A 229670-nucleotide genomic window follows, 5' to 3' on the forward strand; every position below is an offset into this window, starting at 1 on the left:
GCCTAATGCGCGCGTAAATCGACTCAGTGGCCAGGCGCAACGCACCTATAACCATGTAATAACTATGGTAATAACTATGGTAATAACAGGCTAAATTAGCCTCAGACAGGATAAAACAGCAAACGAGGACTGACAGCGAGGCCGGCTTCTGACAAAATATCCTCATCCCCCTTTCGTAAAGATACAGATGGAATCCTCTCTCTGATGGCAGCAAAAATTATTGACGGTAAAACGATTGCGCAGCAGGTACGCTCTGAGGTTGCGGAAAAAGTGAAGGCTCGCGTTGCGGCCGGAAAACGCGCCCCTGGGCTGGCCGTCGTGCTGGTCGGCAGCAACCCGGCCTCGCAGATTTATGTCGGCAGCAAGCGCAAAGCATGTGAAGAAGTGGGCTTCGTCTCCCGCTCTTACGATCTCCCGGAAACCACCAGCGAAGCCGAGCTGCTGGAGCTTATCGACACCCTGAATGCCGATAAGACCATCGACGGTATTCTGGTTCAGCTGCCCCTGCCTGCAGGGATAGATAACGTCAAAGTTCTTGAGCGCATCGCGCCGGATAAAGACGTTGACGGCTTCCATCCTTACAACGTTGGCCGCCTGTGCCAGCGGGCGCCGCGCCTGCGTCCGTGCACCCCACGCGGTATCGTGACGCTGCTGGAACGCTACAATATCGACACCTACGGCCTGAATGCGGTGGTCATTGGCGCCTCCAATATCGTTGGCCGCCCAATGAGCATGGAGCTGCTGCTGGCCGGCTGCACCACCACCGTCACCCACCGCTTTACCAAAAACCTGCGCCATCATGTCGAAAACGCCGACCTGCTGATCGTCGCGGTGGGTAAACCGGGCTTTATTCCTGGCGAATGGATCAAAGAAGGGGCGATTGTGGTCGATGTCGGCATTAACCGTCTGGAAAGCGGCAAAGTGGTCGGCGACGTGGTGTATGAAGATGCCGCTGAACGCGCCTCCTACATCACCCCGGTTCCCGGCGGCGTTGGCCCGATGACCGTCGCCACTCTGATTCAGAACACGCTGCAGGCGTGCGAAGAGTACCACGACGTTGAGGAGGCCTGAGATGGCGACATTTTCCTTAGGAAAACACCCGCACGTTGAGCTGTGCGATCTGCTGAAACTCGAAGGCTGGAGCGAAAGCGGCGCCCAGGCGAAGATCGCCATCGCCGACGGGCTGGTAAAAGTCGACGGCGCGGTGGAAACCCGCAAACGCTGCAAAATCGTCGCCGGTCAGACGGTGAGCTTTGAAGGCCAGAGCGTCACCGTCACGGCCTGACAGCGAAAAGGAAAACGCCCGCTTAAGCGGGCGTTTTTTTATGGCTTACTTCCGGCGCCAGGTGGTGCCCTGCGGGCCATCTTCCAGCACGATACCCATCTCGTTAAGACGATCGCGCGCCGCATCCGCCGCCGCCCAGTCTTTCGCTTTACGCGCGTCCAGACGCTGCTGGATAAGCGATTCAATTTCCGCCACTTCCGCGTCGTCAGCCTGCGCGCCGCTCTGCAGGAAGGCGTCCGGCTCCTGCTCCAGCAGCCCCAGCACCGACGCAAGCTTACGCAGGTGGGCCGCCATGGCGTTCGCCGCGGCCGCGTCCTCGGTTTTCAGACGGTTCACTTCGCGAGCCATATCGAACAGCACCGAGTAGGCTTCCGGGGTGTTGAAGTCATCGTCCATCGCCTCGATAAAGCGTGCTTCGAAGGCTTCGCCGCCCGCCGCATCGACGGATTTGTCGGTACCGCGCAGCGCAGTATACAGACGCTCCAGCGCCGAACGCGCCTGCTTAAGGTTCTCTTCGCTATAGTTCAGCTGGCTGCGATAGTGGCCGGACATCAGGAAGTAGCGAATGGTCTCGGCATCGTAATACTTCAGCACGTCGCGGACGGTAAAGAAGTTGCCCAGCGATTTCGACATCTTCTCGCGGTCGACCATCACCATGCCGGAGTGCATCCAGTAGTTAACGTACTCGCCGTCATGGGCGCAGGTGGACTGAGCGATTTCGTTTTCGTGATGCGGGAACATCAGATCGGAACCGCCGCCGTGAATGTCAAAATGGTTGCCCAGCTGTTTGCAGTTCATCGCCGAGCACTCGATATGCCATCCCGGACGGCCTGCGCCCCACGGCGACGGCCAGCTTGGCTCGCCCTCTTTCGACATCTTCCACAGGACGAAGTCCATCGGATTACGCTTGACGTCAACCACGTCGACGCGCGCCCCCGCCTGCAGCTGATCGAGATCCTGACGCGACAGCAAACCGTAGTTCGGGTCTGTCGGCACATCGAACATTACGTCGCCGTTATCCGCCACATAGGCATGGCCTTTGGCGATCAGTTGCTCGGTAATCTCGATGATCTCCGCAATATGATGCGTCGCGCGCGGCTCGCTGTCGGGACGCAAAATATTCAGGGCGTCAAAATCCTTGTGCATTTCGGCGATCATCCGATCGACCAGCGCGACAAAGCTTTCGCCGTTTTCATTAGCGCGCTTAATGATTTTGTCGTCGATATCGGTGATATTGCGCACGTACTTCAGCTTATAGCCGAGAAAACGCAGATAACGCGCCACAACGTCAAAAGAGACGAAGGTACGCCCATGGCCGATGTGACAGAGATCGTAAACGGTAATACCACACACGTACATGCCGACTTCCCCGGCATGGATAGGTTTAAATTCCTCTTTCTGGCGCGTCAGTGTATTAAAAATTTTTAACATCGAAGATTCCGTGTAGACGTGTGTGGGTAATGAAGCCTCTATAATACCCATAATTCAGACAGGACGCAGCACACATTGCAAGGTGCATCGACCCCCGCGGTTATGCTATAACACCCCCCTATATCTCACCCGACACCGGGTGCTGGCACCACACTCATCGGAACAGGATGCAAAAATGGTTACTTTCCACACCAATCATGGCGATATCGTAATCAAAACGTTTGACGACAAAGCGCCGGAAACAGTTAAAAACTTCCTGGACTACTGCCGCGAAGGTTTCTACGACAACACCATTTTCCACCGTGTTATCAACGGTTTCATGATTCAGGGCGGCGGTTTTGAACCTGGCATGAAACAAAAAGCGACCAAATCTCCGATTCAGAACGAAGCGAACAACGGTCTGAAAAACACCCGCGGCACGCTGGCGATGGCCCGTACTCAGGCGCCGCACTCTGCCACCGCGCAGTTCTTCATCAACGTGGTTGACAACGACTTCCTGAACTTCTCCGGCGAAAGCCTGCAGGGCTGGGGCTACTGCGTCTTCGCGGAAGTGGTTGAAGGCATGGACGTGGTTGACAAAATCAAAGCGGTTGCCACCGGCCGCAGCGGCATGCACCAGGATGTGCCGAAAGACGATGTGATCATCAAAAGCGTCACCGTCAGCGAGTAATTCGTGGCGACACTTTTTATTGCAGATTTGCACCTGCAAACAGAAGAACCGGCGATCACCGCCGGTTTTCTGCGTTTTTTACAGGGGGAAGCCCGTCAGGCGGACGCCCTGTATATCCTTGGCGATCTGTTTGAGGCGTGGATCGGCGATGACGATCCCAACCCGTTGCATCAGCAAATCGCTACGGCAATCAAAGCCGTCGTCGACGCCGGCGTGCCCTGCTACTTCATTCACGGCAACCGTGATTTTCTCGTCGGCGAGCGCTTCGCCCGTCAGAGCGGGATGATCCTGCTCGCCGAAGAAGAGCGACTGGACCTCTATGGCCGTGACGTCTTGATTATGCATGGCGACACGCTGTGCACCGATGACCAAGGCTATCTGGCGTTTCGCGCGAAAGTCCACACCCCGTGGATCCAGCGTCTATTCCTGGCTCTGCCGCTGTTTGTCCGCCGCCGCATCGCCGCCCGCATGCGCGCCGACAGCAAAGCCGCCAAGAGCAGCAAATCAATGGAAATTATGGATGTGAATCCACAGGCGGTGGTTAACGCCATGGAGCGGCATCACGTGCAGTGGCTGATCCACGGCCATACCCATCGCCCGGCGGTCCATGACCTGCAGGCCAACGGCCAGCCCGCATGGCGCGTGGTACTCGGCGCCTGGCACAGCGAAGGTTCGATGGTGAAGGTGACGCCGGACGACGTCGAACTGATCCATTTCCCGTTCTAATTCCTGCGCGAGCACAATTCTGAAATCCCCTCTCGCCTGGACGGAGATATGCTCCTGCCGGCATTGCGCATGCTAGTCTTCCACAACATCACTCTCAAGGAACGAGCATGAGCAGGAAAAAGTGGAGCCAGCCGCTGATCTGGGGAATGATCATCGCGATCCTCAATCCGTTAGGGATAAGTTATATCGCCTTAATCGGCGTCGCTCTCGGCAACACGCTGACGTTTGTCTGGTGTGCGATGCTGGCGTGGGTTATTTATTTCTATGCCATTTATTTGCTCTGTACTCGCCCTCACGAGAGCCGACTGGTACAAATCTATTTACTGATGATGGGTACCCTGATGCTCCCCTGGGGGTTAGTACTGCTTATCACTTGTTGCATGAATGAGATCAAGGCCAATAAGCCGCGATCGTCGTCATCGCAGAGCGAGACAAAAGACGGCTAACCATGCACACGCAACCGTTTTCCTTGCCGGCAGTTCATGCTATTCTCTGTGGCCTCTAAAGCAGTGTGAAACACACCCACAGGAGTTTTAAGACGTATGTCTTCCCGCAATAATTCGGCGCGTATCGCCATCGTGATGGGGTCCAAAAGCGACTGGGCTACCATGCAATTTACCGCAGAAATTCTTGATGCCCTGAACGTTCCGTACCATGTCGAAGTGGTCTCCGCCCATCGCACGCCCGATAAGCTGTTCAGCTTCGCTGAAAGCGCCGAAAGCAATGGCTATCAGGTGATTATTGCTGGGGCAGGCGGCGCGGCGCATCTGCCGGGCATGATTGCGGCGAAAACCCTGGTGCCAGTGCTCGGCGTACCGGTTCAGAGCGCAGCCTTAAGCGGTGTCGACAGCCTTTACTCCATTGTTCAGATGCCGCGCGGTATTCCGGTCGGCACACTGGCCATCGGCAAAGCCGGCGCCGCGAACGCCGGTCTGCTTGCCGCGCAGATCCTCGCCCAGCATGATGCTGAACTCCACCAGCGCCTGAGCGCCTGGCGCCAGGCGCAAACCGATGAAGTGCTGGATAACCCGGACCCGCGGGGTGCGGCATGAAACAGGTATGCGTACTCGGCAACGGCCAGTTAGGCCGCATGCTGCGCCAGGCCGGCGAGCCGCTGGGTATCGCCGTCTGGCCGGTGGGTCTGGAAGCCGATCCGGAAGCGGTGCCATTCCAGCAGAGCGTCATCACGGCAGAAATTGAACGCTGGCCGGAAACCGCCCTCACCCGCGAGCTGGCCCGCCACCCGGCGTTCGTCAACCGCGACGTCTTCCCGATTATCGCCGATCGCCTGACGCAAAAGCAGCTGTTTGACAAGCTTGGTCTCGCCACTGCCCCGTGGCAGCTGCTGGCGGATAAAAGCGAGTGGCCGGCGGTGTTTGCCCGCCTTGGCGAACTGGCGATCGTTAAGCGTCGCGTTGGCGGTTACGACGGCCGCGGCCAGTGGCGTCTGCGGGAAAACGAGATCGATCAGCTACCGGCCGATAACTACGGCGAGTGCATCGTCGAGCAGGGGATTAACTTCTCCGGCGAAGTGTCGCTGGTGGGTGCCCGCGCCCATGACGGCAGCACCGTCTTCTACCCGCTGACCCGCAACCTGCATCAGGACGGTATTCTGCGCGCCAGCGTCGCCTTCCCACAGGCCAATGTCCGCCAGCAGGAGCAAGCGGAAAGCATGCTGACGGCGATCATGAACGAGCTGAACTACGTCGGCGTGATGGCGATGGAGTGCTTCGTCACTGCCGAGGGACTGCTGATCAACGAGCTGGCGCCGCGCGTGCACAACAGCGGCCACTGGACGCAAAATGGCGCCTCCATCAGCCAGTTTGAGCTGCATCTGCGAGCGATTACCGGCCTGCCGCTGCCGCCGCCAGTGGTTAACAGCCCGTCGGTAATGATCAACCTGATCGGCACCGATCTCAATTACGACTGGCTGAAGCTGCCGCTGGTCCACCTGCACTGGTACGATAAAGAGGTGCGCCCGGGTCGTAAAGTCGGCCACCTGAACCTGACCGACAGCGATACTGACCGTCTGAGCGCGACGCTGGAAGCGATCAAGCCGCTGCTGCCAGCGGAGTACACCAGCGGTCTGTTCTGGGCGCAATCGCAACTGGCGTAACGCCTCACCTTTGTCTTGCCGGGCGGCGGCTGACGCTTGCCCGGCCGATAAAAGCCCAGCTATTCAGAATTCGTCGCCCTCGCAACGCGTCGCCGTCGCGGGGCAGAATGCACGATATTCAGGCATCCTCACCGACAGTAGTCCCCCGTCAGGGCTTGATACAGGTTCCCGCCTGACCGGCGAGAGTCTCCTCAATGCGTGATAACGCGCCAATCCACGCCCGCTTGCCCCTGCGGCGAACATAGCTGCTGACTGCCGAAATTTTCGGTCCCATCGCGCCATCGTCGCGAGCAAAAGGCGCCAGCGCCTCCGGGGTCGCTTCACGGATCGGTCGCTGCATTGGGGTGCCCCAGTGTTCATATACCGCATCCGCATCGGTGAGGATCACCAGACCATCGGCATCAATCTGTTCCGCCAGTAGCGCTGCGGCCAAATCTTTATCGATAACCGCCTCTGCGCCCTGCCCGCTCTCGAGCACCGGAATGCCTCCGCCGCCACAGCAGATCACGACATGCCCCTCATTCAGCAGACGCTCAATCGAGTCGCTCTCCTCAATTCTCACCGGCCGTGGCGAGGCGACAACCCGACGCAAGTATTTGCCGTCGCGCTTCATCGTCCAGCCGTACTCCTCTTCCAGCTGCTGCTGTAACTCAGGGTCATAGACCGGACCGATAAATTTCTCCGGCGCCGAAAAGGCCGGATCGTTCGATGCCACAGTAATACGCGTCATCACTGTCGATACCGGCGGTACCGACGATTCCTGCGCCAGGCATTGGGCCAGCATATAGCCAATCATGCCCTGGCTCTCCGCCACCAGCACGTCCAGCGGGTAAGGTTCGACGTCGCTATAGGCCAGATTTTGCAGCGCCAGCAGGCCTACCTGCGGCCCGTTGCCGTGCACAATGGCCAAACGGTAATGCTGCGCCAGACGCGCCAGCGCGGGAACGGCACTGTGAATATTGCGATATTGATTTTCTACCGTCAGCGCTTCTCCGCGCTGTAATAAAGCGTTACCCCCGAGGGCAACAACCAGCGTTTTCATAAAAGTCCTTACATTATTTGTTGCGCCAGCCAGAACCCCAGAAGCGTGTCGGCACCAGAGGTGTGCCCCATCGCCAGCAGGGCTTCGACGGCAGGTTCAATTCGTCGTCCGCACTGAAGCGCGTTAACAACATGCAGTAGCGGTGAAGCGAAGCATCCCTTACTGGCGTAGCGTAAATAGTTGACGCTGACCTGCGTTGTGGCGGCATGCAGATCGCCGGAGGCACGAAAGAAATGGTGTCCGCTGTTGCACGACATCTGTCCAGAACACCACGCGGACAGCATCATGCCGATCAGCATATCGTCCATGCTCGGCGTCAGGCCTGGCCCCTTCCCCAGCCACAGCCGCCAGTCAACGGCGCTCCCGGCCAACGCAGAAGCAAAACAGTGGCGTAATTGCCGCAACTCAGGATGATGCGGCAGATGGATAGCCTGTGACAGCGGCCCGAACAGGCCCGTCTCTTCCGGGCGCTTCATGAGCGCTGTCGGTAGATAAGGGCCACCAGGCTGATATCGAGGCCGCAGGGAGCAGCGCCTTCGCGGTGGTAACAGCAACAGGTTATCGACCTGAATGCCGTCATCCCGTGCTATCGGCAGCCCCCCCGCCTTCAGCGCCGCGTGTAAACGGATAAAATCATGGTGACGTAATACCCATCCGCCGGGGCTCACGCCTTGTCCCCGATGATGCAGCGTCAGCAGCGCGCCGTCTGCAACATAGAGATTGATGGTGCGCTGCCAGAGGCCGCCGGTTCGCCATGGCTGGCGATGGTCCGGCGCGTCAATGCTGCCTGTCAGCGGACGGATCTTATCCATTGTGTGCCTCAGCTCACGCCCAGCTCGTCCGCCAGCGCTTCCAGCGCCAGTTCAAAGCAGGCCAGTGGGGCTCTGACGGTTCCGGCGCCAATCTGGCCGATCCCCGCCTCTTTATGCGCGATACCGGTGTTGATAAGCGGTGTAATGCCGGTTTCAACCACCCGGCGAATATCCAACCCCAGACAGGCACCCTGGAAATCCCAGCCCGGAATTTGCAGTTGCATATTGCGTTCAAGGAAGATTTCCGCCATCTCCTCGGAGACCGATTTCGCCGCCTCCATCCCACCCGCGCCGACAAAGCGAGTCACGCCGGGGGCCGCGATCATCGCCGCCCCGCCGATGCCGAAGGTTTCAGTGATGGCGCTATCGCCCATATCCGGGTTGGCCTGCTCCTGCGAGAAGCCAGTGAAAAACAGCCCCTGCGGTGTATTGACCGGCGCGGTAAACCAACGGTCGCCCAGCCCGCTGACGCGAATACCGAACATATCGCCGTTGCGGGTCATCGCGGTGACGATACTGCCCGCGCGGATCTGCGCCCCGGCATCCATCGCCGATTTACAGTAGGCCATCGCTAGGTTGAGAAAGAACTGGTCGGTAATGGCGAGGAAATCCATCACTTCAGCTATCTGCTGTTTGTCGTGATTAAGGCGCGCCAGATGCGGCGCCAGCGTGCGCATTAGCAGCGCGGAGGTGGCGATATTACGCTGGTGAAACTCATCCCCCATGGTGATGCCCTGCGCCATCATCGCCGTCAAATCGATGCCGCGCTCCATCTGTTTCAGCGCTGCGCTAAGCACCGGCATCAGCACATCGCGCATCCAGCGCAGGCGCTGCTGCACATCTTCGCCGTAAGCGCCGAAACGCATCACCTTGCCAATCCCTTCGTTCAGGTTGCAATAGGCGCGGTTGCCTTCAGCGATGTTTTCCACCACCAGCATCGGCATGTTCGGCGAAGTAATGCCGCCCATTGGCCCCACGGCGTTAACGTGATGGCATGGGATAAAGGTAATTTCGCCGCTTTCCAGCATCGCATGGGCGGTTTTTTCATCCTGCGCCCAGCCTTCGAACAGGCATGCGCCAATGCAGGCCCCTTTCATTGGGCCGGTCATCGCCTGCCAGCGCATCGGCGGCCCGGCGTGGAGCAACGTTTTGTTCTGATTCAGCGCCCCGATTAGCGCACCTGCCGGCTTCACATCCAGCCAGTGCGGACGTGCATTCCGAATTCGTTCAATTACTGCCTCATTGGCCTGCGCCACTGATGTAAACATAGGGACCTCTTATTGCAAACGCTCTAATAAACGAGCCAGTTTTTTATTTCCTCCGGCAATCGGCGCCCACTGATAGTGAACAACCGGCGTTCCGGCGGACTGTAAATCGATCGCAAAACTGCGCAGACCGGCATTAATTACCGCCACCCCGTCCAGCAGACTGGAACGCGGTGCGGGCTCCGCCATCCGCTGAGGGCTAATCAGCGCAACAGCAAGCAGCGCGGCTTCCGGGAGGCTATCGACCACCACCACGCCGGCATCTTCCAGCTCGGCAATCTGACGGGAACGACACTGCGGGTCATTTTCGGTACCGGTCACGGTCGCGATAACGTGCAGCGGATGGCTTTCACTCCTCAATGCCCAGGCCCGCCGGCATGCTTCCACCAGCGATCCCGCCGGGTCGGCGGTGGCGCCATAGCCAATCACCACATCCAGCAGCAATACACCCACCTGCGTTTGCTCGCCGAGTTCAGCAATCAGTTGGTTACGCAGGGAGGGATCAATCATCGGGTGTGGACGACCGACGGTGTAGAAATCATCGCCGAGGTCGACGACCTGGTGGCCCAGGGCGTTGAGCATCATGCCCTGCGGGTGATGCTCATCGGGAGTGATGTTCAGGCGCTCAGCCAGCAGCCCGGCGGATTCCGCCGCCAGCGTGCCGCCGGTGTATAAACCGCGAATATGCTTACCCACGACTGCGGTCAGATTTTCCTGATGGCGTACCACTCGCGCTAACAGACACGCCAGCCGACCGGCCTCGTCCAGCGTGCGGGCAAACCAGACGTTTTCATCACGGTTGACTGGCGAGACATAGCCAAGAAATAGCGCCACCACCGGTTTAGCACTGCGTTTCATTGCGTTAATTATCTTCAGGCGCACCGCCTCAGCAGGTGGCTTGGAAACAAAGGCCAGTACCTGGCTCTGTGCATCCTGGGTTAGCATTTCCAGCGCCGTTTGCGCACTAAGCCCCCCCACTTCCGCGCTCAGGTCACGGCCGCCGAGACCAATAGCATGGCTGATCCCTTCGCCGCCGAGGGCAATTTGCGAGACCAGTTCCTGGATACCGGTACCGGAAGCGCCAATCACGCCGATGTTGCCCTCCGGTGTGACGTTGGCGAAGGCCAGCGGGGTGCCGGCGATCATGGCGGTGCCGCAGTCCGGCCCCATCACCAACAATCCTTTGTCACGGGCGCGGGTTTTGAGGGCAATTTCATCTTCCAGGGTGACGTTGTCGGAGAAGATCATCACGTTTTTCTCGCTACTGAGCGCCTGATGGGCCAGCTCCGCGGCATATTCTCCGGCAACGGAAATTAAGGTCATGTTGGCCTGCGGCAGTTTTTGCATCGCACTTTGCCAGCGGCGAACCACGTTCAGACTCTGACTTTGTCCGCTTCCCTGCGCCAGGGCGGATAAGGCGTCATCCAGACGGGCGATAATCATTTCCGTCACCGACGCATCTGCGCAATCGGTACGGATCGCCACGCAAATATCATTCGGCGTCGCCGTGGCAAAATCGTCATGCCAAAAACCGGTAGTTTCCAGCAGCGCTTTATTTGCCGGCGTGCCCATCATGACCGAAACATCGTCGACATTTTCTGACTCACTCAGCTTGCGTGAAATAATCATTAAACTGACTGAATCCTGAAAACAGCCCTTTTTAATAAAGGCATGGATCATAATAACTCCCCAATAATTGCACCCATTGCAATTGAATGAGCATGGTTAATCTGCCATCAGGCTAACGAGATGAAATTCTTAATGGCGTGACCAAAATCACATGAGGATTATTACCACAGGCTTTCAAACAAACCACCTGACATTAGCAGTGATTTTTTAATAAATCGATTACACGGCCATTTATGATAAATCCGTTACGATTATCAAATAAAATCTAACACTGGTCATTTAACTGTACAGATCACAATTTCAGTTTCTTTTCCCCGTATTTTAATCAGCAGTCAGGCTCTACACCGTCGTTAAAAGGAAGACAGATGAAAGTCAGTCGGGAAACACTTCATCGGCTTATTGCTAATAAGCTGAACGCAGCAGGACTTACTCATAATCACGCGGATATTATTGCCGATGTGTTGGTTTATGCTGATGCCAGAGGCATTCATTCGCACGGCGCGGTTCGTGTTGAATATTATGCTGAACGAATTTCAAAAGGCGGCACCAATCGTCATCCCACCTTTAGCTTTGAAAAAACCGGCCCCTGCAGCGGCATTTTGCATGCCGATAACGCCGCCGGCCAGGTCGCCGCCAAAATGGGCATGGAACATGCCATTGAGATCGCCCGGCAAAATGGCGTAGCCGTAGTGGGTATCCGCCGCATGGGACACAGCGGGGCCATCTCGTACTTCACACAGCAGGCGGCTCGCGCCGGGCTGATTGGCCTCTCGCTGTGTCAGTCAGACCCGATGGTCGTCCCTTTTGGCGGGGCGGAGATCTACTACGGCACAAACCCGCTGGCCTTCGCCGCCCCCGGCGAGGGCGACGATATCATCACCTTCGATATGGCCACCACCGTCCAGGCGTGGGGAAAGATCCTTGATGCTCGTTCTCGCCATGAAAGCATTCCCGATAGTTGGGCGGTGGACAAAAACGGCGCCCCAACCACGGATCCCTTTGCCGTCCATGCTCTGCTTCCTGCCGCCGGCCCGAAAGGTTACGGGCTGATGATGATGATTGACGTCCTATCCGGCATTTTGCTCAACCTTCCTTTTGGTCGCCAGGTCAGCTCGATGTACGACAACCTGAGCCAGGGGCGTGAGTTAGGACAATTGCATATTGTGATTAATCCTGACTTTTTCTCCTCCAGCGCCTTATTTCGCCAGCACATTAGCGACACCATGCGCGAATTAAGCGCCATTACGCCAGCGCCTGGATTTAGTCAGGTTTATTACCCGGGGCAGAATCTGGATATCAATGAGAAAAACAGCGCGGTCAACGGGATCGAAATCGTTGATGAGATTTATGACTATCTGGTTTCAGACGCTTTATATAACCGCTCTTATGAAACCAATTCCCCTTTTGCTCAATAAAATAAGTAACAGGAGTTATGTATGACTCATTCTTTTCGACAGGCAATTGAAGAAACATTGCCCTGGCTTTCATCCTTCGGCGCCGATCCTACCGGCGGACTCACCCGCTTGCTTTATTCGCCGGAGTGGCTGCAGGCGCAGCAGGCGTTTAAACAAAAGATGAGCGACAGCGGGCTGGAAACACGCTTCGATGAAGTGGGTAACCTTTATGGCCGCCTGCCCGGTAGCCGTTTTCCCGACGACGTTATCCTCAGCGGCTCGCATATTGATAGCGTCGTCAACGGCGGTAATCTTGACGGTCAGTTTGGCGCGCTGGCGGCCTGGCTGGCGGTCCGCTGGCTAAAAGAGACCTACGGGGCGCCGCTGCGTACCGTGGAGGTGCTGGCGTTAGCGGAAGAAGAAGGCAGCCGCTTCCCTTACGTCTTCTGGGGCAGCAAAAATATCGTCGGCATCGCTAACCCGGCGGACGTGCGTGAGATTAAAGACGCCAAAGGCGTGGCGTTTGTCGATGCGATGAAGCAGTGCGGTTTCAGCCTGCCCGCCGCCCCGCTGGCGCCGCGCCGGGATATTAAAGCCTTCGTTGAACTGCATATCGAACAGGGCCGCGTGCTGGAAACCAACAAGCAGTCCATCGGTGTGGTCAACGCCATCGTCGGTCAGCGCCGCTACACCATTACCCTCAACGGCGAGTCTAACCATGCCGGCACCACCCCAATGGGCTACCGCCGCGACACCGTCCATGCTTTCAGCCGCATCTGCTGCGAATCTATCGCCAAAGCGAAAGCCCACGGCGACCCGCTGGTGCTCACTTTCGGTAAAGTCGACCCGCAGCCGAATACGGTCAACGTGGTGCCGGGTAAAACGGTCTTTACCATGGATTGCCGCCACACCGATGCCCTTGCATTAACGGCATTTACTGAAGTGATCGAAGGCGATATGCGGCGGATCTGCAAGGAAATGGATATTGGCATTGAAATCGACCTGTGGATGGATGAAGCTCCGGTTCCCATGGACAAGAGGCTGGTCGCCCAGCTCACTGCCCTGTGCGAAAAGGAGAAGGTGAATTTCCGCGTGATGCACAGCGGCGCGGGGCACGACGCGCAAATTTTCGCCCCCTGCTTCCCGACCTGCATGATCTTTATGCCGAGCATTAAAGGTATTAGCCATAACCCGGCGGAGAGTACGCATATCGACGATTTGGCGGAAGGCGTAAAAACGCTCGCCTTAATGCTGCACCAACTGGCCTGGACTGAATAAGGAAAAGATAATGGGATATTTAAATAATGTCGTGGGTTATCGCGATGATTTACTGGCCAGCCGTTCCATCGTGCGCCACGGTAATTATGCCCTGCTGACGCCGGACGGTCTGGTCAAAAATATTATTCCGGGTTTTGCTAACTGTGATGTGACTATTCTGTCGACGCCGAAATTAGGCGCATCCTTCGTTGATTATCTGGTGACGCTGCATGAAAACGGCGGCAATCAAAGCGGGTTTGGCGGCGAAGGCATTGAAACCTTCCTGTATGTCATAAAGGGGGAAATCACCGCCGGGGCGCAGGGTAAAACCTTTGCGCTGACCGAAGGCGGCTATCTTTACTGCCCACCGGGTGAACGGATGACGTTCAGTAATAGCCATTCAGCCGACAGTCAGCTATTTCTCTATAAGCGCCGCTATATTCCGACAGAGGGCCATGCGCCTTATCTGGTCACCGGCAACGTCAGCCAGCTGGAGCGTATTCATTATGAAGGAATGGAAGACGTTATTCTGATCGACTTCCTGCCAAAAGAGCTGGGCTTCGATATGAATATGCATATCCTCTCTTTCGAGCCGGGCGCCAGCCACGGCTATATCGAAACTCATGTGCAGGAGCACGGCGCCTATATTCTTTCCGGCCAGGGCGTGTATAACCTCGATAACAACTGGGTTCCGGTGAAGAAAGGCGACTATATCTTTATGGGCGCTTATTCCCTACAGGCGGGATACGGCGTTGGGCGCGAGGCGTTCAGCTATATCTACTCGAAAGATTGCAACCGTGACGTTGAGATCTGATTGCTAACAATCTGCGCTCGTTGGTATTGCCCGGCGGCGCTTTGCTTGCGTGTTCCTACGGGTACATCTCGCCGCTTTCGTCGGCCGGGTAAGGCGTCATCCGCCACCCGGTGAAATGCGGACACAACGGTAAAGGCGGATTTGTTACCCATCGCATAACATTCTTTTTTGTTTAGCTATGTTGGTTTTTGCCACGGTGAGAACCGTGGCATTTTTTATTCAGGCGGGAATGTTCTGGCCGAGCTTGATAGCACAGGCAATATTGCGCGCGCAGGCATACAGATTTTGCTCACCGCGATCCAGCACTTCGGCAAGCGGCGCCAGCGCGGGCAGAATGCTGAATACCGCATCAATGCCATGCTGATGCACCGCTTCCACGCCGTCCCCCAGAACGCCAGCGATACCGATCACCGGGATGCCATGCTTTTTCGCAAGCCGCGCCACGCCAATCGGCGCTTTGCCGCCGACGGTTTGCGAATCCATTCGCCCTTCACCGGTAATCACCAGATCCGCGTCGCGCAGCGCCTCCTCCAGTTGCATCGCCTCAATCACGATATCGATACCCGGCTTCAGCGCCGCGTTAAGGAATACGCAGGCCGCCACGCCCATTCCGCCCGCCGCGCCGCCGCCGACAATCTTCGTCACCTCCGCACCCGTTGCCATGAGCAGCACCTGCGCGTAATTTTGCAAACCGCGCTCGAGGGCAGCGACCATCTCTGCGCTGGCTCCTTTTTGCGGGCCAAAGACCGCCGCCGCGCCGCGTTCGCCGAGCAGTGGATTATCCACATCGCAGGCCACATCAATCCGGCATTTGCGCAGGCGCGGATCGAGGTCGCGTAAGTCAATGCTCGCCAACCGAGCCAGCGCGCCGCCACCGAATCCTACGCTCTCGCCGCGCTCGTCAAGAAAACGTGCCCCCAGGGCCTGCGCCATGCCCATTCCACCATCTACCGTGGCGCTGCCGCCTATACCGAGGATAATATGGCGAACGCCGGCGTCCAGCGCGTGGCGAATCAACTCCCCGGTCCCGAAGCTGGTGGCCCGCAAGGGATCGCGTCTCCCGGCGGGAACCAGCATCAGCCCGCTGGCTGCCGCCATTTCAATAAACGCGGTTTGCCCGTCGCCGCTCAGGCCATAGAAGGCGCCTACCACCTCCCCCAGCGGCCCCATCGCCGGCAGCATCACCATTTTGCCGTCGGTCGCCTCAACCATTGCCTCAACCGTCCCCTCGCCGCCGTCGGCGATCGGCAGGCAGATGCACTCCGCCTGAGGGAAAATGGAGACGAAGCCCGCCTTAATCGCCTGAGCGCAGCGACTGGCGCTGACGCTTTCTTTGAACGAGTCTGGTGCAATAATAATTTTCATTGTTCATCCTTTTAATGTCATGACTTAATACGATCCCAGGGAATGAGATTCTCCATGGCTACCGCCAGCAGCACCCCGATTAGTAAGCCGTTACCTACGAGGGGTCTGATTGTCAGAGGCAACGTCTGGAGATAAACCGGCGGTAGTCCCATCAAAAAAATGCCGACAAATAACGGTAGAGCCAGCCGATAGATATTTCGCGCGGTAAAGGTAATTTGCTTACTGAAAGATAAACTGGAATATAACAACGGCAGATAAGAGACCAGCATAACCGCACTGCTGATCGGTAAAGGCAGGGTGGTAAAAAAGTGGGTCAGCGGCGTAAATAATCCAACCAGCAGACAGCACAAGCAGCCGATAATAAATGGCCGGCGCGAGGTGTCGCCCGTTTGAGTTAATAAAGCTGTCGACGAAACAAACGGGGAAAATGGCACCACGTTGAGCGGAACCGTTATTAATGTTATCAAACCGGAGATCATAAAGCTGCGTCGATAGCGGGTATTACTGGCCCCCTGTTGGGGGTAAAAAACATCGGTGCTGCGAATGGCGCCATAGGTATTGGTAATATTAACCAGTCCCGCCAGCAGGGCGGTTAAAATGATGCCGGGTCGTAGCTGGCCGCCATAACCCAGCGGGAACCACTGCCAGTGAATGGGGCCTGAGGCTACCGTAGCGGGAGGTATGCGAAACAGCAGATACCAGCCTGCCCAGCCCGCCAGAGTGCCGATCAGCAGGGCGTAGCGAGCGATACCATCCGGGAGAAAAATGATCATTCCCAGCACCAGAATCATCACCGACAGCGCCAGGCAAAATGGCGCCAGCTGAATACCCGGATTAACCTGCGTCGAACTAAAGGGCAGCCCAAGCATGCCTTTAAAAAAGATGGTAGTCAGCTGCGCGCCCAGCAGCAGCATGAAAAAGACCATTACCGTTGGGCTGAAGAGCTTAGCCAGGCGATGGCCAATGCCGCTTACGCCAATGATGATGGTGAGCACCGCCGAGAAAAATATGCCGACAGCCAGGCTGGAGGCGATGCTGTCGAACGGCGTCCCCCGTGCGGCTTCGCCCATGGTGACCGTCAGAATGGTGCTCCACCACAGGCCCGTCGGTCCTTCCATAATCGCCCGACGATGTCCCAGTAACGCCTGTGCCAGACAGGCCAACCCGGTGGTGATAAACCCGTACTGGGTAAGCGTAATTAACGCGCTGGCAGGGAGCTGAAAAGCAGACTGTAATGTTGGCGGTACCACAACGGTGTTGCAGAAAATAAAGAAGAACCATTGAAACCCCGCCAGGGTGTTACGTTTATTTAGCGGCAATACCACCATGATGAAATCCTGAAAAAGCGCCTGCCGTTAAACAGGCGCTAAATATGGAATGGGGCGAGAAACGGTCCCCTCTCCCTTTTGGGAAGAGGGATAGGGTGAGGCGAAATGTACCCACCTATGCCCTCACCCCGGCCCTCTCCCAAAGAGAGAGGGAGAAAACCATCCCAACTGTTTATTCACCCGTTACTGCTGATGCTTAAGGATAAATTTCCCCTTCGGTGCGCGCGGGAAGCCCTGTTCGATGTCATAGATCACCTCGCCGCGCAGGATGGTTTTAGCAATCCGAGCGCCAATCTTGCGACCAACGTAAGGGCTGACTTTATGGCGATATTCGAGGTCTTCTGCTCGTAAGACGTAGCTGCTGTTCGGCTGAATAAACACCAGGTCGGCATCTTTACCCGGGGCAATGCGGCCCTTATGCTTCAGGCCGAAAATATCGGCGGCGTTGGTCGCCATCAGACGGGCAAACTGCGGCAGAGACATACCGCGTTTCTGCACCGCTTCATCAAACATCACGTCCATGCAGTTTTGCAGACCGGCAATCCCGCCCCAGGCCTGCATGATATTGCCAGCCTTCATCTCCGGTGGGCACGGCGAATGGTCGGAAACCAGGCAGTCGATTTCTCCGTTGAACAACTTTTCCCACATGCCTTTCTGGTTTTCCGCATCGCGGATCGGCGGAGAGCACTTCGCCAGGGTACCAATCTCTTCGAACTGATCGGTATCGAGCACAAAGTAGTGCGGGCAGGATTCACAGGTGACGTCCTGCCCTTCCTGACGGGCGCGGGTCACTTCGGCGACCCCTTCCGGGCTGCTGACATGACACACGTGCAAGCGGCAACCGGCGACTTTCGCCAGATACAGAACGCGGCGAATGGCTTCCACTTCGGTGAAGACCGGACGAGAGGCTACGTAATCATGCGCCGTCACGCGGCCTTCCCTTTTCGCCTTTTCGCCCAACTCGTCGCAGATCAGCGCGTTTTCGCAGTGCACCAGCACGGTCTGCTTCATTTCGGCCAGCTTTTGTATACCTTTGAAGAACTGCCAGTCGTTGACGTCGCGGAAGTCGTTATCGATCCCGCGGTCTCCGCAGGTGGCGACGAAGCATTTGAATCCCACTACCCCCACTTCATCCAGCTCATGCAGTCGGTCGAGGTTATAAGAGACCAGGCCGCCAAGCTGCGCAGCATCGATGGTCAATTTGCCTTTCGCCGCGTCGAATTTCAGCTCAATGGTCTGCCGGTCGACGGTGGCCGGTAGCTGATTCAGCGGCATTTCGATCATCGTGGTGATGCCGCCTTTTGCTGCAGCGCGGGTCCCGGTTTCGTAACCTTCCCAGTGGGTACGGCCAGGTTCAGAGATATGCGTATGCGCATCGACCATGCCCGGCGAAACGATCAGGCCCGTGGCATCCATGACCTGCTTCGCCTCGCCCAGGTGTTCACCGATAGCGGCGATTTTGCCGTCGTTCACCGCGATATCGACTACCCGGGATTCGTTTTCCAGAATAACAGTGCCGTTTTTAATGATTAAATCAAAAGACATAATAACTCCTTGTATGTGTACAGATGGGTCAGCCGCCATACTTCTGCTGCGACATTGCGTGCCGCAATAACAATGGCTTTGGCCGGTAATGCTTCATCCATGAAATAAACTTTCCTGGTTAAAATTAACTTAACTAACCGTATTTGGCCGTGTCAGATTATTGGGTTGCGCCCGTTTCTTCAGCAACGCGTACGCAACAAAAGCGACAATAACACCGACAAACCATGACACACGGGAGAAGGGTTCCAGCAAAGGAATAAACTTTCCACCGAGCGATAAAATGACTGCCACAATGGTTACCAGGAATGCGGTAACATTAAAACCATTATCAAAATATTTATAATCTCCTGGCGCGGTATAAAGTTCATCAAGATTTATTTGCCCACGCATAACGATGAAATAGTGCGCCATCATTACACCAATAACCGGCCCTAACATCCCGCCAATAATATCCAGGAAGAGATAAATACTGTCTTGATTCTCCATTAATTTCCATGGACAAATCAGCAAGCTAATAATACTGGCGATAAGCACGCCATTTTTATAGGTCAGTTTGGCTGGGGCGATCGCCGCGATCTGATAACCTGCCGGTATAATATTACCGGTAGCATTGGTAGAGATCGTGGTCATCAATATCACCAACACCGCAAAGAACGAGGCAAACAGGCTGTCCCATTTCTGCACAATATCCAGCACGTTCCAGGTATCCATACCATAGTGGATACTTGCCCCGGCGATAATACAGACGCCGGCGACCGCAAACAGAATATAGGCCACCACGAGTCCAAGCGTCTGACCAATAGCCTGCTCGCGAAATGAGCGCGCGTTCTGGGTGAAATCCGAGGCACTGACAGCCGGAGCGGCCCAGACGGCCACCACCGCGTTGATCACCACCAGGAACAAGAAACCGGTATGTTCCGCTTTTGCCACCCCGGTAGGCAGGTAGTCGAGGATCGGGCCGAATCCTACCAGGGAAATGGCCCAGATAGCCATGCCGCCGAAGACAATATAGATGCAGGGGTTGAGGATTGCGGTAAATTTATTCAGCACTTTTCCGCCACCAAAGCCAATCCCGACGTTAATCAACCAGAACACCAGAAAGGCGATCAATCCCGGCAACGACAGCCCCAGCAGCTTAAAATCACCGCCAAGCGTCAGAAACGCAGGCCATAATTTGCCTAATAAGATCAGAAATGCCAGCGATCCGGCGTAGCATTGCAAGCCAAACCACATAATCGCCGCGATACCGCCTCTGAGCAGTCCGGGCAATAATGCACCGCGTACTCCATATGAGGCTCTTAATATCATCGCGAAGGGTACGCCATATTTACTTCCGGCAGCACCATTAAACACCATGACCAGGGCAATAATAAAGGCACTTAATATTATCGCCATCATGATGCTAAAAGTGGAAAGTCCAAGGATAAAAAAACCACCCACCATCACATAATTTGGTACGTTGTGTACAGAACCCATCCACAACGTGAAATAATTGAATGTTTTCCAGTTACGCTGAGTGTCTGATTTCGGCAATAGATCATCACTATAGCCCCTGGTTTTGTATAGGTCTTGAGTTTGTTCCATAATTCCCTCTTAATACGCATCGGATTACGTTTGTAGGTTTAGCTATGTGGAACAACAATTTTTATTATTTATTTTTATTATACGGTGATGGTCTTTGACGGTATTTTATTCTTGCGCAAGGTGATCAGAGCAAAAAGTATCGTCCCGGTAACAACCAATCCGGCAGACATCACAAAACTAATTTCTTTCGATCCGGTCAGGTCGGAAATAAAGCCGGTGAGCGTCGGTGCAACTACCGCAGAACTCATACCAAAGAAATTAAATAAGCTGAAGGCGCGGCCTAACGTTTTCGCTGACGCCTGCTCGGAGACGAACGAGATAAGAATCGGATCAACGGCCATTTTGCCCAGCAGCCCGTACAGTACCAGGCTAATCATCAGCATGGTGGTATTCGGCGACAGAACGGTAAACATCAACATGGCCGCTGCGACTATCTCCAGCCCGAGAATAACTTTGACTTTACTGTCACGGAATTTATCCGAGAGATGGCTAAAGAACAGCGCGCCCGGTACCCCGACCACCGCCACCAGCGCGGAAGCAAAACCAATCGCCCCACCGTCAAACCCGCGTTCGGTCTGAAGATAAGAGGGCAGCCAGGTTACAATCAGATAGTAGCCGTAGCAGGTACAGAAATAGAGAAAGTACACGCTGCACAGTAATGGCGAGAACAGCGGCGCCGATTTCTCTTCCGCAACCGGCGCTGACGCCGCTGCGCTCGTTTTATTTTCCGCCGTGGCGGGTTCTTTCAGTTTGCGGCGAATGACCAGGGTAAACACGCAGAGCATCACCAGTAAAATCGCAGCGACGATAAACAACACATTTTGCCAGGCCATGTGCATGCTCTTGACCAGAATACTTGAGCCAATCAGGCCAATCCCCATGCCAATGGCAGAGCCGCTGTTGATGATGGCATTCGCCAGCGCCCGGCGTTCCTGCGGCACGTTGGCCGAGGAGAGCGAATAGGCGGAACTAAAGAAGGAGGCACAACCGGCGCCGGCCAGTAGCGAGCCGATATAAATCAGCGTCAGATTTCCGGCATTAGCGATACTCAGGGTACCGATAATAAATAGCGAAAAACCGCACATCAGCATAATTTTCTGGCCCAGTTTATCCACCAGAATGCCGCAGGGGATCTGCATGCCGCAGTAGGCCAGAAAATAGAAGCTGGCAATCGCGCCAATTTCAGCATTACTGACGTTACCCAATGACGCCTGAATCTCCGGATAAATCGGCGTTAACACGGTACGATAGATCCAAATTGCCACCCAGCCCAGACTCATTACCACGACTATTTGTTTCCAATAGTCGACACCTTTTTTATTGATCGTATCCATAAAGTCACCTGTGAGGTTCAAATAAAGCTGCCGATTTCGGCAGCTTTACGCTTATTATGCTATTTGATGATTTGCCATTAATTCCAGAGCCTGAATCAGAGACGAGTGATCTAATTCGCTGCCGCCATTCGCGGCACAGGTATTAAATAGCTCCTGACAGGTAGCTGTATTCGGCAGATTAAGCGCCAGGGCTTTAGCGCTCTGCAGAGCCAGATTGAGATCCTTCTGGTGCAGAGAAATTTTAAAGCCTGGATTAAAGGTGCGGTTAAGCATTCTTTCACCATGCACTTCCAGAATACGTGAGGAAGCGAAACCGCCCATCAACGCCTGACGAACGCGAGCGGGGTCCGCCCCGGCTTTAGAGGCAAAAACCAGCGCTTCGGACACCGCTTCAATATTCAGCGCGACGATAATCTGATTGGCGACTTTACAGGTCTGACCGTCGCCGTTTCCTCCGACGAGGGTGATATTTTTACCCAAAATCTCAAACAGCGGTTTTACGCGGGCAAAGATGTTTTCATCGCCGCCAACCATAATGGAGAGGGTGCCTTCACGTGCGCCAATTTCGCCGCCGGAGACCGGGGCATCAAGGTAATCGGCGCCCAGATCCCGCACCTGCTGCGCAAAACGTTTGGTTTCTATCGGTGAGATAGAGCTCATATCCACGATAATTTTGCCCTTCAGCGCCGCTTTAGCACAACCATGTTCGCCAAACAGCACCTCGGCAACCTGCGGGGTATCGGGTACCATAATAAAAATAATGTCTGACTGCTCCGCCACCTGTTCCGCGCAGGCCAGATGTTGTGCCCCGTGCTTGAGTAATTCATCAGCAACAGGCCCAATGGTGGTAACGTGCAGTGCGTGCCCTGCTTTAGCAAGACGGAGCGCCATCGGGGTGCCCATAATCCCCAAACCAATAAATCCCAGCTTCATAAGTGTCCTCTCACGATGTGTATTTCGATTTATCTGGGCAATAGCTATCCCTTCCTGTTGTCAGGAAATAAAATCCCTGAGTCTGGAATAATAAATACTGCCCAACGATAAATTTAAAATTAGCGGTAGCGATTAAACCAAGTCAGTCCCGCTTCGGTGGTGGTCAATGGTTTATATTCACAACCTACCCAACCGTCATAGTTTGATTTATCGATGAAATTAAAAAGATACTCATAATTAATTTCACCGGTCCCGGGTTCGCCGCGATTCGGATTATCGGCGATCTGTAAGTGACCAATACGATTAGCATATGTTTGCATCGTATGGGTTAATTCCCCCTCCATACGTTGCATGTGGTAAATATCGTACTGAATTTTCAGATTATCATTACCCACTTCATCAATCAGCGCCAACGCCTGATGCGTGGTATTCAGATAAAAGCCCGGCATGTCGAAGTAATTGATTGGCTCAATTAGCAGTAGAATACCTTCCTGGGCCAGCGCGGCGGCAGCAAAACGTAAATTCGCCACCAGCGTTGAGCGAATATGTTCTTCGCGATAGCCCACCGGAGTTTTGCCGACCAGACAGTTAATTTTACGATTGCCCAGCGCTTTGGCGTAGCGGATTGCGGCGTCGACACCTTCGCGAAACTCCGCTTCCCGGCCTGGAATACAGGCGATGCCGCGTTCCCCTGCCGCCCAGTCGCCAGCGGGTAAATTGTGTAAACTATGCTCCAGCTGGTTGTCGCTCAGCTTTTGCTTTAATAGCTCAGGCGCATAGTCGTAGGGAAACATAAATTCAACAGCGCGAAAACCACAGGCCGCCGCTTTCTCAAAACGATCCAGAAAATCATATTCCTGAAATAACATGGAAAGGTTGGCAGAAAAGCGCAACATAATGTCACCTCATTTATTCATATTTCATGAAACAAGTTTCGGTTGGTGCGTCAATGGCGCTATCGGCAACGTCTTCGAACTCCATAACGTTATCCAGTTCGCTGCCCATGGAGATATTGGTTACGCGCTCGAGAATCACTTCCACAACGACCGGCACGCGATAGGCTTTCATCCAGGCTTTGGCCTGCTCAAACGCTGGGGCAATATCCTCAGGCTTGAAGACGCGAATTGCTTTACAACCGAGTCCCTCCGCGACCTTCACATGATCGACGCCGTAGCCGTTTACTTCGCTGGAGTTAATATTTTCAAACGCCAGCTGAACGCAGTAGTCCATGTCAAAGGCACGTTGCGACTGGCGGATCAAGCCGAGATAGGCGTTGTTCACCAGGACATGGATATAGGGAATATTGAACTGGGCGCCTACCGCCAGCTCTTCAATCAGAAACTGGAAGTCGAAGTCGCCGGAAATCGCGACCACGTTGCGCTCAGGATCAGCAACGCAAACGCCCAGCGCGGCGGGAAGCGTCCAGCCCAGCGGCCCCGCCTGACCGCAGTTGATCCAGTGGCGGTCTTTGAACACATGCAGCATCTGCGCGGCGGCGATTTGCGACAGGCCAATGGTGGTGACATAGCATACGTCCCGGCCAAACGCTTTGTTCATCTCTTCATAGACGCGCTGCGGTTTAACCGGCACGTTATCGAAGTGGGTTTTACGCAGCAGCGTACGCTTGCGTGCCTGGCACTCGCTAACCCAGCTCTCGCGACGTGGCAGGCGACCCTCTTTTTGCATCTGCTGCGCAATGTCTACCAGCTGAATTAACGCCGCTTTGGCATCGGAGACAATGCCTAAGTCCGGGCACAGTACACGGCCAATCTGCGTCGGTTCAATGTCGATATGAATAATTTTGCGGCCTGCGGTGTACTTCTCGACCGAGCCGGTATGACGATTAGCAAAGCGGTTGCCGATCCCGAACACCAGATCTGAGGCCAACAGCGTGGCGTTGCCGTAGCGATGCGCGGTTTGTAAGCCGACCATTCCGGCCATCAGTTCATGGTCGTCCGGTATACAGCCCCAGCCCATCAGGGTCGGGATCACCGGGACATGGGTGATTTCCGCAAATCGTTGCAGCAGCGCGGCGGCATCGGCGTTAATCACCCCGCCACCGGCAACAATCACCGGGCGTTCCGCCTGGACTAACAGCGCCAGTGCCTTTTCAATTTGCGGACGCGTGGCGACCGGTTTATAAGCCGGCAGCGGCGAGTAAAGCTCAGGGTCGAATTCGATTTCTGCCACCTGGACATCATAAGGCAGATCGATGAGCACCGGTCCCGGTCTGCCGGAGCGCATCAGATGGAAAGCCTGCTGCAGCACGCCCGGAACCAGCGCCGCCTCACGCACCGTCACCGCCATCTTGGTGACCGGTTTAGCAATGGATTCAATATCCACCGCCTGAAAGTCCTCTTTATGCAGACGCGCGCGCGGCGCCTGGCCGGTGATGCACAGAATGGGAACCGAGTCCGCGGAGGCAGAATACAGAGCGGTGATCATATCCGTACCGGCCGGGCCGGAGGTCCCCAGACAGACACCGATATTACCGGCAGTCGCGCGGGTATAGCCTTCAGCCATATGAGACGCGCCTTCAACATGGCGGGCAAGAATATGGCGGATCCCGCCGTGCTTACGCATCGCAGAATAGAACGGGTTAATAGCCGCGCCAGGCACGCCAAATGCTGTGTTAACCCCTTCTTTTTCCAGAACATACATTGCCGCGTCAACGGCTCTCATTTTTGCCATTTTTACAACCTCACTGTATTGGAAAATTTTTCCAAATTTAAACATAACCAAAAAAGTCCCGCTCAAGAGAGCGGGTTGGATCGGCGATCAGTCGGCCTGGGGTTTAAGGCCCAGTGCGGTACTGATATTCCTTGCCGTCTCCCTTACCAGCTCGCCCTGGCTGACAAAACGGTCCGGGGTTAGCCTGGACGCAGGTCCGGAAATCGAAATTGCCGCTACCACAGAGCCCACATCATCGTAAACCGCTGAAGCAATACAGTTTAATCCTGTCACATGCTCCTCCTGGTCAATGCTGTAGCCGCAGGCTCGCGCCTCATCCAGATTTCGCTGCAGGACCGGCAAATCCACAATCGTCGTCGGCGTAAACCGCTGCAGGCCGGTCTTCACAATCACATCCACCAGCTCTTCCGCAGGGAGCGGATACAACAGCGCTTTCCCGGCGCCTGAAGCATGGAGCGGGAGTCGACTGCCGAGCGGCGCGCACATTCGCACCATCGACTTACACTCCTGCTGACCAATCAGCACCGCTTCGTTGCCGTTGCGAATCGCCACGTTGACTGTCTCCCCCGACATCAGCATCAGCCGCCGCATAAAGGGCCCGCCGACGGATAAAACGTCCCGGTTATGGATGTAGGCCGAGCCGATATTGAACGCGCCAAGACCGATATGCCACCAACCTAACTGGCTGTCCTGATAGACAAAATCCGCGCCTTCCAGCACTTTTAGCAGGCGAAAGGTGGTCGATAACGGTAAGTCCAGATTCAGGGAAATATCGCTAACCGACGAGCTGCCGCCGCTCTTTTCCAGGTATTGCAATATCGCGATCCCTCTCTCCAGCGCCTGTGCGCCTTTTTGCGCGGAAGGCTCCTGCTGGCCAGGCCTTCCACGCCTTCTCACTTCTGTCATACCTCGATTATCTCCGGCTCAAAACCTGAGCATAAATAGTGTGTAAGCGCCCACATGTTATGCAAGATAATCGACAGCGTCACGTGTAACCTCACGCAAAGCTCAGCTCCACGGTCGGGATCTTTACGACATCGCAGTTGTCTTTTCCGCCGCGATCGACGGTTAAAAAATCGGTTTCCGTCTGCCAGGCAAACAGCGGATGGTGCCAGACATTACGGTGGTAATTCACCCCCTGACGGCCATTTGAGATAAACGCACGCAGCGTGTTCATGTCCGGCTCATCGCCGCCTGCCGCGACCACCACGACAAAGGCCTCCCCCCGCATCGGCACAAACGCCTGGGTACCCAGCGGATGGCGCTCCAGTTCGGTGACAATAATCGGCAGCGCGGCGGGTTGCGCACGATTAATGCTGATGAGCGTACGATCCTGCTGTAACGTCTCCACCATCGCCAGATCGTGAAAACGCTGTACTTTTCCATCATTGATGTGAAAAAAATCCTGTCCTTCCGTTTCGATAACATCCCCATACGGGCGGAATGCATCTCGCGTCAGGGGCAATACTTCAAGCTTCATGAGCTGTTCCTTATTCATTTAAAACCGTTCCCCTTCCTAACGTTGAAGGGGGTAGAGAAGCTGCACAATCCACAGCCATCTAAGCGTGACAACACTATAAGTTGGAATAATTTTCCAAAATCTGATTTAACCCACATTATTGAAAAGGTTATTATGAAAAAATACTTAAAAATCATGGGTGAATTATTAAATAACGAGGAATATGGCGATGCTCGATCCCGAAACATTACGCACCTTTGTCAGCGTCGCTGAGACCGGCAGCTTCTCAAGAGCAGCGGAAAAACTTTATAAAACAACCGCCACCATCAGCTATCGCATCAAATTACTGGAGGACAACACCGGTGTCGCACTCTTTTCCCGCACAACGCGCAGCGTACTGTTGACGCCGGCCGGGATGCACCTGCTGGCGCAAGCCAGAGAGTGGCTGGGGTGGATTGATAGTATGCCCGGTGAGCTTCAGCAGATAAACGACGGGGTAGAGCGCCAGGTCAATATTGTGGTGAATAACCTGATGTACGACCCGCAGGCCATTGCCCGGCTGCTGGCCTGGCTCACCCAGCGCTACCCTTTTACGCAATTTCATTTTTCACGACAAATCTATATGGGCGTCTGGGATACGCTGCTGCATGACGACTTCTCCCTGGCGATTGGCGTGACCGGCACCGAACCGTTAGCGGAAAACATGGCCGTCTACCCACTGGGTGAGGTGACCTGGCTCTTCGTGATGTCGCCGCATCACCCGCTAAGCCAGCAACCCGACCCGCTATCAGAGGCGCAATTGCGGCGCTATCCGGCGGTGAATATTGAGGACAGCGCCCGACGGCTGACGAAGCGCGTCGCCTGGCGTCTGCCCGGGCAAAAAGAGATAGTGGTTCCCGATATCGAAACCAAAGTTGCCGCCCATCTCGCCGGCGTCGGCATCGGCTTTTTACCGGAACCGCTCTGCCTGCCGCTTATCGCTCAGGGCAAGCTGATCGCCCGACACATTCCGACCATGCGTCCCCCTTCGCCATTGAGTCTCGCCTGGCGCAAAGATCATCATGGTAAAGCGGTGCAGGATATCGCCTCGCTGTTCAGCCATTCTGCGCCGGAAATAACGGGGTTCCTGACGCTATTCAGCAATACACCGTGAAAAATCAATCCTCCCGAGCGCTCACCGCGTACAATAGGAGAATTATCGCGTCGAGCGACGCGTCTGGATTGCCTAACGGTTTAAATGATGGAATCAGTACTAAAAAATATTCTGCAGATCCTCGCCAGCGATACGCCACTGATTGACGTACGCGCCCCGGTGGAGTTTAGCCAAAGCGCGATGCCGGCGGCGATCAACCTGCCGCTGATGAATGATGAAGAACGCGCCACGGTCGGCACCTGCTACAAGCGCCAGGGGCCGGAAGCGGCGCTGGCGCTCGGCCATAAGCTGGTTCAGGGCGATCTGCGCGCCAGCCGGATCCGGGCATGGCTGGAAGCATGCGCCCGTTACCCGCACGGTTACCTGTGCTGCGCCCGCGGCGGCCAGCGCTCGCATATTGTCCAGCAGTGGCTGAAAGAAGCTGGCGTGGATTACCCCCTGATCGTCGGCGGCTATAAAGCGCTGCGCCAGGCGGCGATCCAGGCTACCGACGCGCTGGTACAGCGGCCGATCGTGCTGATTGGCGGCTGCACCGGCAACGGCAAAACCCAGCTGGTTTGCTCGCGACCGGACGGTATCGATTTGGAGGGCCATGCCCACCACCGCGGCTCTTCGTTTGGCCGCACGCTACAGCCGCAGCATCCGCAAGCCACCTTTGAAAACCACCTGGCGGTCAGCCTGCTCAAAAAAGCCGAACAGCAGACGCGCTGGGTGCTGGAAGATGAAGGCCATATGATCGGCGCCAACCATCTGCCGGAGTGCCTGCGCATCCGCATGGCGCAATCGCCGCTGGCGGTGGTGGAAGATCCGTTTGACGTTCGCCTCGAACGGCTGCGCGAGGAGTATTTCGATCGCATGTATCGCGACTTTATCGCCGCGTATGGCGAAGAGAAAGGCTGGCAGGCATACGGCGAGTATCTGCATCACGGCCTGTTTGCCATCCGCCGTCGCCTGGGGCTGCAGCGTTTTGCCCAGCTCACTGAACGCCTCGATGAGGCGCTGGCGCAGCAGCAGCGCACCGCCAGCACCGAGGCGCACTTCGCCTGGCTGGTGCCGCTACTGGAAGAATACTACGACCCGATGTATCGCTATCAGTTGGGGAAAAAAGCCGGGAAGATTATTTTTCGCGGCAGCTGGCAGGAGGTCGCCGCCTGGCTGGAGAAGTAATCGCATGCTCGATTGTCCCGGCTTGCGGCGTAAACGCCTTAGCCGGGCTACCGGTCGGCATGATTTGTAGCCCCGGTGAGCGCATCGCGACCGGGGAGATGTGACCGCTTAGAAGTCGTAGCGCAGACGCACCAGGTTCATATCGCCCAGATTGTCGGTGCTGGAGGTAAACACGTGCTCGTAGTCAACGCGGAAACCGTAATCCAGCTGGAAGCTAATCCCCAGACCGTTATCGATACGCTGGTAGTTGCGGCCATTCACGTACTGCAGGCGGTCGCCCATAAAGTACGGCTGAATAGATTTAACGGCATACTGATTGATCGGGAATTTATAGCCCGCAAAATATTCAATCCCCCAGGCGTCGCCGGCGAAGTAATTATGCACATCGGTTTTTTTGGTGGTGAGGAAGTTCTGATACCAGCCGCCGCCGAAGGAGAAGGTCCAGTTATCCGGGGTCCAGCTCAGCGCGGTACCGACGATGTTCTGGTCATAGGTTTTGCTGTCGGAAGTTGACGGGTCGCGCATTTCGGCGCGGGTGTAGTTCCACGCAGTCCCCCAGGTCAGATCCTTCATGATGTGGTAGTCCGCGCCAACAGAACCGCCGCCTTTACGTTTATAGCGCAGACCGTTACCCGGCAGGTATTCGCTGTCTTCGAACAGATAAGAGCCGTAAAGATCGACATCGCCAACGGTTTTCTTATATTTCAGCATATTACGTGAACGATAAGAACCATCGTAATCGCCGTTAATACCGTTGCCCGGGGCCTGGCCGATCATGTCGTAGTCCCAGATATCGGTTTTCACCCCCACCACATCATAGTAAATGCTGTTCTGCTGCCCGTAGGTTAACGTCCCCCAGGTATCGCTTTTCAGGCCGGTATACAGCATGCGGCGGGTAGTATTGTTCGCCCCTTCCGCGTAGTGGTTATCCCAGTCGAACAGCGCCGGAATGTTCACCCCCAGTTCGTAGTAGCTGATCCAGCTAATATCATCGAACAGGTAGTAATCCGCCGCGAAGCGGAAACGAGTGCCGCCGTCGAAACCGTTACGCTTATAGGAGCCTTTATCGCCATCGCCGGTCATCATGTTGAATTGCGGACGAATACTCCCGCCGACGGTAAAGTTAAGCCGGCTTAACGGATCGCCCGCCTGCGGATCTTGTTTCAGCAGCGTGATCTCCGCGTGAGAAGCAAATGAAGTGAACACCAGTGTTGCGCCGATCGAGATCGCCAGCGCTTTTATTTTATGTGCCATAGTTTTTCCTTGATTAATAAGCAACCTTATATTTACCAGCTGAATATTAACCGCGAATCAGTACAGCGTGTTGTCGGTTTTTTAATGTTTTGTGCGCTTAAAAATCAACGAGTTATCAATTTGTGCGCTTAAAATAAAAGCGCCGCCAAAAACGGCGGCGCATCATCAAAATGCAATAATCTTACTGGTTAAACTGACGGAACAACGCTTTCCCTTTTAACAAACGCAGCCCCAGCCCGCCGCCGCACAGGGATAACAACACCGCCCCCGTCAGCGGCAGCATCACCCACAGCCGCCAGTCCGGCGTCCAGGGGAAATCAAAGACTTTCGTCTGCAGCATCGCCAGCGCCACTTCGGCGCCTATCGCCGCCACCAGGCCGGAGACCAGCCCCAGCAGGGCAAACTCCGCCCACAGCGTGGCGCGCAGCAGCGATTTTCCGGCCCCCAGCGTGCGCCAGACCACCAGCTCCTGATGCCGCTGGCGCATACCGACCTGGACCTGCGCCAGCAACAGCAGCACGCCGCAGGCCGTGACCAGGCCCACCATCACCTCCAGCGCCCGGCTGACCTGGGAGAGCACCTGGCCGACCTGACGCAGGATGGCGCCGATATCCAGCAGGCTGACTGTAGGAAACTCGCGGTTCAACTGGGTCAACATCGCGGGACCGTTATCCCAGCGGAAGCTGGTGAGCCAGCTCTGCGGCTGCCCGTCCAGCGCCCCGGAGGGGAAAATAAAGAAGAAGTTGGGCCGCAGGCTCTCCCAGTCAACTTTGCGCACGCTGCTCACCTTCGCGCTGAAGTCCTGAGTATCGCCGGTAAAGGTCACCGTATCGCCGATCTTCACCCCCAGCCGCTGCGCCAGCCCCTCCTCAATCGATACCTCGCCCGGCTTCGGCGGCCAACTGCCGGCCACCAGCGGATTATGATCCGGACGCTGTTCGCTCCAGGTGAGATTAAGCTCGCGATTCAGCGCTTCGTCTTTGTTTCCGTCCGTGGAGTGGCCGTTGATCTGCGTCAGACGAGCCCGGACGATCGGATAAAATTCCGCCGCCCGCGTCTGATGTTCGGCTAGGAAGGTCTTCACCGGCATTATCTGCTCAGGGGCGATATTGATCAGGAAGTAGTTTGGGCTCTCCGGGGGCAGCTGCTGCTGCCAGCGGTCGAGCAGATCGCCGCGCAGCACCAGCAGCAGCGCCAGCAGCATAAACGACAGGGAAAACGCCGCCAGCTGGCTGAGGGTCGACCACGGCTGGCGCAGCAGGCGGTTCACCGCCAGACGCAGCGGCAAGGCGCTGAGCGTCAGGCGTTTGAGCAGCCACAGCAATCCCCAGCCCACCAGGCCGCACAGCAGCGCCAGCACCACCGCCCCGGCCAGCACCGACCACAGCAGGGGGCTGCCGCCCATCAGCCACGCCAGCAGGCCCACCACCACGGCGCTGACCGTCGGGATCCAGATTTTCAGCGGCCAGACGTTAGCCACCACGTCCTGGCGCAGCACCCGCAGCGGCAGGGTCGCCAGCAGCAGCCGATAGGGGCGCAGGCCCACCAGCAGGGAAATCACGCCGGTCGCGCCCACCGCCCACAGCCACGGCCAGCCGCTGGCCGGCGGGAGCGCGGCGGGCAGAACCGGTTTGAGCATCAGCAACAGCAGGCGCTCCAGCGCTAGCCCTGCTGCCCCGCCGGTTATCAGCGACAGCGTCAACAGCAGCAGCCATTGGCCGACAATCAGCTTGCGCAGCTGCGCCCGTCCGGCGCCCAGCGTCTTGAGTATGGCGACCAGATCGTAGCGGCTGCGGCAGTAGTGGCCCATCGCCACGGCCACCGCCGCGACGGCCAGCAGCAGCGTCAGCAGCGCGGATAACAACAGGAATTGCTGCGAGCGTTCGAGGGATTTGCCCAGCGCGCTGTCGTCCTGGTCAAGACCAATCCAGCGATGCTCCGGGCCGAGTTTCGGCAGCAGCCACTGCTCATAATTGGCCAGCTGTTCAGCGTCGCCGGCGAACTTATAGCGCCATGCGACGCGACTCCCGGGCTGCACGGCGCCGGTCTTTGCCACGTCGGCCATATTCATCATCAGCCGCGGCGCCATCTGGAAGGGGTTGAACCCCGCATCCGGCTCCTGAATCACTTCCCCGGCAATGCGCAGCGTGGCGTCGCCAACGTCAATCGTATCGCCGGTTTTCAGGTTCAGCAGCGCCATCAACCTTGGCGCCAGCAGCACGCTGCCCGCCTGGGGCTTCAGCCCCGGCGGCTGCGTCTCGAGAGTGCCATACAGCGGATAGCGGTCATCCACCGCCTTGACGTCCGCCAGCTGCGGCGTATCGCCCGCAAAGGTCATGGTGGCGAAGCTCAGCTGTTCGCTGACGCTCAGCCCTGACTGGCGCGCATGCGCGATCCACTCAGCGGGCACCTCGCGCGAACTGCGCAGCGTGCGGTCGCCTGCCATAAACTCACGGCTTTGCTGGCTGAGGCCTTTCTCCATCCGATCGCTTATCGACCCCAGGGCCAGCACGCAGGCCACGGCGAGGCTTAACGCCAGCCAGACGATCAGCAGCGACGGCGAGCGCCATTCGCGCCAGAACCAGCGGGCGATCATGCTTCCTCCCGCAGCTGGCCATCCACCAGGCGCAGACGACGGTCGCAGCGCGCCGCCAGCAGCGGATCGTGAGTGACGAGGATCAGGGTGGTGCCGTGTTCGCGATTAAGCGAGAACAGCAGATCGGCAATTTTATCCCCGGTCTGGCGATCGAGGTTGCCGGTGGGCTCATCGGCGAACAGAATGGCCGGACGACCATTGAAGGCCCGGGCCAGCGCGACCCGCTGCTGTTCACCGCCGGAGAGCTGTGCCGGCAGGTGGTGCAGGCGTTTGCCAAGCCCCAGCTGCTCAAGTAGCGCGCGGGCATCGCCCCGGCTCTGGCTATCGCTGGCGCCACGCAGCAGCGCCGGCAGCTCGACGTTCTCCAGGGCGTTGAGCGTCGGGATCAGCATAAACGACTGAAAGACAAAACCGACGTGCTGCGCCCGCAGCGCCGCCCGCGCCTCCTCATCCATCCGATGCAGCGGTTTGCCCAGCATCGATACTTCCCCACTGCTGCCATCGTCCAGGCCGGCGAGGATCGCCAACAGGGTCGATTTACCGGAGCCCGACTCGCCGATCAGGGCGATGGTCTGCCGCGGTTTGACAACCAGCTCAACTCCGGTAAGGATGGAGAGCTGATGCTCCCCCTGACCGACGGACTTCTTAAGATGATGAACTTCAAGTATGTTTTCCGCTGGCATGTGCCTTTCCTGTTTTTGTTCCTGTTTACCTGCCGCGCGATGGCGGCGGATACGCTGCTGATCCTCGGCGACAGCCTGAGCGCTGGCTATCGGATGGCGGCCAACGCCGCGTGGCCTGCGCTGCTCAATGAGAAGTGGCAGGCGAAAACGCCAGTGGTGAACGCCAGCATCAGCGGCGATACCTCCCAGCAAGGGCTGGCCCGTCTGCCTGCGCTGCTTAAACAGCATCAGCCGCGCTGGGTGCTGGTTGAGCTCGGCGGCAATGACGGGCTACGCGGCTTTCCGCCGCAGCAGACCGAGCAGACGCTGCGCACCATTATTAAGGATATCAAAGCGGCCAACGCCGAGCCGCTGCTGATGCAAATTCACCTGCCGGCGAACTATGGCCGCCGCTATAATGAAGCCTTCGGCGCGATTTACCCGGCCCTGGCCAAAGAGTTCGCTATTCCTCTCCTGCCCTTTTTTATGGAGGAGGTGTATCTGAAACCCCAGTGGATGCAGGACGACGGCATTCACCCGAATCGCGACGCGCAGCCGTTTATCGCCGAGTGGATGGCGAACCGGCTGGCTCCCTTAGTTAATCATGACTCCTGAACGCCAGGGGTCGCTGACAGGTAAAGTTATGCAAAAAACGGTTTTAGTGACAGGCTGTTCCAGCGGAATTGGTCTGGAAAGCGCACTGGATTTAACCCGCCAGGGCTTTCGCGTGCTGGCGGCCTGCCGCAAGGCAGAGGACGTGGCGCGGATGCAGGAGCTGGGGCTAACCGGTATTTTGCTCGATCTGGACGACCCGCAGAGCGTGGAGCGCGCGGCGGCGGAGGTGCTTGCGCTGACCGATAATCGTCTCTACGGCCTGTTCAATAACGCCGGATACGGCGTCTATGGCCCGCTGAACACCATCAGCCGCCAGCAGATGGAACAGCAGTTTTCCGCTAACTTTTTCGGTGCCCATCAGCTCACCATGCTGCTGCTGCCAGCGATGACGCCGCACGGCGAAGGTCGCATCGTGATGACCTCGTCGGTGATGGGGCTTATCGCCAGCCCCGGCCGCGGCGCCTACGCCGCCAGTAAATACGCCCTCGAGGCATGGTCCGACGCACTGCGCATGGAGCTGCGTCACAGCGGTATCAAGGTCAGCCTGATTGAGCCGGGCCCGATCCGCACCCGCTTTACCGATAACGTCAACCAGACGCAAAGCGACAAGCCCGTTGAAAACCCGGGCATCGCCGCCCGTTTTACCCTCGGGCCGGAGGCGGTAGTGGAAAAAGTGCGCCACGCTTTTATCAGCGATAAGCCGAAGCTGCGCTACCCGGTCACCCTGGTCACCCACGCGGTGGCGCTGCTCAAACGCCTGCTGCCAGCCCGCGCGATGGACAAAATTATCCACGGCTGAGTTGAAGCGCGGCATGCCGCCCCCATGTAAAACAGAAATCGACTAACGAGAAATGCCCATGTCCGAACAGAATATTGTCAACATTAGCGAAGCGAACCTGCAGCAGACGCTACAGCAGTCCATGAACGTCCCGGTGCTGTTTTACTTCTGGTCTGCCCGCAGCCAGCACTGCGAACAGCTGACCCCGGTTCTTGAGCGCCTGGCCGCTCAATACAACGGCCAGTTTACGCTGGCAAAGGTCGATTGCGACGCCGAGCAAATGCTCGCTTCACAGTTTGGTCTGCGCGCCATCCCTACGGTTTATCTGTTCCAGAACGGCCAACCAGTGGACGGTTTTGAAGGCCCGCAGCCGGAAGAAGCGATCCGCGCCCTGCTGGATAAAGTCCTGCCCCGCGAAGAGGAGCTGAAAGCGCAGCAGGCCCTGGCCCTGATGCAGGAAGAAAAATACGCCGATGCCCTGCCGCTGCTGAAAGAGGCCTGGCAGCTGTCGAATCAGGACAGCCAGATTGGCCTGCTGTTGGCGGAAACGCTGATTGCTCTGCACCGTTCCGATGAAGCGGAAAATGTACTGAAGACTATTCCGCTGCAGGATCAGGATACCCACTATCAGGGTCTGGTGGCGCAGATTGAGCTGCTCAAACAGGCCGCCGACACGCCGGAAATCCAGCAGCTGCAGCAGCAGGTGGAACAGAATCCGGAGGACGCGCAGCTGGCCTCCCAGCTGGCGCTACAGCTGCATCAGGTCGGGCGTAACGAAGAAGCGCTGGCGCTGCTGTTCAGCCATCTGCAGAAGGATTTAGGCGCTGGCGACGGCCAGGCGCGCAAGATGCTGCAGGAGATCCTCGCCGCCCTCGGTACCGGCGATGCGCTGGCCGCCAAATACCGCCGTCAGCTCTATTCGCTGCTGTACTAATCCGTTGCCAGCCCCGGATAGCGCTGCGCTTATCCGGGCTACGCGAACGATGCGGAACCTAGCCTTAGTCGCCCGGGTGAGGCGTGAACGCCGCAACCCGGGATCGTTCACGGGCGCTTTTTCAGCTGCGTCACCACCAGCTGATGGCGGGCGTTGAAGAACTTCCGGTAGGTCAGATAGCCGGCGATAATCGTCGACAGGCTGGCGGTCGACAGCAGCATAAAGGTCACCATGATCTGGTACTTAATCGCCTTTACCGGGTCAATACCGGCAAAAATTAGCCCCGACATCATCCCTGGCAAGCTCACCAGCCCCACCGTTTTCGCTGAATCGACGGTGGGTATCAATGACGCGCGAATGCTGTCGCGGATCAGCCGCGCCGAGGCCATTTTCGGCGTCGCGCCGAGGCTCAGCTTCTCCTGAATCTGCTGCTGCTCGCTGCTGAAGCGCTGGCCCATATTGTTGTAGCACAGTCCCACCGCTACCATGGCGTTCCCGGCCACCATCCCGGCAATCGGGATCACCTGCATCGGGACGAAGGCTATCGATCCAGAGAACACCAGCACCGCCAGCGTCAGCCCGGCGCCGGTGGTGATGGCGATAAATGACGAGACAAAAGCCTTATCGATATACTTGCTGCGCTTTTTGGCATTCCACGCCGCGTTAAAGCAGATAAACAGCACCATCAACAGCGTCAGAACCGCATGATTGACGTTAAAGATATATTTCAATACATAGCCGACGATAATCAGCTGCACGATCGCCCGGCAGATGCTCCAGAGAATATCTTTTTCCAGCGCCAGCTTTTCCCGATAGCTCACCAGAATAGCGATCAGCACCAGCACCATCGACAGCGCCAGCGATTCGTTCGTAATGTTATGCCCGTTCATGCCGTACCTCCTGCATGTTTCCGCCGGCAGGCTGCAAGGTAATCACTTCATCGGCATGCGAAATTTCGTTGCGATCGTGGGTGACCCACAGAACAGCGACCTGCTTTTCCGTCGCGTAGCCATGAATAATGTCATTCACATTCTGTTTATTACTGTCATCCAGCGCGCTGGTAATTTCATCCAGCAGCAGCACGCGCGGCAGAAATTGTAAATTGCGGATCAGCGAGACGCGCTGCTTTTCCCCGCCGGACAGTTCATTAATCGATTTTTCCAGCATATTTTCGCCCAGACCAAAGCGCTGCAGGTCGGCCACCAGCGCCTGCGGATCCGGTTGTTTATTGCGGATCTGCCACGGAAAAATCAGGTTATCGTAAACCGAATCCCCGAACAGCGCCGGCGTCTGCGCACAGTAAGAGACCTGCTGGCGATACCTTTCCGGCGACAGCGTCGCGACATCGGCATTGTCGAAAAACAGGCGTCCGGAGGTCGGACTGAGCAGCGAGGCGATAATTTTCAGCAAGGTGCTTTTCCCGCAGCCGGAAGGCCCGGTAATCAACTTAAATTCCCCGGGTCTGAGCTCAAGATTGATATTGTGTAAAATAACTGCGTCGTCGGTCTTAAATCCCACACCCTCGAGACGCAAAAGCGCGTTATTTTCCTTCATGAGGCTTCCTGATTATTTTCTGAAACACCGCTAGTTTACCGCACTTTCCTTTCTCCCGGTGGTGGAGAAAGATATACTCAGTTTAAACACGCGCTATTTCTTTGTAGCGCTTCACCAGGCAACAAGACAGGAGGTTTTTGATGCTGATTTTTATTCCTATCCTTATTTTCGTCGCGCTGGTCATTGTGGCCGCGGCGGTGAAAATCGTCCCGCAGGGCTACCAGTGGACGGTGGAGCGCTTCGGGCGTTTTACCCAGACGCTGCAGCCGGGATTAAGCTTAGTCGTGCCGTTTATGGACCGCATCGGCCGCAAAGTGAACATGATGGAGCAGGTGCTCGACATCCCCTCACAGGAGGTTATCTCCAGAGATAACGCCAACGTCACCATCGACGCCGTTTGCTTTATTCAGGTGGTTGACGCGCCAAAGGCCGCCTACGAGGTCAGCAATCTTGAGCAGGCGATCGTCAACCTGACGATGACCAACATTCGTACCGTGCTCGGCTCGATGGAGCTGGACGAAATGCTCTCCCAGCGCGACAGCATTAACACCCGCCTGCTGCATATCGTTGACGACGCCACCAACCCGTGGGGGGTGAAAATCACCCGCGTCGAAATTCGCGACGTTCGCCCACCGGCGGAGCTTATCGCCTCGATGAACGCCCAGATGAAAGCCGAACGTACCAAACGCGCCTATATCCTTGAGGCCGAAGGGGTGCGTCAGGCGGAAATTCTGAAAGCGGAAGGGGAAAAGCAGTCGCAGATCCTCAAGGCGGAGGGCGAGCGGCAGTCCGCCTTCCTGCAGGCGGAGGCCCGCGAGCGTTCCGCTGAAGCGGAAGCCCGCGCCACCCAGATGGTCTCCTCAGCGATCGCCTCAGGCGATATTCAGGCGATCAACTACTTCGTGGCGCAGAAATACACCGATGCGCTGCAGCAGATTGGCGCCGCCAACAACAGTAAAGTGGTGCTGATGCCGCTGGATGCCAGCAGCCTGATGGGATCGATCGCCGGGATCAGCGAGCTGATCAAAGAAGGCGCTGGCGATCGGAAAAAATCATGATCGACATGATCCTCGCCCACCCTCATCTGTTCTGGCTAAGCCTCGGCGGGCTGCTGCTGGCGGCCGAGATGCTGGGCGGCAGCGGATACCTGCTGTGGAGCGGCGTCGCCGGCGTGGTGACCGGCGCCCTGACCTGGCTCCTGCCGCTGAGCTGGGAATGGCAAGGCACGCTGTTTGCCGTCCTCACTCTGCTGGCGGCGTGGCTGTGGTCGAAGTGGCTGCGCAAGCGCGTCAAACTGCAGCGTCCTGCCGATGCTCAACTCAACCAGCGCGGGCAGCAGCTGATAGGCCGCCGTCTGACGCTGGATGCCCCGCTGGTAAACGGCCGCGGCCACGTGCGCGTGGGCGACAGCTCATGGCCGGTGATGGCTGACGAGGACCTCGCCCCAGGCAGTCAAGTCGAAGTGGTCGCCGTGGAAGGGATTACGCTACGGATAAAACCCGTCGTTCGTTAAGCCTGCGCCTTGCGATGACAGCAGCCGGAAAGATTATCGATAATCGGGCATTCCGCGCTGTCGTCGCCGGGACAGGATTCGGCCAGCGCCAGCAGGTGCGCGCGCATATTTTGCAGCTCGCGGATATGGTTCTCGATATCCGCCACTTTCTCCAGCGTGCGTTTTTTCACATCGGCGCTGTGCCGCGACGGGTCGTTGAACAAGGCCACCAGCTCGCGGCACTCTTCCAGGTTAAACCCCACCTGCCGCGCCTGGCGCAGCAGCGTCAGCTCATCGAGATGCTGCTGACTGTAAGTGCGGTAGCCGTTTTCGCTGCGCAACGGCGGCGTCACCAGCCCCTTCTCTTCGTAAAAACGAATCGCTTTGCTGGTTAAACCGGTTTTTTTCGCCACATCGCTGATATTCATTTTTTCTCCTTGACCTTCCCCTTGCTGGAAGGTTTAACCTTCTTAATACTCGATGAAAGAGTGGTTCTGGTCAATCGTTGACCGGAAAATTATTCAGGAGTTATTTATGTCTAACACTATCGACCTGACGCTGGATGGCCTCTCCTGCGGCCACTGCGTCAAACGCGTGAAAGAGAGTCTGGAGCAGCGTCCTGACGTTGAGCAAGCGGAAGTCACCCTCACTGAAGCCCATGTGACGGGCAGCGCCAGCGCTCAAGCGCTGATTGAAACCGTTAAACAAGCCGGATACGGCGCGGAGCTCAGCCACCCAAAGGCTAAACCGCTGGCAGAATCATCAATCCCGTCGGAAGCACTGACAGCGGCCACTCCTGAGCTTCCGGCAGCCCATGACGAAGATGACAGTCAACAGCTGCTGATCAACGGCATGAGCTGCGCCAGCTGCGTCTCCCGGGTACAGAACGCGCTTGCCGCGGTTCCGGGCGTCTCACAGGCGCGGGTTAACCTGGCGGAACGCACGGCGCTGGTGATGGGCAGTGCGTCCGCCGCAGAATTAGTGCAGGCGGTGGAGAAAGCGGGCTACGGCGCGGAGGCGATCGAGGACGATCTGGAACGCCGCGAACGTCAGCAGGAAACCGCCATCGCCACCATGAAACGTTTTCGCTGGCAGGCGATTTTCGCCCTGCTGGTCGGCGTGCCGGTGATGGTCTGGGGCATGATCGGCGATAACATGATGGTCAGCGACGACAACCGTTCGCTGTGGCTGGTCATCGGCCTCGTCACCCTTGCGGTGATGGTCTTCGCCGGCGGGCACTTCTACCGCAGTGCGTGGAAAAGCCTGAAAAACGGCACCGCCACCATGGATACGCTGGTGGCGCTCGGTACCGGCGTCGCCTGGCTGTACTCGATGAGCGTCAACCTGTGGCCACAGTGGTTCCCAATGGAAGCCCGCCATCTCTATTACGAAGCCAGCGCAATGATTATCGGCCTGATTAACCTCGGCCATATGCTGGAGGCCCGCGCCCGCCAGCGCTCCTCAAAAGCGCTGGAAAAACTGCTCGACCTGACGCCGCCTTCAGCCCGCGTGGTGACCCCTGAGGGAGAAAAGGATCTGCCGCTCGCTGAAGTTCAGGCCGGCATGACGCTGCGCCTGACCACTGGCGATCGCGTTCCCGTTGACGGCGTGATAAGCCAGGGCGAAGCCTGGTTTGATGAAGCGATGCTCACCGGCGAACCGGTACCACAGCAAAAAGGCGATGGCGATGCCATTCACGCCGGCACCGTGGTGCAGGACGGCAGCGTGCTGTTCACCGCCAGCGCCGTCGGCAGCCAGACCACGCTGGCACGTATTATCCGCATGGTGCGCCAGGCGCAGAGCAGCAAGCCGGAGATCGGCCAACTGGCGGATAAAATCTCCGCGGTGTTTGTCCCGGCGGTGGTCGCCATTGCGCTGATTAGCGCGGCGATCTGGTACTTCTTCGGCCCGGCGCCGCAGATCGTCTATACCCTGGTGATCGCCACCACGGTGCTGATTATCGCCTGTCCGTGCGCCTTAGGGCTGGCGACGCCAATGTCGATCATCTCCGGCGTTGGCCGGGCGGCGGAATACGGCGTACTGGTGCGCGACGCCGATGCTCTGCAGCGCGCCAGTGAACTCGACACCCTGGTGTTCGATAAAACCGGCACCCTGACCGAAGGCAAGCCGCAGGTGGTGGCGGTGAAAACTTTCGCTGGCGTTGATGAGATTACCGCGCTGCGTCTTGCCGCCGCGCTCGAGCAGGGCTCAAGCCATCCGCTGGCGCGAGCGATCCTCGATAAAGCCGGAGACAGCCCGTTGCCGGAAGTGAGCGGCTTCCGCACCCTGCGCGGCCTTGGCGTCAGCGGTGAGGCGGAAGGTCATCGCCTGCTGCTCGGCAACCAGGCGCTGCTCAACGAGCAGCATATCGCCACCAGCGATATAGAAAGCGAGATGATGGCGCAGGCCTCGCGCGGCGCTACGCCGGTGCTGCTGGCGGTGGATGGTCAGGCGGCCGCGCTGTTCGCCATCCGTGACCCGCTGCGCGAAGACAGCGTCGACGCCCTGGCGCGCCTGCATCGTCAGGGCTACCGCCTGGTGATGCTCACCGGGGATAACCCCACTACCGCGAATGCCATCGCCAAAGAAGCCGGCATTGATGAAGTGATTGCCGGCGTGCTGCCGGACGGTAAAGCCGACGCCATTAAGCGTCTGCAGAGCCAGGGGCACAAAGTGGCGATGGTTGGCGATGGGATTAACGATGCCCCGGCGCTGGCGCAGGCGGATGTCGGTATCGCCATGGGCGGCGGCAGCGATGTCGCTATTGAAACCGCGGCGATCACCCTGATGCGCCATAGTCTTCACGGCGTGGCCGATGCGCTGGCGATTTCGAAGGCGACCTTACGCAATATGAAGCAGAACCTGCTGGGGGCCTTTGTCTACAACTCGCTGGGCATCCCGATTGCCGCCGGGATCCTCTGGCCGCTGACCGGCACGCTGCTCAATCCGGTGGTCGCCGGCGCGGCGATGGCGCTGTCGTCGATCACCGTGGTGAGTAACGCTAACCGCCTGTTGCGCTTTAAACCAAAAGAGTAAACGCTGTTGCAGGAAAGCGGACGCTGACAGGATCGGCGCCCGCTTTTTTTCCGGGACAGAAAAGCCCGCCGGAAGGGTGACGTGTATCACCATATGCGCTAGCATGAATGCCTCACACTTCGGAGCGCGTATGGGCCTGTTAAACCGGATAAAAATGCTGTGGCGAGCCGCCGTCGGCTCGTCTTATTCCTGGCCTGCGATGGATATCGTCCTGCCCGGCAAACGCTATCTGCACCTCGTCGGCAGCATCCATATGGGCACCCGCGACATGGCGCCGCCGCCAGCGAAACTGCTGAAAAAAATACGCCAGGCCGATGCGTTAATCGTCGAGGCCGATATCAGCGGCAATGAAACCCCGTTTAGCAATCTCCACGCTTATCCGCCGCTGGCGGAGCGCCTGAGCGACGCGCAGCTGAGCGAGCTACAAGCGCGAGCCGGCGAGCTGGGCCTGTCGGTCGAGCTGTTCGACAGCCAGCCGCTGTGGCAGGTGGCGATGGTTCTGCAGGCCACCCAGGCGCAGAAGCTGGGGCTGCGGCCGGATTACGGTATCGATTATCAGTTGCTGATGGCCGCCCGCGAGAGCAACATAGCGGTGATGGAGCTGGAAGGCGCCGACAGCCAGATCGCGCTGCTGCGCGACCTGCCCGATGGCGGAATGGCGCTGCTGGAAGATACGCTGACCCACTGGCGCACCAACGCCCGTTTACTGCAGGTCATGATCGGCTGGTGGCTGGAGCAACCGCCGTCGCGCGGTGCGGTATCGCTGCCGACGACCTTCAGCCAGTCTTTATATGATGTGCTGATGCATCAGCGCAATCTCGCCTGGCGCGAGACGCTGCTGGCCTTGCCGCCGGGGCGCTACGTGGTCGCCGTCGGCGCGCTGCATCTGTATGGCGAAGGGAATCTGCCGGATATGCTGACATAAAAAAATGGCCAATATTGCTATTGGCCCGTCAAAGAGGAATTTCATCATTATTATTATCCCGGGATTTGTATCCCGGATCGTCTGATTGTCGCTCAAAGTGACCATCACTGCCAACACTATTGCGCAAGATGGTACTATTTTTTAGACAACCTGCGGGCGTATTCTGACGTCACGCAAAACCGGTTGGTAAGAAGGATAGCTATGACTCCCGCCGTTAAATTACTCGAAAAAAACAAAATTCCCTTTCAGATCCACAGTTACGATCACGATCCCAATGAGACCAACTTCGGTGATGAAGTGGTGCGCAAGCTCGGCCTCAATGCCGATCAGGTTTACAAGACCCTGCTGGTCGCCGTTAATGGCGATATGAAGCATCTGGCGGTCGCCGTCACCCCGGTCGCCGGGCAACTGGATTTGAAGAAAGTGGCGAAAGCGCTGGGCGCCAAGAAAGTCGACATGGCCGACCCGATGGTGGCGCAGCGTATCACCGGCTATCTGGTGGGCGGTATCAGTCCGCTGGGGCAGAAGAAGCGCCTGCCGACGGTGATTGACGCCCCGGCGCAGGAATTTGCCACTATCTATATTTCCGGCGGCAAACGCGGGCTGGATATTGAGCTGGCGGCCAGCGATCTGGCGCAGCTTCTGGATGCGAAGTTCGCCGATATCGCCCGCCGCGATTGATAACACTATCCCGGATAGCGGCGCACGCGCCTTATCCGGGCTCCCCAACTCGTAGCCACGGTAAGCGTAGCGCCACCGTGGAAATAGCTCACCCGAAACCCAGGCTTACTGCCAGCTCACCTCGCCTTTCGGCTCATAGGCGGCGGCATCCAGCGGCGAGTTTTTCTCGATATACTCTTTCAGCACTTCGGCATCGATAAAGCCGGTATTCACATACCCGGGTTTATCGGCGATGTTCGGGTAACCATCGCCGCCGGTGGCGTTAAAGCTCAGCGTCGCCATCCGATAGGTCTTCGACGGATCCACCGGTTCGCCTTTGATTTTCAGATCGTTCAACTTGCCGTCTTTGGCCACAAAGCTGACGTTGGCAAACTGCGGATAGGCGCCGGAATCCGGCTTCATCTGCGCGACGGCGGTCAGGTAATCCACCACCTCCTTGCCGCTCATATCGACATAGGTCAGCACATTGCCGAACGGCTGGACCTTCATCACATCCTTGTAGGTGATATCGCCCGCCTCAATGGAGTCGCGGATCCCGCCGCCGCTCATCACCGCGAAATCCGCATTACTGCGCGCCATCTGCGCCGCCAGCAGCAGGTGGCCCATATTGGTCTGCACGAAACGCACTTTACTGCGATCGCCCTCCAGATGACCATTCACGCTGCCGATCTTGACCTGCAGTTGCGCCTTACCTTTGTTCTGGAACGGCGTCAGCAGCGACATCATCTGCGGGTTCTCCGCGATCTGCGGCGTATACAGCACCCGCTCGCTTTGGCCGTTATCGTAAGTCACTTTTTTCTTCAGGTTGACCGGGATCAGCTGATAGTGCACCAGCTTCATCTCGCCGTTGCGGAACTCAAAATCGGCGCGGCCGACGTATTTGCCCCACTCATGCGCCTGGACGATCCAGATGCCGTTCTGACGATCCGGGGCGCACGGCGTCCCTGGCACATAGTCGACCTGCTTTTTATTTTCCGACGCCATGCACACCGGATCCTGCGAGTGACCGCCGACGATCATCGCCAGCGAGCCCGCGGGTAAACTCCGCGCCATCTCGACATCCCCCGGCGCGTTAGAGCCGTGGTTGCCGTTGTCATAGTGGCCCATATGGGTGGTGGCCAGGATCACGTCCGGCTTTTCATTCTGCTGCAGCTCCTGGATCACCAGCTTCGCCTCTTCCGCCGGTTTGCGGAATTCGATATCGGTGAAATATTCTGGATTGCCAATCTTGGCCGTATCGTCAGTGGTTAAGCCAATCACCGCGATTTTTAACCCGCCGCGCTTAAACAGCGCCCAGGGTTTGAACAGCCGTTCGCCGGTGCTTTTCTGATAAATATTGGCCGACAGGAACGGGAACTTCGCCCACTTTTCCTGCTGGCGCAGCACGCTCAGCGGATTATCAAACTCGTGGTTCCCCACCGCCATCGCGTCGTAGCCGATCAGGTTCATGCCGCGAAAATCGGGCTCTGCATCCTGTAAATCAGACTCCGGCACCCCGGTATTGATATCCCCGCCGGACAGCAGCAGAACGCTACCGCCTTCAGCCGCCACCTCTTTACGAATACCGTCCACCAGCGTTTTCTGCGCCGCGAGGCCATATTCGCCGTAGTCATTGCGCCAGAAATGGCCGTGGTGATCGTTGGTGTGCAGGATGGTAATTTTATAGGTTTTATCCTGCTCATAGGCCTGCGCGGACAGGCTGCCCAGCGATAACGCGGCGAATAACGCCAGCGCCACGCTGTGTTTTAAACAATGCATGCTTCACTCCCTGACTTAATCCCAAGTGCCGAAAGTATAGCGAGTTAGCCGCATTGACAAATATGTTTTCAGAATTGCGACTTCCTTCAAACCTTATCAGCAGGTATGTTAGTTGGATAATAATTCCACCTGCATCCTCTATACGCCTTCGCGTTGTATGGCAGTGCGTTAGCCCGTTCGTCATATTTCCCATGCAGTAGCCGGGAAAATCAGGGCAGTCGCATGGCGTACAAATAACGAAAGCTATATAAAAAAGTGACGTGAACCTATGGCAATCAATCAGACCGCTCAACCCGTGTCCGGCCCCGCTGCGCCGCCGCAAAAAGCGCGCACCTCGTTTGGCATCTTAGGCGCGATCAGCCTGTCCCATTTGCTTAACGATATGATCCAGTCGCTCATTCTCGCGATCTACCCGCTGCTGCAGGCCGAGTTCTCCCTTACCTTTGTGCAGATCGGGATGATCACTCTCACCTTCCAGCTCACCTCATCGCTGTTCCAGCCGGTGATTGGCTATATTACCGATAAACGATCGATGCCGTGGTCGCTGCCGGTGGGCATGTGCTTTACCCTCTGCGGTTTGATCCTCCTGGCGCTGGCCGGTAGCTTCGGTATGGTGCTGCTGGCCGCCGCGCTGGTGGGTACCGGCTCCTCGGTTTTCCATCCGGAATCGTCCCGCGTAGCGCGGATGGCCTCCGGCGGCCGTCACGGCCTGGCCCAGTCGCTGTTCCAGGTCGGCGGCAACTTCGGCAGTTCGCTTGGTCCGCTGCTGGCGGCGGTGATCATCGCCCCGTATGGTAAAGGCAACGTCGCCTGGTTCGTACTGGCCGCCCTGCTGGCTATCGTCGTGCTGTCGCAAATCAGCCGCTGGTACGCCGCACAGCACCGGATGAATAAGGGCAAACCGAAGCCGGCGATCGTCAATCCGCTGCCGCGCAATAAGGTGATTCTGGCGGTAGGTATTCTGCTGATGCTGATTTTCTCGAAATATTTCTATATGGCGAGCATCAGCAGCTATTACACGTTTTATCTGATGCATAAGTTCGGCTTATCGGTGCAAAATGCCCAGCTGCATCTGTTTGCCTTCCTGTTCGCGGTGGCCGCCGGGACGGTGATTGGCGGGCCCGTTGGCGATAAGATTGGGCGAAAATATGTTATTTGGGGCTCTATCCTCGGCGTGGCGCCCTTCACCCTTGTTTTACCCTATGCCAGCCTTGAATGGACCGGGATTTTAACGGTGATCATTGGTTTTATCCTCGCCTCGGCCTTCTCCGCTATCCTGGTCTATGCCCAGGAGCTGCTGCCGGGACGTATCGGTATGGTTTCTGGTCTGTTTTTCGGCTTCGCCTTTGGCATGGGCGGCCTTGGCGCCGCGGTGCTGGGCCTGCTGGCGGACCATACCAGTATCGACCTGGTGTATAAAATCTGCGCCTTCCTGCCGCTGCTGGGATTCCTGACGATATTTCTTCCTGATAACCGGCAAAAAGCCTGATTATCCGGCGGCCAAAGTGTAACGTTGGCCGCCGTTACCCCTTGCGCCATCGGCCTGATGCGCGTATTCCTCCCTCGATTTTCCCTTCTGTGCCTTTTCATCCCCTAATTGCATTTTTTTGCACAATTCAAGAATTATTCATAAACAAAGTGAACGTTTTTGTCATAAACTATTACGCGGACAGGGTAGCAAAATGGACCGATTCACCACTGGAAAGGAGACGGAATGCACCACGCAACACCGCTAATCACCACCATTGTCGGCGGCCTCGTGCTCGCCTTTATTCTCGGCATGATTGCCAATAAGCTACGTATTTCTCCTCTGGTGGGATATCTCTTAGCGGGCGTGCTGGCCGGACCTTTCACCCCTGGCTTTGTTGCTGACACCAAACTGGCTCCGGAACTGGCGGAACTCGGCGTGATCCTGCTGATGTTCGGCGTCGGGCTGCATTTTTCCCTCAAGGATCTGATGGCGGTAAAGTCGATCGCCATTCCCGGGGCCATCGCCCAGATAGCTGTGGCGACGCTGTTGGGTATGGCGCTCTCCGCCGCCCTTGGCTGGTCGCTGATGACCGGCATCGTCTTTGGCCTGTGTCTCTCCACCGCCAGTACCGTGGTGCTGCTGCGCGCCCTGGAGGAACGACAGCTGATTGACAGTCAGCGCGGGCAGATCGCCATCGGCTGGCTGATTGTGGAAGACCTGGTGATGGTCCTGACGCTGGTCCTGCTGCCGGCAGTGGCCGGTATGGCGGAGAAAGGCAACGTCGGCTTCGCTTCCCTCGCCCTCGACCTCGGGATCACCATTGGCAAAGTGGTGGCCTTTATCGCCATCATGATGCTGGTCGGCCGTCGGCTGGTGCCGTGGATCATGTCGCGCAGCGCGGCCACCGGCTCGCGCGAGCTGTTCACCCTGTCGGTACTGGCCCTGGCGCTGGGCATCGCCTTCGGCGCCGTGGAGCTGTTTGATGTCTCCTTCGCCCTCGGCGCCTTCTTTGCCGGCATGGTGCTTAATGAATCCGAGCTGAGCCACCGCGCCGCCCATGACACCCTGCCGCTGCGCGACGCCTTTGCGGTGCTGTTCTTTGTCTCCGTCGGCATGCTGTTTGACCCAATGGTGCTGGTCCAGCAGCCGCTGGCGGTGCTGGCGACGCTGGCGATCATTATCTTTGGTAAATCCGCAGCCGCCTTTTTCCTCGTGCGTATGTTTGGCCACTCGCCGCGTACCGCACTGACGATTGCCGCCAGCCTGGCGCAGATTGGTGAATTTGCCTTTATTCTCGCCGGCCTGGGGATGGCGCTTAACCTGCTGCCGCAGGCCGGGCAAAACCTGGTGCTGGCCGGGGCGATCATCTCGATTATGCTCAACCCGGTGCTGTTTACCCTGCTGGAGAAATATCTCGATAAAACCGAAACCCTCGACGAGCAGACCCTGGAAGAGGTGCTGGAAGACGAGAAGCAGGTGCCGGTCGATATCTGCAACCACGCGCTGCTGGTCGGCTTCGGCCGCGTCGGCAGCCTGCTGGGCGAGAAGCTGATGGCCCAGGGGATCCCGCTGGTGGTGGTTGAAACCTCGCGCACCCGCGTGGATGAGCTACGCGAGCGCGGGATCAGCGCGGTGCTGGGCAATGCCGCCAATGAAGAGATCATGGAGCTGGCGCATCTCGACTGCGCTCGCTGGCTGCTGCTGACCATTCCCAACGGCTATGAGGCCGGCGAGATTGTCGCCTCCGCACGGGAAAAATGTCCGAATATCGAGATTATCGCCCGCGCCCATTACGATGATGAAGTGGATTACATTATCGACCGTGGGGCCAATCAGGTGGTGATGGGCGAGCGGGAAATTGCCCGCGCCATGCTGCAGCTTCTGGAAACGCCACCCGCCGGTGAAGTGGTCACTGGCTGATGTACAGCCCTCTCCCGTCGGGAGAGGGACTCGCTTATCGATCCCAGTACGCCTCTTCCAGGCTGTCCTCACGTTCCGGCAGGCCGCGGGTTAAACGCGGCGAGTGCTGGTTCAGCACCTGATAGCTCACGCGGTTGGCATATTTACACACCTGCGCCAGCGAGGAGTAGGTCAGCCATTTGCATTTGTGTTTGCTGGAGTTGGGTACGTTATTGCGATGGTAGTTATTGGCGGTGATGTCATGCAGCAGCGCCGCCAGCGCGCCGTCGCCTGCGCCGTTGGTGTTCATGATCTTCTCCGGGCCGCCCATATACGGTGCGATGTGCGAATAAATACGCAGCGGATTGACGCAGTCCTGGTGACGCATCGCGCGACTGAATTCAAACTGGTTAAATTCCGGGATCGCCCCCGGCAGCAGCGGATGCTGGGTTTTACGCTTCGCCTCTTCTTCGGTGAAGCCCGCCATATATAGCCCCGCCGGTCCGGCGGTGCACAGCACCAGGTCGACCCAGTCCAGCGCTTTGTCCGCCGCCGACAGCGGATCGGCAAAACCGGTCAGCGCTTCCCCTTCCTCTTCATTCATCGCCAGAATCGAGACATGATCCTGCAGGAACTGCTGCCACCACGCCGGGTTATCGGCAATCACGTATTTGGTACCAAGAGTTAACACCACCGGCACATCATGCTTTTTGGCATACTCGATGGCTTTCATCGTCGCGTCCGGCATCGGCTCGCCCGGCTTGCAGCGTACCAGGTAGGAGGTCAGCACCAGCGCCGAGGCGCCAGCGATCACCGCTTCCGGAATGCTTTCCGGGCGCAGCTTGTTCATATGACCCGGGCTAATGGCGAAGGTGCGCTCGCCGCTATCGCTGATCAGGGTGAAGCAGCGGCCAATGGCGCCGTCAACGCCCTGCAGATAGTTCAGATCGGTACGGCTGGAGGTATTGCACAGGTAGCGATAGGCATAGCCGCCGATTTCGATATTACTGCACATGACGCCAAGCAGCACCGAGCGATCGTCCGCCAGCACCGAGTAGTTGTGCATGGTATTGCCGATCGTGCCGCCGGCAAACTGATGAGTAATAAGATTATTGCGCACCAGCTCCTGGTACAGCGCCTCGGCGACATCATCTTCAATCACCAGAGAGTGGCCCGCGCTCAGGCCGTAGCGCACGATAAACGCCTCATCCACTTTCGCTTCGATATCCACCAGTGTCTGGTCGATACCCACCACCCAGGAGACGCTGGATTCATTCTCCGGCTGAATTTGCTGCAGCAGCGGGTCGCGGGCGTTAACGGGAAAATAGTGTTTGGATTTGCGTTTACCGGGAAATTTCATAGTGGCGCTTAAATAACAGGGAACAAGCGGGAAATAGTAGCATATTCCCCGCCCTGCGCGCGATCAGCGATAAGGCGCGGTCAGGTTGACCATCATCTCAATATGCGCGGCGTCCGCGTTAAGCGCCGGAATGTATTCATATTGCTTGCCACCCGCTTCGAGGAAGATTTCCCGGTTCTGGACGGCGATCTCTTCCAGCGTTTCGAGACAGTCGGCGGCAAAGCCCGGGCACAGCACCTGAATATGCTTCGTCCCTTTCTCGCCGAGCATCTTCAGCGTCTCATCGGTGTACGGCGTCAGCCAGGGTTCCCGCCCAAAGCGCGACTGGAAGGTCATCATCACCCGCTCCGGTGGCAGCCCCAGCGCGGAGACCAGTTCCCGCGTGGTATCACGACAGCGCTGAGGATAATCATCTCCCTGGTTGGCATAGCGCTGCGGGATCCCATGATAGGAAAGCAGCAGCAGATCCGGTTCCCCATGAACGGCAAACGAGGCGCGCACGCTGGCCGCCAGAGCATGGATATAGTCCGGGTGCCCGGCGTAATCGCGAATAAACGAGATACCGGGAATGGCGCGTTTTTTCGCGAGGATCCGCGCCAGCTCATCCCAGACGGCAGCCACCGTCGAGCAGGAATATTGCGGATACAGCGGCAGCACCACGATGTGCCCCACCCCTTGCGCCAGTAAATCATCCACCGCGCTGGCCAGCGACGGCGTTCCATAGCTCATGCCCAGCGCCACCGGGGTATCCGGCAGTCTGGCAGCCAGCGCCTGCTGCTGGCGACGGCTGTATACCATCAGCGGCGACCCCTCTTCCATCCAGACGGACTGATAGAGTTTAGCCACGCGGGGAGAGCGAATCGGCAGTATGACGCCGCGCAGCAGCGGCCACCATAGCAGACGAGACGTATCCACCACCCGTTTGTCGCTGAGGAATTGTCGCAGATAACGCTTCACCGCACCGGGGGTGGGCGCATCGGGAGTGCCTAAATTGGCCAGCAAGATACCTGTTTTCGTCTGATGCATTACCGCCTCTTAACCATTTGAATCGCAGCCAATTGTAGCTGAAATGGCGCTAAACGGAACCAATCATAGCAAAAGGTAGGAATGAGAGGAGTTCTCATCCTGCCGCAGCAGGATGAGAAAAGGCTTTATCAGCCGAGGATTTTTTCCAGTTCGGCGCGCACGTCAGCCACCGCTTTGGTGCCGTCGACTTTGGCGTATTTGGTGTTGCCCGCCTGCGCTTCTTTGGTGTAGTAGCCGATCAGCGGCGCCGTCATCTGATGATATTCCACCAGACGCTTACGCACGGTCTCTTCCTGGTCGTCTTTACGGGTGGTCAGCTCTTCGCCGGTCACGTCGTCTTTGCCTTCCACCTTCGGCGGATTGAATTTGATGTGGTATACGCGACCGGATGCCGCGTGAACGCGACGGCCAACGATACGGTCGACAATCAGTTCGTCCGGCACGTCGAATTCCAGCACGTAATCAACGGTAATGCCCGCTTCTTTCATGGCGTCAGCCTGCGGAATAGTGCGCGGGAAACCGTCCAGCAGGAAGCCGTTACGGCAATCTTCCTGGGCGATACGCTCTTTAACCAGCGCGATAACCAGCTCATCGGTCACCAGCTTGCCGGCGTCCATGATGTCTTTCGCCTGCTTACCGAGCTCAGAGCCGGATTTTACCGCAGCGCGCAGCATATCGCCGGTGGAGATTTGCGGAATACCGTATTTCTCCATGATGAACTGAGCCTGAGTTCCTTTACCCGCGCCCGGAGCGCCAAGCAGAATAATACGCATTACGAAAATCCCCTCAAAAGTCGATTCAATTTTTCAAAAACGCTAAACCATACCACCAGAACGGCGATGGCTCAAGGAAGGCGGTGCGGCTGAAACGGTTAATGGTGAGATATTTTATGCAATCCAATGTGAAATGCCCCGTCTGAGCAAATCGCTCAGACGGGGCATTTATCCCGTTCCCGGCGTCGCGTCGCTCGGCCGGGCTACTCGTTCAGGTTCGCGTCAGGAAGCCAGCAGCTGGTTCATACGGCGGATAAACTGGTTCGGATCTTCCAGCGTGCCGCGCTCGGCCAGCAGCGCCTGATCCAGCAGCAGTTCCACCCATTCGCCGAACTGCGCGTCATCCTGGGTATCGGCTGCGCGTTTCACCAGCTGATGCGCCGGGTTCAGTTCGAAGATGTATTTCACTTCCGGCGCCGCCTGGCCCGCAGCCGCGAAAAGCTTCGCCATCTGGGTGCTCATCTCGTCGGCATCGGTGGTGACAATCGCCGGGGTATCGGTCAGACGATGGGTCAGACGCACCTCTTTGACCCGGTCGCCAAGCAGGTTTTTCACACGCTCAACGAACGGCTCCAGCGCTTTTTCGGCTTCTTTGGTGGACTCGTCCACTTCATCCGCCAGCTTGTCCAGCGACTCGTCGGCTTTAGCGACAGACTGGAACGCTTTGCCGTCGAACTCGGTCAGGTAGCTCATCATCCACTCGTCGATGCGATCGGAGAGCAGCAGCACTTCGATCCCTTTCTTACGCAGCAGCTCGAGGTGCGGGCTGCTCTTCGCCGCCGCATAGCTGTCGGCAGTGATGTAGTAGATCTTCTCCTGACCTTCTTTCATGCGTGAGACGTACTCTTCCAGCGACACGGTCTGCGCGGAGGAGTCAGTATGGGTGGTCGCGAAGCGCAGCAGTTTGGCGATCGCCTCCTGGTTGCTCGGATCTTCCGCCGGCCCCTCTTTCAGCACCAGGCCGAACTGTTTCCAGAAGGTCTGATATTTTTCGGCGTCGTCTTTCGCCAGCTTATCCAGCATCTGCAGTGCGCGTTTGGTCAGCGCGGTGCGCAGGTTGCGGGTCACGCTGCTGTCCTGCAGAATTTCACGGGAGACGTTCAGCGGCAGATCGTTGGAGTCTATCAGGCCGCGTACGAAGCGCAGGTAGTTCGGCATAAACTGCTCGGCGTCGTCCATGATGAACACACGCTGGACGTACAGCTTCAGGCCGTGTTTATGATCGCGGTTCCACATATCCCACGGCGCCTGCGACGGGATATACAGCAGGCTGGTGTACTCCTGCTTACCTTCCACGCGGTTGTGGCTCCAGGTCAGCGGGTCGCTGTAGTCATGGGCAATGTGCTTGTAGAATTCTTTGTATTCGTCGTCGTTAACTTCAGACTTGCTGCGAGTCCACAGGGCCTGCGCCTTGTTGATTTTTTCCCAACTGATAACGGTTTCACCGTCTTTCTCTTCCCGTTTCTCAATCTCAACCGGCAGCGCGATATGGTCGGAATACTTGCTGATGATGGAGCGCACGCGCCAGTCGTTAAGGAAATCGTCCTCACCTTCGCGCAGATGCAGGGTGATTTCGGTCCCGCGATCGGCTTTGGTGATGTCGGCCACGGTATATTCCCCTTCGCCGGCGGATTCCCAGAACACGCCGTTCTCAGGTTTATCGCCTGCCGCACGGGTACGGACGGTCACTTTATCCGCCACGATGAAGGCCGAATAGAAGCCGACACCGAACTGGCCAATCAGCTGGCTATCTTTTGCCTGGTCGGAACCCATCGATTCGAGGAACGCTTTGGTGCCGGATTTGGCGATGGTGCCGAGATGGTCGATAACCTCTTCCCGGTTCATACCGATACCGTTATCGGCAATGGTCAGGGTACGGTTGTCTTTATCAAACGAAACCCGCACGCGCAGCTCGCCGTCTCCCTCATACAAATCCGGCTGCGACAGCGCGCGGAAACGCAGCTTATCGGCCGCATCAGAGGCGTTGGAAATCAGCTCACGCAGAAAGATTTCTTTGTTGGAATAGAGGGAATGGATCATCAGGTGCAGAAGCTGTTTTACTTCTGACTGAAAACCACGAGTTTCTTGTCCTTTCATCTGATTCAACCTCAACAATGCCATTTTAAATGGGTAAAAAACCGTTGAGTGGGAGATGGGGACCGCGGGGAAATTTTTCAAGCGGAGGCGGCGATAGCCGCCTCCATTTGTTCAGAAAGTAATCTTGTGGCGACCGGCCAGCGAGTGGGACAGCGTGGTGCCGTCGACCATCTCCAGCTCTCCGCCCACCGGCACGCCGTGGGCGATTCGGCTGGCGTCGACGCCATACTGCGCGCACAGCTCCGCGATATAGTTGGCTGTCGCCTCGCCCTCAACGGTCGGGTTGGTGGCAAGGATCACCTCGGTGATCGACTCCGCCTCCAGCCGTTGCTCCAGGCGATCGAGCCCGATGTCATCAGGCCCGATGCCGTCGAGCGGCGACAGGTGCCCCATCAGCACGAAGTAGCGGCCGGAATACTGCCCGGTCTGCTCAATGGCGTAGATGTCCGCCGGACTCTCCACCACGCAGATCTGGCCGTTTTCCTGGCGACGCGGGTTGCTGCAGATATTGCACACCTCCTGCTCGGTGAAGGTGCGGCAATCGGCACAGTGGCCGATCTCCGACATCGCGCGCGTCAGCGCCTGCGCCAGACGCATCCCGCCGCTGCGATCGCGCTGCAGCAGGGTAAACGCCATGCGCTGCGCCGACTTCGGGCCGACGCCCGGCAGACAGCGCAGTGCTTCCATAAGCTGAGTTAACAGCGGGCTGGTTTGCATCAGAACGGCATCTTGAAGCCTGGCGGCAGCTGCATACCGGCAGAGACGGAAGCCATCTTCTCTTTCTGGGTCTCTTCGATACGGCGCGCAGCGTCGTTGAACGCGGCAGCCACCAGATCTTCCAGCATCTCTTTGTCATCTTCCAGCAGGCTTGGGTCGATCTCCACGCGGCGGCAGTTGTGCGCGCCGTTAATGGTCACTTTCACCAGACCCGCGCCCGATTCGCCGGTCACTTCCAGCTGAGCGATCTCTTCCTGCATCTTCTGCATTTTTTCTTGCATCTGCTGGGCCTGCTTCATCAGGTTACCCAGGCCGCCTTTTCCACCAAACATAGGCTTCTCTCTCAGTCAGTCATCATTAAAGGTACTGACTGCAAGTCAAACTTGCAGTCAAATGGGGCGGATACTCTCTTCATCCAGATCGGCGTCAAAGAAACGACGCAGGGTCTGAATGTTATTATCCGCAATAATCGCTTCGCGCGCCTGCGCGAGCTTCTCTTCATAAATAGCCTGCCGCCACTCCAGCGGCGTGCGCATCGCGGGATTATCGTCTTCCACGATGGTCAATTCAACGGGCGTACCGTACAACACCCCCAGCGCTTCAGCCAGCTTTTGCTGTGCGCCGGCGGAATTGAGGTGGCGCTGGCTGGAGCGCAGATGCAGACAGACGCGATTGCCCTCCTGCTCTTTCCACGCGTTGAGCGCCACCTGCTCGACCAGCTTCGGTACTGCCAACTGGCTCACTTCCGCCGCCCAGCTGTCGCGCTCGACCGCTTCAACGGCAAGCTTGGCCGCCAGCTCAGGCGTTTTTTCATGCTCCAGCGCTTTTTTCAGCGCTTTAGGCGTGGCGACTTCGACTTTGGTCTCTTCAACCACCGTCGTCGCCTTCCAGCGATAAGCCTCTTTCTTCGCCGGGGCCTGCTCCAGCGCCGCCGCGGCCGGACGAGCCTGGACGCGCTCGGTAATCGAACTCAGTCGCTCCAGCGCAGCGTTATTCACCGGCCGCGCGCGGGAAGCGGCTGCCGGTTCACTCTTTTTTGGGGTGGTTGCTCCCTGGCTGCGCTGCAGGTGGCTGCGGGCCGCCAGCACCTGGCTGGTGGTCGGCGGCAAACTCTGCGGCGGCTGTGGCGGCGGCGCTGCGGGGGAAACCGGCTGGCGCGGCGCGGGCGCGGCGGCCTGCGCCGGCTGCACCTCGGGCTCCGGCAGCGGCTTACGCGGATGAAACGCCAGGGCGCGCAGCAGCGTCATTTCGACGCCCATCCGCCGGTCCGGGGCATAGGGTAGCTCTTTGCGGCCAATCAGCAGCGTTTGGTAGTAGAGCTGAACGTCGCCCGGCGGTACGGTGCGCGCCAGTTCGCGCATCCGCACTTCGACCGCGGCCATGTCGGCGCCCAGCGCCGAAGGGGACAGCTGAACCATGGCGATGCGGTGCAGCAGGCTCTGCATCTCCACCAGCAGCGCCTCCCATTCAACGCCGCGCGCGGCGGCGTCATTGACGCCCGCCATGACTCGCTCGCCATCGGCAGCGACCAGGGCTTCAATCAACGACAGTGCCTGATCGTCATCGAGGGTGCCGAGCATGGTGCTCACCGACGCCGCCGTCAGTTGCCCTTCTCCACTCGCAATAGCCTGATCGGTCAGGCTTAAGGCATCGCGCAGGCTGCCGTCGGCGGCGCGCGACAACAGCTGCAGCGCGCGGGGCTCGAAGGCAATCTGCTCTTCGCCAAGAATATGCTCCAGCTGATGGCGGATCTGTTCAACGTCCAGCGCCTTCAGGTGGAACTGCAGGCAGCGGGATAAGATCGTCACCGGCAGCTTCTGCGGATCCGTCGTCGCCAGCAGGAATTTGACGTGCGCCGGCGGCTCCTCCAGCGTCTTTAATAACGCATTGAAGCTGTGGCGCGACAGCATATGAACTTCGTCGATGAGATAGACCTTGAAGCGGCCCCGGGCCGGCGCGTACTGGACGTTATCCAGCAGGTCGCGGGTATCTTCGACTTTGGTGCGTGAGGCGGCGTCAATCTCAATCAGATCGACAAAGCGCCCCTGTTCAATTTCCCGGCAGTTATCGCACACGCCGCAGGGGGTGGCGGTGATGCCGGTTTCACAGTTTAACCCTTTCGCCAGCAGGCGGGCGATGGAGGTCTTACCGACTCCGCGGGTACCGGAAAAGAGATAAGCGTGATGAATGCGCCCTAACGACAAGCCGTTCGCCAGTGCGGTCAGCACATGTTCTTGGCCGACGACGTCAGCAAAGGTTTGTGGGCGCCATTTACGGGCTAAGACCTGATAACTCATGGGCTGGCTCTGAAACGCTGGAAGGTGAAATCACGAAGGGGTCATGCTATCACAGCCCCGCCCGATCGGCGAGGCTATGTGGAGGGATTTGCTTAGTGGCCCGGGAACGGCACCAGACTGAAGCAGTGGATCCCCAGCTTCTCCAGGCGCTGTTCGCCGCCCAGATCGAAGAGATTGATAATGAAAGCGGCATCCTGCACTTCGCCGCCGAGACGGCGGATCAGTTTGACCGTCGCGTCGATGGTTCCGCCGGTCGCCAGCAGATCGTCCACCACCAGCACTTTGTCGCCCGGTTTGATGGCGTCAACGTGGATCTCCAGCTGATCGGTGCCGTATTCCAGCTCATAGCTCTCAGCGATGGTTTCACGCGGCAACTTACGCGGCTTGCGTACCGGAACAAAGCCCACGCCCAGCGCCAGCGCAACCGGTGCGCCGAAAAGGAAGCCACGCGCCTCAGTCCCTACCACTTTGGTAATTCCCGCGTCTTTGTAGCGCTCGGTCAGCAGTTCAATGCTGAGCGCGTAAGCTTTCGGGTCTTCCAGTAAACTGGTGACATCGCGGAAAAGAATGCCCGGTTTTGGATAATCCTCGATACTCTGGATGCTGTTCTTCAGATATTCAAGCTGCTGTGCAGTTGCGGTCATAAGTGTATGCCTGATTGAAACGGTGTTACCCACGGGCGTGCAAAAGGGGCCAAAGAAACATTTGTTTAACCTTTGACCAGGCTTACCCGCGCTCGAAAACGCCAGAATTTACTGGCTGTCAGCAACAATTGCAACAGGCATTATTGCGCATCAGTGCTTTTGTTGCTTTGCGTCAACCACCGGAATGCGCCACATAAAGATCAGCAGACAGGCCAGAATGACCAACAGCATGATGCGCACCCACGTAAGCTTAACCAGCCACAGCGAAATAGCAAAAGTCGCCACGATCATGGCAATGGCGCGCGGTTTGGCGCCGCGAGGCATGGCGCGGTACTGTTGCCAGTGGCGAAGATAGCCGCCGAACCATGAGCGATACAGCAGCCACTGGTGAAAGCGCGGCGATGAGCGGGCAAAGCACCAGGCAGCGAGCAGAATAAACGGCGTCGTCGGCAGCAACGGTAAGAAGACGCCCAGCGTACCCAGCGCTACCGCCAGCCAGCCGATAATGGTTAAAATAACAGGTGGCATAATGCGAATCGTTATCAAACAGATACGGCTACTGTAGCACAGTTGGCTGATGGAGAATGGAGGGGGTTGGTGAAAACAGCTCAACTTTTACAAACGCTGAACAATCAGCTCAGCGAGCTGGCCGCGCAGGTGGCGCCGCTGGCGGAGCACGCGACCCTCAGCCCGCGCTTTGACCGCCAGCTCTTCCACACCCGCAGCACGCTGATGCAGGCCTATCTGGCGGAAGCCCAACACAACTTTCACCAACTCCGCCAGGCCGTCGAGCGCCAGCAGTTGCCGCAGGTAGCCTGGATCGCCGAGCGTCTGGCGGCGCAAATCGCTGCGCTGCGTCGCGAAACCGCCACCTGGTCGCTGCGCAGTTGGGACCATGCCTCGCCAACGCTGAGCCGCTGGCAGCGCCGTCGCCTACAGCATCAGGAGTATGAGCGCCGCCTGCTGGCGATGCGCGACCAACGCCAGCGCCAGCAGACGCAGGCTACCAGCCTCGACGAGCAGCAGCGGCTGGCCAGGGAAGTCGAGGTCTACAGTGGACGGCTGGCGCGCTGCCGACAGGCGCTGGATAAGATTGAAAACGTACTGGCGCGGCTGACGCGCTAACAGGAGAGTCCGATGTCGCTGGAAAATGCCCCCGATGAGGTCAAACTGGCTGTCGATTTAATCATGTTGCTGGAATCACATCAGATCCCGGCGCAAACCGTGCTGGACGCGCTGGAAATTGTCAGGCGGGATTATGCAAACAAGTTAAAAAACGCGGAAAGCGCCTCGCAAACGCCGCAGAAGTAAGATGTTGCCCACGGCGGAGTGCTGGCAGAGTGGTCCTCTGCGCATGACGCCGATGGAGGCAATATTGATGGAAAAGGTCAGTCAAACCCCGCACGATGCGGTTTTTCGCCAGATGCTGATGCATCAGGCGGTGGCGAAGGATTTCCTGCAGCTGTATCTGCCCGCGCCGTTTCTGGCAATCTGCGAGCTGGATTCGCTGCAGCTGGTCTCCGGTAGCTTTGTTGAAGAGGACCTGCGCGCCAGCTATTCCGATATCCTTTACTCACTGCGCACCCGCCACGGACCGGGCTATGTTTACGCGCTGATTGAGCACCAGAGTACCCCGGACAAGCTGATGGCGTTTCGCCTGCTGCGCTACGCGCTGGCCGCCATGCAGCGTCATCTGGACGCTGGCCACGACACGCTGCCGCTGGTGGTGCCGATTCTGTTTTATCACGGCAAGGTCAGCCCCTGGCCCTGGCCCCGCAACTGGCAAAAGCTATTCGCCGAACCGGCGCTGGCGAAGGCGCTCTATAGCGGTGATTTTCCGCTGGTGGACCTCACCGTTATGCCAGATAATCAGATAGTCCGTCATCGGCGAATGGCCATGCTGGAGCTGTTGCAAAAGCATATCCGCCATCGCGATCTGGCCGAGCTGCAGGTGCCGCTGATTGCGCTGATGACGCAAGGCTATCTGACAGAAGCGCAGTTGAATACGCTGCTGCGCTATATGTTGCAGGCGGGTACAACGGAACATCCGGGGGCGCTGATCCGCGCGCTGGCGGCGCAGTCGCCCAGGCATAAGGAGCTGATGATGACCATTGCCGAATGGCTGGAAGAGAAAGGCCGTAAACAGGGGCAGCAGGAGGGCGAGCAGGAAGCCACTCGCAGCATCGCCGCCAGAATGCTGGCGCGCGGCCTCGAAAGACAAATCGTGCGGGAACTCACCGGGCTTAGCGACGAGGAGCTCGCCGCGCTGGCGCCCTGATGCAGCAGGGGCGGCGTTGCGCCGCCCCTCTTCAGTTAAGACGCGACGGAGGGAGCTAAATCGTCGCCCTTTCCATCCCGCTTCACTTCCGTGACTTCATCACCTTTTTCATTTCGCAGATGGACTTCCAGCTGGTTAAAGGCAATGTTGATGTCATTCTCCCGGCACAGACGGTCGATGGCGCGGTTGAGCTCATCAACCGTATAGCTGCGATCGCGCAGTTCACGGACATACAGACGTAGTTCATGATCCAGCGTACTGGGGCCGAAGGTGGTGAAGAAGACCGCCGGCGCTGGCTCCTGCATCACTTTCGGATGATCGTGCGCCACCTTCAGCAGCACCTCCTTCACCTTATCCAGGTCGGAACCATAGGCGACGCCGAGGCGGATCACCACGCGGGTCACGGTGTCGGAGAGCGACCAGTTGATCAAGCGCTCGGTAACGAACGCCTTGTTCGGGATGATCACCTCTTTGCGATCGAAGTCGGTAATGGTGGTGGCGCGAATACGGATTTTGCTTACCGTACCGGAGAAGGTGCCGATAGTCACCGTATCCCCAATGCGCACCGGACGTTCGAACAGAATAATCAGGCCGGAGACAAAGTTACCGAAGATCTCCTGCAGACCAAAACCTAAACCAACCGACAGCGCGGCCGCCAGCCATTGCAGTTTGTCCCAGGAGACGCCCAGCGATCCGAATACCGTCATCGCCCCAATGGCGATAATCGCATAGTTAAGAATGGTGGTGATGGCGTAGGAAGTGCCCTGGCGCATATTGAGCCGCGACAGGACCAGCACTTCCAGCAGCCCCGGCAGGTTGCGGATTAGCGCCCAGGCAACCATCGACGCCACAATGGCAAACAGCAGGCTGCCCATCGTCACGCTGCGCACCACGCTGGCCCCCGCCTCGGTGCCGTTGTAATGCCAGAGGGTGATGCTGTCGAGATAGGCGAAAACGGTGATCAAATCCGACCAAATCGCCCAGAACATGACCGCGAACAGCGCGATCATCACCAGCATGGTGATGCGCAACGTCTGCTGGTTAACCTGCTCGAGGGCGATAGTCGGCTCCTCCTGCGGCTCGGCGCCTTCCGCGCCCTCCTTCACCAGATGCTGACGGCGCGCCAGCGCCCGGCGCCAGGCGATACGCCGCGCCGCCACGCTCAGGCCACGCAGCACGGTCTGGTACAGCAGGTTCCAGATCATTACCAGATAAACCGTCTCGATCCAGCGTCCCGCCAGGCGCAGCGTGGTGTAGAAGTAGCCGGTCGCCGTCAGCACCATCAGGGCCACCGGAACGATAGACAGCACCGTGATCGTCAGCAGGCGCAGGCTGTGCGACTCTTTATCGCGCCAGCTTTCCCGGCACATCGGCCAGACCAGCACCGCGATCAGCAGTAAGTTGAAGAAAATCACCAACTGCCCCAGCACATCGTCCATCAGGTTCAGCGGCGACAGCTCGGAAATCACCGACCAGAAATTCAGCGGCAGCAGCGCCAAGCTGACGCGGACAATCTGCCGCCGCCAGTGGCTGGTCAACTGCGCCGGCATATTAAAGTGGCTGACCGCCACGCCGTTCTTTTCCAGCACTTTCCAGCACAGGCCAAACACCAGCCAGAACATCGCCAGTTTTTTACTGTACGCCCACAGCAGTCCGCTGATATTTAACTGCATGGTGAGTAAGATCAGGCCAATCGCCAGAATCACCAGCACCACCGGTAAGGCGCGGATCAGGTCGATAAAGATCGCCTTCGGCGTATGCAGTTGGGTATCATTGCGTAGTTGGCCTACCTGAGAAGCCAGCTTCGCCTGATAATCCTTGAGCCACTGCAAACGCCAGCGGATCAGGCCGGCAATTAGCAGCAGCGGTAATCCGGCGAGGAAAGCGATAAATACCGACGGCCACGCTTTTTCCCAGTTCACGGTGATTTTCATCGCCTTAAACTGACCTTTCAGCGCTTCCGGGAAGGCCTTAATCCACTCCCAGTCCATCGGTTTATTGCTGTTCACCCAGAAAATTTGCTGGGTCAGGATTTCTTTCAGGCTGCTGGAGACGCTCATCAGCTGCTGCTGGTTGATCTGCAGGTTGATGGCCATCATCAGCTGGTTCCCCAGCTGTTTATTGAACTGGTCAAGCAGCTCGCGACGCATGTCGATCACTTCCAGCAGCGCGGCGTGCACTTCATCGGTTACTTCAGCGCTGTGCCCCTCTTCCAGCTTAGCGACATAGGCATCGCTCTGGAACAGGGCGTCGCGCTGCTGGTTAACTTCAAACTGTTCAAGCCGCAGGTCGGCAATGCGATTAGTCATATCCTGCAGCTCATCCGCCGACGGCAGCGTCTGCTGCTGCTGATAAAGAATGCGCGACAGCAGCAGGCTGCCCTTGAGCACGGAAATTTGCTCTTTAATATCCCGCTCAGACTGCAGAGCGCGGTCGAGCCAGTTCTTTACCTGGATATTGCGCTGCACCAGCTGGTTGCCATTCTCCGTCGCCTGGATCAGCTTCTCGCTCAACTGGTGGTTAACATCCAGCTCCTGCTTGACCAGCGGGTTGGCCTGAATACGCGTGGTTTCATCCGGCGTGACCGCCTCCTGGGCGGTTTTCTCAGTCAGCGTCAGCCGCTTGCTGTTCACCGCCTCCTGCAGCAGCTGCAGCTGATGCTCCAGCCGGTTGCTCCAGGCGGTTACATAGTCACGCTGCTTCTGCAGGGTATCCTGCAGGATAGTGTTGCCTTCGAGGCTCTTACGCTGCTGCTCGATCTGCGCGTTGAGCAACGCCTGCTGGGCCTGCAGCAACACCTGCTGGGTCGGACGCAGAGTCTCATCGCCCACCGAGGTGCCATTCAGACGATTACGGATCTGCTGCAGCTGCTGGGAGGCGTTGTACATCGCATTTTGCACCCGTTCCGGCTGCGTTTGCAGGGAAACCAGCTGGCTGTTGTAGGTTGCCAGATCGTTTTGCGCATTCTGCAGATCGTCCAGCGTTTGGGTGACGCGTGATTCCAGCTGACGCAGGGAGAGCGTGCTCAGCGTCTTGCGCGTCGCGTCGTCGTTCGGGACATCGCTCAGGTTGTTAAGGTTATCCACCGCCTGGCGCAGCTTCGCCGGGGCTTGCTCGACCTGCTGGCGGAGCTGCGTCGTCTCGCTCTTGATGCGATCGATTTTATCCAGCGTTTCCAGGGTCTGGGTCAAATCCTGCTGGACCAGTTTATCCTGCGGAGTCAGTTCCTTTTGCTTGTTTAATGTGTTGAGCTGACTCTGCACCTCCGCCCGGTCAGGGAGGTCTGCGGCGCGGCCCTGAACTGGACTGAAAAGGCCAATAAAACAGAGCAGCATAATGGTAAAGATGAACGTGGCGCGTTGCCTGGAGATCGTGTGCAGCATAGTTAATATGAATGAATGCAAATGCCGGAGAATACCGGGGGTCGTCGCAAGCGCGCAGAATAGCACTTCTCATCGCTGGCGAATAGCGGCGGACCGCGCTAAAAATTCACGCTCATCCGCACGCTTCGTTAAGCTGGCAGGCTCTCCGGGCCGCGAAGCGTGGGGCAGAATTGATACATCTCCAGCAGGATGGCGACGTAGTCACGCGCTTCCGCATGCAGGTCGAACGAGTCGGGAGCAAACAGCCAATTCTCCATCAGGCCTGAAAGGTAGCTGCGCATTAAAATCGCCGCTCGCCGGGTGAGTAAATTGGCAGGCAACAGCTTCGCCGCGATACACTCTTTTAAGGTTTGCTCGATACGCTCGTAGCTCGCCAGGGAGAGCTGCCGCTGGGCCTGCTGCACTACGGTCATTTCTCCGACGAATTCGCACTTATGGAAGATAATCTCCATCATCAACCGACGACGCTCTTCTGTCACTGTCGCTTCAAGAACATAGACTAATATCTCCCTGATAACTGAGAGTGGATCGTTGGGGAATTTTGCCCGATACTCAATTTCGAGATCGCTAATACTGGCGTCTGACAGCTCCCAAATTTCGTTGAATAAATCTGATTTATTCTTGAAATGCCAGTAGATAGCCCCCCTCGTTACACCCGCAGCTTTTGCAATTGTTGCCAACGAGGTAGATGATACGCCTTGCTGCGAAAACAGACGCAGAGCAACATCCAGAATCAGTTGCCGGGTTTCACGTGCCTGTTGTTTGGTTTTTCGTGCCATAGGTTAATGACTTTACAGAGGTTACGTTTACATACATTTGTGAATGTATGTACCATAGCACGACCATAATAGAAAGACTGTAGTGGGTTTGTGGTTGTTTGAGCCACTGAACATTTTGAAATTGGACACTCGAGGTTTACATATGAACAAAAACAGAGGGTTAACGCCTCTGGCGGTCGTTCTGATGCTCTCAGGCAGCTTAGCGCTAACAGGATGTGACGATAAACCGGCTCAACAAGGAGCCCAGCACATGCCGGAAGTCGGTATTGTGACGCTCAAATCCGCACCTCTACAAATAACCACCGAACTGCCAGGCCGCACCAGCGCCTATCGCATTGCGGAAGTTCGTCCTCAGGTCAGTGGCATTATTTTAAAACGTAACTTCGTGGAAGGTAGCGATATCCAGGCCGGCGTTTCCCTGTATCAGATCGATCCAGCCACCTATCAGGCCAGCTATGACAGCGCCAAAGGCGACCTGGCAAAAGCCCAGGCGGCGGCAAACATGGATCAACTGACGGTCAAGCGTTATCAGAAACTGTTAGGCACTAAATATATCAGTCAACAAGACTACGATACCGCCGTCGCGACGGCGCAGCAGAGCAATGCGGCCGTGGTCGCGGCGAAAGCAGCCGTTGAAACCGCGCGCATCAATCTGGCCTACACCAAAGTCACCTCGCCGATTAGCGGTCGCATTGGTAAATCCGCAGTGACCGAAGGGGCGCTGGTGCAAAATGGTCAAACAACCGCCCTGGCAACCGTTCAGCAGTTGGATCCGATCTATGTCGACGTCACCCAGTCGAGCAATGATTTCCTGCGCCTGAAACAGGAGCTGGCCGATGGCCGTCTGAAACAGGAAAACGGGAAAGCGAAAGTGGAGCTGGTGACTAACGACGGTCTTAAGTATCCGCAGGCCGGCACGCTGGAATTCTCGGATGTCACCGTCGATCAGACCACCGGCTCTATCACGCTGCGCGCTATTTTCCCTAACCCGGATCACACCCTGCTACCGGGGATGTTTGTCCGTGCCCGTCTGGAAGAAGGGGTTAACCCTGACGCCCTGCTGGTGCCGCAACAGGGTGTCACCCGTACGCCGCGCGGCGATGCCAGCGTCATGGTAGTGGGTGAAGGCGATAAGGTCGAAGTCCGCCAGGTCACTGCTTCTCAAGCGATTGGCGATAAATGGCTGGTCACTGACGGTCTGAAATCCGGCGATCGCGTTATCGTCACCGGCCTGCAAAAAATCAAACCAGGCGTGCAGGTAAAAGCGCAGGAAGTAGCTTCTGATGATAAACAGCAAGCCGCAGGCAACGCGCCATCAGAACAAACCAAGTCTTAACTTAAACAGGAGCCGTTAAGACATGCCTAATTTCTTTATCGATCGCCCCATATTTGCATGGGTGATCGCCATCATCATCATGCTGGCTGGGGGATTATCGATCCTCAAATTGCCGGTGGCGCAATATCCGACGATTGCGCCGCCAGCAATTTCCATTACCGCCATGTACCCCGGTGCTGACGCCGAAACCGTGCAAAACACCGTGACTCAGGTTATCGAACAGAATATGAACGGTATCGATCACCTGATGTACATGTCCTCGAATGGCGACTCCACCGGTACGGCGACCATCACCCTGACCTTCGAATCCGGTACCGATCCGGACATCGCCCAGGTTCAGGTTCAGAACAAGCTGGCCCTGGCCACCCCTCTGCTGCCGCAAGAAGTACAGCAGCAAGGGATCAGCGTTGAGAAAGCGTCCAGCAGCTTCCTGATGGTTGTCGGCGTTATTAACACCAACGGCACCATGAACCAGGACGATATTTCGGACTACGTGGCGGCCAACATGAAGGACCCGATCAGCCGTACCAGCGGCGTCGGCGACGTTCAGCTTTTCGGTTCCCAGTACGCGATGCGTATCTGGATGGATCCGAATAAACTGAATAACTTCCAGCTCACGCCGGTGGACGTGATCAGCGCTCTGAAAGCGCAGAACGCCCAGGTAGCCGCTGGTCAGTTAGGCGGTACGCCGCCGGTGAAAGGCCAGCAGCTCAACGCGTCCATCGTCGCACAGACGCGTCTGACCAATACGGAAGAGTTTGGCAACATCCTGCTGAAGGTGAACCAGGATGGTTCCCAGGTTCGTCTGCGTGATGTCGCCAAAATTGAGCTTGGTGGCGAAAGCTATGACGTGGTGGCGAAGTATAACGGCCAGCCAGCGTCCGGTCTGGGTATTAAACTGGCTACCGGCGCGAACGCGCTGGATACCGCCAACGCGATCCGCGCTGAACTGGCGAAGATGGAGCCGTTTTTCCCGTCGGGGATGAAAATTGTTTACCCGTATGACACCACCCCGTTCGTGAAAATCTCTATTCACGAAGTGGTTAAAACGCTGGTGGAAGCGATCATCCTGGTCTTCCTGGTGATGTATCTGTTCCTGCAGAACTTCCGCGCTACGCTGATCCCGACCATCGCGGTGCCGGTGGTCCTGTTAGGGACCTTCGCGGTGCTGGCGGCGTTTGGCTTCTCGATAAACACCCTGACGATGTTCGGGATGGTGCTCGCCATCGGCCTGCTGGTGGATGACGCCATCGTGGTGGTCGAGAACGTCGAGCGCGTCATGGCCGAAGAAGGCCTGCCGCCGAAAGAAGCGACGCGTAAATCGATGGGGCAGATTCAGGGCGCGCTGGTAGGTATCGCCATGGTGCTGTCGGCGGTATTTATCCCGATGGCATTCTTCGGCGGTTCAACCGGCGCCATTTATCGCCAGTTCTCCATCACCATCGTTTCCGCAATGGCGCTATCGGTACTGGTCGCGCTGATCCTGACGCCGGCGCTGTGCGCCACGATGCTGAAGCCTATCCAGAAAGGCAGCCACGGCGCGACCACCGGTTTCTTCGGCTGGTTTAACCGCATGTTCGATAAGAGCACGCACCATTACACCGACAGCGTAGGCAACATTCTGCGCAGCACCGGTCGCTATCTGGTGCTGTATCTGATCATCGTGGTGGGCATGGCGTGGCTGTTCGTTCGTCTGCCGAGCTCGTTCCTGCCGGACGAAGACCAGGGGGTATTCCTGAGTATGGCCCAGCTGCCTGCCGGCGCCACCCAGGAGCGCACGCAGAAAGTGCTGGATGAGATGACGAATTACTATCTCACCAAAGAGAAGGACAACGTGGAATCCGTGTTTGCGGTTAACGGCTTCGGCTTCGCCGGCCGCGGCCAGAACACCGGTATCGCGTTCGTCTCGCTGAAAGACTGGAGCCAACGTCCGGGCGAAGAAAACAAAGTTGAAGCGATCACCGGTCGGGCGATGGGCTACTTCTCGCAGATTAAAGACGCGATGGTCTTCGCCTTTAACCTGCCGGCTATCGTTGAACTGGGTACCGCGACCGGCTTTGACTTCCAGCTGATTGATCAGGGCGGCCTGGGACACGAAAAACTGACCCAGGCACGTAATCAGCTGTTTGGCATGGTGGCGCAGCATCCTGACGTGCTGACCGGCGTGCGTCCTAACGGTCTGGAAGATACACCGCAGTTCAAAGTCGATATCGATCAGGAAAAAGCCCAGGCGCTGGGCGTCTCCATCAGCGACATTAACACCACGCTAGGCGCTGCCTGGGGCGGAAGCTATGTCAACGACTTTATCGACCGCGGCCGCGTGAAGAAAGTGTACATCATGTCCGAAGCGAAATACCGTATGCTGCCTGAGGACATCGGCAAGTGGTATGTTCGCGGCAGCGATGGCCAGATGGTGCCGTTCTCCGCCTTCTCCACCTCGCGTTGGGAATACGGTTCGCCGCGTCTGGAACGCTACAACGGTCTGCCATCGATGGAAATTCTTGGCCAGGCAGCGCCAGGCAAGAGTACCGGTGAGGCGATGAGCCTGATGGAAGAGCTGGCGGGTAAACTGCCGTCGGGTATCGGCTACGACTGGACCGGGATGTCTTATCAGGAGCGGCTGTCCGGTAACCAGGCCCCTGCCCTGTATGCCATCTCGCTGATTGTCGTCTTCCTGTGTCTGGCAGCGCTGTATGAGAGCTGGTCGATTCCGTTCTCGGTCATGCTGGTCGTACCGTTAGGTGTGGTCGGCGCGCTGTTAGCCGCCACCCTCCGCGGTTTAACCAATGACGTTTACTTCCAGGTTGGCCTGTTGACCACCATCGGCCTGTCGGCGAAAAACGCGATACTGATCGTTGAATTCGCCAAAGACCTGATGGAGAAAGAGGGCAAAGGGCTGATTGAGGCGACGCTTGAAGCGGTGCGTATGCGTCTGCGTCCGATCCTGATGACCTCCCTGGCGTTTATCCTTGGGGTTATGCCGCTGGTTATCAGCTCCGGTGCTGGCTCCGGTGCGCAGAACGCCGTCGGTACAGGCGTAATGGGCGGGATGGTGACCGCGACGATCCTGGCTATCTTCTTCGTGCCGGTGTTCTTTGTGGTGGTTCGTCGCCGCTTTAGTAAGAAAACGGAAGATATTGAGCACAGCCATCAGGTTGAGCATCATTAATCTGCACTACTGAACAAAGGGCCGCCACCGCGGCCCTTTTTTTGTTCATTACCGACAGGGCACATATTGCCATTGTTTATTTTTCGCGCTGCATTTAATATCTATTGATGTGTTGCAGACTATATCTATCGCGCTGTTTAGCCCTTAGGATCTTCTTACGCTCATTTACCAGGAATAATCCTAATATCATCATTCACGGCCGGCGGTTTCTGAACGCGACGACTGCTGTCTTAAACCAATGATTGATAAGACATCTCTATTTTTCAGGCTGCACGCCCGGGCCGCAGAAATTAATTCGTCTATTTTTAAGATAATTTCTCTCTGATAATTGTAATTTTTCGTAATAGCACGATGAAATCTCCTGGAGAGTGGATTATAGTTAAATCAGCAGGATTACTCAGTTAGTGTCAGGTCAGTTAGTCGTGTTCATCCCACAACGGTGTTTGTTAGTCGTCGTTTAAACCACTCAAAAGGGGATGCGTTATGGACGAATACTCGCCAAAAAGACATGATATCGCACAACTACGCTTTCTCTGCGAAACGCTGTATCATGACTGCCTTGCAAACCTGGAAGAGAGCAACCATGGCTGGGTCAACGACCCGACATCGGCTGTCAATCTCCAGTTAAATGAACTGATCGAGCACATTGCCACATTCGCCCTTAATTATAAAATTAAGTACGCTGAGGATAATAAGCTGATCGCTCAGGTTGACGAATATCTGGACGACACATTTACGTTGTTCAGTAACTACGGCATTAACTCTACGGATTTGCAAAAGTGGAAAAAATCCGGTAATCGGTTATTTCGTTGTTTTGTCAACGCCAGCCGGGAAAATCCGGCCAGTCTTTCGTGTTAGGATTATTACAATCAAAAGGTGGAATTATGTCTGATAAGCCATTAACTAAAACAGACTATTTGATGCGCTTACGTCGTTGCCAGACAATTGACACGCTGGAGCGCGTCATTGAAAAAAACAAATATGAACTTTCTGATAATGAGCTGGCGGTATTTTACTCAGCCGCCGATCATCGTCTGGCTGAACTGACTATGAATAAGCTGTACGATAAAATCCCGACGTCCGTCTGGAAATTTATCCGCTAATTAGTGCGCCCGACGCGGTCTGCTGACCGGATGGTAATCGCCAGCCTCAGCAGGACATCTTTTGATAGTCATCACAGCATTCAGCCAACAGCAAACTTGTAACCGGTTTCTTTTTTATACTGTTGCGACCCTCTAACGTCAGGTATAAGGAAGACCAATGAGTGAAGAAAAACGCAAAATGATCGCCGGTGAGCTCTATTTATCTGGCGACCCAACGCTTCGCGCCGATCGCCTGCGCGCCAGACAGCTGCTGCACTGTTATAATCATTCCGCCCCGAATGCGCAGGAAGAGCGTCAGCATATTCTGGCCGAGCTGTTCGGTCGCGCTGGCGATGCGTATATCGAGCCAAGCTTTCGCTGCGACTACGGCTACAATATCTTTCTCGGCGCCGGTTTTTACGCCAATTTCGACTGTGTGATGCTGGACGTCTGCCCTATCCATATTGGCGATAACTGCATGCTGGCTCCGGGCGTCCATATCTATACCGCCACCCATCCGCTGGATGCTGAGGCCCGAAACAGCGGCCAGGAATATGGCAAACCGGTGACCATTGGACACAATGTATGGATTGGTGGTCGGGCGGTGATCAATCCCGGGGTGACCATTGGCGATAATGCGGTCATCGCCTCCGGAGCGGTGGTCACTAAAGACGTTCCCGCCAGTACCGTTGTCGGCGGCAACCCGGCGCAGATCATCAAGCGCCTTCCGCCGCCGAATGCGTAACTGTTATGCTTTTCTGTAACTGATCTGTTACTTTCTCCGCAGAATACTGCAACATAAAATAACCTTCAGGCTGAGCCTGCCGCACCTGATCCATCGGGCGCACGGGGCGGGCTTATTGCAGAATTCGGGGACCAAGATGACAGAAATACAACGCCTGCTGACTCACACCATTGACGAACTTAACGTGCAGGAAAAACGCGATAATCGCCCGCGTTTTAGCATCAGTTTCATCCGCAACCATCCGGGCCTGTTTGTTGCCATGTATGCTGCGTTTCTGGCGACGCTGGTGGTCATGCTGCGCTCTGAAACGCTGGTGGATTCGGTCTGGTTGTTGGTGGTGCTGTTCATCCTGTTCAACGCTTTTTTCTTCTTTGACGTCTATCCACGCTATCGTTACGAAGATATCGATGTCCTCGACTTTCGCGTGTGTTACAACGGCGAATGGTACAACACCCGCTTTGTCCCCCGACAGCTGATCGACCGTATCCTGCAGTCGCCGGACGTCGATAGCGAGCAGAAGGCACAGCTTAAAAAAATGGTCGACACCAAAGGCGAGCTCTCCTTTTACGATGTCTTTACGCTGACCCGCGCCGGTACTGCGCAATAAGACGATTCAGCGTCCGCAGCGCCAGCGGATAGCGGGAAGCCGAAGTATTGCCATACCCCAGCACCAGCCCGCTCCGCCCCCGCCGCGGGTCGAGATAGAAATGACTTAGCGCAGCGGGCGCCAGCTGAAACTGACGCGCCTGCTGCGCAATCGTTCGATCGTCGATCCCCTCTATGGCCAACGTCAGATGGAGTCCCCCTTCCCCACCGAGGACTTCGCACGGCACGGTAATCTCTTGCGCCAGCGCCTCGCGCAGCTGTTGCTGACGTTTGCGGTACAGACGACGCATCGCTGCCAGATGACGCGCATAGTGTCCCTTCTCGATAAAGCTGGCCAGCGCACGCTGTTCAGCGCGGTGCCCGCCGCGCAGCAGCGCGCCAATGGCCTCCTGAGCGGCATCCGCCAGCGCGGACGGCATGACCATAAAACCGATACGCAGCGCCGGAAACAGGGTTTTGCTGAAGGTGCCGAGATAGACCACCGGGGCATCCGGGACCATCCCCAGCATCGCCGGGATCGGCTCTCCGCTGTGGCGAAACTCGCTGTCGTAGTCATCCTCCACAATCCACGCGCCGTGCCGATGGGCATACTCCACCAGCGCCAGACGTCGCGCGGCGCTCATGACGCTCCCAAGGGGATACTGATGAGAGGGAGAGGTGAAAATCAGCCGGGGTGGCTCTGCCACGCCGTTGTCGATACACATCCCTTCACCATCGACGGCCATCCCACAGACCCGCAGCCCCGCTCGCTGGAAACCACTCCTGGCACCCAGGTACCCCGGCTCTTCCAGCCACACGCTGTCGCCCGGGTTGGTCAACAGCGAGGCGCATAAGTTGACCCCTTCCAGCGCCCCCTCGGTGATGACGATCTGCCGGATATCGCACCGGATGCCCCGGGAGAGCGCCAGATGGCGGGCGATAGCCTCCCGCAGTTGGGGATCGCCCGCGGCCTCACCGTAGCCCAGCAGCGTGCTGCCTTCGTCGCGCAATGCCTTATCGATTAACCGCCGCCACAGCGGCAGCGGGAAATAGTTCACCGCCGGCATGCCAGGCGTAAACGGCAGCGCCGGCGAGTCACGGCGCATAGCGGCTGGCAGCCCCTGCAGCCGCTCAGACAGCACAACGGGTGGCGCGATTACCTCCTGCCGACGGCTAGCGGCGAGCGGCACCACCTGCGTCCCCTGACGGCTTCGCGTCAGGTATCCCTCCAGCGTCAGCTGCTCCAGTGCGGCATTCACCGTATTACGCGACAGATGCAGTCGACCGGCAATCACGCGCGATCCTGGCAAACGGCAGCTGGCCGCCAGGGTTCCCTGCAGGATGGCATGGCGCAAAGTGTGGTAAAGGGCACGCTGCAGGGTTTCGTCCGTTCGCTGCCGCATCCCCTGCGTCACCAACCCATAAAACGCATCGTCCGGTATATTCATGTCGCCTCCTCGTGGATCCATAAAAACATACTCTAATGGCACTTTTTATGGAACCAGCCAGCGCGTACGCTGCCTGTACATCCCCAATAAGGAAACCGCAATGTGTGAATACAATCAGTTTGGACAGGCGCTCGGCGCCGCGCTGCCCGACTGGCAACCCCGCCCCTGGCCGACCCGGCAGGTACTTCAGGGCAGCCGCTGTCGGCTCGAACCACTCACCCTCGCCCACGCCAGCGATCTGTTTGCTGCCCATCAGCTGGCGCCCGACGCCCGCAGCTGGACGTAGCTGCTGCGCGAACCGGAAACCAGCCTGGCTGAATTTAGCGCCTGGGTGGCGCAGGTTGCGACGCTGGCCGATCCGATCCATTTCGCCGTCGTTGACCAGCAGCGTGGAACGGCGGTCGGCTCGCTGGCGTTAATGCGCATCGATGCCACCCATGGCGTGGTCGAGGTGGGGCATGTCCATTTCTCTCCGCTGCTAAGCCGAACGGCTATGGCCACCGAAGCGCACTGGCTGTTGATGCAGTATGTGTTCGAGACGCTCGGCTACCGTCGCTATGAATGGAAATGCAATAGCCTCAATACGCCGTCAGGCCGTGCGGCAAGGCGACTGGGATTTCAGTACGAAGGACGTTTTCGTCAGGCGCTGGTGAGCAAAGGACACAACCGGGACACGGACTGGTTTTCAGTGATTGATGGCGAATGGCCGCAGCTGGATAGCGCCATGCGCCAATGGCTGGCCGCCGACAATTTTACCGCCGACGGCCAGCAGCGCCGTCCCCTGGAAAGCTTCCGTTAACGACGTTTTTTGCGCCCCTGCACTGCTTTGAAGCGGGGGTTGCTCTTGCAGATCACGTACAGCCGCCCTTTGCGTTTGACCAGCTGGCAATCCGGGTGGCGCTGTTTGGCGCTGCGTAATGAGTTAACGACCTGCATCATGCCTTCCTTTTTGCATCAATGAAGCCGCCAAAGCGCTGGCGGAAACGGGCCGCGCTACCCTCGCTGGCGAACGTTTTTTGTTTGCCGGTGTAGTACGGATGCGATTTCGAGGAGACGTCGATCGTCACATACGGATACGTCTCACCGTCGAGCTCAATCACGCGTTCGGTGCGGATGGTTGAGCCAACTTTAAAATATTCATTGGCGCTGGTGTCGTGAAACACCACCGTGCGATAGGGAGGATGGATATGGGCTTTCATGATGACCTCATCATTATGTTATAACATAACAATTAAGATACGCCGTTCCACGACAAAGATCAACCATGGTCATATCAGGGGTAATAACAAAGAGGCGAGTTTCCTCGCCTTTGGCTTCAGGGCGCCAGACGGTGGGCGATAGCGCGAAGTTGCTCCGCGATGGCCTGAAGATCTTTCCCCTGCTCGACTCTGGCGCCGCTGGAATGGCGAATCACCAGGCGCGCCGGCAGGATGGATGAGGTATGCGCCGCGCCGCTGGTACTGGCGAGGATCCGCCGCACCGCCTCTTTCCCCTGCAGGTCGAGGTCCAGCGAGACCGTACTCAATGCCGGATAGAAAAAGGAGCTTTCGTAGGTATCGTCATAGCCAATCACCGACTTCTCTCCCGGCACCGCCACCTGATGCTGATGGAAGGCGCTGAGCACCCCCAGCGCCATCTGGTCATTGCCCACCAGCACGGCGCTGAAATTAGGCGTTTCCCGCAGCATCTGCAGCGCGCCGGCGTAGCCGCTCTGCGCATCCCAGTTGCCGCGCAGGACGGTCACCGGCTTCAGACCGTAGCCATCCAGGGTCTCGAGCCAGCTTTTCAGCCGCAGTTTCGCCGATACGGAGCTGTCCGGGCCTGCCAGCAACGCAATCTCCCGATGCCCCATCTCATAGAGATATTTGACGCTGGCCCGGGTGCCGTCCGCCGGGTTAAACGAAACGTTAAACACGGAACTGTAGGGATCAACGTCGAGAAACAGGCAGACGATATCATCATTGTCAGCGGCGATTTTCTGCGCCTGTTCGGTCTCCAGCGGCACGTTGATAATGACCTTATCCACCCGCTGAGACTTCAGCTCATTGATGGAATCCTGGATGCTTTGGTTGACGCTCTCATCAATCATTGAAATCAGGACCTGGTAACCTTCCAGATTAGCATAGCGTTTTACCGCCGCCGCCACCTGGGAGGGGGCATGCCAGGCCAGCGAAATCGTCACCAGTCCGACCGTCTGGCTCTCCTTCCCCACCAGCTGCTGCGCCAGCCGGTTTGGCACATAGCGCAGAGCCTCTATCGATTTCTCCACCTTGCGGCGCGTCGCTTCGGATACATTGGCAGATTTGTTGAGTACCCTGGACACGGTCTGGTAAGAGACGCCCGCATGACGAGCGACGTCTTCCAGAGTAGCGCTTTTAGACTTCATGGTCCGGTTCCTTATGTTGTTATCCCATGATTGTAACAGGGGCCATTTGAAAAAACGCTCACCGCTACCTCTCATCGCAAAATTACACCACAAAAAGTATTACGTTCACAACCAGGTTAATTGTGAAACACTTCACTCATCACAACAAAAACCAGCGTTATTATTTGCACTTAGTCACACAATAATCATATCTCATTTGCCTGAATTTACATTTAGGCATTTTATGACATCAGTTATGTGAACGTAATACAAAACAATAAGAGGATAGAGATGAATACGACACTGCGCGTCCTTTCCACAGCATTAGCCGCTGCGCTAATCGCCCCTTCCGCCTTTGCGGCTACCGCTGCGATCCCGACCGTTGATTTTCATGGCTATTTGCGTGCCGGGGTTGGGGTCTCCGGCGACGGTAGCGAAGCGGAATGGCAAAAGAACAAGCTGGGCCGGTTGGGGAACGAATCGGATACCTATGGCGAGCTGGAGCTAGGCTCCGAGGTCTACAAAAAAGATGATGTCAGTTTCTATCTCGACAGCATGGTCAGCATGGTCTCCGATGGCTCTAACGATAATGAAACCACGCTGAACGATGACGCGCAGTTCGGCTTACGTCAGCTGAACCTGCAGATCAAAGGGCTGATCCCGGGCGATCCGAATGCGGTGATCTGGGGCGGCAAACGTTACTACCAGCGTCACGACCTGCACATCATCGATACTAAATACTGGAACATTTCCGGCTCCGGGGCCGGGGTGGAAAACTACACCCTTGGCCCGGGCGCCGTCTCGCTGGCGTGGATCCGCGGCGATGCCAACGACGTTGACTATCGCGTCGATGGCGACAGCAACGTCAATATCAACTATATCGATTTACGCTACGCGGGATGGAAGCCGTGGTCCGGGTCGTGGACCGAATTCGGCATCGACTACGCCATGCCGAACACCACTAAAAAACAGGACAGCTACGGCGGACTGTACGATGCCGAAAATGGCGTGATGCTGACCGGTGAAATCAGTCAGGATATGCTGGGCGGCTATAACAAAACCGTGCTGCAGTATGCCAACAAAGGTCTGGCGCAGAACATGGTCTCCCAGGGCGGCGGCTGGTACGATATGTGGAACTACGTGAACGACGCCACCGGCTATCGCGTGATTAACACCGGTCTGATCCCCATTACCGAGAAGTTCTCCATCAACCACGTTCTGACCTGGGGCTCGGCGGATGACATTACCGACTATACCGATAAAACGCGGATGCTGTCGCTGGTCGCCCGCGGGCAGTATCAGTTCACCGACTACGTGCGCCTGATTGGCGAAGTCGGCGGTTTCTATCAGAAAGACAGCTATAACAATGGCACCAGCTACAAACAGGCCGGTGAGAAATATACCATTGCGCTGGGCCTGGCGGACGGGCCGGACTTTATGTCACGCCCGGAATTACGTATTTTCGCGTCGTATCTGAATGATTCCGAAGATGGTAAACCGTTTGAAGACCAGACGGCGAATAATACCTGGAATTTCGGCGTGCAGGTTGAGGCCTGGTGGTAATATCGCGCTGGTAAGACAAATACGTTATTTATATCTCCAACTGTAAGGTCATTAATTTCCCTCCGGTAATCATTATTGCCACTGCTGTCTTTGTCTTATTTTCGGGATAACCTGTTTTCAGGTTATCCCGTTTTATTTATTTCCGCGCAGCAAAATGGTCATCCAGCAATTGACGTAGCGCATCGGACTGCTTACCGAAAATAGCATGAACCTGCTGGCCAAGAATAATGACACCCAGCGCGCCCTGCTGCTGTAATGCGTCCGAGTCCACGGCTGCCAGATGACGAACCGTTACCCGTAGACGGGTAATACAGGCGTCCACTTGGGTAATATTCGCTTCACCGCCGAAGGCCTGAACCAACGCCTCGATTTGCTGTTTTTCCGCTTCGCTTAACGGCTGTGCCGGACGTGCAGGAGAGAAATAGTGCAGGAAAGATTTTAAACTCACCATCATAAACTCCAGGGTAATAGATAAAAAAAAGCCTGCTCGTCAGAGCAGGCGTGGAGAAAAAAGATTAGGCGTGGCGACGGAGAATACGGCAATCCCATGCTGACAGGGTTAGCGGGGCCGACACCACCGCGTCGGTCAGGCAATCCCGATACCCTGACGGCAGGCTCAGGGTATGGCTTTGCGCGCTGTAGTTCTGCAGGAAGACAAACGTGCTCTCACCGTCGGTGCGCGCAGTAGCCACCACGCCGGGCGGTAAATCCGCCGCGATCGCCCGCGGTAGCGCCAGCTCCTTGCTCAGGGCGGCAAAGAAGTCGCGCTGGAAGGCCAAATCGTTGCGGGAGGCCACATGCCAGGCTTTACCTTTCCCGAAGCCGTTCACCGTCACCGCTGGCCTTCCGGCATAAAAATCATCCCGGTAGGTGGCCAGTGTCTGCGCGCTTTCGGTATGGATCAGTTCACAGAGATGGCGCACCTGATACGGGCCCTGCAGACCGCACTGATTCCCGGCCAGGCCCTGCACCAGATTAAACTCGCCGTCATTCAGGCAGTCGATCTCTTCCGCCCAGATGCCCAGCAGATTGCGCAGCGGGCCAGGGAAGCCGCCGAGATAGCAGAGATCGGATTCGTTGACGATGCCGGTCCAGTAAGTGGTCACCAGATGGCCGCCGCTGGCGACAAACGCCTCCGCCCGCGCGGCAAAGCCGTCGCGCACCATGTATAACATCGGGGCAATGACCAGCAGGTATGGCGTTAAATCAGCGTCGGCGTCAATCACATCGACGGCGATGCCCTGCTCCCAGAACGGACGGTAGTGCTCATTGACCGTCTTCTCATACTCCATCCCCAGATTGCGCGGTCCCTGGGCGTCATCAAGCGCCCAGCGGTTCTGCTGGTCGAAGATAATCGCCACTTTCGCCTCGGTGCGACAGCCCCGGACCTCCGGTAGCTTGCTCAGTATCTCACCGAGTTTGCTGACTTCACGGCCAATACGGGTATCGATGTGCCCGACATGGTCGACCACCGCGCCGTGAAATTTCTCAACCGAACCGCGACTTTTCCGCCACTGGAAATACTGCACCGAGTCGGCGCCATGCGCCACCGCCTGCAGCGAGGAGAGAATATGCATGCCCGGTTTCTTCAGTTTGCTGGTCGGCTGCCAGTTAGTCGCGCCCGGCGTGGACTCCATCAGCACAAACGGCTGGCCGCCCTTCAGGCTGCGCATCATGTCGTGATACATCGCGGTGTAGCAGGCCAGCGCGGTTTCGTCTTTATCGCGGTGCCACATCGGATAGCTGTCCCACGAGATAAAGTCCAGCACCTCCGCCAGCTGCCAGTAGTCATAATCGTAGAAATACTCCATAAAGTTGGTGGTCACCGGGAGGGCGGCATTCGCCGCCTTCAGCGGGGCGATTTCATGGCGGCAGAAATCGGTCACCTGAGCGGTGTTAAAGCGATGCCAGTCAAGGTTGAGACCGTGGATCGACGTTTCACCCTGCGGCGCAGGCGATTCAATCTGCGACCAGTCGGTATAGGTATGGCTCCAGAAGGTGCTCCACCAGGCCTGGTTGAGGTTCTCCAGGGTCTGGTACCGCGTCTTCAGCCAGTCGCGAAAGCGGGTCTGGCAGCGCTCGCAATGACATTCTCCGCCATATTCATTGGAAATATGCCAGCCCAGCACCGCCGGGTGCGCAGCATAGCGCTCCGCCAGCAGGCTATTAATTTTCAGGGTCTTCTCACGATAGATCGGCGATGACATACAGTGGTTGTGACGGCCGCCGTGCAGGGCCGGCACCCTATCGCGCCCCACCCGCAGAACCTGCGGATAGCGTTGAGACATCCACGCCGGACGCGCGCCGCTCGGGGTGGCCAGAAATACATGAATGCCGGCGGCATACAGTTTATCGAGAATAGTATCCAGCCAGGCGAAATCAAATACCCCTTCGCGCGGCTCAAGTTTCGCCCAGCTAAATATGCCCACCGACATCACATTGCATTTTGCCTGCTGCATCATGGCAATGTCTTTATCAATAATGTCGGGGTCATTCTCCCATTGTTCCGGATTATAATCCGCGCCATGCAGCAGCGTATTAACCTTTGGATGTAAAGGTGCAAATTTATTCATAATAAACTTCCTGAAAAGAACGACAAATAATTAATTAAATACTTTTACCGACGGCAGTACTTTTCCCTGGCAGTCAAATAGCGCCTGATTTTCCCGCGCATTACCCTCTTTCCATTCGTCATGGATATATTTCATCCCCGCCGGGGTGGCCCAGGTATTTCCCGGCACGGCAATCCACGTGGGCTCCCAGTAAAAAATACCTTTGCCGCGCTGGTCGGGAACATCTATTACGGCCTGCATCAGATCGTGAATATAGCGATATTGCCCCTGCACGGTGGCGGGATAGCCTCCGTCCTTTTCCTCTTTGGCCTGAAAACTGTTTTCCGCGTTATCGCAGTTAGCCAGGGTATAGGCATAGGCCGCCTCGACGACAATGACATCTTTGTTATAGCGTTTGCTGATGTCATCCATATTGGCCTTCAGGGCGCTGATCGGCCCGTTCCAGTAGGTGTACATCGACAAACCAATCACGTCATAGGGCACATGACGTTTCTCTATTTCGTCAAACCACCAGCGGAAGGTATCGTTCTTGGTCCCTTCAGCCAGATGCAGCATGATTTTCACCTGCTCGCCATTGCGCAGATTCGCCTTCAGACCATCAATGGCCGCGTTCAGCAGCCCGGCCAGCCGGTCGAACTCGCCGCCCCCCTGCCCCCAGCTTTTCCCTTCCGGCCACAGCATACCGCCGTTGATCTCATTGCCGATCTGCACCATATCCGGCAGGACGCCCGCCTGCTTAAAGCGGGCGATGGTATCCCGGGTATAGTCATGAATCGCCGTTTTCAGCTGCGGATAATCCATCTTTTCCCAGGCCTTGGGTTTGAACTGCTTGCCGGGATCGGTCCAAAAATCGCTGTAATGGAAGTCGAGCAGCAGCTTCATTCCCTGGGCTTTCGCCCGTTTCGCCAGCGCCAGAGTAGTGGCCAGATCGTTATTCCCGCCGCCATAGCCCTCGCCGCTTGCCGATTGCGGATCCACCCACAGGCGGAGGCGAACATAGTTGACGCCGTTCTCTTTCAGAATGGCGATCGGATCCTTACGCTGGTTATTCTGGTCGTAGAAAATTGCCCCGTGCTTTTCGGCATCCAGCAGCGTGGAGATATCCGCGCCTTTAATAAAGTCCGCCGGCATACCCTGAAAGGCGCGGGTTTCAAGCGCGTCCGCTGCCAGCGAAGGGAGGGAAAAACTGCATGCCAGACAAACCGCAAGCCATGCGGGTGTAAATCTTTTCATGTGCTTATCCTTTAGTACTGCCCGAGGTCAGGCCGGAGACGAAGTATTTTTGTAACGCCAGATAGAGGATCGCGACCGGCACGGCAATCAGCACCGCCCCCGCCGCGTAGGTGGTGTAGCTGGCCCCCATTTTTTGCGCCACCAGGTTATACAGACCGATAGGCAGCGTGTATTTATCCGGGGTACGCAGGATGGTGCTGGAGAGGATGAAATCCCCCAGCGGGCCGGTGAAGGAGAACAGCGCCACCACCGCGAGGATCGGCCTCGACAACGGCATGATGATCTCAATAAAGATGCGAAAGCTACTGGCGCCGTCCATGCGGGCGGACTCATCCAGATCTTTAGGGATCGCGTCGAGATACCCCTTCATCAGCCAGGTGTTCATCGGGATCATTCCCCCGACGTAGATCAGCACCAGCGCCAGATGGCTGTTTATCAGGCCAAGCAGTTGCGACAGCACAAAGATGGCAATCAGCGCGGAAAACTGCGGGATCATCTGCAGCAGCAGGAACAGCATCAACCCGTTCTGCCGCCCTTTAAAGCGGAAGCGGGAGAAGGCGTAAGCGGTAAAGCTGACGCTAATCAGGGTCAGCACCATGGTCAGAAAGCTGATTTTCATCGAGTTCCAGTACCAGGTGAGGTAATTCACATTGCCATTGAACAGATCGGCATAGTGCTGGAACGACAGGTTTTCCGGAATGATCGAGGTACTGAGCAGGCTATTGCCGGCGTTCAGCGACGCCCCGACGGTCCAGACCAGCGGGTAGATAATCACCACCGAGACCAGGATAACCACCAGCCAGGTGAGAGAGAGTCGGATCCACTTTTCGCGTTTAATACTGGGTGATTGAGCCATGTTGCTTCCCTTACGCCATGTCGTCATTTTTGAAGGATTTGGTGGCGCGGAACTGCCACAGCGCCAGGCCGACGACGAAGATCGACAGCAGGATAGTGATGGTCGCCGCGATGGCGTACTGCGACGAGGACATCGTCAGCTTATAGATCCACGACACCAGAATATCCGTCCCGCCGGCGTTAGATCCCGCCACCGCAGGGCCGCCGTTGTTAAACAGATAAATAATGTTGAAATTATTAAAGTTGAAGGTGTACTGGGTGATGATGATCGGCGCGATCGCGTACAGCACCAGCGGCAGGGTGATGGTGCGCAGGCGGGTAAAGGCGCTGGCGCCGTCCATCGTCGCCGCTTCATACAGATCGTCCGGGATCGCCTGCAGCACGCCGGTGGTCATGGCAAAGACAAACGGAAAGCCAAGCCAGGTCTGCATCATGATCAGCGCGGTTTTGGTCCAGAACGGGTCGGTTAGCCATGCCTTCGGGCTGATGCCGAAGAATGACAGGATCGCGTTGTTAATCACCCCGAAGGAGTCATTGAACATCCCGGCAAAGACGAGGATAGTGACAAACCCCGGCACCGCCCACGGCAAAATAAAGATGGTGCGGATCAGCGGCTTAAAGCGCAGATCTTTTTGGTTCACCAGAATCGCCAACAGCACGCCCACCGTACACTGCAGGGTGGTCGCCAGCAGCGTCCACACCACGGTCCACTGCAGCACATCCAGAAAGGTGGAGCGCCAGATGGAGAGGGTGAAAATATTGACGAAGTTTTTCAGCCCCACCCAGTCCACCAGCTTCGCCGGCGGCGTGTGGTACAGGTTGTAGTTGGTGAAGGCGATGGCGAAACCAAACAGAATGGGAAAGATCACCACAAAGACCAGCAGAATAAAGCCCGGGGTGATCATCAGGTACGGGAAGCCGTCGCTCAGCAGCATCTGGTACTGCTTACGCACGCTGTTCAGCGCGACCCCTTCATCGCGTTTTTTGCCGTTCAGCCACGCGTCCCGCAGCGAGAGAAAATAGATCAGCACGCCAAAAGCGACGATCAGCACGCTGATAATCCCCTCCGCTAACAGGAAGATAGAGTTATCCCGGGGCACCTCTTCACCCAGGGTATAGAGCCCCCACAGCCCCTCGCGCAGGAAATCGTAAAAAATACCCAAAAAGCTGCTCAGCAGCACCAGGAAGACCAGCCCCTTCAGCCACTGGCGATGATAAAACTGGCCGAAACCCGGCACGATTGCCAGCAACAGGCCGCACCACGCATGGCGCCCGGGCCCGCGCGCGTCGCTAAAATTTTCGCTGGAATGGATGCTCACACTCGACTCCTTCTACAAACGGGAGGTCCCCCTCCCGCTCGGTGACTTCACGTGACGGTAAATTACTGATTGCTGGCCTGCATCGCTTCAATCTGCATCTTGATCTGTTTCACCGCATTATCGAGCGCGGCCTGCGGCGCCTGCTTGCCGGTGAGGCTCAGTTCAAGCGCGGCATTGGCCGGCCCCCACACTTCCCCCATCTCCGGAATGCCCGGCATAGCCATCGCCCGAGCCGACTGAACGGCGACGGCGCTGGCCTTTTCGTCATTTTTAATCACCGGGTCGTCAATCATCGCCTTCAGCGGCGGGATTTCGCCGGTGGCGACATAGCGGGCTTTTACATACTGCGGCTGGTTGATGAACTCGATAAACTGTTGCGCCAGCGCCTTGTCTTTACTCCAGGTCGATACCACGTAGCCCTTAACGCCGAGGAAGGAGCTCATTGGCTTGCCGTCCGGCAGGGTCGGCAGCGGCACCACGCCAAAGTTGATACCGGCGGCTTCATACGGCTGGAAGGCCCAGGGGCCGTTGATCACCGCCGCCGCTTTTTTCTCGGTAAACAGCGAATCAATGGCGTTCAGCCCGTTATCGCCGAGGCTCCCTGCGGGGAAGGCCTTCTCGGCATAGAATTTTTTCAGGAAGGTCACGGCTTCCACGGCGCCGGGCGTATTGAGCCCCACCTGCTGCGGATTAAAACCGCCGCCGTCGTTCTTCGCGAAGATATAGCCGCCCATCGGGCCAATCGCCCCCCAGCTGTAGTAGATCTGATCAAACTTGGCCAGCAGGCCGTATTTGTTCTGCTCGCGCTGGGTCTTCGAGTAGTCCAGCCAGGCCTGCAGACTGTCCAGCGGCTTGTCGATCAGGTCCTTGTTGTAGATAAGCACCAGGGTTTCCACCGCTTTCGGGATCCCATACAGCGCGTTGTCCATGCGGAAGGCGTTGATAGAGGCTGGCGTAAAGGCATCCTGTTTCGCCTGCTCAACGTTGAGCGGCGAGAGAAGTCCCTGAACGACGGCGCCGCCGAGCTGGTCATTCGGGATCACCAGCACGTCCGGCCCAATGCCCGCCGGGCCATCGAGGCGCAGCTTTTCCAGCTGCTGGGCATAAGGCATCTCCTGCAGATTGACCTTCACGTTGTACTGCTTCTCAAAATCGCTGACCGCGGTTTTGATGCCAGTGGATTTTTTAATGTCTTCCCAAACGTTGAGCTGCCCGGCGGCATGCGCCTGCAGGCTGGTAAGTTGCCCCGCCGCGAGGGTGGTAAGGATCAGTGCAGCAAGCGTGTTCTTTTTCATTATCAACCTCATGTGAAGGTATAACAATTTAATGGTTTTTTATTTGACTTACGTCTGCCAGTTAGAAAAAAAATCATTTCAAACTGCCTTGTTACATAGAAAACAGACTCTGGTTCGCTTTTGTTATACGCTACGCTTTGATTGGGGATAAAACTACCATAAGCTGCCAGTTGTGTGATCATCCTTGCAGAAATGAAACGCCGCTGTATGGCGCAAAAACCGCGGAAGTTATAGTCAGGACATGATTTTAGCGCTGTTGAATATCGTCACGCTGATTTGTTATACGTAATACAAACACACTCAAATCAGCGACACGCCAACGGCAAACAACGGCTACTCACTTCGGGGAATGTGGATGTCCAATATACGACTGAGGAATGTCACCAAAAGGTTCGGCAGCACGGTGACGCTGCACCAGGTCAATCTCGATATTGAAGATGGCGAGTTTGCGGTCTTCGTCGGCCCTTCCGGCTGTGGAAAATCGACGCTGTTACGTATGATTGCCGGGCTGGAAGAGGTCAGTGACGGGGAAGTGCTGATTGGCGATGAGGTGATGAACGATGTAGTCCCCGCCCGCCGCGGCGTGGCGATGGTTTTTCAGTCCTATGCGCTCTATCCGCACATGACGGTGGCGGAGAATATGGGCTATGGGCTGAAAGTGAATAAAGTGCCGAAAGCGGAGATCCGTCGCCAGGTGGAAATGGTGGCCAAAACGCTGCAGCTCTCTCACCTGCTGGATCGTAAACCGAAGCAGCTCTCCGGCGGCCAGCGGCAGCGTGTGGCCATTGGCCGCGCTATCGTGCGTAATCCCCGGGTGTTTATGTTCGATGAGCCGCTTTCTAACCTCGATGCCGAGCTGCGCGTCGATATGCGCCTGCATATTGCCCGCCTGCACCAGGAGCTGAAGACCACCATGGTCTATGTCACGCACGATCAGGTGGAGGCGATGACGCTTGCCGATAAAATCGTAGTCATGAACTACGGGAAGGTCGAACAAATGGGTTCGCCGATGGCGCTGTACTACAATCCGGTCAACAAATTCGTCGCCGGTTTTATCGGCTCGCCAAAGATGAACTTTTTGCCGGCCACCGTCAGCGACTGGCAGGCAGAGCGCTTAACGGTCACCCTCGCCCAGGACCAACAGCTCACCCTGAACGTTGCCACCCAACCGCTGAAGCCCGGCGCCGCGGTCACGCTGGGGATCCGGCCAGAGCACCTCACGCCGGAAGTCTCCACCGGTACCGTGGTGGAGTTTCAATGTGAAGTGGTGGAGCGTCTGGGCAACAATACCTACCTGTTCGGCCAGTGCTACGGTCACGATAACGTCAAGGTTCTGCTGCCCGGCGACGTCCATTTCCGCCCGTGGCAGAAGATTAATCTGGCCTTCGATGACCGCTTCTGCATGGTGTTTGATGAGAACGATCTGCGCATCAGCGCCGATATCACGGCGCCGGACGCGCACTAAGCCAACATATTGCTGTCATCTGCGCAGCGTATGCTGCGACTGAATGCCGGAATACATCCTGCCCGGCATTCACACCCTCATTTTATTCTGCTGCATCGGAATCATCCTTCTCTCCCGGCATCGCAGGTTATTGTGATGCCGGTTTTTTTTCCCCGCGCAGCGCGATTTCTCCCGCTGCGCCCGGTTTATCTTTCGCATATACTGATGACACCCGGCGAACGATAAGGATACAGGCATGAGGACCCGGCATCTGATGGCGCTGTTTACAGGAGTGCTGATACTGGCCATCATCCTGCCTATCTCGCTCAGCATCTGGCAGGCGGCGCGGCAGGCCAAAATGCAGTTCTATCGTGAGCTGGATGATTATTCCAACCGTATTGTCGTCCGCACGCTGCAGGTCGCCGATCAGGCCCGGGAAGCACTGCGGGAGGCCGACTCACACTCTGCCGCCTCCTGTAGCCCTGAGCATCTGCTCACCCTCCGCCGGATCGCCTATACCCATCGCTACGTGCAGGAAGTGCTCTGGCTGGAAGATTCCGTACCGCAATGCTCCTCCCTGGAAGACCATAGCGTTGCGGTGACCTTCCCGCCACCGGATCACATTGCCCCCGACGGCTATCGCACCTGGCTGACCTCGATTAACGATCTTGGCCTTAATCACCAGATGACGGCCATGGCCAGCCGGCAGCATATGGTAATGATCGATCCCATCTCCTTCATTGATGTGGTGCCCGCCAGCGAGGAGAAGATCCATACCATGCTGTTTGGTTTGGACCATCTGAAAATGGTGATCAGCAGCCAGCCGCTGCCGGCGAAGGTCTGGCAACGGATTAAAGATCCGCACCTGAATATGCTGACCCTGGATAATACGGTCTACCGGATCCAGCGCATTCCCGAGCTGGGATCCGGCATTGTGACCTGGTCATCCACGCTGCCGCTACAGCAGCGCATTCGCCAGCAGCTGATCTTCTGGCTCCCTGTCGGCATCTTCACCAGCCTGCTTGCCACCTGGCTGCTGCTGCGCCTGCTGAGACACCTGCGTTCACCGCGCAACAGTATGCTGGACGCCCTCAATTCCCAGGCGATTCAGGTTCACTATCAGCCGATTATTTCATTGCAGGACGGAAAAATCGCCGGGGCCGAAGCGCTGGCGCGCTGGCAGCAACCCGACGGCACCTTTTTATCGCCGGATATCTTCATTCCCCTGGCCGAGCAAACCGGACTGATCACCCAGCTGACGGAAGATATCGTCAGGAAAATTTTTGCCGACCTGGGCCCCTGGCTGAGGCAGCGGCCGGAAGTGCATATCTCCATCAACCTGTCGGTGGATGACTTACGCTCTCCCACCCTACCCAAGCTATTACACGATCAGCTGCAGCACTGGGGGATCGCCGCCGAACAGATTATCCTTGAGATCACCGAGCGCGGGTTTGTCGACCCGGAGACCACCATGCCGGTGATCGCACACTACCGCGAGGCCGGGCACCGCATTTCGATTGACGATTTCGGTACCGGCTACTCCAGCCTGAGCTATCTGCAGAAGCTGGACGTCGACACGCTGAAAATCGATAAATCCTTTGTCGATACCCTCGAGTACCGGCCGCTGACGCCGCACATTATTGAAATGGCCAAGGCGCTCAATTTGGCCACCGTCGCCGAAGGGGTTGAAACCGTAAGCCAGCGCGACTGGCTGAGACAGCATGGCGTTCAGTACGCCCAGGGGTGGCTGTACAGCAAAGCGCTGCCAAAAGAGTCGTTTATTCTGTGGGCGGAAGAGAACCTCCATGCGCATTAAGCGGCAGGCGGCCTGCGCAGAAGGTCAGCGGGCGCGGCCTCTTCGCCGCCCTCTGCCGGAGGCTACTTCAGATAGGATTTAATCACCTGCATCACCGTCTCCAGATCCGCCTCACGCTGCGTCTCGTCTGGCTCTTTCACCACATGGTCGGTGAGATGTCCCTGGATAACCTGCAGCATCATACCATTGACCGCGCCGCGGATCGCCGCCAGCTGCTGTAGCACCTCAGCGCACTCATGCTCGCGATTAAGCATTTTCTCTAATGCGGTACTCTGCCCCTGAATTTTCTTCAGCCGGGTCAGTAACTTCTTTTTGTCTCTCACTGTGTGTGACATTACGCGATCCACCGTTTTTTTCTGTCCGGGATTACCGACCTGCGTGGTCAGCAACGCCTGCCAGCATACCATGATCCCTTTTATTAGCCGCTTTATCTACTGGGGGGTAGTATTTTACTACTGGGGGGGAGTAGGATAAACGCACTTTTGGCAAGGATCCCGATATGAACGATTTCACTTCCCTTCTGCAGCAGGGCAATGCCTGGCTGTTTATTCCCAGCGCAATACTGCTCGGCGCGCTGCACGGCCTCGAACCCGGGCACTCAAAAACAATGATGGCCGCCTTTATCGTGGCGGTGCGAGGAACCTTAAAACAGGCGGTACTGCTGGGGCTGGCGGCCACGGTTTCGCATACGGCGGTGGTCTGGCTGATCGCCATGGCCGGTCTGTGGTTTGGCCGCGGCTGGAACACCCAGACTTCTGAGCCCTGGTTTCAGCTGATTTCGGGGATTATCATTGTGTTGATTGCCTGCTGGATGCTCTGGCGCACCTGGCGCGAATCGCGTCCCCACTCCCACCATTATCATCAGCACGACCATGAACATGAACATGAACATGAACATCATCATGAACATTCACATGACCGCCATCATTCTCACGCCCCTGGCGCGCCGCTGGTGGCGGAGGAGTGGCAGGACGCGCATCAGCGGGCCCATGCCCAGGAGATCAACCGGCGCTTTGATGGCCGTCAGGTGACGACCGGGCAAATCGTGCTGTTTGGCCTGACCGGCGGGCTGATCCCCTGCCCGGCGTCCATTACCGTGCTGCTTATCTGTTTACAGCTGAAGAAATTCTCGCTGGGCGCCACGCTGGTGCTGGGCTTTAGCGTCGGTCTGGCGCTGACGCTGGTGGCTTCCGGGGCTATTGCCGCCCTGAGCATGAAACATGCCGCCCGCCGCTGGCCGTGGCTTAACGACCTCTCGCGCAAGGCGCCCTGGATCTCAGGTTTACTGATTATTGTGGTAGGGATCTACATGATGCTTCATGGCCTGAGCGGTCTGTAAACCACAAAGCGCCCTCTTCTTGACGACGAGGGCGTGGGTTCCCTTCAGGAGACGCTCTCCCGGGGAGTGTTGACCGCGTTGCGGTTGACGGGCTGACTGAACCACGGCAGGCACAGCTGGATAAGCGGTCCAATCGACAGCGCGTAAATGACGGTTCCGACGCCAAACTTGCCCCCCAGCAGACAGCCAATCAGCAGCACGGAAAGCTCGATCGCCGTCCGGATACCGCGCAATGACCAGCCGGTGCGAGCGTGCAGGCCGGTCATCAGACCATCGCGCGGACCCGGGCCAAAGCCCGCGCCAATGTACATCCCGGTGGCGATAGCGTTCAGCACAATCGCCACCACCAGCAGCGCACTGCGCGCCACCAGCGATTCCAGCGGCGGCAGGACGGCCAGCGTGGCGTCCGCCGCCAACCCCAGCACTATCACATTGCTCACCGTGCCGAGCCCCGGCATCTGCCGAATCGGGATCCATAGCAGCAGCACCGCGGCGCCGGTCAGAATAATCACGGTCCCGAAACTGATCCCCAGCTGTTTAGCCACTCCAAGATGAAAGACGTCCCACGGATCGGCGCCGAGATTAGCATGCACGAAGAGCGCCGTGGACACGCCGTAGAGCACCAGACCGATATATAACTGCAGCAGGCGACGAAGCATATTTTTTCCTCAACATCATTGCGAATGCCCTCATCATCAGCAAAAATGGACTGATAATTAATGGCCAGTTTTGGAAAAGTGGATCGCTATGTCAGCCCGACGCTTTGGAACACAGTCCCTGGTACGCCTGCTCGGCAACTGGCAGGAGTCCAGTTCACGCACACCGCTATGGCGCCAGCTGGCGGAAGCGCTCCGCCTGCTGATCCTCGATGGCCGTCTGACGCTACAGACGCGCCTGCCCGGCGAGCGCGAGCTGGCGGCGGCCCTCAACGTCAGCCGGACGACCATCGCCAGCGCCCTCGGCCAGCTGCGGGAGGAGGGATTTCTCCAAAGCCGCCAGGGAAGCGGGTCGCGCATTGTTTTGCCGGAACGCCCTGCCGACCTGCCGCCGCCCTCTGCGACCCCCTCGACGATCAATCTCTCTACCGCCGCCCTCAGCGCCGGTCCGGAGGTCCATCAGGCCTTCCAGCATGCCATGACCCTGCTGCCGCCCTATCTCGCCCAGACCGGTTACGATCAGCAGGGGCTCCCGGTGCTACGGGAAGCGATTGCCCGGCGCTACAGCGAACGTGGCCTGCCGACGCGGCCCGATGAAGTGATGGTGGTCAACGGCGCGCTCAGCGCCTTCGCGCTGATCATGCGTCTGTTCACCGGCCCCGGTGACCGGGTGGTCATTGATGCCCCGACCTATCCAATGGCCATCAGCGCCATTCAGGGCGCCTCCTGCCGGCCCATTGGGGTCGCACTCCCACAGCAGGGGTGGGACTGCGATGGATTCGCGGCGATCATTGCGCAGACCGCGCCGCGTCTGGCATGGCTGATGCCGGATTTTCACAACCCCACCGGGCGCTGTATGGATGCCCTCACCCGCCAGCGGGTCGCGGACATCGCGGCCAGGACGCGAACAACGCTGGTGATCGATGAGACCATGGTCGACCTCTGGTATAACGCCCCGCCCCCGCCGCCGCTGGCCTGCTTTAATCCCGACGCCGCGGTGATCACCATCGGTTCGGCCGGGAAAAGTTTCTGGGGGGGACTGCGCATCGGCTGGATCCGCGCCAGCACGCGAACAATCGCCTCGCTTATTCAGGCCCGCGACTCTCTGGACTTGGGTACGCCGCTGCTGGAGCAGCTGGCCTGCAGCTGGCTGCTGGCAAACGCCGCCACGCTGCTGCCGCCGCGACGGGAGATGCTGAAGGCGCGCCGGGACATGTGCGAAGAGCTGATGAAAGAGTATTTTCCCCGCTGGCGCTTTACGCCACCGGAAGGCGGGCTCTCTTTTTGGGTGGAACTCCCTGACATGCTAGCCACTTTGTTCTCTGCACGTGCGGAAAGCCAGGGGATCCATATCGGCACCGGCACGCGGTTTGGTCTGGAGGGCGCGTTCGATCGCTATTTACGTCTGCCGTTTACGCTGCCGGATGAAGCATTGCGCCAGGCCTTCTCCACGCTACAACCATTGTGGCACAGCCTTGCAGAACAGCGGGAAAGTACGCGTTTGCGGAAAATAATATAAGAAAATATCGACGGGCTGGCTTCAGCCCGTCAAAAGTCCGTCATCCATGAGGTATATGAGATGTTTTTATAAAATTGCCTGGGTATCCTGCCATCTGGTTATGGCAACCCGGTGACGGAAATAAGGCAATTTCATTAATGCTGGCGCGGAATAGGAAACCCTTTCAAGGAAATAATAAAGCCATCTTCATCTTTTTTAATTTTAGCGCCGGTGTCACACCAGTCGGAGGCAATGCGAAAGAACTCATCACTACCGATATTCCAGTTCAGGCGAACGTGTTTCACGTATCCTGAGCGCAACATATCGCAGGCTTCGCTGTAGTTACTGGCTGTAGAGAATTGTTGTTTCATTTTTTCTTCTTCAGAAGTTTTCTTAATGCTTTGATTTCTTTAGGGGTTAATGGCGTCGCTTCCTCTTCGGTATGCTGGCTGTCAATGTCCTCTTCCGTCACCCCCGCCTCATCTGCTGACGCCTCCAGCTGAAAAGCCAGCTGCAGCAGCTTTTCCGTTGCCGTACCCAGGTTCTCGTTATTCACTTCCGCATAATGACGCAACTTCTCTTTTAACTCAGCGTCAATTTTTACATTCAAAACCACTGTGGTCATAGCTACGCTTCCCGTGCAATAAAATCATCATAATTAATACACGAAGTTAACATGCTGATCCAGAGATATATTTTATAGCATGGATCTGGCAACAAATTCCCACCAATAAGATGCGCTTTATTTATGACACGCAAATGACATTAATATTTCAGTAGCATTTCAGATTTATGACAAGTAAATATTATGGAATAAGTAGAGGGTGTTTTAGCAACTAAAAATAATATGTGATCTGAATTAGGAATAAATTCTGGCCAGCAGAGAAGACCGCACAAATACAAGGGGAAAATTACGAAGGCCGAAATGGGTGGGGGCCCTGCCAGCTACATCCCAGCACACACGTCGTCTGCTCTGGCTGCTTCCTTCCGGACCTGACCTGGTAAACAGAGTAGCGTTGCGGGAGAACCAACAGAGCCCCCATTGAGAGCGTTGTTACCCAACGCGCTGGCGCATTATCCCTGCTGACCTGGTGAATTGCAAGCACGCCCCGACTGCCTGCTGGTTTATTGCGCAATAATGCGAATAAAACCAGTCACTCACGCTCAACCTGTGAGATTGCGAGCGCGCGCTCAGCACACAGTCGGGATATCTACCATACTTAGCTATCTTGCGTCCCCTTTTATCATCAGCACCTTGTCTCGACGGTAATCGAATGACTGACTCATCACCACAGACCATCACTCTGCCTTTACCCGCCATTGAAGGGATGACCATCGCCTTTCAGGGGGTGAATTATCTGCGCCCTGAAAAAATGCTCGACTTCGTGACCATCAGTCAGGCGCCGGTGCGGGCGGTCACGCCGCTGGCGCTGCTCTATTCCACCGTCGGCGTCCTGCGCCAGGTGGAACTGCGCAAGCTACCGGTCTACATCAGCGGTCGGGTGGTATACCCCATCTCGTCGCTGACCATGCCGGGCCTGCGCGCGAAGCTGATCATCAACGCGACCTCGCAGCGGTTAAAATTCCTTGAGAGCCTCATCGCCAGTTCACCTTCCGACAATGTCCATGGCATGCAGATCCTCGGCCTCGCTCTGACGTTCACCGTCGAACAGCCCGCCTGATCGGGCAGGCTGTACAGCCTGAAGATCAGCGCTTATGCTGGCGTTTTTCGGGTAACAGGACTGAATATGGATCCGCACGATACATTTCCCCAACGTGTCTGGCACATTGTGGCGTCGATACCGGAAGGGTATGTCACGACCTATGGCGATGTCGCCAGGCTGGCTGGTTCGCCGCGCGCGGCGCGCCAGGTGGGCGGTGTGCTGAAGCGTCTGCCGGAAGGGTCCACTCTGCCCTGGCATCGGGTAGTCAATCGCCATGGCGATATCTCCCTCACCGGCCCCGATCTGCAGCGGCAGCGTCAGGCGCTGCTGGCCGAAGGGGTGCAGGTCTCCGGCGGCGGCCATATCGATCTCCAGCGCTATCGCTGGGTTTACTGAAGACCAAAAAAAAGCCCCCATTCGGGGGCTTAGCGAGCTTACTGTGCGACAGGCACGGCGGTCTGCTGAACCGGAACCAGCGTCAGGTCGGCATGGGTGCCCCCCTGGTTGATCACCGTCTGCACGGTATCGGTAATGAACATCAGCTGGCCGTTAACCGTAATCGCTGCGCTCAACAGAATGCGGGCGTTCGGTTGAATATCTGCCGGGTTGTAAGGCAGTGCAAAGTTGAATGGCGCCTGCTTGCCTTCGGTACGCACCGCTTTTTGCGACAATACGCGGGCTGGCGCATCGGCCAGAGAAGCATCCGACAGGGTCACCGTCAGCACCGCATCCGGCGGCAAAGCGATTCTCTGGCGGATATTAATCGTCCCCGTGACGCTCGGCTGCTGCTGCGCCACGCTCAGCGTCGCAATACCGTAAGGGTCAGGTGCGGCCGCCTGCGTCGAAGAATTGTTCGAGTGGTGATTAGCACAGGCGGTCAGCGTCGCGGCGACGGCTAAGGCACTAAACATATAGGCAAATTTCATGATGTTCTCCTTATCATCCCTTAATACCCAGGAGGATGTTCCGCCGCTTCGCCGGCAGGAACTTTCGTGTCGTCAATAAGTGTGGCACAGATCGCAGATTTCTTCCTGTTGACCGGTTGTTATTCAGATTATTACACCCATCGGACCACTTGCGATTCCAGGTTATACTTTGCCACATTACGCGCGCGGCGCCGCCATTGTTAACTGAGGAAAAGTATGAGTCAGGCACTCTCTAACCTGCTGGCATTATTAGATTTGGAAAAAATTGAGGAAGGGTTGTTCCGTGGACAGAGCGAAGACCTGGGATTGCGCCAGGTTTTTGGCGGCCAGGTGGTGGGCCAGGCGCTGTATGCGGCAAAAGAGACCGTGCCCGTTGAACGTCTGGTGCATTCGTTTCACAGCTACTTTCTGCGCCCCGGCGACAGTCAAAAACCGATCGTCTACGATGTGGAGGTGCTGCGCGACGGCAACAGCTTTAGCGCCCGCCGGGTCGCCGCCATCCAGAACGGGAAGCCGATCTTCTATATGACCGCCTCCTTCCAGGCGCCAGAGCACGGCTATGAACATCAGAAAGCGATGCCGGCCGCCCCCTCCCCTGATGGGCTGCCTTCGGAAACCGACATTGCCCGCAAGCTGGCGCATCTCCTGCCGCCGCAGGTGAAAGACAAATTCCTCTGCGATAAGCCGCTGGAGATCCGCCCGGTGGAGTTTCATAACCCGATGAAAGGCCATATCGCCGAGCCGGTGCGTCAGGTGTGGCTGCGCGCCAACGGCGCCGTTCCCGACGATCTGCGCATTCATCAGTATCTGCTGGGCTATGCCTCGGACTTTAACTTCCTGCCGGTGGCGCTGCAGCCGCACGGCGTTGGTTTCCTTGAGCCCGGCATGCAGGTCGCCACTATCGATCACTCGATGTGGTTCCATCGGCCGTTTAATATCAATGAGTGGCTGCTGTACAGCGTCGAAAGCACCTCGGCCTCCAGCGCCCGCGGCTTCGTCCGCGGCGAGTTCTACACCCAGGATGGCACGCTGGTTGCCTCAACGGTGCAGGAAGGGGTGATGCGCAACCGCAACGCATAAAAAAAGCCTCCCTGACGGGAGGCTTTTTGCTACATGGAGAAGGGTTTTCTGTCAGGCGTTGTAAGCGTTTTCGCCATGGCTGTTGACGTCCAGCCCTTCGCGCTCCTGCTCTTCCGGCACGCGCAGCCCTACGGTCATATCCGCTACTTTGTAGCCGATAAAAGCGACGACGCCGGACCAGACCACGGTAATGCCGATACTTTCCAGTTGCACCAGCAGCTGATGGCCCATGGTGACGCCTTCCGCATAACCGACGCCGCCCAGAGAAGTCGCCGCGAAGATACCGGTCAGAATACAGCCGACGATGCCGCAGACGCCGTGAACGCCGAAGACGTCGCAAGGGTCATCCACACGCAGCCAGCGTTTCAGCGCAGTCACGCCCCAGATACCCGCCAGGCCAGAGGCGATACCGACGATCAGCGCGCCGCCGACACCGATATAACCACACGCCGGCGTAACGCCAACCAGACCGGCAATTGCCCCGGAGCAGGCGCCCAGCAGTGAAGGTTTGCCGCGCAGAGCCCATTCGCCAAAGGTCCACGCCAGGATAGCAGCGGCGGTCGCCACGACGGTGTTAACGAACGCCAGGGCCGCGATTTCATTCGCTGCGCTGGCAGACCCGGCGTTGAAACCGAACCAACCCACGTAGAGGATAGCGGTGCCGGTGAACACCATCGGCAGGTTATGCGGTTTGAACGCTTCTTTGCCGAAGCCCACGCGTTTGCCCATCATATACGCGCCCACCAGCCCGGCGACCGCGGCGTTGATGTGCACAACGGTGCCGCCGGCGAAATCCAGCGCGCCATGCGTCGCCAGCAGACCGCCGCCCCAGACCATATGCGCAATCGGCACGTAGGAGAGCGTCATCCACACCACCACGAAAATCAGCACGGCGGAGAAACGGATACGTTCAGCCAGCGCCCCGACGATCAGCCCGACGGTGATGCAGGCGAACGAGCCCTGGAAGGCGACGTGGATATACTGATAGAAGGTGCCCATCAGCGCTTTCAGTTCAATATTTTTCAGCATCACCCAGTCAAAGCTGCCGAAGAAGCTGCCGCCGGTGCCGAAGGCCAGGGTATAGCCATAAATGACCCACAGTACGCAGACCAGGCCAAAGGTGACAATCACCTGCGTCAGCATGGAAAGAACGTTCTTACCGCGGATCAGGCCGCCGTAAAACAGCGCAATCCCCGGGATAGTCATAAACAGAACCAGCGCGGTGCAAATCATCATAAACGCGTTATCGGCTTTGTCCGCCACCGCAGGCGCGGCCATCGCCAGCCCCGGAAGAAGGGCTAATGCCCCCAGACCCGATTTCATTGTTGCCATTTTCATTGTTTCGTTCCCCATCACTGTGTGGTCTGGAAATTACAGTGCCGCTTCGTCAGCTTCGCCGGTACGGATGCGAATGACGCGCTGCAATTCAGCGACAAAAATTTTGCCGTCGCCAATTTTTCCGGTGTAAGCCGCTTTGCTGATGACATCGATAACTTCATCCAGCTGATCGTCGGCGATCGCCACATCAATCTTCACTTTTGGCAGAAAGTTGACGCTATACTCGGCGCCGCGGTAGAGCTCCGCATGTCCTTTCTGACGGCCAAATCCTTTGACTTCAGTGACCGTCAGGCCCTGAATGCCGATGGAAGACAAGGCTTCACGCACGTCTTCCAGTTTGAATGGTTTGATTACCACGGTAACCAGCTTCATAAGTCCCCTCCAGTCAGTATTCGGTAATGGCCGCAGCTAACACGATGGATATAAAGCAAGGGCTATGCCAGAAATGAAAAAAGGCCGCTGAGCGGCCCTTTGATGGCAAAAAACAGGCGAGAGGTCAGGCATTAGCCGGCGTAAAGGCATTTAACGGGCAAAAATGCACCACAGCGGTGCATTTGATGTAACGTTTTTGCACCACGACAGGCCGCCCAGCCTTCGCTGCCTGCTGGTGGTGCATCAGGCGCTGAGCGACTCTTCTCTGGCGCTGGCCGCCAGCTCTTCACCAGCCAGCTGTAGCTGATACATCTGCCAGTAGCGGCCTTTCGCCGCCAGCAGCTGCTGGTGGTTGCCCCGCTCGACGGCCTGACCACGATGCAGAACCAGAATGGTATCCGCCTCGACGATGGTCGACAGCCGATGGGCGATAACCACCAGGGTGGTATGCTGGCGAACCTTCGCCAGCGCCTGCTGGATCGCCTGCTCGGTACCGGAGTCGATGTTTGCCGTCGCCTCATCCAGAATCAGTACCTGCGGGGTGTCCACCAGCACGCGCGCCAGCGCCAGCAGTTGCTTCTGTCCGACGGAGAGATTATTGCCCTGCTCGCCCAGTTGGGTGTACAGGCCGTCGCTCATGCTGCGCGCCACAGCCGCCAGCTGCACCGCCTCCAGCGCTTCCCAGACCTGGGTTTCGCTGATGTCCCGGCCCAGCGCGACGTTGGCGTAGAAGGTATCCGCCAGCACCACCGGATCCTGTTGCACCATCGCGATGCCCCGACGCAACGCGCTGTGGCTAAGAGAAGCGAGCGGCCGGCCATCGATGCGGATCTCCCCGTGGGTTAACGGATAATAGCCCATCATCAGACTGGCGAGGGTACTCTTCCCGCTGCCGGTATGCCCGACCAGGGCCACAAAGCTGCGGGAAGGGATATCCAGCGTGATATCCTGGAGGACCAGACGATCCCCGCGGTAGGCGAAGGAGAGATGGTCGATTTCCACTCGACCGCTGCTCAGCGGCGCGTCATCGGCGCCCCACGCCTGGCGCGGACGGTCCATCAGTTCGAAAACGCGTTCGCCGGCGACCACCGCCTGCTGCAGCATCGACTGCTGGGTGGTCAGCTCAATGAGCGGCTCGTTAAGGCGCCCGAGATAGCTGATAAACGCATACAGGACCCCGACCTCAATCGTGCCCGCCGCGCTAAAGCCGAACAGCATCAGCAGCCCGCACAGCACCAGCGAGGAAAAAAGACTCAGCAGCGGACGCAGCAGAAAACCGTCGAGGCGTAGCGTCTGCATCCGCGCCAGGTAGTGGGCGTAGCTGGCCTCACGCATCCGTTCGCCAAAACGCGCCTGCTGGCGGAACTGCTGAATGACCCCCATGCCGTTGATCACTTCGTTAAAGCCATCGTTGATGTCGGCAAGCCAGGCGCGCACCCGGCGCACGATCGGCGTGCTATAGCGCTGATAAATGATCATCACGATCAGCACCGCCGGGAAAATCGCGATCGCCACCAGCGCCATCCGCCAGTCGAGGCTAAACATCGCCACCAGCATCGCGCCGATCAGCGCCGCGCTACGCAGCACCGTCGCCACTACCGTCACGTACAGGTCGCGAATGACTTCCGTATCGTTGGTTACCCGGGAGATAAGCTGCCCGACCGGCTGAGTATCAAACTCGCTGAGCGGCTGATGCAGGGCGGCATCCATCACATCGCTGCGTAACTGCTGGACCACGCCAACCGCGGCGCGGTTAAACAGCAGCGACTGGCTATAGTGCAGTAACGCCGCCAGCAGCTGCAGACCGATATAGGCTGCCGCCAGGCCTGCCACCAGCTTCAGCGGCAGAGTATGTTTCGCCACCATATTGTCGATGAAATAACTGATAAGCAGCGGACCGCTCACCTCTGCCGCCGCCGCGATCCACATCATCGCCACCGCGATGGCCAGCGGCTTACGCCACGGTGAACCATAGGCCAGCAGGCGTTTAAGCGTCGGCCAGAGTTCGGTAAAGCTACGCATCCAGGACCTCCTCTTGCTCCTGGGGAACCTCGTCGAGCGCGGCCTCCAGCTGCTGATAGCGATACATGTCGCGATACCAGCCTGGCTGCACGGCCAGCGCCTCATGGCGGCCGCGCTGGGCGACATGCCCATGCTGCAGCACCAGAATTTCACTGGCCTCGGTCAGCGCCGACAGCCGGTGGGCGCTGATGATCACCGTCCGGCCCTCTCCCCACTGGCGCAGGTTATGCAGGATCTGGTGTTCGGTGCGACCATCCACCGCCGATAAGGCATCATCCAGGATCAGAATTTCGGCCTCCAGCAGCAGGGCGCGGGCAATAGAGATACGCTGTTTCTGGCCGCCGGAGAGCATCACGCCGCGCTCGCCCACTTCGGTATCGTACCCCTGGGGCAGACGCAGAATGTCGTCATGCACGCTGGCCAGCCGCGCCACCCGCTCAATCTGTTCCGGCGTCGCGTCCGGTTTTCCCAGCGCGATATTATTGGCGACGGTATCGGAGAATAAAAACGGCGTCTGATTGACCACCGCCAGCCGTTCGCGCCAGCTGTCGAGCTGCAGACGCGGTAGCGGCAGATCGTGAAAGCGGATCTCGCCGCTGGTGACGTCAAAATGGCGCTGCAGCAGGGCCAGAATGGTGCTTTTGCCGGCGCCCGTCGGCCCGCAGATTCCCAACATTTGCCCCGGCTGAAGGGTAAAAATAACCTGTTCCAGTGAAGGTTTGCTCGCCTGCGGATAGATGAAATCGCGGATAGCGACCTGCAGGACGCCGCGGCCTGCTGGCACCGTCTCGGTCCCGTCGTCCACCGCCGGCGCCTCTTCGAGCAGGGTGCGGATACGACCATAGGCCGCGCTACCGCGCTCCACGATGTTAAACATCCACGCCAGCGCCAGCATCGGCCAGATCATCAGGCCAAGGTACATCACGAAGCTGGTCAGCTGCCCCAGCGTCAGGCTGCCGTGGATAACCATCCAGCTGCCGCCGCCGATGGCCAGCAGGTTCGCCGCCCCGATGGCGATATAGATGGTAGGGTCGAAGCGAGCGTCAATTCGCGCCACGCGCATATTTTTCGCTCCGGTATCAGCCGCATCGGCGGCAAACTGCGCCGACTGGCGATCCTCCAGCCCGAACGCCTTAATCATGCGGATGCTGGTCAGGCTCTCCTGCGTGCGATCGTTGAGGCTGGAAAAGGCCGCCTGGGCGACGCGAAAACGTTCGTGAAGGGCATCGCCGTTGCGTTTGATCGCCAGGGCCATCAGCGGCATCGGCAGCAGCGCCAGCAGGGTGAGCTGCCAGCTAATCTGCGTCGACATCACAATCAACACCGCACAGCCCATCACCAGGGAATCCACCAGGGTTAACACCCCTTCACCGGCGGCAAACACCACCCGGTCCACGTCGTTGGTGGCGCGGGCGATCAGATCCCCGGTGCGATGGCGCAAATAGAACGCCGGATGCTGGCGGCTCAGCTGCCGGTAAAAGTCTTCCCGCAGTTCGACCGCCAGCTGGTAAGAGGCGCCGAACAGCAGCACGCGCCAGACATAGCGCAGCAGGTAGACCATCACCGCGATCAGCACCAGCGCGCCGATCCACATCCACACCTTCTCCGCGGTGTAATGTTGTTGCGTCACGCCGTCGACCACAATGCCCACCACCTTCGGCGGAACAAGCTGCAGGACGGCAATAATGGCCAGCAGGGCAATTGCGCCAAGATAGCGGCGCCACTCCCGGCGGAAATACCAGCTGAGTTGTGCAAATAATCGCAAGCAGTAAGATCCTGATTTGTTATGGGTTACGGCGCAATACCGTTATTCGACAGGCAAGGCGGTGGTGTATTTTATCTGTTCCATGGCAAAACTCGAAGTGACATCCGACAGCCCCGGCACGCTGTTCACCAACCGTTTATAAAAGTCGTCATAGCGCTTCATATCGGCCACCTGCACCCGCAGCAGATAGTCATACTCCCCCGCCATCCGCCAGAAGCCGAGCACTTCAGCCATCTGCGTCACTTCGCTCACAAAATGGCAATACCAGTCGCTGCTGTGATGCTGGGTCTTGATCAGGACAAACGCCGTCAGCCCCAGCCCCACCTTTTCCGCATCCAGTAAGGCGACGCGCCCGCGGAGAATACCCTCATCCTCGAGTCGTTTCAGGCGTTTCCAGCAAGGGGTCGTGGTCAGATTAACGGCATCGGCCAGCGCCTGCAAAGAGAGGGTGCAATCTTCCTGCAGCAGCGCCAGCAGCTTACGGTCAATTTTATCTAACATAAGGCCACCAGAGAGAATAATTTACTCCCGCAATTGTAATTGAAAGGCCAAATAGCAACAATTTTTCCCGCACAATCCGCTAAGCTGGGCACAAAATGACAAACAGGAATCCGAGATGAATAGCGCCTGGGTAAAACACGCCATTAGTGAAATTAACGCCGACTATCAGCGTTCCGCCGATACACACCTGATTCGCCTGGCGTTGCCTGGTTTTCCGGGGATCCCGATTTATCTGAAGGATGAAAGTACGCATCCGACCGGTAGCCTCAAACATCGTCTGGCGCGGTCGCTGTTTCTCTATGGCCTGTGCAACGGCTGGATCAAAGAAGGTACCACGATTATCGAATCGTCTTCGGGTTCGACTGCAGTTTCTGAGGCCTATTTCGCCCGCCTGCTGGGGCTGCCGTTTATCGCCGTGATGCCCTCCTACACCGCCAGACGAAAAATCGAACAGATCGAGTTCTACGGCGGACGCTGCCATTTTGTGCAGAGCGCCTGCGAAATCTACGCAGCTTCCGAAACGCTGGCGCGTGAACTGAACGGCCACTATATGGATCAGTTTACCTTCGCCGAGCGAGCCACCGACTGGCGCGGCAATAACAATATCGCCGACAGTATTTTCCGCCAGATGAGCCATGAGCCGCACCCGCAGCCGTCGTGGATCGTGATGAGCGCCGGCACCGGCGGCACCTCGGCGACCATTGGCCGCTATATTCGCAGCCAGGGCTACGAGACGCAGCTGATGGTTGTCGACCCGCAAAATTCGGTGTTCCTCGATTACTGGCAGACCCGCGACGCCAGCCTGCGCAGCCCGATCGGCAGCAAAATTGAAGGCATCGGCCGCCCGCGCGTCGAGCCATCGTTTATTCCCGATGTTGTCGATGAGATGCTGCGCGTGCCGGATGCGGCGAGCGTGGCCACTGCTCTGTGGCTGGAAACTCAGCTTGGGCGAAAAGTCGGCGCCTCGACCGGGACCAACATGTGGGGCGTGCTGCAGCTGGCCGCGCGGATGCGCGAGGAAGGACGCACGGGTTCCCTCGTCACCCTGCTGTGCGACAGCGGCGAGCGTTATCTGGAAAGCTATTACAACCCGCAGTGGGTGGCGGCCAACATCGGCGATATCGCCCCCTGGCAGGCGGAGATCGCCCGGCTGGTCGGCAGAACATAAAAAAAGCCAGATAGAATGCTATCTGGCTTGCTGGAAGGGTCTCTCTATTCGGGGGAATAAGGAAGATCAGGATTATCCAGCCAATGCGTTAAAAAATGGGAGACCGCCTGATGCCGGCAGTCGCCAATAACCGGGAGATGCGGCAGCTCGGCTTTCAGCTGCGGCATCGCGTTGCCCATGATGAACCCCCGCCCAACGCTGCGAAGCATCTCGCGATCGTTCATCGCATCGCCGAAGGCCATGCACTCCTGTAGGGTGAGTCCCAGGTGCTGGCTCAGCCTCGCCAGCGCCGCGCCTTTATTGCAGCCAACCGGCAGCACTTCCAGACAGTCCATCGCCGAGAAGCAGAGAAACGCGCGCTGGCCCAGCGCCTCATTCAGTTGGATCCGCAGGCGGCGCAAATCGTCATGATCGCCGCAGAAGCAGATCTTGGTGACATGATGCGCCGACATACGTTTCGGATCGCACAGTTGATAGCGAAACCCGCTGAAGACATGCGCCTTCAGCAGCTCAGGTCTTGCCTGGCCGGTGAACCAACCGCCGTCATTAAACACGTGCATGCTGGCCCGGGTATCCCATCGACTATGCAGCACGTCTTCCGCTACCTCGGGATTGAGATCCTGACGGTACAGCTCCTCCCCTTCCAGCGAGTGGATGCGCGTCCCGTTGCCCGTGATCAGAAATGCGTCCAGGGAAAATTCACCCATCACATGGTGCATCTCCAGCGCATGGCGGCCGGTGGCGAACGTCAGAGTGATATCGCGTTCCCGCAGCCGTTTCAGCGCGGTGAGCGTCTTTTCTCCGAGACGATGGTCCGGCATCAGTAAGGTGCCGTCCATATCAAATGCTGCCAGTTTTGCCATGGTGTTTTCCCCGATGTGTGATGGGCTTCGCTTGTGTTGCAGTATCACCTGGGATATACGGAAGTAATAGTGAATAGATAATATAAATTGTTCCGGGTTTATTGCGGCCCGGTGGGCGACAGCGCTTATGCGACTCTTACACCGTTTAAACCAGTACCAGCGGCTGTGGCAGCCCTCTGCCGGGGCGCCGCAGCAGGTCACCGTCGGCGAGCTGGCGGAACGCTGTTTTTGCAGCGAACGCCACGTCCGTACCCTACTGCGTCAGGCGCAGGAAGCTGGATGGTTAAGCTGGCAGGCCAGCTCCGGGCGCGGCAAGCGCGGCTTGCTCTCTTTTTACAAAACGCCGGAACGTCTGCGCAATGAGATGATGGAGCAGGCGCTGCATAAAGGTCAGCAGCAAAACGCGCTGGAGCTGGCGCAGCTGGCCCCGGTGGAGCTGAAAGCCCTGCTCCACCCCTTTCTGGGCGGTCAATGGCAAAACAATACCCCGACGCTGCGTATTCCCTACTATCGCCCGCTGGAGCCGCTGCGTCCCGGCTTTCTGCCCGGACGCGCCGAGCAGCATCTGGCCGGGCAGATCTATGCCGGGCTGACGCGCTTCGACGAAGGTGACAATATGCCGATCGGCGATCTGGCGCACCACTGGCAGGTCTCCCCTGACGGCCTGCGCTGGCAGTTTTATATCCGCTCCACACTGTGCTGGCACAACGGCGATGCGGTGGAAACCGCACAGCTGCGGCAGCGCTTACTGCTGCTGCTGGAACTGCCCGCCCTGCGGACCCTCTTCGCCAGCATCAGCCGCATCGATGTCACTCACGCCCAGTGTCTGACTATCACGCTGCATCGTCCTGACTACTGGCTGCCGTTCCGCCTCGCCAGCTATTGCAGCGTGCTGGCCCATCCTGACGATCCGGCCATCGGCTGCGGACCGTTCCGCCTGAAGCGGTTTAGTCCGGAACTCGTCCGCCTGGAGAACCATCCTCGCTACCACCTGCGGCATCCGCTGATCCAGGCGGTGGAGTACTGGATCACCCCCCAGCTCTTCGATCGCGATCTCGGGACCAGCTGCCGCCACCCGGTGCAGATCACTATTGGCGATCGCGAAGAGCTGCATAACCTGCGCCAGGTCAGCAACAGCATCAGTCTTGGCTTCTGCTATCTGACCCTGCGTCACAGCCCTCGGCTTAGCAAAGCGCAGGCCCAGCGGCTGGTATCAATAATTCACTGCTCGTCGTTGCTGGATACGCTGCCGCTCGACGAGGATCTTATTACGCCAAGCCATGAGGTGTTGCCGGGATGGTCCATCCCGCAGGGGCCGGAAAACAGCGCGGTGCCGCTGCCGGCCAGGCTCACGCTGCTCTACCATCTGCCGGTCGAACTCCACGCCATGGCCGAACAGCTGAGACAGCGGCTGGCTGTGCTGGGCTGCGAGCTGACGCTGCTGTTCCATGACGCCAAAAACTGGGAAGGCTGCCAGCATCTGGGGCAGGCCGACCTGATGATGGGCGACCGCCTGATCGGCGAAGCGCCGGAGTATGCCCTGGAGCAGTGGCTGCGCTGCGATATGCTGTGGCCCAATTTGCTGACCGGGGCGCAATATGCCCATCTGCAGGCGACATTAGACGCGGTACAGGCGCAGCCGGAAGCCCGCAGCCGCAACGATGCGCTGCGCAACGTATTTAACAGCCTGATGGAAGACGCCATCATGACGCCGCTGTTTAAATATAACTATCGGATCAGCGCCCCGCCGGGAGTCAATGGCTTGCGCCTCAACGCCCGCGGCTGGTTCGACTTCGCCAGCGCCTGGCTGCCGGCGTCGACGTGACAGAGCTGGTGGTGGCGGGCGTCTGGCGCTACCATATCGCCTTTACTCATTTAGTCAGGAATTGCCATGAAACGCGCCGTAGTTGTCTTCAGCGGAGGACAAGATTCAACCACCTGTCTGGTGCAGGCTCTGCAACAGTATGATGAAGTGCATTGCGTCACTTTTGATTATGGCCAACGCCACCGCGCGGAAATCGACGTTGCGCGCGAACTCGCCCTGAAACTTGGCGCCGTCGCGCATAAAGTGCTGGACGTTACCCTGCTCAATGAACTGGCGGTCAGCAGCCTGACCCGCGATAACATTCCGGTACCGGACTATCAGCCTAATGCCGAGGGCATTCCCAATACTTTTGTCCCGGGGCGCAATATTCTGTTTTTAACCCTGACGGCCATCTACGCCTATCAGGTAAAAGCCGAAGCTATCATCACCGGCGTGTGCGAGACCGACTTCTCCGGCTACCCGGACTGCCGCGATGAGTTTGTCAAAGCGCTGCACCACGCCGTCAGCCTTGGAATGGCGAAAGACATTCGCTTTGAAACACCGCTGATGTGGCTGAACAAAGCCGAGACCTGGGCGCTGGCCGACTACTGGGGTCAGTTAGATCTGGTGCGCCGGGAAACCCTTACCTGCTACAACGGCATTAAGGGCGATGGCTGCGGCCAGTGCGCCGCCTGCAACCTGCGCGCTAACGGGCTTAACCAGTATCTGGCCGATAAAGTCGGGGTAATGGCGGTGATGAAGCAAAAAACCGGGCTGATACAGGCATAGCCTCCGCAGAGGTATCTTCCAAAAGCTTCAGTTCAACTTCCCCGGTAGCGCTACGCTTACCGGGGCAAGGGGTTCATCACCTTCCGTGGGTCGAGGTGCGCCACCGCCCGGCACGCACGCACGCGACGGTTGTCAGCGCAAGTTCATCTGGTCGAGTTTCTCACGCAGTTCCCCTTCCAGCGGCAGCGCCTTCTGGGTTTTCAAATCGATACAGACGAAGGTAATCAGCGCATCGGCCACCACCTCGCCGTTGGGGTTGAGAGTGACCACCTGGCTGAGCGTGCCGCTTTTGCCGTTGAGTTGCTCCAGTTTGCTGCTCACCGTCAGCACATCGCCCAGGACCGCCGGACGGCGGTAGTTAATATTAATATTCACCACCACGAAGGCGATGTTTTTCTCGGTCATCCACTGAAATGCCGGACTCTTTTCCAGACCATCCCAGCGGGCCTCCTCAAGGAACTCCAGGTAGCGTGCGTTATTCACATGCTGGTAGACGTCCAGATGATAGCCGCGAACCTTAATTTGTGTCTGCATAGCATCAATGCCTTTCTGTTATTGTTGTTTATGAGGTAAGAGGTCACACCACTTGATGCAACCTCTTTATCCTGGCAAAAAATCACCGCTGTGCAAGCGCTGGCAAAAAATTTACAGCGTCAGATGGGATAAATTCCGCTCCACCAGCGCGCTGCCCATCCCTGGGACCTGCTTCAGATCATCAAGGGTTTTGAACGGTCCGTACTCCTCACGGTAGCTGACAATCGCCTGGGCTTTTTTCAACCCCACGCCATTCAGAGCCTGCGCCAGCTGTTCGGCGCTGGCGTGGTTAATGCTGACTTTGGTCGCCCCGTTGTCGGCCTCGCCGGGCTCCGCTTTCGCCTTCGCCGAAGAGGACGCCTGGACATGCTCTTTGGTTACCGCCGCTTTGCCGCTGGCGGGGGCAGCCAGCGCGCCCTGCGCGCCTACCGCGAAAACCAGAACGCCCGCGGCCATCAGTGCTTTTATTCCATATTTCATGCTGATATCTCCTTGTGTATAGACAGCAAGGTTACGATAGCGTCAGTACGGATGGCCGACAAAAGGCAAATCACAGAAATGGAAAGGGCCGCGAAAGCGGCCCTTGAGGATTACATGGTGTTGCGTATTTTTGCGAAACGACGCGAAATTACTGCTGCTGGTCGATGCTGTCGCCCAGCTTAATTTTCGCCGCCTTGCGCAGGTTGCTCATCAGCGCTTCGAAAGCGATTTGGGCATTGTTCTGGGTAATCCCCTGAACCATAGCCTTCTTCTGCTCTTCCGGCATGCTGCCTGCTTTCACTTCATCGAGCGCCACCAGCACCACATCGCCTTGCATGTTGCTGCCAACGCCATAGACCGGTTTGCCCTGCTGCGGCAGCGGCAGAGTAAATGCCAGCTGGCTCAGCGGATCCTGGCCGGTACGGGAAAGCGTCTGCGGTGCGCCAAAGCTCAGGCCAGCCGCCTTCATCGCCTCATCGCCTTTGCCGTCTTTCAGCGCCGCCAGCAGCTTATCGGCATCCCGCTTCGCCTGCTGTTCCGCTTTATTGTGCTTAACGATATCGCTAACCTGCGCCTTCACTTCGGCCAGCGGTTTCACCGCCTCGGCTTTGTGCTCGCTGATACGCAGAACAAAGGCGCGATCGCCGTCAACGGTAATGATGTCGGAGTTGCTGCCCGGCGCGCCGTTCACACCGACCAGACCGCCGTTGAAGATAGCGTCAGCGACCGGTTTAAAGTTCAGCTCTTCCGGCAGGTTATCGCGGCCAAACCAGCCGGTTTCCACCACCTGCAGTCCGGCGACCTGCGCCGCGCCCGCCAGCGATTCATTATCGTTGCTGGCCGCATCGCTCACCTTCTGCTGCAGCGCATAGTAAGCATCCAGCGCTTTCTCCTGCTTCACTTTCGCCGCAATGTCATTGCGCACGTCAGCCAGCGGCTTGACCTGCGCCGGCTGGACGTCGTCCAGACGGGCCACCAGGAAGCCAACCGAGGATTTGATCACCCCGGAGAGCTGGCCTTTCTCTTTCAGGCCGGCGTCTTTCAGCTCAGGCACGGTAGAGGCATCTTCCATCCACCCCATATCGCCGCCGTTGCGGGCAGAGATAATATCGGTCGATTTTTCTTTTGCCAGCGTGGCGAAATCGGCGCCTTTTTGCAGCTCGGCCAGTACCGCTTTCGCATCAGCTTCAGTTTTAGTCTGAATCACGCTGTAGCGATTACGCTGCGGCTGAGTGAACTGATCTTTGTGCTGGTCATACCATGATTGAATTTCTTCGTCAGAGGCGTTTTCCTGCATGCTGGCGGCATCCATCTTGATGTAGCTCACGCGGAACTGCTCCGGCGCCATAAAACGGGCCTGATTCTGCTGCCAGAAAGCGTTGATTTCCTCATCGCTGGCGGTCTGTTTTTCCGCCAGGGCGTTGACGTTGATGGTCGCTTCGCGAACGACACGCTGCTGAGACACCAGCGCCGCCAGCTGATCGGACTCGCCGGGCAGCATGAAGTCGGTACCCGCAATGGCGTTAATCAGCTGCTGCGTGGTCAGCTGGTTACGCAGCGCCTGGGCGTACTGATCGGTGGTCATCCCCATCTGGGCGACAATACCGCTGAAGCGCTGGTTGTCGAACTTACCGTTCGTCTGGAACGCCTGGGTCTGGAAGATCGCCTGCTTCACCTGCTCATCGCTGATGCTGAGGCCCAGCTCGCGGGCATACTGATCCAGAAGCGACTCATCAATCAGGCGGTTCAGCACCTGCTGGCGCATGGTTTTCATGTAGTTTTCGTTCGCCGCCAGCTCGGAGAACTGGTCGCCAAGCTGCTGCTGCATACGGTTACGTTCGCTGGCGACGGCGTTTTCAAACTGCCCACGGCCAATCTCCTGGCCATTCACTTTTGCGGCATAGTTTTTGCCACCGCCAATCAGGTAACCACTCACCCCGGTCAAAATGAACGAGACGATAATGATACCGAAAATAATCTTGAGCACGACGCTGTTGGCGGCCGTGCGTAGGTTGTCCATCATGGTGTAACAACGCTCCGCTGTAGATGACTTTAGCTCGCGCAGCATAGCACGTGATGGCCGCCGCGCGTGAGGACGTATTTTGACAAGAAAACAGGGTGATTGTCAGCCCACAAGTGGCGATAAACACACATAAAGTGGTCTGAAAAGGCAATAAAAAAGGCACATCTCACGATGCGCCCTTGTACTTCGTCACATTCCCTGACGGGAAAGCCGATCAGTTCACCGCGTCTTTCAGCGCTTTACCAGCACGGAAGCCCGGCACTTTTGCGGCAGCGATAGTAATTTCTTTACCTGTTTGTGGGTTGCGACCAGTACGGGCGGCACGTTCTTTAACAGCAAAGGTACCGAAACCTACCAGCGCAACGTCATCCCCAGCCTGCAGAGATTCAGTAACAGAAGCGATTAAAGCATCTAACGCACGTCCAGCTGCAGCTTTAGAAATGTCCGCACCCGCAGCAATTTTGTCAATCAGTTGAGATTTATTCACTGTTCTCTTCCTCTCTTTATAATTTATATCGCACCAGAGTCCTTCATAGTGCGACCGCGCAGCAGTTATATCAGGACTGTCATGCCCTTACAACAGCAGTTGTCGATGACCCCCCTGCCAGCGATCTAAGTTAGCTACACAAAAAAAGGCTGGCAAGTCCGAAATGACTTACCAGCCCTATTTTTATTAGCGCAATTTGCGCAGAATCACTATTTCGCGGTCACAACCTGCATGCCAAACGGTTCGTTTTGCAGCGCAAGTGTCAGAACTTCCTCGATTCGTTTCACCGGATGGATATCCAAATCAGCGATAACGTTATCCGGAATTTCTTCAAGGTCGCGTTTGTTCTCATCAGGAATCAGAACAGTCTTAATACCGCCGCGATGCGCCGCCAGCAGTTTTTCCTTCAGACCGCCGATCGGCAGCACCTGTCCACGCAGCGTAATCTCCCCGGTCATCGCCACATCGGCGCGTACCGGGTTGCCGGTCAGGCAGGAGACCAGCGCCGTACACATGGCAATCCCCGCGCTCGGACCGTCCTTCGGCGTCGCCCCTTCCGGTACGTGGACGTGAATATCACGCTTCTCGTAGAAGTCGGCGTTAATGCCCAGCTTGTCCGCCCGCGAACGTACCACGGTCAGCGCAGCCTGAATCGACTCCTGCATCACCTCGCCCAGCGATCCGGTGTAGGTCAGTTTGCCTTTGCCCGGTACGCAGGCGGTTTCGATGGTCAGCAGATCGCCGCCCACTTCCGTCCACGCCAGACCGGTCACCTGACCGACGCGGTTCTCGCTATCGGCGCGGCCATAGTCGAAGCGCTGCACGCCGAGATAATCATGCAGATTCTCACCATTAATTTCGATGTGTTTCAGCGATTTATCCAGCAACAGCTGCTTAACGGCCTTACGGCACAGCTTGGAGATTTCACGCTCCAGGCTACGAACGCCCGCTTCACGGGTGTAGTAACGAATAATGCCGATAATGGCGCTGTCGTCGACGGTCAGTTCGCCTTTTTTCAGCGCGTTGCGTTCGATCTGCTTCGGCAGCAGGTGACGCTTGGCGATGTTCAGTTTTTCATCTTCGGTGTAACCCGAGAGGCGAATCACTTCCATACGGTCCAGCAGCGGCGCCGGAATGTTCATGGAGTTGGAAGTCGCCACGAACATCACGTCGCTGAGATCGTAATCCACTTCCAGATAGTGGTCGTTAAAGGCCACGTTCTGTTCCGGATCCAGCACCTCAAGCAACGCAGAAGCCGGGTCGCCGCGCATGTCGGAAGACATTTTGTCAATCTCATCCAGCAGGAACAGCGGGTTTTTTACCCCCACTTTCGCCATTTTCTGGATCAGTTTGCCCGGCATCGAGCCAATATAGGTTCGACGATGACCGCGAATTTCCGCTTCATCGCGCACGCCGCCCAGCGCCATGCGGACGTATTTCCGGCCGGTCGCTTTGGCGATAGATTGCCCCAGCGAGGTTTTACCTACCCCCGGCGGTCCCACCAGGCAGAGGATCGGCCCCTTGATTTTGTTCACCCGGCTCTGCACCGCGAGATACTCAAGGATGCGATCCTTCACGCGCTCCAGACCATAGTGATCGGTATCAAGGATCTCCTGGGCCTGACGCAGGTCTTTCTTGACCTTACTGCGCGCATTCCACGGCACCTGCACCATCCAGTCGATGTAGCCACGCACGACGGTCGCTTCCGCAGACATCGGCGACATCATCTTCAGCTTCTGCAGTTCCGCTTCGGTTTTCTCTTTCGCCTCTTTCGGCATTTTCGCCGCGTCGATCTTGCGCTTCAGCGCTTCGTTTTCGTCCGGGGCGTCGTCCATCTCGCCGAGTTCTTTCTGAATCGCTTTCATTTGCTCGTTCAGATAGTACTCGCGCTGGGATTTCTCCATCTGCTTTTTGACGCGGTTGCGAATGCGCTTCTCAACCTGCAGCAGATCGATTTCCGATTCCATCATCGCCATCAGATATTCCAGACGTTCGTTGACGTCGGACATCTCAAGCACGGACTGCTTGTCCGCCAGCTTCAGCGGCATATGCGCCGCGATGGTATCCGCCAGGCGCGCCGGATCGTCGATGCTGTTCAGCGACGTCAGCACTTCCGGTGGAATCTTCTTATTCAGCTTGATATAGCCTTCAAACTGGCTGATAGCGGTACGAACCAGCACTTCCTGCTCACGTTCGTCAATCGCCGGCGAGTCGAGATACTCCGCTTTCGCCGAGAAATGCTCGCCATTATCAGACAGCGCAGAAATGCGTGCACGCTGTAGCCCTTCGACCAGCACCTTCACGGTGCCGTCTGGCAGCTTCAGCATCTGCAAAATAGACGCCACGGTTCCAACGGTGAAAAGATCGTTTACACCCGGCTCATCCGTCGACGCTTCTTTCTGCGCAACCAGCATGATTTTTTTATCATGGTCCATGGCCGCTTCGAGGCAACGGATAGATTTTTCCCGCCCTACGAACAGGGGTATGACCATGTGCGGATAAACCACCACATCGCGCAACGGCAATACGGGGATTTCAATGCGTTCAGAACGCTCAGGATTCATAGAGCTCTCTCTTAGTTTAAAGTCCGCCAGGTAGCCGACGACGCCACACTCCACTGCATCGTCGTTAATATGTAATCCAGTATATGGGGATGTATTCCACACATTCAACGGCGGGAATGCAGGAAAAATAAAAGGGGAGATAAAATCCCCCCTTTTTGTTAACTGCTTGAGTGAAATGGCTAATTATTCGCCAGATGCCTGCTGCGCTTCCGGTTTGCCGTAGATCAGCAGCGGTTTGCTCTGACCGGCGATAACCGACTCATCAATGACCACTTTTTCGACATCTTCCATCGAAGGCAGATCATACATGGTGTCCAGCAGCGCCGCTTCCACAATGGAACGCAGGCCACGGGCGCCGGTTTTACGCGCCATCGCTTTCTTGGCGATGGCATCCAGCGCTTCGTCGCGGAATTCAAGCTCTGCGCCTTCAAGGCTAAACAGCGCCTGATACTGCTTGGTCAGGGCGTTTTTCGGCTCTTTCAGGATCTGGATCAGCGCTTCTTCGCTCAGCTCGTTCAGGGTCGCCACGACCGGCAGACGGCCGATGAATTCCGGAATCAAACCAAACTTGATCAGATCTTCCGGCTCGACCTGGGCCAGCAGCTCGCCTTCGCTCGCTTTGTCGGACTTCGCTTTCACCGTCGCGCCAAAACCAATGCCGGAGCCGGTTTCCACACGGTGGGAAATCACTTTGTCCAGACCGGCAAACGCGCCGCCGCAGATAAACAGGATCTTGGAAGTATCAACCTGCAGGAACTCCTGCTGCGGGTGTTTACGCCCGCCCTGCGGTGGAACGGCGGCGACGGTGCCTTCGATGAGCTTCAGCAGCGCCTGCTGCACGCCTTCGCCGGAGACATCGCGAGTAATCGACGGGTTATCGGACTTACGCGAAATTTTGTCGATTTCGTCGATATAGACGATGCCGCGCTGCGCTTTCTGCACGTCGTAATCGCACTTCTGCAGCAGTTTCTGAATGATATTTTCGACGTCCTCACCCACATAACCGGCTTCGGTCAGGGTGGTGGCGTCCGCCATGGTAAACGGCACATCCAGCAGGCGCGCCAGCGTTTCCGCCAGCAGCGTTTTACCGGAGCCGGTCGGCCCGATCAGCAGGATGTTACTTTTACCCAGCTCTACGCCATTGCTGGTATCGCCATTGCGCAGACGTTTGTAGTGGTTGTATACCGCGACCGCCAACACTTTTTTCGCCTGTTCCTGACCGATGACGTAGTCATCAAGGTGGTGGCGAATCTCGTGCGGCGTCGGCAGCGCGCTGCGCTCGCGGTGCGGCGCAACTTCTTTAATCTCTTCGCGAATGATGTCGTTACATAAATCAACGCATTCGTCGCAGATATACACGGATGGCCCGGCGATCAGCTTACGCACTTCATGCTGGCTTTTGCCGCAAAAAGAGCAATACAACAATTTGCCCGATCCATCTTTGCGTTTATCTGTCATGAGTCCAAACCTCTTTTTAAGTTCTTTGTGCCGCACACGACGACGCAAATGCCATTCTCAGGCGCAAGCCGCCATATAGCGTTGTGCCGCCCTTCATTAGTATATACACAAAATCCTTCGCGCTACATCGCGGCGGTAGCGAAGCGACCAGCCGCCTGCCTGCCCGGCAAGCGTCCGGAAAAATGCCAACCGCTCAGCAAACGTGGCGAGAAGGATGAAGCGTAAAGCGGCACCCTTACGCCCAGGGCATCAATTACGATGGGTCAAAATAGAGTCGACCAGTCCGTACTCCACGGCTTCCGCAGCAGACAGGAAGCGGTCACGCTCGGTGTCACGCTCAATCTGCTCAAGAGACTGGCCGGTATGATGCGCCATCAGCTCATTCATGCGTCCTTTCACCTTCAGGATTTCACGGGCGTGGATCTCAATATCCGTCGCCTGCCCCTGATAGCCGCCCAGCGGCTGGTGGATCATCACGCGGGAGTTCGGCAGGCAGAAACGCTTGCCCTTCGCCCCGGCGGTCAGCAGGAACGCGCCCATGGACGCGGCCTGGCCCATACAGATGGTGCTGACGTCCGGCTTGATGAACTGCATGGTGTCATAAATCGACATCCCGGCGGTGATCACCCCGCCCGGAGAGTTAATGTACAGGTAAATGTCTTTTTCCGGGTTTTCCGCTTCCAGAAACAGCATCTGCGCCACGATCAGGTTTGCCATGTGGTCTTCGACCTGGCCGGTCAGAAAAATGACGCGTTCCTTAAGCAGACGGGAGTAGATATCAAAAGAACGTTCACCGCGTGAGGTCTGTTCAATGACCATCGGCACCAGGGCCATATGGGGTGCAAAGTTGTCTCGTTCGCCACTGTATGACATTTCCGTCTCCTGGAGTAATTTTAAAATACCTGCTGCACTGATTGTAACCTTACGGACGGATTATCAGCCACAGTTTCTATCCGCTGAACGCGTCACCGCCTCTTCAACACGCGTGCGATTGCGGATGCAGTTGCCTCCCCCGGTAATGGGGATGGCGTTGCCATATTTCAAGCATAACAAGCTTTTGCTGTAACGCTATCATGGTAAATGCGTTTTAGCCCCGTGCCTGAGGCTATCATTATCCTAAAAAAAAACCCGCCGCCTTTCGGCAACGGGTTTTTGCCCGAACCTTGAACAATCGCGGCGAAATTACGCCTGCTGGTTCATCAGTTCGTTGAAGGAAGTGGCTTTTTCAGACACTTTGGCTTTCGCCAGCACGGCTTCAACAGCCTGCTCTTCCAGCGCCACGTTGCGCATGTTGTCCATCAGCTCTTTGTTCTTGCTGTAGAACTCAACCACTTCTGACGGATCTTCGTAAGCAGAAGCCATCTCTTCGATCAGGCCTTTCACGCGCTCTTCGTCAGCTTTCAGCTCGTTGGTGCGAATCACTTCGCCCAGCAGCAGGCCAACCACTACGCGGCGTTTAGCCTGCTCTTCGAACAGTTCGCGCGGCAGTTCCAGAGCCTGTTTCTCGTTGCCACCGAAACGCTGAGCAGCCTGGCGACGCAGCACGTCGATTTCGCTGTCGATCAGAGCTGCCGGAACGTCGATGTCGTTAGCTTTAACCAGACCTTCGATAGCCTGAGACTTCACGCGGTTACGCACAGCGCCTTTCAGCTCGCGTTCCATGTTTTTACGCACTTCAGCGCGCAGGCCAGCGACGGAACCATCTTCCACGCCGAAACGTTTGATGAATTCTTCGGTCAGCTCCGGCAGTTCACGTTCTTCAACTTTCTTCAGGTTGATAACGAACTTAGCCGCTTTACCTTTCAGGTTTTCTGCGTGGTATTCTTCCGGGAAGGTCACGTCGATGGTGAACTCGTCACCCGCTTTGTGGCCTTTGATACCGTCTTCGAAGCCCGGGATCATGCGACCCTGGCCCATCGCCAGTACGAAGTCAGAAGCTTTGCCGCCTTCGAACTCTTCACCATCTACGGAACCGGTGAAGTCGATGGTTACGCGATCTTCAGCGTCAACCGCGCCTTCTTTTTCTTTCCAGGTTGCCTGCTGCTTGCGCAGGGTTTCCAGCATGGTGTCAACGTCAGCGTCGGTCACTTCAACAACCGGTTTTTCTACTTCGATCGCTTCCAGACCCTGCAGTTCAACTTCCGGATACACTTCGAACTCTACCGCGTAGGTGAAGTCTTCACCCAGTTTGTATTCGCCCGGAACGTAGTTCGGCGCGCCGGCCGGATTGATTTTTTCTTTGATGATCGCGTCAACGAAATGACGGCTCATCAGGTCGCCCAGCACGTCCTGACGAACGGAAGCGCCATAGCGCTGAGCAACAACATTCATCGGCACTTTGCCTTTACGGAAGCCGTCAATGCGAACTTTTTTCGCTACGTTGACCAGCTCGCTTTTGACAGCATTCTCGATGCTGTCAGCGGCGATAGTAATCGTTACACGGCGCCCAAGGCCCTGAGTGGTTTCAACTGAAACTTGCATCTTGTTACCTCAAAAAAATCACAGTGCTCGGTCAACTCTGGAAGCGCGTGTAGGTGGCTTCGCAGAACCGGGATGCCCTCTTCAAATCAGAAACACATTCCCTGTCGTCAGAATCATCCCGAAGACATTCATATATAAGACGCGGCATTATAGCGGCATCACTTTTGTGAGTCGAGAACGGTTGTCGCCTGGTGCTGCGGCATTTTTCACATTTCCCGCTCAATTTTGTCCGCAAAAGCGCTGAGTTTGCGCATTTTCCAGGCAAAACAAAACGGCCCGTAGGCCGTTTTTGCTAAATCTGCAAGCAACATACTGGAAAAGCGCCAGCGGTTGCAAATGGGATTTCTAGGCGATGCTCCCCGCGCCGCGGCACGGCGGCGAGGCGAAAACCGTATCCTGTAGCGCTTCCCATTCTTTAATCGTGTAGGTGTGCAGCGCCAGGGCGTGCACCGTATTCGACAGCTCCTCGGTTAGCGTGCCGTAGATCATACGGTGGCGATTAAGGAAACGCTCGCCAGTGAAGCGATCGCTCACTAACACCACTTTAAAATGACTTTCAGAGCCCGCAGGGACGTTGTGACGATAACTTTCATCCACGACTTCGAGATACATCGGGTCGAACGCTGCTCTAAGTTTTGCTTCGATCTGTTCACGTATCATCATGAATTTTCTCCTCCGACAACGCTGAGATGCCGCCACTCCATTTAAATGTTAGCCGCTTTTACCGCTTCCATTAGGAGAAAACAACAAAAAATTAGCATTGTTCTGATATTTTCATTCAAAAGTATCACGTTTACTGGCTCTGGTCGCCAGATCCGCCGGGGAAAGAGCGATTAACCGTGGCGGGACGCTCAGAAAACCGCCAGGGCGATGGATTTACACGCGTTGCCACTTCCCCTTGCCGTTGGCAATGCTATGATGGCGGTAATTTTCCTTATAACAACACCATGCGTTGAGACCTGAACATGCTTAAGAAGATCCTTTTCCCGTTGGTCGCCATGTTTATGCTGGCAGGATGCGCCACGCCGCCGACCACCATTGAAGTATCGCCGAAAATCACGCTGCCGCAGCAGGATCCTAGCCTGATGGGCGTGACCGTCAGCATCAACGGCGCCGACCAGCGTCCGGACCAGGCGCTGGCGAAAGTGACGCGCGACAACCAACAGGTCACCCTTACCGCCTCCCGCGATCTGCGCTTCCTGCTGCAGGAAGTGCTGGAGAAACAAATGACCGCGCGCGGCTACATGATTGGCCCGAACGGCGCAGTCGATCTGCAGATCATCGTCAACAAACTCTACGCTGACGTCTCCCAGGGCAACGTGCGCTACAACATCGCCACCAAAGCCGATATCGCCATCATCGCCACCGCGGCAAACGGCACGAAGATGACCAAAAACTACCGCGCCAGCTACTCGGTAGAAGGTGCCTTCCAGGCCTCGAACAAAAACATCGCTGATGCCGTCAACAGCGTCCTGACAGATACCATCGCCGATATGGCGCAGGACACCAGCATCCACGATTTCATCAAGCAAAACGCGCGTTAATGCCCCCACGAACCCGGCCTCCGCCGGGTTCGTGCTTTATGCTATGTCCAGTCACTACTTACGCATTTTTCAGCAGCCTAAATCAGCGATTTTGCTGATCCTCGGCTTCGCCTCCGGTCTGCCGCTGGCCCTCACCTCCGGTACCCTGCAGGCCTGGATGACGGTGGAAAACATCGATCTGAAAACGATCGGTTTTTTCTCGCTTGTCGGCCAGGCCTATGTCTTTAAATTCCTCTGGTCCCCGCTGATGGACCGCTACACGCCGCCGTTTCTCGGGCGCCGTCGCGGCTGGTTGGTGACCACCCAGGTCCTGCTTCTGCTGGCCATCGCGGCGATGGGTTTTCTCGAACCTGCCTCCCAGCTGCGCTGGATGGCGGCGCTGGCGGTAGTGATCGCCTTCTGTTCGGCGTCGCAGGATATTGTTTTTGACGCCTGGAAAACCGACGTTCTGCCAGCGGAAGAGCGCGGCGCTGGCGCCGCGATCAGCGTGCTGGGCTATCGCCTCGGGATGCTGGTCTCCGGTGGTCTGGCCCTGTGGATCGCCGACCGCTATCTCGGCTGGCAGGGCATGTACTGGCTGATGGCGGCGCTGCTGGTGCCCTGCATCATCGCCACGCTGCTGGCGCCCGAGCCAAGCGACGTTATCCCGGTTCCCCGGTCGCTGGAGCAGGCGGTAGCTGAACCGCTGCGAGATTTTTTCGGCCGTAACAACGCCTGGCTGATTCTGCTGCTCATCGTTCTTTATAAGCTTGGCGATGCGTTTGCCATGAGTCTGACCACCACCTTTCTCATCCGCGGCGTCGGTTTTGACGCCGGCGAGGTGGGAATGGTGAACAAAACCTTAGGCCTGTTCGCCACCATTCTTGGCGCCCTGTACGGCGGCGTCCTGATGCAGCGATTGACGCTGTTCCGGGCGCTGCTGATCTTCGGTCTGCTGCAGGGGGTTTCCAACGCCGGCTACTGGCTGCTGTCGATTACCGATAAGCACCTCTATTCCATGGCGACCGCGGTATTCTTTGAAAATCTGTGCGGGGGAATGGGGACGGCGGCGTTTGTGGCGCTGCTGATGACGCTGTGCAACAAGTCGTTCTCCGCCACCCAGTTCGCGCTGCTCTCGGCGCTGTCCGCGGTTGGCCGCGTGTACGTCGGGCCGATTGCCGGCTGGTTTGTCGAGGCCCACGGCTGGTCCACTTTCTATCTCTTCTCCGTGGTCGCGGCGGTGCCGGGGATCGCGCTGCTGCTGCTGTGCCGACAAACGCTCGAGCATACCCAACGCACGGCAAGCTTTATGCCGCGTAGCGAATATCCGCGGGCCTATGCGCTGGCGCTGGGGATCCTGACGCTGGGCTGCCTGCTGCTGGCGGTATGGCTGGGTCTGCTGATCCTCAACGCGCTGGATTATACGTCGTTCAGCTTCCTGTCCGGCCTGCTGGAAGTTGCCGCGCTGACCGCCGTTGGCGGTATTTTGTTCGGCGGCCTGCTCGACTACCTGGCGCTGCGTAAAACCCACCTGATTTAAGGACGCTGCATCATTATTAGCCGTTGTAATTACGAAACGTAATTATAACGGCTTATTAACGCTTTTATATTGCCCGCCGCGCTATTTGTTGTTTTGTGCGTTTTTGTTTTCTGGAAATTATTGACAGTTTTCATTCGATTCTTTAAAAAATTTAACCGATTCAGCTACGCCGTTTTTATTTCACGTTTCCACAATGTCTTTTATTTGATAATTAAATGTTAAACAATTGTTCTAATTTTTGGGTGGTTATGCCCATTCGCCGCTAAGTACACCTTTTCTTATCTCTTTCGTTATCGATCCCACGAAAATCAGGCTTTGCAAGCGATTACGTAACACTACGTAACATATGTGACAAACCAAGCAGAAGCCGCTAACACAGAACTGACAGAGATCCAATCATGTTTACAGTAATGCAACCTTACCGTAAAATGCCCATACACTTTAAACGCCACCAGATCCCGTGGAATTGAGGTCGTTCAATGAGACTCAGGAAATACAATAAAAGTTTGGGATGGATGTCATTAATCGCAGGTACTGTATTACTCAGTGGTTGTGATTCTGCACTCCTTGACCCAAAAGGACAGATTGGACTGGAGCAACGCTCTTTGATTCTGACGGCCTTCGGCCTGATGATGATTGTCGTTATTCCGGCCGTCTTGATGGCAGTAGGATTTGCCTGGAAGTATCGCGCGAGCAATAAAGATGCGAAGTATAGCCCGAACTGGTCACACTCCAATAAAGTGGAAGCTGTGGTCTGGACGGTACCTATTCTGATCATCCTGTTCCTGGCCGTTCTGACCTGGAAAACCACTCACGCACTGGAGCCAAGCAAACCGCTTGTCCATGACGAGAAACCAATCACCATCGAAGTCGTATCGATGGACTGGAAATGGTTCTTTATCTATCCGGAACAGGGTATTGCTACCGTTAACGAAATCGCCTTCCCGGCGAACGTACCGGTACACTTCAAAGTGACCTCTAACTCGGTGATGAACTCGTTCTTTATTCCGCGCTTAGGCAGCCAGATCTACGCAATGGCCGGGATGCAGACTCAGCTGCACCTCATTGCTGACGAAGCTGGTACTTATGACGGTATCTCCGCTAGCTACAGTGGCCCGGGCTTCTCTGGTATGAAGTTCAAAGCGATTGCTACCCCGGATCGTGCAACTTTCGATCAGTGGGTTGAAAAAGCGAAACAGTCTCCGAACGCCATGGACTCTATGGCCGCGTTCGAGAAAGTGGCTGTGCCTAGCGAATACAACAAAGTGGAATACTTCTCTAACGTGAAACCGGATCTGTTCAAAGATGTTGTGAACAAATTCATGTCTCACGAGAGCATGAACATGTCCAAACCTGAAGGCGAGCATGCCGCTCACGACGGGATGGAAGGCATGGACATGAGCCACGCGGAAACCGCTCACTAAGGGGCCGAGGAAGAAAACGATGTTCGGAAAACTTACACTGGATGCAGTGCCCTACCACGAACCTATTATCGTGGTAACGGTGGCTGCGATTATCATTGGGGGACTGGCGCTTCTGGCAGCCATCACTTACTTCGGTAAGTGGTCCTACCTATGGAACGAGTGGCTGACTTCTGTCGACCACAAACGTCTCGGTATCATGTACGTTATCGTGGCAATCGTCATGCTGCTGCGTGGCTTTGCGGACGCCATCATGATGCGTAGCCAGCAGGTGCTGGCCTCGGCCGGGGAAGCAGGCTTCCTGCCGCCTCATCACTACGATCAGATCTTTACCGCCCACGGCGTTATCATGATCTTCTTCGTGGCGATGCCGTTCGTTATCGGTCTGATGAACCTGGTGGTTCCGCTTCAGCTCGGCGCACGCGACGTAGCCTTCCCGTTCCTCAACAACCTGAGCTTCTGGTTCACCGTTGTGGGCGTGATTCTGGTTAACCTGTCTCTGGGCGTCGGTGAGTTCGCGCAGACCGGTTGGCTGGCTTATCCGCCGCTGTCGGGAATTGAATACAGTCCTGGCGTAGGGGTCGACTACTGGATTTGGGCGCTGCAGCTCTCCGGTATCGGTACTACCCTGACCGGTATTAACTTCTTCGTGACCATTATCAAGATGCGCGCCCCGGGCATGACCATGTTCAAGATGCCGGTATTCTCCTGGGCATCTCTGTGCGCTAACATCCTGATTATCGCCTCTTTCCCAATTCTGACCGTCACCATCGCGCTGCTGACCCTGGATCGTTACCTGGGCACCCATTTCTTTACCAACGATATGGGTGGCAACATGATGATGTACATCAACCTGATTTGGGCCTGGGGTCACCCGGAAGTGTACATCCTGGTTCTGCCGGTGTTCGGGGTCTTCTCCGAAATCGCCGCGACCTTCTCGCGTAAGCGTCTGTTCGGTTACACCTCTCTGGTGTGGGCAACCGTCTGTATTACCGTTCTGTCGTTCATCGTTTGGCTGCACCACTTCTTCACCATGGGTGCTGGCGCGAACGTAAACGCCTTCTTCGGTATTACCACCATGATTATCGCGATCCCGACCGGGGTTAAGATCTTCAACTGGCTGTTCACCATGTATCAGGGCCGCATCGTCTTCAACTCGGCGATGATGTGGACTATCGGCTTTATCGTCACCTTCTCCGTCGGTGGGATGACCGGTGTGCTGCTGGCGGTACCGGGCGCGGACTTCGTTCTGCACAACAGCCTGTTCCTGATCGCGCACTTCCATAACGTTATCATCGGCGGTGTGGTGTTCGGTTGCTTCGCCGGTCTGACCTACTGGTGGCCGAAAGCCTTTGGCTTCACCCTGAACGAAACCTGGGGCAAACGCGCTTTCTGGTTCTGGATCATCGGCTTCTTCGTGGCGTTTATGCCGCTGTACGTGCTGGGCTTCATGGGGATGACCCGTCGTCTGAGCCAGCAGATCGATCCGCAGTTCCACCCGATGCTGGTTGTTGCAGCTTGCGGTGCGGCGCTGATCGCCTGCGGTATCCTGTGCCAGCTGATTCAGTTCTACGTCTCTATTCGCGACCGCGATCAGAACCGTGACCTGACCGGTGACCCATGGGGTGGCCGTACGCTGGAGTGGGCAACCTCTTCTCCACCGCCGTTCTACAACTTCGCTATCGTTCCTCAGGTTCACGAGCGTGACGCCTTCTGGGAAATGAAAGAGAAAGGTGAAGCGTACAAACAGCCTGCTCACTATGAAGAAATTCATATGCCGAAGAACAGCGGCGCCGGCATCGTCATTGCCGCCTTCGCTACGGTATTTGGTTTCGCCATGATCTGGCATATCTGGTGGATGGCGATCGCCAGCTTCATCGGCATCGTAGCGACCTGGATTATTAAGAGCTTTGACGAGGACGTGGATTACTACGTACCGGTTGCAGAAGTCGAAAAACTGGAAAAACAGCATTTCGATGAGATTAACAAAGCAGGGCTGAAAAATGGCAACTGATACTCTTGCGCATACTGCCCACGCGCATGAACACGGGCACCATGATACAGGACCGATGAAGGTATTCGGTTTCTGGATCTACCTGATGAGCGACTGCATTATCTTCGCTACGCTGTTTGCTACCTATGCCGTTCTGGTGAACGGCACAGCCGGCGGACCAACTGGCAAAGATATTTTCGAACTGCCGTTCGTTCTGGTTGAAACCGCACTGCTGCTGTTCAGCTCCATCACCTACGGCATGGCGGCTATCGCCATGTACAAAAACAACAAGAGCCAGGTGGTTTCCTGGCTGGCGTTGACCTGGTTGTTTGGCGCCGGATTTATCGGGATGGAAATCTATGAATTCCATCACCTGATCATGGAAGGCTTTGGTCCGGATCGTAGTGGCTTCCTGTCCGCGTTCTTCGCGCTGGTCGGCACCCACGGTCTGCACGTGACCTCCGGTCTTATCTGGATGGCGGTGCTGATGTTCCAGGTTTCACGTCGTGGCCTGACCAGCACTAACCGCACCCGTATCCTGTGCCTGAGCCTGTTCTGGCACTTCCTGGACGTGGTGTGGATCTGCGTGTTCTCGGTTGTCTATCTGATGGGGGCGATGTAATGAGTCATTCTACCGATCATAGCGGCGCTTCTCACGGCAGCGTGAAGAGCTACATGACAGGATTTATCCTGTCCATCATCCTGACGGTCATTCCGTTCGCCATGGTGATGAGTGGCTCCGCCTCGCATGCGGTTATCCTTGGCACCATTCTGGTGACCGCTGTGGTGCAGATCGTGGTACACCTCGTGTACTTCCTGCATATGAACAGCAAGTCCGATGAAGGCTGGAACCTGACCGCATTTATCTTCACCGTAATCATCATTGCGATCGTGGTTGTCGGCTCCATCTGGATTATGTGGAACCTGAACTACAACATGATGATGCACTAAGAGCGGCGAGTATGTTTAAGCAATACCTGCAAGTTACGAAACCAGGCATTATTTTTGGCAACCTGATCTCCGTGATCGGCGGTTTCCTGCTGGCCTCCAAAGGCCACATCGACTATCCGCTGTTCGTCTGGACGCTCCTTGGAGTATCCCTGGTGGTCGCCTCGGGTTGTGTATTCAACAACTACATCGACCGGGACATCGATCGTAAGATGGAACGGACGAAAAACCGGGTGCTGGTCAAAGGGCTGATCTCGCCAGAAGCTTCGCTGGTGTACGCCACCTTGCTGGGTATTGCTGGCTTTATGCTGCTGTGGTTCGGCGCAAATCCGCTGGCCTGCTGGCTGGGGGTGATGGGGTTCGTGGTTTATGTCGGCGTCTACAGCCTGTACATGAAACGCCACTCCGTCTATGGCACGCTGATTGGCTCACTCTCCGGCGCAGCGCCGCCGGTGATTGGCTACTGCGCAGTGACCGGTGATTTCGACAGCGGTGCGGCTATCCTGTTGGCTATCTTTAGCCTGTGGCAGATGCCTCACTCCTACGCCATCGCGATTTTCCGCTTCAAGGATTATCAGGCGGCGAATATTCCGGTGCTGCCGGTAGTGAAAGGTATATCGGTCGCCAAAAACCATATTACGCTGTACATCGTCGCCTTTGCCGTTGCGACCCTGATGCTCTCGCTGGGCGGCTATGCCGGGTACAAATACCTGGTCGTAGCGGCAGCGGTCAGCGTCTGGTGGCTGGGCATGGCGCTGCGCGGCTACAAAGTGGCAGATGATAAAGTCTGGGCGCGTAAGCTCTTCGTCTTTTCCATCGTCGCCATCACTGCGCTGTCCGTGATGATGTCCGTTGACTTTATGGTGCCGGATTCACATAGTCTGCTGGCTTATGTGAGATAATCACCCGCTCCAGTATGATATAAAGCCCCGTTTTTACGGGGCTTTTTCTTTTCTGTTTCACGTCTTTTTCCTTTCTCAATTCATACTTCCCTCCCCTCCCCCACACCGTTTTCGTAGCTACCCGCTAATAAATGAGGAAAAAATGAGCTTATACCAACCGGACGTCGCTCGCCCCGTTCAGCTCTACGGTGCTACCTTTCGCCTCGGGCTTACGCCCGTTTTGGAAATATTCAATACAAGGAATTGCAATGAAAGAGTTAACACTGAACGAAATGGACTACATCTCCGGCGGCTTTAACCTGTTCGGCGCGGCCAGCGGCTTCGCCAGCTTCGTCGCCAACTCGGGCATCGGTTTCACCTCATTTGTCCTCACCTCTGGCAACGCATTCGCCTCGTTCGTCTGCGACAGCACAATGGCGTTTGGTTCCTTCCTGACCGGTCAGTCAAATTGGGAAACCTTTGTGACCGCCGGTAAGGATAACTGGGGAAGCTTCGTCAATACCGCCGGCAACAGCTGGAACACCTTTGTCGATAACGCCGCCAGCGACTGGAGCAGTTTCCTGAACAAAGCATCAGCCTAAGCGACATCTTGCCGAGGGCAGCGCATCGGCTGCCCTGTTTACCCCACCAGCATCGCCTGCGCGCTGTAGAGCAGATCGAGATGATCACGGCATAACGCTTCCAGCGAGGTCCGCGATTGATGGCTGGTCAGACTTAGCGCTCCCCACCAGGTTCCTTCCCTGTCGGTTAACGGTACCGCCAGCACCAGCATGCCAATCTCAAACTCCTGTTCAATGGTGGCGTATCCCTGACGCCGCACCTGAGCGATTTTCTCCATCAGCGGCGCGACGTCGGTCACCGTATAGGGCGTGCGTTGTTCCCGGGTAATGCGCTGCAGAACCGCTTCACACTCTGCTTCCGGCAGCGAAGCCAGCCATAATCGCCCCCCGGCGGTACAGAAGATGGGCACCCGCTCCCCTAGCCGAACCGACGTGGAGTTAAACGGCGTATGCCGGCTGCGGGCGATATAGACCAGCTCATCTTCATCCACCACCCCCACCGAGGCGTGCTCTTCGGTCCGGCTGGCGATGTATTCGACAATCGGTCGCACCATGCGTGGAAACTGCGCCGAATCAACATAGGCCTGGCCAAGCCGCAGCGTCTTCGGGGTAAGCCAGTAATAGCGCCCATCGGTTTGCAAATAACGATCATGCAGCAGCGTCAACAAAAAACGTCGTGCCGCGCTTTGCGTCAGACCGCTCATTTTCGCCGCCTGGGCAACAGTGAGCTTTGGGCAGTTTTTGGAAAAAAGCTGGATCAACGCCAACCCTTTTTGTAAACCGACGATCAGATCGCGTGGATGAATGGTGTTTTGCATATTCGCTCACATTTTTGCAACATCATTATCGATTTCCTGCGATTATCGCAGCGATGGTGCGATTAACAACCAACATGTCCGAATTCTGCGTTGTCGCTCCCAGCTTCCGCTGAAATACTTTCACAACATTCATTTAACAAATGAGGTTTGAAATGGTCAGTGGAACTACCCAGGTTGTCGCCGTGATTGGTCATCCGATCGCCCAGGTGAAATCACCGGATAACTTCAACCGCTACTTTGCCGAACAGCACATGGACAGCGTCATGATCCCGGTGGATATCGTCCCGGACGCGGTGGCCGCCTACCTCAACGCCCTGCGCGGCTGGCAGAACATGAGCGGCGTGCTGGTGACGGTACCGCATAAACAACGCGCCGCCGCGCTGGTCGACGAGCTTACGCCGCGCGCTCGCCGACTCAACGCCATCAATGTGATCCGCAAGCTGGCGGATGGCCGGTTACAGGGCGATATGCTGGACGGCGTCGGATTTCAGCTTGCCGCCGAGGCACAGGGTTTTCAGCCGGCAGGTAAGCAGGCGCTGCTCTCCGGTTGCGGCGGCGTCGGCAGCGCCATCGCCTGGGGATTGTGCGAGGCGGGGATCCGCCAACTGGCGCTGCACGATCAAAACCCGGCCACCCGGCAACGCCTGCACGATCTTCTGACTGAGGCCTTTCCGGCGGTGCAACTGAGCACACTGCCGGACAGCCTGCACGGTGTCGATCTGCTGATCAACGGCTCGCCGGCCGGCATGGCCGGGTTTGATGCACTGCCCCTACCCCAGGCGCTGCTGGAGACGCTCGACAGCGCCACCCACGTGGCCGACGTTGTCACCGCTCCGGTGATGACCCCGTTGCTCACCTTCGCCGCCGCCCGCGGCTGCCGGGTACAGACTGGGCCGGAAATGGCGCTGGCGCAGATGACGCTGATGGGCCAGTTTATCGGCGCCATCCCGTCGGCGCAGGGAGCGGCGGCATGAAAAGCTGGGATGTGATCGTCATCGGCAGTGGCGCCGCTGGCTTTGCCGCCGCGGTCACCGCCAGCTGCAAAGGGCTGTCGGTGCTGATGCTGGAGAAAGCCGGTCAGTTCGGCGGCACCTCGGCTATCTCCGGCGGCGCCGTGTGGCTGCACGATACCGACCAGGCGCGCGCCGAGGGCAAAAGCGGTAGCGCCGAAGCGATCAAAACCTATCTACGAACCATTATCGGCGAGGCCCACTACCGCGAAGATATCGCCGAGGCGTTTGTCCGCGCCGGGCGAGAGGCCCTCGCCTTTCTGGAGCGCGAGGGGGCGGTGAAATATAGCCTGCGCCCGCTCTCACCCGATTACTATCCGGATGAGCCCGGCGCCGTCGACGTCGGTCGGGCGCTGGAGGTGGTCGAGTATGACGGCCGTGAACTGGGGGACGCGTTTCGCGACCTGCGCTCGCCTCCGCCGGGGATGCTGCTGTTTGGCGGGATGATGGTCAACCGCGTCGACATTCAACATTTTCTCGATATGCGTCGCTCGCTGCGCTCCCTGGCCCATTGCACCCGGCTGCTGCTGCGCTACGCCCGCGACCGGGTGAAATATCCTCGCGGCACCCGCCTGGCGATGGGCAATGCGCTGATTGCCCGCATGGCGACCACGGCGCTGCGTAAAGGCATGAGCCTGCGGCTGAATGTCAATGTGCTGGCGCTGTGCGAATCGCAAGGCGCGGTCACCGGGGTAGAGATTGACTATCAGGGGCAAAAAGAGACGCTACACGCCCGCCGTGGGGTGGTGCTAGCCGCAGGCGGCTTTGCCGCTGGCGCGCTGGCGGCGCGCTATCGGCCTCACACCCGAGAGCACTTCACCATGTCGCCGCCAGCCAATGATGGCGCTGCGCTGCGTCTTGCGGCGGCACTTAACGCTCGCGAGGGAGCCGATCGCGCGTCCAACTTTTTCTGGGCGCCGGTATCGGTGCTGACCCGTGCCGACGGCAGCGAGGAGCGCTTCCCCCACCTGGTGACCGACCGGGCCAAGCCGGGCGTGATTGCCGTCAATCAGCGGGCGGTACGCTTCGTTAACGAGTCCAGCTCCTATCACCATTTTGCCAGCGCGATGCAGCGTGCAGCGGAGAATGCCCCCTGCTTTTTACTGTGCGACGCGCAGGCGATGAAGCGTTATGGCCTCGGGCTGGCGCGCCCGGCGCCGGTGAACAATGACGCCCTGATCGCCGCTGGCTATCTGCATAGAGCCGATACCCTGGCCGCGCTGGCGCAGCAGCTTGGGCTGGATGCCCACGCCCTGAGCGAGACGGTCGCCCGCTACAATCGTGACGCCGCGCAGGGTGTGGACCGTGAGTTTGCCAAAGGCGGCAACAGCTATAACCGGGCGATGGGCGATCCGGGCCGTCATCCTGACGCCTGCAACGCTCCCCTGCTCAGCGCGCCGTTCTATGCCATCAAACTCTATACCGGCGATCTGGGGACTTCTCGAGGTCTGGTCACCACCGCCGATGCCCAGGTCGTCAACGCTGAAGGCAACCCCATTGCGAGGCTGTACGCGGTGGGAAACGACATGGATTCGCTGATGGCCGGCACCTACCCGGGTCCCGGCATCACCCTTGGCCCGGGGCTGACGTTTGGCTACCTCGCCGCCTGCCATCTGGCGCAACCCGCCACCCACTAATCAGGAAAACATCATGATCTACGAAAAACGCACCTACACCATCAATCCGCTGAAAATGGCCGACTGGCTGGCGCTGTACCAAAGCGATGCCCTGGCGGTGCAAACTGACCATCTTGGCAAACTGATCGGCTTCTTTTTTACCGAGATCGGCGTGGTCAATCAGGTAGTGCACATCTGGGCTTACGAAAGCCTGGACGATCGTCTGGTACGCCGCGCACGGATGGCCCAGGACGAGCGCTGGCAGACCTTCTCGCGGAAAAACCGCGAACTGGCCGCCGTGGAGCGCCTCGAATCGGTGCTGATGCGCCCCACCGCTTTTTCACCATTGCAATAAGGAGTCCATCATGAGCGGGCCTGTGAAGGTGGATGTGCTGGTGGTCGGATCCGGCGCGGCGGGACTCTCTGCCGCGGTCACCGCGGCAGTGCACGGCGCCAGCGTCATGGTGGCGGAGAAAGCGTCAGTGCTCGGCGGGACCAGCGCCTGGTCCGGCGGCTGGCTGTGGATCCCCTGCAACCCGCTGGCGCGAGCGGAGGGCATCGACGAAGCGGCCGATGCCCCGCTGACCTATCTGCAGCATGAGATGGGGGGAGAAGCCGCCGACGTTCGCTTGCAGACCTTCCTGCATTACGGGCCGGAAATGGTGGATTTTTTTCATCAACGGACGGCGGTGAAGTTTCTGTCGGGCAGCACCATGCCGGACTTTCACGCGTCGCCGGGCGCGGCGAACGGTGGGCGGTCGGTCACCGCTCAGCCCTACGATGGCCGCCTGCTCGGCGACTGGCTCCACCGACTGCGCCCGCCGCTGGAGACCATCAGTCTTGCCGGGATGGGCATCGCCGGCGGCGCGGACATGGCGCATTTTTTCAACGCTACCCGCTCGCCGCGCTCTGCGCTGTATGCCGCCCGCCGCCTGCTGCGCCACGGCTGGCAGCGGCTGCGCGCCGGACGAGGGTTGCATCTGGTCAATGGCAATGCGCTGGTCGCCCGTCTGCTGCGATCCGCCCTCGACGCCGGGGTGCGTTTTCAGCTCAACGCCCCGGCGGTCAGACTGCTGCAGGGTCCGCAGGGAGTGTCCGGTGCAGTGCTGCGCAGCGACGGCGGGGAGATACTCGTCGAAGCGGGCGCCGTGGTGCTGGCCTGCGGCGGTTTTCCCCACGATCGGCAGCGCCTGGCGCAGGTGGTGCCTCATGCCGCGGAGGGTTACGGCCATTTCTCCGCCGCGCCGCCTGACAATCAGGGCGAGGGGATCCGCCTTGGCGAATCCGCCGGCGGCCAGTTCGATACCCGCCTGCGCCACCCGCTGGCCTGGGCGCCGGTGTCCCGCGTCACCCTCGCCAGCGGCCAGCAGCTGATGTTTCCCCATCTGGTGGAACGCGCCAAGCCCGGGGTGATCGCCGTCCTGCCTAACGGCAAACGCTTTGTTAACGAGGCCGACTCCTATCACGACTTTATCGCCGCCCTGCTGGCGGCGACGCCTGCGGGCGACACGCCGCAGGCCTGGCTGCTGGCCGATCGGCGCGCGCTGCGCCGCTATGGCCTGGGCCACGCCAGGCCCTTTCCGTTCTCCCCTACCGCCTGGCTGCGTACCGGCTATCTGCGGCGAGGAAACACCCTTGCCGAGCTGGCGAAGCGGTGCGCCATCGATACCGATGCGCTGGCGGAAACCGTTGCACGCTTTAACCATTTTGCCAGCACCGGTGAAGACATCGATTTTCACCGCGGCGCATCGGCCTATAACCGCGCGCAGGGTGACCATCAGGTGACGCTCGGAGCGCTGCGCGAAGGGCCGTTCTACGCGGTGCGCATTCTGCCCGGCTCGCTGGGCACCTTTAGCGGGTTACAAACCGACGAACACGCTCGGGTGTTGGATGGGCAGCAGCAGCCGATACCGGGCCTGTTCGCCATCGGCAACGACATGTCGAGCGTGATGCGCGGCTATTACCCCAGCGGAGGGATCACCCTCGGGCCGGCTATGACCTTCGGCTACCTGGTGGGCAAAAATCTGGCGGCAAACACAATAAAAACAAAGCAATAAAAACCAGGGACGGCAATACCCCTGGCTAACTTCACCTGCAACTGTACCGGAGCCATTTATGAACATGCGTACCCTATCGCTCGCCGCGCTGAGCCTGCTCGATGTCCCTCCCCCCGAACAGGTGCGGATAGCGGCCAGAACCGGTTTTACCCACGTGGGACTGCGGCTGCTGCCCGCCACACCCGCCGACCCGGACTACGACATGCTGGGCGATACCCCCGCCGTCCGCGCGACCCTGGCCGCGCTGATGGAAACCGGCATCCGCGTCTCGGACGTGGAGATCGTCCGCCTCAGCCCGGGGTTTACCCTCGACGATCGGCTGCAGCGCTTTATGGAGACCGCCGCGCGGCTTGGCGCCGGACAGGTGTTAGTCGCCGGGAATGACGACAACCTGCAGCGCAGCGCCGACAACCTGGCCACTCTCGCCGCGGCCGGTCGCTCATTTGGCCTGACCATGAACCTTGAGCCGATGCCCTGGACCCAGCTGCGCACGATCGCCGATGCGCAGGCGCTGATCGCCGCCAGCGGGCGGGAAGATATCGGCATCCTGGTGGACGCCCTTCATTTCTGGCGCGCGGGGGAATCGCTCGCCGCCCTCTCCAGCCTGCCCGCGCATCATCTGAACTATATGCAACTCTGCGATGGCGCGGCGCAGCGGCCGGAAAGCGAGCAGGAGCTCATCCGCCAGGCCCGCTCAGCGCGCAACGTGCCGGGGGAAGGCGGTCTGGATCTGCACGGTCTGATGGCGGCACTGCCGGCAACGCTACCGGTCTCCCTCGAAGTGCCGCTGGACGGTGAGCAGGGCGCCCTGCCGCCCCTCCAGCGGGCGCAATTACTGTTCAATGCCGCGCAGCCCTACCTGCGCTCCTGCGCATAAGGAATACGCTATGACACAGACTCAACGCCTGGATGTCAGAGAGTTAATTAACCGTAATCCTCTGAGCCGCTTTCAAAAGCAGATTATTTTTCTCGGCTTTTGCGTTATCGCTCTTGATGGGTTTGATATCGCGATCATGGGCTTTATCGCCCCGACGCTGAAGCTGGAGTGGGGGGTAAGCAACCACCAGTTGGGCCTGGTGATTAGCGCCGCGCTGATCGGCCTCGCGCTGGGCGCTATTTTCTCTGGCCCGCTCGCCGACTGGCTGGGACGCAAGAAGATCATCATCAACAGCGTCTTCTTCTTCGGCTTCTGGACCATCGCCACCGCCTTCTCGCACAACATTGAGCAGATGATGTTCTTCCGCTTTATGACCGGCCTCGGACTGGGCGCCGCGATGCCGAACATCGGGACGCTGGTGTCGGAATACGCTCCGGAACGCCAGCGCTCATTTATTATTACCGTCATCTTCTGCGGCTTCACCTTCGGCGCGGCGGCCGGAGGATTTACCGCGTCATGGCTGATCCCGCAGTTTGGCTGGCACTCGCTGATGGCGCTCGGCGGCATTCTGCCGCTGCTGTTTGCCCCCCTGCTTATCTGGCGGCTGCCGGAATCGGTTCGTTTTCTGGTGATCAAACAAGCGCCTGCGGCGCGCATTCGCGCCATCCTCAATCGTCTTTATCCCGGACAAATCAGCGACAACGTGACGTTTATCCTGCCGGCGCAGCCGGCGGCCGGGAATGCGATGCGCATTGTGCTCTCCCGCCAGTATGGCTTTGGCTCGCTGATGCTATGGCTGGTCTACTTTATGGGGCTGTTCCTCGTCTATATTCTCGGCAGCTGGCTGCCAACGCTGGTTAAGGAGGTCGGGCTTACCGTCAGCCAGGCGGCCGTCATGACGGCCATCTACCAGGCGGGAGGTACCCTCGGCTCGCTGTTTGCCGGCTGGCTGATGGACCGCATCAATCCCCATCGCGCGCTGGGGATGATCTACGCCGTCGGTGGCCTGTTTACCATGGCGATGGGCTACGCGGCGGGCAGCTTTGCCCTGCTCTGTATGCTGGCGTTTATCAGCGGCGCCTGCCTGAACGGCGCCAATACCGGCATGAACGCCCTCTCCGCCCGTTACTACCCCACGCAGGCGCGGGCGACGGGATCCAGCTGGATGCACGGCGTCGGGCGGATCGGCGCGATCCTCAGCGCCTTTGCTGGCGCTGAGATGATGGCGCTCAACCTGCCCTTCGAAAGCGTCTTTTTGATCCTCGGCATCCCGGCAGCCCTCACCGTCGCAGGCCTGGCGGCGAAGGGTATCTTTGCGGCCGGTAATCCTCCCGCCGCTTCGCCAGCCCCCGCATCTGTGCGCGGAGCGTAATGTCGTCGTCTTCCTCCGGTGCAATCTGCGGATTGCACCGCACGTTGAGGTTAAAAAGAAAATTTATTTCATCTTGCTCTGTAACGAAAAGCATTCCGCCACATTCCGGCCTGTACCCGTCGCCGTTGATTCCCCTCTCCTTTTCAACCCAGCGGAAAATAAACTTCTGCTTATTCGATCCCCTTCGCATATATGAAAAATAAATTCCACAATACAATTGAAACAGAACAAACATTTCCTTAAGTTTAGGTCAGTCTATCCGGATGCGCGTTGCCGCAGGCGTCGGCATTGAGCGCCTCAGAGTGCGAATGATTTCAAAAAGGAGAGCACCATGTTAAACGGTCTGAAACCCTTATCCCGTTCCCTGCGTTGGGGCATGGTCGGCGGCGGGGGAACCAGCCAGATCGGCTACAGCCACCGCTGTGCGGCGCTGCGTGACAATGTTTACACCCTACTGGCCGGCGCGCTTGACGTCGATGCCGAGCGCGGGCGCGCGTTCGGTGAGCAGCTTGGCATCGCGCCGGAGCGCTGCTACGCCGACTACCAGACCCTGTTTCGTGAAGAGGCTCAGCGTCCTGACGGGATCGAGGTCGTCTCGGTCACCACCCCGAATAATACCCATTTCGCCATCACCAAAGCGGCGCTGGAAGCGGGCCTCCATGTCATCTGTGAAAAGCCCCTCTGTTTTACCGCCGAAGAGGCACGCGAACTGGTGGACCTGAGTAAAAAACAGAACAAAATCGTCGGCGTCACCTACGGCTATGCCGGCTATCAGATGATCCAGCAGGCGCGGCAGATGATTGCCGATGGGCTGCTCGGCGAGATCCGCATCGTCAATATGCAGTTCGCCCACGGCTTTCATAACCAGGCCGTGGAGCTGCAGGCAGAATCCACCCGCTGGCGCGTGACGCCGAAGTTCGCCGGGCCCAGCTATGTGCTGGGAGATTTGGCCACCCATCCGCTGTTTGTCGCCGAAACCATGGCGCCACAGCTCAATATCAAACGGCTGATGTGCTCCCGCCAGAGCTTTGTTCCCTCTCGCGCGCCGCTGGAAGATAACGCCTTTGTCCTGATGGAATATGACAACGGCGCGGTTGGCTCGATGTGGACCAGCGCGGTGAACAGCGGCGCCATGCACTCGCAAAAAGTACGCATCGTCGGCGAAAAAGCGAGTATCGAATGGTGGGATGAGCATCCTAACCAGCTCAGCTATGAGGTGCAGGGCGAGCCGGCGCGCATTCTGGAACGCGGGATGCCCTACCTGAGCGCAAACGCGCTGGCGGACGATCGCATCGGCGGCGGTCATCCGGAAGGGCTGTTTGAAGCCTGGGCCAACCTCTATCGCCGCTATGCGCAGGCGATTGACGCTACGGACCGTGACGATCGCGCCTTCCTGCAAGACTTCTGGTATCCGGACGTCGAAGCCGGTCTGCACGGCGTCTATTGGGTCGAGCAATGCGTCAAATCGGCTGATGCCGGCAGCCAGTGGGTTGACTTTACTTTACCTTAATTTTCCCCCTCGCCAGTGGAGTCCTCCTCCACTGGTTTATTGATTTTTACCAACTTGTCGCATCGCGCAACAGCCCCGTAATATCTGTTAAACAAACATTTATTTACGCTTCTTACCCCCCGCCGCTACACTAGGCGCAGTTTTTATATTGAGGTGGTAATGAACGATAACAAAATGACGCCAGGGGAACTGCGCGCGACCTGGGGTTTGGGGACGGTATTCTCCCTGCGCATGCTTGGCATGTTTATGGTCCTGCCGGTTCTGACCACGTATGGCATGGCATTGCAGGGCGCCAGTGAAGCGCTGATTGGCCTGGCGATCGGCATCTACGGTCTGGCGCAGGCGGTGTTCCAGATCCCCTTTGGACTGTTATCTGACCGTATTGGCCGTAAGCCGTTGATCGTCGGCGGCCTGCTTATTTTCGTGCTCGGCAGCGTCATCGCCGCGCTCACCGACTCCATCTGGGGCATCATTCTTGGCCGCGCCCTTCAGGGCTCCGGCGCCATCGCCGCCGCGGTCATGGCCCTGCTCTCCGATCTCACCCGCGAACAGAACCGCACTAAAGCGATGGCGTTTATTGGCGTCAGCTTCGGCGTCACTTTCGCTATCGCCATGGTGCTGGGGCCGATTATTACCCATCAGCTGGGTCTGCACGCCCTGTTCTGGATGATCGCCATCCTGGCGACCGTCGGCATTCTGCTCACCCTGTGGGTGGTTCCCAACAGCCAGAACCACGTGCTTAACCGCGAATCCGGGATGGTGAAGGGCTGCTTTAGCAAGGTGCTGGCGGAGCCGCGCCTGTTGAAGCTCAACTTTGGCATCATGTGCCTGCACATCATGCTGATGTCCACTTTTGTCGCGCTGCCCGGACAGCTGGAGGCCGCCGGCTTCCCGGCCGCCGAGCACTGGAAGATTTACCTGGTCACCATGGTTATCTCCTTCATCTCGGTGGTGCCGTTTATCATCTACGCCGAAGTGAAGCGTAAGATGAAGCGCGTCTTTTTGCTCTGCGTCGCCATCCTGCTGATTGCGGAGATTGTCCTCTGGGGCGCCGGAGGCTACTTCTGGGAGCTGGTGGCGGGCGTTCAGCTCTTCTTCCTGGCGTTTAACCTGCTGGAAGCGCTGCTGCCGTCGTTGATTAGCAAAGAGTCGCCGGCGGGCTACAAAGGCACCGCGATGGGCGTTTACTCCACCAGCCAATTCCTCGGGGTGGCGATTGGCGGCGCCCTTGGCGGTTGGGTCGATGGTTTCTTTGATTCGCAGACTGTGTTTCTGCTGGGCGCCCTGCTGGCGATGCTGTGGCTGCTGGTGGCCAGCACCATGAGCGAGCCGCCCTACGTCAGCAGCCTGCGGGTAGAGGTACCGGACGGCGTGGTGGTCGACAGCGCGCTGCAGGCGCGTCTGCTGAATGCCAGCGGGGTTCATCAGGCGCTGGTGGTGCCCGAGGAGCGTTCGGTGTATATCAAAATCGACAGCAAAGTCACCAACCGCTTCGAGATAGAGCAGCTCATCAAAGGGGTATAAAAAAAGCGGGGAATTCCCCGCTTTTTGCTGTCTGTCGGCCGCCTTAGTCGCGGAAGTTTTTGAACTGGAACGGTTGTCCCAGATCGCCACCGCGCACCAGCGCCATCACCGACTGCAGATCGTCGCGGGACTTACCGGTCACGCGGATCTCTTCGCCCTGAATCTGGGCCTGCACTTTCAGCTTGCTGTCTTTGATCAGTTTAACGATCTTCTTCTGCACCGCGCTTTCAATGCCCTGCTTCAGCTTCGCTTCAACAAACCAGGTTTTACCGCTGTGTACGATATCTTCCGGCACGTCGAGGGAGGTGCCTTCAATGCCGCGCTTGAGCAGCTTGGCGCGCAGGATATCCAGCAGCTGGTTCACCTGGAAGTCAGACTCGCTCAGTACTTTAATGGTCTTGTTGGCGTCGTTTAATTCAAACGTGGCTTCAACGCCACGAAAATCAAAACGCGACTCAACTTCGCGGCTCGCGTTGTCTACCGCGTTACGGGCTTCCTGAAGATCAACTTCAGAGACAATATCGAAAGATGGCATCTTTTCCTCTCCTTCCGTTTCTTTTGCGTTGCATAATACCTGCAACGCGGCATAACTCAACTTGTTATCCCGGAAGCTTAGCTGATTACGCAACGCTCGCGCTATTTTCCCCATGCTGCCCGACGACGCCGAAACTCCCTTTCCGTGCGACGATGCGAAAAGCGACGAGATAGACTTTAGTCATCAGCGCCTGGGGTAGCGGCAGATGAGGAGGAACAATGAAAGTAACCGTACTGGGATGCGGTGCACTGGGGCAACTATGGCTGACCGCGTTGTGCAAACAGGGACATGAAGTCCAGGGCTGGCTGCGCGTGCCGCAGCCATTCTGTAGCGTCAACGTCATTGAAACCGACGGCTCGGTGTTCAACGAGTCGCTGACGGCCAACGATCCCGATTTTCTTGCCAGCAGCGAGCTGCTGATTGTCACTTTAAAAGCCTGGCAGGTTTCAAACGCGGTGAAGCACCTGGCCGCGATCCTGCCGGACACCACGCCGATTGTGCTGGTGCATAACGGCATGGGAACCGTCGAGGAGCTGCGCAGCGTGAAACAGCCGTTGCTGCTGGCCTCCACCACCCAGGCGGCTCGCCGGGACGGGAATGTCATCATCCACGTCGCCCAGGGCACCACGCATATCGGGCCGGCGAAAAGCTACGAACAGGACTACAGCTACCTCGCTGAAGTGCTGCAGAACGTGCTGCCGGATGTCGCCTGGCACAACAATATTTTCTCGGCCACCTGGCGCAAACTCGCGGTTAACTGCGTGATTAACCCCCTGACCGCGATAAAAGGGTGTAAAAATGGCGATCTGCGCGACTATCCGCAGGAAGTTGCGGCCATTTGTCGCGAGGTGGCGGCAGTGATGGAGCGCGAAGGTATTCATACCTCGGCGGAAAACCTGCTATTTTATGTCGAACAGGTGATTGAAAGTACGGCAGAAAATATCTCATCCATGCTGCAGGACGTTCGCGCCCAGCGGCACACGGAGATCGACTATATCACCGGTTTTCTGCTCAACCGCGCCCGCGCCCACGGCGTTGCCGTACCGGAAAACGCCCGCTTATTTGAACTGGTCAAGCGTAAGGAGAATGAATATGAGCGCGTCGGCACTGATTTGCCTCGCCCCTGGTAGCGAAGAGACCGAAGCGGTCACCACTATCGACCTGCTGGTCCGCGGCGGGGTGAAGGTGACCACCGCCAGCGTCGCCAGCGACGGCGGCCTGACCATCGTCTGCTCGCGCGGCGTCAAGCTGCTGGCGGATGCTCCTCTGGTCGAGGTGGCCGATGGCGATTTCGATATTATCGTCCTCCCGGGCGGCCTCAAGGGAGCGGAGTGCTTTCGCGACAGCCCGCTGTTGGTGGAAACCGTCCGCCAGTTTCATCTCTCTGGGCGCATTGTGGCCGCTATCTGCGCCGCTCCGGCGACCGTGCTGATACCTCATCATCTGTTCCCGATCGGCAACATGACCGGTTTTCCAGCGCTGAAGGCGCAGATCCCCGCCGATCAGTGGCAGGATAAGCGGGTGGTCTGGGATCCGCGGGTGAATCTGTTAACCAGCCAGGGTCCAGGGACATCGATTGATTTCGCCCTGAAAATGATCGATCTGCTGGTGGGGCGCGAGAAAGCGTATGAGGTCGCCTCACAGCTGGTGATGGCCGCCGGCATCTATAATTACTACGAAGCCTGATAGCCGGTCCGCGCCGCGGACTGGCTCCCCCTTTTCCTGAGGAGTCGTAGCATGTCCCGTAGCGCAACCGATTCTCGCGATCTTGTTATCAGCCGCCTGCTCAGCGCGCCCGCCGCAGCCCTGTGGCGCGCGTGGGCCGACCCGGCATTACTCCGAACCTGGTGGTGCCCGAAGCCCTGGCAAACCGAGGTTCTGACCTTTGATTTTCGCGCCGGCGGGGCCTTTCACACCGTGATGCACGGCCCTGACGGTGAACGCAGCGATAACCCCGGCTGTTTTCTTGAGGTTATCCCGCAACAAAAAATCGTCATGACCTCGATGCTGACGGCGGATTATCGCCCCGCCGTTTCCCCCTTCGCGATGACGGCCATCATCACTTTTGCCGATGAACAGGGCGGGTGTCGCTATACGGCCACAGTGCTGCATGCCGATGATGAAACCCGCGAGCAGCATGAGCAGATGGGATTTTTCGAGGGCTGGAATATTGTCATCGATCAACTCAATGACCTGGCGCTGACCCTGCGCTAATACACTCCCCAGCCAATAGTAAAAAGGCCTTCCATCAGGGAAGGCCTTTTGCATCATAACAATCTGTTACGGGCGATAAACTTTCACGTTGCTGAAGCCCTGCTCGCGCAAATAAAGCGCCTGCAGACGGCTCATCACTCCGCGTTCGCACCACAGCAGCCAGGTTTTACTCTGATCGAGATCGCCAAACTTGGTGCTCAGCTTGTAGAACGGCAGAGAAACAACTTCAACCCCCTCGACCTTAAGCGGCTTGTCTTCCTGCTCGTCGATGGAGCGAATGTCGAGGATCGCGTCGTTGGCGCCAAAGCCGTTCACGGTTTCCACTTCCACCACCGTCCCTTCCGTCTGCTGGGCGATTTCGCGGATATCGATATTGCTCGCCTCTTCCACCACTTTATCGAGGATGCTGAAATCGAAGTGTTCTTCTTCCGCTTCAATCTTCGCCTTCACCGCCTTCACGGTCGGGCTCTTGGAGATCACGCCGCAGTACTCCGGCATCGTGCGGGCGAAATCTTCCGTACCGATCTCGCGGGCCAGGTCGATGATGTGCTCTTTATCATGCGAAATCAGCGGACGCAGGATCAGGGTATCGGAGACGTTGTCGATCAGGCGCAGGTTGGTGAGAGTCTGACTGGAGACCTGGCCCAGCGCTTCGCCGGTGACCAGCGCCTGCACGCCGTAGCGTTCCGCGACTTTTGACGCGGCGCGGACCATCATGCGCTTGAGCACCACGCCCATCTGGCCGTCATCCACTTTTTCGAGGATTTCGCCGACCACCGGCTCAAAGTTAATCGCCACAAAGCGAACGCGGTGAGAGCTGCCGAAGCGGTTCCACAGGTAATGCGCGACCTGGCGGACGCCAATCTCATGGGCGGCGCCGCCAAGGTTAAAGAAGCAGTAGTGCACGCGGCAGCCGCGGCGCATCAGCATGTAGCTGGAGACGCCGGAGTCAAAGCCGCCGGAAATCAGCGACAACACATCTTCCTGCGTGCCGATCGGGAAACCGCCGATACCTTCATAGCGGCCTTTCACCAGCAGCAGGCGATCGTTTTCAATCTCAAGATTGACGGTAACGTCCGGGTCGGTCAGCTTCACGCGCGCCGTTTCAATATGCTGATTCAGGCCGCCGCCGACGTAGCGCTCCACCTCAATTGAGGTGAATTCATGTTTGCCGCGACGCTTCACCCGCACGCAGAAGGTTTTGCCTTCCAGCGCCTCGCGCCACAGCGGCAGCGTCTGCTCAAAAATATCGTGCAGCGAGGTGAACGGTACGTCTTCGACTTCCAGAATATGGTGGATGCCGGGAATACGGGTCAGCGCATCGCGAATAGCCGGGCGCTGATTTTCATCTTTCGCGCGAACTTCGATATGATCCCAATGGCGAACGACGGCCAGCGTCTCGTCATAGTTTTTGAGAACGTTACGAATGTTCCCGGTTAAGATTTTAATGAAGCGCAACCGCACAGATTGGCTTTTGATGGTGATTTCCGGGAACAATTTAATGATAAACTTCATGGCGACAATAGTTCGTTGGCAAGCCCGACGGGGCTTTAAGCAAAAGTTGTAAAGCAGCGCACACCGGTGCCTGCATCCTGGGCGCGGAGTATATCACCATTGCGCGTTATTTGCTTACACGCGTGACTTCGTTACCATACCCGGTATTGCCGTCGCGAAATAACAAGAGTCTATATTCACTATGCCAAAGAAAAATGAGGCCCCGGCCAGCTTTGAAACTGCACTGGGCGAACTGGAGCAGATCGTAAACCGTCTGGAAAGCGGCGATTTGCCGTTAGAAGAAGCGCTCAGCGAATTTGAGCGCGGGGTCCAGCTGGCCCGCCAGGGGCAAAGCCAGCTGCAGCAGGCCGAACAGCGCGTGCAGATCCTGCTGGCGGATAGTGAAGATTCCCCGACCACGCCTTTTACGCCGGACGCTGAATAAATGGATTTCCCGCAACAATTGCAGGCCTGTGTGGAACAGGCTAACGAGGCGCTGCGCCGTTTTATCGCGCCGCAGCCCTTTCAGAACACTCCGCTGGTGGAAGCGATGCATTATGGCGCACTCTTAGGCGGTAAACGCCTGCGTCCCTTCCTTGTCTACGCTACCGGCGAGATGTTCGGCGTGAGCCGCACCACGCTGGATGCCCCTGCCGCCGCGGTCGAATGCATTCATGCTTATTCTCTGATGCATGATGATTTGCCGGCGATGGATGATGACGATCTGCGTCGCGGACTGCCGACCTGCCATATTAAATTTGGCGAAGCCAACGCAATTCTTGCGGGAGATGCCCTGCAAACGCTGGCGTTCTCTATACTCAGTGATGCGCCGATGACGGACGTCCCTGACCGGGATCGTCTGGCGATGGTTTCCGAACTGGCGCAGGCCAGCGGCGTGGCGGGCATGTGCGGCGGCCAGGCGCTGGATCTACAGGCGGAAGGACAGCAGGTGAATCTGCAGGCGCTGGAACGTATCCACCGCCACAAAACGGGCGCGCTAATCCGCGCCGCCGTCCGCATGGGGGCGCTGAGCGCCGGCGAGCGCGGGCGTGCCGCCCTGCCCGCGCTGGATCGCTATGCGGAAAATATCGGCCTGGCCTTCCAGGTCCAGGATGACATTCTCGACGTGGTAGGGGATACTGCGACCCTTGGCAAACGTCAGGGTGCCGACCAGCAATTGGGTAAAAGCACCTATCCCGCCCTCCTGGGTCTTGAGCAAGCCCGGAAGAAAGCGCACGACCTGATCGCTGATGCCCGCCGTTCGTTAGATGAACTGGCCGCACAATCTCTGGATACTTCGGCACTGGAAGCGCTCGCGAATTACATTATTCAGCGCGATAAATAAACAATAAATGAGTCTCTGATGAGTTTTGATATTGCCAAATACCCGACCCTGGCGCTGGTAGATTCCACCCAGGAGTTGCGCCTGTTGCCAAAAGAGAGCCTGCCGAAGCTGTGTGATGAGCTGCGGCGCTACCTGTTGGACAGCGTCAGCCGCTCCAGCGGTCACTTTGCCTCTGGCCTCGGCACGGTGGAACTGACCGTGGCGCTGCACTACGTTTATAACACGCCCTTCGATCGCCTGATCTGGGACGTCGGTCACCAGGCCTACCCGCATAAAATTCTGACCGGCCGCCGCGACAAAATCGGCACCATTCGCCAGAAAGGCGGCCTGCACCCCTTCCCGTGGCGCGGTGAAAGCGAGTACGACGTGCTGAGCGTCGGTCACTCCTCCACCTCCATTTCCGCTGGCATCGGGGTGGCTATCGCCGCCGCGAAAGAGGATAAACAGCGGCGCGCGGTGTGCGTGATTGGCGACGGGGCGATTACCGCCGGCATGGCGTTTGAGGCGATGAACCACGCCGGGGATATCAAACCCGACCTGCTGGTGGTGCTGAATGACAATGAAATGTCGATCTCCGAGAACGTCGGGGCGCTGAATAATCATCTGGCGCAGCTGCTCTCCGGTAAGCTCTACTCCACCCTGCGCGAAGGCGGCAAAAAGGTCTTTTCCGGCGTACCGCCGATTAAAGAGCTGCTTAAGCGGACCGAAGAGCATATCAAAGGCATGGTGGTGCCTGGGACGCTGTTTGAAGAGCTGGGCTTTAACTACATCGGCCCGGTGGATGGCCACGATGTGCTCGGTCTGGTCAGCACCCTGAAGAACATGCGCGACCTGAAGGGCCCGCAGTTCCTGCATATTATGACCAAAAAAGGCCGCGGCTATGAGCCCGCCGAGAAAGACCCGATCACTTTCCACGCGGTGCCAAAGTTCGACCATACCAGCGGCGTACTGCCCAAAAGCAGCGGCGGTCTCCCTTCCTATTCGAAAATCTTCGGCGACTGGCTTTGCGAAACGGCGGCCAAAGACAGCAAGCTGATGGCCATCACCCCGGCGATGCGCGAAGGTTCAGGGATGGTGGAATTTTCGAAGAAATTCCCCGATCAGTACTTTGATGTCGCCATCGCCGAGCAGCATGCAGTCACCTTCGCCGCCGGACTGGCGATTGGCGACTACAAACCAGTGGTGGCCATCTACTCCACCTTCCTGCAGCGAGCCTACGATCAGGTGATCCACGATGTGGCTATTCAGAAGCTGCCGGTGCTGTTTGCCATCGACCGCGCCGGGATTGTCGGCGCAGACGGCCAGACGCATCAGGGGGCGTTCGATCTCTCCTTCCTGCGCTGTATTCCGGATATGGTGGTGATGACGCCGAGCGATGAAAATGAATGCCGCCAGATGCTGTACACCGGCTACCACTACAGCCACGGCCCCTGCGCGGTGCGCTATCCGCGCGGCAGCGGCACCGGCGCGACGCTGGAGCCGCTGGCATCGCTGCCGATCGGCAAAGGGGTAGTGAAACGCCAGGGCGAGAAGGTAGCGATCCTCAACTTCGGCACCCTGCTGCCGGAGGCCGCAGCGGTGGCGGACAAACTCAACGCCACCCTGGTGGACATGCGCTTTGTGAAGCCGCTGGATACCGCGCTGATCCTGCAGCTGGCAGGCGAGCACGACGTTCTGGTGACGCTGGAAGAGAACGCCATTATGGGCGGCGCCGGCAGCGGCGTGAATGAAGTGCTGATGGCCCATCGCCGGGCGGTACCGGTGCTCAATATTGGCCTGCCGGACGTCTTTATTCCGCAGGGCACTCAGGAAGAGATCCGCGCCGACCTCGGCCTCGATGCCGCCGGTATTGAAGCCAAAATCCTCGACTGGCTGGCATAATCGCCCCTCCCGCTCCTGCTATGCTTAAGGGATACCCTTGATGAATAGCAGGAGCGCACCATGCACTATATCCCCCTCGGCGATACTGCCTTACGTGTTTCCCGACTCTGCCTCGGCTGCATGACCTTCGGCGAGCCGGACCGCGGCAGACACGCCTGGACGCTTCCGGAAGAGAGCAGTCGCCCGCTCATCCAGCACGCCATTGAAGGCGGCATCAACTTCTTCGATACCGCAAACAGCTACTCCGACGGCAGTAGCGAAGAGATCGTCGGCCGCGCTCTGCGCGACTTTGCCCGCCGCGACGAGGTGGTTGTCGCCACCAAGGTCTATCACCAGGTCGGCGATCTGGCGGAAGGGCTTTCCCGGGCGCAGATCCTGCGCTCTATCGACGACAGCCTGCGCCGTCTCGGTATGGACTATGTCGACCTGTTGCAGATCCACCGCTGGGACTACAGCACCCCGATTGAAGAGACGCTCGAAGCGCTGGACGAGGTGGTGAAAGCCGGCAAAGCGCGCTATATCGGAGCCTCGTCCATGCATGCCCGGCAGTTTGCCCAGGCGCTGGCGCTTCAGCAGCAGAACGGCTGGGCGCGCTTCGTCACCATGCAGGATCACTACAACCTGATTTACCGGGAAGAAGAGAATGAGATGCTGCCCCTGTGCCAGCGTAACGGCGTGGCGGTGATCCCGTGGAGCCCGCTGGCGCGCGGCAGGCTGACCCGCCCATGGGGTGAGACCACCGCCCGGCTGGTCTCGGATGAGTTCGGCAAATCGCTTTACAGCACCAGCGAAGAGAACGACGCGCAGATCGCCGGGAATCTCGCGGACGTGGCGGAAGAGCTCGACGCCAGTCGCGCGCAGGTCGCCCTCGCCTGGCTGTTAAGCAAGCCCGGCGTCGCCGCGCCAATTATCGGTCCGTCGCGTCAGGAACAGCTCGATGACCTGTTGCAGGCGGTGGATTTGACGCTATCTCCGGAACAGATCGACAAACTGGAGGCGCCCTATCAGCCGCATCCGGTGGTGGGATTTAAGTGACGGGCGTGGTTTCCCCGACAGCATGGCGCTGCCGGGGAGAAGCGGTCAAAGCAGACCGATGGGCCAGTGATGGCCAATAACATACAGCACGCCGGCGGAGATCACGCCGGCGACGATATCGTCCACCATGATCCCCATTCCGCCGTGAATATTGCGGTCAAACCAGCGAATCGGCCACGGTTTCCACATATCGAAGATACGGAAAATGACGAAGCCGGCGGCCACCCACTGCCAGTCCAGGGTCGGCAGCGCCATCAGGGTGATCCACATCCCGACGAACTCGTCCCAGACGATGCTGCCGTGGTCATGGGTGCCCATATCTTTGGCCGTGCGATGGCACAGATAGACCCCGATACAGATGCTCATCATCACCACCAGCGAGTAGAGCTGCCAGGGGAGAAAAGTCATCAGATACCAGAACGGGATCGCCGCCAGCGACCCCATCGTGCCCGGCACCACCGGGCTTAAGCCGCTGCCAAAGCCGGTCGCCAGCAGATGCCATGGATTACGCATACTCAGGCGGCTAAGCGCCTCGTCTCGACTACGCAAAGTGATCGTATCCCTTTAAATCAAGCGTGACCGGCTTACCGTCGCGGATAAACTGCAGACCTTCGCTCTCCGGCGCAATCTGTCCGATACAGGTAAAACGCGCGCCAAGATGGCCAAGGGCCACGTCCAGCGCCCCACGGTTCAGTTCCGGTACGGTAAAGCATAGCTCGTAGTCTTCGCCACCGGCGAGCGCCCAGCGCAGCGCCTGCTCAGAATCAACCTGGCGTAGCATCGCGTCAGAGTACGGCATGGCATCAAGCTCGATACGCGCGCCGCAGCCGCTGGCTTTGAGAATATGACCCAGATCGGAGATCAGGCCGTCGGAGAGATCGATCGCCGACGTCGCCAGGTCGCGCAGCGCCTGGCCCTGCAGCACGCGGGGCATCGGACGCAGGTGACGGGCCAGCAAATAGTCGGCGTCAGTCGGCGTATCCACCGTCAGCCGGTTCTGCAACAGCGCCAGGCCGGCGGCGCTGTCCCCCGGGGTACCGGTGACATAGATCCAGTCTCCCGGCTTCGCACCTGAACGTTTCATGGCGCGCCCAGGCGGCACAAAGCCGTGGATACCCAGGGTCATGGCGAGCGGGCCACGGGTGGTGTCGCCGCCAATCAGCTGCATATCGTAGTAGTCAAGCTGGACAAACAGGCTGTCGCTGAAGGCTTCCAGCCAGGCTTCATCCACCTCCGGCAAGGTCAGCGCCAGGGTGAGCCACGCCGGCTCCGCGCCCATCGCTGCGAGGTCGCTCAGGTTCACCGCCAGGGCTTTATAGGCGAGGTCGGCCGGGTCGATATCGGGTAAGAAGTGATTGCCCGCCACCAGAGTGTCGGTGCTGATTGCCAGCGTTTTTTTCTCGGGAATATTCAGGAGAGCGCAGTCGTCGCCGATACCGGTCTCGACATCAAGACGAGCGCTTTTAACGCGATCAAAATAACGGGCAATCAGGGAGAATTCGCCACATGCCATACGTTATGCCTCAGCAAAATAATAAATAAGGCCGGGTTGCGAGACGACCCTCGCAAAACCCGGCCTGCAGTTTACTTCTTGTGGGGACGAATTACCGGAGCCGCTTTGTCCAGCACACCGTTGACGAACTTGTGGCTATCTTCAGCGCCGAAGGTTTTCGCCAGTTCGATAGCTTCATTGATGGCCACTTTATACGGTACGTCATCGCGTTTGGACAGCTCAAACAGCGCGATACGCAGCACCGCTTTTTCCACCTGACCCAGCTCTTCCAGCTGACGGGACAGGTAGGGCTTCATCAGGCCGTCGAGGTACGCGCTGTTAGTCGCCACTCCGGACAGCAGTTCGCGGAAATACAGAACATCAACATCTTTTACGTCCTGTTCCGCCAGGAACTGGTATTCGACATCAGCGATGTCGTTCTGGGACAACTGCCAGGAGTAGAGCGCCTGAACGGCACACTCACGGGCGCGGCGACGAGCAGCAGGTTTCACGGAATTCCCCTTACAAAAATCAGGCCTTGATGGCTTTCAATACGTTAATCATTTCCAGCGCGGTCAGCGCAGCTTCTGCGCCTTTGTTACCGGCTTTGGTGCCAGCGCGCTCAATGGCTTGTTCAATACTTTCAGTGGTCAGAACACCAAAGGCTACCGGGATTTCGCTGTCCTGAGCGACGTGCGCCAGGCCATTGCTGGCACCGCCTGCCACATATTCAAAGTGGGCGGTACCGCCGCGAATCACCGTACCCAGCGCGATCACCGCGTCATATTTACCGGTTTTCGCCAGTGCGCCAGCCGCCAGCGGCAGCTCATACGCGCCTGGAACCCAAACAACGGTGATGTTTTCATCTTTTACCTGACCAATGCGTTTCAGGGCGTCAATCGCACCTTCCAGCAGGCTGTCATTGATAAAGTTGTTGAAACGCGCAATGGTGATGGCGACGCGAGCGTCCGGGGTAGCAACGTTAGCTTCAATAATGTTCATACTCTTCCTTCGGGTTCATGTGCCCCGCAAGGGGGGCGGATTTTATCATATTATTCTGAGCGCTGCTTCCTAATAATCAGCAAAGCCTCACGCAGTGGTTAAATGCAGGCAGACATCCGGGCCAACCTGACGTATCTCATTGAATTTAAAATGGGGCGCCTGGCTCAGTTCTTCAAGCCCCGGCAGCGCGCATAATCCACGCGCCGCATTGCCTAACAGTTTAGGCGCAATATAGACGATAAGCTCGTCGACCAGCCCCGCCTGCAGCAGCCCCCCGGCGAGCGTGGCCCCCGCCTCCACCCAGACGCTGTTGATCTGCTGTTTGCCAAGCAGCATCATCAGCAGCACCAGATCGAGATGGCCGTTATGTTCCGGAACCAGCAGCGTGCGCACGCTGTCCGGCCACTGGCGCTCATCGGCGCCCAGGCGGGCAAACAGCGTTTCCCCCGCCTGCTGCACAATACGATGCTCAGGCGTGACGCGGTTCTGACTGTCGATCACGACGCGCAGCGGCTGGCGCAAATTCTCTTCGGGATACAGCGCCTGGGTATCGGCGCTCAGCTCCTGCCAGCGCACGGTCAGCGCAGGATCGTCCGCCAGCACGGTGGCGCTGCTGGTCAGGATGGCATGGCTCTGTGCTCGCAGACGCTGCACGTCGCGTCGCGCCTGCGGGGAGGTGATCCACTGGCTTTCGCCGCTGGCCATCGCCGTGCGGCCGTCCAGCGAAGCGCCCAGCTTGAGCTGCACCCAGGGAAAACCGGTGCGCATCCGCTTCAGGAAGCCCTTGTTCAGCGCTTCCGCCTCGTTCATCATCAGCCCGTGGCTGACTTCAATACCGGCCTGCTGCAGACGGTACAAGCCGCGCCCCGCCACCTGCGGGTTCGGATCCTGCATCGCGGCGACCACGCGGCTGATGCCGGCGGCAATCAGCGCATCGCAGCACGGCGGCGTACGGCCGTGGTGGCTGCAGGGCTCAAGGGTGACATAGGCGGTGGCGCCTCGCGCCTGTTCCCCCGCCATCCGCAGGGCGTGCACTTCGGCGTGCGGCTCGCCGGCGCGATAGTGGAACCCTTCGCCGACGATCTCGCCGTCTTTTACAATGACACAGCCAACGTTAGGGTTAGGATGGGTGGTAAAGCGACCGCGGGCGGCGAGCTTAAGCGCACGCGCCATGTACATTTCGTCCTGCATGGCTTAGTCCTGTAAGCGGGCGATCTCTTCGCCGAATTCTTTGATATCTTCGAAGCTGCGATAGACCGACGCGAAGCGAATATAGGCGACTTTATCCAGTTTTTTCAGCTGTTCCATCACCAGATTGCCGATCATTTTGCTGGCCACTTCGCGCTCGCCGGTGCCGCGCAGATGGGTTTTGATATGGTTGACCGCCATTTCGACGTCATCGGCGCTGACCGGACGTTTCTCCAGCGCTTTCAGCATCCCACTGCGCAGCTTGTCTTCGTTGAAGGGTTCACGCACATCGTTACTCTTCACCACCCGGGGCATCACCAGCTCCGCCACTTCGAAGGTGGTAAAGCGCTCATTACAGACCAGACACTGCCGACGGCGACGCACGGAAGAGCCTTCCCCCACCAGACGAGAGTCAATCACTTTGGTATCCACGGCGAAACAGAAAGGGCAATGCATAGCGCGTCCTGACAGGTAGTTAAACTGAAGGGTAGTTTACCGCGAAGTGACCTGACTACAAAGAAAGAGCTTTTGAGACAAAGGATCTATGGGAGAGACAGGCGGTTTGGCTACCATTAAGCATCCTCTGCAAACGGAATCCTGACCATGACAAGACGTTACCTGAAACTCGCCATCGCGGGCAGCCTGTTTACCCTTACCGCCTGCGCCCAGCAAAGCGAAATCCGCCAGATGCACCAGAGCGTGAGCACCCTGAGCCAGGAGATGACCCAGCTCAATCAGCAAACGATCAAAATTACCCAGCAAAACGCGCTGAACGCGAAATCTACCCGCGGCGTCTATTTGCTGCCGGAGGCGAAAACCCCGGCGCGGCTGGAGAGCCAGATCGGCACCCTGCGCATGTCGGTGGCGAGCATTACGCCGGATGGCGACGGGTCACGCCTGACGTTGCGTATTCAGGGCGAATCCAACGATCCGCTGCCGGCCTTTACCGCCACCGTCGCCTCCGGACAGATCACCGGCACTACCCACAGCTACCAGGAAGTAAATGTTCAGGATCAGTTGATCAGCGCCCCGGCCAGCATCCTCGCACCCAGCGATGTCAACATCCCGCTGCGCCTGAACGTGACGCCGGACAAAGTCGGTTTTATTCGCGTCCACGATATCCAGCCCGCCGCCGCACAGTAAGCCTTTGCGCCGGGCTTTCCCCTGCCCGGCGACATCCTGCCCCGTCATTCTTCTCCACTTACAACTTTTCACAAGAGTTCATTAGAAATCGTTCTGCATCGCGATTTTCAGTAGCATTTTGTCAAGAAATGCATAGAATCGTGAACGCAATCGATTACGCATGTTCTGGTTATGTGAAACAACACGTATTTTTGTGAGCAATGATTCCTATAATAGACCCCCACAGAAAGACGAAATATTTAGAAACGCTTCGGCACTTCTTTTAACGCCTTCAGGCTCAATTTAAACAGTGGCATTACTATGAAAAAAACATTACTGGCAGCGGGTGCGGTTGTGGCGCTCTCCACTTCTTTTACCGCGGGCGCGGCAGAAAACGACAAACCGCAGTATCTGTCTGACTGGTGGCACCAGAGTGTTAACGTGGTAGGGAGCTACCACACCCGTTTCGGACCGCAGATCCGTAACGATACCTATCTGGAATACGAAGCGTTCGCCAAAAAAGACTGGTTTGATTTTTACGGCTATATCGATGCTCCGGTGTTCTTCGGCGGCAATAGCACGGCAAAAGGTATCTGGAACAACGGTTCTCCGCTGTTTATGGAGATCGAACCGCGCTTCTCTATCGACAAGCTGACCAACACCGATCTGAGCTTCGGGCCGTTCAAAGAGTGGTATTTCGCGAACAACTATATCTACGATATGGGCCGCAATGATTCCCAGGAGCAGAGCACCTGGTATATGGGTCTGGGTACCGATATCGACACCGGCCTGCCGATGAGCCTGTCGTTGAACGTCTACGCCAAATACCAGTGGCAGAACTACGGCGCGTCCAATGAGAACGAGTGGGACGGCTACCGCTTCAAAGTGAAATACTTTGTGCCGCTGACCGACCTGTGGGGCGGTTCGCTGAGCTACATCGGCTTCACCAACTTCGACTGGGGTTCTGACCTCGGCGATGACAACTTCTACGATCTGAACGGGAAGCACGCGCGCACCAGCAACTCCATCGCCTCCAGCCACATCCTGGCGCTGAACTACGCGCACTGGCACTACTCGGTAGTGGCCCGTTACTTCCATAACGGCGGCCAGTGGGCTGACGATGCCAAGCTGAACTTCGGCGATGGCGATTTCAGCGTCCGCTCAACCGGCTGGGGTGGTTACTTCGTGGTTGGTTACAACTTCTAATTGCTGAAACGGCAAGACAACGCCCGGGCCATCCGGGCGTTTTTATTTCTCCCACACGTCGCACCGAACCTTGCGCAGAAAATCATTTAACGAGCGGTCGGCGCACTCGCTGAATCGACGCTCGGTCGCCCTGACCGCCAGACAGCGGTCGAGGCGAAAGTTGCGATAATCATTGCGCAGCTCACACCAGGCTACCAGCAGCCAGCGCTCCCCCCAGAAAAACAGCCCCAGCGGCAGCACGTCGCGCTCGGTCACCCGACCGGACTCATCCTGATAGCGCAACGCCAGCACCTGCTGGCCGGAGACCGCCTGATGAATGATGTCAAAGAAGGTTTTGGCATAGCGATGGGCGCCGAGATCGGGGGCAAACAGGCGGGTCTGCTCCGCCTGGCGCCGGCGCGCCTCCGGCAGGATCGCCAGCATCTTCTCCTGAGCGGATTCCAGCGATTGCGACAGCGCCTCGCCGCCCCAGGTTTTCAGCAGCCGGATCGCGGCGATCAGCGCTTCGGATTCTTTGGTGGTCAGCATTAGCGGCGGCAGATCGTAGCCCGCCAGCAGCCGGTAGCCGCTACCCGCCTCCCCCTCCACCGGCACGCCGGAGAGGGAGAGATCGCGAATATCGCGATACACGGTGCGCTCCGACACGCCCAGCCGCTCCGCCAGCAGCGAGGCGGTGGTGAGCCGCCTGCCGCGCAGGATCTGCACAATCTGAAATAAACGGTCGGCGCGTCGGGTCATGTTTCAATTCACAAAAAGTTCAGGTTAAGCCGGTTGGTGCAGGCCGACGCGGTTGCCCTCGCTGTCAGTAAACAGCGCGATGGTGCCAATATTATTCGGCAGCGTCAGCGGCCCGAAAACACACGCCCCACCCGCCGAGGCGACGCGGTCGAGTGTGGCGGCAAGATGGTCTGTATGCAGGTAAATAATAGCGCCCTGCGCTGAAGGCGCGATACCCTCAAATTTGGCCAGCGCGCCGCCGGGGGCCGGGTCCTGATGCGGGAACACCGCCAGCTCGGCGCAGTCCATGGTTTCGCGACGCAGCGTCACCTGCATCACCGGCTCATAAAACGCGACGGCGCGATCCATATCGGCGACCGGAATTTCAAACCAGTTAATCACGTTATTCATACTTCCTCCTGCTCGTTATTGAGTTCAAAAGGAGTGTATGGGAGGGCTCCTGACAGCATACTGTCAGCAGGTTTTGTCGCGGGCAAAAAAAATCCCGGCCGCCTGGGCCGGGATTGCTTTATTTCAACTGAACCGTATTACGGCAGAATTGACGGCTGGTCCGCCCCTTCTTTTTCCACCTTCTGCTGCAGCAGATGCTCGCGCTTCATGCCCAGCTTCAACGCCAGCGCGGAGGCGACGTAGATAGAAGAAGCCGTACCGATGGAAACACCGATCAGCATGGTCAGCGAGAAGCCTTCCAGAATCGGGCCGCCGAACAGGAACAGCATCAGGATCACCATCAGGGTGGTCCCGGAGGTGATCAAGGTACGGTGCAGCGTCTGGGTCAACGACACGTTGAAGATCTCGTACGGCGTACCGCGGCGGATCTTACGGAAGTTTTCACGGATACGGTCCGATACCACGATACTGTCGTTCAGCGAGTAGCCGATAACCGACATCAACGAGGCCACAATGGTCAGGTCGATTTCGATATGGAACAGCGACAGCACGCCCATGGTGATCACCACGTCGTGCGCCAGGGCGATAACCACCCCCGCCGCCAGACGCCATTCGAAGCGGAAGCCGACGTAGATCAGGATACAGACCAGCGCGGCAATCAGCGCCAGGGCGCCAGTTTGCGCAAGGTCCGCGCCGACGCTCGGGCCGACAAACTCAATGCGCTTCACCGCTGCGTTCTGGCTGGTCGATTCGTTAATCACCGTCACGACCTTACTGCCCAGCTCCTGGCTGCCGTTGGCGTCATGCACCGGCGGCATACGTACCATGATGTCGCGGCTGCTGCCAAAGTTCTGCACCTGCGGCTCTTCAAAGCCCGCTTTTTGCAGGGAATCGCGCATCTGGTCGAGATCGACCGGCTTCTCAAGGGTAATTTCGATCACCGTACCGCCGGTGAAATCGAGACCCCAGTTAAAGCCGCGGACGCCGATGATGGCGATCGACACAATCAGCAGAAAACCTGAAATGCCGAAGGCCCAGTAGTCCCAGCGCATAAAGTCCCAGACTTTACGGCCGTGGTTCAATTGTTCAACAGTATATTCCTGTGCCACAACGTACTCCTCAGATAGACAGCTTTTTAACGCGCTTGCCGCCGTACAGCAGGTTCACGATGGCACGGGTGCCGACGATAGCGGTAAACATTGAGGTCGCGATACCGATACCGGTGGTAATCGCAAACCCTTTAATGGCACCGGTACCGACCGCGTACAGGATGATCACTTTGATAAGCGTCGTCACGTTGGCGTCGAAGATCGAGCTGAACGCGCCGCGATAACCTTCGTCAATCGCCTGCTGAACGGTACGCCCGTTGCTCAGCTCTTCTTTGATGCGCTCGTTGATCAGAACGTTAGCATCGACCGCCACCGCAAGGGTTAACACGATACCCGCGATGCCCGGCATGGTCAGCGTCGCCCCCGGGATCAGGGACATAATGCCGACAATCAGCACCAGGTTGGCAATCAGCGCCGAGGTCGCAATCAGACCGAACTTCTTATAGAAGAGGATCATGAACAGGATGGAGACCACCAGGCCGGCCAGACAGGCTTCCAGACCCTGCTTGATGTTCTGCATACCAAGGGTTGGGCCGATAGTCCGCTCTTCGACGATCTGAATCGGCGCAATCAACGCGCCGGCACGCAGCAGCAGCGACAGCTGGCGCGCTTCGTTCGGGTTGCTGATACCGGTAATACGGAAGCTGTTACCCAGACGCGACTGGATGTTGGCGATGTTAATCACCTCTTCCTCTTTCGCCAGGATAGCCCGACCGTTGGCGTCTTTCTTACCGCTGTCTTTATACTCCACGAACAGGGTCGCCATCGGCTTGCCGATATTGTCCTTGGTGAAGTTGGACATGATGTTACCGCCCGCGCTGTCCAGCGAGATGTTGACCTGCGGCTGGTTGTACTCATCCATGCTGGAGGTCGAGTCGGTGATATGGTCACCGGTCAGGATCACCCGCTTGTACAGCACCACCGGCTGGCCTTCACGCGTCTGCTTCACTTCCGAGTCGCCCGGTACGCGGCCAGAGGCGGCGGCGGACTGGTCAACGTTGGTATTGACCAGACGGAACTCGAGGGTCGCGGTCGCGCCAAGGATCTCCTTCGCCCGCGCGGTATCCTGGATACCCGGCAGCTCAACGACGATGCGGTCAGCGCCCTGACGCTGAACCAGCGGTTCGGCGACGCCTAGCTGGTTCACACGGTTACGCAGAATGTTAATGTTCTGCTGAACCGCGTACTCACGGGCTTCTTTCAGGCGCTCATCGGTCATCACCGCTTTCAGGCTGTTGTCACCCTGAGAGGAGATCACCAGATCGCGATGGCGAGGGCTGAGATAAGAGATAGCCTGGTCGCGCGCCGCGCTGTCGCGGAAGACGATGCTCAGACCGTAGTTGTCTTCCTTGCGCACGGTCGCGTAAGGAATGCCTTTGTCGCGCAGCTCGCTGCGCAGGCTGTCGATGTTCTGTTCCTGCAGTTTGCCTAACGCGGTGTCCATGTCGACTTCCATCAGGAAGTGCACGCCGCCGCGCAGATCAAGACCCAGCTTCATCGGTTCGGCATAGAGTGCCGCCAGCCAGCGTGGGGTTGCCGGAGCAAGGTTTAGCGCCACGACGTATTTGTCACCCAGCACGGTAAGCAGCGCTTCACGCGCACGCAGCTGGGTATCAGTGGTGTCGAAGCGCGCAAGAATAGCGCCCTCTTCCAGTGCCACAGACTTCGCGGTTATTTTTTCTTCTTGTAAAGTTTTCTGGACCTGGATCAGCGTTTGCTCACTGGCGGCGACGCCGCGCGCGCCAGTGATTTGAACAGCCGGATCCTCACCATACAGGTTGGGAAGCGCATAGATCAGGCCGACGACAATGACGACGACCAGCATGACATACTTCCACAAAGGATAACGGTTTAACACGGCAGTTCCCTTTGGGAAAAGTTAGATTACAGCGCCTTCATGGTGCCTTTCGGCAGAACGGCAGCAACGAAGTCACGTTTGATAACCACTTCAGTGGTATCGTTCAGCGCGATAGCAATGTAGCCAGTTTCCGCTACTTTGGTCACACGACCGACCAGACCGCCGTTGGTCAGCACTTCATCACCTTTGGCGATGGAGTTCATCAGGTTCTTATGTTCCTTGGTGCGCTTCTGCTGTGGACGCAGGATCATGAAGTAAAAAATCAGACCGAACACCACCAGCATCAGAATCAGAGACATCGGGCTGCCCTGCGCCGGTGCACCCGTTGCCGCTACCGCATCAGAAATAAAAAAGCTCATTGAAATTCCCTCATTATTAAAATTAATCAACGTTCAAAGGAGGCACGGTGCGCCCCTGACGTTGGTAAAAATCGGTCACGAAGCTCTCTAATTTACCCTCTTCGATAGCCTTGCGTAAACCAGCCATTAAACGCTGATAGTAGCGCAGGTTATGAATGGTATTGAGACGCGCGCCCAATATTTCGTTGCAACGGTCAAGGTGATGCAAGTAAGCGCGTGAATAATTGCGACATGTATAGCAATCACACTCGGCGTCCAGCGGCGCGGTATCGCTTTTGTGCTTCGCGTTGCGGATTTTCACCACGCCGTCGGTGACGAACAGGTGGCCGTTACGCGCGTTGCGCGTCGGCATGACGCAGTCGAACATATCGATACCGCGACGTACCCCTTCCACCAGATCTTCCGGCTTGCCGACGCCCATCAGGTATCGTGGTTTATCGGCCGGGATCTGCGGGCAGACGTGCTCCAGAATACGGTGCATGTCTTCCTTCGGCTCGCCGACCGCCAAACCGCCGACAGCGTAGCCATCAAAGCCAATCTCTACCAGACCTTTCACCGAGATATCACGTAAATCTTCGTAAACGCTGCCCTGAATGATGCCGAACAGCGCATTTTTATTGCCAAGGCTATCGAAACGGTCACGGCTGCGCTTCGCCCAGCGCAGAGACATCTCCATTGAGCGCTTGGCGTAATCCCAGTCCGCCGGATACGGCGTACATTCGTCGAAGATCATTACGATATCAGAGCCGAGATCGTACTGAATCTCCATGGATTTTTCCGGATCGAGGAAAATCGGATCGCCGTTGATCGGGTTGCGGAAATGCACGCCCTGCTCGGTGATCTTACGGATATCGCCAAGGCTGAACACCTGGAAGCCGCCGGAGTCGGTCAGGATCGGTCCTTTCCACTGCATAAAATCGTGCAGATCGCCGTGCAGCTTCATGATCTCCTGACCCGGGCGCAGCCACAGGTGGAAGGTGTTGCCGAGAATAATCTGCGCGCCGGTGGCTTCCACCTCTTCCGGCGTCATCCCTTTGACGGTGCCGTAGGTGCCAACGGGCATAAAGGCAGGTGTTTCCACCACGCCGCGCTCAAACACCAAGCGACCGCGGCGGGCGCGACCGTCGGTGGTATCCAGTTCAAATTTCATGCTTGCTCCTGCGTCAGAAAAACAGTCCGACGTTTTCATACTCGCCACGGAATGATTCCGTGGCTAAAAAAATGCGTCATGGCGTCCAAAAAGCCGGCGGGCCGGCCTCTTCAGGGACGCTCAGAAATAGCCTGCGGATTGTACGTGATAAACATCGCATCCCCGTAGCTAAAAAAGCGATATTTCTGCTCCACCGCTACCTTATAGGCGTTCATGGTGTGCTGATAACCCGCAAACGCCGACACCAACATAATCAGTGTGGATTCAGGGAGATGGAAGTTGGTTACCAGCGCATCGATCACCTGGTACTGATAACCCGGGTAGATGAAAATCTGCGTATCGTCGAAGAACGGCGCAATCAGGGCGTCTTTCGCCGCCTGCGCCGCGCTCTCCAGCGAGCGTACCGAGGTGGTGCCCACCGCGATCACGCGATTGCCGCGCGCCTTCGCCGCCAGCACCGCATCGACTACCTCCTGCGGCACTTCCGCATATTCAGAGTGCATGGTGTGCTCTTCAATGCTGTCGACGCGCACCGGCTGGAAGGTACCCGCGCCCACGTGCAGGGTGACAAACGCCATCTCAACGCCTTTGGCGCGCAGTTTATCCAGCAGCGGTTCGTCGAAGTGCAGACCAGCGGTCGGGGCGGCTACCGCACCCGGCCTGGTGCCGTAGACGGTTTGATAGAGCTCGCGGTCAGCGTCTTCATCCGGGCGGTCAATGTAGGGCGGCAGCGGCATATGGCCAATCCCGTTAAGGATCTCCAGCACCGGGCGCTCGTCGTTAAATTCCACTTCAAACAGCGCGCCGTGACGCGCCAGCATGGTGGCCTGAATGCTCTCGTCGTCGCCCAGCAGCAGCTCGGCGCCCGGCTTCGGCGCTTTCGAGGCGCGAATATGGGCGAGGATGCGCTTATCATCCAGCATCCGCTCCACCAGCACTTCGATCTTGCCGCCGCTGGCCTTACGACCGAACAGACGCGCCGGGATCACCCGGGTGTTGTTAAACACCAGCAGATCGCCGGGATTGAGCTTATCGAGGATGTCGGTGAAGGTGCCATGCGTCAGCGCGCCCGTCGGCCCGTCCAGGGAAAGTAAGCGGCAGCTGCTGCGCTCAGGCATCGGATAGTGGGCGATCAGAGATTCGGGTAGTTCAAAAGCAAAATCGGTAACGCGCATGACGGTAACTCAGACTGAATAAAGAGGCGGGTAGTCTAGTGCCGGGGCGTTCTGCCTGCAACCTTTACCCCTCCGGACGAATGACATAATCTATATTCCAAATCATTCCGAATGCCGCCATGCGGCAGCCGAATGCATCACCGGTGGCAGAGGGCCGCGCGCGGCCAGACAGCACGCCATTCGGGCACCGGGGCTGCCGTTCAGGGCGACGCGCAGCGCTACACCGCTCACTCTGCTCGCCATAAAGTATTTAAAGGATGTCGTCGCTATGAATTTTCTCGCCCACCTGCACCTGGCCCATCTCGCCGACAGTTCGCTGCCCGGCAATCTGATGGCCGACTTTGTGCGCGGCAACCCGCAGGGCGACTATCCGGCGGCGATCGTCGATGGCATCTATATGCATCGGCGAATTGACGTGCTGACTGACAACCTGGCGGAAGTCAAAGAGGCGCGGGAGTGGTTTCGCCCGCAGACCCGCCGCGTCGCCCCCATCACCCTCGACGTCATGTGGGATCATTTCCTGTCGCAGCACTGGGCGCAACTCTCCCCAGACCTGCCGCTGGACGAGTTCGTGCGCTACGCCGAGCGGCAGATCGTGCCGATCCTGCCCGACTCGCCGCCCCGCTTCGTCAATCTCAATCAATACCTCTGGTCGGAGCGCTGGCTGGAGCGCTACCAGGAGATGGATTTTATTCAGCGCGTGCTCAATGGCATGGCCAGCCGCCGCCCGCGTCTCGAGGCGCTGCGCGACTCCTGGCAGGATCTGGATACTCACTACGACCGGCTGGAGGGGCAGTTCTGGCGCTTTTATCCGCAGATGATGCGTCAGGCGAAAAACAAACAGCTGTAATCGCTGCGACATTGATAGGTAAAAGCTGGCTGAACGATTGTCAGCGCCTCTTTGTGTTATTGGCGGACAGGCTCTATACTTGCCCGCGTTGCGTTCCAAATAACCTTAGTAATTACAGGAGAATCAAATGGTTCTGGTCACTCGTCAAGCGCCGGATTTTACTGCAGCCGCTGTGCTGGGTAATGGTGAGATCGTTGAGAAATTCAATTTCAAACAGCACACCAACGGTAAACCTACCGTTCTGTTCTTCTGGCCGATGGACTTCACCTTCGTTTGCCCGTCTGAGCTGATCGCGTTCGACAAACGTTACGAAGAATTCCAGAAACGCGGCGTGGAAGTGGTTGGCGTTTCCTTCGACTCCGAGTTCGTGCACAACGCATGGCGTAATACCCCGGTAGACCAGGGCGGTATCGGCCCGGTTAAATACGCGATGGTTGCCGACATCAAACGTGAAATCCAGAAAGCTTACGGTATCGAGCATCCGGACGAAGGCGTAGCGCTGCGCGGCTCCTTCCTGATCGACGCCAACGGCGTGGTTCGCCACCAGGTGGTTAACGACCTGCCGCTGGGCCGTAACATCGACGAAATGCTGCGCATGGTTGACGCGCTGCAGTTCCACGAAGAGCACGGCGAAGTCTGCCCGGCGCAGTGGGAAAAAGGAAAAGAAGGTATGGCTGCCTCTCCGGAAGGCGTGGCAAAATACCTGACCGAAAACGTCTCCAGCCTGTAATCGACACACGTTTTTATAAAAGGCCCGCTCAAGCGGGCCTTTTTTGTTAGCGGCGTCAAAATTTAAGAAAATGACCCGCTGATATTTGTGACCAGCAATACACTTCTGCTGAAAAATTTCGCTCTGCCTCTCATTTTTTCTCTGTCAAATTTCAGCGTTAAATCTCAACCATTTCATAACACACTGAAAAACAAATAAATTATTTATATGATTTTCAGCCAGCACTTTGCCGTCGATGTGATCGCCATCAATATTTAAAACCGCGGATGTGATCCCATCCATCATTTTTATCAATGTATTTGGTCATGATTTTACTCAGGAACAGGAATACGTTCAGGAGAAGAGAATGGATATTATTTTTGACCCGACGTTAATCGCCCTGAAGCAGAATATTTCCCATGCGGAGGAGGCCATCGAACTGGCGGGTTCATTACTCGCCAGGCGCCAGATTTGCAGCGCCGAATATGTCAACGAGATGCTGACAGTATACGAGGATTTTGGCGCCGCCATCGTGATAGATGACGGGATTGCCATGCCGCACGCCCGCCCGGAAAAAGGGGCATTGCAGACCGGATTTTCGCTTGTCACCACCGCCACGCCAGTGACCTTCGGCCACGATGAGTTCGATCCGGTTACCGTCGTCATCGCGATCGCCGGCGCCGATGCTGACAGTCATATCAAAATGATCCAACTGATTGCCTCGCTGATCGAGTCAGATATCGTGACTTTTCTTCAGCAGGAAAATGACGTGAATTCAGTCTTACATTTCATCCAAAAACAAATGGAGTAGTCATTATGTTAGTTATCAGAACGGTTTGTGGTAACGGTATTGGCAGTTCATTGATGGCTGCGAATAATGTGAAGAAGATCTGTGAAGAATTAGGTATCAAAGCGGACGTCGCTTCGGTCGATTTTGCTAACGCCGTCGGGGAAAAAGCCGACCTTTACGTCACGATCAAAGAACTGGCAAATCAATTTCCGGCCCACTGTCATGTCGCCATTATTCGCAGCTACGTCCATAAAGCAAAAATCGCCGAGGATATTACCGACGCGCTGATGAAAATTGCTGCGACTCACTCTTAATCAGCATAGAGGGAACGACCATGCAGGCTATTCTTAGTTTCTTAACGGAAATATTCAGTCAACCCGCTTTTTTAATGGGGCTTATCGCCTTCGTTGGCTTAGTGGCGCTGCGCTCCCCCGGCAACAAACTCCTTACCGGTACATTAAAGCCGATTTTAGGCTATTTGATGCTGAGCGCTGGCGCAGGCGTTATCGTTGCCAATCTCAACCCGCTGGGCGGTATTATCGAAGCTGGATTTAATATCCGCGGCGTTATTCCTAATAATGAAGCCATTGTCTCCGTCGCCCAGAAAATGCTGGGCGTGGAAACCATGAGTATTTTGCTGTTGGGCTTTATTTTCAACCTGATCATAGCCCGCTGCACCAAATATAAATATATCTTTCTCACCGGCCATCATTCGTTCTTTCTCGCCTGCCTGTTCTCCGCCGTCCTGCAGGCGGCGGAGTTCCAGGGCTGGATGTTGATCCTGATCGGCGGATTCCTGTTGGGCTCATGGTCGGCCATTTCCCCGGCCATTGGCCAGCGTTACACCAGGCAGGTAACCGAAGACGGCGGGATCGCCATGGGCCATTTCGGCTCCCTGGGCTACTACCTCTCGGCGTGGATCGCCAGCCGGACCGGCAATCCGGCAAACTCCTTCGCCGATACCGAAATCTCAGAGAAATGGGGATTTCTGCGCGATACCACCGTCACCACCGGTATCGTGATGTTTGTTATCTACTTCATCTGCAGCGCTGTCGCCGGGTCGGCGTACCTGAGCACCATCACCGACCAGAATATGCTGATCTTCTCCGTGCTGACCGGTCTGCAGTTCGCCGTTGGCGTAGCCATTGTCTACAACGGCGTGCGGTTGATCCTCGGCGATCTGGTGCCGGCATTCCAGGGCATCAGCCAGAAACTGATCCCGGACTCCATCCCGGCCGTTGACTGCGCGGTGTTCTTCACCTTTAGCCCCACCGCGGTGGTGGTGGGATTCATCAGCTCCTTTGTGGGCGGTCTGGTCGGGATGCTCATGCTCGGCGGACTGGGCATGGCGCTGATTATTCCCGGCATGGTGCCGCACTTCTTCTGCGGCGGCACCTCCGGGGTCTTTGCCGACAAGCTGGGCGGTAAGCGCGGGTGTATCATCGCCGCCTTTATCGGCGGGATCTTCCTCGCCTTCCTGCCGGCGATGCTGCTGCCGGCGCTCGGCAACCTCGGGTTTGAAAACAGCACCTTCGCCGATTTCGACTTCGCAGTGTGGGGCATCATTATCGGTAACGCGTTCACCCAGTTTGGCCAGGTCACTATCTACCTGATTTGTCTGGCGCTGCTCGTCGCGCTGCTGGTGCCTTTCTGCTTCCGTCAGGTACGGGTAGTGGGCAACACGCTCAGCTATGAGGAGCTTACTGCCAAGCAGAAAAATGAATAAGCGAGGTCATTTTTCCCTGCGGGAAGGTCACGCTTCCCGCCGCTGACAAATAATCAGGAGTGGTTATGGCTATTTTGTCCATTGGATTTGCCTGTTTCGATCAGTTTTTCTTTCTCAATGAATGGCCCCAGGAGAATACCAAAAACTTTTGTCATGATTTTATAGAAAGCGGCGGCGGCCCGGCGGCCAATGCGGCATGGCTGCTGGGATTATGGGGTGAGGAGGTCTATTACATCGGCCATCTGCATCAGGACCTTTACGGTCAGCGCATTATCGATGAGTTTGCCGAAGCGGGGGTGGATACCAGCCAGGTGGTTTTCTCCGATGACATGATCACCCCGCTGGCCTCGGTGCTGGTCAATCGCTTAACGGGTTCGCGGACGATTATTACCCGCAAGATGCAGACACCGCCTTCCCTGACCTACGATCAAAAGCTCAAACTGGACGACCTCGCCGAACGACTGATTGCCGCCGAGGAGCCGGTCACCATTTTAATTGACGGCCATGAGCCGGAAATCAGTGAATATTTAATTAAGAAACTGCCGAACGCCAGAGTGGTGATGGACGGCGGGTCACTGCGCGCCAGCAATATAAAACTCGCAGCCTGGACCGACTATTTTGTAGTGAGCGAACATTTTGCCCGCGATTATATGAGCTATCGCTCGCTGAGCACCGAAGCAGAAATTAAAGCGGCGCTGATTGAGCTGAATAAAATTTGCCGCGGTGAAGCATTTATTACCCTTGGCGAAAAAGGCTGCGCTTTTTTAAAAAGCGGTATGCTGCAGATCGTTCCTTCCTGGCTGTGCAATGCCGTTGATACCACCGGAGCCGGAGATGTATTTCACGGTGCCTTCACCTATGGCGTCCACTACTCATGGCACATAGATAATATTATTTTATTTGCCAGCCTGACCGCCGCCATTTCTATTGAGAAAAAAGGGGTACGGGAATCTATGCCGGACCTGGCGGTCGTCCACCACTCGTTAAATAACTACGAGAGAAACTTAAAGCAATATTTTGAAGAATAACTGCATTTAATAAATATCAAGAGGTGAATATGTTAGTGTCGATGAAGGACATGCTTCAGCATGCCCTGCGGGACGGCTACGCCGTCGGTCAGTTCAACATTAATAATCTGGAATGGGTCGGCGCCGTATTAAGCACTGCCCAGCAGTGCCGCTCACCGGTTATTTTGGGCGTGTCCGGCGGCACGGTTAAGCATATGCTCGGGTTAAAATGTATTCATGACATCGTAGTTAACGCCATGGAGTATTTGCATATTGATGTTCCGGTGGCGCTGCATCTGGATCATGGCACCTCCCGGGAGGCCTGCGAAGCGGCGATCGCCGCCGGCTTCAGTTCCATTATGTTTGATGGCTCGCATCTGCCGTTCAGGGAAAACCTGGCCATTACTCACCATCTGGTGACGCTGGCGCACAGCAAAGGTATCTCCGTGGAGGCCGAACTGGGGACTATCGCCGGCAGTGAAGACGGCATTGTCAATTCCGAAGTCATCTACGCCGATCCGCAGGAGTGCTATACCCTGGTGACAGAAACCCAGGTGGATTGCCTCGCCGCCGCGCTGGGCTCCACCCATGGCCTGTATAAAGGCAAAGCCCGACTGGGATTTACCGAGATGAAAGCCATTGCCGAGCGGGTGAAGGTTCCGCTGGTGCTGCATGGCGGCACCGGTATTGCCGATGAGGATATGCGCCGGGCGATTGCCTGCGGCACCGCCAAGATTAACGTTAATACCGAAAATATGTACGCCTGGTGCCAGCAGGTGAAGGCGATCTTTGCTGCCGATACCGGGCACGATGTGAACGATCCGCGGAAAGTGATCGCCCAGGGACTGCAGCCAGTACGCGAAATGATTGCCCGCCGCATGGCGCTTTTTGGCTCACAGCAGCGCTATTGATGCGTGAAAGGTGGCTGAGACCTCCGCCCCTTAGCAACCGGGGCGGAGGCGTCAGGCATCAGAAGGCAAAGCAGGAGCAACCCAGCACGCCCCAGAAGGCCTGCTCGTCGGAGACCGGGATCGACGATTTTCGCGCGATATCATGCTGATGGCCGTGGACACCGCAGCTACCGCAGCACTGGTGCATCTGCACTATGGCGCCAATTTTGGCCGCCGCTGGCGGAGCGGAACGGTAATGGCCCGGGACCTTCACCACCGGCGACCACTCCGGCAGCACCGGGATCGGCGGCGGCGCCAGCGGCGAGAAGTGACCGGCGGCGTACACCACTTTGCCATCAACCACCGTCAGCACCGACTCAATGCCTTTGATCTCCTCTTCCGCGACGCTGAAATAGTCCTTCGACAGCACCACCAGATCGGCAAGCTGACCGGCGGCCAGATGGCCCTTTTTACCCTGCTCGCTGGAGAACCAGGCGCTGCCCGCCGTCCACAGCTCCAGCGCGACATCGCGCGGCAGGCGGTTGTTGTCGTCATACATCACCATCCCGCCAACGGTGCGCCCGGAGACCAGCCAGTACAGCGCGGTCCACGGATTATAGCTGGCGACGCGGGTGGCATCGGTCCCTAACCCTACCGGTACGTCCAGCTCCAGCATTTTCGCTACCGGCGGCGTATGTTTCACCGCCTCTTTGCCGTAGCGATCGACAAAATATTCGCCCTGGAAGGCCATCCGGTGCTGCACCGCAATGCCGCCCCCCAGCGCCTTCACCCGCTCAATGTTGCGCTCGGTAATGGTCTCGGCATGATCGAAGAACCAGTGCAGGCCATTAAACGGAATGTCACGGTTCACCTTCTCAAACACGTCCAGCATCCGGCTGATGGACTCGTCGTAGGTGGCATGCAGGCGGAACGGCCAGCGATGTTCCACCAGATGGCGCACCACCCGCTCCAGCTCATCTTCCATGCCTTGCGGCAAATCCGGCCGCGGCTGCAGGAAATCTTCAAAATCCGCCGCCGAAAACACCAACATCTCGCCGGCGCCGTTGGCGCGATAGAAATCGGTTCCCTGCCCCGGCTTCAGCATATCGGTCCAGCGCTCGAAGTCCTCCAGCTCCTGCTTCGGTCGCTGGGTAAACAGGTTGTAGGCGATGCGCACGGTCATCTGATCTTTTGCGTGCAGCTGCTCGATAATTTCGTAATCTTCCGGGTAGTTCTGGAAACCGCCCCCGGCGTCGATGGCGCTGGTCAGCCCCAGTCGGTTCAGCTCGCGCATAAACTGACGGGTGGAGTTCACCTGCAGATCCAGCGGCAGCTTCGGCCCTTTGGCCAGGGTGGCGTAGAGGATCATGGCGTTTGGTTTGGCAATCAGCATCCCGGTCGGGTTGCCGTGGCTATCGCGGACGATCTCTCCGCCCACCGGATCCGGCGTCTCTTTGGTATACCCCACGGCTTTCAGCGCCGCGCGGTTCAGCAGTGCGCGATCGTAGAGATGTAGCACAAACACTGGCGTATCGGGCGCCGCGTCGTTTAGCTCTTCCGGGGTCGGCATCCGTCGTTCGGCGAACTGGAATTCGCTCCAGCCGCCGACCACCCGCACCCACTGCGGCGACGGTGTGCGATCCGCCTGATCCTTAAGCATTCGCAGGGCATCGGCCAGAGAGGGCACGCCCTCCCAGCGGAGCTCAAGGTTGTAGTTCAACCCTCCGCGGATCAGATGCAGGTGAGAATCGTTGAGGCCCGGGATCACCGTATGCCCTTTGAGATCGACGATCTGCGTTCCCTCGGCGGCAAAGCTCATGATCCGATTGTGGCTTCCGGTGGCAACAATTTTTCCGTCGGCGATGGCCACGGCTTCCGCCAGCGGATTCGCACGATCGAGGGTATGAATCTGGCCGTGGGTCAGAATCAGTGTGGCAGTTTGCGACATAACACACTCCTTGGGGAGGCTGACTCAGTTTTTCTTCAACCAGCCAGCAAACAGGCGGGTCACGATGGGCATCCAGAACCAGACCACCAGCGCAACCACGCAGGCATCATTGATCAGGTGCAGCAGCAGGCTCCCCTTAAGCGACGGCAACAGCATGCCGGTCACCGTCGGCACCAGGTTGGTGCTGGGGAAAATCACCAGCAGGGTGATCAGAAACTGTTTCCAGCGCCGCGGCTGGCGCACATTCGCCACCGGCGGGGTAAACCAGAATGCCGGTTCGGTCCGCACCTCCGTCCGATCGCCCTCCGTCAGCAGCGGGGCAATTTCCGCCACCAGCTGACGACGGGTTTCCGACTGCGTCCAGGCATAGAGATGCTCCAGGGTGTCGAAGCGGATAATCACGCTCCACAGATTCTGCCCTGCGGCGGGCCGGATCACATTCGCCCCGAGATGACCGGGAAACTCAGCCGCGATGGGCATGATTTTGCCGAGCCACTCTTCGTAGCGCTGGCCGTGTTGCGGATCGAGCAGATGGCTGATGACCAGGGTCACCGATTTTTGCTGCGCCATAAAGATTCCTTGCTTCAGGGGAATGGCAGGCTGATTCTCGCCATTAGCCATAGATGACCATACACAACGTCATTCATGCTGCGTCGAGGCGGCAAGCCGGCACGTCCCGGGAGCTGACATCAGTCAGTGACCGGGGCGGGCAAACCCAGCTAACAAAGAGGCAGCCTGAAGGATGAAGTGTATTTAAGCTTTACGCTCTGGCGCGCCATGCACCATGGTATAAGCGTAATCCACGCCCATCCCGTAGGCGCCGCTGTGTTCGCGCACCAGGTCCATCACCGCATCGTAAGTCGCTTTGCGCGACCAGTCGCGCTGGTACTCCAGCAGCACCTGCTGCCAGGTCACCGGCACCGCGCCCGCCTGCACCATCCGGTCAATGGAGCGCTCATGGGCGTCGACAGAGGTACCGCCGGAGGTATCGGTGACCACATACACTTCGTAGCCCGCCTCCAGGGCCATCAGCGCCGGAAACGTCAGGCAAACTTCGGTCCACAGAGCGGAGATCACCAGCTTTTTACGGCCGGTCGCTTTCACCGCCGCAACGAAGGCATCGTCTTCCCAGGAGTTCATTGAAGTACGCTCAATCGGCTTGACGTCAGGATGCACGGCCAATAATTCCGGCCAAATATAACCGCTGAAGCTTTTGGTCTCTACGGAAGTGTAAATCACCGGTACATTAAAAATTTTGCCGGCTTTAGCCAGCGCCACGGTGTTATTTTTGAGGGTCTGGCGATCGATATTCGCCACGCCGAATGACATCTGTGGCTGATGATCAATAAAGATAAGGGCGGAATTAGTGGGATCGAGCAGTTCACGAATAGACATTAAATACCTTCTTAATCAATTAGTTAAAAAGATGACATGATGGTTAATGCGTCGTGTAGATCCTGACTGATAAAGCATGGTGAGTATAGCCAGTTATTTCTAACAAGTTATTAAAGTTTTTTTGTGGTTTATATTTTGTCAGCGGTTAGTATTTACTCATGCCAGCGTTCATCAAAATTTTACGGCAAACTGTTCTGATTTATTCACTGGCATTGATTATTGCGCTTAGGTACAACAAGGGGAAATTAATGAATGGAAACTCCTGATGCGCGTAAACTTTGATGTTCTGATGATCCTTGATGCGCTGGACCGACACGGATCCTTCGCCACCGCCGCAGAGTCGCTGTATAAAACCCCCGCCGCTCTGAGCTATATGATCCAGAAGCTGGAGAGCGATCTGGAGATCGTCTTGTTGGATCGTTCCGGCCATCGGGCAAAATTTACTGATACCGGGCGGCTGATGCTGGAGAAGGGGCGACAGCTTTTAAGCGCCGCCAGAGATCTGGAAAAGCAGGCCCAGCAGCTGAGCGCGGGCTGGGAGCGAGAGCTGGCGATCGCCCTCGACGCCTCGTTTCCCTTTTCGGCCCTGCTGCCGCTGATCGCCGAGTTCTACGCGCAAAACCCGCAGACCCGGCTGAACTTCAGTCATCACACCCTCGCCGGTTCATGGGAAGAGCTGACCCACCATGGCGCGGATATTATCCTCGGCGCCATCAATGAGCCGCCCACCTCTGCCGAGTGGTCATGGCAAACCCTCGGCGCGCTGGATAACATTTTCGTGGTCGCCCCGGCCCACCCGCTGGCCGGAGCGGAAACGCCGCTCAGCAATAAGCAGCTCAGCCAGCACCGGGCGGTGGTAATCCGCGACAGCGCCCGCTATTGCCATCCGCTGAACAGCAATCTGCTTGATGAACAGCCGCAAATCGGCGTCGATGATTTCGCCAGCAAAGTCGAACTGCTGTGCGCCGGGCTGGGCTGCGGCTTTCTGCCGCGTCATATCGCCCGCCCGTGGCTGGAAAAAGGCTGTCTGGTGGAGAAAAGCGTCGCCGGCTGGCGGGAAAAAGATATCACCTACATGGCCTGGCGCAGCGGGAATGACGGGCTGGCTCAGCGCTGGTGGCGGGAGGCGCTCCTCCGCGACGACCTGCTGAGCCAGCTCTATCGTTAACGACCGGACCAGACGCAGGCGGAGATAGCCGGGAGCGTCAGTACCCCGTCATGGAAGGCGCCGGCGCCCTCCTGCAGCGTCCAGGCTCCCACGTCCAACAGCGGCGAATCCTCGATAACCACTTCGCAGGCTTCGCCGCGGTTAATCGCCACCAGTACCCGCTGCTGTTTGTAGACGCGGACAAACACCACCACGTTATCCTCGGCGTAAATCACCTGGCAGCCGCCGTAGCGCAGCGCCTGGTGGGCTTTACGCAGTTTCGCCATTCGCTGATACAGCGCCAGCAGCTGGGTATCCTGCAGCGCCGGATCCCACGGGAACGGTTTGCGGCAGAACGGATCGTTATTGCCATCTACGCCCACCTCATCGCCGTAGTAGATACACGGTACCCCGGGCCAGCTGAACAGCCACACCACCGCCAGCGGCAGACGCGCTACGTCTTTGCCAAGGAGAGATTTAAAACGCGCCGTATCATGGCTGTCGAGCTGGTTGAACATCCGCAGCTGCTGCTGATGCGACAGCCCGGCGCGATAATTATCCATCCACGCCATACAGGTCTGGGCGTCTATCTTCTGCGGATCGTAAGAGATATCGGTATTGGCGAGGAATCCCCAGATCGGGAAGGTGAAGCCGCGGTAGTTCATTGCCGCATCTTCGGCATCCGCCTGCAGCCACTGGCGCGCGTCGCCAAAATGTTCGCCAAAGACAAAGGCTTCCGGCTGCGTTTGTTTCGCCGCCTGGGTGATGCCGGCGATATGCCGCAGGTTATTCCGCGCCCCGCCGCCTTCGCCCAGCATGTGCACCACGTCCAGACGCCAGCCGTCCATACTCCACGGCGCCTTCAGCCAGTGGCGTACGATGCTGTCCTCGCCGGCATAGATCTCGTTGACCAGGCTGGTCGACCGATAGTCGAGCTTCGGCAGACTGGCATAGCCCAGCCAGTTGTGCGCCTGCCCCTCCCCGGAGAAGGTAAACCAGTCGCGCCACGGGGAGTCCGGATGGTGGCCGGCGCCGCCGCTGCCCTGCTGGTGGCGATCGAACCAGGGATGGGAATCGCCGGTATGGTTGAACACGCCGTCGAGGATCATGCGCATCCCCGCCCGCTGGGTGTTGTGGCGCAAGCGGAGCAGCGCCGCGTCGCCGCCAAACTGCGGATCGACGCGCCGATAATCCTCGGTGTCGTATTTATGCACGCTGGGGGCGGCGAAGACCGGGTTCAGATACAGGGCGGTGACGCCGAGCTGCTTCAGGTAAGGCAGTTTTTCGCTGATGCCGTCGAGATCCCCGCCGTAGAACGTCGACCCGCCCGCCTCGCCGGTAAGCGGTTCGTCCCACGCCTTGCGCACAATCTCCCGTCCCGCCGCGTGATGGTAATAGACCGCATCCTGTTCGGCGTCACGCGCAGCGCTGCGGGCAAAGCGATCGGGGAAAATCTGGTAGAAAACCTGATCGGCCACCCACTGCGGGCCAGCGTCCGGCAGGTCGACGGCGAACTGCTCCAGCCTGGCCGGCGGGAAACGGCTGAAGCCCTGCGGCGTAAACCAGCGCTGATGGTCGGCCCACAGTAGCTTAAAGCTGTAGCGGCGGCGCGGCTGACCGCTGGCGAGAGAGATTTCGCCGCGCCATGCCACCACACCCGGCCTCGGCGCCTGGCGGAGGCGCTGCATCGGCAGCGACAGCTCTTCGTTATCTTCTTCCGCGCGCAGCGTGATCCGCTGCGGCAGCGACTCACCGCTCAACCACAGGGTAATAAACAGTCGGTCCTGTTGCACCTTGATAAAGGGTGCAACCGGAAGGTGCCATGCCTTCAACATCGTGAATCCTCATTGTGCAGAATGGGCACACCTTGCCATAGCCGTCAGGCGCAGAACTCATCGTCACAGGATTTTTTGGGGGAGGATAACGGGGGAGGACGCGGGTCGGCAAGCCGCCCCGGTCGCGCGATGCAGACCGGGGCGATGTTGATTACTGTGCCTGCGCCAGGCGGCGCTCACGACGGGTCTTAAAGACCCAGCCCAGCAGCAGCAGTGCAATCCACGCCATACCGACGTACAGCGAGATGCGGGTGTCCGGATGATAGCCGATCAGGGCGATAATAAACGCCAGGAACAGCAGGCCGACAACCGTGGTTGCCACCCCACCGGGAACTTTGAATTTCAGGGCTTTGACCTCCTCCGGCGACAGACGGCGGCGGAAGGCAATCTGCGACAGCAGGATCATAATCCACACCCACACGGTGGCGAAGGTGGCCAGCGAGGCGATCACCAGGAAGACGTTTTCCGGCATGATGTAATTTAGGTATACCGCAAACAGCAGCGCAATGGTCATAACCATCACCGTCACCCACGGAATACCGCGACGCGAGGTTTTAGCGAACACCTTCGGCGCGCTCCCCTGCTCGGCCATGCCGTGCAGCATACGGCCCACGCCGAACACGTCGGAGTTAATCGCCGACAGCGAGGCCGTCAGGACCACGAAGTTAAGAATGCTGGCCGCGAAGGTAATGCCCAGATGCTGGAAGGTCAGGACAAAGGGGCTGCCGTCGGTACCCACCTGGTTCCACGGATAGATAGACATAATGACAAACAGCGTGCCGACATAGAACACCAGAATGCGCATCGGCACCGAGTTGATAGCGCGTGGAATGGATTTCTCCGGATCTTTCGCCTCACCGGCGGTAATACCGATGATTTCGATACCGCCGTAGGCGAACATCACCATCTGCAGCGACATCACCATTCCCAGCCAACCGTTGCTGAAGAAGCCGCCGTTGCTCCACAGGTTATGAATGCCCGTCGGCTTGCCGCCGTTGCCGATCCCCCAGATAATGATGCCGAACCCGGCGAGGATCATAATGATGATGGTGGCCACTTTGAAGAACGAGAACCAGAACTCCAGCTCGCCAAACACCTTGACGCTCATCAGGTTGACGGCGCAGATGATGAGCACCACGCTGAGCACCCAGATCCAGTGCGGCACCGTCGGGAACCAGACGCCCATGTAGATACCGAAGGCGGTGACGTCGGCGATGGCGACGATCAGGATTTCAAAGCAGTAGGTCCAGCCGGTGATATAGCCCGCCAGTCCGCCGAGGTTTTCCTGAGCATAGCGGGAGAATGAGCTGGCGGAAGGGTTATGCACCGACATCTCACCGAGCGCGCGCATAATGATATATGCCGCGACGCCGCCGATAATGTAGGCCAACAGTACGCTGGGTCCGGCCATTTTAATCGCGTCGGCTGAACCGTAAAAAAGCCCGGTGCCGATGGCGGAACCCAGGGCCATAAAGCGGATGTGCCGGGTGCTTAGCCCGCGCTTAAGCTTGTTACTACTTTCCATCGTGGTTTTTCAATGCCGTTTAACACAAAAAATAAAAAACCACGGAACCCGAAGTCCCGTGGTTAAACGCTTGTCCTCAACGCCGGTTAGTGCGCGCTGGAGGTCACCTGACGTCCGGCGGCACGGTCCCAGATCACCGCGAGGATCGCCATCACGGCGGTCGGCATCAGCCAGGCCAGACCTTGCTCCGCCAGCGGCAGACGCGCGGTCCAGGCCGGCAGGATAGCGGCAAACGCCGATGACTTAATCCCGTCAATGATACCAAACATCAGACTGATAAACATGGCCGGCGCGATAACACGTGACGAATTATGCCACCAACTGCGGGTAAAGCTTAATACAACCAGTGCGATACACGGCGGATAGATAGCGGTCAACACCGGAATCGACACCTGAATCAGGTGGCTCAGACCAAGGTTGGAGACCGCCATCGAGAACAGGCCGAGGATGAAGACCAGCGTGCGATAGGAGAACGGCAGATACTGGGCAAAGAACTCAGCGCAGGCGCAGGTCAGCCCCACCGCCGTCACCAGGCAGGCGATGAAGATCAGCGCTGCCAGCAGGAAGCTACCCGCCCCGCCGAAGGTATGCTGCACGTAAGCGTGGAGGATTGCCGCGCCGTTAGCGGACTGGTCCACGAGGGTGGCGCTATCAGAGCCCAGACGGAACAGCGCCAGATACAGCAGGGTCAGACCGACGCCTGCCATCAGGCCCGCCCAGACGGTGTAGCGGGTCAACAAACGCGCTTCGCTGACGCCGCGGGAGCGTGCGGCATTGACAATCACGATCCCGAACACCATCGCGCCGAGGGTGTCCATGGTCAGGTAGCCGTTGACGAAGCCATTGGAGAATGGCGCGGTACGATACGCTTCCATCGCGTCGCTGATCGGGCCCGCCGGCCAGACAACCGCGGCGACCGCCAGCACAATCAGGGCGATAATTTTCAGCGGCGCAAGGAAATTTCCCACCGTATCCAGCAGTTTGCCCGGATAGAGTGAGACCAGGATCACCAGCGCGAAGTAGATAACGCTGTAGATCAGCAGCGGCAGCGGGCCGTCGCCGGTCAGCGGCGCAATCCCGACCTCAAAAGAGACGGTCGCGGTGCGCGGGGTCGCGAACAGCGGTCCTACCGCGAGATAACACACCACCGCCAGCAGGATACCCGCCACTTTACCAATCGGGGTGCTCAGGCTTTCAACGCCGCCGCCGACTTTCGCCAGCGCCACCACCGTCAGCACCGGCAGACCCACCGCAGTGATCAGGAAGCCGATCGCCGCCGTCCAGACGTGCTCGCCCGCCTGTAAGCCAACCATCGGAGGGAAAATAATATTGCCTGCGCCAACGAACAACGCGAAGGTCATAAAGCCCAACGCTATGATGTCGCGAGATTTTAACTGATGGGTCATAAATTCATTACTGCCTGTGGATGTGGTGTTGTAAAAAAATGGAAAAATACCGCGCTACCCTCTCAGGGACGATACAGCGGCGATTGCCGGTAAACTCAGCGAGATATGCTCCCGAAGCGGCGTGGGAAAGAATTGTTTTTGGTATTACCACGCAAAAGCAGTCTGTCATCGACTGCGCAGGCGCAATTTAAACGCTTATAACGTTTTAAAGCAAGGCACGATCGCAAAAGCAGATGATTATGCCAATTATCAGTTTAACACCAGAATCATTTACCATATTGATGGAAAACCCGTGGCTTATCATGCGAACAAAAAAGCAGCGCACGTTCATTAAATAGGCGAGGGGAAAATGACTGCCAATGAAAATGACCAGCCGAAGCTGGTCATTGGCAAGATAAGCTGACAGTGCGCCGCTCAGGTGTCGTTTCTGGCAATTAATCGTTCCGGGAGCAGGAAGCTAAAACGGGTTCCCTTGCCCACCGTACTCTCTATTTCCAGTCGGCTGTCATGATGGTTGACCGCGTGTTTGACAATCGCCAGCCCCAGGCCGCTGCCCCCCGTTTGCCGGGAGCGGGCTTTATCCACCCGATAGAAACGCTCGGTCAGACGGGGAATATGCTCCGGGGCAATGCCTGGCCCATTATCTTCGACGCTGAACAGCGCCCCCTGCGGCGTTCGCTGCCAGCTGACGCGAATTTCAGTGCCCGGCGGGGTGTGGTTCACCGCGTTATAGACCAGGTTAGAAATGGCGCTGCGCAGCTGCTCCTCGTTGCCCAACACCTTGAGCTGCTCATCGACGGTAAAAATCAGCGTCTGCTTATCCTGGCTGAGGGTCTGCGCCTCGCGCTCCACCACCCGCAGCATCATCGGCACGTCGATGCGGTCATTCATCGCCAGCGCCGGCGCGGCTTCAATACGCGACAGCGTGAGCAGCTGCTTCACCAGCCCCTCCATACGCTGGGTTTGCTCACGCATGGTGTGCAGGGCCTTTTCACGGGTCGCCCCTTCCAGCACCTGCTCCTGCATCATCTCCAGATAGCCTTGCAGCACCGTCAGCGGGGTGCGCAGCTCATGGCTGACGTTAGCGAAGAAGTTACGCCGCGCCCCTTCCAGTTGATGCATCTGCGTCACGTCGCGCGCCACCATCAGCCACTGCTTGTCGCTGTAGGGCATCACGCGAATTTCCAGATGACGGGCATTATTCAGCACCAGATTGAGCGGTTTTGAAAAATCACGCTGTTTCAGGTAGGTGGCGAATTCAGGATAGCGCAGAAGGTTAAGAATGTTTTGCCCACTGTCGTCCGGCCAGCGCAGGTTTAAAATCTGCTGCGCCAGGCCATTACACCAGAAAATGGCTCCCTCCTCCGTGGTCAGGACCACCGCGTCCGGCAACGATTCCGCTCCACTGCGGAAGCGTTTAATCAGACTTCCCAGCTCACGTCGACGCTTTTTATTACGCATCTGCATCTGGTGCAGACCATACAGCAGCGGCTCCCAGCTGCCGCGGCCGGGCGGAGGGGTCATGCTCCGGTCCACCCACAGCCACCACGACAGGCGCATCAAATTCCAGAAATGCCAGATCAGCAAACCGGTCACTGCCGCCAGTAAAAACCACGGCAAATGCCCCACAAACGCCCCCAGAATCAGGGCCGGAATACACGCTAAAAAGAGCTCCAGCGCCAGCCTTTTCCATGACAGCCGTTCCAGCACGGGTCACACTCCTGTCAAAATTCAGAAACGGGCGGAGAAACGATACCCCGTGCCGCGAACCGTTTGCACCATCCGATCATGGCCACTGTGTTCCAGCGCTTTGCGCAGGCGACGAATATGGACGTCCACCGTGCGGTCTTCCACATAGACGTTGGTTCCCCAAACGTGGTTCAGCAGCTGCTCGCGGCTGTACACCCGCTCCGGATGGGTCATAAAGAAATGCAATAATTTAAATTCCGTTGGCCCCATGTCCAGCGGACTTTCGCCGGTCATCACCCGGTGCGATGAGGGATCGAGGCTCAGCCCCTGCATTTCAATCACCTCTTCCACCGCCATCGGCGAAATACGGCGCATCACCGCTTTGATTCTCGCCACCAGCTCCTTCGGTGAGAAAGGCTTGGTAATGTAGTCGTCCGCCCCGGTCTCCAGGCCGCGAACGCGATCCTCTTCTTCTCCGCGCGCGGTCAGCATCACCACCGGAATATCACGGGTCATCGCCTCGCGCTTGAGCAGCTTAATAAACTGCAGCCCCGAACCGCCCGGCAGCATCCAGTCAAGGAGAATCAAATCAGGCCAGGGTTCATTGAGTTGATTCACCGCGCTGTCATAATCTTCCGCTTCGACAGGCTGAAAGCCATTTTGCTCCAGAACAAAGCAGACCATTTCGCGGATTGGAGCTTCATCTTCAACGACCAGAATTCTTCTCGCCATTATTTACCCTGTGTTTTTTAGCCATCAGTATAGAAGTGCGGCGTCATTATGCGTCACTTTTGTGACAGATTTATGAAAAAAATGACCGTCTGATGATCGGGTATTTTGAAGCATGACGCGGACTTACCCCTCTCCGACAAATGGTATACTGCCGCTCATGCTTTTTTCGCTAGGGAAGATTTATGCGCATCCTTCACACCTCCGACTGGCACCTGGGCCAGAATTTTTACAGCAAAAGCCGTGCGGCCGAACATGACGCCTTCCTGACCTGGCTGCTGGCCCGCGCGCAGGAGCATGAAGTCGACGCCATCATCGTGGCCGGCGATATTTTTGATACCGGATCGCCGCCGAGCTACGCTCGCGAACTGTATAACCGCTTTGTCGTCCAGTTGCAGCAGACCGGCTGTCGCCTGGTGGTGCTGGCGGGCAACCACGATTCGGTGGCGATGCTCAATGAATCCCGCGATATCCTCGCCTTTTTACACACCACCGTCGTGGCGAACGCCGGCTGCCCGCCCATTGAGCTGCCGCGGCGCGACGGCACCCCTGGGGCTATCTTCTGCCCGGTGCCGTTTTTACGCCCGCGCGAGCTGGTCATCAGCCAGGCCGGCCACTCCGGTCGGGAAAAACAGCAGCAGCTGCTGCACGCCATCAGCGACTATTATCAGGAACAGTATCAGCAGGCCTGCGCGCTGCGCGGCGATCGCCCGCTGCCCGTCATTGCCAGCGGCCATCTGACCACCGTCGGCGCCAGCAAAAGCGATGCCGTTCGCGACATTTATATCGGCACGCTGGATGCCTTCCCGGCGCAGCACTTCCCCCCTGCCGACTACATTGCGCTGGGCCATATTCACCGGGCGCAGGTGGTCGGCGGCTGCGAGCACATCCGCTACAGCGGCTCGCCGCTGCCGCTGAGCTTTGATGAAACCGGCAAAGCGAAATCGGTGCATCTGGTGAGCTTTAGCGATGGGCGACTCAGCGCCGTGGAAACCCTCGAGGTGCCCGTCACCCAGCCGCTAGCGGTCATCAAAGGCGATCTGGCCGCCATCACCGCCCAGCTGGAGCAGTGGCGCGGCGTTGAACAGGACCCGCCGGTGTGGCTGGATATCGAAATCACCACCGAGGAGTACCTGCACGATATTCAGCGTCAAATTCAGGCGCTGACGGAGGATCTGCCGGTGGAAGTATTGCTGGTGCGCCGCAGCCGCGAGCAGCGCGAGAAAATACTGCTCAACGCCCAGCGGGAGACCCTCAGCGAACTGAAGGTGGAAGAGGTGTTCGAGCGCCGGCTGGCGCTGACCGAGATTGACGATGAGAAGCGCGCCCGGCTGCACGAGCTGTTCGCCCATACGCTGCATACGCTCACCGCGGAGGACGAAAACGCATGAAAATCCTCAGTCTGCGTCTGAAAAACCTCAACTCCCTGAAAGGGGAATGGAAGATAGACTTTACCGCCGAGCCGTTCGCCAGCAACGGCCTGTTCGCCATTACCGGCGCCACCGGCGCCGGGAAAACCACCCTGCTCGACGCCATTTGCCTCGCGCTTTACCACGAAACGCCGCGCCTGAATAAAGTCTCCCAGTCGCAAAACGACCTGATGACCCGCGATACCGCCGAGTGTCTGGCGGAGGTGGAGTTTGAAGTGAAGGGCATCCCCTACCGCGCCTTCTGGAGCCAGAACCGGGCGCGTAACCAGCCGGATGGCAACCTGCAGGCGCCCCGCGTCGAGCTGGCGCGCTGCGCCGACGGCAAAATCCTCGCCGATAAGGTCTCGGATAAGCTGGAGCAAACCGCGACGCTCACCGGCCTCGACTATGGCCGCTTCACCCGCTCGATGCTGCTCTCCCAGGGACAATTTGCCGCCTTCCTGAACGCGAAGCCGAGCGATCGCGCGGAGCTGCTGGAGGAGCTGACAGGCACGGAAATCTACGGTCAGATTTCGGCGATGGTCTATGAGCAGCACAAAACCGCTCGCCATACGCTGGAGAAGTTCGAAGCCCAGGCGGCGGGCATCGTCCTGCTGACGGAGGCCCAGCAGCAGGCGCTGCAGGAAAGTTTGCAGGTGCTTACTGACGAAGAGAAAGCCCTGCTGGCGCAGCAGCAAAACCAGCAGCGGCAGCTCCAGTGGCTAACGCGCCGCGACGAGCTGGCGCAGCAGCAGCAGCAGGCGGTCAGCGGCCAGGAGCAGGCCCGCCAGGCGCTGGCCGACGCCGCGCCGGCGCTGGCGAAGCTTGAGCTGGCCCAGCCCGCCGCCCAGCTGCGCCCCCTGTGGGAGCGCCAGCAGGAGCACGCGGCAGGCCTGGAGCAAACCCGCCAGCGAATCAATGAAGTAAATGCTCGCTTACTTGCCAGCACGGCGCTGCGCGCGCGCATCCGCCGCAGCGCCCTGCACGCTCAGCAGCAGCGGCAGGCTGAACTGACCGATCTGGCGCAGTGGCTGGCGGCCCATGAGCGATTCCGCTTGTGGGGCCAGGAGATTGCCGGCTGGCGGGCGCAATTTTCGCAGCTAACGCGGGATAAACAGCAGCTGACGGCCCAGACCAGCCGCCTGGCCGCGCTGCGCCAGAAGCTGACCGCGCTGCCAGCCAGTCCTCTGTCGCTGAGCGCCGATGACGTTGCGGCGGCGATAGCGCAGCAAACCCAGTCGCGACCGCTGCGCCAGCGGCTGCTCTCCCTGCATGAACAGCATCAGCTGCTGCGCAAGCGTCTGCGCCAGAACGCCGAAAGCGTACAGCAGGCGCAGGCGGAGCAGGCAAAACTCAACGCTACCCTGGCGCAACGCCGGGCGCAGTACAAAGAAAAAAACCAGCACTATCTCGACCTGAAAGCGCTCTGCCAGCGGGAAGAAACGATTAAAGATCTGGAAGATTACCGCGCCCGGCTTGAGGCGGGTAAGCCCTGCCCGCTGTGCGGCTCCTGTGAACATCCGGCGATTGAGCAATACGCTTCGCTAACAGTCACGGATAATCAGCGCCGCCGCGATGCGCTGGAAAAAGAGGTCGCCGCGCTAAAAGAAGAAGGTCTGCTGATCCTCGGGCAGGTCAACGCCCTGACGCAGCAGCTCCAGCGTGAGACCGAAGCGGCCGGGCGGCTCGCTGAGGAAGAGCAAGCGCTCACTAAAGCGTGGCAGGAAACCTGCGCCTCTCTGCAGGTCACGCGGGATATTGCGCAAGAGATAAACGACTGGATCCAGGAGCAGGAGCGCTACGAGCAGCAGCTCTACCAGCTCAGCCAGCGCCTGATGCTGCAGAGCCAGCTCAACGATCAGGAGGCGCTGGAGCGCCAGGCTCTGCAGCAGCTGACGGCCACGCGCCAGGGGCTGGAGAGCGCCCTGCAGGCCCTGACGCTGACCCTACCGGAAGAAGGGACAGAATCCGCCTGGCTGAACGCTCGCGAAAGCGAATTTGCCCAGTGGCAGGCGCAACAGACCCGGCATGGCGCCATTCAGGAGCAGATTGCCGCCCTGCAGCCGCTGCTCGAGACGCTGCCAGCCAGCGACGAGGCAGAGGCTGAAGCTGAAGCGGAACCGGCGATCCCCGACAACTGGCGCGCGATCCACGAAGAGTGCCTGGCGCTGCACAGCCAGCTTGTCGCTCAGCAGCAGCTGGAGACCGAAGAGAAGGCGCGCCTGGACCAGTCGCAGGCGCAATTTACCGCCGCCCTGGCCGCCAGCCGCTTTAACGATCGGCAGGCGTTCCTCGCCGCGCTGCTGGACGACGAGACCGCCCAGCGGCTAACGCAGTTAAAACAGACGCTGGAGCAGCAGCTTCAGCAGGCGACGGCGCTCTGCGAGCAGGCGACCCGGCAGCAGCAGGCGCACCTGGCGCTGCGTCCGCAAGGGACGGACGCGGACATCCCCGCCCTGCAAACTCAGCTGCACGACCTGGCCCAGCGGCTGCGGGACAACACCACCCGCCAGGGCGAGATCCGTCAGCAGCTCAGGCAGGACGCAGAGAGCCGTCAGCATCAGCAGGCGCTGGGGCGGCAGATTGCAGAGGCGGCGCAGCTGGCGGATGACTGGGGCTATCTCAACTCGCTGATCGGCTCCAGCACCGGCGATCGGTTCCGCAAATTCGCCCAGGGGCTGACGCTGGATAATCTGGTCTGGCTGGCAAACCAGCAGCTTAACCGCCTGCACGGGCGCTATCTGCTGCAGCGCAAAGCCAGCGAAGCGCTGGAGCTGGAGGTGGTCGATACCTGGCAGGCCGACGCCGTGCGCGACACCCGCACCCTCTCCGGCGGCGAAAGTTTCCTCGTCAGCCTGGCGCTGGCCCTGGCGCTGTCGGACCTGGTGAGCCATAAGACGCGGATTGACTCTCTGTTTCTTGATGAGGGCTTCGGCACCCTCGACAGCGAAACGCTGGACACGGCGCTGGACGCGCTGGATGCGCTCAACGCCAGCGGCAAGATTATCGGGGTGATCAGCCACGTGGAGGCGATGAAAGATCGCATTCCGGTGCAGATCAAAGTGAAGAAGATAAATGGCCTGGGCTACAGTCGGCTGGATAGAGCGTTTGCGGTGGAGTGAGGTCTGAGTCATTACGATGTTCCCTCACCCTAACCCTCTCCGGGGGGAGAGGGAACCGTCCGGCGCTGGTTTTCCGTTTCGTACGCTGTTGCGATTACCCCTCTCCCCGCAAGAGACCGGGGGGTTCCTGCCGCACCCCCAACCACCGACGCTGTCTTTCCCCCTCTCCCTCCGGGAGAGGGCCGGGGTGAGAGGGAGTGGTTCAGGTCCCCTGCAGCGGCCACAGCCATGCCGCGCCGCGTACTCCGCTGGAGTCGCCGTGCATCGCTTTACGGATCGGCGTTTCACACTCGCCGCCGAAGACCCACTGTTTCACCAGGTCCGGCACCGTCTGATACAGCCGCTCGACGTTGCTCATCCCGCCGCCCAGCACGATGACGTCCGGATCGAGGATGTTCACCACGTGGGCGAGCGATTTCGCCAGCCGCTGTTCATAGCGGCTCAGCGCCAGTTCGGCTTTTTCGTCACCTTCACCCACCAGGCGCATAATCTCGCTGCCGCTTAACCCCTTGCCGCTCAGCCGCTGATAGTCAGTGGCAAAGCCGGTGCCGGAGATAAAGGTTTCGATACACCCCTGTTTACCGCAGTAGCAAGGCACTTCCGCACGGTAGCGCAGCTCATCGTCGTTCATCCACGGCAATGGGTTATGTCCCCACTCGCCGGCGTTACCGTTGCCGCCGATATGCGCCCGCCCGTTGAGCGCTACGCCCGCGCCGCAGCCGGTGCCGATAATCACCGCGAACACCGTTTGCGCCCCCGCCGCCGCGCCGTCCACCGCTTCCGACACCGCCAGACAGTTGGCGTCGTTAGCCAGCCGAACTTCGCGGTCAAGGCGCAGGCTGAGGTCCTTGTCAAAGGGCTGGCCGTTGAGCCAGGTCGAGTTGGCGTTTTTCACTACCCCGGTATAGGGCGAAATCGAGCCCGGGATCCCCATCCCCACGGTGCCACGCTGTCCGGTCGCCTGCTCGGCCATCGCCACCAGGGTAGCGATAGTCTCGATGGTTTGCCGGTAATCCTCCCGCGGCGTGGGTAACCGATGGCGAAACAGCTGCTCTCCCTGGTCGCTCAGGGCTATCACTTCGGTTTTTGTACCACCTAAATCAATACCAATACGCACGCTCAGCTCCTCACCCCGATTAACAATGCAAGCATAGCGACAATTCGCTATCATGCCCGCCTGATTTAACGACAAAGCCGTGGAAATTATCATGCTGTGGTTCAAAAATTTAATGGTTTACCGTCTCAGCCGCGATATCGAATTGCGCGCCGAGGAGATGGAAAAACAGCTGGCCGAGCTGACATTTACCCCTTGTGGCAGCCAGGATATGGCGAAAACCGGTTGGGTATCGCCGATGGGATCGCGCAGCGACGCGCTGACGCATACGGCGAACGGCCAGATCATTATCTGCGCGCGTAAAGAAGAAAAGATCCTGCCGTCGCCGGTGATCAAGCAGGCGCTGGAGGCGAAGATCCAGAAGCTCGAAGCCGATCAGGGGCGCAAGCTGAAGAAGACTGAGAAAGATTCCCTGAAAGATGAAGTGCTGCACTCGCTGCTGCCGCGCGCCTTCAGCCGCTTCAGCCAGACGATGATGTGGATCGACACCGTCAACGGCCTGATCATGGTGGACTGCGCCAGCGCGAAAAAAGCGGAAGATACCCTGGCCCTGCTGCGTAAAACCCTCGGCTCGCTGCCGGTGGTGCCGCTGACCCTGGAGAATCCGATCGAGCTGACGCTGACCGAGTGGGTCCGCTCCGGCACCGTAGCGCAGGGCTTCCAGCTGCTGGACGAAGCCGAGCTGAAAGCGATGCTGGAAGATGGCGGCGTGATCCGCGCCAAGAAGCAGGATCTGGTCAGCGACGAAATCGCTGTGCACATTGAGGCCGGGAAGGTCGTCACCAAGCTGGCGCTGGACTGGCAGCAGCGTATTCAGTTTGTGATCTGCGACGACGCGTCAATTAAGCGCCTCAAGTTCTGCGATGAATTACGCGACCAAAACGAAGATATCGATCGGGAAGATTTCGCCCAGCGCTTTGACGCCGACTTTATCTTAATGACCGGCGAACTGGCTGCCCTGATCCAAAGCCTGGTGGAAGGGCTCGGCGGCGAAGCGCAGCGCTAAGCGCCGCTTTCTTTCCTGCCTGACAGGAAAAAAATACAACCCGGCGGCAAGCGCCGGGCGTTACGCTGACTTACAGATAGCGGCACAGATAGGAGGTTGGCTCAGCCACCTGCAGATGGAATTCGCTGTTGCCTGGCACATTGAAGGCTTCGCCGGCGGCGTAAACTTTCCACTCAGTCTCACCCGGCAGCAGGACATTCAGCGCCCCGCTGACCACCGTCATCTCTTCCGGCTGCGCCGTACCAAAGGTGTATTCTCCTTCCGCCATCACGCCAACGCTGGCGCGACCGGTACTGCTGCTGGTGAAGCCAATGGATTTCACTTTTCCGTCAAAGTATTCATTGCTTTGAAGCATAAACAAGCCCTTCTGATCGTCGTTGAAAGGCTCAATATAGGGGGCGCTCCTTGCCCCTGTCACGTGAAATTAACACATTAGACTAATAGTTCTGCCGCCAGTCGGGAAACCAGCACATTCGACAGCAAAACCGGGACATCAAGGGCTTTTTGTAACACATCGCGATGATGCTGATAGTAACCGAGACAGTCGAGGACCAGCACGTCGGCCCCCTGCTCCAGCAGCGCTTTACCGGCGGTTAACAGCTCACTGTCGCTACCGGTAAACGGGTTGGCCAACGCGTAGTACGGTGACTTCTCCAGTGAATGCCACTTTTGTCGCTGCATGGGCATGATCTCTTCCACCGGCACGATCACCCCGACCTGGTGCCCATCGACGATCGACGCCACCAGCGGCGGAATGATCCGCTGCGGCTCGAGGAGGATCGCGTGGTGGGTGGTAAAACCGGTCAGCTGTTCGGAGCTGAGCAGCAGGATCACATCAAAATGCTGTCGATCCAGCATGGCGATCACGCTGCGAACATCACGTTCAATTTTTTGTCGCGACACCATCACCAGCTGGTTATCGCTGAGCAAGGTCAACAGACCCTGTTCGCCGTCACCCACGGCGTACTCTGCCATCACGTCGTCACGCGTCATCTCGCCCAGCAGGCTGATGTGAGCGATCTGTTCTTCCCTGATATGTTCGGTCAGGAGCGGTAATACTCCCGCCAGCGGCACAACGCCGATGGTCAAAATTGCCATCGTTGCACTACTCATATCATGTACCTTTTCACTACCACTGCTTCAACACAGGCTTACCACACACAGCATTCGCCCCCCTGGTGAGTAAAAATCAACCGTCGAGAAGCGTAGCAGCTCCACGCCGCGGTTGAATGTAAAGATTACCGGGCGGCGGCGGCGTGCCTGAAAAATCCGTGTGTTAGAAATTCATTAGTACGACTGATAAATAAAAAATGTGAGATACGCCCGATATTGCCCGCAGGACAGGCAATCCGGGCTCAGGGGTTAAGACTTGTCGGGATCTTCATAACGCCGCTTGGCATCCACGGCTTCCTGCTCGGTAGGATGTTCGCTGATTAGCGAATCGGGCTCAGGATAGTCCGCGCGGAGTTGATACCAGGTCACCGTCTGACCCTGAGGACCTTTCTCTACCGCAACCACGCGCGCTTCTCTCGGATATGGGGGTCTGTTTGGCATAGTTCTTCCTTCTTCCGGTATCAGAACTATCAAGTATAGGCGCCCCTCGCCGCCTTAATGTAAGTAAATTCTTAACTTACCGGAGCTGCCGTCGCGCCGCACAGCATGGTCATAATTTGCTCCACCACCCGATCCGGGGAGGCTGTAGCATCGACAATATGATGGGCAGCATCACGGTATAACGCTTCACGCTGTGCCAGCACCTCGCCCACTTCCTCACGCACCGGTTTCCCGGTGAGCGTCGGCCGTTGTTCGGCTTTCGGGTAGGCTTCCAGACGGTCAATCAGCGCCGACACCGACGCCTGAAGATAAATCACCACGCCGTTCTCCCGCATAAACTGACGGTTACATTCCGCGAGGATGATGCCGCCGCCGGTGGCGATCACCGTATTCGGCAGGGTCACGGCCTTCAGCGACAGGGTCTCCAGCTCGCGAAAGCGCGCCCACCCTTCCGCCTGCACGATCTCCGCCACCGTCCGCTGCTCATGGGCCTGCAGCCGATGATCGGTATCCGAGAACTGAAAATGTCGCGCTCGCGCCAGCGCATGGCCGACGGTGGTTTTACCGCAGCCGCGTGGCCCGATGAGAAAGATTGGCTGTGTCATAACCGAAGACCCCCTGGTTCCGTCTGTCGCAAAAAAAGAAAAACGAAAGAACGTATTATCGCTGTCTGTTCCGCAACGTAGTCGTAAATAAAACGTTACACAACTTCTTTACACCCCATCACCGCAGTGAGACAAAGGGCTCTTAATGTAAACTTATCATTGCATTTGGTGTTTAACCAGCTTTACTTTTCTGCCTGGCGTTATTTTTTATCCACTGCTGGCGTAAACGGTAACACATTTATGCATAGCTTTACGAAGCAACATATTTACAACATCGTGTTTCAGACGCACCCTGATGCCTATTCGACAGTGTGACAGAGGAATGTAACATGCAATCTGAAGAACAACGCCTTATTGATGGACTGTTTTCCCGGCTGAAAGAGGCTGAGGCGCACAGTGCATCGCGCGATGCCAGCGCCGAGGAGCGGATTGCCCAACACGTGAGCGCGCAGCCGGCGGCCCCCTACTATATGGCGCAAACCATCCTTATTCAGGAAGCCGCGATTAAACAGCTCAACGATCGCATCCAGGCGCTGGAGAGCCAGGTCAGCCAGCTGCAAGCGGCAAAGCCCAGCAGCGGCGGTTTCCTCTCCGGCCTGTTTGGCGGCGGCGGCTCGTCACGCGGTTCTGACCCGATCCCAGGCGCGGAGCAATACGGTCGCCCGCAGGCCAGCTCACAGCCGCAGTATGCCCCACAGCAGCAGCAGAGCTATGCCCCGCAGGCTGCCGCACGCGGCGGCGGCTTTATGGCGGGCGCGCTGCAAACGGCCGCAGGCGTAGCGGGCGGGGTGGTGCTGGGCAATATGCTGACCAGTATGTTCAGCGGCTCGCACCCGCAGGAGATTGTGAATATCATCGAAGAGAAGCCGCAGCCTGATGCTGACGCCCCCGCCGCGCAGGACGCCGCCGCGGGTGACGATCCGTTCCGTCAGGGAGACGATCAGTTCCTTGCCGACAACACCTGGAACGACGACTTCGACGCCGGCTTTGGCGATGATGATATTGGCAGCGATGACGACAGTTGGGTTTAACCCTGCTGACGTTTAACCGCCAGCAACCACTTCTCCAGCTCGGCGGCAAACTGTTGCCGATCGCGCTGCGATAAACTATCCGGGCCGCCGGTCTGAACGCCGCTGGCCCGTAATGTCTCCATAAAATCCCGCATCGTCAACCGCTCGCGGATCGTCGCTTCGCTGTAGCGCTCTCCGCGCGGATTGAGCGCCGCCCCGCCCTTCGCCAGCACCTCCGCCGCCAGCGGAATATCGGCGGTGATCACTAAATCCCCCGCCGCGCACTGACGGACGATTTCGTTATCCGCCACGTCAAAACCCTGCTCAACCCGCAGGGTGCGGATGAAACGCGACGGCGGTACGCGCAGCGGCTGGTTCGCCACCAGCGTCAGCGGCGTCTGGGTCCGCTCTGCCGCGCGGAACAATATCTCTTTAATCACGTTCGGACACGCGTCTGCATCCACCCAAATGGCCATGCCAGCTCCTGTTACCTGCAATAAGTGTCGCCAATGTTACCTGCTTTTCTCCCCCATGAAAGCGCCAGGATGATAAGCTAATCAGATCGTAACGAAAAAAGCAGAGGGGAATGGTGATGGATAAGAAAATTGGCTTTATCGGCTGCGGCAATATGGGTAAGGCCATTCTGGGTGGACTGATCGCCAGCGGTCAGGTACAGCCGGGACAAATTTGGGTCTACACCCCGTCGCCGGACAAGGTTGCGGCTCTGCGCGACCAGTACGGCATCAACGCCGCCGATAGCGCCCAGGAAGTGGCGCAAATTGCCGATATCGTCTTCGGCGCGGTGAAGCCGGGGATCATGACCAAAGTGCTGGGCGATATCGCCTCCAGCCTGAATAAAGAGTCGCTGGTGGTCTCCATCGCCGCCGGCGTCACGCTTGACCAGCTGGCGCGCGCGCTCGGCCACGATCGCAAAATTATTCGCGCGATGCCCAATACCCCGTCGCTGGTTAACGCCGGCATGACCTCCGTTACGCCAAACGCGCTGGTGAGCAGCGAAGATGTGGCTGAAGTGTTGACCATTTTCCGCTGCTTTGGCCAGGCGGAGCAAATTGCCGAGCCGATGATCCATCCGGTGGTGGGCGTTAGCGGTTCGGCGCCAGCCTATGTCTTTATGTTTATCGAAGCGATGGCCGATGCCGCCGTTCTCGGCGGGATGCCGCGCGCCCAGGCCTACAAATTCGCCGCGCAGGCGGTGATGGGCTCTGCCAAAATGGTGCTGGAGAGCGGTGAGCATCCGGGAGCGCTGAAAGATATGGTCTGCTCTCCTGGCGGGACCACCATCGAAGCCGTGCGCGTGCTGGAAGAAAAAGGCTTCCGCTCCGCGGTGATCGAAGCCATCAGCCAGTGCATGGAAAAATCAGAGAAACTGAGCCGCTCCTGAAGCTGAGCTGGCGGGCTGCAAGCCCTGAGAGGTCAAAGAACAAGGGAGCGCGTGCGCTCCCTTTTTTTCAGGCTTTCTTCAGGCAGCTACTCATGAAGGTACTGCGTTCATCGCCCTTCAGTGATTTTGCCGAAGCCGCTTTGTTGCAGTCGCTCATCTTCTGCTGTTGGGGCGTGAGGGGCTTTCCTTGCGAGGTCGTGGTCTCTTTTTTGAGGCACTGACTCATAAAGGTTTTGCGCTCCTCCCCTTTCAGCGTTTTGGCTGACGCTTGCTGATTGCAGTCCGTCATCCTTTGCTGCTGAGGAGTGGGCGTTTTTTCTGCCGCGCCAACCGCGCTGATAAAGATCAAGCCAAACAGTAGGGTCATCAGTAAGGTTATTTTCATCGCACCATCCTTCTGTGAGTGGATCGTTGTAAGTCTGGACGCAGATAGAAAAAAAACCAGCCGGTGACGCGATTTCGCCACCGGCAGCGACTTATTTCAGACTCAGGGCAGCTTTCATAGTTGAGAAGAGGTCGGTCTGATCGGTCAGGCCGACGACGTTAGCCGCATGCGGACCGTAGGCCGCAATGCGCAGCTGGGTGCCGGTGTGCTCCATCGACTCTTCCTCTGAGTTGCCGTAGCTCATGACCATCACTGCGCCATCGTGAGTATTCAGAGCCTGAGTCAGGCCCGGGGCTTTGCTATCCGCCGGGATGATCTGGCTGGCGTGCGCATGGTCGGCGGTGACGATCACCAGGGTATTGCCGTCTTTTTTGGCAAATTCCAGCGCCTTCTGCACCGCCTCGTCGAGATCAACCGTTTCGCCGATCTGGCCGCACGGATTCGCCGCATGATCCTGCTTATCGATGGAGGCACCTTCCACCTGCAGGAAGAAACCTTTCTCGTGGCGGCTCAGCAGGTCAATCGCTTTCTCCGTCATCTGCGCCAGCGTCGGCACCGAGGCGTCGCGTTTCGGGTTTGGGGTACAGGTTACCGGCGGCTTATCGATATTACCGTGATAAGACGCCTTGGGCCCTTCCCAGCGTACCGGCATATTGCCGTCGGCGAACAGTCCCAGCAGCGGTTTATCCTGGCTGGCTTCCGTCGCGGCGGCAAGAGAGGCCGCGTCGGTCACAATCTGGTAGCCGCGCGCTTCCGCCTGCTCACGCAGGGTTTTGCCCTGCCACTCGCCCGCCGTCGCCGTTTCGGCAAAAGTCTTCGCGCCGCCGCCCAGGGTGACATCCGGCCGGGCGTTCAGCAGCTGTTCGGTAATGGAGCCTTTGCCCCCTTTCTCCAGCGCATTGCTGGGGCATTTTTCGCTGGTGACCGTAGGGCCGTAGCATTTACGCGATGTCACATGCGCCACCAGCGCCGCGGGGGTGGCGTCCTGCAGCTCGGCGGTAGAAACGTTGCCGGTGGCCAGGCCCGCCGCTTTCGCCAGCTCGAGGATGGTCTGATGCGCGTTCTCATGAATATCGACGCCCAGCGCGCCGTTATAGGTCTTCACGCCGGTGGTCCAGGCGGTGGCGGAGGCCGCCGAGTCGGTGACGTAGTCCGGTTTACCGGTTTTTTTATCCAGCGAATAGTGCGTGTACTGCCCGGTTAACGGCAGGGCGTCAATGCCTTTAAAGAAACCGCCCGCCCCTTCCGCATAATTTCGCGCAGCGGTAATTTCAGAATCGCCCATCCCATCGCCAATCAGCAAGATAATGTTTTTGGCCGGCTTATTGATTATCGAGGCGCGCAGCGCTTCGGTTTGATCGCCCGTTAAACGACGCGCGCCGCCGGGAGTAGTGATATCTCCCTGGGCAGCGCGATTTTCCAGAACCGGCGCGGTCGTGGTTTCCGCATGAATAACCGGCGAGCCCAGCAGAGGCAGCAGGGCAATAAACAGGGCGCTTAATTTCACTTTTGTCATCTCCATGTAAAAAATACTTAAAAAAACAAAACGTGGGAGACTTTATAAAAGGGAGATGACAGAAAAATGACGGCATCCTTGTCGCGTCGCAAAGATTAGCTACGAGGATGCCGCAACAGCTTCTTTAGATATTGCTGCAGCAGGATGGCATCCTGGTCGTTGACCGGCGGACAAGGCGTCACCTGGTCTATCGCCTGCTCAATATCCTGAATCAATGCCTGCTGGGCATCGTGCTCCATATGGCGCAATAATGCGGTGACCACGATCTCCAGCGCTTCAACCTGCACCGTCAGTTCCTTTGCTTCTTCTTCTTTTTGCGCCAGTTTAACCAGTAACTCAGCAATGAGATTCTTCATAGCACCAGTTCCTTATGCGAGGCCTGTTTTTCGATTGAGATGTCATACCTGATGACGGACCCCAGAATTACTTAAAATAAGAATCGTCGCAACACCCAATATACAGCGAAACGTTTTACCACAACAAAATACCACTATAAATAGTATTGTTTAATCACAACCGGGGCTGTTTATAACTAAATGATGTCGGAAATAATAAAATGGAATAGCGCTCACGCAATGGCGATAACAAAAAGTAATGGTAAATCGACCGACGTTGAATAACGCTGACGGTATTGCGTTAAATACCGTCAGCAGAGGTTCAGGCATTCGCCCGGCGGGTACGGCGCAGCATCCATGCCAGTTGCCAGAGGTTAATGAAAACGATAATGGCGGTAGCAATAAACACCCAGCGGAAGCCGGCCATCGCTGATACGGAAGCGCCAATTAGCGGCCCGGCGACGTTGCCCAGATACATAAACGACTGGTTATAGCCAAAGATGCGCCCGGTGACGCTGTCGCTGCTGTATTTCAGCAGCAGGGTCTGCACCGCCGGAAGCATCGCGCCATCGGCAAAGCCGAGCAGAAAACGCAGCGTACCTAATTGCAGCGGGGTGGTGACAAAGGACATGGCGAAGAACATCACCACCGCGCAGCAGAGCGTCGCCAGCAGGATCCGCGAGGTGCCGATGCGGTCGCCAAGCTTACCCAGCCGTGGCGCAGAGATCAGCGCCGACACCCCGGGCACCGCGGCGATCATCCCGGCCAGAAAAGCGATATTGTTGCTGTCCGGCGCCATCGACTTGATAAACAGCGCCAGAATCGGGCCGATTGAGCCGTTGCACAACTGGATCACCAGAGTGGTGAAAAAGAGGCTGATCACCAGCCCCGGATAGGGCAAGGAGGCAAAGACCTGTTTCCCGGTGAGACGATCGCTTTTGCTGACCTGCGGGCGAACGCCCTCTTTAATCAGAAATAGGGTCACCAGAAAACTGATGGTCAGCAGGATCGCCGTAATAAAAAAGACCATTCGCAGCCCGACGTGGTCCGCCAGGAAGCCGCCCAGCAGCGGGCCGCCGATCACGCCGCTGATTTGCGCCGTCGACAGGGTGCTCAGCGCCCAGCCGCTGCGCTCGCGCGGCACCTGGGAGGCCACCAGCGCCATGGCGTTAGGGATATAACCGGAGGTTAAGCCCATGATCGCCCGCAGGATAAACAGCTGCCAGACATTAGTGGCGAAGGCCTGCAGTAAAATGGCGATCGCCATTCCCAGCGAGGCGCGCAGCAGCATCAGCTTGCGGCCTTTGCGGTCCGCCAGGCTCCCCCACATCGGCGAGACGATCGCCGAGACGAGGAAGGTGACGCTGAAGGTCAGCCCCGACCACATCGACAGCGCTTCATGCGAGGTGACGCCCAGCTGGGAGACGTAGAGCGGTAAAAAGGGGAGAATTTGACTGATCGCCAGGCCGGTAAAAAAGCAACCAAGCCAGACAGAGATAAGATTAACCTTCCAGGATTCCATAACTACGCGTATTCATTAATGATTTGCCAATTATTACCTAGCTTAGCAATTTCATTGCACTGGTGTACTACCATAGATGCGCTGGCGGTGAGTTTGGTGTTTTATGACTGCGCATGAGAGGCTGACGAAGCATTTTCTGGTCATTCAGGCTGCTCACAGGGCTTTATGCTCAAAAGCAGAAGCCCTGCCCGCGCATCCCAAAGTGAAAATGATTGGCGTGCGCCGCGTTGTACTCCGGCCCCAGGGCGTTGCCGAAGTAAGGGCAGCTGTTGCTTAACAGCGCCGCCAGCCAGGGGTGAGAGCGATCGCTGCGCCAGCCCTGCAGGACGCTGATGCGTCTGCCGTCCGTCAGGCGGAAGCCGCTAACATCAAGGGCATCCGCCGTCGCGTGTTCACTACGCCGCGCCTGTTCCCGATGGTAGATATTGCGGCAGGCGAAGCTGCCGAGATGATCGATCTGGCGCAGATCGCTGGCCATCAGCTGACGGGTTAGCGGCTTCGCCTGCTGCTCGACGTACAGCGCGCTGCTGAGCGCCAGCGGGCAGCTGGCGAGGAAACTACTGCTCAACTGCACCGAGCCAAAATTAGCCACCCGCACCACGTTACGCAGCGGACAGGCGCCCTCGCTGTCGGCCACCGGCTGGCTGGCGATGAGCCGCCGGCGGTTGGCCTGCGCCAGCAGGGAAGCACACTGGTCGGCCGTCAGGCTGCGCAGCTTGAACGACGTCAGCCAGCCCGGGGGATCGTCAAGGGCCAGCGGCGCCAGCGGATTCAGGTGTGGCGGCAGATAGCGATATCCCACAAGGCCCGCGCCGAGCAGCCCGGCCAGCACCAGCAGCGTCTTTCCTCTCACGCCCGCTCCCGTCAATTGATCAGGTAAATATTATGGCAGGCAGGCGGCGGTTTCACATGGTATGTTATGCCCTTTGATGTAATCTGGATGGAAGTTGAAATGGCAAAGATGAGGGTTGGGATCGTTTTTGGCGGTAAGTCGGCAGAGCATGAAGTGTCGCTGCAGTCAGCGAAGAATATCGTGGAAGCGATTGATAAATCACGCTTCGATGTGGTTCTGTTGGGGATTGATAAACAGGGGCTATGGCACATCAACGACGCCGGCAACTACCTGCTCAACGCTCAGGATCCTGCCCGCATCGCCCTGCGCCCTTCAACGGTGACCCTGGCGCAGATCCCGGGCCGCGAGGCGCAGCAACTGATTAACGCCGAAAGCGGTCAGCCGCTGGCGGCCATCGATGTAATTTTCCCCATCGTCCACGGCACGCTGGGCGAAGACGGTTCCCTGCAGGGGATGCTGCGCATGGCCAATCTGCCTTTCGTCGGATCCGATGTGCTAGGCTCTGCGGCCTGTATGGACAAAGATGTGACCAAACGCCTGCTGCGCGACGCCGGTCTCGCCGTCGCACCGTTTATCACCCTAACCCGCGCCAACCGCGCGCAGTTCAGCTTTGCCGATGTCGAAGCGAAGCTGGGCCTGCCGCTGTTCGTTAAGCCGGCCAACCAGGGATCGTCGGTTGGCGTCAGCAAAGTTAAAAACGAAGAGCAGTACCATCAGGCGGTGGCCCTGGCCTTTGAATTTGACCATAAAGTGGTGGTGGAGCAAGGCATTAAAGGGCGGGAAATTGAGTGTGCGGTGCTGGGTAACGACCATCCGCAAGCCAGCACCTGCGGTGAAATTGTCCTCAACAGCGAGTTTTACGCTTACGACACCAAGTATATCGACGACCAGGGCGCGAAGGTGGTGGTCCCGGCCGCTATCGCCCCGGAGATCAACGACAAGATCCGCGCTATCGCGGTGCAGGCTTACCAGACCCTGGGCTGCAGCGGCATGGCCCGCGTCGACGTCTTCCTCACCGCCGACAACGAGGTGGTGATCAACGAGATCAACACCCTGCCGGGCTTCACCAATATCAGTATGTATCCGAAGCTGTGGCAGGCCAGCGGCCTCGATTACACCAGTCTGATCACCCGCCTGATTGAGCTGGCGCTGGAGCGCCATGCCGCGGACCGGGCGCTGAAAACCTCCATGAACTAAAACGCGTTTTACCCCGCCTGGCAGCGGCGGCCTCAGGCCTCTTCTGCCGGGCGGCGGCGGATCACAACGCCCGCAATCCAGAAGCTTATCACCCAGGTGACCAGACCGACGGCGTAGGATTGCCAGCCCTGAGTCTCAAACCCCAGCAGCCCCACCACGCCATTAAGAATAAAAATTAACCCCAGCGCCACCGCGTAGTAGTGCCAGTCGCGGCGAATTTTATCAGTGAGCTTCATGCGGCCTCCAACAGCAAAAAACGCATCTTCGCATAGCCGCCCGCGGCGGTCTGTAGCGATATGGAGAATGTTGCTGGATTGCGACGCCGGTCTCCCTTTTCCCTTCCTGTGGCGCGGTTAACACAACGGCGAAAACAGGATTATTCCTGGAGGGCAATTACCAGCAATCTGATACTGGCGACGGCGTCGCACTGCCAGAATACCTGCCATAGAGCTGGAGAAAAAACCAGCAGTACAGAGGTGGGAGGGCCTATGGCTGAATTCAGTTTTTCAAAATCGCTTTTGGGAAATAAAAAAAGAGGGGCGCTGACCGGCAGCCATGTCGCCTACGGGCTGTTCGTGCTGATCTGCTGCTGGGCCGGCGCGCAGATGCTCAGCATGCTGATCCACGCCCCGGGGGTGTTTGAGCGCCTGATGCAGGCCCAGGACGCCAGCCGTCCGCAGGTCGACATCAGTCTCGCCGTTGGCACCCTCTTTGGCCTGATCCCTTTCCTGGTCGGCTGCGCGTTCATCGGGCTGCTGGCGATCATTGTACGCTGGCGTCGGCGCCGTTAACGCCGCGCCATACAGCTTGCCCGCCGCTCATCGACCCGTTTCGCAAACCACGCCGTCGTCAGATTACGGGTGATTTTCGGACTCTCAAGCTGGATCCCCGGTAACATCTCCCGCGGCAGGGTTTTGCCCGCTTTTTTATCAGCGAGACGGAAAACCTGTTGATAGAGGTCGGTCTTCTCAAACGCCAGGCTGTCGCCCTTTTTCAGCTGGCTGTGGATCTCGCTGTCGCTCATCCCCAGCTGGCCCGCCAGGCGACGTACCGCCAGCTCGGTGCTGCCCGGCTCATCGCTGTCATAGCGGATAAGGTCGCCGTCGAGCGCCAGTTTCACCCCGCTGGCTTTCACCACCGCGTTCTGGAAGGCGGCGTTACGGCTGGCATACCAGCCGGCGTTAAAGTCGGCAAAACGGTACAACGGCACGCTGTAGCTGGCCGGGTAGTTCAGCAGATGATAGGTACCAAACCAGAGGCCGCCGCGCAGGCTGAAGACCTCCTGGCGCACCGTACCGTTCATTTTCCACGGGTAGCCGGAGGTATGCTGCTCAGCAAAGGCGATGCTGACCTGCATTGGGCCGCCGGTGTGCACCGGGTTCAGGGAGCCGAACAGCTTCTGCCCCATCGGCACCATCCCGATAAAGTCATCAAAAATAGCGCTCAGCTGCTTTTCCGTCTTCACGTTGTCCAGACGGTCGCTGTAGCTTTTGCCGTTTGGCGAGGTGATCTTCAGCGCGGTATGGACCAGAAACAGCGGAATGTGCATTTTTTCCGCCCGGCGGTCGATCTCCTGCCAGGCGATTTTATTCAGCCCCGGCACCACCGGATCGGACTGATAATTGGACTCCTGCTGCGCGACCGCCAGCACCGAGCAGACGTTCTCTTCCGTCGGCGCCAGCTTCTGGCTGTCAAAGGCGGTGGCGATGGCTTGCGCCCAGGCCTCCCGATCCTTGACGCTGGCGGGCATTTTCTGCCGCACCACCGACGCCACGTCAACGGGCTTCTCACCCTCTTTCAGCACCGGCGCCTGCTGGCTGGTACAGGCGCTGAGCACCACGGCCGCCAGCAGCGTCAATGAACCGGGTATAATGCGCGATAAACGTGCGGCCATCCTGCTTCCTTGTCTTGATTAACGTAATGTCGGGATCGCTTCCTGCAGCGGCTTGCCGTCCAGTTCGCGCTCAAAGCTGCGCAGACGTTTGTAGATGGACATCAGTTCCACCAGCGTCGTCCACGAGCTGATCAGGTACTGGAACGAACCGCGCACCTGGCCGAAAACGTTGGTAATTTGCGTCATCAGCCCAAGGGTAATCGTACCGGCAACGATCGACGGAAACAGCAGGAAAAGGCCGAAAACGTTATCCACCTGCAGATAGAGAATGCGGGCGATATTGAAGTACATATAGTGAAAATAGAGACGGAAATAGTTGCGACGCACCGCGCTGAACAGCTCGCGCACCGTCGGCGGCGTGGCGCGGGTTTCATCGTCCTCGCCGTAGACCAGCTCTTTACGATAGGCCGCTTCCACGCGCTGGTTTTTAAACTCCAGACCCGGCAGCTTAATCCCCACCACCGCCAGCAGGCCGGTCCCCATCAGCGACCAGACGATCGCTGCAATCACCAGGCCATACGGCAAGTGACCGACGATGGGCAGGTCGGGAACGTGTTCGGAGAGCGTCACCAGCACCGGCAGGAAGGCGATCAGGGTCATCACCGCGTTGATAAAGCTCACGCCCATATCTTCCAGGGTGGAGGCAAAGCGCATGGTATCTTCCTGCACACGCTGCGCGGCGCCTTCGATATGGCGCAGATGCTGCCAGTGGGCCATGTAGTGTTCGTTCATCGCCGTGCGCCAGCGGAAGACGTAGTGGCTGACGAAAAAGTTGTTCATCACGCCGATGATCACCGCGATGAGCGCGATGCCGAGAAAGATGCCGATCTCATGATAAAACTGGTTGATACTGACCTTATGCGGGGTGGCCAGCGCGCTCTGGATCAGATCATAGAACGGCGCATACCAGGCGTTGATCGCCACCCCCACTTCCACCAGAAACCAGGTGACGAAGATGATGAGCGACGTGCCGAGAATCGACCAGTACTGCCAGCGATGCGGGCAGTAGACAAACCAGAACAGCGCAAACACGCCGACGCAAAACAGATAGTAAGCGTAGAACACCAGATAGTTGAGCGACCAGAAGCGCGCCGCGCTGATCGCCACATCCTTCGATGCCCCGGTGACCCGCAGCAGCCAGTCGCCGCCGCCCGCCTGCCAAAAGATCACCGCCAGCAGCGACCAGATAAAGGCAGAAATAAAAAACGGCCCCGGTTTGGGGAAAAAAGATTTAAACATCATTGTCTCCTGCTAACTTCTTATCGTTCTGCTATTGCTGTATACGACGCATACGTCGGCCGCCGCGTGAAAGCGCTCTCGCGGGGAAGACGGATGATAAGACCGGATATCAACAGCTTAGTTCTGCTGCCAGGCGTGCAGAATTGTTTCTGTGGGTTTCACCTGTAAAGGATTGCCAGGAACGGTCAGCGTACGCCACACCTCATTGTAGTGGGCGATCAGCGTCGCGGCCTGCGCGGCGGGGCGGTTGGCGGTGGTGTGGGCATCTTCCGCGATAACAATGCCGTACCCGCGGCTGGCGCCGTTTTTAATGGTGGTGTCGAGGCAGTAGTCGGTGGCGCAACCGCAGATGACGAACTGCTGAATGTCGTGTTCCCGCAGCACCTGCTCCAGCGAGGTGTGGTAGAAGGCGTCGCAGGCGGTTTTGGTGACATACAGCGCGCCGGCCGGCTGTTCCAGCTCAGGGAGCAGGGCGAAGCCTTCGCTGCCGGCTTCGAGGCCGCCGGCCTCATCATGCTGAATAAAAATCACTTTATCCGCCGCGCGCACCAGACGATTAATTTGCGCGACGCAGCGCTCGCGCGCCAGACGCGGCGTGGCGAACACGCCGTTTTGCATATCCACGACCATCACTACCCGTTGAGCCGCCATTGTTTTCTCCCGCAAACCTTCAGCCAAACGGTCATCATACGCGCCGGCGAAAAAAGCCGGTATCCGAAAGCGTAAAAAAGTCTTTTTTACGCACCGTTACCTTTTTCCTGCAGGAATGTCGTGAATCCCGCTTTGTTCTGCGCCACTTCGTAGTATAAATACCCTCTTCTTTTTTATTTATTTAATGGATGATCTCCGTTGAAACGTAGTTTGCTCATTTTTGCTGCGCTGTGCGCGGCGTCGTGGACCTCGGCGCAGGCCGCACAGCCTACCGTTGACCCGGTTTTCGCCTCGGATGTGGTCGATCGTTACGCCAATCATATCTACTACGGCAGCGGCGCCACCGGCATGGCGCTGGTGGTGATCGATGGCAATCAGCGTGTGTTTCGCAGCTTTGGCGAAACCCGCCCGGGGAATAATCAACACCCGCAGCTCGACTCGGTGATCCGTATCGCCTCCCTCAGCAAACTGATGACCAGCGAGATGCTGGTGAAGCTGCTCGACCAGGGGGTGGTGAAACTCAACGATCCGCTGAGCAAATACGCTCCGCCGGGCGCCCGAGTGCCTGACTGGCAGGGAAAACCAATCACTCTGGTGAATCTCGCGACCCATACCAGCGCCCTGCCGCGCGAGCAGCCTGGCGGCGCCGCTCATCGTCCGGTGTTTGTCTGGCCAACCCGCCAGCAGCGCTGGAACTGGCTCTCAACCGCCACCCTGAAGACCGCGCCGGGCTCACAGGCAGCCTACTCCAATCTGGCCTTCGATTTACTGGCGGACGCGCTCTCCACCGCCGCCGGCAAACCTTATCCGCAGCTGTTTGAAGAGCAGATCACCCGGCCGCTGGGGATGAAGGACACTACTTTTACCCCATCGCCGGATCAGTGCCAGCGGCTGATGATCCCGGAGAAAGGCGCCAGCCCGTGTAACAACACTCTGGCGGCGATCGGCAGCGGCGGCGTCTACTCGACGCCGGGGGATATGATGCGCTGGATGCAGCAGTTCCTGTCATCCGATTTCTATACCCGCAGCCAGCAGGCCGACCGGATGCAGACGCTGATTTATCAGCGTAACCAGCTGACTCGGGTGATCGGTATGGACGTGCCTGGCCGCGCCGACGCGCTGGGGCTTGGCTGGGTGTATATGAAGCCGAAGAATGGCCATCCGGGGATTATTCAGAAAACCGGCGGCGGCGGCGGGTTTATCACCTATATGGCGATGAATCCGCAGGCTAACGTCGGCGCTTTTGTGGTGGTGACCCGCTCGCCGTTAACCCGTTTCAACAATATGAGCGATGGCATCAACGATCTGGTCAGCGAGCTGAGCGGCATGCAGCCCAACATGCAGACGGCCAGTCAGTAAGCCCGGGGGAGGTTTCGCCGATGCGACATAACGATCGTTTTGGCGAAACATCCTGATGCCATTTCAGTTACACTACCCTCTTTCATTTCACAAAATCAGGCAAACCATGACAGATTTAATCACTCGCCCCCGCCGCCTGCGTCAATCCGCTGCGCTGCGCGCCCTGTTTGAAGAGACAACACTGAGTTTGAACGACCTGGTGTTGCCGATCTTTGTTGAAGAAGAAATTGATGATTACAAAGCGATCGAGGCGATGCCCGGGGTGATGCGCATTCCGGAAAAATATCTGGCGCGCGAGATCGAACGCATCGCCAATGCCGGCATTCGCTCGGTGATGACCTTTGGTATTTCTCATCACACCGATGCCACCGGCAGCGATACCTGGAATGAAAATGGTCTGGTGGCGCGTATGTCGCGGATCTGTAAGTCCACGGTGCCGGAGATGATCGTCATGTCCGATACCTGCTTCTGCGAATACACCTCCCACGGCCACTGTGGCGTGCTGTGCGACCACGGGGTGGATAACGACGCGACCCTGGAAAACCTCGGCAAACAGGCCGTTGTCGCTGCCGCCGCCGGCGCGGATTTCATCGCCCCTTCCGCCGCGATGGATGGTCAGGTGCAGGCGATTCGCCGCTCGCTGGACGCAGCAGGCTTCACCAATACGGCGATCATGTCCTATTCGACCAAGTTCGCCTCTTCCTTCTACGGCCCGTTCCGCGAAGCGGCCGGTACCGCGCTGAAGGGCGATCGTAAAACCTATCAGATGAGCCCGATGAACCGCCGGGAAGCTATTCGCGAGTCGCTGCTCGATGAAGCCCAGGGCGCCGACTGCCTGATGGTGAAACCGGCGGGCGCCTACCTGGATATTCTGCGCGATATCCGCGAACGCAGCGATCTGCCGCTCGGCGCGTACCAGGTCAGCGGGGAGTACGCGATGATCAAATTCGCCGCCCAGGCGGGCGCTATCGATGAAGAGAAAGTGGTTCTGGAAAGCCTCGGCGCTATCAAACGCGCGGGCGCCGATCTGATCTTCAGCTATTTCGCCCTCGACCTGGCCGAGAAAAACATCCTCCGTTAAGCCTCCCTCTCCCCGGTGGCGCTGACGCTTACCGGGGCTACCAAACCTCATCTCCGGTGCGCTGTATTTATCGCGACCACCACACCGTAGCCCGGATAAGGCGCTTGCGCCGCTATCCGGGGACAGGCGCTAAACAATATCTGTAGCTAAAATTTTGCACGCCGCTTTCCATCTTCTGCGCGTTCTTCTTGGCGTACCGGATTTCGCCTTCTAACGTGTTAAACCACATCATAAATACCGAATTCCAGGAGATCCTGTGGTGGCTTATCGACGTTATTACATTAAAGGGGGAACCTGGTTCTTCACCGTTAACCTTAAAGACCGTAGAAGCATGCACCTAACTGAAAACATAGAATTATTGCGCTACTCTGTCGCCGTAGTTAAACAACATCGCCCCTTTATTATTGATGCCTGGGTGGTGTTGCCTGAACATCTGCATTGCATCTGGACACTACCTCATAATGATGACGATTTTTCTTCACGCTGGAGAGATATCAAAGGCTGTTTTACCAGAACGTTAAAACGACACCCCCTCTGGCAACCTCGCTTTTGGGAGCATGCCAAACGCGATGAAGATGATTACCGCCGACACGTTGATTACATCCATATCAATCCACTTAAGCATGGCTGGGTCACCCGAGTGATCGATTGGCCATTTTCAACCTTTCATCGCGATGTCCAGCGCGGGCTATATCCCCCAAATTGGGCTGGCGATAGCTTTGATCTTAGCTGCGGTGAACGCCGATAGCCTCTCCCCGGTGGCGCTGACGCTTACCGGGGCTACAAATCGGCGCCAACCGTAGCCCGGATGAGGCGTTAGCCGCTATCCGGGAAACCTCGCTTGCTGCGACCGAATCTTCACCCAACTGTAATCTGAACGACATCTCTACCTTCTACTGTCTGGGCAGGACGGAGGAGGAGCCACTATGTTTAGTCTCGACAACGTACTCGATGACCTGTGGCCTCAGGCGAGGCCCGCCCCCTGGCAAAAGAAACTGTTAAAAAAGCTATTTTATGAGGAAGAGTTTCAACAATTTGCCGACCGTCACCGCCACCTGAAGGGGCTTGATACGGTCGAACAGGTGCTGGAATACCTCAATATCCGCTGCGCCATCCCGGCGCACGATCTCGAACAAATCCCCGAATATGGCCCGCTGGTCATTATCGCCAACCACCCCACCGGCACCCTCGACGGCCTGGCGCTCCTGTATGCGGTATCCCGCGTGCGACGCGACGTCAAAGTGGTCACCAACCGCATGCTCACCCACCTTGAGCCCCTGAGCTCGCTGTTTATCCCGGTGGATAATATTCATGGCCGCACCGCTAAAACGGCGCTGCAGCAGATGGACCAGCAGCTACAGGCTGGTGGGGTGCTGATCTTCTTCCCGGCGGGGGAAGTCTCTCGCCTTACCCGTCGCGGCATTCGCGATAAAAAATGGCACTCGGGCTTTATTAAGCTGGCGGCGAAATATCGCGCCCCGCTGCTGCCGGCGTGGATTCATGCTCACAACAGCGCCCTGTTTTACGCCAGCACCCTGGTCTCCGACAACCTGCCGCTGCTCCTGCTGATGCAGCAGATGTTTCGCCGGCGCAACAGCAGCCTGCCGGTGCGTCTCGGCCAGCAGATCCCCTGGTCGAGCTGGTTCGATGCCCAGTCCAGCGCTCGCGAACTTACCGGCCGCTGCTATCAGCACCTTGAACAGCTGCGCAAAGGGCTGCCTGGGCAGTTCAAAACTGAAAGCGCCATCGCCCGCCCGGAAGATCGGGCGCGGCTCAAACGCGAACTGCACAAGGCCGAATGCCTAGGCCGCACCGCCGATGGCAAAGTGATTTACCTCTGGCAGCGCAACGGTCAGGAGGAGGCGCCGCTGCTGCGCGAGCTGGGACGCCTGCGGGAAATCGCCTTCCGCGCGGTTGGCGAAGGCAGCGGCAAACGGCGGGATATCGACGGGTATGACGACGACTATTTGCATCTGATCCTGTGGGATGAAGAAGACCTCGAGATCGTCGGCGCTTACCGCTTTATGCCGACGGCCATACAGCTGGCAAAGCGCGGCCTGGAGGGGATCTACAGCTCCAGTCTGTTCCACTACGACGGGCGAATGGACGACATCCTGCAGCACGGCATTGAGCTGGGGCGCAGCTTTATCCAGCCGCGCTACTGGGGTCGACGCGGGCTGGACTACCTGTGGTCCGGCATCGGCGCTTATCTGGCGCGCTACCCGCACTATCGCTATCTGTTTGGCCCGGTATCGATTTCTGGTGGGCTGCCGCCCGCCGCTCGCGATCTGCTGGTGGCGTTCTACCGGCTGTGGTTCCCGGCGACGCACCCGCTGGCGGAGTCCCGTCGCCCTTATCCGGCGTCGCTGCCCGACGTGCTGGCGCAGTTTGGCGGGGAGGATTACAACGACGACCTGGCCCGGCTGAAGTCCCTGCTCGGCAACCTCGGCTGCGCGATCCCGCCGCTGTATAAGCAGTACTCGGAAGTGTGCGAGCCGGGCGGCGTGCAGTTTATCGATTTCGGCAGCGATCCGGATTTCAATAACTGCGTGGATGGTCTGGTGCTGGTGGATTTGACCTATCTGAAAGCGAACCGCTATCAGCGCTATATTGGCGCGCATCTGGGTGCGCAAAAATCGGCATAAAAGCTTTTTCCCGGCTTGCGGCGCGTTGCGCCTTAGCCGGGCTACGGTTCACCGTTTCCGACGGATCGGTAGCCCGGAAAAGGCGCGTCAGGCGCCGCCTCCGGGAAGCTACGGGCAATGCAGCATCCGCTTTTCTCCGCGGCTCGCGGCTGATGCCTTAACCGGCTACAAGCCTTACACCGCCCGGTAATACGGCTTATCGCCGAGGATCGTCGCCCGGTGCATGATCCGCCGCTGCGGCAGATAGTCGGCGTTGGCGTAATGCTGCGTCACCCGGTTATCCCAGATAGCGACATCGTTCGGCTGCCAGCGCCAGCGCACCTGAAACTCCGGTTTGGTGATATGGGCAAACAGGAAGCTCAGCAGCGCCGCGCTCTCTTTCTCGGTCACGTCGACAATCCGCGTGGTAAAGCCTTCATTAACGAACAGCGCCTGCTTGCCGGTCACCGGGTGGGTACGCACCACCGGGTGCAGCAGGGGTGGATGCTTCGCCACCGCCTCCTGCCAGCGCCGATGCTCGGCTTCCGTGTGGTTGTACTTATACTCCTGGAACGATTTACGGAAATCGTGTTCCGCATGCAGGCCGCTCAGCAGCTGCCGGAAGGGTTCTGACAGCGCTTCCCAGGCGGCAATGCCGCTGGTCCACAGAGTATCCCCGCCGGTCGCCGGCAGCTCTTTCGCCGCCAGAATGGCGCCGGCGGGCGGCGTGTCGATAAAGGTGACATCGGTATGCCAGTTGTCATTATCCGGCGGATTATCGTTGTGGGTATCGAGGACGATAATCTCTTCCACGCCAGGGGCGTGAGGGTAGACCGGATGAATATGCAGGTCGCCAAACCGCAGCGCCAGGTCGCGCTGTTGCGCCGGGGTGATATTCTGTTCGCGCAGGAATACCACCTGATGACGCAGCACCGCGTGATACAGCTGCTCAAACTGGTTGTCGCTCAGCGGACGGGTTAAATCCGCCCCGGTCACCAGCGCGCCAATATACGGCCCCAGCGGGGTAATGCTCAGACGTTCACTCATTGTACTTCTCCATGCCAGGGCGTCAGGCGGCGCTGCAGCGCGCGCAGCCCCAGTTCCAGTAAAAAGGCGATAATGGCAATGACTGCGATCCCCGCCAGCACCACATCGGTGGCGAGAAACTCGCCGGCGGACTGCACCATAAACCCTAACCCACGGGTGGCGGCGATCAGCTCAGCGGCTACCAGCGTTGACCAGCCCACCCCGAGACCAATGCGCAGCCCGGTGAGGATCTCCGGCAGCGCGCCGGGCAGGATCACCAGCCACAGCACCTGCGCCCGGCTGGCGCCCAGCGAACGGGCGGCGCGAATCCGCACCTGCTGCGCGCTTTTCACCCCCGCCAGCGCCGACATCGCTACCGGGGCGAAAATCGCCAGGTAGATCAGCAGGATCTTTGACGTTTCACCAATGCCAAACCAGATCACCATCAGCGGTAAGTAGGCCAGCGGCGGCACCGGACGATAAAGCTCGATCAGCGGATCGAGGATCCCGCGCACCGTTGAGTTGAGCCCCATGGCGATCCCCACCGGTACGCCGATCAGCACCGCCGCCAGCAGCGCGATAACGATCCGCGTCAGGCTCGCCGCCAGGTGCTGCCAGAGCGTCGCATCCATAAAGCCCTGCGGCCCGGCGATGGTGATAAGCTTCTGCAACACCTGTCCTGGCGGCGGCAGAAACAGCGGGCTAATCAGCTGCAGCGCCGCGACCGCCCACCAGACGGCCAGCAGCACCGCCAGGGTCGCCACGCTGAGGGTAAGCTGACGGGAGAGCGGCCAGCGCCATTTCAGCGTCGTCTGACGCGGTTTGTCGTTCAGTACCACGCTCATGAGAAAGCCTCCCGTTGGTCAAACACCCGGCTCAAAATGTATTCCCGCTGTTCAATAAACCGCGGGTCGGATTTGATGCTGCGGCAGGATTCGCCCGCGACAAAGCGACGGCTGAAATCAAGCGGCAGCCGCTCCACCACCCGTCCCGGCCCCGGCGACAGCAGCACCAGCTCGGTGGCCATAAAGATGGCCTCTTCAATGTCATGAGTGATCAGCAGCACCTGTTTGCCGGTCTCATGCCACAGTTTCAGCAGCAATGTCTGCATCTGCTCGCGGGTAAAGGCGTCAAGCGCGCCGAAGGGCTCATCCAGCAGCAACAGCTGCGGATTCGCCGCCAGCGCCCGGGCGATGCCCACCCGCTGGCGTTGACCGCCGGACAGCTGCCAGATAAAGCGTTTTTCCGCCCCTTCGAGACCCACCTTCTTCAGCATCTGCGCCGCCGCTTGCCGGCGCTGCGCTTTATCCACGCCCGCCAGCTGCAGACCCAGCGCCACGTTATCCTGCACATTGCGCCACGGCAGCAGACCTTCATTCTGGAAGACCACGCCGCGCTCTGCGCCCGGCCCGGTCACCCGCTGACCTTCGAGGGTGATGCTGCCGTGCTGATAGGGCACGAATCCGGCAATCAGGTTCAGCAGGGTAGTTTTACCGCAGCCCGAAGGCCCCAGCACCACCAACAGCTCCCCACTCTCCAGCGTCAGGTTGATATCCGCCAGCGCCGGTTTACCGCCGTAGTCGGCGGAAAGATGCGAGATTTGCAGCATCGCCGCCTCCTTTACTTCACAAAGCGGTCAGTGACGTACTGACGATAATCGGTTCCCGCCGCAGGCACTTTGCCCTGCTCTTTCAGGAAGCGCGCGGTATCCACGATGGCCTGATTGACCGGCCCGTTCAGCGCCTGCGCCTGCTCAGCGGCGGTGAGATAGGTATTGCCCTTCACCAGCCCCGGGACATCGGCTTCCGGCACCCCGCTCAGGCGCGCCAGCTTGCTGATGTTGTCCGGCTGTTTCAGCCATGCCTCCGGGTTGGCGATGTAGGGCTGCTGGGCGTCGATGGCGCTTTTAGCGAACGCTTTGACAATCTCCGGATGCTGCTCGGCGAAGTCCTTACGGACCACCCAGACGTCGAGGGTCGGCGCGCCCCACTCCCCAACCTGCGCGGAATCGGTCAGCACCTTGCCCTCTTTTTCCAGTTCATTAACCGCTGGCGCCCAGACGTAAGCGCCATCGATATCCCCGCGCTGCCAGGCGGCGATAATCGCCGGCGGCTGCAGGTTAATAATCTGCACCTGGCCCGGCTTGATGCCCCAGTGTTTGAGCGCCGACAGCAGGCTATAGTGGGTGGTGGAGATAAACGGCACGGCGATGCGCTTGCCGATCAGATCTTCCGGTTTGGTGATGCTTTTCTTCACCACCAGCGCTTCGGAGTTGCCGAGCTTTGAGGCAAGCAGGAACACTTCAATCGGCACCTGCTGGCTGGCGGCCACCGCCAGCGGGCTGGAGCCGATATTGCCGATCTGCACATCGCCGGAGGCCAGAGCGCGCACCACGCTGGCGCCGCTGTCAAATTTCCGCCAGTCGACGGTCGCCCCGCTGGTTTTGGCGAAGGTGTTGTCCGCCTGGGCGACTTTCGCCGGCTCAGCGGAGGTTTGATACGCCACGGTCACGTTGACCGCCTGCGCCTGGAAGGCGGCGACGGCCAGCGCCGCCAGTAGAGTAATTCGCGATGTGAATGCCATAATGTCTGCTTCCCCTGAGTTGTTATAGGTGCAGTATTTCCGGCATCAGGATGGAGATGAAGTAATTAAAAATTCTGGCTAATAGCGAATCGTTTTTAGAACAAAAGCGGGAAAGGATAGTTGATTTTGAGCGATTGGTTGGTGGCAGATGGTTGGCGCCGGGTGGCGGCTGCGCCTTGCCCGCCCTACGGATCGCGCAAGGTTTAGGCCGGGTAAGCGCAGCGCCACCCGGCAAAAAACTCAGCGCTTCGCGTTAAGCTCAGCAATATCCTTCGGCGTGGTGCGGCAGCAGCCGCCGATCAGCTTCGCCCCGGCCGCCAGCCACTGCGGCAGATAATCCGCCAGGCTGGCGCAGGCTTCGCCATGATGGTGCCAGGTCTTGCTCACCGCATCATAATGCTCGCCGGAGTTAGGATAGACCACCAGCGGCAGCGCCGTCAGGCTGTGCAAATGCGCCAGCGCCGCGGGCGTATTTTCCAGCGCGATACAGTTGATCCCCACCGCCACCACCTGCGGGTTATCCGCCAGGGCGGCCATCACCTCGCGCAGCGGCGTGCCGTCGCTGAGATGTTCGGCGTCGCGCAGCGTGAAAGAGTACCAGGCGCGAGCGCGGGGATACTCCTGCAGCAGGGCCGCCAGGGCCTGGATCTCGGCGAATGACGGCAGGGTTTCACAGGCCAGCAGGTCGGCGCCCGCATCCAGCAGCGCTTCGACGCGCGGGCGGTGGAAGGCCTGGAACTCTGCCGCGCTGCGCTGATAATCGCCGCGATACTCCGAGCCGTCGGCAAGAAACGCGCCATACGGCCCCACCGAACCGGCGACCAGCAGCGTGCCGGCCTGCGGGTTCTCGGCGAGGTACGCCTCGCGCGCTTTGCGCGCCAGCTCGACGCTTTTGCCGATCAGCGCCCGGGACTGCGCGTCATCCAGCCCGCGTGCGGCAAAACCCGCCGGGGTGGCCTGATAGCTGGCGGTGATCGCCACCTGCGCCCCGGCGCGAAAGTAGTCGAGATGCACATCGCGGATCAGCTGCGGGTTCTCCAGCAGCACTTTCGCCGACCACAGGCTGTCAGCCAGATCGCAGCCGCGTGCCTCCAGCTCGGTGGCCATAGCGCCGTCCAGCAGCACGAAAGGCTGGGCGGCAAGCAGGGCGGTAAACGGATTAGTCTGCGACATGTTGGGGCTCCTGAGTCATTTTCCGTGAACGAGTAAGATACCAGGCACCATAGCACAGGGCCACAAAGGGGATCCCGCACCACAGCGCAATTCTCTGGCTCGGGTCAAAAGCAAGGCCCACGCAGGCCACCAGGCACAGCACAAAGCCCAGAATCGGCACCACTGGATACCAGGGGGCGCGATATTGCAGGTCGCTCAGCGCCTTACCCTGCTGCAGATGGCGGCGGCGGAACATAAAGTGCGAGGCGCAGATGCTCAACCACACCGCCACCACCGCAAAACCGGAGATCGCCGACAGCGCCACAAACACCGTGTCGGGCGCCACCACGCTGGAGAACAGCGCCAGCACGCCGCCCAGCATACTCACCGACAGCGCGGTCACCGGCACGCCCCGTTTATTGACTTTGGCAAAGCAGGCCGGCAGCGTCTTCTCGTTCGACAGCGACCAGAGCATCCGCCCGGAAGCGTACAGGCCGGAGTTGGCCGCCGAGAGGATCGCCGTCAGGATCACGAAGTTGAAAATATCCGCCGCGTAAGGGATACCCACCTTTTCAAACACCAGCACGAAGGGGCTTTTCTCCACCCCCGCCTGCTGCATCGGGATCAGCGCCGCCAGCACAAATACGGTGCCGATAAAGAAAATAATCAGCCGGGCGATGGTGGTGCGGATGGCGACCGGAATAACCTTATGCGGGTTTTCCGTCTCCCCGGCGGCAATGCCGATAAGCTCCGTCCCGGAGAAGGCGAAGTTCACCGCCACCATGGTCATCAGGATCGGCAGGCCGCCGTGCGGGAACCAGCCTTCGGCGGTGATATTGCGCAGGCCCGGCGCCGGGGAGCCATCCTGCATCGGAATGATGCCGAAAATGGCCGCGCCGCCGAGAATAATAAACGCGATGATGGTGATCACTTTCACCAGCGAGAACCAGAACTCGCCTTCGGCGAAGAAGCGGGTCGAAATGATGTTAAGACCGAAGATCACCGCGCAGAACACCACGCACCAGATCCAGACCGGCACCTGCGGGAACCAATACTGCATACAGAAGCCGGCGGCGGTAAAGCTCGAACCCAGCGCCACCGTCCACGTCAGCCAGTAGAGCCACGCCACGGTATAGCCCGTCGCCGGGCCAAGGTAACGCGCCGCGTAAACGTGGAAAGCGCCGGTCTCCGGCATCGCTACCGACAGTTCGCCGAGGCACTGCATCACCAGCCAGACCACCAGGGCGCCAATCAGATACGCCAGCAGCGTCCCGGCCGCGCCGGTGGTGGAGATGATATAGCCGGTATTAAAGAACAGGCCGGTGCCAATCACGCCGCCGAGCGACAGCATGATCAGATGACGCGTTTTCATGGTGCGCTTCAGTTGCCCACCTTGTTGTTGTGTTGTGCTTTGCATTTTATTTTCTCACGCCAGCCCGCTTGCCCGGGTCATGATGCGTATAAACGTATAGACATCTAAACATCCAAAAGAAGAAGTGTTATACCGTGCCGCCGCTGAAAAAGCAAAGCCGCTGCACCAGGTCGCGCGCCGACAGCGTGCAGCCTGCCCCATTTTTGCGCAGCGCCGACCGGCGCTCCCCGAACTGGCGCCTCATCGCGACGGACAACGTTCTGGCACTCTCTTTGCAGCCTGTCGTTCAGAACCTTTCTATCTGGCGAGGCAACACGTATGACAGAGCACACCACCACCTTAAAAAGAACGCTCGGCAGTTTTCGTTTATGGGGGATCGCCGTCGGACTGGTGATATCCGGGGAGTACTTCGGCTGGAGCTACGGCTGGTCGCAGGCGGGCACGATGGGGTTTATGGTCGTCGCCCTCGCGGTCGCCGCCATGTACTGCGCCTTTATTTTCAGCTTTACCGAGCTGACCACTGCCATCCCGCACGCTGGCGGCCCTTTCGCCTATGCCTACCGCGCCTTCGGGCCCACCGGCGGCTTTATCGCCGGTTTTGCCACTCTGATTGAATTCGTCTTCGCCCCGCCGGCCATCGCCATGGCCATCGGCGCCTACCTCAACGTGCAGTTTCCGGCGCTGGATCCGAAATGGGTCGCCTGCGGCGCCTACGTGATCTTTATGGCGCTCAATATCCTCGGCGTCGGCATCGCCGCCACCTTCGAGCTGATCGTCACCCTGCTGGCCATCTTCGAGCTGCTGGTGTTTATGGGCGTAGTCGCCCCCGGCTTCTCCTGGAGCCATTTCACCACTAACGGCTGGGCGGGCGCGGAAAGCTTTAGCGGCCTGGCGCTGCCGGGTATGTTCGCCGCCATTCCGTTCGCTATCTGGTTCTTCCTCGCCATTGAGGGGGCTTCCATGGCCGCCGAAGAGGCCAAAGATCCGCAGCGCACCATTCCCCGCGCCCTGGGCGGCGGCATTCTGACGCTGACGGTGCTGGCGATTGGGGTGATGGTCTTCGCCGGCGGCGTCGGCGACTGGCGCGCGCTGTCCAATATTAACGATCCGCTGCCCCAGGCGATGAAGACGGTCGTGGGCAATGGCAGCGGCTGGCTGCATATGCTGGTGTGGCTGGGGCTGTTTGGCCTCGTCGCCTCCTTCCACGGCATCATTATGGGCTACTCGCGGCAGATCTACTCCCTCGCCCGCGCCGGCTATCTGCCCGCCGGTCTGGCCACCCTCAATCGCCGCACCCGCACTCCGCATCTGGCGATCCTCGCCGGCGGCGTGGTGGGCATCGCCGCGATTTTTTCCGACTCGCTGATCACCATCAGCGGCATGCCGCTAACCGCCTGCATCGTCACCATGTCGGTATTTGGGGCTATTGTTATGTATATCACTTCCATGGCGGCGCTGTTCAAACTGCGCCGTAGCGAGCCGAAGCTGATCCGTCCGTTCCGCGCGCCGCTCTACCCGCTGGCGCCGGCCTTTGCCCTCGGCATGGCGGTGCTCTGCCTGGTGGCGATGGTTTGGTATAACCTGCTGCTGGCGCTGATTTTCGCGGCGATGATGCTCGGCGGCTACCTGTGGTTCCGCAAAACCGCAGCGGCCCGTGAACGGGCGCCAGTGGATCCTCAACTGCGAACGGTCTCCTGAGGAGGCGGCATGTATAAAACCACGCTATCGGGCCAGGTATGGCGCTTTGATAGTCTGAAAACGCTGATGGCGAAAGCGTCGCCGGCCCGCTCCGGCGACGCCCTGGCGGGGGTTATCGCCCACTCAGCCGAAGAGCGGATGGCGGCGAAAATGACCCTCGCCGAGGTGCCGCTGACCGACATCCTCGACAATCCGCTTATCCCTTACGAGCAGGACGAAGTGACCCGCCTGATCATCGACACCCACGATGCGCAGGGCTTTGCCGCCCTGCGTCACCTGACGGTCGGCGATTTCCGCGACTGGCTGCTGGACGATGCCACCGATACCGCCACGCTGCAGCGGGTCGCCCGCGCTATCACCCCGGAGATGGCGGCGGCGGTAAGCAAGCTGATGCGCAATCAGGATCTGATCCTCGCCGCCAGCAAATGTCAGGTGGTGACGCGCTTTCGCAACACCATCGGCCTGCCCGGCCACCTCAGCGTGCGCCTGCAGCCCAACCATCCCACCGATGACCTGAAAGGCATTGCCGCCAGTATGCTCGACGGGCTGCTGTACGGCGCCGGGGACGCGGTGATCGGCATCAACCCGGCCAGCGACAGCTTACCGGTGCTGGCGCAGTTGAACGTGATGCTGGACGATATTATCCAGCGCTTCGCCATTCCCACCCAGTCCTGCATTTTGACCCACGTCACCAATACGCTGCAGCTGATTGAGCGCGGCGCGCCGGTGGATCTGGTGTTTCAGTCGGTGGCGGGAACCGAAGCGGCCAACAGCGGCTTCGGCATCAATCTTGCCATGCTGCAGGAGGCCCGCGAAGCGGCCCTCAGCCTCGGTCGCGGTACCCTCGGCAACAATGTGATGTATTTTGAGACCGGGCAGGGGAGCTGCCTGTCGGCCAACGCCCACCACGGCGTCGACCAACAGACCTGCGAGGCGCGGGCCTACGCCGTCGCCCGCCACTTTGAACCGCTGCTGGTCAATACGGTGGTCGGCTTTATCGGTCCGGAGTATCTCTACGACGGCAAGCAGATTATTCGCGCCGGGCTGGAAGATCACTTCTGCGGCAAGCTGATGGGCCTGCCGATCGGCTGCGACGTCTGCTATACCAACCACGCGGAAGCGGATCAGGATGATATGGACACCCTGCTGACCCTGCTGTGCGCCGCCGGGCTCACCTTCCTGATCGGCGTGCCCGGAGCGGACGATATCATGCTCAATTACCAGAGCACCTCGTTCCATGACGCGCTGTACGCCCGTCGTCTGCTGGGCTTAAAGCATGCCCCGGAGTTCGCCGACTGGCTGGCGAAGATGCAGATTATCGATCCGCACGGCGCGCTGCGGCTCACCGACGCCCGTCATCCGCTGCTGTCCGTCCTGCCGCAAGGAGCCTCCGTATGAACCGTCCCGACGCCTGGAACCCGCTGCGTGAATTTACCGATGCGCGGATTGCCCTGGGGCGCAGCGGCGCCAGCCTGCCGACCCGCGAAGTCCTCAACTTTGGTCTGGCCCACGCCAGAGCGCGGGATGCTATTCATCAGCCGTTCGCCAGCCAGCAGCTGGTGGCGCCGCTGGCGGCGCTCGGCCTCGACGCTCTGACGGTGCACAGCGCCGCGCCGGACCGTCACACCTATCTGCGGCGTCCGGATCTCGGAAGGCAGCTTGCCGACGAAAGCCGCGCCGACCTCGCCGCCAGCGGCGTCCGCCCCGCCGACCTGCTGCTGGTGATCGGCGACGGCCTCTCTTCATGGGCGGTAGAGCGCCAGGCGGTGCCGTTGATCCGCGCCCTGCTGCCCTACCTGCAGACGCTGGGTATCGGCCTGGCGCCGGTGGTGCTGGCCCATCAGTCACGGGTGGCGCTGGGGGATGATATTGGCGAAACCCTGAAAGCCCGCGCGGTGGCGATCCTGATTGGCGAACGACCGGGTCTCTCCTCGCCGGACAGCCTCGGCGTCTACCTCACCTGGCAGCCGCATTGGCAGCGGCTGGAGTCGGAGCGCAACTGTATCTCCAATATTCGCCCGGAAGGACTGAGCCATGACGCCGCCGCCTTTAAACTGGCCTGGCTGCTGGAGCAGGCTTTTTTACGACGGCTTACCGGCGTGCGCCTGAAAGATGAAAGCGATAATCCGGCGCTGCATGGGAAAATAAAACCGTTGCCCCCTTTAAAATAATAAGTCACGTGAGCCGAAGAATAGATTGTTAATATTACCGGGCGCACCTGAATATTATATTCGGGTGCACGCTGAAATTTCCCGGCGGCGCTTCGCTTGCGCGGGCGGACGAAAACCGTTTAACCGGTATATTGCGTGTTTTCAGGCCGGGGAAGGCACCTGTCGCCCCCCGGCAAAATGCGTTCACCGTATCAAAAACCGTGTGGTCGCCAGCCTTATGCCCTTGCCTGCAGGTAATAAGAATATTGCATGAGTAAAAACGAAACGGACGTTGTAAGGTAATTCAGCGCATTAAAAATACCCGTCATACTTCAAGTTGCATGTGCGTTGGCTGTCAGTCACTTACTTCTGTAAGCGCCTGGGGATTCGCTCACTTGCCGCCTTCATGCGACTCGAATTATTTAGGGTATATATCTCGTTATCTATTCAACATAACAGCCAATAATTCGCCGGACACGCTGGCTAATTATTTCTCAATGTTATGCAGTCATTGATGGTTAAAGATAAATAATCGACCGACGGAGAAATACCCATGAAATCGTTTTCCGGGAAAGCGTCTTTAATGGCCACGCTGGTTGCCGCGCTGGTCGGCGCCAGCAGCGCGCAGGCAGCGGAAATTAAAATCGGGGTGGTATTACCCCTGAGCGGCGCCCTCAGCGGCTATGGCCAGCCGTCGCAGAAAGGTCTGGACATTATTCAGGCCATCACCCCGACGTTAAAAAATGGCGATACCATCAAGCTTATCGTTATCGATGATAAAAGCGACAAAGTCGAAGCGGCCAACGCCATGCAGCGCCTGGTCTCCAGCGATAAAGTGGATGCCGTTATCGGGGAAGTCACCTCCTCCAACACCCTGGCGATGACCAAGATCGCCGATGACAGCAAAACGCCGCTGGTCTCCTCCACCGCCACCAACGACCGGGTCACCCGCAACCATCCCTACGTCAGCCGGGTCTGCTTCTCGGACAGCTTCCAGGGGGTGGTCGGGGCCAATCTGGCCTCCCGCGATCTGAAAGCCAAAACCGCCGCCATCGTGTTTGACAGCAGCAACGATTACTCCGTCGGCCTGGCGAAAGCGTTCCGCACCCAGTTCCTGAAAAACGGCGGCACCATTCCCATCGAGGTCCAGGCCCCGGGCGGCAGCAAGGACTTTAAAGCCCAGCTGGCGAGCGTCAAGGCGAAGAATGTCGACATGATTTATATGCCGATCTACTACACCGAAGGGGCGCTGATTGCCGTGCAGTCTAAACAGCTGGGGCTCAACAAACCGGTGGTGGGCGGCGATGGTCTGGCCGCGGATCAGGTCTTCTTCGATGTCGGTAAAGACGCGGTCAACGGCTATATGACCACCGATTATTACTCGCCGAACGCCAAAGAGCAGACCCCGGCGGGGGAAACCTTCATCAAAGCCTGGGAAGCCAAATACCAGCAGCCGACCCATACCTGGGGCGCAATGGCGGCGGATGCCTATAACGTCATCGTCAACGCCATGAACCAGTGCAGCGATCCCCACGATCGGGTCTGCGTAAATGAAAAAATCCGCGCCACCAAAGATTTCCAGGGCGTGACCGGCACGCTGACCTTACAGAACGGCGATGCCATTCGCAGCGCGGTCATCAACGAAGTGAAAGATGGCAAGCTGGCGTTTCGTACCGTGGTTAACCCTTAAGTTGTGACGAGGCTACAAAATGGACGGCGCCATTTTTCTCCAGCAAGTGGTCAATGGAATGAGTCTTGGGGGCATGTACGCCCTGATTGCCATCGGTTATACGATGGTTTATGGCGTGCTGCGGCTGATCAACTTCGCCCATGCGGACGTGATGATGGTCGGCGCGTTTAGTACGCTGTTTTTATTTTCTTCGGTTGGGCTACCCTTCGGGGTAGCCGTTTTCCTGACCCTCGGGCTGTGCGGCCTGTTTGGTATGCTGATTGACCGGGTTGCCTATCGTCCGCTGCGTCAGGCCTCGAAAATCTCCATGCTGATCACCGCCATCGGCGTCAGCTTCTTCCTCGAAAACCTGTTTAACGTGCTGTTCGGCGGCAGCTCGCGCTTCTTCTCCGCCCCGGACTTTTTCAACCAGACCCGGGCCTTTGGCAGCGTCATCATTACCAACGTGGCGTGGATTGTGCCGCTGATCACCGTCCTGCTGCTGCTGGCGATCCTCTGGCTGCTGTACCGCACCCGCTATGGGATGGCGATCCGCGCGGTGGCCTTTGACGTCAACACCGTGCGCCTGATGGGCATTGACGCCAACCGGATCATCTCCCTGGTCTTCGCCCTCGGCAGTAGCCTCGCGGCGCTCGGCGGCGTGTTCTACTCCATCAGCTACCCAACGATCGATCCCCTGATGGGCGTGCTTATCGGCCTGAAGGCCTTTGCCGCCGCCGTGCTCGGCGGGATCGGCAGCGTCACCGGCGCGGTGCTGGGCGGCTTTATCCTCGGTTTTACCGAAGTGGTCGCGGTGGCGATCTTCCCCGAACTGGGCGGCTATAAAGATGCTTTCGCCTTCCTGTTCTTGATTCTGGTCCTCTTGTTCCGCCCGGTCGGCATTATGGGCGACGAACGTCTGGAAAGGAGCCGTTTCTGATGCTCAACGCGACGACGACCGCCGGGGCGCAGCTGCGCAACCTGGCCATTATTGTCATCTGTATCGCGCTGCTGGCCGGAATCAACGTGGTTTTCAATGACTACATTGTTCGCGTCATCAGCACCATTTTTATCTTTATGATCCTCGCGGTCAGCTACAACCTGATCAACGGCGTGACCGGCCAGCTGTCGCTGGAGCCGAACGGCTTCGTGGCGGTGGGCGCCTACGTCACCGCCCTGCTGATCCTCTCCAGCGACAGCAAGGTAGACATGTTTGAAATGGCCGCCCCCAGCCCGTGGATCCTCAGCCTGCACGCGGGTTTCCTCCCCGCCCTGCTGATAAGCGGCCTGTGCGCGGCGGCGCTGGCGGTGTGCCTCGCCGTACCGGTCTTCCGGGTGCGGGGCGACTACCTGGCCATCGTCACCCTCGGCTTCGGGTTTATCATCAAGATCCTCGCCATTAACAACCCGCAAATCACCAACGGCGCCATCGGGCTGAACGATATTCCGCAGCAGCCGCATCTTCTGTTCTGGTGCGGGCTGTTCGCCCTGCTGGCCACCGGCATGATCCTTCAGCTGGTGTGGTCGAAGTATGGTCGGATGATGAAAGCTATTCGCGACGACGAAGATGCGGCGATCGCCATGGGGGTCAACACCTTCCGCATTAAAACCTGCGCCTTCGCCACCAGCGCCTTCTTCGAAGGGATCGGCGGCGGTCTGCTGGCTTCCCTGCTGACCACCATCTCCCCGGGGCTGTTCGACTTTATGCTCACCTTCCAGCTGCTGATTATTATCGTCCTCGGCGGACTCGGCAGCACCACCGGCGCCCTGCTCGGCACCGTGCTGGTGGTCGGCAGCGGCGAGTGGCTGCGCTTTCTCGACCAGCCGCTGCAGTTCTTCGGTCACGATCTCGGCGCCTATCCGGGCCTGAGAATGGTGGTCTTCTCCCTGCTGCTGCTGATTATCATGCTCTTCGCCCGCGAAGGGCTGCTGGGGAAAAAAGAGATTTGGCAGACCGGAAGAAGGAGCGGCGGCTATGGCGGAAAATAAAATCATCCTGCAGGTGCAGGACGTCACCATGCAGTTTGGCGGCCTGCGGGCCATCGACAACGTCAGCTTCCATGTTGACGAGGCGGAGATCTTTGGCCTTATCGGCCCGAACGGCGCGGGTAAGACCACCCTGTTTAACGTCATCACCGCCAACTATAAGCCCACCAGCGGCAGCGTCACCCTCGCGGGCGCCTCGCTGAAGGGGCTGAAGCCCAACCAGGTGGTGAACGCCGGGATCGCTCGCACCTTCCAGAATATCCGGCTGTTTAACTCTATGACGGTGCTGGAGAATGTGATGGTCGGGCTCGACCGGGCCAGCCGCTATTCGTTGCTGGAGGCGGCCCTGCACATTGGCCGCTACTTTCCGGCCGAGCGGGCGGCGAAGGCCAAAGCGATGGCCATTCTGGAGGATATCGGCATCGCCCACTTCGCCCATATGCAGGCCACGAACCTGAGCTATGGCAACCAGCGCAAAGTGGAGATCGCCCGCGCGCTGGCCACCGCGCCGAAGCTGCTGCTGCTCGATGAGCCGGCTGCCGGGATGAACCCAAAGGAGACCGAGGATCTGGCGGAGCTGATCTTCCGCATGCGCCATGACTATCAGCTCAGCGTCCTGTTAATCGAGCACGATATGCCCTTCGTCAACCGCCTGTGCGAACGGGTGATGGTCCTGGAGTATGGTAAGCCATTGTTCAGCGGCCTGATGGCCGAGGCGATCCAGCATCCGGACGTCATTTCCGCTTATCTGGGAGAAGCCAATTATGCTTAACGCCCGGGAACTGAAGGTTTTTTACGGCGTGATCCAGGGGCTGAAGGGCGTCGATATCGACGTCTATGACCGGGAGATCGTCACCCTGATCGGTAGCAATGGCGCCGGTAAAACCTCCACCCTGAACGGGATCGTCAACCTGGTGCGCTCCAGCGGGCGCGTCAGCTTCCTTAACGACGATATCTCGCGCAGCCAGACCCACCAGATCGTGCGCCGCGGGCTTGCGCTGGTGCCGGAGGGACGCCGGGTCTTTACCAACCTGACCATCGAAGAGAACCTGCGCATGGGCGCTTACAATAATCTCGCCGGCTACACCCGCCTGCGCGATCGCATGTACGCCCTCTTTCCACGGCTCAAGGAGCGGCGCCATCAGATGGCTGGCACCATGAGCGGCGGCGAGCAGCAGATGCTGGCCATCGCCCGGGCGCTGATGAGCGAGCCGGTGTTATTGATGCTGGATGAACCGAGCCTCGGACTGGCGCCGAAAATTGTCGGCGAGCTGTTCGGCATCATTAAGCAACTGCGCGAAGAGAATATGACGGTGCTGCTGGTGGAGCAGAATGCGACGGCCGCGCTGGCGATCGCCGATCGGGCGTATGTCCTGGAGAATGGCCGGATCACCTTGTCAGGCGCGGCGCGGGAGATGCTGACTAATCCGGAAATTAAGCGGATGTATCTGGGGGGATAGGCATGGTCAAAACTGCCTGGGCTGCGGCGGCGCCTCCTGCGAGGCCGCAACCTCAGGCAGTCTCTTGCTACACAAAGCACACCTCGTTCCAGTAGGCTTCTCGCGTCCTGCGGCGCTCAGTATGTCTTATCATGACGGAACCACCGGGTTTCCACGTTGCCAATGTCCACGCCGTAAAGGCTGGCCACCGGCAGGATCGCCTCCATGACGCGTTGGGTATCTTGCTGTCCGGCTTCACCGTTGGACAAAAAAGCCAGCCAGCCCGTTAACCGTTGCCACAATGCCACTTTCATTTTCTCCTCTGTCGGGAAGCGTATCGCCTGGGTCTATTTCAACCACAGTTGGCCGGGCGCGGGAAATATTAATTCCGAATTTGCAATCCTGGCTGGCGCATATTACCCCCGGTGCTTTTCCCCTCTCCCTCACCCTCTCTCCGGAGGGAGAGAGGGCCGCCCGGCAATCGTTGCCGCACCGCTATACACCGCGGGGCCACAGGGAAAGGCACATACCATTTTTAACGGATATGTTCTGATAGCTATGAAATGGCTCCTGAAACCTACGGGCGTGCAGCGGGCCCGATTCCCGCTGAAATCGGCGAACCGGAGGTCGGCAGACAAGGGCTGGCCGCCATGGACGGCGGCCAGAGGCGATTCGAGACATGACGTCGAGTTGAGCCGACCGCAGGCTGATGACCGGGAGGTGAGCGTAGTGCGCAGCACCGATTTCTCTGCGGGACCGGGGGGATTGTAAAGGGGGAGACGGTTTCTCCCCCTTTACCCGTTCACCGGCAAAGAACCACCATTTTCTCGCAAACGCAAAGTGAACGGAAAATTACCCCTATCCCTCACCCTCACCCTCTCTCCGGAGGGAAAGAGGACCGCCCGGCACTCGTGACTGCGCCGGTAAAACGCTACCAGCGCATAAAGAATACCCACAGGTTTGTTAAGTTCTTTTTGGTTATAGATAAGAATTTTTTCTTCTTTGCCGCCGATGGGCAATTTATGGGAGCGTGATGTCCACAAAACAAAACAGGGATTCAGGGGAAAAACTATGCGCAACAAAACCACAAAAATCGCACTGGCGCTGGGTATGCTGCTGCTCGCCTCGCAGGCGCAGGCCGACCAGCTGGCTGACATCAAAGCTGCTGGCGTCGTGAAAGTCGCCACCTTTGACGCCAACCCGCCGTTCGGCTCCGTAGACGCCAAAACCCACCATATCGTCGGCTACGACGTCGACTTTGCCCAGGCGCTGGCGAAAGCGCTCGGCGTCAAACTCGAGCTGGTGGCCACTAACCCGGCCAACCGTATTCCGCTGCTGCAGTCCGGCAAAGCCGACCTGATCGTCGCCGACATTACCATCACCCCGGAGCGGGCCCAGGTTATTGATTTCTCAACGCCGTATTTCGTCACCGGCCAGCAGTTCCTCGTGCCGGCCGGTTCTCCGGATAAGCTTGATGAGTACAGCAAAGCGCGCATCGGCGCGGTGAAAGGCACCACCGGCGAACAGGCCCTGCACCAGCGTTTCCCGCAGGCTCGCGTCCTCTCCTATGACGATATTCCGCTGGCCCTGACCGCCCTGCGCAACGGCAACGTCCAGGCCATCACCCAGGACAGCACTATCCTTGCCGGTCTGTTGGCGGAAGCGCCGGATAAAGCCAAGTTTAAAATTCTGCCCGATCTGCTCAGCAAAGAAGAGATTGGCGTGGGCGTGAAGAAAGGCGAACCGGCCCTGCTGAAAGCCGTCAACGATGAGCTGGTGAAGCTGGAGAAAACCGGCGAAGCCGCGAAAATTTACGATGTCTGGTTTGGCCCTGCCACTAAAACGCCGCAGCCGCGCGCCTTTACCATAGAAGCGAAATAATATGTTCTCGGGTTTATTCTCCCACTCCGCGGCCCCGGCCGCGGATTTTTCACGTCTGCAGCGCGCCAGCATTACCTTTCGTGAGGTGGCCAAGCGCTACGGCGATCATCAGGTGCTTAACGCTATCAACCTGCAGGTCGAGCCCGGCGAAGTGGTGGCGATCCTCGGTCCTTCCGGATCGGGAAAATCGACGCTGATCCGCTTGATCAACCAGCTCGAATCCTTAAGCGGCGGCGAGATCCTGATCGACGGTAAACCCACCAGCCGGCTGAGCGGCAGCGCCTTGCGCCAGCTGCGTAGCCGCGTCGGCTTTGTCTTCCAGCAGTTCAACCTTTACGCCCACCTGACGGCGCAGGAGAACATCACGCTGGCGCTGGAGCGCGTCCACGGCTGGGGAAAAAGCGCGGCTCAGGAGCGGGCGCTGGCGCTGCTGCGCCAGGTCGGGCTGGAGGAGAAAGCGCAGCAGATGCCGGCGCAGCTCTCCGGCGGCCAGCAGCAGCGGGTGGCCATCGCCCGCGCTCTGGCCTCCTCGCCGCAGATTATCCTGTTCGACGAGCCCACCTCGGCCCTCGACCCGGAGATGATCGGCGAAGTGCTGCAGGTGATGAAAAACCTCGCCCACAGTGGGATCACCATGCTGGTGGTGACCCACGAGATGCAGTTTGCCCGCGAAATTGCCGACCGGGTGGTGTTTATCGACGGCGGCGACATTCTCGAGGTCGCCCCGCCGGCTGAGTTTTTCGCCCATCCGCAGCATGCCCGCGCGCGGCGTTTTCTGCAGAAGGTGCTGGATCCGCTGCACCAGGAGAGCCTCGAGTGACGCCGATGCTTGACTGGCACGGCGTCCTGAGCGGACAGCCGTTGCAATGGATTATCTCTGGTTTTCTCACCACCGTCTGGGTCAGCGTCGCCGGGATCCTGCTCGCCACTGCGCTGGCGGTCCTGCTGCTGGCCCTGCGTCTCGGCGGCGGCCGCGTGGGGCGCGGGCTGGTGGCCGCGTGGGTCTCGCTGTTTCGCAATACTCCGCTGCTGGTCCAGCTGCTGTTCTGGTACTTTGCCGCCTGGAACCTGCTGCCGCTGGCGGTGAAGGACGTGGTAAACGACGAGCACGCCTGGTCCATTCTGCCGGGCAACGTCTGGTGGCTGACGCCGGAGTTCCTCTGCTCGATGTGGGGGCTGGGGGTCTTTACCTCTGCCTTTCTGGTGGAAGAGATCGCCTCCGGACTGCGCGCCGTCAGCCACGGGCAGCGGGAAGCCGCGCTGTCGCAGGGCTTTACCCCATGGCAGGAGCTGCGCTTTATCCTCCTGCCGCAGGGACTGGCCAACGCCTGGCAGCCGATTGTCGGCCAGTATCTCAACCTGATGAAACTCTCATCGCTGGCCAGCGGCATCGGCTTTGCGGAACTGACTTATCAGGTGCGGCAGATTGAGAGCTATAACGCGCACGCCCTGGAGGCGTTTGCCGTCGGCACCGCGCTGTATCTGGCGCTGGGGGTGGCGATGGGCGTGGCGCTAACGCGTCTCGGCCCGGGAAGAAAACTGCAACGGAGCGCCCAACATGAACGCTAATCTGGCGGTGATCGCCGATAATCTTGATTACCTGCTGTGGGGCCGGCTGGCGGAGGGCCAGCCCGGCGGCGTGGCCCTGACCCTGCTGATGGCCATCGGCGCCACCCTGCTGGCGCTGCCGGGAGGCATTGCGCTGGCGGGCCTGGCCTGGCGCTACGGCGGGCTGACGCGACGTCTGCTGTTCCTGTGGGCGGAAATTATCCGCGGCATCCCGCTGATATTTGTCATCTTCTGGCTGTGGTATCTGCTGCCGATGCTGACCGGCGGCGATCTGCCCGGCGCGGTGACCGTGACCCTGGCGCTGGCGTGGTTTACCGCCGCCTCGGTGATGCATTCGGTGCTGGCCGGGCTGCAGTCGCTGCCGAAAGGACAGTATGAGGCGGCGCTGACCCAGGGGTTCGCCCCCGGGCAAACGCTGCGCCTGGTGCTACTCCCGCAGGCGCTGCGCAACGTTCAGCCGTCGCTGGTGGGGATCTTTATCGGCCTGCTGAAGGACACTTCGCTGGCGTTTATCGTCAACGTCCCGGAGCTGACCACCGTGGCCGGCCAGGTCAACAACCGGGTGCAAATCTATCCCCTGGCGATCTTCGTCTTCACCGGCGCGGTGTACTACCTGCTGTGCTGCGGTCTGAGCCTGCTGGCCAGCCGGCGTTTTACCCGCCGCGCGACCGCCGGATAAGGCTCACTCCGCGGGGCGGGGCTTCAGCGGACAGGTATCGCTGATCTTAATAAATTTGTCGTTATAGACCAGATAGTGGTTCCCCGGCTGGCGCAATGCCGGCTGGCGAACCACGTCCCCGGGACGCAGATACCACGCGTCGCCCTCCTCTTCGGTCGAATCGCACCCGGGTTTAATCAGCAGCTTAAACCAGGTATTGCCGGTGTTGCTCACCGTCCCGGCCGCCTTATCGAAAGACCATTTAAACTGCACCTCGCGCGGGCGCACCACCAGAATGGTATCCATCACCACCACCGGCTCCATGCTGACTTCGCCGCCGGTCGGGCTGCGCCTCGTCAGGTTACGGGTGGGAATTTCACGAAACGAGACCCGATAGTAGCGCTCGCGGTTATCCCGCGGCCCATGATAATAAAATTTGAAATATTCGCTCTCCCCGGCCTGCAGCGCCAGCTGGCGGGGGGCGAACAGCAGTTCGCCATCCACCGGCCGGGAGCGCACTTCGCTGCCGCCAGGGCGGTCGATGGCGCTGACGGTGATGCGGTACAGCCGCGCGCTTTTATTGTTATTGACCACCCGTTTGCTGGCGAAATCCGCTTCAGCCGGCAGGGAAAAGGTCAGATTGCCGACCGAGATCGCCTGCGCCAGCGGCGCCGCCAGCAGGCAGCCCAGCGTCAGCAGGGCCTTAGTTAATGTTGCGCCACGTCGCCTGGACATGAATCTCTCCTGAAGCGCTGACTTCGCCAAACCAGCCGTTATCGTCTACCGTCCGCAGCGAAATGGCGTTATCCATCGGAATCGAAAATTTCACCGTGGTCTTATCCATCTGCCCCACTTCGCCGGAGATATCGGTCCACGGCGTGGTCAGCCACAGCGCATCGGTCATATCCCGCCAGCTGTCATCGCACCCGGCGTCGTAGGTCTGCGTCGCGCCGCTGCGGGTGATAAAAGAGAGCGTCGCCGGGAACGGCACTTTCGCCGTACCGTCATCGGAGCTGAAGAGACAGTAGGAGCGCCCACCAATCACCTGTGCCGGTCCGGTCACTTTGATCAGCACTTCGTCGGCGGCCGTTTTACCGCTGGTGGTGACGATGTAGCCGAAATCGAGCGCCGGTTCACCACTGCCGACATACCCCTCCCGCGACGGCGCCGAGGTATATTCGTCAGAGATAATGCTGATGCTGAAATCACGGGGCTTGATAATCAGCGTATTGGAGGTGGAAAACTCATACCAGCCTGACTCCGGCGAGGTGGTGTTCTGGAAGCGAAAGTTGAACAGATCCTTGGTATTGATATCGCTGATCCCGAGATTCACCATCTGCTTAAAGAAGTTGCTGGAGAAGAACACATAGATCGCATCTGAGCTCTTCATCTCGTTGAAGGTGTAGTAATAGGCGGTATTGCTCACCGGCTTCCATGAGCTGCCGTTGAGGCTGAACTGCATATCATACGCCCCGACGGCCGAGGCCAGCGACGAGTTGGCGATCGCCGGGAAAATATGGATCGACGTATTGCTTAACCCATTGGTCTGCAAGGTATAATTGACCATCTTACAGCTTAATCCTGAACGGCTGCCGATGGTCTGCGTCCGGCAGTCGGCGTTCCCTTCCCCAAGGGTTGGCACGCCATCGCTGTTGATAAACACCTCCGCCAGCGAGTGGGTGTTTATCAACCGCAGGTTCGCGGCTTTGGTGTGGGTGACGTTGCGCACATACCAGTTGCCGGAGGCCTGATCCTTACAGCGCGCGCCGCTGCTGGCGTCGTAGTTCACCGAGGTCTGGCAGGCATTGATGGTCATCGTGAAGCTGCCGCCGACCGGCATCTGTTGCAGATACTGATAAAACGCGTCCGACATCATACCGTGCATCCACTTCGCGCCGCCGCTGGTCACCGTCGCGCCATAGAACCCGCTGGCGTCAGTGGTCTGCGGCAGGATCAGGCTGGTGGCCATATCGCACCCGGCGTACCAGTTGATGCAGCGCAGGCCGGTTAAGGGGTGCGAAACCGGCGAGTTTTCCAGCCACATATCAAACTTCCAGTTGGCATTGAGCCCGGTGTTGTAGCCGTTATCGATATAGCCGAGACTCTGCTGATAGATGGTCCCGGAGCCGGTGTATTTTAAGCCGGTCCAGCGGTTGGCGCCGGTCATGCGCGGATCCAGCGCCCCGCCGGGAGTGACGAAAAAGTTGTCGTCGGAGTTGTTTTCCACAAACACAAACTCGCGCGCCGGCGCATCCGACCAGGTGGTCTTGGTCACCGCCGCCCTGAGCGCAGCCGCCGGCCAGAGCAGCGCGAGGATCGCCAGGGCGATTAATGGGTTAACTTTCATTCTCTTCTCCTGTCTGCTGCACCGCCACCCACGACGAGAGGCCGCTGCAAACCACATCCCCCACCCACACGGCGCCGCGCGCCTGGCTGAGCTCCAGTGCCACTTCGCAGGTTTTATTGCCGCCGTAGCTGAAATCGATCGTGGGGTATTTCTTATCCACATCCATAACAAACTCGCCGTTTTCATCGGTGCGGGTACGGCCGATATGGTTGTTAATCCGCGCATTCGCCAGCAGCGTGCCGTCTTCCGCCCGAATACGACCGGAGACGGTGACCATCTGCTTCACCTCTGGCTCAATCACCGCCACGTTGCCGGGATAGAGGGTCAGATGACTCTTGCGCCCGCTGACGATGTCGTAACTGTCGAGCGAGTTTTTGCTGTTCTGCAGCTCCACCTCATAGCGGCCATAAGGGGAGAGCGGCAGATAGTTACGCTTACCGCTGAGCGGGAAGATCCGCCCGTTGACCCTGGCGCTGATTTGACCATCGTCCTCCAGCCCGGTGTTGAAGATCACCCCGGCGTTGCCGTCGGTTCGTCCGCTGGCGGCGATATTTTTGCCCTGCCAGCCGACGCTGCCGCTGGCGGTGAGGTTGGTGTTGACGTAGCCGTCCGCTGCGCTGTTGACGTTCAGCGTGCCGCTGGCGTAGCGGGCGTCGAACTGGGCATACGCCCCGCCGCTGAGGGTTTTGTCATCCCCGGTATCGCCGGAGATGGCGCGCGACAGATTGGCGCCGATGGTGCGAATGGTGCCTTCATCAAACTGTTTACGCGCTGAGAGGTTAGCCATGGTGTAGCCGTTCTGATGGGTCATCCCGGCGCTGAACCAGTTGCCCAGCGGCAGCGACAGATCGAGGGCGATATATTTCCCGGTGTTGGCGCTGCTGTCGCCATTGTTATAGCGCTGGATCCCCGCCCTCAGGCCGAGCGAGCCAAAGGCGCCGCTGTAGACCGTCTGATAGTAATCCGCGGTGTAGTAATGGCTGTTGTAGCGGCGATCATCGTTGTAGCTCACGCTGAACGTCCCCAGCTTCGACCACAGCGCGTTCAGGTTGAGGGTGCCGCCGATCGCCCGGTTATCGGCATCGCTGCGCCGCAATTGATCGCCAATGTGGGTTCTCTCCTGGTTGACCCACACTGAACTAAAGCCCCCCGGCAACGTGGCGCTGATGCTGCCGACGCTGCTCCACGAGCTGTCGCTGGCCAGCATGTTTTGCAGGTTAACGTTGATCGCCTCGCCCAGCGGCAGCGTCAGGCGAGTTTCTCCCACCGCCTGGTTGTCGTAGCCATAGCCCGTTGCCGCCCAGCTCAGGGTGCTGAGCGACCCGGAGGCCGAGAGGCCCGCCAGCCAGCTCTCTTTCGCCGGCCGGGTCTTTTTTCCGCTCTCCGACCAGCGATCCATATGAAAACTGCCGCCCCATACCTGCCACGCCAGCGGCGCGCCGGCGCCGCGTCCCCGGCTGAACAGCTTATTGACCCGCTGGGTGCGTTTGCTGACCACCCGCCCGTTGACGATCACCTCCACTTCCACGTCGTAAATACCGTATGGCAGGCCGCGGGTATCCACTTCATGGTTGCCCATGGCGAAGTTCTGGACGCTCAGCAACCGGCCGTCGCGGGTGAGATGCACCTCGCCCGCCGCCGGTAAAAAGGCAATCACCGGCGTGGCGGACTGGCTGTTGTCGAAGACGGTGGAGCTGGCCTGGTTCCCCCAGGAAAGGCCGTAAATCTTGCCCGCCGAAATAGCGGTCATCGGTCCCAGAGACTGCAGGTTCCAGGTGTCAAGCATCCCGCCGGCAAAGCGGTGGCCAGCGAAATCGCGTTCATACATGGCTTTATATAATTCACTGTCCTGCTGACCACTGCCGATGCCGTACAGCGAGCCGTCGAGCACCACGTGATGCTCACGCAGCGCCGTGACGTTGTTCAGCGACAGGTAGCTGGAGGTGTTGCTTCCGCCGTTGCGCATCTGGTTGTTATAGACGCCGAGGTTATAGCTCAGGTTGCTGCTCAGGGCGTTGACGCTCGACTGGCCGATGTCTTCGCTGCGCGAGCGCAGCACGGTGCCCAGCGCCTCGCGCTTGACCACCAGCTGCAGCAGCAGCTGACGCAGGCTGAGATCCAGCTGCGCGCTGTCGGTCAGAGTAATGGTGAGCGCCTCGCTGAACGGGGCGTTGGCGAGGCCGATCAGCTGCTGTCGGGTCTGTTCGCTGACGCTGGCGTTACCCTCATTGTCCTCCAGCCGGATCTGCCGAACGCGCAGCTGGCCGCCGTCCAGCCAGATAAAGGCGCTGCCGATCCGCTGATCGTCCCGGGTGTCCTGGCTGCCGGCAAGATGAATATAAAGAGGAACGCTCATGCCGTCCTGCAGCGCCTGGCTGAAGGCCTGCGGAATAATCACCCCGCCAATCTGCTGCGCGCCTGGGGCCGCCGCACTGGCGTCGGGCTGAACGAACAAAAAAAACATGCCGAAGGCAAGCCGCGTTTTCAGTCCTGGGGAAATCCGTTGTAGAGGCATCGTCGTTATCCATCTGCACAGCTGTCTATTTCACGGGAACAAACTGCTCACCCTGCCAAAGCGCAACCCGTCCTTTTTTATCCGCCGTGTCCACGCGCGTAAAACGGCGTGATTTACCCGGCATCAGGTAGTAGTTCTCTTTGCACTCCTTACCGTCGGCGGCCTTCAGGCAGGGGCCGTAGGCGAGGATCCGCAGCGTCGCATTCCCGGTGTTGGTCAGGGAGCCGTTGGCGTACTGAAAGCGGTAGTTCACCTGCCGGGGCGCCACCACGAGGATGGTGCCGATGCGAGCGGAAGCGGTGGCCACCGCGCTGCGGGTGGCGTTATCGCGCTGGGCATCGCTGAGCGCCTGGTCGAACCAGACAATGCGGTAGTAGCGCTCTTTGTTATCCGCCGGGCCTTTGTAGAAGAAACGGATCACATCGCTTGCCTGGGCGGGTAGCAGCAGGCTGGCGGGAGTGAGCAGCACCTCATCCGGTTTATCCATCGGGATAACCTGTCCGTCGTCCAGCGGGGAAGAGAGCCGTTCGAGATGGATATTGATCAGGCGGCCGCTGTCGGTGCTGTTCTTGATCGTTTTGCTCAGCGTGCTGCTGCCGCTGTTCATAAACGATGAGATATCGCCGACATCCAGCGCCTGCGCCGGCGATACTCCGGCAAGCAGCAGCCCGAGGGCCAGAAGGTGCTTTTTCATAACAATTCCGTCCGTGAAAAAAGCAGGGGGAGCCCCCCTGCTGGCGCATCACAAGGATCAGCTGGTCCAGGTGGCGTCGAACTGTACGCTGACGTCGCCGCTCCAGATCCCTTCCGGCAGGGTGCTGTAATCGGTCACTGCGGTGGTGCCGTCGGTGGTGCCGCTGATGATCGAGAAGGTGAAACCATCCTGCGCGGTGGTACGGCCGCTGGCGTTGTAGCCGTTAGCCAGCGCGCTGAGGTTGCCGCCCAGAATGTTGTTGGCGGTATCGATCATCACGGTATCACCGGTTTTTTCCACCGCTGCGCCGTTATAATCCACGCCCACGCTCAACGTGGAGCCGGAGGTATCCAGCTGGGTTAAGGTGTTGGTGATAAGACGCGAGGTCAGCTTAAAGGCGGTCGCCGTTGCGTCACCCTCAATCGCCACGTCAAACAGACCTTTCTGCGAGTTAAAACCTTTCACGCCTTCGGCATACTGGAACGCCAGGCTGCCGAGCGGAGTGACCACCAGCTTGCTGGTGGTGTCTTTTTTGGCGGTCGCAGACCAGGTCGCTACAGCCTGAGCCGTTACGTCAGCAGCCTGCGCCACGCCCATACCGGTAAACGCCGTTACCAGAGCTATTGCCAGAACCTTTTTTTTCATCGCTTTTTCTTCCTGAGTTGAATTAAGGACATGATGTCCCGGTGAACCATTCAAAAATTAACTTGCCTGGGTGTTACTGAACTAATTTGTATATTTTGGAATACAGCTTGGCCTCGGCATTGCGCCGATGGGTATATACTGTCTTCACGCTACAATTTTCAATTCTGGCGATCGATTTCGGCTGCATGCCCTGGGCGGTCATGCGGATAATTTTCATTTCCCGGTCTGTAATTTTATCTTTCTTAATATCTTTACGGAGAAACCTGCCATTAATCACATAGGCCAGCTCTTTTCGAATATCGCGACTCAGGCCAACATATACCACGCCGCGAATATCACTATTGTAATACCAGTAATTCGCTAAGGCTTCTGACTTCCTGGCCGCAATTAATACGACCTGTTTCCCCTTTACCGCGGATAGCCATTCGCTGTCGCGCCTGATAAACTCGTTTAACGAAGCCGTATTGAGATTGATAAACACGAAATCTTTTCTGATTTTCTCTAGCGACAGATAAATTAATTCGTCGATATCTACAATCAGTTCGGACAATCCTTTATAGAAGTAGGAGTCATCGGCAGACCAAATATACTTATCGGAACAGCTTTTATATTCCATATAGTTTTTAACCTCATAGTCCTTGAAGTAATCATTTTTAAAACGTCACTGCTTGCCAGGCCTATAAAGTTTACTGGCGTATTCGATTCCTTTAGTAAATCGCCATTAAATAAGACACGCATTACTTATCAATATTGAGTAAGCGGGGTTAAACTATAATTATTTTCTGCTTGGCGTTGAATTTAAGTTTTTTCCTATGGAGTGTCAACATGCGGGAAGGCAATGAATTTCGCGCCCAGGTCAATATTTACAAAAACTGAAAATATCTCATTTTTGAGCGAAAGAAAAAGGTATTTATTTTCATAAGGTTATTAGCAATATAACCCTCAATTCTTAGCTGAATTTTATATTACCCAGGATCTTCACCCTATTATGTTAGGAATATTCTTAATGAAGGGCAGAATGCAGTTGTCAAATAAACCAAATTTATTCAAAAATAAAGAATATAAGTCTAAAAATCAGCAATAACCAGGATGATTCACCAACACATAAGACTCATAAATAGATTAACCTGCCGCACAAAATAGTTATATATATGTTAATTTTGCGGAATGATGAATGCTAAACAAAGGCAGAAGCATTATCTATTCGATTAAACAGACCTCATTAGCAAGATAAAACGAGTTTTGCCGATGGGTTCCTGCCGCACGGGGACGCCAGCCTCCGCGTTCCCGAAAGCATAGCCGCTTTTCGGCGCTTCGCCAGCGTACCGCGCACGGTGAACCGCTCACCGCCGCCCTTTCCCGCCTGTTCACGGTTTGTTCGCAATAGCGTCATCGAAATTTCACATAAAGACCTATTAATAGTGGCCAGTTAATGACGAACCTGGACACTCTTATGAACAGCTCTCTTGCCGCGGTGGCCGAAACTGATTTCCAGCCGTTCACCGAACTCAATTCCGGCCGGCAGCGGAAGGTCTTAAGCGTGCGTAATCTGAGTAAAGCTTATCAAGCCCAGCACAAGGTGCTGGACGGCATCAGTTTTGATCTGCACGCTGGCGAAATGGTTGGCATCATAGGCCGCTCCGGCGCCGGTAAATCGACGCTCCTGCATGTCCTCAACGGCACCCACAGCGCCAGCGGCGGCGAAATTCTTAGCTACCCGGAAGTCGGTACCCCGCACGATGTCTCACAGCTGAAAGGGCGCGCGCTCAATGCCTGGCGCAGCCACTGCGGAATGATTTTTCAGGACTTCTGCCTGGTGCCCCGTCTCGATGTGCTCACCAACGTCCTGCTGGGCCGCCTCAGCCAGACCTCAACCCTGAAATCGCTGTTTAAAATCTTTCCTGAAGCCGACCGGGCGCGCGCCATTGCGCTGCTCGAGTGGATGAACATGTTGCCGCACGCGCTGCAACGGGCGGAGAACCTCTCCGGCGGGCAGATGCAGCGGGTGGCGATCTGCCGGGCGCTGATGCAAAACCCCGGCATCCTGCTGGCCGACGAGCCTGTCGCCTCGCTGGATCCGAAAAACACTCAGCGCATCATGGATGTGCTGCGCGAGATTAGCGAGCAGGGCATCAGCGTGATGGTAAACCTGCATTCGGTAGAGCTGGTGAAGACCTACTGCACCCGGGTTATCGGCGTCGCCAGCGGCCAGCTTATTTTTGACGATCACCCCTCCCGGCTGACGCAGGATGTGCTGCAGCGGCTGTACGGCGATGAAGTTAGCCAATTGCATTAATTTCACTCACACGGGCAACATAATGAAAAAATCTATGACTGGCGCAGTTCGTTTATCCGCAATGGTCGCGGGCATGATGATGGCATGGCAGGCAGCGGCGGCGCAGCCGAAAGAGCTGAATCTGGGCATTCTCGGCGGCCAGAACGCCACCCAGCAAATCGGCGATAACCAGTGCGTGAAGGCCTTCCTCGATAAAGAGCTGAACGTGGACACCAAACTGCGCAACTCTTCCGACTATTCCGGGGTGATCCAGGGTCTGCTGGGAGGGAAAGTCGACGTGGTGCTGAGCATGTCTCCCTCCTCTTACGCCTCGGTTTATATTAATAACCCCAAAGCAGTGGATATCGTCGGTATCGCCGTGGACGACAAAGATCAGTCTCGCGGCTACCACTCGGTGGTGATTGTCAAAGCTGACTCCCCGTATAAAACGCTGGACGATTTAAAAGGCAAAGCCTTCGGCTTCGCCGACCCGGACTCTACTTCCGGGTATCTGATCCCTAACCATGCGTTTAAAGAAAAATTTGGCGGTAACGCCGACAACAAATACAACAACACCTTCTCCAGCGTCACCTTCTCCGGTGGCCACGAGCAGGACATCCTCGGCGTGCTGAATGGCCAGTTCGCGGGCGCGGTCACCTGGGCCTCGATGGTGGGCGATTACAACACCGGCTACACCACCGGCGCGTTCAACCGCCTGATTCGCATGGATCATCCGGATCTGATGAAGCAGATCCGCATTATCTGGCAATCGCCGCTGATCCCGAACGGCCCGATCCTGGTGAGCAATGCGCTGCCAGCGGACTTTAAAGCGAAGGTCGTGGCGGCGGTGAAAAAACTGGATACTGAGGATCACGCCTGCTTTATCAAAGCGATGGGCGGTACTCAGCACATCGGCCCGGGCAGCGTGGCTGACTTCCAGCAGATTATTGATATGAAACGCGAGCTGGTGAGCGCGCGTTAATCCTGCCTCAACGCCGCCTGCTTGCCCCGAGGTGAGCGGCGGCGCTACGTTGAAGATCCCCGACGCATGAAGACGACCCACACCGAATTTGAACACTATTACCAGCAGGTACGCTCGCGGCAAAAGCGCGATGCCGTCTGCTGGTCGCTGCTGCTGCTGGCGCTCTATTTTGCCGCCGGCAGCGCCGCGGAATTTAATCTGCTGACTATCTGGCACTCGCTCCCCCATTTCTTTGACTATATGGCAGAGACCATTCCGCCCCTGAGCGCCGGCAACCTGTTCGCCGACGTGCAGACCAAAGGCTCGCTGGCCTGGTGGGGCTATCGCCTGCCGATCCAGCTGCCGCTGATCTGGGAAACTCTGCAGCTGGCGCTGGCCTCAACCCTGGTGGCCGTCGCCATTGCCACGGTTTTCGCGTTTCTTGCCGCCAATAACGCCTGGTCCCCGGCGCCGGTGCGCTTTGCCATTCGCGTGCTGGTGGCGTTTTTACGCACCATGCCCGAGCTGGCGTGGGCGGTGATCTTTGTGATGGCGTTCGGCATCGGCGCGATTCCGGGCTTTCTGGCGCTCATGCTGCATACCGTCGGCAGCCTGACCAAACTGTTCTACGAGGCGGTGGAAAGCGCGCAAAACAAACCGGTACGCGGACTGGCGGCCTGCGGCGCATCCCCGCTGCAGAAAATTCGCTTCGCTCTGTGGCCTCAGGTGAAACCTCTGTTTCTCTCCTATGGCTTTATGCGGCTTGAAATCAACTTCCGCTCGTCGACCATTCTCGGGCTGGTGGGCGCGGGCGGCATCGGCCAGGAGCTGATGACCAACATCAAGCTCGACCGCTACGATCAGGTGAGCATCACCCTGCTGCTGATCATTCTGGTGGTGTCGGCGCTGGACATGCTGTCCGGTCGTCTGCGCCTGTGGGTACTGGAGGGTAAGAAATGAGCGTCTGGCACATGCAACCGGATCTCGCCGCCAGCCGGCGGCAGCATAAGCAGCTCTATCAGGTCCAGGGGCGCTACCTGCGCTACGTCGGGCTGGTGGCGCTGGCCTGCCTGCTCTATTACGTCTGGTTTTTTCTGCAGTTCGGCATCAGCGGCGAACAGCTGACCACCGGCCTGCAGCAGATTGGCCGCTATCTGGCGCGGATGTTCGTCTGGCACGACTTCTGGAACTGGCCGTTCGGCTATTACTTCACGCAAATCGGCATCACTCTGGCTATCGTCTTCGCCGGGACGCTCACCGCCACGGTGCTGGCGCTGCTGCTCTCCTTCTTCGCCGCCCGCAACATCATGCGCGGCGTGGTGCTGGGGACCCTCGCCCTGCTGATGCGCCGCCTGTTTGATGTGCTGCGCGGGATCGACATGGCTATCTGGGGGCTGATTTTCGTGCGCGCGGTAGGCCTCGGGCCGCTGGCCGGGGTGCTGGCGATCATCATGCAGGACACCGGCCTGCTGGGACGGCTGTACGCGGAAGGACACGAAGCGGTGGACCGCTCCCCCGGGCGCGGACTGACCGCCGTGGGCGCGAACGGCCTGCAAAAGCATCGCTTTGGCATTTTTACCCAGTCGTTCCCGACCTTCCTCGCATTGAGCCTGTATCAGATTGAATCCAACACCCGCTCCGCGGCGGTGCTGGGCTTCGTCGGCGCCGGCGGTATTGGGCTTATCTATGCCGAGAATATGCGCCTGTGGAACTGGGATGTGGTGATGTTTATCACCCTGCTGCTGGTGGCGGTGGTGATGATCATGGACACCCTCTCCGCCTGGCTGCGCCGTCGCTATATCGGCGGCGCAGTGGTGCCGCTGTATCAGGACGAACGCTAGCGCACCTTTGTGCCGGGTGGCGGCTACGCCTTACCCGGCCTGCGGGGTCCTCTCACTGGCTGACACATCGTA

At 58.0% G+C, this 229670-nt stretch carries 221 protein-coding genes, 1 other RNA gene, 3 pseudogenes and 1 other annotated feature; of the genes and pseudogenes, 104 read left to right on the top strand and 121 right to left on the bottom strand.

Annotated elements, in window-relative coordinates; genetic code table 11:
* Positions 1-204: 204 nt before the first annotated feature.
* A complete protein-coding gene (folD, locus tag GT756_RS06105) occupies positions 205-1071 on the top strand; it encodes a bifunctional methylenetetrahydrofolate dehydrogenase/methenyltetrahydrofolate cyclohydrolase FolD (protein ID WP_004143017.1) in 867 nt (288 codons plus the stop codon).
* 1 nt (position 1072) lies between these two features.
* The gene (gene ybcJ / locus GT756_RS06110; RefSeq protein WP_004143016.1) at positions 1073-1285 is read left to right on the top strand and encodes a ribosome-associated protein YbcJ; all 213 of its coding nucleotides are present in this window, start codon (positions 1073-1075) and stop codon (positions 1283-1285) included.
* Between the two features lie 45 nt (positions 1286-1330).
* Here ybcJ and cysS read toward each other — a convergent pair whose 3' ends face one another.
* On the bottom strand, positions 1331-2716 hold the full coding sequence (cysS, locus tag GT756_RS06115; RefSeq protein ID WP_004204706.1) for a cysteine--tRNA ligase: 1386 nt from the start codon (positions 2714-2716) through the stop codon (positions 1331-1333).
* A 175-nt stretch (positions 2717-2891) separates the two neighbouring features.
* Here cysS and ppiB point away from each other — a divergent pair, with 175 nt between their 5' ends.
* From ppiB to purK, 5 genes are all read left to right on the top strand, one after another.
* On the top strand, positions 2892-3386 hold the full coding sequence (ppiB, locus tag GT756_RS06120) for a peptidylprolyl isomerase B (RefSeq protein WP_004151319.1): 495 nt from the start codon (positions 2892-2894) through the stop codon (positions 3384-3386).
* Positions 3387-3389: 3 nt separating this feature from the next.
* Entirely contained in the window at positions 3390-4112 is a 723-nt protein-coding gene (gene lpxH, locus GT756_RS06125) for a UDP-2,3-diacylglucosamine diphosphatase (protein ID WP_160124607.1), read from the top strand.
* 107 nt (positions 4113-4219) lie between these two features.
* Positions 4220-4558, top strand: a complete 339-nt coding sequence (locus GT756_RS06130; RefSeq protein WP_062914522.1) for a hypothetical protein — start codon at positions 4220-4222, stop codon at positions 4556-4558.
* A 96-nt stretch (positions 4559-4654) separates the two neighbouring features.
* Positions 4655-5164: a 5-(carboxyamino)imidazole ribonucleotide mutase gene (gene purE / locus GT756_RS06135; protein WP_004204711.1), complete on the top strand. Its 510-nt coding sequence runs from the start codon at positions 4655-4657 to the stop codon at positions 5162-5164.
* A complete protein-coding gene (purK, locus tag GT756_RS06140; protein WP_057213751.1) occupies positions 5161-6228 on the top strand; it encodes a 5-(carboxyamino)imidazole ribonucleotide synthase in 1068 nt (355 codons plus the stop codon). Before purE ends, purK begins: the two co-directional genes overlap by 4 nt.
* A 148-nt stretch (positions 6229-6376) precedes the next feature.
* Here purK and GT756_RS06145 read toward each other — a convergent pair whose 3' ends face one another.
* The 4 genes from GT756_RS06145 to GT756_RS06160 are packed head-to-tail and all read right to left on the bottom strand — an operon-like array spanning position 6377 to position 11027.
* Positions 6377-7270: a carbamate kinase gene (locus GT756_RS06145; protein WP_094311741.1), complete on the bottom strand. Its 894-nt coding sequence runs from the start codon at positions 7268-7270 to the stop codon at positions 6377-6379.
* 8 nt (positions 7271-7278) lie between these two features.
* Complete coding sequence (locus tag GT756_RS06150; protein ID WP_043521419.1) at positions 7279-8082, bottom strand: DUF2877 domain-containing protein; 804 nt, start codon at positions 8080-8082, stop codon at positions 7279-7281.
* Positions 8083-8090: 8 nt separating this feature from the next.
* Positions 8091-9350, bottom strand: coding sequence for a DUF1116 domain-containing protein (locus tag GT756_RS06155; RefSeq protein ID WP_057213745.1), 1260 nt, complete (start codon positions 9348-9350; stop codon positions 8091-8093).
* A 9-nt stretch (positions 9351-9359) separates the two neighbouring features.
* Complete coding sequence (locus GT756_RS06160; protein WP_160124608.1) at positions 9360-11027, bottom strand: acyl-CoA synthetase FdrA; 1668 nt, start codon at positions 11025-11027, stop codon at positions 9360-9362.
* A 314-nt stretch (positions 11028-11341) separates the two neighbouring features.
* On the opposite strand from GT756_RS06160, the gene allD reads away from it, so the two are divergent.
* From allD to allE, 3 genes are read left to right on the top strand one after another with little or no spacing between them, the layout of a single operon-like run.
* Positions 11342-12391, top strand: coding sequence for an ureidoglycolate dehydrogenase (gene allD / locus GT756_RS06165; RefSeq protein WP_160124609.1), 1050 nt, complete (start codon positions 11342-11344; stop codon positions 12389-12391).
* 21 nt (positions 12392-12412) lie between these two features.
* A complete protein-coding gene (allC, locus tag GT756_RS06170; RefSeq protein WP_062914527.1) occupies positions 12413-13648 on the top strand; it encodes an allantoate deiminase in 1236 nt (411 codons plus the stop codon).
* Positions 13649-13658: 10 nt separating this feature from the next.
* Positions 13659-14441, top strand: a complete 783-nt coding sequence (gene allE, locus GT756_RS06175) for a (S)-ureidoglycine aminohydrolase (protein WP_025714221.1) — start codon at positions 13659-13661, stop codon at positions 14439-14441.
* Positions 14442-14660: 219 nt separating this feature from the next.
* On the opposite strand, the gene glxK is transcribed toward allE, so the two are convergent.
* From glxK to allA, 10 genes are all read right to left on the bottom strand, one after another.
* Complete coding sequence (glxK, locus tag GT756_RS06180) at positions 14661-15806, bottom strand: glycerate 3-kinase (protein ID WP_043521425.1); 1146 nt, start codon at positions 15804-15806, stop codon at positions 14661-14663.
* 17 nt (positions 15807-15823) lie between these two features.
* Positions 15824-17134, bottom strand: a complete 1311-nt coding sequence (locus GT756_RS06185; protein ID WP_160124610.1) for a uracil/xanthine transporter — start codon at positions 17132-17134, stop codon at positions 15824-15826.
* A gap of 183 nt (positions 17135-17317) precedes the next feature.
* A complete protein-coding gene (allB, locus tag GT756_RS06190) occupies positions 17318-18679 on the bottom strand; it encodes an allantoinase AllB (RefSeq protein ID WP_160124611.1) in 1362 nt (453 codons plus the stop codon).
* Between the two features lie 129 nt (positions 18680-18808).
* Entirely contained in the window at positions 18809-20263 is a 1455-nt protein-coding gene (locus GT756_RS06195; RefSeq protein ID WP_025714216.1) for a putative allantoin permease, read from the bottom strand.
* A 77-nt stretch (positions 20264-20340) separates the two neighbouring features.
* Entirely contained in the window at positions 20341-21597 is a 1257-nt protein-coding gene (locus GT756_RS06200) for an MFS transporter (RefSeq protein WP_048267517.1), read from the bottom strand.
* 54 nt (positions 21598-21651) lie between these two features.
* The gene (gene glxR / locus GT756_RS06205) at positions 21652-22530 is read right to left on the bottom strand and encodes a 2-hydroxy-3-oxopropionate reductase (RefSeq protein ID WP_025714214.1); all 879 of its coding nucleotides are present in this window, start codon (positions 22528-22530) and stop codon (positions 21652-21654) included.
* Between the two features lie 119 nt (positions 22531-22649).
* Positions 22650-23426, bottom strand: a complete 777-nt coding sequence (gene hyi, locus GT756_RS06210) for a hydroxypyruvate isomerase (protein WP_160124612.1) — start codon at positions 23424-23426, stop codon at positions 22650-22652.
* Positions 23427-23439: 13 nt separating this feature from the next.
* Positions 23440-25221 carry a glyoxylate carboligase gene (gene gcl, locus GT756_RS06215; RefSeq protein WP_160124613.1) on the bottom strand — a complete coding sequence of 594 codons (1782 nt, stop codon included), beginning with the start codon at positions 25219-25221 and terminating at the stop codon, positions 23440-23442.
* 87 nt (positions 25222-25308) lie between these two features.
* Positions 25309-26127 (bottom strand): HTH-type transcriptional repressor AllR, encoded by an 819-nt coding sequence (gene allR / locus GT756_RS06220; protein ID WP_012737529.1) that lies wholly within the window; start codon positions 26125-26127, stop codon positions 25309-25311.
* 91 nt (positions 26128-26218) lie between these two features.
* A complete protein-coding gene (gene allA / locus GT756_RS06225; protein WP_025714052.1) occupies positions 26219-26701 on the bottom strand; it encodes an ureidoglycolate lyase in 483 nt (160 codons plus the stop codon).
* 208 nt (positions 26702-26909) lie between these two features.
* Between allA and allS the strand changes: the two genes are divergently transcribed.
* Together allS and mnmH are read left to right on the top strand one after the other, a co-directional pair.
* Positions 26910-27833: an HTH-type transcriptional activator AllS gene (gene allS / locus GT756_RS06230; protein WP_043521430.1), complete on the top strand. Its 924-nt coding sequence runs from the start codon at positions 26910-26912 to the stop codon at positions 27831-27833.
* An 87-nt stretch (positions 27834-27920) separates the two neighbouring features.
* Complete coding sequence (mnmH, locus tag GT756_RS06235; RefSeq protein ID WP_174562425.1) at positions 27921-29000, top strand: tRNA 2-selenouridine(34) synthase MnmH; 1080 nt, start codon at positions 27921-27923, stop codon at positions 28998-29000.
* 108 nt (positions 29001-29108) lie between these two features.
* Here the strand turns inward: mnmH and GT756_RS06240 are convergent, their stop codons facing one another.
* Positions 29109-30254, bottom strand: coding sequence for a porin (locus tag GT756_RS06240; protein WP_004204715.1), 1146 nt, complete (start codon positions 30252-30254; stop codon positions 29109-29111).
* A 91-nt stretch (positions 30255-30345) separates the two neighbouring features.
* On the opposite strand from GT756_RS06240, the gene GT756_RS25785 reads away from it, so the two are divergent.
* On the top strand, positions 30346-30474 hold the full coding sequence (locus GT756_RS25785) for a hypothetical protein (RefSeq protein ID WP_032431199.1): 129 nt from the start codon (positions 30346-30348) through the stop codon (positions 30472-30474).
* On the opposite strand, the gene ybbP is transcribed toward GT756_RS25785, so the two are convergent.
* Together ybbP and ybbA are read right to left on the bottom strand one after the other, a co-directional pair.
* A complete protein-coding gene (gene ybbP / locus GT756_RS06245) occupies positions 30436-32850 on the bottom strand; it encodes a putative ABC transporter permease subunit YbbP (RefSeq protein ID WP_114465105.1) in 2415 nt (804 codons plus the stop codon). The genes GT756_RS25785 and ybbP overlap by 39 nt on opposite strands.
* Positions 32847-33533, bottom strand: coding sequence for a putative ABC transporter ATP-binding protein YbbA (gene ybbA / locus GT756_RS06250; RefSeq protein ID WP_004146399.1), 687 nt, complete (start codon positions 33531-33533; stop codon positions 32847-32849). Before ybbA ends, ybbP begins: the two co-directional genes overlap by 4 nt.
* Here ybbA and tesA point away from each other — a divergent pair.
* From tesA to GT756_RS06265, 3 genes are read left to right on the top strand one after another with little or no spacing between them, the layout of a single operon-like run.
* Positions 33504-34127: a multifunctional acyl-CoA thioesterase I/protease I/lysophospholipase L1 gene (tesA, locus tag GT756_RS06255; RefSeq protein WP_025999119.1), complete on the top strand. Its 624-nt coding sequence runs from the start codon at positions 33504-33506 to the stop codon at positions 34125-34127. The genes ybbA and tesA overlap by 30 nt on opposite strands.
* Positions 34117-34926 (top strand): SDR family oxidoreductase, encoded by an 810-nt coding sequence (locus GT756_RS06260; RefSeq protein ID WP_074186539.1) that lies wholly within the window; start codon positions 34117-34119, stop codon positions 34924-34926. The genes tesA and GT756_RS06260 overlap by 11 nt, the downstream gene beginning before the upstream one ends.
* A 58-nt stretch (positions 34927-34984) precedes the next feature.
* The gene (locus GT756_RS06265) at positions 34985-35839 is read left to right on the top strand and encodes a co-chaperone YbbN (RefSeq protein ID WP_004204720.1); all 855 of its coding nucleotides are present in this window, start codon (positions 34985-34987) and stop codon (positions 35837-35839) included.
* 107 nt (positions 35840-35946) lie between these two features.
* On the opposite strand, the gene fetB is transcribed toward GT756_RS06265, so the two are convergent.
* On the bottom strand, positions 35947-36729 hold the full coding sequence (gene fetB / locus GT756_RS06270; protein WP_004204721.1) for an iron export ABC transporter permease subunit FetB: 783 nt from the start codon (positions 36727-36729) through the stop codon (positions 35947-35949).
* On the bottom strand, positions 36716-37393 hold the full coding sequence (gene fetA / locus GT756_RS06275) for an iron ABC transporter ATP-binding protein FetA (RefSeq protein ID WP_004204722.1): 678 nt from the start codon (positions 37391-37393) through the stop codon (positions 36716-36718). The genes fetB and fetA overlap by 14 nt, the downstream gene beginning before the upstream one ends.
* 140 nt (positions 37394-37533) lie before the next feature.
* Here fetA and GT756_RS06280 point away from each other — a divergent pair, with 140 nt between their 5' ends.
* The gene (locus GT756_RS06280; protein WP_004204723.1) at positions 37534-38451 is read left to right on the top strand and encodes an SPFH domain-containing protein; all 918 of its coding nucleotides are present in this window, start codon (positions 37534-37536) and stop codon (positions 38449-38451) included.
* Entirely contained in the window at positions 38448-38906 is a 459-nt protein-coding gene (locus tag GT756_RS06285; protein WP_062914531.1) for an NfeD family protein, read from the top strand. The genes GT756_RS06280 and GT756_RS06285 overlap by 4 nt, the downstream gene beginning before the upstream one ends.
* Here the strand turns inward: GT756_RS06285 and cueR are convergent.
* Positions 38903-39313, bottom strand: coding sequence for a Cu(I)-responsive transcriptional regulator (cueR, locus tag GT756_RS06290; protein ID WP_002892208.1), 411 nt, complete (start codon positions 39311-39313; stop codon positions 38903-38905). The genes GT756_RS06285 and cueR overlap by 4 nt on opposite strands.
* A 106-nt stretch (positions 39314-39419) precedes the next feature.
* On the opposite strand from cueR, the gene copA reads away from it, so the two are divergent.
* From copA to ybaK, 3 genes are all read left to right on the top strand, one after another.
* Positions 39420-41921 carry a copper-exporting P-type ATPase CopA gene (copA, locus tag GT756_RS06295; protein ID WP_160124615.1) on the top strand — a complete coding sequence of 834 codons (2502 nt, stop codon included), beginning with the start codon at positions 39420-39422 and terminating at the stop codon, positions 41919-41921.
* A gap of 130 nt (positions 41922-42051) precedes the next feature.
* Positions 42052-42846 carry a TraB/GumN family protein gene (locus tag GT756_RS06300; RefSeq protein ID WP_160124616.1) on the top strand — a complete coding sequence of 265 codons (795 nt, stop codon included), beginning with the start codon at positions 42052-42054 and terminating at the stop codon, positions 42844-42846.
* A gap of 201 nt (positions 42847-43047) precedes the next feature.
* Positions 43048-43527 carry a Cys-tRNA(Pro)/Cys-tRNA(Cys) deacylase YbaK gene (gene ybaK / locus GT756_RS06305; RefSeq protein WP_004204728.1) on the top strand — a complete coding sequence of 160 codons (480 nt, stop codon included), beginning with the start codon at positions 43048-43050 and terminating at the stop codon, positions 43525-43527.
* Positions 43528-43632: 105 nt separating this feature from the next.
* Here ybaK and ushA read toward each other — a convergent pair whose 3' ends face one another.
* Positions 43633-45285: a bifunctional UDP-sugar hydrolase/5'-nucleotidase UshA gene (gene ushA, locus GT756_RS06310; protein ID WP_004204729.1), complete on the bottom strand. Its 1653-nt coding sequence runs from the start codon at positions 45283-45285 to the stop codon at positions 43633-43635.
* Between the two features lie 268 nt (positions 45286-45553).
* Here ushA and GT756_RS06315 point away from each other — a divergent pair, with 268 nt between their 5' ends.
* Positions 45554-46774: an MFS transporter gene (locus GT756_RS06315; RefSeq protein ID WP_004204731.1), complete on the top strand. Its 1221-nt coding sequence runs from the start codon at positions 45554-45556 to the stop codon at positions 46772-46774.
* Positions 46775-46999: 225 nt separating this feature from the next.
* Positions 47000-48676: a YbaL family putative K(+) efflux transporter gene (gene ybaL, locus GT756_RS06320; protein WP_004204732.1), complete on the top strand. Its 1677-nt coding sequence runs from the start codon at positions 47000-47002 to the stop codon at positions 48674-48676.
* Positions 48677-48710: 34 nt separating this feature from the next.
* Here ybaL and GT756_RS06325 read toward each other — a convergent pair whose 3' ends face one another.
* The 9 genes from GT756_RS06325 to GT756_RS06365 all read right to left on the bottom strand — a co-directional run bounded on the left by GT756_RS06325 (position 48711) and on the right by GT756_RS06365 (position 58097).
* Positions 48711-50015, bottom strand: a complete 1305-nt coding sequence (locus tag GT756_RS06325; RefSeq protein ID WP_032455647.1) for an inosine/guanosine kinase — start codon at positions 50013-50015, stop codon at positions 48711-48713.
* 63 nt (positions 50016-50078) lie between these two features.
* A complete protein-coding gene (hemH, locus tag GT756_RS06330) occupies positions 50079-51041 on the bottom strand; it encodes a ferrochelatase (protein WP_017898889.1) in 963 nt (320 codons plus the stop codon).
* A gap of 128 nt (positions 51042-51169) precedes the next feature.
* Positions 51170-51814 carry an adenylate kinase gene (gene adk / locus GT756_RS06335; protein ID WP_002892184.1) on the bottom strand — a complete coding sequence of 215 codons (645 nt, stop codon included), beginning with the start codon at positions 51812-51814 and terminating at the stop codon, positions 51170-51172.
* Positions 51815-52036: 222 nt separating this feature from the next.
* On the bottom strand, positions 52037-53911 hold the full coding sequence (gene htpG / locus GT756_RS06340) for a molecular chaperone HtpG (RefSeq protein ID WP_004177228.1): 1875 nt from the start codon (positions 53909-53911) through the stop codon (positions 52037-52039).
* Positions 53912-54022: 111 nt separating this feature from the next.
* Entirely contained in the window at positions 54023-54628 is a 606-nt protein-coding gene (recR, locus tag GT756_RS06345; protein WP_002892177.1) for a recombination mediator RecR, read from the bottom strand.
* Positions 54628-54960 (bottom strand): YbaB/EbfC family nucleoid-associated protein, encoded by a 333-nt coding sequence (locus tag GT756_RS06350; RefSeq protein WP_002892173.1) that lies wholly within the window; start codon positions 54958-54960, stop codon positions 54628-54630. Before GT756_RS06350 ends, recR begins: the two co-directional genes overlap by 1 nt.
* A 57-nt stretch (positions 54961-55017) precedes the next feature.
* Complete coding sequence (gene dnaX, locus GT756_RS06355) at positions 55018-56925, bottom strand: DNA polymerase III subunit gamma/tau (RefSeq protein WP_023319861.1); 1908 nt, start codon at positions 56923-56925, stop codon at positions 55018-55020.
* Positions 55621-55685, bottom strand: a sequence feature (DnaX frameshifting element). Its footprint overlaps the gene before it by 65 nt.
* Before the next feature lie 92 nt (positions 56926-57017).
* The gene (apt, locus tag GT756_RS06360) at positions 57018-57569 is read right to left on the bottom strand and encodes an adenine phosphoribosyltransferase (RefSeq protein WP_004204738.1); all 552 of its coding nucleotides are present in this window, start codon (positions 57567-57569) and stop codon (positions 57018-57020) included.
* 150 nt (positions 57570-57719) lie between these two features.
* On the bottom strand, positions 57720-58097 hold the full coding sequence (locus tag GT756_RS06365; RefSeq protein ID WP_004204740.1) for a DUF454 family protein: 378 nt from the start codon (positions 58095-58097) through the stop codon (positions 57720-57722).
* Positions 58098-58166: 69 nt separating this feature from the next.
* Between GT756_RS06365 and priC the strand changes: the two genes are divergently transcribed.
* From priC to GT756_RS06380, 3 genes are all read left to right on the top strand, one after another.
* Positions 58167-58694, top strand: a complete 528-nt coding sequence (gene priC, locus GT756_RS06370; RefSeq protein ID WP_049093331.1) for a primosomal replication protein N'' — start codon at positions 58167-58169, stop codon at positions 58692-58694.
* A gap of 12 nt (positions 58695-58706) precedes the next feature.
* A complete protein-coding gene (rsmS, locus tag GT756_RS06375; protein WP_004204742.1) occupies positions 58707-58880 on the top strand; it encodes a pleiotropic regulatory protein RsmS in 174 nt (57 codons plus the stop codon).
* Between the two features lie 67 nt (positions 58881-58947).
* Positions 58948-59847 (top strand): Rpn family recombination-promoting nuclease/putative transposase, encoded by a 900-nt coding sequence (locus tag GT756_RS06380; protein WP_065803032.1) that lies wholly within the window; start codon positions 58948-58950, stop codon positions 59845-59847.
* 35 nt (positions 59848-59882) lie between these two features.
* On the opposite strand, the gene mscK is transcribed toward GT756_RS06380, so the two are convergent.
* Positions 59883-63230 carry a mechanosensitive channel MscK gene (mscK, locus tag GT756_RS06385; protein ID WP_160124617.1) on the bottom strand — a complete coding sequence of 1116 codons (3348 nt, stop codon included), beginning with the start codon at positions 63228-63230 and terminating at the stop codon, positions 59883-59885.
* Between the two features lie 128 nt (positions 63231-63358).
* Positions 63359-64009, bottom strand: coding sequence for a multidrug efflux transporter transcriptional repressor AcrR (gene acrR, locus GT756_RS06390; protein WP_004204746.1), 651 nt, complete (start codon positions 64007-64009; stop codon positions 63359-63361).
* A 142-nt stretch (positions 64010-64151) separates the two neighbouring features.
* Here acrR and acrA point away from each other — a divergent pair, with 142 nt between their 5' ends.
* From acrA to maa, 5 genes are all read left to right on the top strand, one after another.
* Entirely contained in the window at positions 64152-65345 is a 1194-nt protein-coding gene (gene acrA / locus GT756_RS06395) for a multidrug efflux RND transporter periplasmic adaptor subunit AcrA (protein WP_004204747.1), read from the top strand.
* Positions 65346-65367: 22 nt separating this feature from the next.
* On the top strand, positions 65368-68514 hold the full coding sequence (acrB, locus tag GT756_RS06400) for a multidrug efflux RND transporter permease subunit AcrB (protein WP_004204748.1): 3147 nt from the start codon (positions 65368-65370) through the stop codon (positions 68512-68514).
* Positions 68515-68997: 483 nt separating this feature from the next.
* Complete coding sequence (gene tomB / locus GT756_RS06405) at positions 68998-69372, top strand: Hha toxicity modulator TomB (RefSeq protein WP_002892066.1); 375 nt, start codon at positions 68998-69000, stop codon at positions 69370-69372.
* Positions 69373-69398: 26 nt separating this feature from the next.
* Positions 69399-69617: an HHA domain-containing protein gene (locus tag GT756_RS06410; RefSeq protein WP_002892050.1), complete on the top strand. Its 219-nt coding sequence runs from the start codon at positions 69399-69401 to the stop codon at positions 69615-69617.
* Positions 69618-69774: 157 nt separating this feature from the next.
* Positions 69775-70341, top strand: a complete 567-nt coding sequence (gene maa, locus GT756_RS06415; protein WP_160124618.1) for a maltose O-acetyltransferase — start codon at positions 69775-69777, stop codon at positions 70339-70341.
* On the opposite strand, the gene GT756_RS25790 is transcribed toward maa, so the two are convergent.
* A complete protein-coding gene (locus tag GT756_RS25790) occupies positions 70313-70435 on the bottom strand; it encodes a hypothetical protein (protein ID WP_032426076.1) in 123 nt (40 codons plus the stop codon). The genes maa and GT756_RS25790 overlap by 29 nt on opposite strands.
* Before the next feature lie 42 nt (positions 70436-70477).
* On the opposite strand from GT756_RS25790, the gene GT756_RS06420 reads away from it, so the two are divergent.
* Entirely contained in the window at positions 70478-70948 is a 471-nt protein-coding gene (locus GT756_RS06420; RefSeq protein WP_004204751.1) for a YlaC family protein, read from the top strand.
* Here the strand turns inward: GT756_RS06420 and GT756_RS06425 are convergent.
* Positions 70917-72374, bottom strand: coding sequence for a PLP-dependent aminotransferase family protein (locus GT756_RS06425; protein WP_004204752.1), 1458 nt, complete (start codon positions 72372-72374; stop codon positions 70917-70919). The genes GT756_RS06420 and GT756_RS06425 overlap by 32 nt on opposite strands.
* 100 nt (positions 72375-72474) lie before the next feature.
* Here GT756_RS06425 and GT756_RS06430 point away from each other — a divergent pair.
* A pseudogene (locus GT756_RS06430) lies at positions 72475-73173 on the top strand (GNAT family N-acetyltransferase).
* On the opposite strand, the gene ykgO reads toward GT756_RS06430, so the two are convergent.
* The 3 genes from ykgO to GT756_RS06445 all read right to left on the bottom strand — a co-directional run bounded on the left by ykgO (position 73170) and on the right by GT756_RS06445 (position 74760).
* Positions 73170-73310, bottom strand: a complete 141-nt coding sequence (gene ykgO, locus GT756_RS06435) for a type B 50S ribosomal protein L36 (RefSeq protein WP_002892018.1) — start codon at positions 73308-73310, stop codon at positions 73170-73172. The pseudogene GT756_RS06430 and the gene ykgO overlap by 4 nt on opposite strands.
* Positions 73310-73573 carry a type B 50S ribosomal protein L31 gene (locus tag GT756_RS06440; protein WP_004204754.1) on the bottom strand — a complete coding sequence of 88 codons (264 nt, stop codon included), beginning with the start codon at positions 73571-73573 and terminating at the stop codon, positions 73310-73312. Before GT756_RS06440 ends, ykgO begins: the two co-directional genes overlap by 1 nt.
* A 116-nt stretch (positions 73574-73689) precedes the next feature.
* Positions 73690-74760, bottom strand: a complete 1071-nt coding sequence (locus GT756_RS06445; protein ID WP_004204755.1) for a LacI family DNA-binding transcriptional regulator — start codon at positions 74758-74760, stop codon at positions 73690-73692.
* Between the two features lie 270 nt (positions 74761-75030).
* Between GT756_RS06445 and GT756_RS06450 the strand changes: the two genes are divergently transcribed.
* The gene (locus GT756_RS06450; protein ID WP_004204756.1) at positions 75031-76302 is read left to right on the top strand and encodes a maltoporin; all 1272 of its coding nucleotides are present in this window, start codon (positions 75031-75033) and stop codon (positions 76300-76302) included.
* A gap of 136 nt (positions 76303-76438) precedes the next feature.
* Here the strand turns inward: GT756_RS06450 and GT756_RS06455 are convergent, their stop codons facing one another.
* From GT756_RS06455 to GT756_RS06480, 6 genes are all read right to left on the bottom strand, one after another.
* A complete protein-coding gene (locus tag GT756_RS06455) occupies positions 76439-76753 on the bottom strand; it encodes a glucose PTS transporter subunit EIIB (protein ID WP_004204757.1) in 315 nt (104 codons plus the stop codon).
* Positions 76754-76817: 64 nt separating this feature from the next.
* The gene (locus GT756_RS06460; protein WP_080841334.1) at positions 76818-78875 is read right to left on the bottom strand and encodes a beta-galactosidase; all 2058 of its coding nucleotides are present in this window, start codon (positions 78873-78875) and stop codon (positions 76818-76820) included.
* Positions 78876-78905: 30 nt separating this feature from the next.
* On the bottom strand, positions 78906-80108 hold the full coding sequence (locus GT756_RS06465; RefSeq protein ID WP_004204760.1) for an arabinogalactan endo-beta-1,4-galactanase: 1203 nt from the start codon (positions 80106-80108) through the stop codon (positions 78906-78908).
* Between the two features lie 4 nt (positions 80109-80112).
* On the bottom strand, positions 80113-80964 hold the full coding sequence (locus GT756_RS06470) for a sugar ABC transporter permease (RefSeq protein ID WP_004204761.1): 852 nt from the start codon (positions 80962-80964) through the stop codon (positions 80113-80115).
* Positions 80965-80974: 10 nt separating this feature from the next.
* Positions 80975-82282: a carbohydrate ABC transporter permease gene (locus GT756_RS06475; protein WP_017898898.1), complete on the bottom strand. Its 1308-nt coding sequence runs from the start codon at positions 82280-82282 to the stop codon at positions 80975-80977.
* A gap of 62 nt (positions 82283-82344) precedes the next feature.
* Positions 82345-83577: a maltodextrin ABC transporter substrate-binding protein gene (locus GT756_RS06480; RefSeq protein WP_160124619.1), complete on the bottom strand. Its 1233-nt coding sequence runs from the start codon at positions 83575-83577 to the stop codon at positions 82345-82347.
* Between the two features lie 355 nt (positions 83578-83932).
* On the opposite strand from GT756_RS06480, the gene GT756_RS06485 reads away from it, so the two are divergent.
* Complete coding sequence (locus tag GT756_RS06485) at positions 83933-85042, top strand: ABC transporter ATP-binding protein (RefSeq protein ID WP_023319854.1); 1110 nt, start codon at positions 83933-83935, stop codon at positions 85040-85042.
* A 235-nt stretch (positions 85043-85277) separates the two neighbouring features.
* A complete protein-coding gene (locus tag GT756_RS06490) occupies positions 85278-86837 on the top strand; it encodes an EAL domain-containing protein (RefSeq protein ID WP_048294260.1) in 1560 nt (519 codons plus the stop codon).
* Positions 86838-86899: 62 nt separating this feature from the next.
* Here GT756_RS06490 and GT756_RS06495 read toward each other — a convergent pair whose 3' ends face one another.
* The gene (locus GT756_RS06495) at positions 86900-87172 is read right to left on the bottom strand and encodes a metal-sensing transcriptional repressor (protein WP_004204767.1); all 273 of its coding nucleotides are present in this window, start codon (positions 87170-87172) and stop codon (positions 86900-86902) included.
* Positions 87173-87336: 164 nt separating this feature from the next.
* Here GT756_RS06495 and GT756_RS06500 point away from each other — a divergent pair, with 164 nt between their 5' ends.
* Positions 87337-88176, top strand: coding sequence for a nickel/cobalt efflux protein RcnA (locus GT756_RS06500; RefSeq protein WP_080837264.1), 840 nt, complete (start codon positions 87337-87339; stop codon positions 88174-88176).
* 44 nt (positions 88177-88220) lie between these two features.
* On the opposite strand, the gene GT756_RS06505 is transcribed toward GT756_RS06500, so the two are convergent.
* Complete coding sequence (locus tag GT756_RS06505; RefSeq protein ID WP_004204770.1) at positions 88221-88835, bottom strand: YitT family protein; 615 nt, start codon at positions 88833-88835, stop codon at positions 88221-88223.
* Positions 88836-88923: 88 nt separating this feature from the next.
* Here GT756_RS06505 and GT756_RS06510 point away from each other — a divergent pair, with 88 nt between their 5' ends.
* Complete coding sequence (locus GT756_RS06510; RefSeq protein WP_160124620.1) at positions 88924-90351, top strand: PLP-dependent aminotransferase family protein; 1428 nt, start codon at positions 88924-88926, stop codon at positions 90349-90351.
* 134 nt (positions 90352-90485) lie between these two features.
* On the opposite strand, the gene GT756_RS06515 is transcribed toward GT756_RS06510, so the two are convergent.
* The 3 genes from GT756_RS06515 to ffs form a co-directional block, all read right to left on the bottom strand.
* Positions 90486-90701 carry a hypothetical protein gene (locus GT756_RS06515; protein WP_004142688.1) on the bottom strand — a complete coding sequence of 72 codons (216 nt, stop codon included), beginning with the start codon at positions 90699-90701 and terminating at the stop codon, positions 90486-90488.
* Positions 90698-90955, bottom strand: coding sequence for a hypothetical protein (locus GT756_RS06520; protein ID WP_004204776.1), 258 nt, complete (start codon positions 90953-90955; stop codon positions 90698-90700). Before GT756_RS06520 ends, GT756_RS06515 begins: the two co-directional genes overlap by 4 nt.
* 311 nt (positions 90956-91266) lie before the next feature.
* An RNA gene (gene ffs, locus GT756_RS06525) (signal recognition particle sRNA small type) lies at positions 91267-91363 on the bottom strand.
* 241 nt (positions 91364-91604) lie between these two features.
* Between ffs and GT756_RS06530 the strand changes: the two genes are divergently transcribed.
* Together GT756_RS06530 and GT756_RS06535 are read left to right on the top strand one after the other, a co-directional pair.
* Complete coding sequence (locus GT756_RS06530) at positions 91605-92012, top strand: hypothetical protein (protein WP_017898905.1); 408 nt, start codon at positions 91605-91607, stop codon at positions 92010-92012.
* 66 nt (positions 92013-92078) lie between these two features.
* On the top strand, positions 92079-92390 hold the full coding sequence (locus tag GT756_RS06535; RefSeq protein WP_004204778.1) for an MGMT family protein: 312 nt from the start codon (positions 92079-92081) through the stop codon (positions 92388-92390).
* A gap of 38 nt (positions 92391-92428) precedes the next feature.
* Here the strand turns inward: GT756_RS06535 and GT756_RS06540 are convergent, their stop codons facing one another.
* Positions 92429-92920, bottom strand: coding sequence for a YbaY family lipoprotein (locus GT756_RS06540; protein ID WP_002891903.1), 492 nt, complete (start codon positions 92918-92920; stop codon positions 92429-92431).
* Positions 92921-93136: 216 nt separating this feature from the next.
* On the opposite strand from GT756_RS06540, the gene tesB reads away from it, so the two are divergent.
* Positions 93137-94000, top strand: a complete 864-nt coding sequence (gene tesB, locus GT756_RS06545) for an acyl-CoA thioesterase II (RefSeq protein WP_004204779.1) — start codon at positions 93137-93139, stop codon at positions 93998-94000.
* 51 nt (positions 94001-94051) lie between these two features.
* Here tesB and amtB read toward each other — a convergent pair whose 3' ends face one another.
* The 5 genes from amtB to GT756_RS06570 form a co-directional block, all read right to left on the bottom strand.
* Positions 94052-95338, bottom strand: coding sequence for an ammonium transporter AmtB (gene amtB, locus GT756_RS06550; RefSeq protein WP_004204781.1), 1287 nt, complete (start codon positions 95336-95338; stop codon positions 94052-94054).
* Positions 95339-95371: 33 nt separating this feature from the next.
* Positions 95372-95710: a P-II family nitrogen regulator gene (gene glnK, locus GT756_RS06555; protein WP_002891893.1), complete on the bottom strand. Its 339-nt coding sequence runs from the start codon at positions 95708-95710 to the stop codon at positions 95372-95374.
* Positions 95711-95953: 243 nt separating this feature from the next.
* Positions 95954-97732 carry a SmdB family multidrug efflux ABC transporter permease/ATP-binding protein gene (locus GT756_RS06560; protein WP_004204783.1) on the bottom strand — a complete coding sequence of 593 codons (1779 nt, stop codon included), beginning with the start codon at positions 97730-97732 and terminating at the stop codon, positions 95954-95956.
* Positions 97725-99497, bottom strand: coding sequence for a SmdA family multidrug ABC transporter permease/ATP-binding protein (locus GT756_RS06565; RefSeq protein WP_160124621.1), 1773 nt, complete (start codon positions 99495-99497; stop codon positions 97725-97727). Before GT756_RS06565 ends, GT756_RS06560 begins: the two co-directional genes overlap by 8 nt.
* Before the next feature lie 42 nt (positions 99498-99539).
* Positions 99540-99998: an Lrp/AsnC family transcriptional regulator gene (locus GT756_RS06570; protein WP_004204786.1), complete on the bottom strand. Its 459-nt coding sequence runs from the start codon at positions 99996-99998 to the stop codon at positions 99540-99542.
* Positions 99999-100113: 115 nt separating this feature from the next.
* Between GT756_RS06570 and GT756_RS06575 the strand changes: the two genes are divergently transcribed.
* The gene (locus GT756_RS06575) at positions 100114-101166 is read left to right on the top strand and encodes a PLP-dependent cysteine synthase family protein (RefSeq protein ID WP_160124622.1); all 1053 of its coding nucleotides are present in this window, start codon (positions 100114-100116) and stop codon (positions 101164-101166) included.
* Between the two features lie 44 nt (positions 101167-101210).
* Here the strand turns inward: GT756_RS06575 and cof are convergent, their stop codons facing one another.
* Entirely contained in the window at positions 101211-102029 is an 819-nt protein-coding gene (cof, locus tag GT756_RS06580; protein ID WP_032455636.1) for an HMP-PP phosphatase, read from the bottom strand.
* Positions 102030-102156: 127 nt separating this feature from the next.
* Between cof and GT756_RS06585 the strand changes: the two genes are divergently transcribed.
* Positions 102157-103854 (top strand): SgrR family transcriptional regulator, encoded by a 1698-nt coding sequence (locus GT756_RS06585; RefSeq protein WP_048323175.1) that lies wholly within the window; start codon positions 102157-102159, stop codon positions 103852-103854.
* A gap of 66 nt (positions 103855-103920) precedes the next feature.
* Positions 103921-104622 (top strand): 7-cyano-7-deazaguanine synthase QueC, encoded by a 702-nt coding sequence (gene queC / locus GT756_RS06590; RefSeq protein ID WP_064183752.1) that lies wholly within the window; start codon positions 103921-103923, stop codon positions 104620-104622.
* 132 nt (positions 104623-104754) lie between these two features.
* Here the strand turns inward: queC and GT756_RS06595 are convergent, their stop codons facing one another.
* The 9 genes from GT756_RS06595 to bolA all read right to left on the bottom strand — a co-directional run bounded on the left by GT756_RS06595 (position 104755) and on the right by bolA (position 115312).
* Positions 104755-105156 carry a YbgC/FadM family acyl-CoA thioesterase gene (locus GT756_RS06595; protein ID WP_017898911.1) on the bottom strand — a complete coding sequence of 134 codons (402 nt, stop codon included), beginning with the start codon at positions 105154-105156 and terminating at the stop codon, positions 104755-104757.
* A gap of 111 nt (positions 105157-105267) precedes the next feature.
* Positions 105268-105636, bottom strand: coding sequence for a helix-hairpin-helix domain-containing protein (locus tag GT756_RS06600; RefSeq protein WP_048294255.1), 369 nt, complete (start codon positions 105634-105636; stop codon positions 105268-105270).
* Between the two features lie 148 nt (positions 105637-105784).
* Positions 105785-107659 carry a peptidylprolyl isomerase gene (gene ppiD, locus GT756_RS06605; RefSeq protein ID WP_043521447.1) on the bottom strand — a complete coding sequence of 625 codons (1875 nt, stop codon included), beginning with the start codon at positions 107657-107659 and terminating at the stop codon, positions 105785-105787.
* Between the two features lie 214 nt (positions 107660-107873).
* Entirely contained in the window at positions 107874-108146 is a 273-nt protein-coding gene (gene hupB / locus GT756_RS06610) for a nucleoid-associated protein HU-beta (RefSeq protein ID WP_002444653.1), read from the bottom strand.
* Positions 108147-108355: 209 nt separating this feature from the next.
* Positions 108356-110710 carry an endopeptidase La gene (lon, locus tag GT756_RS06615; protein WP_004151336.1) on the bottom strand — a complete coding sequence of 785 codons (2355 nt, stop codon included), beginning with the start codon at positions 110708-110710 and terminating at the stop codon, positions 108356-108358.
* Positions 110711-110893: 183 nt separating this feature from the next.
* Positions 110894-112168, bottom strand: coding sequence for an ATP-dependent protease ATP-binding subunit ClpX (gene clpX / locus GT756_RS06620; protein ID WP_002891807.1), 1275 nt, complete (start codon positions 112166-112168; stop codon positions 110894-110896).
* Positions 112169-112417: 249 nt separating this feature from the next.
* A complete protein-coding gene (gene clpP / locus GT756_RS06625) occupies positions 112418-113041 on the bottom strand; it encodes an ATP-dependent Clp endopeptidase proteolytic subunit ClpP (protein ID WP_002891804.1) in 624 nt (207 codons plus the stop codon).
* 309 nt (positions 113042-113350) lie between these two features.
* The gene (gene tig, locus GT756_RS06630; protein WP_004204798.1) at positions 113351-114649 is read right to left on the bottom strand and encodes a trigger factor; all 1299 of its coding nucleotides are present in this window, start codon (positions 114647-114649) and stop codon (positions 113351-113353) included.
* A gap of 345 nt (positions 114650-114994) precedes the next feature.
* Positions 114995-115312 carry a transcriptional regulator BolA gene (gene bolA / locus GT756_RS06640; RefSeq protein WP_002891649.1) on the bottom strand — a complete coding sequence of 106 codons (318 nt, stop codon included), beginning with the start codon at positions 115310-115312 and terminating at the stop codon, positions 114995-114997.
* A 302-nt stretch (positions 115313-115614) separates the two neighbouring features.
* Here bolA and GT756_RS06645 point away from each other — a divergent pair, with 302 nt between their 5' ends.
* The 8 genes from GT756_RS06645 (at position 115615) to GT756_RS06680 (ending at position 123557) form a co-directional block, all read left to right on the top strand.
* A complete protein-coding gene (locus tag GT756_RS06645) occupies positions 115615-116193 on the top strand; it encodes a lipoprotein (RefSeq protein ID WP_004204800.1) in 579 nt (192 codons plus the stop codon).
* Positions 116194-116236: 43 nt separating this feature from the next.
* Positions 116237-117712: a muropeptide MFS transporter AmpG gene (ampG, locus tag GT756_RS06650; RefSeq protein WP_064178006.1), complete on the top strand. Its 1476-nt coding sequence runs from the start codon at positions 116237-116239 to the stop codon at positions 117710-117712.
* A gap of 479 nt (positions 117713-118191) precedes the next feature.
* Positions 118192-119136, top strand: a complete 945-nt coding sequence (cyoA, locus tag GT756_RS06655; protein WP_004204802.1) for a cytochrome o ubiquinol oxidase subunit II — start codon at positions 118192-118194, stop codon at positions 119134-119136.
* Positions 119137-119155: 19 nt separating this feature from the next.
* The gene (gene cyoB, locus GT756_RS06660; protein ID WP_004204804.1) at positions 119156-121147 is read left to right on the top strand and encodes a cytochrome o ubiquinol oxidase subunit I; all 1992 of its coding nucleotides are present in this window, start codon (positions 119156-119158) and stop codon (positions 121145-121147) included.
* Positions 121137-121748, top strand: coding sequence for a cytochrome o ubiquinol oxidase subunit III (locus tag GT756_RS06665; protein WP_002891635.1), 612 nt, complete (start codon positions 121137-121139; stop codon positions 121746-121748). Before cyoB ends, GT756_RS06665 begins: the two co-directional genes overlap by 11 nt.
* Entirely contained in the window at positions 121748-122077 is a 330-nt protein-coding gene (locus GT756_RS06670; RefSeq protein ID WP_002891634.1) for a cytochrome o ubiquinol oxidase subunit IV, read from the top strand. The genes GT756_RS06665 and GT756_RS06670 overlap by 1 nt, the downstream gene beginning before the upstream one ends.
* Before the next feature lie 11 nt (positions 122078-122088).
* A complete protein-coding gene (gene cyoE / locus GT756_RS06675) occupies positions 122089-122976 on the top strand; it encodes a heme o synthase (protein ID WP_002891629.1) in 888 nt (295 codons plus the stop codon).
* Positions 122977-123224: 248 nt separating this feature from the next.
* Complete coding sequence (locus GT756_RS06680) at positions 123225-123557, top strand: hypothetical protein (protein WP_017898918.1); 333 nt, start codon at positions 123225-123227, stop codon at positions 123555-123557.
* Between the two features lie 38 nt (positions 123558-123595).
* On the opposite strand, the gene GT756_RS06685 is transcribed toward GT756_RS06680, so the two are convergent.
* Complete coding sequence (locus GT756_RS06685) at positions 123596-124354, bottom strand: IclR family transcriptional regulator C-terminal domain-containing protein (protein ID WP_004204808.1); 759 nt, start codon at positions 124352-124354, stop codon at positions 123596-123598.
* A 152-nt stretch (positions 124355-124506) separates the two neighbouring features.
* Here GT756_RS06685 and GT756_RS06690 point away from each other — a divergent pair, with 152 nt between their 5' ends.
* The 8 genes from GT756_RS06690 to GT756_RS06725 all read left to right on the top strand — a co-directional run bounded on the left by GT756_RS06690 (position 124507) and on the right by GT756_RS06725 (position 134320).
* Positions 124507-125328, top strand: coding sequence for a shikimate dehydrogenase (locus tag GT756_RS06690; protein WP_004204809.1), 822 nt, complete (start codon positions 124507-124509; stop codon positions 125326-125328).
* Positions 125325-127001, top strand: coding sequence for an FAD-dependent oxidoreductase (locus GT756_RS06695; RefSeq protein ID WP_160124623.1), 1677 nt, complete (start codon positions 125325-125327; stop codon positions 126999-127001). Before GT756_RS06690 ends, GT756_RS06695 begins: the two co-directional genes overlap by 4 nt.
* Positions 127002-127014: 13 nt before the next feature.
* Positions 127015-127335 (top strand): NIPSNAP family protein, encoded by a 321-nt coding sequence (locus tag GT756_RS06700; protein WP_004204812.1) that lies wholly within the window; start codon positions 127015-127017, stop codon positions 127333-127335.
* Positions 127336-127345: 10 nt separating this feature from the next.
* Positions 127346-129037 (top strand): FAD-dependent oxidoreductase, encoded by a 1692-nt coding sequence (locus tag GT756_RS06705; RefSeq protein WP_032455633.1) that lies wholly within the window; start codon positions 127346-127348, stop codon positions 129035-129037.
* Between the two features lie 58 nt (positions 129038-129095).
* Positions 129096-129914: a sugar phosphate isomerase/epimerase gene (locus GT756_RS06710; protein WP_004204814.1), complete on the top strand. Its 819-nt coding sequence runs from the start codon at positions 129096-129098 to the stop codon at positions 129912-129914.
* Positions 129915-129924: 10 nt separating this feature from the next.
* On the top strand, positions 129925-131286 hold the full coding sequence (locus tag GT756_RS06715) for an aromatic acid/H+ symport family MFS transporter (protein WP_017898923.1): 1362 nt from the start codon (positions 129925-129927) through the stop codon (positions 131284-131286).
* A gap of 331 nt (positions 131287-131617) precedes the next feature.
* Entirely contained in the window at positions 131618-132796 is a 1179-nt protein-coding gene (locus GT756_RS06720) for a Gfo/Idh/MocA family protein (RefSeq protein ID WP_004204816.1), read from the top strand.
* 159 nt (positions 132797-132955) lie between these two features.
* The gene (locus GT756_RS06725; RefSeq protein ID WP_004204817.1) at positions 132956-134320 is read left to right on the top strand and encodes an MFS transporter; all 1365 of its coding nucleotides are present in this window, start codon (positions 132956-132958) and stop codon (positions 134318-134320) included.
* Between the two features lie 43 nt (positions 134321-134363).
* Here GT756_RS06725 and GT756_RS06730 read toward each other — a convergent pair whose 3' ends face one another.
* Positions 134364-134855 (bottom strand): YajQ family cyclic di-GMP-binding protein, encoded by a 492-nt coding sequence (locus GT756_RS06730; protein WP_002891465.1) that lies wholly within the window; start codon positions 134853-134855, stop codon positions 134364-134366.
* 218 nt (positions 134856-135073) lie between these two features.
* Here GT756_RS06730 and panE point away from each other — a divergent pair, with 218 nt between their 5' ends.
* From panE to GT756_RS06745, 3 genes are read left to right on the top strand one after another with little or no spacing between them, the layout of a single operon-like run.
* Complete coding sequence (panE, locus tag GT756_RS06735) at positions 135074-135985, top strand: 2-dehydropantoate 2-reductase (protein ID WP_017898925.1); 912 nt, start codon at positions 135074-135076, stop codon at positions 135983-135985.
* Positions 135948-136541 carry a protein deglycase YajL gene (gene yajL / locus GT756_RS06740; protein ID WP_064150602.1) on the top strand — a complete coding sequence of 198 codons (594 nt, stop codon included), beginning with the start codon at positions 135948-135950 and terminating at the stop codon, positions 136539-136541. Before panE ends, yajL begins: the two co-directional genes overlap by 38 nt.
* A 51-nt stretch (positions 136542-136592) precedes the next feature.
* Positions 136593-137069, top strand: coding sequence for an SRPBCC family protein (locus GT756_RS06745; RefSeq protein ID WP_048323159.1), 477 nt, complete (start codon positions 136593-136595; stop codon positions 137067-137069).
* A gap of 66 nt (positions 137070-137135) precedes the next feature.
* On the opposite strand, the gene thiI is transcribed toward GT756_RS06745, so the two are convergent.
* Complete coding sequence (gene thiI, locus GT756_RS06750) at positions 137136-138584, bottom strand: tRNA uracil 4-sulfurtransferase ThiI (protein ID WP_160124624.1); 1449 nt, start codon at positions 138582-138584, stop codon at positions 137136-137138.
* 181 nt (positions 138585-138765) lie between these two features.
* Between thiI and xseB the strand changes: the two genes are divergently transcribed.
* The 4 genes from xseB to GT756_RS06770 are packed head-to-tail and all read left to right on the top strand — an operon-like array spanning position 138766 to position 142824.
* Entirely contained in the window at positions 138766-139008 is a 243-nt protein-coding gene (xseB, locus tag GT756_RS06755) for an exodeoxyribonuclease VII small subunit (protein WP_004204824.1), read from the top strand.
* Positions 139009-139908, top strand: coding sequence for a (2E,6E)-farnesyl diphosphate synthase (ispA, locus tag GT756_RS06760; RefSeq protein WP_004204826.1), 900 nt, complete (start codon positions 139009-139011; stop codon positions 139906-139908).
* Between the two features lie 18 nt (positions 139909-139926).
* A complete protein-coding gene (gene dxs, locus GT756_RS06765; RefSeq protein WP_064178003.1) occupies positions 139927-141789 on the top strand; it encodes a 1-deoxy-D-xylulose-5-phosphate synthase in 1863 nt (620 codons plus the stop codon).
* 60 nt (positions 141790-141849) lie between these two features.
* Complete coding sequence (locus tag GT756_RS06770; RefSeq protein WP_017898927.1) at positions 141850-142824, top strand: aldo/keto reductase; 975 nt, start codon at positions 141850-141852, stop codon at positions 142822-142824.
* 45 nt (positions 142825-142869) lie between these two features.
* Here GT756_RS06770 and pgpA read toward each other — a convergent pair whose 3' ends face one another.
* The 6 genes from pgpA to nrdR form a co-directional block, all read right to left on the bottom strand.
* On the bottom strand, positions 142870-143373 hold the full coding sequence (gene pgpA / locus GT756_RS06775) for a phosphatidylglycerophosphatase A (RefSeq protein WP_004177266.1): 504 nt from the start codon (positions 143371-143373) through the stop codon (positions 142870-142872).
* Positions 143366-144337: a thiamine-phosphate kinase gene (gene thiL / locus GT756_RS06780; RefSeq protein ID WP_004204831.1), complete on the bottom strand. Its 972-nt coding sequence runs from the start codon at positions 144335-144337 to the stop codon at positions 143366-143368. Before thiL ends, pgpA begins: the two co-directional genes overlap by 8 nt.
* A gap of 71 nt (positions 144338-144408) precedes the next feature.
* Positions 144409-144828 carry a transcription antitermination factor NusB gene (nusB, locus tag GT756_RS06785; RefSeq protein WP_004204833.1) on the bottom strand — a complete coding sequence of 140 codons (420 nt, stop codon included), beginning with the start codon at positions 144826-144828 and terminating at the stop codon, positions 144409-144411.
* A gap of 19 nt (positions 144829-144847) precedes the next feature.
* The gene (gene ribE / locus GT756_RS06790; protein WP_001021161.1) at positions 144848-145318 is read right to left on the bottom strand and encodes a 6,7-dimethyl-8-ribityllumazine synthase; all 471 of its coding nucleotides are present in this window, start codon (positions 145316-145318) and stop codon (positions 144848-144850) included.
* Positions 145319-145405: 87 nt separating this feature from the next.
* Positions 145406-146509, bottom strand: a complete 1104-nt coding sequence (gene ribD / locus GT756_RS06795) for a bifunctional diaminohydroxyphosphoribosylaminopyrimidine deaminase/5-amino-6-(5-phosphoribosylamino)uracil reductase RibD (protein ID WP_160124625.1) — start codon at positions 146507-146509, stop codon at positions 145406-145408.
* 3 nt (positions 146510-146512) lie between these two features.
* The gene (gene nrdR / locus GT756_RS06800) at positions 146513-146962 is read right to left on the bottom strand and encodes a transcriptional regulator NrdR (RefSeq protein WP_002890417.1); all 450 of its coding nucleotides are present in this window, start codon (positions 146960-146962) and stop codon (positions 146513-146515) included.
* Positions 146963-147109: 147 nt separating this feature from the next.
* Here nrdR and GT756_RS06805 point away from each other — a divergent pair, with 147 nt between their 5' ends.
* Both GT756_RS06805 and GT756_RS06810 read left to right on the top strand, forming a co-directional pair.
* On the top strand, positions 147110-147649 hold the full coding sequence (locus tag GT756_RS06805) for a DUF3251 domain-containing protein (protein WP_004204835.1): 540 nt from the start codon (positions 147110-147112) through the stop codon (positions 147647-147649).
* A gap of 300 nt (positions 147650-147949) precedes the next feature.
* Entirely contained in the window at positions 147950-148834 is an 885-nt protein-coding gene (locus GT756_RS06810) for a nucleoside-specific channel-forming protein Tsx (protein ID WP_004204836.1), read from the top strand.
* Between the two features lie 42 nt (positions 148835-148876).
* Here the strand turns inward: GT756_RS06810 and GT756_RS06815 are convergent, their stop codons facing one another.
* The 8 genes and pseudogenes from GT756_RS06815 to GT756_RS25795 form a co-directional block, all read right to left on the bottom strand.
* Positions 148877-149572, bottom strand: a complete 696-nt coding sequence (locus GT756_RS06815) for a YafY family protein (protein WP_004204837.1) — start codon at positions 149570-149572, stop codon at positions 148877-148879.
* 24 nt (positions 149573-149596) lie between these two features.
* On the bottom strand, positions 149597-149962 hold the full coding sequence (locus tag GT756_RS06820) for a VOC family protein (RefSeq protein WP_004204838.1): 366 nt from the start codon (positions 149960-149962) through the stop codon (positions 149597-149599).
* Between the two features lie 137 nt (positions 149963-150099).
* Complete coding sequence (secF, locus tag GT756_RS06825; protein WP_004204839.1) at positions 150100-151071, bottom strand: protein translocase subunit SecF; 972 nt, start codon at positions 151069-151071, stop codon at positions 150100-150102.
* 10 nt (positions 151072-151081) lie between these two features.
* The gene (secD, locus tag GT756_RS06830; RefSeq protein WP_004204840.1) at positions 151082-152929 is read right to left on the bottom strand and encodes a protein translocase subunit SecD; all 1848 of its coding nucleotides are present in this window, start codon (positions 152927-152929) and stop codon (positions 151082-151084) included.
* Positions 152930-152955: 26 nt separating this feature from the next.
* Entirely contained in the window at positions 152956-153288 is a 333-nt protein-coding gene (yajC, locus tag GT756_RS06835) for a preprotein translocase subunit YajC (RefSeq protein WP_002890398.1), read from the bottom strand.
* 22 nt (positions 153289-153310) lie between these two features.
* Positions 153311-154438, bottom strand: coding sequence for a tRNA guanosine(34) transglycosylase Tgt (gene tgt / locus GT756_RS06840; RefSeq protein WP_002890395.1), 1128 nt, complete (start codon positions 154436-154438; stop codon positions 153311-153313).
* 110 nt (positions 154439-154548) lie between these two features.
* The gene (gene queA / locus GT756_RS06845; protein ID WP_004204841.1) at positions 154549-155613 is read right to left on the bottom strand and encodes a tRNA preQ1(34) S-adenosylmethionine ribosyltransferase-isomerase QueA; all 1065 of its coding nucleotides are present in this window, start codon (positions 155611-155613) and stop codon (positions 154549-154551) included.
* Positions 155614-155677: 64 nt separating this feature from the next.
* Positions 155678-155793: pseudogene (locus tag GT756_RS25795) on the bottom strand (hypothetical protein).
* 88 nt (positions 155794-155881) lie between these two features.
* On the opposite strand from GT756_RS25795, the gene acpH reads away from it, so the two are divergent.
* Positions 155882-156463 (top strand): ACP phosphodiesterase, encoded by a 582-nt coding sequence (acpH, locus tag GT756_RS06850; protein ID WP_004204843.1) that lies wholly within the window; start codon positions 155882-155884, stop codon positions 156461-156463.
* 127 nt (positions 156464-156590) lie between these two features.
* On the top strand, positions 156591-157193 hold the full coding sequence (locus GT756_RS06855; protein WP_004178733.1) for a peroxiredoxin: 603 nt from the start codon (positions 156591-156593) through the stop codon (positions 157191-157193).
* A 144-nt stretch (positions 157194-157337) separates the two neighbouring features.
* Here the strand turns inward: GT756_RS06855 and GT756_RS06860 are convergent, their stop codons facing one another.
* Positions 157338-157484 carry a hypothetical protein gene (locus GT756_RS06860; RefSeq protein WP_048326257.1) on the bottom strand — a complete coding sequence of 49 codons (147 nt, stop codon included), beginning with the start codon at positions 157482-157484 and terminating at the stop codon, positions 157338-157340.
* Between the two features lie 55 nt (positions 157485-157539).
* On the opposite strand from GT756_RS06860, the gene GT756_RS06865 reads away from it, so the two are divergent.
* From GT756_RS06865 to fba, 5 genes are all read left to right on the top strand, one after another.
* On the top strand, positions 157540-157983 hold the full coding sequence (locus GT756_RS06865; protein ID WP_004204845.1) for a PTS sugar transporter subunit IIA: 444 nt from the start codon (positions 157540-157542) through the stop codon (positions 157981-157983).
* Between the two features lie 5 nt (positions 157984-157988).
* Positions 157989-158276 (top strand): PTS sugar transporter subunit IIB, encoded by a 288-nt coding sequence (locus GT756_RS06870; protein WP_017898931.1) that lies wholly within the window; start codon positions 157989-157991, stop codon positions 158274-158276.
* Positions 158277-158296: 20 nt separating this feature from the next.
* Positions 158297-159688: a PTS ascorbate transporter subunit IIC gene (locus tag GT756_RS06875; protein ID WP_004204848.1), complete on the top strand. Its 1392-nt coding sequence runs from the start codon at positions 158297-158299 to the stop codon at positions 159686-159688.
* 65 nt (positions 159689-159753) lie between these two features.
* A complete protein-coding gene (locus GT756_RS06880) occupies positions 159754-160716 on the top strand; it encodes a carbohydrate kinase family protein (protein WP_004204849.1) in 963 nt (320 codons plus the stop codon).
* A gap of 35 nt (positions 160717-160751) precedes the next feature.
* Positions 160752-161606 (top strand): class II fructose-1,6-bisphosphate aldolase, encoded by an 855-nt coding sequence (gene fba, locus GT756_RS06885; RefSeq protein ID WP_072140532.1) that lies wholly within the window; start codon positions 160752-160754, stop codon positions 161604-161606.
* Positions 161607-161664: 58 nt separating this feature from the next.
* On the opposite strand, the gene GT756_RS06890 is transcribed toward fba, so the two are convergent.
* The 3 genes from GT756_RS06890 to GT756_RS06900 all read right to left on the bottom strand — a co-directional run bounded on the left by GT756_RS06890 (position 161665) and on the right by GT756_RS06900 (position 164928).
* The gene (locus tag GT756_RS06890) at positions 161665-163533 is read right to left on the bottom strand and encodes an amidohydrolase (RefSeq protein WP_160124626.1); all 1869 of its coding nucleotides are present in this window, start codon (positions 163531-163533) and stop codon (positions 161665-161667) included.
* Positions 163534-163557: 24 nt separating this feature from the next.
* Positions 163558-164103: an antibiotic biosynthesis monooxygenase gene (locus GT756_RS06895; protein ID WP_004204853.1), complete on the bottom strand. Its 546-nt coding sequence runs from the start codon at positions 164101-164103 to the stop codon at positions 163558-163560.
* A 183-nt stretch (positions 164104-164286) separates the two neighbouring features.
* Entirely contained in the window at positions 164287-164928 is a 642-nt protein-coding gene (locus GT756_RS06900) for a hydrolase (protein WP_002890357.1), read from the bottom strand.
* Positions 164929-165193: 265 nt separating this feature from the next.
* Here GT756_RS06900 and GT756_RS06905 point away from each other — a divergent pair, with 265 nt between their 5' ends.
* Complete coding sequence (locus GT756_RS06905) at positions 165194-166096, top strand: LysR substrate-binding domain-containing protein (RefSeq protein WP_004204855.1); 903 nt, start codon at positions 165194-165196, stop codon at positions 166094-166096.
* Here GT756_RS06905 and malZ read toward each other — a convergent pair.
* The 5 genes from malZ to phoB form a co-directional block, all read right to left on the bottom strand.
* Positions 166093-167910, bottom strand: a complete 1818-nt coding sequence (gene malZ, locus GT756_RS06910) for a maltodextrin glucosidase (protein WP_004204856.1) — start codon at positions 167908-167910, stop codon at positions 166093-166095. The genes GT756_RS06905 and malZ overlap by 4 nt on opposite strands.
* Before the next feature lie 151 nt (positions 167911-168061).
* On the bottom strand, positions 168062-169435 hold the full coding sequence (gene proY / locus GT756_RS06915) for a proline-specific permease ProY (RefSeq protein ID WP_114465140.1): 1374 nt from the start codon (positions 169433-169435) through the stop codon (positions 168062-168064).
* A gap of 86 nt (positions 169436-169521) precedes the next feature.
* Complete coding sequence (brnQ, locus tag GT756_RS06920) at positions 169522-170841, bottom strand: branched-chain amino acid transporter carrier protein BrnQ (protein ID WP_004204859.1); 1320 nt, start codon at positions 170839-170841, stop codon at positions 169522-169524.
* Between the two features lie 414 nt (positions 170842-171255).
* Positions 171256-172551 carry a phosphate regulon sensor histidine kinase PhoR gene (phoR, locus tag GT756_RS06925; RefSeq protein WP_023319830.1) on the bottom strand — a complete coding sequence of 432 codons (1296 nt, stop codon included), beginning with the start codon at positions 172549-172551 and terminating at the stop codon, positions 171256-171258.
* A 21-nt stretch (positions 172552-172572) separates the two neighbouring features.
* The gene (gene phoB / locus GT756_RS06930; protein ID WP_004204861.1) at positions 172573-173262 is read right to left on the bottom strand and encodes a phosphate response regulator transcription factor PhoB; all 690 of its coding nucleotides are present in this window, start codon (positions 173260-173262) and stop codon (positions 172573-172575) included.
* 182 nt (positions 173263-173444) lie between these two features.
* Between phoB and sbcD the strand changes: the two genes are divergently transcribed.
* Complete coding sequence (gene sbcD / locus GT756_RS06935) at positions 173445-174650, top strand: exonuclease subunit SbcD (RefSeq protein WP_048323143.1); 1206 nt, start codon at positions 173445-173447, stop codon at positions 174648-174650.
* The gene (gene sbcC, locus GT756_RS06940; RefSeq protein ID WP_160124627.1) at positions 174647-177790 is read left to right on the top strand and encodes an exonuclease subunit SbcC; all 3144 of its coding nucleotides are present in this window, start codon (positions 174647-174649) and stop codon (positions 177788-177790) included. Before sbcD ends, sbcC begins: the two co-directional genes overlap by 4 nt.
* Positions 177791-177992: 202 nt before the next feature.
* Here the strand turns inward: sbcC and mak are convergent, their stop codons facing one another.
* On the bottom strand, positions 177993-178907 hold the full coding sequence (mak, locus tag GT756_RS06945; RefSeq protein WP_004204864.1) for a fructokinase: 915 nt from the start codon (positions 178905-178907) through the stop codon (positions 177993-177995).
* A 91-nt stretch (positions 178908-178998) separates the two neighbouring features.
* Here mak and rdgC point away from each other — a divergent pair, with 91 nt between their 5' ends.
* Complete coding sequence (gene rdgC, locus GT756_RS06950) at positions 178999-179910, top strand: recombination-associated protein RdgC (protein ID WP_094311717.1); 912 nt, start codon at positions 178999-179001, stop codon at positions 179908-179910.
* 70 nt (positions 179911-179980) lie between these two features.
* On the opposite strand, the gene ppnP is transcribed toward rdgC, so the two are convergent.
* The 4 genes from ppnP to aroL form a co-directional block, all read right to left on the bottom strand.
* Positions 179981-180265, bottom strand: coding sequence for a pyrimidine/purine nucleoside phosphorylase (gene ppnP / locus GT756_RS06955; protein ID WP_004204865.1), 285 nt, complete (start codon positions 180263-180265; stop codon positions 179981-179983).
* Between the two features lie 77 nt (positions 180266-180342).
* On the bottom strand, positions 180343-181023 hold the full coding sequence (locus tag GT756_RS06960; RefSeq protein ID WP_072096489.1) for an AroM family protein: 681 nt from the start codon (positions 181021-181023) through the stop codon (positions 180343-180345).
* 249 nt (positions 181024-181272) lie between these two features.
* Positions 181273-181464 carry a YaiA family protein gene (locus GT756_RS06965; protein WP_002890278.1) on the bottom strand — a complete coding sequence of 64 codons (192 nt, stop codon included), beginning with the start codon at positions 181462-181464 and terminating at the stop codon, positions 181273-181275.
* A 71-nt stretch (positions 181465-181535) separates the two neighbouring features.
* On the bottom strand, positions 181536-182069 hold the full coding sequence (gene aroL, locus GT756_RS06970; RefSeq protein ID WP_023319827.1) for a shikimate kinase AroL: 534 nt from the start codon (positions 182067-182069) through the stop codon (positions 181536-181538).
* Positions 182070-182398: 329 nt separating this feature from the next.
* Here aroL and GT756_RS06975 point away from each other — a divergent pair, with 329 nt between their 5' ends.
* Positions 182399-183100, top strand: a complete 702-nt coding sequence (locus GT756_RS06975; protein WP_048294238.1) for a DUF2076 domain-containing protein — start codon at positions 182399-182401, stop codon at positions 183098-183100.
* On the opposite strand, the gene GT756_RS06980 is transcribed toward GT756_RS06975, so the two are convergent.
* Positions 183097-183555 (bottom strand): YaiI/YqxD family protein, encoded by a 459-nt coding sequence (locus GT756_RS06980; RefSeq protein ID WP_004204870.1) that lies wholly within the window; start codon positions 183553-183555, stop codon positions 183097-183099. The two genes, GT756_RS06975 and GT756_RS06980, sit on opposite strands and share 4 nt — an antisense overlap.
* A gap of 116 nt (positions 183556-183671) precedes the next feature.
* Between GT756_RS06980 and proC the strand changes: the two genes are divergently transcribed.
* Positions 183672-184481 carry a pyrroline-5-carboxylate reductase gene (gene proC, locus GT756_RS06985; protein WP_004204871.1) on the top strand — a complete coding sequence of 270 codons (810 nt, stop codon included), beginning with the start codon at positions 183672-183674 and terminating at the stop codon, positions 184479-184481.
* A gap of 67 nt (positions 184482-184548) precedes the next feature.
* Here the strand turns inward: proC and GT756_RS06990 are convergent, their stop codons facing one another.
* The 5 genes from GT756_RS06990 to GT756_RS07010 all read right to left on the bottom strand — a co-directional run bounded on the left by GT756_RS06990 (position 184549) and on the right by GT756_RS07010 (position 189092).
* On the bottom strand, positions 184549-184866 hold the full coding sequence (locus GT756_RS06990) for a PsiF family protein (RefSeq protein ID WP_004204873.1): 318 nt from the start codon (positions 184864-184866) through the stop codon (positions 184549-184551).
* 91 nt (positions 184867-184957) lie between these two features.
* A complete protein-coding gene (phoA, locus tag GT756_RS06995) occupies positions 184958-186388 on the bottom strand; it encodes an alkaline phosphatase (RefSeq protein WP_025999123.1) in 1431 nt (476 codons plus the stop codon).
* An 89-nt stretch (positions 186389-186477) separates the two neighbouring features.
* On the bottom strand, positions 186478-186738 hold the full coding sequence (iraP, locus tag GT756_RS07000) for an anti-adapter protein IraP (protein ID WP_004204875.1): 261 nt from the start codon (positions 186736-186738) through the stop codon (positions 186478-186480).
* 301 nt (positions 186739-187039) lie between these two features.
* Positions 187040-188239 carry a multidrug efflux MFS transporter gene (locus tag GT756_RS07005; RefSeq protein WP_049093356.1) on the bottom strand — a complete coding sequence of 400 codons (1200 nt, stop codon included), beginning with the start codon at positions 188237-188239 and terminating at the stop codon, positions 187040-187042.
* A 169-nt stretch (positions 188240-188408) separates the two neighbouring features.
* Positions 188409-189092 carry an extensin family protein gene (locus GT756_RS07010; RefSeq protein WP_057213621.1) on the bottom strand — a complete coding sequence of 228 codons (684 nt, stop codon included), beginning with the start codon at positions 189090-189092 and terminating at the stop codon, positions 188409-188411.
* Between the two features lie 99 nt (positions 189093-189191).
* Between GT756_RS07010 and ddlA the strand changes: the two genes are divergently transcribed.
* Complete coding sequence (gene ddlA / locus GT756_RS07015) at positions 189192-190289, top strand: D-alanine--D-alanine ligase (protein WP_004204880.1); 1098 nt, start codon at positions 189192-189194, stop codon at positions 190287-190289.
* Between the two features lie 32 nt (positions 190290-190321).
* Here ddlA and GT756_RS07020 read toward each other — a convergent pair whose 3' ends face one another.
* Positions 190322-190525, bottom strand: a complete 204-nt coding sequence (locus GT756_RS07020) for a DUF2754 family protein (RefSeq protein WP_135682882.1) — start codon at positions 190523-190525, stop codon at positions 190322-190324.
* Between the two features lie 252 nt (positions 190526-190777).
* Between GT756_RS07020 and GT756_RS07025 the strand changes: the two genes are divergently transcribed.
* Complete coding sequence (locus tag GT756_RS07025; RefSeq protein WP_017898944.1) at positions 190778-191080, top strand: YaiY family protein; 303 nt, start codon at positions 190778-190780, stop codon at positions 191078-191080.
* On the opposite strand, the gene GT756_RS07030 is transcribed toward GT756_RS07025, so the two are convergent.
* The 3 genes from GT756_RS07030 to GT756_RS07040 all read right to left on the bottom strand — a co-directional run bounded on the left by GT756_RS07030 (position 191077) and on the right by GT756_RS07040 (position 194052).
* Positions 191077-192183: a DUF1615 domain-containing protein gene (locus GT756_RS07030; RefSeq protein ID WP_017898945.1), complete on the bottom strand. Its 1107-nt coding sequence runs from the start codon at positions 192181-192183 to the stop codon at positions 191077-191079. The genes GT756_RS07025 and GT756_RS07030 overlap by 4 nt on opposite strands.
* Before the next feature lie 18 nt (positions 192184-192201).
* A complete protein-coding gene (sbmA, locus tag GT756_RS07035; RefSeq protein WP_004204884.1) occupies positions 192202-193422 on the bottom strand; it encodes a peptide antibiotic transporter SbmA in 1221 nt (406 codons plus the stop codon).
* A gap of 117 nt (positions 193423-193539) precedes the next feature.
* Complete coding sequence (locus GT756_RS07040) at positions 193540-194052, bottom strand: isochorismatase family protein (RefSeq protein WP_072096510.1); 513 nt, start codon at positions 194050-194052, stop codon at positions 193540-193542.
* 219 nt (positions 194053-194271) lie between these two features.
* Here GT756_RS07040 and ampH point away from each other — a divergent pair, with 219 nt between their 5' ends.
* From ampH to GT756_RS07060, 4 genes are all read left to right on the top strand, one after another.
* A complete protein-coding gene (gene ampH, locus GT756_RS07045) occupies positions 194272-195432 on the top strand; it encodes a D-alanyl-D-alanine-carboxypeptidase/endopeptidase AmpH (protein WP_004204886.1) in 1161 nt (386 codons plus the stop codon).
* A gap of 106 nt (positions 195433-195538) precedes the next feature.
* A complete protein-coding gene (hemB, locus tag GT756_RS07050; RefSeq protein ID WP_004204887.1) occupies positions 195539-196513 on the top strand; it encodes a porphobilinogen synthase in 975 nt (324 codons plus the stop codon).
* Positions 196514-196769: 256 nt separating this feature from the next.
* Positions 196770-197261, top strand: coding sequence for a transposase (locus GT756_RS07055; RefSeq protein WP_160124628.1), 492 nt, complete (start codon positions 196770-196772; stop codon positions 197259-197261).
* Between the two features lie 178 nt (positions 197262-197439).
* Positions 197440-199158 carry a lysophospholipid acyltransferase family protein gene (locus GT756_RS07060; RefSeq protein WP_053810718.1) on the top strand — a complete coding sequence of 573 codons (1719 nt, stop codon included), beginning with the start codon at positions 197440-197442 and terminating at the stop codon, positions 199156-199158.
* Positions 199159-199332: 174 nt separating this feature from the next.
* Here GT756_RS07060 and tauD read toward each other — a convergent pair whose 3' ends face one another.
* The 7 genes from tauD to GT756_RS25800 all read right to left on the bottom strand — a co-directional run bounded on the left by tauD (position 199333) and on the right by GT756_RS25800 (position 205526).
* Positions 199333-200184 (bottom strand): taurine dioxygenase, encoded by an 852-nt coding sequence (gene tauD, locus GT756_RS07065; RefSeq protein WP_160124629.1) that lies wholly within the window; start codon positions 200182-200184, stop codon positions 199333-199335.
* The gene (gene tauC, locus GT756_RS07070; protein WP_008805332.1) at positions 200181-201008 is read right to left on the bottom strand and encodes a taurine ABC transporter permease TauC; all 828 of its coding nucleotides are present in this window, start codon (positions 201006-201008) and stop codon (positions 200181-200183) included. Before tauC ends, tauD begins: the two co-directional genes overlap by 4 nt.
* Positions 201005-201772 carry a taurine ABC transporter ATP-binding subunit gene (gene tauB, locus GT756_RS07075; protein ID WP_004178719.1) on the bottom strand — a complete coding sequence of 256 codons (768 nt, stop codon included), beginning with the start codon at positions 201770-201772 and terminating at the stop codon, positions 201005-201007. The genes tauC and tauB overlap by 4 nt, the downstream gene beginning before the upstream one ends.
* Positions 201773-201783: 11 nt before the next feature.
* Entirely contained in the window at positions 201784-202746 is a 963-nt protein-coding gene (tauA, locus tag GT756_RS07080; protein ID WP_004204897.1) for a taurine ABC transporter substrate-binding protein, read from the bottom strand.
* Between the two features lie 240 nt (positions 202747-202986).
* Entirely contained in the window at positions 202987-203919 is a 933-nt protein-coding gene (mmuM, locus tag GT756_RS07085; RefSeq protein WP_017898951.1) for a homocysteine S-methyltransferase, read from the bottom strand.
* Positions 203906-205315, bottom strand: coding sequence for an S-methylmethionine permease (gene mmuP / locus GT756_RS07090; RefSeq protein WP_004204899.1), 1410 nt, complete (start codon positions 205313-205315; stop codon positions 203906-203908). The genes mmuM and mmuP overlap by 14 nt, the downstream gene beginning before the upstream one ends.
* 82 nt (positions 205316-205397) lie before the next feature.
* Positions 205398-205526 carry a hypothetical protein gene (locus GT756_RS25800; protein ID WP_162489163.1) on the bottom strand — a complete coding sequence of 43 codons (129 nt, stop codon included), beginning with the start codon at positions 205524-205526 and terminating at the stop codon, positions 205398-205400.
* Between the two features lie 62 nt (positions 205527-205588).
* Between GT756_RS25800 and eat the strand changes: the two genes are divergently transcribed.
* The 3 genes from eat to eutC are packed head-to-tail and all read left to right on the top strand — an operon-like array spanning position 205589 to position 209139.
* Positions 205589-206968, top strand: a complete 1380-nt coding sequence (gene eat, locus GT756_RS07095) for an ethanolamine permease (RefSeq protein WP_064177997.1) — start codon at positions 205589-205591, stop codon at positions 206966-206968.
* 9 nt (positions 206969-206977) lie between these two features.
* Positions 206978-208366 carry an ethanolamine ammonia-lyase subunit EutB gene (locus GT756_RS07100; RefSeq protein ID WP_004204902.1) on the top strand — a complete coding sequence of 463 codons (1389 nt, stop codon included), beginning with the start codon at positions 206978-206980 and terminating at the stop codon, positions 208364-208366.
* Positions 208363-209139, top strand: a complete 777-nt coding sequence (eutC, locus tag GT756_RS07105; protein ID WP_160124630.1) for an ethanolamine ammonia-lyase subunit EutC — start codon at positions 208363-208365, stop codon at positions 209137-209139. Before GT756_RS07100 ends, eutC begins: the two co-directional genes overlap by 4 nt.
* 465 nt (positions 209140-209604) lie before the next feature.
* Here eutC and GT756_RS25805 read toward each other — a convergent pair.
* Positions 209605-209709 (bottom strand): annotated as a pseudogene (locus tag GT756_RS25805) (hypothetical protein); the annotation flags it as partial.
* Between GT756_RS25805 and GT756_RS07110 the strand changes: the two are divergent.
* From GT756_RS07110 to GT756_RS07130, 5 genes are read left to right on the top strand one after another with little or no spacing between them, the layout of a single operon-like run.
* Positions 209702-210808: an ABC transporter substrate-binding protein gene (locus GT756_RS07110; RefSeq protein ID WP_004147267.1), complete on the top strand. Its 1107-nt coding sequence runs from the start codon at positions 209702-209704 to the stop codon at positions 210806-210808. The pseudogene GT756_RS25805 and the gene GT756_RS07110 overlap by 8 nt on opposite strands.
* A 19-nt stretch (positions 210809-210827) precedes the next feature.
* On the top strand, positions 210828-211727 hold the full coding sequence (locus GT756_RS07115) for a branched-chain amino acid ABC transporter permease (RefSeq protein ID WP_002890128.1): 900 nt from the start codon (positions 210828-210830) through the stop codon (positions 211725-211727).
* Complete coding sequence (locus tag GT756_RS07120) at positions 211727-212776, top strand: branched-chain amino acid ABC transporter permease (protein ID WP_002890127.1); 1050 nt, start codon at positions 211727-211729, stop codon at positions 212774-212776. The genes GT756_RS07115 and GT756_RS07120 overlap by 1 nt, the downstream gene beginning before the upstream one ends.
* Positions 212763-213545 carry an ABC transporter ATP-binding protein gene (locus GT756_RS07125; RefSeq protein ID WP_017900983.1) on the top strand — a complete coding sequence of 261 codons (783 nt, stop codon included), beginning with the start codon at positions 212763-212765 and terminating at the stop codon, positions 213543-213545. Before GT756_RS07120 ends, GT756_RS07125 begins: the two co-directional genes overlap by 14 nt.
* Positions 213538-214233 carry an ABC transporter ATP-binding protein gene (locus GT756_RS07130; RefSeq protein ID WP_004204908.1) on the top strand — a complete coding sequence of 232 codons (696 nt, stop codon included), beginning with the start codon at positions 213538-213540 and terminating at the stop codon, positions 214231-214233. Before GT756_RS07125 ends, GT756_RS07130 begins: the two co-directional genes overlap by 8 nt.
* A 116-nt stretch (positions 214234-214349) precedes the next feature.
* On the opposite strand, the gene GT756_RS07135 is transcribed toward GT756_RS07130, so the two are convergent.
* Positions 214350-214526 (bottom strand): hypothetical protein, encoded by a 177-nt coding sequence (locus GT756_RS07135; RefSeq protein ID WP_012542732.1) that lies wholly within the window; start codon positions 214524-214526, stop codon positions 214350-214352.
* A gap of 757 nt (positions 214527-215283) precedes the next feature.
* On the opposite strand from GT756_RS07135, the gene GT756_RS07140 reads away from it, so the two are divergent.
* Genes GT756_RS07140 through GT756_RS07155 form a run of 4 tightly spaced genes read left to right on the top strand, consistent with a single transcriptional unit; the run spans position 215284 to position 218341 of the window.
* The gene (locus GT756_RS07140; RefSeq protein ID WP_002890106.1) at positions 215284-216093 is read left to right on the top strand and encodes an ABC transporter substrate-binding protein; all 810 of its coding nucleotides are present in this window, start codon (positions 215284-215286) and stop codon (positions 216091-216093) included.
* Between the two features lies 1 nt (position 216094).
* Positions 216095-216913: an amino acid ABC transporter ATP-binding protein gene (locus GT756_RS07145; protein WP_004204909.1), complete on the top strand. Its 819-nt coding sequence runs from the start codon at positions 216095-216097 to the stop codon at positions 216911-216913.
* Positions 216910-217662: an amino acid ABC transporter permease gene (locus tag GT756_RS07150; RefSeq protein ID WP_017900980.1), complete on the top strand. Its 753-nt coding sequence runs from the start codon at positions 216910-216912 to the stop codon at positions 217660-217662. Before GT756_RS07145 ends, GT756_RS07150 begins: the two co-directional genes overlap by 4 nt.
* A complete protein-coding gene (locus GT756_RS07155) occupies positions 217652-218341 on the top strand; it encodes an amino acid ABC transporter permease (protein ID WP_017900979.1) in 690 nt (229 codons plus the stop codon). Before GT756_RS07150 ends, GT756_RS07155 begins: the two co-directional genes overlap by 11 nt.
* 3 nt (positions 218342-218344) lie before the next feature.
* Here GT756_RS07155 and GT756_RS07160 read toward each other — a convergent pair whose 3' ends face one another.
* From GT756_RS07160 to GT756_RS07185, 6 genes are all read right to left on the bottom strand, one after another.
* Positions 218345-219055, bottom strand: coding sequence for a fimbria/pilus periplasmic chaperone (locus GT756_RS07160; RefSeq protein ID WP_032455613.1), 711 nt, complete (start codon positions 219053-219055; stop codon positions 218345-218347).
* The gene (ecpD, locus tag GT756_RS07165) at positions 219024-220667 is read right to left on the bottom strand and encodes a fimbrial adhesin EcpD (RefSeq protein ID WP_004204915.1); all 1644 of its coding nucleotides are present in this window, start codon (positions 220665-220667) and stop codon (positions 219024-219026) included. The genes GT756_RS07160 and ecpD overlap by 32 nt, the downstream gene beginning before the upstream one ends.
* The gene (locus GT756_RS07170; protein ID WP_160124631.1) at positions 220657-223182 is read right to left on the bottom strand and encodes a fimbrial biogenesis outer membrane usher protein; all 2526 of its coding nucleotides are present in this window, start codon (positions 223180-223182) and stop codon (positions 220657-220659) included. Before GT756_RS07170 ends, ecpD begins: the two co-directional genes overlap by 11 nt.
* Positions 223183-223207: 25 nt before the next feature.
* On the bottom strand, positions 223208-223876 hold the full coding sequence (locus GT756_RS07175) for a hypothetical protein (protein WP_017900976.1): 669 nt from the start codon (positions 223874-223876) through the stop codon (positions 223208-223210).
* Between the two features lie 57 nt (positions 223877-223933).
* Positions 223934-224521 (bottom strand): common pilus major fimbrillin subunit EcpA, encoded by a 588-nt coding sequence (gene ecpA / locus GT756_RS07180; protein WP_023288545.1) that lies wholly within the window; start codon positions 224519-224521, stop codon positions 223934-223936.
* Between the two features lie 73 nt (positions 224522-224594).
* On the bottom strand, positions 224595-225137 hold the full coding sequence (locus GT756_RS07185; protein WP_004144585.1) for a helix-turn-helix transcriptional regulator: 543 nt from the start codon (positions 225135-225137) through the stop codon (positions 224595-224597).
* An 837-nt stretch (positions 225138-225974) separates the two neighbouring features.
* On the opposite strand from GT756_RS07185, the gene phnC reads away from it, so the two are divergent.
* The 4 genes from phnC to phnE (GT756_RS07205) all read left to right on the top strand — a co-directional run bounded on the left by phnC (position 225975) and on the right by phnE (GT756_RS07205) (position 229598).
* Positions 225975-226817: a phosphonate ABC transporter ATP-binding protein gene (gene phnC, locus GT756_RS07190; RefSeq protein WP_080837235.1), complete on the top strand. Its 843-nt coding sequence runs from the start codon at positions 225975-225977 to the stop codon at positions 226815-226817.
* Between the two features lie 22 nt (positions 226818-226839).
* Positions 226840-227778, top strand: coding sequence for a phosphonate ABC transporter substrate-binding protein (gene phnD, locus GT756_RS07195; protein WP_053810724.1), 939 nt, complete (start codon positions 226840-226842; stop codon positions 227776-227778).
* A gap of 66 nt (positions 227779-227844) precedes the next feature.
* Entirely contained in the window at positions 227845-228717 is an 873-nt protein-coding gene (gene phnE, locus GT756_RS07200; RefSeq protein WP_017900974.1) for a phosphonate ABC transporter, permease protein PhnE, read from the top strand.
* A complete protein-coding gene (gene phnE, locus GT756_RS07205) occupies positions 228714-229598 on the top strand; it encodes a phosphonate ABC transporter, permease protein PhnE (protein ID WP_017900973.1) in 885 nt (294 codons plus the stop codon). The genes phnE (GT756_RS07200) and phnE (GT756_RS07205) overlap by 4 nt, the downstream gene beginning before the upstream one ends.
* Positions 229599-229670: the final 72 nt, after the last annotated feature.

The organism is Klebsiella sp. Q2, from assembly GCF_009900705.1.
Lineage (GTDB): Bacteria > Pseudomonadota > Gammaproteobacteria > Enterobacterales > Enterobacteriaceae > Klebsiella > Klebsiella quasipneumoniae.

Coding starts and splice junctions, on each gene's coding strand:
- folD (WP_004143017.1), top strand. CDS start 205: ATGGCAGCAAAAATTATTGACGGTAAAACGATTGCGCAGCAGGTACGC.
- ybcJ (WP_004143016.1), top strand. CDS start 1,073: ATGGCGACATTTTCCTTAGGAAAACACCCGCACGTTGAGCTGTGCGAT.
- cysS (WP_004204706.1), bottom strand. CDS start 2,716: ATGTTAAAAATTTTTAATACACTGACGCGCCAGAAAGAGGAATTTAAA.
- ppiB (WP_004151319.1), top strand. CDS start 2,892: ATGGTTACTTTCCACACCAATCATGGCGATATCGTAATCAAAACGTTT.
- GT756_RS06130 (WP_062914522.1), top strand. CDS start 4,220: ATGAGCAGGAAAAAGTGGAGCCAGCCGCTGATCTGGGGAATGATCATC.
- purE (WP_004204711.1), top strand. CDS start 4,655: ATGTCTTCCCGCAATAATTCGGCGCGTATCGCCATCGTGATGGGGTCC.
- purK (WP_057213751.1), top strand. CDS start 5,161: ATGAAACAGGTATGCGTACTCGGCAACGGCCAGTTAGGCCGCATGCTG.
- GT756_RS06145 (WP_094311741.1), bottom strand. CDS start 7,270: ATGAAAACGCTGGTTGTTGCCCTCGGGGGTAACGCTTTATTACAGCGC.
- GT756_RS06150 (WP_043521419.1), bottom strand. CDS start 8,082: ATGGATAAGATCCGTCCGCTGACAGGCAGCATTGACGCGCCGGACCAT.
- GT756_RS06155 (WP_057213745.1), bottom strand. CDS start 9,350: ATGTTTACATCAGTGGCGCAGGCCAATGAGGCAGTAATTGAACGAATT.
- GT756_RS06160 (WP_160124608.1), bottom strand. CDS start 11,027: ATGATCCATGCCTTTATTAAAAAGGGCTGTTTTCAGGATTCAGTCAGT.
- allD (WP_160124609.1), top strand. CDS start 11,342: ATGAAAGTCAGTCGGGAAACACTTCATCGGCTTATTGCTAATAAGCTG.
- allC (WP_062914527.1), top strand. CDS start 12,413: ATGACTCATTCTTTTCGACAGGCAATTGAAGAAACATTGCCCTGGCTT.
- allE (WP_025714221.1), top strand. CDS start 13,659: ATGGGATATTTAAATAATGTCGTGGGTTATCGCGATGATTTACTGGCC.
- glxK (WP_043521425.1), bottom strand. CDS start 15,806: ATGAAAATTATTATTGCACCAGACTCGTTCAAAGAAAGCGTCAGCGCC.
- GT756_RS06185 (WP_160124610.1), bottom strand. CDS start 17,134: ATGGTGGTATTGCCGCTAAATAAACGTAACACCCTGGCGGGGTTTCAA.
- allB (WP_160124611.1), bottom strand. CDS start 18,679: ATGTCTTTTGATTTAATCATTAAAAACGGCACTGTTATTCTGGAAAAC.
- GT756_RS06195 (WP_025714216.1), bottom strand. CDS start 20,263: ATGGAACAAACTCAAGACCTATACAAAACCAGGGGCTATAGTGATGAT.
- GT756_RS06200 (WP_048267517.1), bottom strand. CDS start 21,597: ATGGATACGATCAATAAAAAAGGTGTCGACTATTGGAAACAAATAGTC.
- glxR (WP_025714214.1), bottom strand. CDS start 22,530: ATGAAGCTGGGATTTATTGGTTTGGGGATTATGGGCACCCCGATGGCG.
- hyi (WP_160124612.1), bottom strand. CDS start 23,426: ATGTTGCGCTTTTCTGCCAACCTTTCCATGTTATTTCAGGAATATGAT.
- gcl (WP_160124613.1), bottom strand. CDS start 25,221: ATGGCAAAAATGAGAGCCGTTGACGCGGCAATGTATGTTCTGGAAAAA.
- allR (WP_012737529.1), bottom strand. CDS start 26,127: ATGACAGAAGTGAGAAGGCGTGGAAGGCCTGGCCAGCAGGAGCCTTCC.
- allA (WP_025714052.1), bottom strand. CDS start 26,701: ATGAAGCTTGAAGTATTGCCCCTGACGCGAGATGCATTCCGCCCGTAT.
- allS (WP_043521430.1), top strand. CDS start 26,910: ATGCTCGATCCCGAAACATTACGCACCTTTGTCAGCGTCGCTGAGACC.
- mnmH (WP_174562425.1), top strand. CDS start 27,921: ATGGAATCAGTACTAAAAAATATTCTGCAGATCCTCGCCAGCGATACG.
- GT756_RS06240 (WP_004204715.1), bottom strand. CDS start 30,254: ATGGCACATAAAATAAAAGCGCTGGCGATCTCGATCGGCGCAACACTG.
- ybbP (WP_114465105.1), bottom strand. CDS start 32,850: ATGATCGCCCGCTGGTTCTGGCGCGAATGGCGCTCGCCGTCGCTGCTG.
- tesA (WP_025999119.1), top strand. CDS start 33,504: ATGAACTTCAAGTATGTTTTCCGCTGGCATGTGCCTTTCCTGTTTTTG.
- ybbA (WP_004146399.1), bottom strand. CDS start 33,533: ATGCCAGCGGAAAACATACTTGAAGTTCATCATCTTAAGAAGTCCGTC.
- GT756_RS06260 (WP_074186539.1), top strand. CDS start 34,117: ATGACTCCTGAACGCCAGGGGTCGCTGACAGGTAAAGTTATGCAAAAA.
- GT756_RS06265 (WP_004204720.1), top strand. CDS start 34,985: ATGTCCGAACAGAATATTGTCAACATTAGCGAAGCGAACCTGCAGCAG.
- fetB (WP_004204721.1), bottom strand. CDS start 36,729: ATGAACGGGCATAACATTACGAACGAATCGCTGGCGCTGTCGATGGTG.
- fetA (WP_004204722.1), bottom strand. CDS start 37,393: ATGAAGGAAAATAACGCGCTTTTGCGTCTCGAGGGTGTGGGATTTAAG.
- GT756_RS06280 (WP_004204723.1), top strand. CDS start 37,534: ATGCTGATTTTTATTCCTATCCTTATTTTCGTCGCGCTGGTCATTGTG.
- GT756_RS06285 (WP_062914531.1), top strand. CDS start 38,448: ATGATCGACATGATCCTCGCCCACCCTCATCTGTTCTGGCTAAGCCTC.
- cueR (WP_002892208.1), bottom strand. CDS start 39,313: ATGAATATCAGCGATGTGGCGAAAAAAACCGGTTTAACCAGCAAAGCG.
- copA (WP_160124615.1), top strand. CDS start 39,420: ATGTCTAACACTATCGACCTGACGCTGGATGGCCTCTCCTGCGGCCAC.
- GT756_RS06300 (WP_160124616.1), top strand. CDS start 42,052: ATGGGCCTGTTAAACCGGATAAAAATGCTGTGGCGAGCCGCCGTCGGC.
- ybaK (WP_004204728.1), top strand. CDS start 43,048: ATGACTCCCGCCGTTAAATTACTCGAAAAAAACAAAATTCCCTTTCAG.
- ushA (WP_004204729.1), bottom strand. CDS start 45,285: ATGCATTGTTTAAAACACAGCGTGGCGCTGGCGTTATTCGCCGCGTTA.
- GT756_RS06315 (WP_004204731.1), top strand. CDS start 45,554: ATGGCAATCAATCAGACCGCTCAACCCGTGTCCGGCCCCGCTGCGCCG.
- ybaL (WP_004204732.1), top strand. CDS start 47,000: ATGCACCACGCAACACCGCTAATCACCACCATTGTCGGCGGCCTCGTG.
- GT756_RS06325 (WP_032455647.1), bottom strand. CDS start 50,015: ATGAAATTTCCCGGTAAACGCAAATCCAAACACTATTTTCCCGTTAAC.
- hemH (WP_017898889.1), bottom strand. CDS start 51,041: ATGCATCAGACGAAAACAGGTATCTTGCTGGCCAATTTAGGCACTCCC.
- adk (WP_002892184.1), bottom strand. CDS start 51,814: ATGCGTATTATTCTGCTTGGCGCTCCGGGCGCGGGTAAAGGAACTCAG.
- htpG (WP_004177228.1), bottom strand. CDS start 53,911: ATGAAAGGACAAGAAACTCGTGGTTTTCAGTCAGAAGTAAAACAGCTT.
- recR (WP_002892177.1), bottom strand. CDS start 54,628: ATGCAAACCAGCCCGCTGTTAACTCAGCTTATGGAAGCACTGCGCTGT.
- GT756_RS06350 (WP_002892173.1), bottom strand. CDS start 54,960: ATGTTTGGTGGAAAAGGCGGCCTGGGTAACCTGATGAAGCAGGCCCAG.
- dnaX (WP_023319861.1), bottom strand. CDS start 56,925: ATGAGTTATCAGGTCTTAGCCCGTAAATGGCGCCCACAAACCTTTGCT.
- apt (WP_004204738.1), bottom strand. CDS start 57,569: ATGACCGCAACTGCACAGCAGCTTGAATATCTGAAGAACAGCATCCAG.
- GT756_RS06365 (WP_004204740.1), bottom strand. CDS start 58,097: ATGCCACCTGTTATTTTAACCATTATCGGCTGGCTGGCGGTAGCGCTG.
- rsmS (WP_004204742.1), top strand. CDS start 58,707: ATGTCGCTGGAAAATGCCCCCGATGAGGTCAAACTGGCTGTCGATTTA.
- GT756_RS06380 (WP_065803032.1), top strand. CDS start 58,948: ATGGAAAAGGTCAGTCAAACCCCGCACGATGCGGTTTTTCGCCAGATG.
- mscK (WP_160124617.1), bottom strand. CDS start 63,230: ATGCTGCACACGATCTCCAGGCAACGCGCCACGTTCATCTTTACCATT.
- acrR (WP_004204746.1), bottom strand. CDS start 64,009: ATGGCACGAAAAACCAAACAACAGGCACGTGAAACCCGGCAACTGATT.
- acrA (WP_004204747.1), top strand. CDS start 64,152: ATGAACAAAAACAGAGGGTTAACGCCTCTGGCGGTCGTTCTGATGCTC.
- acrB (WP_004204748.1), top strand. CDS start 65,368: ATGCCTAATTTCTTTATCGATCGCCCCATATTTGCATGGGTGATCGCC.
- tomB (WP_002892066.1), top strand. CDS start 68,998: ATGGACGAATACTCGCCAAAAAGACATGATATCGCACAACTACGCTTT.
- GT756_RS06410 (WP_002892050.1), top strand. CDS start 69,399: ATGTCTGATAAGCCATTAACTAAAACAGACTATTTGATGCGCTTACGT.
- maa (WP_160124618.1), top strand. CDS start 69,775: ATGAGTGAAGAAAAACGCAAAATGATCGCCGGTGAGCTCTATTTATCT.
- GT756_RS25790 (WP_032426076.1), bottom strand. CDS start 70,435: ATGGATCAGGTGCGGCAGGCTCAGCCTGAAGGTTATTTTATGTTGCAG.
- GT756_RS06420 (WP_004204751.1), top strand. CDS start 70,478: ATGACAGAAATACAACGCCTGCTGACTCACACCATTGACGAACTTAAC.
- GT756_RS06425 (WP_004204752.1), bottom strand. CDS start 72,374: ATGAATATACCGGACGATGCGTTTTATGGGTTGGTGACGCAGGGGATG.
- ykgO (WP_002892018.1), bottom strand. CDS start 73,310: ATGCAGGTCGTTAACTCATTACGCAGCGCCAAACAGCGCCACCCGGAT.
- GT756_RS06440 (WP_004204754.1), bottom strand. CDS start 73,573: ATGAAAGCCCATATCCATCCTCCCTATCGCACGGTGGTGTTTCACGAC.
- GT756_RS06445 (WP_004204755.1), bottom strand. CDS start 74,760: ATGAAGTCTAAAAGCGCTACTCTGGAAGACGTCGCTCGTCATGCGGGC.
- GT756_RS06450 (WP_004204756.1), top strand. CDS start 75,031: ATGAATACGACACTGCGCGTCCTTTCCACAGCATTAGCCGCTGCGCTA.
- GT756_RS06455 (WP_004204757.1), bottom strand. CDS start 76,753: ATGGTGAGTTTAAAATCTTTCCTGCACTATTTCTCTCCTGCACGTCCG.
- GT756_RS06460 (WP_080841334.1), bottom strand. CDS start 78,875: ATGAATAAATTTGCACCTTTACATCCAAAGGTTAATACGCTGCTGCAT.
- GT756_RS06465 (WP_004204760.1), bottom strand. CDS start 80,108: ATGAAAAGATTTACACCCGCATGGCTTGCGGTTTGTCTGGCATGCAGT.
- GT756_RS06470 (WP_004204761.1), bottom strand. CDS start 80,964: ATGGCTCAATCACCCAGTATTAAACGCGAAAAGTGGATCCGACTCTCT.
- GT756_RS06480 (WP_160124619.1), bottom strand. CDS start 83,577: ATGAAAAAGAACACGCTTGCTGCACTGATCCTTACCACCCTCGCGGCG.
- GT756_RS06485 (WP_023319854.1), top strand. CDS start 83,933: ATGTCCAATATACGACTGAGGAATGTCACCAAAAGGTTCGGCAGCACG.
- GT756_RS06490 (WP_048294260.1), top strand. CDS start 85,278: ATGAGGACCCGGCATCTGATGGCGCTGTTTACAGGAGTGCTGATACTG.
- GT756_RS06495 (WP_004204767.1), bottom strand. CDS start 87,172: ATGTCACACACAGTGAGAGACAAAAAGAAGTTACTGACCCGGCTGAAG.
- GT756_RS06500 (WP_080837264.1), top strand. CDS start 87,337: ATGAACGATTTCACTTCCCTTCTGCAGCAGGGCAATGCCTGGCTGTTT.
- GT756_RS06505 (WP_004204770.1), bottom strand. CDS start 88,835: ATGCTTCGTCGCCTGCTGCAGTTATATATCGGTCTGGTGCTCTACGGC.
- GT756_RS06510 (WP_160124620.1), top strand. CDS start 88,924: ATGTCAGCCCGACGCTTTGGAACACAGTCCCTGGTACGCCTGCTCGGC.
- GT756_RS06515 (WP_004142688.1), bottom strand. CDS start 90,701: ATGAAACAACAATTCTCTACAGCCAGTAACTACAGCGAAGCCTGCGAT.
- GT756_RS06520 (WP_004204776.1), bottom strand. CDS start 90,955: ATGACCACAGTGGTTTTGAATGTAAAAATTGACGCTGAGTTAAAAGAG.
- GT756_RS06530 (WP_017898905.1), top strand. CDS start 91,605: ATGACTGACTCATCACCACAGACCATCACTCTGCCTTTACCCGCCATT.
- GT756_RS06535 (WP_004204778.1), top strand. CDS start 92,079: ATGGATCCGCACGATACATTTCCCCAACGTGTCTGGCACATTGTGGCG.
- GT756_RS06540 (WP_002891903.1), bottom strand. CDS start 92,920: ATGAAATTTGCCTATATGTTTAGTGCCTTAGCCGTCGCCGCGACGCTG.
- tesB (WP_004204779.1), top strand. CDS start 93,137: ATGAGTCAGGCACTCTCTAACCTGCTGGCATTATTAGATTTGGAAAAA.
- amtB (WP_004204781.1), bottom strand. CDS start 95,338: ATGAAAATGGCAACAATGAAATCGGGTCTGGGGGCATTAGCCCTTCTT.
- glnK (WP_002891893.1), bottom strand. CDS start 95,710: ATGAAGCTGGTTACCGTGGTAATCAAACCATTCAAACTGGAAGACGTG.
- GT756_RS06560 (WP_004204783.1), bottom strand. CDS start 97,732: ATGCGTAGCTTTACCGAACTCTGGCCGACGCTTAAACGCCTGCTGGCC.
- GT756_RS06570 (WP_004204786.1), bottom strand. CDS start 99,998: ATGTTAGATAAAATTGACCGTAAGCTGCTGGCGCTGCTGCAGGAAGAT.
- GT756_RS06575 (WP_160124622.1), top strand. CDS start 100,114: ATGAATAGCGCCTGGGTAAAACACGCCATTAGTGAAATTAACGCCGAC.
- cof (WP_032455636.1), bottom strand. CDS start 102,029: ATGGCAAAACTGGCAGCATTTGATATGGACGGCACCTTACTGATGCCG.
- GT756_RS06585 (WP_048323175.1), top strand. CDS start 102,157: ATGCGACTCTTACACCGTTTAAACCAGTACCAGCGGCTGTGGCAGCCC.
- queC (WP_064183752.1), top strand. CDS start 103,921: ATGAAACGCGCCGTAGTTGTCTTCAGCGGAGGACAAGATTCAACCACC.
- GT756_RS06595 (WP_017898911.1), bottom strand. CDS start 105,156: ATGCAGACACAAATTAAGGTTCGCGGCTATCATCTGGACGTCTACCAG.
- GT756_RS06600 (WP_048294255.1), bottom strand. CDS start 105,636: ATGAAATATGGAATAAAAGCACTGATGGCCGCGGGCGTTCTGGTTTTC.
- ppiD (WP_043521447.1), bottom strand. CDS start 107,659: ATGATGGACAACCTACGCACGGCCGCCAACAGCGTCGTGCTCAAGATT.
- lon (WP_004151336.1), bottom strand. CDS start 110,710: ATGAATCCTGAGCGTTCTGAACGCATTGAAATCCCCGTATTGCCGTTG.
- clpX (WP_002891807.1), bottom strand. CDS start 112,168: ATGACAGATAAACGCAAAGATGGATCGGGCAAATTGTTGTATTGCTCT.
- clpP (WP_002891804.1), bottom strand. CDS start 113,041: ATGTCATACAGTGGCGAACGAGACAACTTTGCACCCCATATGGCCCTG.
- tig (WP_004204798.1), bottom strand. CDS start 114,649: ATGCAAGTTTCAGTTGAAACCACTCAGGGCCTTGGGCGCCGTGTAACG.
- bolA (WP_002891649.1), bottom strand. CDS start 115,312: ATGATGATACGTGAACAGATCGAAGCAAAACTTAGAGCAGCGTTCGAC.
- GT756_RS06645 (WP_004204800.1), top strand. CDS start 115,615: ATGCTTAAGAAGATCCTTTTCCCGTTGGTCGCCATGTTTATGCTGGCA.
- ampG (WP_064178006.1), top strand. CDS start 116,237: ATGTCCAGTCACTACTTACGCATTTTTCAGCAGCCTAAATCAGCGATT.
- cyoA (WP_004204802.1), top strand. CDS start 118,192: ATGAGACTCAGGAAATACAATAAAAGTTTGGGATGGATGTCATTAATC.
- cyoB (WP_004204804.1), top strand. CDS start 119,156: ATGTTCGGAAAACTTACACTGGATGCAGTGCCCTACCACGAACCTATT.
- GT756_RS06665 (WP_002891635.1), top strand. CDS start 121,137: ATGGCAACTGATACTCTTGCGCATACTGCCCACGCGCATGAACACGGG.
- GT756_RS06670 (WP_002891634.1), top strand. CDS start 121,748: ATGAGTCATTCTACCGATCATAGCGGCGCTTCTCACGGCAGCGTGAAG.
- cyoE (WP_002891629.1), top strand. CDS start 122,089: ATGTTTAAGCAATACCTGCAAGTTACGAAACCAGGCATTATTTTTGGC.
- GT756_RS06680 (WP_017898918.1), top strand. CDS start 123,225: ATGAAAGAGTTAACACTGAACGAAATGGACTACATCTCCGGCGGCTTT.
- GT756_RS06685 (WP_004204808.1), bottom strand. CDS start 124,354: ATGCAAAACACCATTCATCCACGCGATCTGATCGTCGGTTTACAAAAA.
- GT756_RS06690 (WP_004204809.1), top strand. CDS start 124,507: ATGGTCAGTGGAACTACCCAGGTTGTCGCCGTGATTGGTCATCCGATC.
- GT756_RS06695 (WP_160124623.1), top strand. CDS start 125,325: ATGAAAAGCTGGGATGTGATCGTCATCGGCAGTGGCGCCGCTGGCTTT.
- GT756_RS06700 (WP_004204812.1), top strand. CDS start 127,015: ATGATCTACGAAAAACGCACCTACACCATCAATCCGCTGAAAATGGCC.
- GT756_RS06705 (WP_032455633.1), top strand. CDS start 127,346: ATGAGCGGGCCTGTGAAGGTGGATGTGCTGGTGGTCGGATCCGGCGCG.
- GT756_RS06710 (WP_004204814.1), top strand. CDS start 129,096: ATGAACATGCGTACCCTATCGCTCGCCGCGCTGAGCCTGCTCGATGTC.
- GT756_RS06715 (WP_017898923.1), top strand. CDS start 129,925: ATGACACAGACTCAACGCCTGGATGTCAGAGAGTTAATTAACCGTAAT.
- GT756_RS06720 (WP_004204816.1), top strand. CDS start 131,618: ATGTTAAACGGTCTGAAACCCTTATCCCGTTCCCTGCGTTGGGGCATG.
- GT756_RS06725 (WP_004204817.1), top strand. CDS start 132,956: ATGAACGATAACAAAATGACGCCAGGGGAACTGCGCGCGACCTGGGGT.
- GT756_RS06730 (WP_002891465.1), bottom strand. CDS start 134,855: ATGCCATCTTTCGATATTGTCTCTGAAGTTGATCTTCAGGAAGCCCGT.
- panE (WP_017898925.1), top strand. CDS start 135,074: ATGAAAGTAACCGTACTGGGATGCGGTGCACTGGGGCAACTATGGCTG.
- yajL (WP_064150602.1), top strand. CDS start 135,948: ATGAGCGCGTCGGCACTGATTTGCCTCGCCCCTGGTAGCGAAGAGACC.
- GT756_RS06745 (WP_048323159.1), top strand. CDS start 136,593: ATGTCCCGTAGCGCAACCGATTCTCGCGATCTTGTTATCAGCCGCCTG.
- thiI (WP_160124624.1), bottom strand. CDS start 138,584: ATGAAGTTTATCATTAAATTGTTCCCGGAAATCACCATCAAAAGCCAA.
- xseB (WP_004204824.1), top strand. CDS start 138,766: ATGCCAAAGAAAAATGAGGCCCCGGCCAGCTTTGAAACTGCACTGGGC.
- ispA (WP_004204826.1), top strand. CDS start 139,009: ATGGATTTCCCGCAACAATTGCAGGCCTGTGTGGAACAGGCTAACGAG.
- dxs (WP_064178003.1), top strand. CDS start 139,927: ATGAGTTTTGATATTGCCAAATACCCGACCCTGGCGCTGGTAGATTCC.
- GT756_RS06770 (WP_017898927.1), top strand. CDS start 141,850: ATGCACTATATCCCCCTCGGCGATACTGCCTTACGTGTTTCCCGACTC.
- thiL (WP_004204831.1), bottom strand. CDS start 144,337: ATGGCATGTGGCGAATTCTCCCTGATTGCCCGTTATTTTGATCGCGTT.
- ribE (WP_001021161.1), bottom strand. CDS start 145,318: ATGAACATTATTGAAGCTAACGTTGCTACCCCGGACGCTCGCGTCGCC.
- ribD (WP_160124625.1), bottom strand. CDS start 146,509: ATGCAGGACGAAATGTACATGGCGCGTGCGCTTAAGCTCGCCGCCCGC.
- nrdR (WP_002890417.1), bottom strand. CDS start 146,962: ATGCATTGCCCTTTCTGTTTCGCCGTGGATACCAAAGTGATTGACTCT.
- GT756_RS06805 (WP_004204835.1), top strand. CDS start 147,110: ATGACAAGACGTTACCTGAAACTCGCCATCGCGGGCAGCCTGTTTACC.
- GT756_RS06810 (WP_004204836.1), top strand. CDS start 147,950: ATGAAAAAAACATTACTGGCAGCGGGTGCGGTTGTGGCGCTCTCCACT.
- GT756_RS06815 (WP_004204837.1), bottom strand. CDS start 149,572: ATGACCCGACGCGCCGACCGTTTATTTCAGATTGTGCAGATCCTGCGC.
- GT756_RS06820 (WP_004204838.1), bottom strand. CDS start 149,962: ATGAATAACGTGATTAACTGGTTTGAAATTCCGGTCGCCGATATGGAT.
- yajC (WP_002890398.1), bottom strand. CDS start 153,288: ATGAGCTTTTTTATTTCTGATGCGGTAGCGGCAACGGGTGCACCGGCG.
- tgt (WP_002890395.1), bottom strand. CDS start 154,438: ATGAAATTTGAACTGGATACCACCGACGGTCGCGCCCGCCGCGGTCGC.
- queA (WP_004204841.1), bottom strand. CDS start 155,613: ATGCGCGTTACCGATTTTGCTTTTGAACTACCCGAATCTCTGATCGCC.
- acpH (WP_004204843.1), top strand. CDS start 155,882: ATGAATTTTCTCGCCCACCTGCACCTGGCCCATCTCGCCGACAGTTCG.
- GT756_RS06855 (WP_004178733.1), top strand. CDS start 156,591: ATGGTTCTGGTCACTCGTCAAGCGCCGGATTTTACTGCAGCCGCTGTG.
- GT756_RS06865 (WP_004204845.1), top strand. CDS start 157,540: ATGGATATTATTTTTGACCCGACGTTAATCGCCCTGAAGCAGAATATT.
- GT756_RS06870 (WP_017898931.1), top strand. CDS start 157,989: ATGTTAGTTATCAGAACGGTTTGTGGTAACGGTATTGGCAGTTCATTG.
- GT756_RS06875 (WP_004204848.1), top strand. CDS start 158,297: ATGCAGGCTATTCTTAGTTTCTTAACGGAAATATTCAGTCAACCCGCT.
- GT756_RS06880 (WP_004204849.1), top strand. CDS start 159,754: ATGGCTATTTTGTCCATTGGATTTGCCTGTTTCGATCAGTTTTTCTTT.
- GT756_RS06890 (WP_160124626.1), bottom strand. CDS start 163,533: ATGTCGCAAACTGCCACACTGATTCTGACCCACGGCCAGATTCATACC.
- GT756_RS06895 (WP_004204853.1), bottom strand. CDS start 164,103: ATGGCGCAGCAAAAATCGGTGACCCTGGTCATCAGCCATCTGCTCGAT.
- GT756_RS06900 (WP_002890357.1), bottom strand. CDS start 164,928: ATGTCTATTCGTGAACTGCTCGATCCCACTAATTCCGCCCTTATCTTT.
- GT756_RS06905 (WP_004204855.1), top strand. CDS start 165,194: ATGCGCGTAAACTTTGATGTTCTGATGATCCTTGATGCGCTGGACCGA.
- malZ (WP_004204856.1), bottom strand. CDS start 167,910: ATGTTGAAGGCATGGCACCTTCCGGTTGCACCCTTTATCAAGGTGCAA.
- proY (WP_114465140.1), bottom strand. CDS start 169,435: ATGGAAAGTAGTAACAAGCTTAAGCGCGGGCTAAGCACCCGGCACATC.
- brnQ (WP_004204859.1), bottom strand. CDS start 170,841: ATGACCCATCAGTTAAAATCTCGCGACATCATAGCGTTGGGCTTTATG.
- phoB (WP_004204861.1), bottom strand. CDS start 173,262: ATGGCGAGAAGAATTCTGGTCGTTGAAGATGAAGCTCCAATCCGCGAA.
- sbcD (WP_048323143.1), top strand. CDS start 173,445: ATGCGCATCCTTCACACCTCCGACTGGCACCTGGGCCAGAATTTTTAC.
- sbcC (WP_160124627.1), top strand. CDS start 174,647: ATGAAAATCCTCAGTCTGCGTCTGAAAAACCTCAACTCCCTGAAAGGG.
- rdgC (WP_094311717.1), top strand. CDS start 178,999: ATGCTGTGGTTCAAAAATTTAATGGTTTACCGTCTCAGCCGCGATATC.
- ppnP (WP_004204865.1), bottom strand. CDS start 180,265: ATGCTTCAAAGCAATGAATACTTTGACGGAAAAGTGAAATCCATTGGC.
- GT756_RS06960 (WP_072096489.1), bottom strand. CDS start 181,023: ATGAGTAGTGCAACGATGGCAATTTTGACCATCGGCGTTGTGCCGCTG.
- GT756_RS06965 (WP_002890278.1), bottom strand. CDS start 181,464: ATGCCAAACAGACCCCCATATCCGAGAGAAGCGCGCGTGGTTGCGGTA.
- aroL (WP_023319827.1), bottom strand. CDS start 182,069: ATGACACAGCCAATCTTTCTCATCGGGCCACGCGGCTGCGGTAAAACC.
- GT756_RS06975 (WP_048294238.1), top strand. CDS start 182,399: ATGCAATCTGAAGAACAACGCCTTATTGATGGACTGTTTTCCCGGCTG.
- GT756_RS06980 (WP_004204870.1), bottom strand. CDS start 183,555: ATGGCCATTTGGGTGGATGCAGACGCGTGTCCGAACGTGATTAAAGAG.
- proC (WP_004204871.1), top strand. CDS start 183,672: ATGGATAAGAAAATTGGCTTTATCGGCTGCGGCAATATGGGTAAGGCC.
- GT756_RS06990 (WP_004204873.1), bottom strand. CDS start 184,866: ATGAAAATAACCTTACTGATGACCCTACTGTTTGGCTTGATCTTTATC.
- phoA (WP_025999123.1), bottom strand. CDS start 186,388: ATGGAGATGACAAAAGTGAAATTAAGCGCCCTGTTTATTGCCCTGCTG.
- iraP (WP_004204875.1), bottom strand. CDS start 186,738: ATGAAGAATCTCATTGCTGAGTTACTGGTTAAACTGGCGCAAAAAGAA.
- GT756_RS07005 (WP_049093356.1), bottom strand. CDS start 188,239: ATGGAATCCTGGAAGGTTAATCTTATCTCTGTCTGGCTTGGTTGCTTT.
- ddlA (WP_004204880.1), top strand. CDS start 189,192: ATGGCAAAGATGAGGGTTGGGATCGTTTTTGGCGGTAAGTCGGCAGAG.
- GT756_RS07020 (WP_135682882.1), bottom strand. CDS start 190,525: ATGAAGCTCACTGATAAAATTCGCCGCGACTGGCACTACTACGCGGTG.
- GT756_RS07025 (WP_017898944.1), top strand. CDS start 190,778: ATGGCTGAATTCAGTTTTTCAAAATCGCTTTTGGGAAATAAAAAAAGA.
- GT756_RS07030 (WP_017898945.1), bottom strand. CDS start 192,183: ATGGCCGCACGTTTATCGCGCATTATACCCGGTTCATTGACGCTGCTG.
- sbmA (WP_004204884.1), bottom strand. CDS start 193,422: ATGTTTAAATCTTTTTTCCCCAAACCGGGGCCGTTTTTTATTTCTGCC.
- GT756_RS07040 (WP_072096510.1), bottom strand. CDS start 194,052: ATGGTCGTGGATATGCAAAACGGCGTGTTCGCCACGCCGCGTCTGGCG.
- hemB (WP_004204887.1), top strand. CDS start 195,539: ATGACAGATTTAATCACTCGCCCCCGCCGCCTGCGTCAATCCGCTGCG.
- GT756_RS07060 (WP_053810718.1), top strand. CDS start 197,440: ATGTTTAGTCTCGACAACGTACTCGATGACCTGTGGCCTCAGGCGAGG.
- tauD (WP_160124629.1), bottom strand. CDS start 200,184: ATGAGTGAACGTCTGAGCATTACCCCGCTGGGGCCGTATATTGGCGCG.
- tauC (WP_008805332.1), bottom strand. CDS start 201,008: ATGAGCGTGGTACTGAACGACAAACCGCGTCAGACGACGCTGAAATGG.
- tauB (WP_004178719.1), bottom strand. CDS start 201,772: ATGCTGCAAATCTCGCATCTTTCCGCCGACTACGGCGGTAAACCGGCG.
- tauA (WP_004204897.1), bottom strand. CDS start 202,746: ATGGCATTCACATCGCGAATTACTCTACTGGCGGCGCTGGCCGTCGCC.
- mmuM (WP_017898951.1), bottom strand. CDS start 203,919: ATGTCGCAGACTAATCCGTTTACCGCCCTGCTTGCCGCCCAGCCTTTC.
- mmuP (WP_004204899.1), bottom strand. CDS start 205,315: ATGCAAAGCACAACACAACAACAAGGTGGGCAACTGAAGCGCACCATG.
- eat (WP_064177997.1), top strand. CDS start 205,589: ATGACAGAGCACACCACCACCTTAAAAAGAACGCTCGGCAGTTTTCGT.
- GT756_RS07100 (WP_004204902.1), top strand. CDS start 206,978: ATGTATAAAACCACGCTATCGGGCCAGGTATGGCGCTTTGATAGTCTG.
- eutC (WP_160124630.1), top strand. CDS start 208,363: ATGAACCGTCCCGACGCCTGGAACCCGCTGCGTGAATTTACCGATGCG.
- GT756_RS07110 (WP_004147267.1), top strand. CDS start 209,702: ATGGCCACGCTGGTTGCCGCGCTGGTCGGCGCCAGCAGCGCGCAGGCA.
- GT756_RS07115 (WP_002890128.1), top strand. CDS start 210,828: ATGGACGGCGCCATTTTTCTCCAGCAAGTGGTCAATGGAATGAGTCTT.
- GT756_RS07120 (WP_002890127.1), top strand. CDS start 211,727: ATGCTCAACGCGACGACGACCGCCGGGGCGCAGCTGCGCAACCTGGCC.
- GT756_RS07125 (WP_017900983.1), top strand. CDS start 212,763: ATGGCGGAAAATAAAATCATCCTGCAGGTGCAGGACGTCACCATGCAG.
- GT756_RS07130 (WP_004204908.1), top strand. CDS start 213,538: ATGCTTAACGCCCGGGAACTGAAGGTTTTTTACGGCGTGATCCAGGGG.
- GT756_RS07135 (WP_012542732.1), bottom strand. CDS start 214,526: ATGAAAGTGGCATTGTGGCAACGGTTAACGGGCTGGCTGGCTTTTTTG.
- GT756_RS07140 (WP_002890106.1), top strand. CDS start 215,284: ATGCGCAACAAAACCACAAAAATCGCACTGGCGCTGGGTATGCTGCTG.
- GT756_RS07145 (WP_004204909.1), top strand. CDS start 216,095: ATGTTCTCGGGTTTATTCTCCCACTCCGCGGCCCCGGCCGCGGATTTT.
- GT756_RS07155 (WP_017900979.1), top strand. CDS start 217,652: ATGAACGCTAATCTGGCGGTGATCGCCGATAATCTTGATTACCTGCTG.
- GT756_RS07160 (WP_032455613.1), bottom strand. CDS start 219,055: ATGTCCAGGCGACGTGGCGCAACATTAACTAAGGCCCTGCTGACGCTG.
- ecpD (WP_004204915.1), bottom strand. CDS start 220,667: ATGAAAGTTAACCCATTAATCGCCCTGGCGATCCTCGCGCTGCTCTGG.
- GT756_RS07170 (WP_160124631.1), bottom strand. CDS start 223,182: ATGCCTCTACAACGGATTTCCCCAGGACTGAAAACGCGGCTTGCCTTC.
- GT756_RS07175 (WP_017900976.1), bottom strand. CDS start 223,876: ATGAAAAAGCACCTTCTGGCCCTCGGGCTGCTGCTTGCCGGAGTATCG.
- ecpA (WP_023288545.1), bottom strand. CDS start 224,521: ATGAAAAAAAAGGTTCTGGCAATAGCTCTGGTAACGGCGTTTACCGGT.
- GT756_RS07185 (WP_004144585.1), bottom strand. CDS start 225,137: ATGGAATATAAAAGCTGTTCCGATAAGTATATTTGGTCTGCCGATGAC.
- phnC (WP_080837235.1), top strand. CDS start 225,975: ATGAACAGCTCTCTTGCCGCGGTGGCCGAAACTGATTTCCAGCCGTTC.
- phnD (WP_053810724.1), top strand. CDS start 226,840: ATGAAAAAATCTATGACTGGCGCAGTTCGTTTATCCGCAATGGTCGCG.
- phnE (WP_017900974.1), top strand. CDS start 227,845: ATGAAGACGACCCACACCGAATTTGAACACTATTACCAGCAGGTACGC.
- phnE (WP_017900973.1), top strand. CDS start 228,714: ATGAGCGTCTGGCACATGCAACCGGATCTCGCCGCCAGCCGGCGGCAG.